The organism is Undibacterium sp. (genome assembly GCF_030683615.1).
GTDB lineage: Bacteria > Pseudomonadota > Gammaproteobacteria > Burkholderiales > Burkholderiaceae_D > Undibacterium > Undibacterium umbellatum.
This window is the reverse complement of the sequence record NZ_JAUXQE010000038.1, coordinates 57672-240165: the sequence shown is the minus strand read 5'-3', so window position 1 is coordinate 240165 and position 182494 is coordinate 57672. Positions and strand designations below refer to the sequence as shown.

Genomic DNA, 182494 nt, shown 5'->3' with positions numbered 1-182494 from the left:
TGCTTTAGCTTCGCCGCCGAATTTCTTCGACAGGACTGTTGCAATCGCTGCTGTCAGTGTGGTTTTGCCGTGATCAACGTGACCAATTGTGCCAACGTTTACGTGCGGCTTGGTGCGCTCGAACTTACCTTTTGCCATTTTGGACTCCTAACGATTTTGATGAGAATGCTCAGGCACGCGCCCGACAAATCAGACTTGAAAACACCAGACTAAATGGTGCCCTTGACGTGGATTGAACACGTGGCCTCTCCCTTACCAAGGGAGTGCTCTACCACTGAGCTACAAGGGCAGCTTGCTGCGCAAAACCCCGCGCAAGTAAAACTGGAGCGGGTGAAGGGAATCGAACCCTCGTCATAAGCTTGGAAGGCTTCAGCTCTACCATTGAGCTACACCCGCAAAGGCCACCACTTCAGCCGCTAATTTCTTAATTCAATTCTTTACCTGTGGTGGAGAGGGCTGGATTCGAACCAGCGTACTCGTAAGAGAACAGATTTACAGTCTGTCGCCTTTAACCACTCGGCCACCTCTCCGCAGGGAACCCCGGATTATGGAGATACTTCCCCCATCTGTCAACACCTATTTGCAAACTCCTTCTCAATGTGGAAAAGGAAAGCCTCAAAAATCAGGCTAAGTATTTGATTTTATTTGAAATTAATAAAATGATATTTTTAATACATACCATTTTGTTTTTCATTTTTGTGGAGATGAATTCACGCAGCCATTTGAGGCATTGTTGTAATTTTCGTCATAAGTGTCATCACCCTTCAGATCAAGCTATGATGCTGGCAACATATCGAAAATTCTCACCATGGCCCGCACCCTCGCATCCAATCATCAACTACAACGCGACGATATCCTGGAAAAGGCAGCCACGGCTTTTGCCAATCATAGCTATCCTGGCACTTCCATGAGTTTGCTGGCGCAAACCTGTGGCACTTCCAAGGCCAGACTGTACCACTACTACCCCAGCAAAGAGGCGATCTTGTTCGATTTGCTGGACCGTTATACCAGAGTCTTGATCGCCCTGGCAGAAAGTCATCAGGATTTACCTGCCCTGATCGCCGCTTTCCTGGCTGAGTATGAACACTCCCAAACCCGACATATCGCCTTGCTGAATGATGTCAAGTTCCTGGAAGCGCCGCAACGCAAGCTGATCCTCGATGCACAGAGAAAAATCGTCGACTTGTTTGCCGCAGCAATACAGCGCAGCTTCCCTGAGCGCACCACGGCACATAACCGCAGTGCCATCACCATGCTGCTATTTGGCATGATTAACTGGACTTTTACCTGGCTAAAACCGCATCAGGAGGCCGACAAAATTTCTTATGCAGACTTTGCCATCCTGGTGACGCAGATTTTCATGCAGGGCATGCTGGGAGTACCTGTCAGCACATCAGAAACACAGGGGAGTTAAACTGCCCTGATCTATGGGCTGCTTGCTCAGGATTCAGTTTCTCGCATGTGCAATCTGATAAAACTCCATCCCTTCAAACGCACCCAGTTCCAGTGACAATTCACTGATGCGTGTTGCCAGCTTGCGGCTCAGTCCAACGGCAACAAAACGCCATTCAGCGCGTCCGTCGCGGCAACTGATGTTCAAGGTGCCAGTAGCAATTTCATAGCCGCGCTCCAAAGCCATTTTACGCAGGGCATCTTCTCTGGGTATGTATCCTTGCTTGAATTGCATGGTGATCGCTACTGCGGGCCGCGATGGCAACCAGGACTCCAGCCTGGATACCCAGATCATGCATGCTGCCGATAAAAATGCCAGTAAAATGGCTGCCGCATAAAAGCCGACACCGACCATCACACCTATCGCGGAAGAAGCCCACAATGAGGCGGCTGTCGTCAAACCGCTAATGGTAAAACCTTCACGCATGATGACACCTGCGCCAAGGAAACCTATGCCGGTGACTATGCCCTGTATGGTGCGCGAAGGATCGAGACTGACAGGATTGAGTGCGCGCGAACCAAACCAGAAATCAGGGTAACCTGAAATCACCACCAGGGCAGCAGAGGCCATGCACACCAGGCCATAGGTGCGCATGCCAGCAGCGCGGCCATGATAAGAGCGTTCGTAGCCAACCACAAAACCCAGCAACATGGCGCCGGCCAGATTCAGAAAGATGATTGCATTCGCATGCAATTCAGCCACTGACCAAAAATTCATGAAATAGCTGGATAAAGTTGCCGTCATCAGTTTGCCTCAAATTGGCTAAATGATATTCCTGTGCATTTCAGTGTAGCAAGCAGGTATCTTTCGGGCCAGTAAAACATCGTCAAATCAATCAAAGCTGATCTCAGGGTGGCTATGCGTTATAATGGCGCTTCTCTTTCATTGGGGAGTAGCCTGCTCCGGTTTTTCGGGGAAAACGCATCAACATACTTGGCCAACTGGTCATGGTGCGTTTGATACAGAGCTTAGCAAGTACATTAATAATGTGCGCTGACTGTATTGGGCAAGACCTTTGATAGTTATGTTTCCGCTGACCAGGGATGGGGCGGGATGTAACTGTCATCGGACACATTTCCCCATCCCGCCTTTTCTCATGGAAGCATTCCTCGTCTCTGTCCTCGCTGTCACCGTTGGTGAAATTGGTGATAAAACTCAATTGCTTGCACTACTATTGGCTGCCCGTTATAAAAAGCCTGGCCCTATCGTGTTGGGTATCCTGGTCGCCACACTGGCCAACCATACCCTGGCTGGTTTGTTGGGCCAACTGGTCGCCACGCATGTAGACGGCACGGTCATGCGCTATCTGCTGGGCCTGTCTTTTTTAGCAATTGCTGCCTGGACGCTGAAACCGGATGAAATGGATGATGGCGGTATCAATGAAAGCCGCTACGGCGTTTTCATGCTGACTTGCGTGACCTTTTTCATCGCTGAAATTGGCGATAAAACCCAGTTGGCGACGGTGGCACTGGCAGCAAAATATTCTGACCTGACAATGGTAATTGCCGGAACTACGCTAGGTATGTTGATTGCCGATGTGCCTGCAGTATTTCTGGGCAAGATTGCCGCACCGAATTTTCCTTTCAAGTACGTACGCTGGTGTGCTGCAGCAGTTTTTGCGGTACTGGGCGTGCTGGTTTTACTAGGCATGGAACTCAAATTTTGAACCCTGATTTAAATATGCCGTGTTGACACGGCAGCACCATAGAATGATGATAGATAGATGATTACGATTTACCACAATCCACACTGCTCGAAATCGCGCGAAACCCTGGCACTGGTGCAGGCGCATGCGGGCAACGCTCAACTGGCCCTGCAAGTGATTGATTATCAAAAAACACCTTTGCATGTTAATGAATTGCACAAGCTGTGGGAAGCACTTGGCACAGATGATATACAGGTCATGCTGCGCAATAATGAAGTTGAATATGCCAGCCTGCACCTGGCTAAGGCTGATATCACAACAGTCTTTTCAGCCATCGTCTCTCACCCGCATTTATTGCAAAGGCCAATAGTCACTTACCAAAATAAAGCGGCAATAGGACGTCCGCCGGAACACGTCCTCACTCTATTCAAGAAAGCCTGAGCCGCCATGTCAGAATTTAAGCTCGCCGCTGGCAGCCACGTCAAATTTGGTTGCATTTCCACCCAGTTGTATCCCATCCTGCGTCATGGCCTGGCGGCAGACATGCCACGCCAGGGATTTCAGGAAGAAGAGAGCCTGCCTGCAAGCGGCATCATGGTGGGAGAACTGATGGCCTATTTTGCCGCCTGTGCGGCATTCTGCAAGGCCACCAGCAGCCTGCACCAGGAACACCAGCAAGTGCTGGGAGAATTTGTCAATGCCCTGCAAAGCCAGTTGGGTGAAAAACCACAAATGCCGGAACTGGAAAACATCGCCTTAGAGGCTGGCTTGCCCGTGATACTGGAAATTGAACTGGGTGAAGATTGCGTACTGAAGGCCGACACGCACTTTGTATCCGATAACGAAGCCGAAAAAAGCTGGAAGCTGTGGCGTAGCGGCGCACTCATGCGTGAAGGCGGCATACCCGCTGTATGGATCAAGAAGTTATACTTCCCGCGCCTGCTGGACTATCGCGATGTTGCCAGTTCTCGCAGCCCACGTTCGCTGGAACAGACCACCGATACCGCATTGATGGTGGGTGGCCTCATGCAATCCTGGCACAAGGATACGCCAGCCGATTTATTGCATGCATTCCGCAAGCAGTATGGACGTATCAATTTTTCCCAGCATAGCAGCTTTGATGAAACTGCCCTGGAGCGCTTCTTCAACCTGAATCCCATGCTGGATCCGGCAACACGTCTGCTGAATCAAATGACGATCTGGCAAGACATCGACGCCCTGGCCAAGAAACAGCAAATCCCTTTGGCTTGAAAAAACAATGGATAAAAAAAGCCGCCGTGATTTCATTCAACGGCGGTTTTTTTAATTGGAAGGGCTGCGCTTGACAAAGAACAGGGCCGCACCTATCGCCATCAGTATCCCGCCAAAGAAGCGGTTCTGGCTTTTCAGCCATTTGGGGTCGCGGAAGTAACGCTGCATGATGGAGGCGGCAAAGGCATAGCCATGCATGACTACCAGGTCAATCGCACACATGGTCACACCCAGTATCAATAGCTGGGGCAAGAGCGGTGCATCATGCGAGATGAATTGCGGCAATACAGCGACCATGAAGATAATGCCTTTAGGGTTGGTTGCATTCGTCAGGAAGCCAGTCAAAAAACGCCTGGACAGGGCTGGCACCTGGGTGTTAGCCACGCGGTCACCAACTGCATTGCCGGCAACTGGCACATCATTTTTTGCACGCCATTGACTAATACCCAGATAGATCAGATAGAGCGCACCTATAGTTTTGACAACGCTGAACGCGAACTCTGAAGCCATCAGGATGGAACCGACACCAGCACCGGCAATTGCCAGTATCAACAACAAGCCTGCTTGCAGCCCCATGATAGTACCACTGGCTTTTTTGACACCATAGTTCAAGCCATGCGACATCGATAACACTGCACCTGAGCCAGGAGATACCGCGATAACGCATGCCGCAAAGAAGAAAGTAAGCCAGGTAGTGAAGTGCATGAGATTCGTCCCGCTGAAATGATTAATAGTGTCAGTGCATTGTAACGCCAATGCCTTATACACGCAGTCAGTACAAGCACTTAGCTGACACTACGCATACGGCTAACCACGCATCATGGCGGCCAGTAATTGGCTCTTCAGAGTTTTGATGAGTGCCGTTTCATCTGGCGGCACACCTTCTTCCGCATTCGCTGCACGGTCAGCATAAAACAGACCCAGCGACTTTTTTTGTATGACCAGCGGCAGGATGATGAAGCTGCGTGCATCCGGCAATAATTGCTTGTGCCAGTCCGGTAGCAGGTTTTGTATCTTGGGGACAGAGGCGTCGGATATCATCAGATCAACATTATTGCTCATCGCCAGATGAAATAAATGCTGGTCTTGCTTGCCGCTGAAGGCAAAGCCTCTTTGTCTTTCCTGATAATTTTCACCTATTGCCAGCCGCGCTACATAGCGCACAGTTTGCAGATCACGCAGGCAAACCGTGGCAAAGCGAAATCCCATGCTGCTATACAGCGTTTCCAGCACCAGCAAGATCAGGTCATTCAGTTTGAAACTGTCGGATGCCAGCATCTGCGTGACATCCTGTACACCGGCCAGTAAAAGATCACGCGCATGCTTGGGCTTGCCACTGGCATGGCGCTCATCGTTCTGAATTTCACTGGCTTCATAATTCTTGAGCAAGAGTTCATTCGGCACACCATTGGTGGTATTGGCATCGCCTTCACCGATATGGATATCGCCCATGGCAATGTCCATGCTTTTGGCGAGTTGCTTGGTCTCTGTCTCGACCTTGACCAGCATTTCATCGAGTATGGCCTGGTCAAAATCCAGTGCCTTGCCATATTTAAGCAATAGCGGTTTGGCTTTTTCACTGAGACTACCAGTACCCGTGCCTGCACTCATGATCATGGAAGCCAGCGCATCGCTGAAACTTGCTACTTGCCTCAACCACTCAGCACGGGTATTCACCTTCTTCAATTCACCACCAGGCAAAGGGATCAGTGATTGTATGATGGTGTCGGGTATCTTCCATTCCTGCAAAGCCATTTCACCAAAGCGTTCATAGCTACAACCCAGGAGCATGGAGCTGGCATCCTGAGCTGTGGTTTGCCCAGTCTGCAGCATCGCTTGTATGCGCGTGTACAAAGGGTGATCAAAAGATGCCACCAGGATCTTGCCCACATTCTTGAACAAGGCCGCCACGGCAGCCTCCTCCCCATCCTGGAAACGCCCGCGTTGCGCCATTTCACGTCCAACTATGCTCGCGCACAACGCCTGCACCAGTTCGCGCCTGACACTATTGGCATGGCTTTTATCCTTGAAACAATCAACCAGCAACATGGCCATGGCACTGGTCTTGATACTGTTAAAGCCTAGCAAAAATATCGCTCTGGATATGGTCGTAACAGGTGCGCCCGCACTGGTGCGGTAATGAATGGTATTCGATAACCTGAGTATTTTTTGCGTCAGGGCGACGTCAGCTAACACAAAATGCGCCAGCTTGGCGACCGGATCTTCGCTTGATGAAGTAATTTCGACGACTTTGGTAATCGACACGCCCAAAGTAGGCAAATTACTCTCTTCATTGATTTTTTTGAGCAAAAGATCACGCGCTGTCACCGGTGCGTGTTCGCCTAAATGAACAGAAGGTTGAATGGCCATGGTCTATGCAACTACCTATTCTCTAAACAAAACCATTCTGAAATCTGGCTCTCTAGTATTTACTTGGCAACACGGGCGGCATTGATGCCGTACTTTTTCTGCAATTCATCATACAAGCCACGTATTGCTTTGAGGCGTGGATTCATGGGGTCAAGGCGACGGGCAGACTCAATCAAACCGCGCGCCAACTCACCAGTGGCATGATCCCAGCCCATGTTCTCCAGACATTTCAAGGCAGCCAGCGCCGCATTCAACACCACTTGCGGATTGTCAGGTGATTTGCGTGCCGCAGCGGCCATCAGCTCTACTGAGCCACGGAAATCACCTTGCTTGGCTTTTTGCACACCCATGGCAACCAGATCCATGACTTCTTTCTGGCTGCGCTGTGCCAACTCCTTGCCAAGGTGCCCTTTACCAGCACTCTCAAACACGCCCATGGCCTTGTTCATGACTTGCTGGTTGCTGGCGTTTTTCATGACATCCAGAATAATCTCGGAAGCATTATCTTCCTGATCATTTTCAAGACAGCTTTTTGCCAGGCCCAGCTTGGCATCGGTAGACAAGCCTATGTCTTCCCGGGAGGCTGCCACGGCATTTCCCAGTTCTTCACCCAGTCTGGCGTCACCGGTCTTGGCATGTATCATCGCGGCAGAAATGGCGCGCACTGCCGCCGTTTTCTTCAAACTGGACATATTCTTTTCCAGATCGCGCACGACTGATTTGGCCTGTTCGGTATCACCTTTCTTGACCAGGGCATCAACCAGGTTCAGATGGTCTTCTGGATCGCGGAATTCAGAAAATTTGGCCTTGCTGACGACTTTTTTCAAGACGTTCTCAGCTGTCTCGATATCTCCCGTCTCCAGCGCGATCTTGCCCAGTTTGCGTAAACGCCGCACGGCATGAGGCGAGACACTGACCGCGACATCAAGTACCTCTTTTGCCTCTGGCAACTCACCCACCATTTCATGGGTCTTGGCCAACCAGTCATAGGCATCCATGTATTTGTTGTTTTCGGCTACCAGGCTCTTCAGTATGTCTTCTGCCTCCTGATATTTACCCTGCATGAAGAGCGTCTTGGCCAAGCCCAGGCGCGCCCAGGCCACCGCCTTTAATTCAAATAAATATTTATATAATTCTTCCGCCTCAGCAGCTTCGCCTTGTATTACATGCAGTTCAGCGCGCAGGCGCATGAAGTCGATCGCATATTTGGGGTAATCACGTTCACCATGGTGGCAAGCCATGATGGCTTCAGGGATAGAACCTTGCTCCATCAAATTATAGACATCGACAAAGGCTTTGCGTTTTTCCAGGGCGCGGATAACGCGCTCCAGCAACATGTCGGCAGTAAAAGGTTTCAACAAATAATCGGATGGCGCCAGTTCGGCCGCACTGACGACCTTCGCGTAAGAGCGCTCAGCAGTCACCATAATGAAGATAGTGGACAAGGGGGCCAGTTTGTGGTGACGCATGTCTTCCAGCAGTTGCTGGCCGTCCTGGCCTATGCCGAGATCATATTCACACAAGATCAGATCATATACCTTGGCTTGTATGGCGCGCACTGCAGTACCGGCCGACAGACCATGCTCGATCTTGGTAATACCGCATAGATTCAGCATATTGTGCAAACTGACCCGCATACCTGAATGCGGTTCAATGAGCAATGCCCTGATATCGCTGAGTTCGCTCATTTCAACCTTTAGCGTAATTTATTGTTGATCTCGCTGTAGTGCGCACCAACCCGTCGTCCAGGGCCGGCAAACCGCATCAAGCCTGAGTTGGCTTAAATGACCATTTCATTATATTAAAGTGACGGCGCATTGATATGGAAACTTTACCCCTATGCAGCAACAATGTTGCAAGGCTTTAACATATTTAACGCATTTACTTGAATATCCTTGCTAACAACAAGACAAATAGAGAGATCAGTATGGTTGAAGCAAAGGGAAAAGAGAAATTGCGACCAAACAGTTTGAAACGCACATCGCCTGGCAAACGACCTATGCCCAGCTTTTCCAGCCAAGGCAGCAAGCTGGAAAACACCACGACGGCGATAAAGATGGTTAGTACCCAGCGTAACAAAATTTGCTCCTGTTCAATTGCCATTGGGCAATTTCTATAACTTACATCAAGTTGTATGTCATCATAAGCGGTGACTGCGGTCCAGACGCAATAAATTTTCAGGCAATTCCATGCCATGGCCCATGACCAGCACCTTGAACAATTCACCCATTTCGGCGGGCGAAACCAGTTTTTGCAGAGCATTTGCCTTAGGCAGATAGTCCATGACTTGTTCTGCCGAAGTACGCGCCAGCACATCGGCGATGCCTGCAGCAGTCAGGAAACCTGCCTGACTGGTGTAGTTCAATAGCTCCAGCCCAGCTGCCAGCCCTGCCCTGGTCATGGCCGTAAAATCAACATGAGCGGTGATGTCCTGCAAGCCAGGCAGATAAAAAGGATCAGGATGCGCATGATGACGATAGTGGCACATCAGGCTTCCTTGCAATCGTTGCGGGTGATAATACTCGGATGCCGGAAAACCGTAATCAATCAGTATCGCAATTGCTGGCTTGCCACTGGCGAGCAACATGGCTGCGAGGCTTTGCATAAAGCCGCCAGCGATAGGATGGACTTCGGTCAAATAACCTACTGGCAATTCATCTGCGCCGGGAATTTGCGCGATCTTATCAGGAGTGCATGCCTTTGACTGTTCGCGGAAAAGCAGCCTTGGCGTGCTTTCCTCATCCACCACTGCCACACCGACCTCATGCCAGCCTTCCGCCGTCTTGATGACGAGGTCGACTGGCATGGCATCCAACACTTCATTTCCCAGCACGATACCTGAAAAAGAATCTGGCATTTTTTGCAACCATTGCACTTGTGGAAAGTCTTTCAGCAATTCTTCCTGACGTGCACGCAGTTCGCCGGACAATTCCACGATAAAATAGCGATCTATCGCGACTCCAGATAATTGACATTCCGACAAAAAGTCCAGGGCAAGCTTGCCCGTGCCTGCACCGAATTCCATGACTTCGGCCGCAGTTTGACTGAATAACTGATTTGCCAGCCTGGCCAGGGTGGCACCAAATAACGGCGACATTTCTGGTGCGGTTGTAAAATCACCGTCTTTGCCTAATTTTGTGGCACCACCGCTGTAATAACCAAGGTCAGGCGCATACAGCGCCAGTTCCATGTAGCGCGAAAACGGTATCCAGCCCTGATGTTGGTGGATGTCGTCGATAATCAGTTGTTGCAAAGCAGATGAGGCGGCCAGCGCATCATCGCCAGGCGCAGGTAGAGATAATTTATGCATAGCCGCATTGTATTGAAAACGCAGTAATCCTTGTTAAGAATTTCCATGAGTGACATGAACAACAATAAGTACACGCCCCGCACCGCACTGATCACTGGTGCCGCCAAACGCATAGGTCGGCATATCGCCCTGCATATGGCGCGGCAGGGTTGGGATATTCTTGTCCATTATGGCAATTCGGCCGCAGAAGCGCAGACACTGGTGACAGAAATCCAGGCGATGGGCCGCCGCGCGCATGCCTTGCAGGCAAACCTGGCTAATGAAACGGCAACGCATGCATTGTTACCCGCCGCAATAGCCGCCATGGGCAAGATAGATTGCATCGTCAACAATGCCTCTCTGTTCGCCGAAGATGATGTGCACAGCTTCAGCCATGCCAGCCTGGACAGGCATATGCATGCAAACCTGGCTGCGCCCATCATATTGGCGCAGGCCCTGCATGCAGCAACAGCGGATGGCGAGCAAACCTGCCTCATTAACTTGCTTGATCAAAAGCTGTACAACCTGAATCCCGATTTTTTGTCTTACACACTGTCCAAAGCCGCGCTGCAATGTGCCACGACAACGCTGGCGCAGGCACTGGCGCCTAAAGTGCGCGTAGTTGGCGTAGCTCCCGGCATCACCATGGAATCCGGCCATCAAAGCACGGCAGATTTCCAGCAGGCACATCAGGTCACGCCCCTGGGCCGCTCCAGCACGCCTGAGGATATTGCCCGCACCGTCTGTTTTCTGGCTGACAGCCCGGCCATGACCGGCACCACCATCCTCGTCGATGGTGGCCAACACCTTATTCCCTTGCAGCGCGATGTCATGTTTTTGGCAACTGCAAACCAAGCTATTTAACCTTAATCCCAGGACTATCATGTTATCCATTCTGCACCACCCCCAACTCTCAGACTGCCGCCGCCTGTTCTTGCGCAATTACGAAATCTCCATCAACATAGGCGTGCATGAGTTCGAGAAAAAGGGAGAGCAACGCGTGCTATTCAATGTGGACCTGTATATCCCTCTGGCGCTTTCGACTCCCAAGGATGATCAACTCGAAGAAGTCGTCGATTATGATTTCATGCGCGGCACGATAGCAGAGCGTATATCCAAGGGTCACGTGCATCTGCAAGAAACCCTGTGTGATGATGTCGCCAAAATCATGCTGGCACATCCTAAGGTGCGCGCTGTACGCATCTCCACCATGAAACCTGATGTTTACCCGGATTGCGAAGGCGTAGGCGTAGAAGTATTCAAGATCAAAACCGACATTTAAACACTACCATGCAAGCTCTGAACGATACATTGATGGACGCCCCGGTTGAAGTAAAAGCCACGGTCAAGTCACAGGAAAAAATCACCTACGAAAACAATAAACTGCACAAGCGCTTATGCCGCCTGGTTGGCCAGGCGATAGGTGATTTCAATATGATAGAAGAAGGCGACAAGGTCATGGTTTGCCTTTCTGGCGGCAAAGATAGCTATGCCCTGTTGGATATCTTGATGACCCTGCGTGAACGCGCGCCCATCAATTTCGATATCGTCGCCGTCAATCTGGACCAGAAACAACCTAACTTTCCAGACCATATCCTGCCAGCCTATCTGGAAAAACTGGGCATCCCGTACCATATAGAAAACCAGGATACTTACAGCATCGTCAAGCGCCTGATACCGGAAGGCAAGACAACTTGCTCGTTGTGCTCACGCCTGCGTCGTGGCATCTTGTACCGCGTGGCCGATGAACTGGGCGCAACCAAGATCGCGCTCGGCCATCACCGTGACGACATCTTGGAAACATTTTTCCTGAATATGTTCTTTGGTGGAAAACTCAAAGGCATGCCAGCAAAGCTGCAATCCGACGATGGCAAGCACATCGTCATCCGTCCACTGGCCTATGTCAAGGAAGCTGATACTGAACGCTATGCCGAAGTAAAGAACTTCCCCATCATCCCCTGCGATTTATGCGGTTCGCAAGAAAATTTGCAGCGCAAGCAAATCAAGGGCCTGATGCGTGAATGGGACAAGAAATTCCCTGGACGTGTGGACAATATTTTTGCATCGTTATCCACCGTCGCCCCTTCACATCTGATGGACAAGAACTTGTTCAACTTCACCGATTTGAAAATTGATGGCGAGGCGAATCCGAATGGTGATATCGCATTTGATGACGAGCCTTGTGCGACACCTGCTACTGGTGTGATTTCGCTGCATCTGGATCAGGATTGATTTAATACTTGAAATTAATCGCCATAAAACTTGAGACACAGAATCATTTCAGTTTTTCTCTGAATTTCCTCTGTGTCTCTGTGCCTCTGTGGTGAGAGGTCTTAGGTTTTAAGCGATTCAAGCAATCCTGTTACCCGCTTTCCACACTCCCATGACTACAGGTATGCCGCTCACCACACGTATACGCATGTAGTCAGCCCGCAATCCCTTGGCAATCTCTCCTCTGTCATGCAGCCCTATCATGCGCGCAGGATTGCGTGTCACGGTTGCCACAGCCTTGGGCAAGCTGTAGCCCTCATTTTGCAGGAGGAAAGCCGCATGCAAGAGGCTGGCCGGCACATAGTCTGAAGACAGTACATCTAGCAAATCCAGTCTTGCCAGTTCTGCTGCCGATACATTGCCGGAATGTGAACCACCACGTACCATATTCGGTGCGCCCATGATGATGCCCAGGCCTTGTTCACGGGCAGCCCTGGCGGCGGCCACGGTGGTGGGAAATTCAGATATCGTCACACCATCATCGACACCTTCGACCACATGCTCCACGGTAGTATCATCATGGGTAGCCAGGGGTACAGGCACGTCCAGAGCGCGGCAACTGGCGACGATGGCGCGGCGGTTGGATGCTGCATAAGCCACTTGCCTTACCAGCAGACGCTCCAGCATGGAATCCACTTTCTCTTCACTCCAGCCACGCTTGCCGGATACATAGATGCGGTAGTGCGTCAGGTCTGTCCACTGTCTCTGGCCGGGTGTATGGTCCATCAGGGAAACCAGCTTCAGGCGATCGTCACACAGATAAGGCGCGAACATGTCGAGCAGGTTTTCTTCTGCCAGCTCCAGGCGCATGTGCAGGAAATGATCTGCGCGCAAGATGCCCGATTCTGCCGCCATTCGCAATCCTTGCGTGCACGCATTGAGGCTGTCATTGCGCAGGCTGTCTGAATCGATATCGCCAACTGAAATTGCATCGAGCACGGTCGTAATGCCGGACGCAGCGATCTGGGCATCATGCGCAAGTATCGCAGGCAGCGTAGGCCAGACCACTTTGGGGCGTGGCATCAGGTGTTTTTCCAGATTGTCGGTATGTAGCTCTACCATGCCTGGCAACAGATAGTCGCCTTGCCAGTCGTCTGTTCCAGTGGTACTGGAAGCGCGCGCCACCTCAGTCAAATCAGCTATCCTGCCCTGCTCTACCAGCATCGAACCGCTAATGACTTTATCAGCCAGGACGATCCTAGCGTTTTCTATTCTGTTCATCATGCTGCCACCAAGGAAACCGCTGCGGGGATGGAAAAAATTCTGGTTGCCAGCGCCTGGCGCACAGCTTCATCATGGAAGATACCGACGACAGCAGCACCGCGTTCGCGCGCACCATTGATCATATCGATGACAGTGGCGCGATTGGCTTCATCCAGCGAAGCGGTTGGTTCATCAAGCAAGAGTATGGGGTAATCGCAAATCATGGTGCGGGCGATATTCACGCGTTGTTGCTCACCGCCAGAAAAAGTTGCAGGCGGGATTTGCCACAGGCGCTTGGGTATGCGCAGGCGCGACAATAATTCTTCTGCCTGCTCATACGCTGCCTGCTTTTCCACGCCGCGCATGAGCAAGGGCTCTGCCACCAGATCGAGTGTGCTGATGCGTGGTATCACACGCAGGAACTGGGTCACAAAGCCCAAGGTACTATGCCTGACAGCCAGCACTTGTTGTGCAGGTGCAGACTGCACATCGACCCAATTGCCTTCATGCCAGATATTCACACTGCCCCTGCTGGCGCGGTAATTGGCATACAGGCAGCGCAGCAAGGTGCTCTTGCCTGCACCTGATGGTGCGTGGATGACCACGCATTCACCAGCATCCACCTGCATATCTATTTTAGAGAGGATAGACATTTCCTGCCCGCCTTGCAGATGCAGAGTAAAGTCTTTGGACAGACCTTCAACGACGATACGTTTCAACATATGCTCCTCAAGCCTGCAATACGGACGACACCAGCAACTGGGTGTACGGATGTTGCGGATCATCGAGCACCTGATCGGTCAAACCCTCTTCCACAACTTGCCCATGGCGCATGACCATGAGGCGATGAGCCAGCAAACGTGCCACCGCCAGGTCATGGGTGACGATGACAGCAGCCACCTGCAATTGCGATACCAGTTGGCGTAATAAGTCCAGCAGACGCGCCTGTACAGAAACGTCGAGACTGGCAGTAGGTTCATCCATGAAAATCAGACGCGGCTTGGTCACAAGGTTACGGGCGATTTGCAAGCGCTGTTGCATGCCGCCTGAGAAATCACGTGGCAAGTCATCAATGCGATTTGCATCAATTTCCACCCTGTGTAACCAGTCCTGCGCTTCTGCACGTATCTGACCATAATGGCGGGCTCCAACTGCCATCAGGCGTTCACCGACATTGGCACCGGCAGAGACTTCTACCCGCAAACCATCCCTGGCACTTTGATGAACAAATCCCCAGTCTGTACGCGCCAGCAAGCGGCGGCGCGCTTCGCTGATGGTGAACAAATCCACTATGCCTTCATCACGGGTATTGAACAAGACTTCTCCCTGCTCTGGCTGCAACTGTCCTGCCAGGCAATTCAACAGCGTGGATTTGCCAGAGCCAGATTCACCGACTATACCCAGGACTTCTCCGGGATACAGACTCAGGTTGACTTGCTCACAAGCAGTCTTGCCACCATAAAATTTGCTGACATTGCGTGCCTGTAGCAACGGCGGAGTGTTATTCATATTGATACTTCTCATGCCTGTTCTTCCCTGCGGGAGCGACAATAATCTGTATCGCTGCAAACATACATGCGAGACCCCTGATCATCGACGATGACTTCGTCAAGGAAGCTGTCATTCGCATCGCACATGGCGCAACGGTGATCCCAGTGTTCTATCTCGAAAGGATAATCTTCAAAGTCCAGGCTCTTCACTGGCGTATAAGGCGGCACGGCATAGATGCGTTTTTCACGACCGGCACCAAATAATTGCAAGGCTGGATTCTTATCCATCTTGGGATTATCAAACTTGGGTATCGGTGAAGGCCGCATCAGGTAGCGCTCATTGACGATAACCGGATAATCATAGGCAGTTTCTATCTTGCCCAGCCTGGCGATATCCTCATACAGCTTGACACTCATCAGGCCATAGTCCGCCATCGCATGGTGTTTGCGGGTCTCGGTTTCGCTGGGTTCCAGCCAGCGCAGGGGCTCGGGAATGGGTACCTGATACACCATGATCTGGCCTTCTGCCAAAGGGGTTTCCGGGATGCGGTGGCGGGTTTGTATGATGGTTGCAGCGGTGGTTTTTTCTGTCGTCGCCACACCCGTGGTGCGACGGAAGAAGCGGCGTATATTGACCGCATTGGTGGTGTCGTCAGAACCCTGATCGATGACTTTCAGGACATCATCCTGGCCTATGATGGCAGCAGTAACTTGTATGCCACCTGTCCCCCAACCATATGGCAAGGGCATTTCACGGCCACCGAAAGGTACCTGGTAACCAGGTATGGCAACCGCCTTCAAGATGGCACGCCTGATCATGCGCTTGGTTTGCTCATCAAGATATGCAAAATTATAACCAGCTTCAGGCGCAGCCCTTGCAGGGGCCGCTTGTTCAGTGGTCTCTTGATACTCCTGAGCTTCCATGCTTTCCATCTCCATAATCATGCAGCCTTCTTGCCGGACTGATCCTCAGTTTTATCATCACCAGCTTCAGTCTTACCAGTTTCAGCAGCCTTGGCATCGATAGCTGCACGTATGCCACGCAAGAGACTGAGTTCTGCCTGGAAATCCACATAATGCGGCAACTTGAGATGCTGTAAAAAGCCGGATGCTTCAACATTGTCGGCATGGTAAAGCACGAATTCTTCCATTTGTGCTGGTGCCGTAATTTCTTCTTTCAATTCGCTCGCGCGCAGGGCGCGATCTACTACGCCCATGGCCATGGTCTTGCGTTCGCAATGACCAAAGCCCAGGCCATAACCACGGGTAAATTTCGGCGCTTCGTTTTGCGAGCCGACAAATTGGTTCACCATCTGGCATTCAGTGATATCTATCTCACCGATGTCTATGGCAAAACCCAGCTCTTCAGGGACAACTTGCACACTGACCTTGCCATACCGTATCTCACCTGCAAAGGGATGGTTACGGGCGTAACCGCGCTGGGTGGAATAGGCGAGCGCAAGCAGGAAGCCTTCATCACCGCGTGCCAGGCTTTGCAGGCGCAGGGCGCGGCTGGCAGGGAACTGCAGAGGTTCACGCGTCAGGTCAAAAGGTTCGGGGTCACCTTCAGGTATCTGTTCAGGCTCTATCAAGCCTTCTGCATTCAAAAAGTCGAGCACGCGGGGACAGGCTTCTGCTGTTGCATTTTCCTGGGTAAGCGGCTCAGTAGCACTGCTCATGGATTCCGCAGCCAGTGAAAAATCCAGCAGACGCTGGGTATAGTCATAAGTAGCGCCCAGAACCTGGCCACCCGGTACGTCCTTGAAGGTCGCAGAAATGCGTCTTTGTATCAGCATATTGGCGGTATCCACTGGCATAGTCGCCATCAGGCGCGGCAAGGTCGTACGGTAGGCGCGCAGCAGGAAGATGGCTTCTATCAAATCACCACTGGCTTGCTTGATGGCGAGTGCCGCCAGGTCTTTGTCATATAGCGAAGCTTCACCCATGACACGAGCCACCGCCAACGACATTTGCTCACGTATCTGGGCTATGCTGAGTTCTGGTACAGCAGTATCTCCGCGACGCATTTTCGCCAGCGCTTCATACGACTGGGCGATGGCTTTTTCACCACCTTTGACGGCTACGTACATGGCAACTCCGCAGCCTGCACCGCTTTGATCTTGCTCGTACGCGGCAAGCCCAGTACCGCGTCACCGCTGCAAAAAATCACATCCACACCTTGCGGGAAGGCGGAATGATTGACTTGCCACTTGCTGACAAAGTCAGCCGGCAGGCCGCTGACATATATACTGCGCTTGTTATTGATGCCTGGACCTGTGAGTTGGTACTCAGGGCCATTCGCCAAGTCATCGACTTGCATAAGCAAGGTCGCGGACTTGTCTGGATAGGTGATGCTGCCCTGTGCAAAGGCTTCCAGGTCAAGTTGCTGTAATGATCTGCCCAATACAGCAAAATTAGCTGCGGATTTTTCACTGACCAGCGGCAGGCCGCAATGAAAACGCAGATAAGTGCGCACTGCATCGTTATCAAGTTCATCTGCCAGCCAGGCCGTGGTTTCATAGTCCATTAGGGCCAGGCAGGCAGCGGCTGTCGCCATATGCAAAGGTGCAGGTGCTTGCAGGTTTACTCTGAGACGCTGGATAGAGCCCGGCTCGGAGAGGGCTTTCAACAAGCTACGGAAAACTGTCTGCGCATCATGCACCGTGTCTTCCCATGCTGGCAAAAGTTGCTGCATGGATGAAGCTTTAGTATCCGGTGAATATGTCATGCATCTTCTCCTCTGACCATGGTCATGAATTCCACCCTGGTGGCTTGTGCTTCAGCCTGCAATTGTTCACGCTTCTGTTGCAACAATGCTTCCAGTGGCTTGATGATATTTGTTTCGACGGCAGGCCCGTGTTCGCCTTGCATCAACGCATCAAAAATCGCTGCCCATTCTGCATGACGCTGGTCACGGCCAGCCACATAGGCCACACCAGTTTCTCCCGTTGCCAGACGCAAGGCGCAGCGCGTCACTGACATTTCACCGAGGTTGAACTGGCTGCCACTGCCCCCCGTTCTGGCCCGCACCATGGCGAGACCGGTCTCAGGTTTTCTTAACCATAGATACGCGGGCAGTTCGCCAAATTGCTGCACGCTGGCAGCGAGTTCAGCAGCGGGTGCTTTCGCCAGTATGGACATCCAGCGGGCGCGCTCTTGCTGGGTAGAGTTAAGGGTTTGATCAGCATTCATAGCCCCACATTACAGCAAGCTTACATGAAGTCTTGATGACATATATCTGCAAATCTTCATGTCAATTTGCAGTCACATTTCGGGCTTATGATTTGCTATCGCGAGCAAGGGGATCAAGATGGAAACGCATATCACAATACAGGGTGGCAGGCATCTGCATCAAGACCAGAACGGTCATGCTGACTGGTCTGAAGACTGCGTACATCTGCATGGTCTGAATATTGCCAGCATCGGCGGCAATAACTTCACGCACAATGGCAAGCAACAGTTTTTTGATGCCACGGGCTTACTGGTATTACCAGGCTTGGTCGACATCCATGGCGATGCTTTTGAACGTCAATTACAGCCGCGTCCTGCAACCAGTTTTGCTTACGATATCGCCTTTGCCGATACTGACATGCAGCTCATCAGCAATGGTATTACCACCGCCTGCCATGGCCTGACATTTTCGTGGGAAGGTGGCTTGCGCGGACGTGAAGCAGCCCTTGCCACGATAGAGCAAGTGGCAGCGCAAAAATCCCGTGTGCATGCCGATCACCTGATACATCTGCGTTTTGAAAACCACCATCTGGATGGCTTGCATGATGCATTGAACTGGATAGAGTCTGGTCTGATTGCCTTCTTTGCCTTCAATGAGCACCTGCCGTCCATCCTTAAGAAAAGTGCGTCACCAGAAAAACTGGTGGCCTATGCCGAGCGTGCGCGTTGCGATGTTGCCGGATTCCTGGAGCGTCTGCACAAGGCGCAGTCACGCTCACCCAAAGTAGCACAGGCGATCAGCCAACTGGCTGCGGCTTGCCGTCAGCGCGGCATTGCCATGGCATCGCATGATGATGAAACCCGCATGGACCGGGAGCGCTTCCAGGAACTGGGAGTGGATGTCAGTGAATTCCCCAAGACTGAAGAAGCATTGCAAGCCGCCAGGGCACTGGGCAACCATGTAGTCATGGGTGCGCCGAATGTCTTGCTCGGTGGCAGCCATTGCGGCGGCTTGTCCGCCAGCGATGCTGTGCGTCGTGGTCTGTGCGACACGCTGGCATCGGATTATTACTATCCTGCCTTGCTGCACGCGCCTTTCCGTCTGGAGCAAGAAGATGTCTGCAGTCTGGCACAAGCCTGGCAACTGGTGTCGCTGAACCCAGCGCGCGTACTTGGCTTACATGACCGGGGGCAGATAGCAGCAGGGCAACGCGCCGACGTCATCATGATAGAGAAACAGGCGGATGGCAGCCCGCGCCTGATTGCCACCATCGCTGCGGGCAAGCTGGTATTCTGCGCCGATCCACAACGCCTGCAATATCAGCAGCCCCTGGAGCTGGCAGCCTGATGCGCTACGCTCTCTACTTTTCCCCTGCGCCGGATAGCCCGTGGTGGCAAGCTGGTGCCAACTGGCTGGGCCGCGACCCCATGCATGCAGGAAAAGTACAGCAAACCCATATTCCGGGTGTACCGGATATTCTGCTCAGCCAACTCACCAGTGAAGCCAGGCGCTATGGTTTTCATGCGACGTTGAAAGCACCGTTCAATTTACTCGAAGGTTTCCAGGAAGCTGACCTGATACAGATGGCCAGTGCCTTTGCCCAGGTCCAGCCTGTCATCAGCATCAGGGAAATGCAGGTACGCATGATGGGCGACTTCCTGGCGTTGCGTCCGCATGGCCAGGAAGGAGAAATCAATGCGCTGGCCATGCGTTGCGTCAGTTATTTTGACTTGTTACGCCGCGCGCCTGATGCAGCTTATCTGGCCAAGCGCCGCCATGCGGGGCTGAGTGCCAGACAGGAAGCTCTCTTGCAGCAATGGGGTTATCCCTATACCGAAGAAGAATACCGTTTTCATCTGACGCTGAGCGACGATTTGCTGGATGTGGATGCCGATGCGCAGTATGCCTTGCGCAAGGCGGCTGAGCAGCATTTTTCCCGTTTGCTGGACAATACCCCACTGGACATTGATGCACTGACTATCTTCCGTGAAGAACGCCCTGGTGCGGTTTTGAGTTTCTGGATGCGTTTCCCTTTCCAGGCCAAAGTGCAACAAAAATCCCTGCCTGCAGCAGGCCAACTTTACTTTGTCGTCGGTCCCTCAGGCGCTGGCAAGGATACCCTGCTGCACTGGGTAAAAGAAAACCTGCCCGCCAATGCAGCACTGGAATTTGCGCAAAGAGCGATCACCCGCCCCGCCCACGATAGTGAAGCGCATGAAGCCATGAATCAGGAAGCTTATTGGCAAGCCGCTGCCGCTGGTCATTTTTGCATGCAGTGGCAAGCCAATGGCCTATGCTATGGCATACGCAGGACTGTCGAAGCCAAGCTCAAATGCGGCCAGGATGTCATCGTCAATGGCTCGCGTGAATACCTGCCACAACTACGTCATTTATTCCCTGATGCTCGTATCATCTGGATCATGGCTGATCCTGAGCAAATCAGGCAGCGCATGGAAAAACGCCAGCGTGAATCTGGTGCAGCCTTGTTGAACCGCCTTGACCGGGGTTTGAAATTTTCTGTACCAGATGACCATGATATTATCTGCATAGACAATAGCGGGCCGATACATGTGGCGGGACAGAAGCTGCTAAAAATATTTACTAAAGAATAGTGCAAGGAATACTACAAGGCAATCAGCAGACACTGCCTTAGTATTGTCTTATACTGTTTCTGCCTGGGCAAATTCCAGACTCAGCTTTTCCATCATGGCGATGAACACTTGCAAGTCTACCGTCCTTGCTCCGACTACTTTAGCCATGTCATCCCATTGACGTAAGCTCACAGCGTCTTCTGCATAATCCTGATCTATGAATTCAGTCGCTTGCGTCACTGAGAATGGGCCGCCCTGCCAGATCAGGCTGCGCTGTGATGCATGCGAAAGACCAGACCAGTACAGAGGATCTGCCGCACACAGGTAACGCTTGGCGTCAACATGCATGCGTATGGGTTCAGTGACATCCTTATCAAACAATTCAGCCAGCAGTAAGGCCGCCAACTCGCCATGCGGAAAAGTCTCATCGGTTTCATCATCTGCCATATGCGCCAGGTCATGCAGCAAGGCCGCGATCACCAGGGCATCGCTTGCACCCTCCTGCATAGCCAGGCTGGCACATTGCAGGGCATGCTCCAGTTGGGTGATGGCTTCGCCACCGTACAAACCGCCGGCCCGGTTTTGCAACCAGTCTATGACTTGCGGGAGAGTGATGCCCCGGACAAATTGACGGTTCTGTGTTTGCATATCAGGCATATCAGATAAAGACTTTTCTGAGACGAGAAGAAATAACATCGATCACGCTGACAGTCAGCACGATCATCAATAAAACTGCGCAAGTTTGCGCATACTGGAAAGCACGTATGACTTCCCATAAAATCACGCCTATGCCACCAGCACCGACCATGCCGACTACGGTCGCAGACCGCACATTCGATTCAAAGCGGTACAGGGCGAAGGATACCCACAGCGGCATGACTTGCGGCAAAACACCATAGACAATTTCTTCCAGCGCATGGGCACCAGTGGCACGTATGCCTTCTACCGGTTGCGGATCGATGGCTTCGACTGCTTCAGAAAACAGCTTGGACAAGATGCCTGTCGTGTGCACGAACAGGGCCAGTACACCAGCAAAAGGGCCGAGGCCAACAGCCACCACAAACAGCATGGCAAACACCATTTCATTGATGGCACGCGCTGCATCCATCAAACGACGCACGGGCTGGCAAACCCAGGCTGGCGCGATATTTGAGGAACTCAGTAAACCCAGGGGGATGGCACACACTACGGCCAGAGCCGTACCCCAGGCCGCAATCTGCAAAGTCACCAACAGCTCTTGCAAGTAGATGCGCCATTCATGAAAATCTGGCGGAAAAAAACTGGCGGCATAAGTCAGCATATTGCCGCTGTCGCGCAGCAATTCCAGCGGGCGCATATCGGCGCCCTGCCAGGACATGGCAAGGATGGCGAGGACTATGCCCCAGACCAGTAACTTGCCGGTATCACGCTTGGGTGCTTCCGGCAAACTCATGACGACTTGCGGGTGGGCTGTTGGTGTACTGTTCATGCTATCAAGACTTGGCGATGTCGTTCAGTTTACGATTGATGTCGTCAAGCTTGGCTTTCTTTTCCTCAGCGTTCAAGGCAACGTCTGCTTCTGTCTTGACTTTTTCCTTGAATAATTCAAGCTGGCGTATTGGTTTCAATTGGGCATTACTGGAATCCTGGAAACCACCCAAAGTCAGTTTGTTCAACTGCGCTTTTTCACGAGCTGCGTCTGGTCCATTTTTGCCATAGCTGATAAAGAAATCCTTGATCTTGTTTTTGAGATCGGCTGGCAAGTCTTTGCGCCATACCAAAGGGTCAGCGGCGATCAGAGGTGATTTCCAGATTTGACGCAATTGGCTGGCCGTTTCTGCCTGGCGTGCCTTGATACGGTCTAGTACGTCAGAACTATGGACTGCTGCATCTACCTGCTTGTTGGCCACGGCCAGGATATTGGTTTCATGATTGGCACCACGTACAGTCTTGAAAGCTGTCTTGGGATTCACATTGTTTTGCGCGAACACATAATAGCTGGGCACCAGGAAGCCAGAAGTGGAATTGGGGTCGCCTATGCCAAAATTAAGGTTCTTGGCATTTTTCAAGACATCTTCCACAGTTTGATACGGGCTGTCCTTATGCACGCTGATCATGCTGTAATAACCCAGAGTGCCATCGGCGTTCACGGTTTGTGCAAACACTTCAGAATTGGCACGATCGACAGCTTCGATCGCCGACTTATTACCTACCCAGGCAAACTGCACTTTATTGAAACGCATCCCTTCAATCACACCAGCATAGTCAGGAGCGAAGAAGGCATTGATCTTGATGCCCAGCTTTTTGCTCATGTCATCCAGCACTGGCTGCCAGTCTTGTTTCAGGTTTTGCGAAGACTCGGTAGAGATGATGCCGAAGTTCAAGGTCTTGACTGCATCCTCTGCCATGACGGCAGAAGCAGTTGCGGCCATCACCAGGCCCAGGGTAAGGCTGCGCACGAATTGACGAAACATGGAAATACTCCTGAAGGGTAAAAAGACTCAGGCGGCAGCCGCCAGAGTGGGTAAAGAGAGGGTATCAATGACAGGCGCTGTGTTGGCTGTACTGGCTGCATTTACTGGTGCGGGATTAAGCAGCTCTTCTGCCTCTGCACCATACAGCTCGCGCAACATGGGCACTGTCAGTTCGCTGGACGGGCCGTCATAGACGACTCGGCCGCGCGAGAGCGCCACCGTGCGTTGGCAAAAACGCAGGGCTACATCGACCTGGTGCAAGGAGACCACGACGGTGGTGCCATCCTGGCGATTCAGATCAGACAGGGTCTGCATGACGCGACGTGCGGATTCAGGGTCCAGCGAGGCTATAGGTTCGTCTGCGAGGATGACCTTGGCTTGCTGCACGATGGTGCGGGCAATTGCCGCCCGTTGTTGTTGCCCCCCAGACAAGGCTGATGCACGTTTATAAGCATGTTCCGCAATACCCACACGTGCCAGCGCAGCCAGGCCCAAAGCTTTTTCTTCTTTGGTAAAGAGGCGGAAACAACTGCGCCACAAAGGGATGCGTGCGATGCCACCTGTAAGAACATTGGTCAGCACAGGCAGGCGCCCGACCAGATTGAATTGCTGGAAGACAAAACCAATTTGCGAGCGCAGGTGACGTATCTGCTTGCCGACTACCCCATTGGCCTGCACAATCTGTTCACCGAGGCGGATATCATTCTTTTCGACATTGGCCGTAATCAAACCAGAGATATGACGCAACAAAGTCGACTTGCCAGAACCGGATGCACCGATGAGCGCGACCATTTCACCGGGCTTGAAAGTCAGCGCAATATTATCCAATGCCTGATAGCCACCTTTAAAGGTTTTGGAAATCCCGTTGATTTCTATCTTCATCGCATTTACCCCGCCTGGACAATTGAGCTAATCCACGGGAGTATTGGACAAAAATATGTCAGGCGTATGAAGGTTTGATTACAGCATGATGAAACGACGACAGGGCTTACGAAAAAATACCCCAGCTGCGTTGCAGCTCCAGTAGTTAGTAAAATTCGGTACTAAAGTACTGTCTTCGTCGCCGCGGTGTAGTTGGGGTTTCAGACAACATGTTGTCTGCCAACGAAACGAACCTCCCTTGCAAGGAAGGTTTCCTGAAGCATTAGCCTTGCTGGGACAATTTTTCGTAAGCCCTTAAAGAAAACAGCGGATTTGCCGTCAGACAAATCCGCTCTTTCAACTATTGAAATTGAGCAAGATATTCCTGATCAGGCTTTACGGCCATCCAGACTCCAGCCACCGCTGCCATGTATCAAGACATACAGCAGGCCACCTGCCATGGAGATATTCTTCATGAAATGTATCATCTGGTTTTGCGCCACATCTGCTGGCACGCCCCAGAAATTATGGAAGATGAAAGCCGCTGCCAACGTGAACAAGATCATTGCCGCTGCAGCCCAGCGTGCACGCCAACCTATAATGACCATGAGGCCGCCGCCTAGCTCCACTACGATAGCTGCTATCGCTCCCAAGGCTGGCAAAGGCAGGCCCTTGCTGGTGATATAACCTACGGTCTGTTCAAAGCCAGATATCTTGCTGGCGCCGGATGCCACGAAGATCAGGGCGATCAGTACGCGGGCGATGAAGGAACCGAAAACGGGTCCTATGGTTTCTGCTTGTTTCATTTTGTTTTCCTTAAATAGTTTTTTTTCGCTGGTAATGTCGTAGGTTGGGCCGGGCCTCGCTAGGCTACGATTTACCAGCCCAACACTGGGCGTTTAATAAACGTATACGTTGCTTCGAGGCCGAGTGTTGGGCTGATAAGGCGTAGCCCAACCTACATTTGATTTTTCGTTCTCTAAATATCTATAGCCCCGTGAGTGCTGAGTGAGCGTAGCGAGCGGCGCTAGTTTGAGTTAAGACGCGCAGTCGTACTTTAGTACGACGAGCATCGCAGGCTCAAAATCGCGTCGCGCAGTAGCTCAATCAGCGCTCACCAGTTTGCCTTCGCGAAAATCGCTTATCGCCTTGAATATCTCCGCCTGACTGTTCATCACAAACGGCCCATATTGCACTATGGTTTCACCCAAGGGCTGACCAGCAATCAACAACAACCTGCTATCGACTTTGGCATCAATCACAACACCATCTGCATCCGGCAATTTTTTCAATATCGCCATGCGTTGCACCGGCACTTCACGCTCAGCTATCTGCACTTCACCTTCATAGACATACACAAAAGCATTGAAACTGGCAGGCAGGCTGTGGCTAAAATTGCTACCGGCTGGCATGTGTATGTCCAGGTACAACGGCTGGGTCACTTCACGCTGTACGGCACCTGCCACGCCATGGCTGCGACCGGCAATGATGCGTACCTTGACACCGGCGGCTGTCAGCAATTCAGGGATGGTATCGCTCTGGATATCGCGGTACCAGGGCGCTGTCATCTTGTCTTTTGCTGGCAGATTCAACCAAAGCTGGAAGCCTGCCATGCGGCCTTCTTCCTGCTCCGGCATTTCTGAATGAATTACGCCACGACCGGCCGTCATCCACTGCACTCCGCCGTTTTGCAGCAAGCCTTCATTACCGGCACTGTCACGGTGACGCATACGGCCTGCCAACATATAGGTGATGGTTTCAAAACCACGGTGCGGATGGCTAGGGAAACCGGCGATGTAGTCACCTGCCTCGTCACTGCCGAATGCGTCCAGCATGAGGAAAGGGTCCAGCCGGTATTGCAGTGGCTGCGTCAATACCCGTGTCAACTTGACACCAGCACCATCCGAAGTAGGCTGCCCGGCGACCAGTTGTTCCACCACGCGTGAAGTTGTTACGTTTTCCGCTTGTTGAACTGCTGCATTGCTTGCAACTACATCTCTTGTTTCCATGATCCATCGTCCTTGTCAGTATTTGCCTGTTGATTAATTAAGCAGGCAGCAAATCATTAATTTGTTGGTGAGCCGACGCCAGCGCCGCTTTCTCGGCATCCGGGCCCATAGCCAGACCCTCTGCGTAGACAAACTCTACATCGGTCATACCCAGGAAACCGAAGAAGGTTTTCAGGTAAGGCATCTGTGTGTCATTTGGCGTATTACGGTACAGACCACCACGTGTCAGTACCACATAAACTTTCTTGCCAGTCAATAAACCTTCAGGGCCATTGGCGGTGTAACGGAAAGTCACCTGGGCGCGGGAAATCGCATCTATCCAGTTTTTCAATTGGGCAGAGATACCAAAGTTATACATGGGCGCGCCCAACACGACTACGTCTGCGGCCTGGATTTCTGCGATCAGGGCATCATCGAGGGCGACGCGGGCTTGCTGTTCTGCGGTGCGCTGCTCTGCCGGTGTGAACAGGGCTTGCAATGCTGTTTCATCAAGCATGGGGTGAGGATTGCTACCCAGGTCACGTACATTCACGGTCGCACCAGAAGATGTTTCCAGTAAAGCCTCAACCAGGCTATTCGCCAGTTGGGTGGAATGAGAAGCTTGAGCACGGGCGCTGGAGTTGATTTGCAGGATGTTCATTTTGTGTTCCTTTCAGATAAAGAGTTGATGGACGTACTTTAATCGTTCCAAAAACAATCCGGAAGACGTTAAAATGGATATCATTGTTCCAAATATAGGAAAATAGAATGGGGAAGCGATCATGACTTTGGAAGCCAATGACCTTTTGCTATTTGCCCGCGTGGTTGAAGAAGGCAGCTTTAGCAAGGCTGCAGAAAAGCTGGGGGTACCCAAATCAACCTTATCCCGTCGCATATCCGCACTTGAAGCCCAGCTAGGCGAACGTCTGATCTTGCGCACCACCCGCAAACTGACCGTGACTGACCTGGGACAGAGTGTCTTGCTCCATGCTCAACACGTGCAGGAAGAAGTAGATGCCACGCTGGCGCTCACTCAGCACAGGCAGGCAGAGCCGACCGGCAAATTGAAAGTGTCGATGCCCGGCGATTTCGCCACGCATGAAATGAGTGAGTTATTGTGCGATTTCATGAGCAAATATCCATCCGTCAACATTGAACTGGACCTGTCACCAAGGCGGGTGGACCTAATAGGAGAAAATTTTGATGTCGCCATCCGTGTGGGCGATTTGCCTGATGATGCCTCGCTGGCGGCTCGGGGACTGGTACGGTTTAGCATAGGCATGTATGCCGCACCCAGCTATCTGAAGTCACATGGCACGCCAGCAGAGCCAGAAGCCCTGATGGAACATGACTGCTTGCGCCTGACTGCACGCAATGGCGAGCTTACAATATGGCGCATGGAGAAAGATGGTGCCTTTTGGGAAGGTATCCCACCAGGTCGCACCAACGCCAATTCACCTGAGCTGCTGACCCGCCTGGCTGTGCGCGGCAAGGGCATCATCATGCTGTCTGACCACTTTGCCGATCACCATGTACGCAGTGGTGCCCTGGTACCTATACTGGAAGAATGGAAACTGCCGGATGTGAATGTCTGGGCAGTATTCCCTGGCCGCCGTCTGATGCCGGCACGTACTCGTGTATTTCTGGATGCCCTGCAGGCTGAATTTTCAGGTCCGCGCTGCTTGAAAATCCAGGATCAGATCAATGCCTGTAAGTCAGAACGACGAACCTTGAAGGCATTTTGAAGAACCCTGATTGTGATGTGATCAAGTCTCTGTACTGACCTTGTCCCAGTCATTTTCTTCTTCATACTGGCAAAGCCAGTTCACGGCCTGATGCCATTCGCGCACTGCATCTGCATTCAAATTACCCGGCGCATCACGGCCAGTGATATGTGCGTGACGAACAGCCCAGTGCAGGCGGTACAATAAGTCCGACCAATCCAGCACCTGCCCTTTGCGGCGCGGCTTCAGGGCTGCCTGCAAACGATCAGGTGCTTCCATCGCATGCGGGAACAATTTAAGGACTTGCTTGACGTTTGCGGCTTGCATAGGAACAGCCAGCTTGTCTGTCAAACCCGCTGCCCAGGCCAGGAAATACAGGGATTCCTGTCTTTGTACAAATTGCGTACGCAATTCTTCGGTGATTTCATCCGAAAACAGAAATGCCTGTTCCTGCACTGACAAACAAGCAGCCAAACCGTGCGTTTCCAGATACGAACGATAGCGTGCCACATCACCGCCAGCCGCTACTGAAGTCACCATCCACAAGGCCAGCATGCGCTGCATCAATTCTTCAGGCGTGCGCAGTTCCACTTCTTCATCGGACTCAATCACATGCAATTGCACATTGATGCGGATACCACGTTTATGCAATTCCAGTTCGGAAGCTTCTTTGCGTTGCTCTGGGCTCATTATTTCTTCAATATTGTTAATCAATTCACTCGCTGATAACGAGCAGACGGATTATCCCAGATTTTGCGCTGTTAAGGAGTTACAGAACAGCGCGACTCCATGCCTCTACAGGCATTAGAATGTCTAATTGTTACCTGTTTTTGCAAAGCTTATATGTCTGAAACCAAACCCTTCCCCGTACTACAGACACCAAACTATCAACTGCGCCGCATCGTCGCTACCGATATGCCCGCCGTTTTTCGCGGATTGTCCGACCCGCGCGTCACTGAATATTATGGCATCAGCTATGACACCCTGGCATCAAGCCAGGAGCAGATGGACTGGTATGAACAGGTCTGGCTGGACGGCACAGGCCTGTGGTGGGGTATTTGTAATAAAGAGGAACCTGAACAATTAATAGGCACTTGCGGCCTGCACGAATGGGAACAGGAACACCATTGCGCCGAAACCGGTTTCTGGCTTTCGCCCGTCCACTGGGGCAAGGCTGTTATACCGGAATGCATGAACGTCATCATTAATCACTGCTTTAAACACCTCGGCCTGCACCGCTTGCAAGCCATGGTAGAGCCAGAGAATATCGCCAGCTGGCGCTTGATAGAAAAACTAGGGTTCAGGCTAGAAGGTGTACTGCGTGAATGCGAATACAAGCATGGCCGCTATGTTGATCTTAAATGCTATTCCTTACTGGACAGGGAGTTTGGTTCATTACAGGATAGCCGCTGATTTGCAGGAACGACAGGCCAGGCTTTGTAGGGGGAGTACGCGGATGGCCTGCCGCTTGCAAAAAGCTAAGGGACAAAATCACGTGAATCGTTGGTGTTGCTTTTGGGTTTGACGTTGCTTTTGGGTTTGACGTTGCTGTTGGGTTTGACGTTGCTTTTGACTTTTCGCAGTTCCCATGTGTAGACGCCGTTTGTGCAGTACAGAAAATGGATAAGAAATGCCCGTGTCTGAGCGTAGCGAGTTTCGGGCATTTCCCATTTTTTGTACTGCACAAACGGGCACCCCGCAGGGGCGGCTACGCCTGGGTCGCCTTTCTTTGAATTCTTTCTTTGGCGACGCAAAGAAAGAATTTCGGCCGCCGGGCCGAGACCCGGCTTGTATCCACGAAGGGCAATCTCTTTATTAAAAACTCAAGTATGCAACGAGCACCACTGGGGCGCCAGCTCGGTAACCTCCAGCCTACGCTGGAGAGACTTAAATAAAGGACACGGTTATTTCATAACCAAATCAACCAGCCTTAGTTGCCCCCCTCAATTTCCCAACTATACCCGCTGGAAAAAAATAAATCGAGACCACAAACAATACCCCCAGCCACAACATCCATCTGTCCGGATGCAAAGCACTCGCCAGCAGCGGCACGTCAGCCAAAGACGACGAGGCCACCCCCATCAGACTCTTCAAATAATTCTGCGCCAGTATGAACAGGGTCGCACCAACTACCGCCCCATACATCGTCCCCATGCCACCTATCACCACGATCAACAAAATATCTGTCATGACTTCAAAACTCAGCATGGTCTTGGGCCCGACATAGCGCAGCCACAAGGCCATCAAGGCACCCGCCATGGCTGCAACCAGGGCCGCAATGCAATTCGCCAAGATGCGGTAATACACGGTGCGATAACCAAGTGCCTCGGCACGGAAATCATTTTCGCGTATTGCCTGCAAGACCCGGCCAAAAGGCGAATTGACGACCCGCAACAAGAACAGGAATAACAGGGCACTACCAATAAATACTATGTAATAGGTAATCACCTTGCCATCCACCACACGGCCAAATATCTCTGCCTCAAACAGGCGATAAGCAGGCGACAAGAGAGCCGGAACACTAAAAGTCTTGCCATCCTCGCCGCCGGTAAAATCCGACAATTGCGATGCCAGCACAGCAAAGGAAGACGCCACCGCCAGCGTGATCATGGCATAGAAAATTGCGCGCACACGCAAGGCAAAAAGACCAACGATCAGGGCCAGCACCAGTGTCACCAGCAATGCCGCCAGCAAACCCATAGCGGCCAGTCCCCAGGTTGGCGTGCCGCTGGCCAGAGCCAGACCTATACCGTATGCACCTATGCCAAAAAACATGGTGTGAGCAAAGGAGACGATGCCGGTATAGCCGAGCAACAAGTCATACGAAGCAACCAGCACGATATACACGCAGATGGTGGCAGCAGTGTTCAAAGGCCGGGCCCCGCTGGTGATAAAGGGCGCACAGGCCAGGCCAAAAAATATCGCCGCCAGGATCAGCGCCAGCCAGCGGTTACGTGGAAAATCATCCGACAGGATTTGTTTCATTGCATTCATGTCTTACCGCCTTACCACGGTGTACAAGCCAGTCGGGCGCCAGAGCAGCACGGCGATCATCAGCAAGATGTTGGACACCAGTGCCAGCTTGGGTGCCAGGAAACCGGCGTAATTGGCAACCAGTGCCATCAGCAGGGCACCGATAAAACAACCGCCGACAGAACCCAGACCACCAATGATAATGACGATGAACACCATGACCATGATGTCACCGCCCATGGCCGCGGTCAGGCTTTCCTTGTACAGCCCCCACATGACACCACCCAGGCCAGCCAATGCCGAACCGGCAGCAAACACCAGCACGAACAGGCGGCGTATGCGGTAGCCAAGTGCTTCCACCATTTCACCATTTTCTACACCGGCACGTATCAGCAAACCCAGCTTGCTGCGGTTCAGCACCAGGAACATGGCAACGAATACCAGCAAGCCAACCACGACTGCAATCAGGCGGTATTTCTCTATGGCGGCATCACCCAACAGGATGGAACCGCGCAAGCTGGTCGGCAGCGGTAGCGGGATTTGCTCTGCACCCCAGATGACATTGATCATCTGCTCGGCAACGATCATGCCGCCCATGGTGATGAGGATTTGTTTCAGATGCTGCCCGTAGACAGGCATGATGATGATGCGTTCGAACGCCCAGCCCAGCAAGCCGGTTGCCAGCATCGCCAGCAGGATAGCCAGGCCCAGTGCAGTCAAGTTCATCAATAGCGAATCCGCTTCCATCCAGCCATGCATGGGTAGCAAAACCAGGGTAGCGACGAAGGCACCGACGGACACAAAAGCACCGTGCCCAAAATTCAATACATCCATCAAACCAAAGATCAGGGTCAGCCCACTGGCCATGATAAAGATCATCATACCCATCGCCAGGCCAGCGATGGTCAGGGTGATCCAAGTGGGGAAGCTGCCCACCAGTGGCAACATCAACAAGGCCAGGGCCGGCACCAGGATCAGCGGCCAGATATCGCGGGGTGCTGTCGGCAGGCTGGCGACTTCTGGTTTGGTTGTCGTATCCAGAACAGTATCTGTCATTATTCTTCCTCTTGCTTTATTGATGCGCAGCCAGTGACAAGCCCAGCAAATGCTGTTGCAAGTCATTGTCGTCAGCCAGTGCCTGCATGCCGCCGGTATGCACGACACGGCCATCATCCATGACAGCTACCGTGTCCCCCAGCTTGCGTACGAAATTGAAATTCTGTTCCACCAGCAAAATGGTGGTGTCGCTGGCCTTCAGCTCATTGAAGGCAGCCATCAAGCTAAGGATGATGGCAGGTGCCAGACCCTTGGTCGGCTCATCCACCAGTATCAGTTTGCGTGGCTCAACGATGGCGCGGGCAATCGCAACCATTTGTTTTTGACCGCCGGACAGATTGCCTGCCGGGTAATTCCAAAACTTTTTCAATGCAGGAAAGAAGCCGCATATCCATTCGACTCGGCTGCTATCAAGCGGGCCATTACGTGCTGCCAGTAGCAGGTTTTCTTTGACTGTCAGGTCAGAGAATATCGCCATGCTTTCTGGCACATAGGCAATGCCTAGCTGTGCGATGTCTGGCGTTGCCATGGCAGTGATATCGCGGCCATCAAAATGTATCTTGCCCTGACTGGCTTTCCACAGACCCATGATGGTACGCAGGGTCGTGGTCTTGCCTGCGCCATTGCGGCCCAGCAAAACCGAGAGACCGCCACGCGGCACCTGCATGTCCACACCTTGCAGGATATGATATTCGCCGATATGGGTATGCACACCAGCCAGTGTCAATATAGCTTCAGACATGTTGATCTCCCGTGGTTTCGGGGACGACACCAAGATAAGCTTCCTGCACGATGGCAGACGCCATGACGCTGACAGGTTCACCGTCTGCCACCAGCGCACCATTATGCAAGACGATAATGCGGTCAGCCAGTGAACGCACTACGTCCATCTTATGCTCAACCAGCAAGATGGTTTTCTTGCGTTCGGCCTTGACTTGGTGAATCAGGTCCAGCACCACTGGGACTTCATCAACACTCATGCCTGCCGTAGGCTCATCGAACATCATGATGTCTGGTTCCAGCGCCAGCAGGATAGCGACTTCAAGCTTGCGCTTGTCACCATGTGACAGTGCTGAGACTTTGTCCGACTTGCGGTCTGCCAGTGCAACTTTGTGCAGGTAATGTTCTGCCCGCTTCAACAGACTGGCATGGGAAGACCATAAGGAAAAAATGTTCAAACCCTGGCCTGCCTTGCTTTGCACAGCCAGCCGCACATTTTCGATGACAGACAAATTAGGGAAGAGATTGGTCAGTTGAAACGCCCTGCCTATACCCCTGCGCGTGCGTTCAGCTGCACCCTTGCTCGTGATGTCCACACCAAACAAATGTACACTGCCTGCGCTGGCGGCCAATTGCCCAGACATCAGGTTGAAGTAAGTGGTTTTACCAGCGCCATTCGGGCCTACGATGACAGTCAAAGTACCGGGATAAAAGTCTGCAGTCACTTGATTGACGGCCACATGGCCACCAAACCGTATACTGAGATCACGCGTCGATAGCGAGGGTGAGCCACTCATTTTTCCACCTGCCGTCATCAACGCTTGTTCTTGACCGGGACGGGCAATTCGCTGGCGGGTATTTCTCTGACCAGTTCCAGTAAGTCCCATTCATTTTTCTGGTCTTTCTTGATTTTGAAATGATACATGGATTGCATGGCCTGATGGTCTTCCTTGCGAAAATTCATCTTGCCTTTTGGCGTGTCAAATTCCATGCCTTCCATTGCAGCAATGAGTTTTTCAGTGTCGGTAGATTTGGCTTTGCTGATGGCTGTGTACACTGCACTGGCTGCGGCAAAACCACCGGCAGTGAAGAAATCTGGTGGAGACTTGAAACGTTTGCTGTGTTCAGCGACCAACCAGTCATTCATCTTGTTTTTTGGGAAGTCGTAGTAATAATAAATCGTACCCTGGGTACCGACATAGGTTTTCCAGTTTTTCATGACGGGCAGGATATTGCCACCAGGTGCCAGGGTAATGCCAAAGCGTTCTGGCTTCATATCGGCCAGCTTGTTCATCGGATTAGGGCCAGCCCAGATAATTTGCAAGACACGCGGTTCTGGTTTGTCTTTGAGCACATCAAAAATACGCTGCGCCGCGGCGGTAAAGTCCGTGGTATTTTGTGCGGCATATTCTTCATGGACTATCTTGGCTTTGGCACCAACTGCACCCAGAGCATCCTTGGCTGCTTTCACGCCATCACGACCAAAAGCATAATCCTGCGCCAGGAAGGCGATACTGCCGCCAGACTTGATCGTGCTGGCAGCAGCCAGCCCGTCCTGCATGGAATTGCGGCTGGTGCGGAAGATGTAGCGATTCCATTTTTCGCCGGTGATTGCATCAGCCACAGCAGGCTCGACGATCAGTATTTTTTTGTATTCTTCGGCCACTGGCAGCATGGCAATCGCCGAACCAGAGGAACTGGTGCCAACTGCGATGTCGACCTTGTCGTCACCAAAGGCTTCAGCCAGCGCGGTGCGGCCCAGGTCAGGTTTGCTTTGGTCATCCTTGACAAGGACCTTGATCTTGCGGCCATTGATTTCCATCTTGCCACCGGTCAGGTATTCCAGGCCCATCATGAAGCCGGTTTCAGTTTCCTTGGCATAAGCTTCCAGGGCACCAGTCTTGCCTGCAATCAGGGCAATTTTCAAATCCTGTGCAAGGCTGCTGGCTGAGGCGAATACGCTGCTCAGGGCCAGACTCAGACAGATGAGTTTAAAGCTGTTTTTGTGTTGCATTTTGTCTCCTGCTAGTTTTACGTTGTGGTAAACATGCATTTTGTCAGCGATATTTTTTACGCTTGTTGACAATGCACATAAGCATACTGCAATTCGTCTAATCCACTGAGGCTAAAAATTCCCTGATGGCTTTTTGTGCCTGCGCTTCCATCAGCATGGGGGCATGGCCCACGCCACTCACTTCGGCATATTGCAGGTCGGGTGCCAGGTCTTTCATATAGGCGAGTTGTTCATGCTCCACCAGGTCAGACAGGTCACCGCGTATCAAGAGTGTAGGGCGGTTTCTGGCCAAGCGGCGGAAAGCAAAATTGGCGACCCAGGATTTGCTTTTTAACTGCCCGTTTTGCAAGGGCCTGGCAATATTAGAGTCATATTGCAGTGCCAGCTTTCCATCGACATTCTCGGCGAAAGCCCGCCTGGCCCACTTGCCCCATTCTTCCATGCTATTACCAGGAAAAGCAGACAGGTTGACCTGTCGTATGTAGTGCGTAGCCTCGTCCCAGTCATTCACTTCAACAGTCTTGCCAGCAAACCCGGCTATACGTCCCAAGCCTTTTGCCGACAAAGCTGGTCCTACATCATTGAGAATGGCAGCAGCGATCAAATTCAATTTGCGCGCCGCCACCGTCATGGTGATGAGGCCACCCATAGAAGTACCTATGAACACTGCTCGGCCGATACCCAGGTCGCGGGCGAGCTTGATGACATCATTCGCGTACACGACTGAATTGTAATGATCAGGGTCGGCATCGTGCTGAGAGCGCCCGCGTCCCCTGACATCTACCGCAATCACACGCCTGCCCTGTTCTGCTATCCACGGTGCCAGCTCTTCAAAATCGCCAGAGTTGCGGGTCAGGCCATGAATGCAGATGACTGCACATTTGGCCGGCCCACCACGCGATGCATAATCCCGCGCATACAATTGCAGGCCATCGCTACTGGTAAAGCTGATGTCAGTGAAAGTAGTCACGCAATATCCTCTCGGTGTCACAGACTAGAAACGGTATTCCACCGTGGCTGAGACTGTTCTTGGATTACCATAGAAGGCTGTGGTGCTGCCTTCGAGGCCCAGCGTTGGGAACAGATAACCTGCGACCTTGTACTTGGTATTGCTGAGGTTCTTGCCATGCAAACCAGCACGCAGGCGCTTGTCTGTGCTAGTCCAGACCAGGCTGGCATCCCACAGCGAATAAGCTTCCTGATCCAGCAGTGCATTTGGTGTTTCAAACTGGTTGGTCGCAGCGCGATAGGAATAACTGGAGATCAGCGACAGCGTACCGTTCCTGCCAACCAGGTTCAACGGCCAGTCATAGCTACCAGTCAGGTTGGCCGATTGCTTGGGTGTATTCTGGAATACTTTTTGACTGGCGACATCCACACCAGCGACGATAAATTGCGTGTACTTCGCATCGATATAGCTGAACATGCCAGACAGGCGGAAGGCATCGGTTATACGTGCCGTCGCTTCCAGTTCAAAACCCTTGATGCGCGCCTTGCCGGCATTTGTGGTGACGCCGGCGAAATTATCATCCTTGCCGTCACCATTGGTATCCACCGCGACCGAGCCAGGTATCTGCACGTTTTTGTAATTACTGAAGAACAGTGCAGCATTGGTCATGATGCGACCCTTGTCGAATTGCGACTTCAAACCCAGTTCCACGGTTTCGATTTCCTCCGGCTCGTAACCCATTTTTGCCTTTTCCAGGCTGATCTTGGTGCCAACCACATTCATGCGCGGATCAAAACCACCACCCTTGAAGCCTTGCGACCAGGAAGCATACACATTGTTATCGGCATTGGCTTTCCAGTTCAATGACAGGCGCGGGGTGAACTTGGTATCGGTACGATCAAGATCGCTCTTGGTCAGATTGGTGTCAGTACGGAACAGTATTGCACTTGGGTTACCCATTTCTGGTGAACTCTTGGTACCCAGATATAGTTGACGCAAAACTGCGGCCTGGCGCGTGTCCGAGGTATAACGGCCACCGGCAGAAACGCTGATAGTGTCCGACAAGCTCATGCTGCCATCAGCAAACACAGCCCAGGCCTTGGTGTCAACGTCACCCATGGTAAACACAGACAAGGGCAAGGCACCATTCAGGAGAGTATCGAATTTATTATAGGCATTGGCGTCAATGTAATACACACCGGCCACGCCCTGTATGGTCTTGCCGCTATAGCTGAGTTGTAATTCCTGGCTGAACTGGCGGTTTTTGTAGACGGCTGGTGCTTCCAGGTCAACTACAGGCAGAGAATCAAAATCGATAGGCGCATAAGATGTATCGCGGCGGCTGGCGGTGATGGATTTGAAGGTCAGCTCATTATTGATCTGCCATTCAATCAGGGCAGAACCACCGCTTTGTTTTACTTGCTGCAAATGGCCCAGTGCCGTCGTCAGATTGGCGCGGGTATCAAATACATTGTCGAGTATCGGTGCCTTGCTGGCATTGCTGACGGTCAGGCGATGGCCATTCTTGGGGCTGGAATCATCCTGGCTGGTATCGGCCGATACACGAATGAACAAATTTGAGGACGGTGTAAACTCTGCGCTCAGGCGGGCAGCGGTGACATCCTTGTCATAGTTATCGGCACCCGTGAGCAAGTTCTTGCCATAACCATTACGCTTGAATTTTGCCAGTGATGCACCAACCCGCAGGGTTTCGGATACCGGCAAACTGGCTGTCAGCACTGCATCGGTCTGGCCATAAGTACCTACCGTTGCTTTCAGGCGCACATCGGTTTCCGGCCTCAGTTTGCGCGTCACATATTTGACGGCACCGCCTATGGTATTGCGGCCATACAAAGTCCCCTGAGGACCGCGCAATACTTCTATGCGTTCTACGTCATAGATGTCAGACACCGCGCCTTGCGGACGGGCGATGTAGACATCATCCAGATAAATACCTACACCTGCTTCAAAACCAGCCAGTGGATCTTGTTGGCCGACACCGCGGATGAAGGCCGTCAACGTAGAGTTGGTGGCACGCGAAGCTTTCATGGTGGTGTTGGGCAAGCTCTGTACCAGGCCGATAATGTCAGGAACCGCTGTTTTGGAGAGTTGTTCGGCAGAGTAAGCAGTGACGGAGACCGGCACATCCTGCAGGGATTCTTCACGACGACGGGCAGTTACCAGTACCGTGCTCGGTTCTGCATTGCTGGCTTCAGTGCTTGCTGGAGCTGTTACTGTTTGGGCCTGGCTGATACCGCTACCTGCAACGGTTCCTGATGCGACCAACAATGCTGCAGCGGACCGACGTAAGAATTTCTGCTTTTTCTTGCTCTGGTTCATTTCTGTCTCCTGTATTTTTATGTGCGCCTTATACATGTTGTATGTCGCATGGCACGCAGTGTGCACGGAAAGAAAAATCCTAGAAAGCGTATGCACGCCCACCCTTTGTGCATAAATGCACATCAGAGTGAAGACAGTGCTATTAAAAATGCCCACTTGTTGTGCAAAACCCCCAATTCTTTCATTCTTGAAAAGAAGAAATGGATTAAACCTTGCTGCTGTATGTGCTTTGCCGCACAATTAGCCCCATGAATAGCATGCCTGAATGGACTGACCTGCGTTACTTCCTGGAGCTTGCCCGTGCTGGCACGCTGTCCGGCGCATCACGCCGCCTGGGGGTGGAACATACAACAGTGGCACGTCGAATAGATCGGCTGGAGACCCAACTGGGCTCCACCCTGTTTGACCGCAGCCGTGAAGGATATGAGCTGACCGAGATGGGTCACGCCCTGCTACCCCATGCCGAAGCAATGGAAAGCGCTGCCCTGACTGCCACCGATCAGTTGGGTGCAGCCAGTGTCTCCGCCCATGGCGTAGTACGTCTGGGCGTGCCTGAAATGTTTGGCACTCTGGTCATCGCCCCCTTATTGGTACATCTGCTGAAAGACCATCCTGAGCTGAGTGTGGATTTATTGGTACAACCGCGTTTCGCCAACCTTGCTACGCGCGAGGCAGACCTGGGTGTCATGCTGGACCCACCCAATACCGGACGCTATGTGTTTACCCGTCTGGCTACCTTTCGCTTGAATTTATATGCATCACCAGATTATTTGGCACGCCATCCACCCATCCTGAGTGAGGCCGACCTGGCCGAGCATGAGTTTGTCGATTATGTACAAGATCGCCTGGCCAGTAATGAACTCAACTTTCTCGACAAGCTGGGCTTTACGCCAAAAAGGCGCTTGTGCTGCACAGGCATGATGGCGCAATGTGAAGCCGCTGCGGCTGGCATGGGTCTGATCATGGCGCCGCCATATGCCATCCCGTCCAGCGGTACCTTGGTACCCGTCTTGCAAGACAGCTTTTTTACCGAGCGTTCTTACTGGCTTGCCGCACCCAGTGACTTGTATCGTCTGCAAAGGGTGCGTGTGGTGTGGAACTTGTTGCGTGAATATGCCGAGCAACACCCCTCCCTGTTTATGCATACAGAAAGCAAGAAATCCTGATACGTGGTCTGTGTGTGAAGTAAAAATAGACTAAAATCAGCGCATCTCTACCCATGTCTACACTATAACGACAGCCAAGATTGGATAAGCAATTGCCCACTGCCGCCCTGGATACCAGCCAGCTACAAAACTGGCTAGCCGCCGTCGCCCGCAAAGACGCGCAGGCATTTAAATTACTGTATGACGCCACTTCAGCGAAACTGTTTGGCTTCGCGCTGCGTATATTAGTTAAGCGTGAGTTGGCAGAAGAGGTTTTACAAGAGAGTTTTGTCAACATCTGGAATAACGCGGGCAGTTATCAGACTGGATTGGCAGCACCCATGACCTGGATGACAACGATAGTACGCAATCGCGCTTTCGATCTCTTGCGCCGTGTTGATCACGATGTAGAAATCGATGCTGATAATTTTGATATGGGAATCATGCAAGCCATGGAAAGCACTGAACCGACACCAGCGCAGACGCTGGAATTGACACAGGATGCCAAAGCACTGGCATCCTGTATGTCACGTCTGGAAGGCTTGCACAGACAGGCGATGGCGATGGCATTTTTCCATGATCTGTCGCATAGCGAAGTAGCAGAACACATGAAATTGCCGATAGGGACAGTGAAAACCTGGATCAGACGCGGGCTCGACAAGCTGCGCACCTGCCTCACACGTCTGGAGGCATAATGAATTTACTACAACTCAAAAACAACCCGGCTTTGCAGGAAAAACTGGCCTCTGAATATGTGCTGGGCACCCTGCGCGGTGGCGCACGCCGCCGCTTTGAAGTCTGGCTGAAACAGGATGCGGCCTTGCGCCAGGTGGTCGGCCAATGGGAAGCGCACCTGGTACCCATGGCAGAGTTTGCACCCCCAGTAACAGTACCGCCAAACATCTGGCCAACACTGGAAAAACGTTTGAACCTGAGCACCACCAAAGATCCATTTGCCTACTGGCGCAACTGGGGCAAATTGCGCGAAGACCTGGCTTTCTGGCGCGGCCTGGGCATGTTCTCAACCACTGCCGCCGTGGTACTGGTCTCCGTCTTGCTCAGCAAACAGGCGGATCAGCAGGCGACGCCACAAACCAACTATGTCGCCACTCTGTCAGATGAAAAGGCACAGGCTATCGCTGTAATTACCGGCGACACCAAACGCGGCCAGTTACAGATACGCATGGTGACGGCGCAAAACATCGCTGCTGACAAGAGCCTGGAACTGTGGGCAGTGGGTAAAGACGGCAAAGTCAAATCCCTGGGCCTGGTGGCCGACAAGGGCATCATCACTCTGCCCATGCCTAAAGACATGACCGCAGACAGCGTCCCTTTGCTGGCGGTGACGCTGGAACCCAAAGGTGGATCGGGCAATCCTGAGAAACCGTCTGGGCCGATTATATTTAAGGGTAACTGGGTACAGATCTGATATATCCATCATCAGGGAATGGCATACTCGAATGACGGATAGAGTAACTAGGGCTTGTTGATACGAGCTGTAGCAGTTGAAACAGAAATGAAGGGCGCGCACGCGCAGCATTCTATTTTTAACTGTTACAGTTCATTTGGGTTCTCTATCTGCTTTTCAGTGATATCTGCTGCCTTGCGAATGAGTTGATGAATATCGTCATCCGCTTTGTAGCGCTTTTTAGTTATCGCAGATCAGGAATGCTGCGTGAGTTCACGCCACTTTGTCACGCTACAAGTGCAGCATTGCTTCACTTCTTCATATGGTATGGGAACATATCAATTCATTTTGAAATCACTGAATTCTTCACTCATTTTTCAAAATTAGCTCTCCATTTTTCATGCTGCATCAATGGAAAGGCCGCTTTGCTGGCATGTTTATTCCCAGGTCCTAAAAAATTCCGCACTATTATTGACACTGAAATCGCCCCTGAATTTCACCCTATTTATTTTCCTATTTTATTTATTAAAATGTTGTGACGATCATCACAACCCTACATGGTTTCAGGTGCTACTATCCGGCCAGAATTTGGAAGCAATATAGCAATGTGTTCATTGCAGACTTCCTCATAGCAAACTTGTGCACGGAAAATTTCATGTCCAACACAGCCTCAGATATACAAAAAATATACATTGCTTACTTCGGCCGACCAGCAGATCCTGACGGCCTGGACTACTGGATGAAGCAAAATTTTTCACTGACACAGATCGCAGATAGTTTTGCACAGCAAGTTGAATACAAAAGAAATTTTGACGGTCAAACTATAGAAGCCACACTCAAGCTTATTTATAAAAACCTGTTCCTGCATGATGCCGATGTATCTGGCCTGGCGTATTGGAGCGGGCAGATTAGTAAAGGTGTATTCAGCATAGGGCAAGCTGCACTAGCTATTGCCAATGGCGCTATCGGTGCTGATGCCATCACTCTGACCAGCAAGGGCAGTGCGGCAGCATCATTTACCGCTGAGTTGAAGGGAAGTGAACTGCTGGTTGCTTACCAATACGATGTCGCAGGAGTACTCGGCCCAAGTATAGGCAGAGATTTTCTGAGCCTGGTAAGCAGCCCTGCAACAGCCAGCTTATTGACCGGATATACACATTCCATCGTGACTGATTTAGCCAATGTCCCAGGGGGCTACGGACGTGACCTGATTAATGTACTGGGCCTGGATCTCGCTCAGGGCACACATTTTGTCAAAGGCGATGTCAGCCTGGTAAGTGGATCAGGAGACGATGTCTTTCACATTACAGATGCACAATATGCCATGGGCACCACTATCGATGGCGGCGCCGGTGCGGACACACTGGATCTGGGCGTATTGACCGGCAGCAGAAATCTCAGCAGGGTCAGTAATATTGAAACCATCGTGGTCAACGGCGGCATTGCCGACTTTTTTGTAAATGCGGATGGTGCCGGGATCACGCTCAATATCACCAAAGATGTCAGCCTCAGAATTCTCCAGCTCGGTAGTGGCGGACAAACTCTGAATCTGCTTGGCACAGGTAACAGTCATGTTGGCATCATCGGTAGCACATCGGCGGATACCATCAAACTATCTGCCACTGGGACGGGTGTAGATAGAATCGTTGCCAAAGGTTCCTTATTGGGTGACGGCACAACGGATACCATATTCAATTTCAAGGCCGCCGGTAGCGATCTGTTCTCGACGGGGGTCAAGGCCACCAGCCTGAACAATCTCACGATCGCTGCGGCCGATACTGCACAATTAGCCAGCGTCATTAATGAGGCCGCCACCAGCGCAGGTAGTCCCTTGAATATCGCCAGCCAGGCTCTTTATATTACAGTTAAATCCGGCACGGCCGCTGGCAACTACGCTTTTGAAAACATAGGCAGTAACTTGAGTGCAGTCGATGCTGGTGATTTGATCGTAAAACTGGTGGGCAATGGCAGCATCGTTGTGACTGACTTTGTGCTTTGACCTGAATTTTGGCGAAGCAAACGAAAGTGTTTCGGCTGTCGGGCCGAGACATGGTTTGTATCCGCAGAGGGTAACCGCTTTAATTAAAGTACGGCATGCAACAAACGCCGCCAGGCTCCTGCCTACGCAGGAGCGACGATAACTAGAGCGCGGTTCTTTTCTATCAATAGCCAGCAATCCCAATCAACAATCGCCAATTGAGAAAAATGCCTATCAAGTCCTGGCTGGCAACAAAGTCCCCACCACCTCACCAAACCCTATCCGCGCACAACCCTCTTTCTGCGCCCAGCCGCGCATGATGATGGCATCTCCATCTTCCATAAATATGCGTTGCTCGCCATTGCTAAAGGTCAGCGCCTTCTTGCCACCTTCAGTGAGTTCCAATAAAGAACCTGCCTCTTCTGCCAATGGCCCAGATTGCGTACCCGACCCCAGTAAATCACCAGGATTGAGATTACAACCGTTGACCGTATGATGGGTGACCAGTTGCGCTATCGTCCAGTATGAATGGCGGAAATTAGACAGAGACAAGCGCTCTGCCGGTGCACCGTCAGAGCGCATTTTTTCTGTCTGCAACAAGACTTCGAGTTGTATATCGAAGGCACCGCTTTCACGCAAATCTGGTGTATCCAGATAAGCCATGGGTTGCGGATCTTCTGCGTCGCGCGTCCAGGCATGACGATATGGTGCCAGGGCTTCCAGCGTCACTACCCAGGGAGAAATAGTAGAAGCAAAATTCTTTGCCAGGAATGGGCCCAAGGGCTGATATTCCCAGGCCTGCACATCGCGTGCTGACCAGTCATTCAACAGGCATAGGCCAAAAATATGGGATTCTGCCTTGTCCATGTTGATGACATCGCCCAGGGCATTGCCGGGGCCGACGAAGATGCCGATTTCCATTTCATAATCCATGCGCTTGGCAGGGCCAAACACCGGAGTATCAGAAGTAGGTGGCTTGGTCTGGCCCACCGGGCGGCGGAATTGCTGCCCTGATACGCCTATGGACGATGCACGGCCATGGTAGCCAATAGGCACCCACTTGTAATTCGGCAGCAGAGGATTATCCGGGCGGAACAATTTACCGACAGCCGTCGCATGATGGACGGAGGTATAAAAATCGGTGTAATCACCAATCTGCGCAGGCAAGGCAAATTCAGCTGCGCCTTGCGCCAGCAGGCAGGCTTGCAACGCACCTTGCTGACTTGCTCCTTCGCGCAGAACGCGTGACAAAGCCAGCCGTAATGCGGACCAGACCGGCGCACCCAAGCCCATCAGGGCATTCAGGTTACTGGCATTGACGGCATTGGTGAAATGCCCACCCTGCAATTCTGTGTAACCAGCAAAGGCGTGGGCTGCATGGGCGGCTGCCAGATCCAGCACCTGGTCTCCGATGGCAACACCGATTCGAAATGCCTGGTTGCTGCCCTGGCGACGGAACACGCCATATGGCAGGTTTTGCAGAGGGAAATCGGTGCCAGTCTGATTAGCCGAGGCGACCCAGCTACGCAAGCTGACATCATGGGTTTCGTTAAGTTGTACCGTCATTTATTTTTGCTCCGGATTAAAATTCTTCTTGATACCTTGCCAGCACTGGTAATAGTCAGCCTGCAATTGCGCGGCTTCCATGGCTGCGCGGGTAGGTTTGATGATATTACGCGTTTCTATCATAAAGGCCATCGTATCATCGACTTTATGTGGTTTGCTGGTATCTGCCGAGGATGCCTTGTCAAACGTCGGCGCATCCGGTCCATGGCCGCTCATGCAATTATGCAAGCTGCAACCACCAGGACGGAAGCCGGTCGACTTGGCATCATACTGACCGTGGATGAGGCCCATGAATTCACTGGCGATATTGCGGTGGAACCAGGGTGGGCGGAAAGTATTTTCTGCCGCCAGCCAGCGTGGCGGGAAGATCACAAAGTCGATGGTGTCCACACCTGGTGTATCACTGACTGCCTGCAAGACCAGGAATATCGATGGGTCTGGATGATCGTAACTGATAGAGCCTATGGTATTGAAGTGGCGCAAATCATATTTGTAAGGCGCAAAATTGCCGTGCCAGGCGACCACATCCAGTGGTGAATGACCTATTTTTGCCGACCACAGATTACCACTGAACTTGGCCAGCAATTCAAAATCACCTTCCTTGTCTTCATACCAGGCAACCGGAATTTGAAAATCACGCGGATTGGCCAGGCCGTTGGAACCTATGACGCCCAAGTCAGGAAGTTTCAGCATGGAACCAAAGTTTTCACAAACATAACCACGTGCCTCACCATCTGGCAGTTGCACCTGGAAGCGCACGCCACGCGGTATCACGGCGATTTCTTGCGGCTCTATATCGAGCAAACCCATTTCAGTACGAATATGCAAGCGGCCTTGCTGGGGGATGATGAGCAATTCAGCATCGGCGTTGTAGTAAAACCGCGTCGTCATGTCACGGTTGGCCGTGTAGATATGGATGGCGCAACCAGTCTGGCCATCGGCTGAACCATTGCCTGCCATCGTCAGCCAGCCATCAATGAAGTCTGTCGCTTCAGAAGGGATGGGCAAAGGGTCCCAGCGCAATTGATTTGGCGTACTCGGTACCGCTGCGAAGTCATTCGTCATACGGCCATTGCTGACTTGCTTAAACGGCTGGTGCATGGCAGCTGGACGTATGCGATAAAACCAGGAACGGCGATTGGCATGGCGCGGGGCCGTAAAGGCAGTACCGGAAATTTGCTCAGCATACAGGCCGTAGGCACATTTCTGGGGTGAATTCTGGTTTCTGGGCAAGGCATCTGGCAATGCCTCGCTGGCAAATTCGTTGGCGAAACCAGTCTGGTACTGAAGTTGAACTTCTCTTGCGTCGTGCTTGCTCATGGCGTTTCCTGCAATGTGAGTTTTGTACAGCTGCACTTTAATGCAAAGTCTCTCGTTTTACGATATAAATACAAAAATGTACTACATTCACAGAATCAATAATACTGGACAATGAGACTGGAACATAATGCTGGAACCCAAAGACATAGACCTGAACTTACTGGTGGTCTTCCAGGAAGTCTATCAAGATCGCCAGATATCTTCTGTCGCCCGCAAACTGGGCTTGTCACAGCCCGCAGTCAGCAATGCCCTGGCCAGGTTGCGACGCAGCTTTGATGATGAATTATTTGTCCGTACGGCAACAGGCATGCAACCCACAGCGCTGGCGGAACGACTGGCCGAACCGGTGGCGCTGGCCTTGACCCATATCACTCAGGCCCTGAACCGCCAGGAAAATTTTGACCCCGCCAGCAGCAAGCGCCATTTCACCATTGCCATGACCGACGTCGGTGAAGTGTATTTCATGCCTATTCTGGCAGAATTCCTGCGTACCCAGGCACCTCAGGTACAGTTATCGACAGTGCGCGCCAGTGATATTGATTTAAAAACAGAAATGGAGTCGGGCCGGGTAGATCTTGCCATAGGGGCATTTGATCACCTATCCGATGCCTGGTACCAGCGCCGCCTGTTCAAGCAAAACTATGTCTGCATGTTCCGGCAAAGCCACCCGCTGGCGGCCGATAAGCTGGAGATGAAGGATTTTCAGGCCGCGCGCCATTTAATTGTTGACTCAAAAGAAAATCCTTATGCCAAGGTCAACCAAAGCCTGGAAAAAGCGGGGGTCATTGCCTCCGCTCATTTACGCGTGCCGCATTTTGTTGCTGTACCGTACATCGTCAGTTGCAATGATTTGCTGGTGACCGTGCCGCAAAAACTGGCCGAGCGTGCTGCCGCCCCTTTTGGCCTGTGCTATGTCAAACCGCCGTTACGTTTACCAGCCCTGCAAACCAATATGTTCTGGCACAGACGCTACAATCAGGATGCCGGCAATCAGTGGCTGCGCGGGCTGATCTCTGCACGGTTTCTTGAATAAAGCCTGGCATTGCTGAAATTCCTTCATGCAAAGTCTGAAAGCTTTTCTGCCATGCCTTGACGCTTATCTCATACACTAGTCTTACTACTTAATTAGCTGGAGTCCCTCATGCCCGTCATCACCTGTGTAGAAGACTTACGCCTGCTGGCACAAAAACGTGTCCCTAAAGCATTTTATGATTATGCTGACAGCGGCTCTTACACAGAATCGACTTACAAGGCCAATACCAGTGACTTGGCAGCCATCAAGCTCAGGCAGCGGGTTGCCATCAATGTAGAACACCGCACGACCCGCACGACAATGATAGGCCAGGAAGTTGCCATGCCGGTGGCGATAGCACCGACCGGCCTGACCGGCATGCAATGGGCCAATGGTGAAATGCTGGGGGCGATTGCGGCAGAAAAATTTGGCATCCCCTTCACGCTGTCGACCATGAGCATCTGCTCTATAGAAGATGTGGCCAGCGTGACTACCAAGCCTTTCTGGTTCCAGTTGTATGTCATGCGTGACCGCGGTTTTGTCAAGGAACTCATACAAAGGGCAAGAAATGCCAAATGCTCAGCCCTTGTGCTCACCCTGGATTTGCAGATTCTGGGGCAGCGTCATAAAGACTTGAAAAATGGCATGTCCGTGCCACCCAAGCTGACACTGGCGAATGTCATCGACCTGGCCACCAAGCCAGGCTGGGCCTTGCGTGCCTTAACTGGCCGCAAGACCTTTGGCAATCTGGTTGGTCATGTCAAAGGCGGAGACGGCATAGTCACACTGAGCCAATGGACTGCCAGCCAGTTCGACCCTACCTTGAGCTGGGACGATGTGGCCTGGATCAAAAAAGAATGGGGTGGCAAGCTGATATTGAAAGGCATACTGGATGTTGAAGATGCAAAGCTGGCGGTAGCAGCAGGTGCCGACGCCATTGTCGTCAGCAATCATGGCGGCCGCCAGCTTGATGGTGCTATGTCCTCAATACAGGCTCTACCCGCAATTGTCGATGCGGTAGGTCATCAGACTGAAGTCTGGTTTGATGGCGGAATACGCACAGGACAAGACATATTGAAAGCCACTGCTCTGGGTGCCAAAGGCAGCATGATAGGCCGTGCCTTTTTGTATGGCCTGGGCGCCATGGGTGAAGCGGGTGTCACCAAGATGCTGGAAATTTTGCAAAAAGAACTCGATGTCAGCATGGCCTTGACAGGCACCAAGGATATTCGTGAAGTAAACGCATCCAATATCATAGGATCTTAAATTTTCAGAATGCTATTTCCGTTCTAACACTGAGTACCCAGGCTTTCTTCAGACTGGCATCCATATTCGGATTGAAAACGCATTGCACCACTGGCTGTACCACCAGCCAGGGACGTACCTGCATTTTATAAGTGGCCTCTGCAACAGCTTCAAAATTATCTGTATGGTTGAGCTTGCGGTATTTTTCACTGGCATGGGCATAGGTCATACCCAAAGCAAGCTGATCCTCCGCACGCCCGTCGAAAAAACCTACATAATTCAAGCCAAGATTCACTGACCAGTCAGACTGGTTGATATCTTTTTGTGCTGTACCAAAACGCAAGAAGCCTTGCAGCCCCTGGCCGGGATGACCGGCTTTTGGCAGCAACGTGCGTTCAGTCAGGATATACCAGCCGAAATTCTTGCGTTGCAAAGGCTTGCCATTTTCATCCGGGCTGCTGATCTCATCAAAATGACTGCTATAGCGCCATATGCCTATGGCAGTCTTGTTGAGTGCCTTGTCATCACCACCCGGCTTTTCACCAAAATGTCCGGCCTCTGCTATCAGCAAGACACCATCCCCCTTGGCAAACTTGACGTGGGTACCACGCGGATTTTCTGGATCACCCGGCACGCCATCAAGTACGGCTACTTGAAGATAAGTGTTCTTGTCCACAGATTTGTAACGGACACGTGTAGCAAATGATGCCACGGGATAGATAGGTGGGCCATTCTTGCCAGTTTGCGCAACTGAAATATTCATGCCCATGGCTGGTTGCAAAAATACACCCGAGCTATCAGTCACATAAAATTCAGTATCAATTGCATACATGCCAAGCAATACTGCCAGCCTGTCGTCAAGAATATTCTTTTCCAGCCACAATGCAGAAAACTGGGCGGTATTGGTATTGACTTCAATATTATCAACACCGATGAAGCTACCAACTTTTTGTATATTTGGTTTGCCGCCCAGTTCGCTATGAAATTGAGCATAGGCAGTCCAGCCGTCCCATCCCATCAGTTTGTTCAGTTCGAGACGTATCCTGGAATCGGTATATGATAGCCATTTGGTACCAGTGGCGATACCACCATCTTGGTTGCGGACGATGTCGCTACGATGTGTGAAATCCAGACTGATACCCCGATCCAGCCAGGTCTGGCGTTGGCCATTCCAGTCGCCTGTGAGGGTAGTCAGATTCAAGTCTCTGCCGTCATCTTCTGCATGAGCGGAGATATGAAAGGCACAGTTGAGACAGAGCAGCAGTCCCAGCGAGAAAATGCCAGACTTCAGGGTCTTTCTCATAGGCAGCTCTATAAAATATAAAATTCATCAGCGAGTCACAAAAATATGTTTTTTCGTTCATATAAGATGTGAGCCATTTGCAGACTTTCACTCCTATTCTACTAAAAAAATAGCTTTTCCTTTAAAATTTTTGAGCTGCAGAAGATAAAAAAAGCATGGGCTCGCCCATGCTTTTTTTCTATTTATGGTGATCGGACCCATGAATTTTCATGGGCACTTTTCATTGCTTAAGTTTCCACTTAAGCGACCTGGCGTTGCAATTGATTTTGCGACTCAACCAGTTGCAGATTATCGCCATCAATCAGGATGCGGCGCGGTTTGTGCGCTTCTGGAATTTCACGCACCAGTTCGATATTCAGCAAGCCATTGTCAAGACGCGCACTGACGACTTTGACGTGATCGGCCAGGCGGAAACGATGTTCAAAGTCACGTGAGGCAATGCCACGGTGCAGGAAATTGCGCGTGCCTTCTGCTTTCTGGCGGCGACCAACAATTTTCAAGGTGTCACGTTCGGTTTCTATGTCGATTTCGCTGCGGTCAAAGCCTGCAACTGCCATGGTGATTGCATATTTATCTTCTGCAATCAGCTCGATATTATAGGGGGGATAGCTGGGTGCAGCTTCAGTACGTTGTGCATCATCAAACAACTGTGCGAGACGGTCAAAACCGATAGCGGAACGATACAGAGGAGCGAAGTCAAAATTACGCATGATAATATCCTTATAAATTGAAGCGATATAAATTAAATGTTTGGAAACTTTTCTTAAAACTACTACTGCTTACTTTCTTCAGCAGACCTCAGCTTCGAGCATCTGCTGAATAGAAAATGGCGCTGGCTTACATAGTTTCAAGACCCCAATATCAAATTTTTTCACTTCAATAAAATCGACAATAAATTGACAACTAAGCGAAAAAAATAGGCGACTGTTCTCACCAGCAACATGTGCAACAGTCGGCAAGAACCAACAGGAAACAGGTATGGCCAAGCTTTACTTCAGATATTCAGCAATGAACGCAGGAAAATCCACGGCACTTTTGCAAGTGGCACACAATTACGAAGAGCAGGGACAAAAAGTCCGTCTCTACACCGCTGCCATCGATAACCGATATGGCGCAGGCAAAGTCACTTCCCGTCTGGGGCCGCAAAGGCAGGCCGAAGTTTTTGATACCCATTTTGATTTTCTGGCAGAAGCGCCGAAAGTAAGTTGCGTGCTGGTGGATGAGGCGCAGTTCCTGTCGGCTGATCAGGTAAGGCAATTGCATCAGTTGGCGCAAGTACACGGCGTGCCGGTGATTTGCTACGGCTTGCGCAGCGACTTCCTGGGTGAGCCATTTACTGGCTCTACTTATCTACTGGCACTGGCCGATGATATCGAAGAACTGAAAAACATCTGCGCCTGTGGCAAGAAGGCAACGATGAATATTCGTGTCGATGAAAATGGTCGGCGCATGAAATCTGGCGAGCAAATTGATATTGGCGGAAATGAACGCTATCAGCATGTGTGCGGCCGTTGTTTTTACGCCGGATAGAAAGAGAGCAGGCCATCAGCCTGCTCTTTTTCTACTCTTCTACTGCGCTTTACAGCACCTTCAAAAACTCAGTCAAATCAATAATTTCCTGCGGCGTCAAACCCATATTGAAACGCCTGTCATAGAACCTGACGACGTCGCTTATTTCGACCATGCCGCCATTATGAAAATACGGTGAACGGGATTCTATGGCACGCAAACTAGGCACTTTGAAGCGGCCTATATCCTTCCATTTACCTGTCGCCATGGCACTGCCTGGATCAGTCGTTTCTACAGTTTCACCAGTCAGTTTATTCCTGAGTGTGTACAAGGGCATGTCAGGGGTGCGCAAACTGGCATCTGATACGCCGGTATTGAACAGGCGGGGCACTGAATGCGAGCCCACATTGCCTACGCTATGGCAACTGGCGCAAGTTGCGCGCTGCAAAGGCAAACGCAACTCATCATTGAAGCCAGCTACTCCTCTGATATTGAAAGGCTTGTTATTGAAAATCTGCTCGCCCCTGGCGATGGATGCCCTGACAATATTGATCGCTGTTGGCGGCTGTGGTGGCTGCTGCGGACGTCCTTGCACAGGTGGATTTGGTGGTGTTGGCCTGTCAAGTCCACGCCAGTTCGTAAACATGTTCATGACGTTGCGATCAAATGGCGCACCCGTGACATAATCACCGACATCGAGATCATTGATACCGAAATAAAAATTGTTCTTTGCGAGTTCTGCAGGGCCACCTCTTGCTCCAGCATCGGTCAGATTACCGGCAACCAGGCTGCTGACTTGAGCAGTGAATAGCGTCTTTTCAAAATCGACTATGCTTCGCTGTTCTGCAGCCGTCAAACCTTGTGCTGCTTGTGCATGTCCAGTAACGGCGCTGTTCGACTGATGCAGCAAGTCGAAATCGGTGCTGGAAAAACACTGCAAAGGCCGGCTATTGCGTATGCAGAGATTAGACCTGGCGTCAGCAAAAGTTTCACGACCATCCCACATTACTGTGCTCAGAAATTTCAGATTAGTAGTCGGCATCGGTCTGCGAAACAAGGACAGTTCTTTTGCGCTGGCATAGCCATAAGGGTCATCCGCCTTGACCAGAGTAAATTCAGCATCGGCAGGCACAGCCAAACCGACCCGGATTAACCCCTTGGTCAACAGCATGCTATAGGCCAGGCGCTTTTGATCTATGCTAGCCACCATGGCATTGGGTGAGTTTGCCCCGTCCACCAGCCTGAAAACCGGATCGTCGCCATTGCTTTGTGCAAATCTCGCCTGCAAGGAGTCGGGGCTGATACTCCAGCCCTGGCTTTCCTGATGACAGGTAGCGCAACTGCGGCCATTGCCAAAAGCTTTAAAAAAAGCATTGTTCTTGTCTATACTACCCGTGGTTGACACCGTCAAAGCGGCACCCTCTTCATTGGCAAAAGGTATCAATGTGGCTTGGTCTGGTGGTGGCGCAGCCGAACCGGGAGCCGAACCGGGAGCCGGAGCTGGCGCGTTCAATGCCGTTAACATTGTGTCTGGCGGTACAGCTTGCGCGGCAGCATTGTCAGTCGATCCTGTCGTACTATTGCCCCCGCAGGCAGCCAGATTCAACAAAGTGAATATGGCAATGGAAATTTGCGCCCTGCGTTTGCTGGGCAGCCACTGTAATTGTGCAGATAAATTCATGTTGAGTCTCCCTAAGAGTGTCATTTTTCCTACTCAAGAACCGGACATACCCATATCCAGGATCTGAGACTGAATGCAGGATGTCTCCTGAATGTGAAGAAAAGATGAAGATGCAGACTTTTTTCCTATCTTGAGAAAAAAATGCAGGGAAATATTTATTCACAGATCATCGTGTTTACTTCATGATTCCTCCATAATTGAATGGCATTGTTATTCACTATTTATCCTGGAGCAATCAAGTATGCGTCTGACGATCGCCCGCAAGCTCGCTCTGACCATTACAGTAATTGTGATCATCAGCATCGGTACACTGGCCTGGGTGACCAGCCAAAACCTGAAAAGTGGCTTTATTGCTTATCTCAGCGACCTGGAAAAGCAAGACCTGGTCAGGCTCAGCAATTTGCTGGCAGAAGACTATCGTCAAAATGGCAATTTTGACCGTTTCCAGGCCAACCGCCGACCCATGCGGGATTTGCTGGATCAGATACGCAGCAAGCCACGTCCCGAGAATGACAATGCCCGCCCCCGCCCTCCGCCGCGCAGGCGCGACCCGGAACGTGAAGGAGGAGCTGAAGATCATCATGCAGAACGTCCGCCACCTCCCCCTCGATCCCAGGACAAGCCACCACGTGATGCTCCGCCTGAACAAAGGCCGCCGATGGATCCAATGAACTTTGGACAAAGATTGTCACTGATAGACAAGCATGGCCAGCCGCTGATCGGTCCAGGCGATGCGCCAGGTGGCAGCACCGTGCCTATCATGCTGGATAATGAAAAAATAGGGATGCTCAGACTGGCCCCCTTGCGGCAAATTTCGAATGCCAGTGCGGTCGATTTTGTCAGTGTGCAAATACGTCATACCTTATGGCTGGCGCTGGCATTGATCGTGATATCGCTGGCGTTCTCACTGTGGCTGGCGAGGCATTTATTACGTCCTTTAAAATCCTTGCATCAGGTCACAGCAAAGATTTCCAAGGGCCAGCTGGATGCCAGGGCCGAAATGATCAGCCAGGACGAACTCGGCGACCTGGCACGCGACATCAACAGCATGGCGCAGAACCTGGAAAGAAATGAGGCGCAAAGAAGCCGGATGCTGGCCGACATCTCTCATGAATTGCGCACTCCGCTAACTGTCGTACAGGGGGAGATAGAAGCACTGATGGATGGTGTGCGCCATATCACACCAGCGGCGCTGGAGTCCCTGCATGCAGAAGTGCGTCACCTGAACAAGCTGGTCGATGATATCCGCCAGTTGACGCTGGCCGATAGTGGTGACCTGCACTATCAATTTGTGGACATGGACTTGCGTCTCTTGCTGGCAGACTTGCTGCAACGCTTTGCCTTACGTATAGAACAGGCTGGCTTGCGCCTGGAAAGCCAGCTCGGAGACACGCCTGCCTGGACCAGGGCCGATGGTGGCCGCCTTACTCAGGTAATGGGCAATCTACTGGAAAACTGCATACGCTATACTGACCGTGGTGGCGTGATTGTATGTAGCCTTGTAAGGAATGGCGCATTAATGGAATTGAGCCTGGAAGATAGTGCCCCAGGCGTGGCTGACGGCAAACACGCCTTGCTGTTTGATCGTCTGTATCGTGCCGATTATGCACGCAGTCGCGCCAATGGCGGCAGTGGCCTTGGTCTGTCCATTTGCAAGGTCATCGTGGAAGCCCATGGTGGACAAATCAGCGCTGCCCCTTCGCAATTGGGTGGCGTGAAAATACGCATACAATTACCCTGCATCAAAACAGCATAAATTATTGCCATGAAAACCAAGGCTCACATATTTATCGTTGAAGATGATCTGAAAATTGCCGCCCTGCTCAGGGACTATTTACTGTCGGCTGATTATCAGGTCAGCCATGAAGTCAATGGCAAGCTGGCGCTGGAGCAAGTCAAGTCCGCACGGCCCGATCTGATCTTGCTGGATCTGATGTTGCCTGAACTTGATGGTATCAGCATTTGCCGGGAAGTGCGCAAGTTCAGCCAACTCCCCATCATCATGCTAACCGCCAGGGTGGAAGAAGTTGATAGATTGCTGGGCCTGGAAACCGGGGCCGACGATTATGTCTGCAAACCTTTCAGTCCACGTGAAGTGGTGGCGCGTGTCAAGGTGCATTTGCGCCGCAGCATGGCTGGTCACGATCAGCAGCCCGCTGTGGCGCAGTCGTGCTTTGCCATAGACAGGCAACAGTTGCGCATACTGGTGGATGGGCAGCCTTTGAATTTGACACCGGTAGAATATCGTTTGCTGGCGGAGTTCATCAGTCATCCCGAACGGGTTTATTCACGCCAGCAATTACTTGATTTTGCCCATGAAGACCAGCGAGATATAAATGACAGGACGGTCGATACGCACATCAAGAACATCCGCAAAAAAATACAAAGCAAACTGCCTGACAATGAGTGCCTGCATTCTGTGTATGGCGTAGGGTATCGCTTCGAAATGCCACATTGATGTGCAAAATTGCTGCGCGGCGGCTTTTCAGGATGAATTACGCCGTTTGCCAGCATGAGCAAAAGAGGAAAATAGTGTTTTGACTGCCATCCTGTTCGCCCATGACTCTGCACATTGCCACCCTTAACAAGCTCTTTCATATTGACCCGCTCAAGACGGATGCAGTGTGCCACCCGCTCAGTTCGTTGCTGTACCAGACTTTGTTACGCATTAATCGTTCTGCCGATACACCAGTTGGCGATCTGGCCAGCAGTTGGACACATTCTGCCGACTATCAAAAATGGGCGTTTGCCATTTCACCAGCCAGTTTTCAGAACGGCCAGCCTGTCCTGGCCAGCCATGTGGCGCGTAGCCTGGCACGGCATGTCTGGCCTTCCTCTGCGTCCATCTTTGCAGACCTATTGCGTGAACTGATCGTTGGCGCAGCCGCGTGTACTGAAGGCGACATACCGGCTGGCCTGTATGCTGATGATGAAGAGAATCGCTTGTTCATGGAATTGCAGCGGCCATATTGTGCCTTGCTGGAAATCCTTGCTCATCCCGCCATGGGGATATGCCTGCTGGCTGGTGAGGGTAGCATCTTAGGCTCAGGCCCGATGACAGTATTGTCTGCCAGCCATACAGAAATACAATTGGTGCGCAATCCTGCTTATGCGGGTCAACGCCAGTTACCAGGTAGTATCTGCATGCAACTACATGATAAATTTGACGGGGTGTTGCAGTCCTTGCAAACTGGAACGACGAGTGCAGTGCTACTGGAGCGCAAACATCAATTAAAGTTGGATGCCATGCCAGGAATGCTTTCCACACCACTGCGTGATCGCTGGTCGGGCATGCTGATATTAAATGCCGCAGGGATATTCAACAACCTGGATATGCGCAGGGATTTTCACGCACTGGTTCAAAAACGGGCCAGTGAAAAACTGGGTGCGCTTTACCATACCGATTTTATTCCCGCCGACATATTGACCATGCCGTCACGTCAAGCAAGCGATGTCAGCCTGGCGGAATTCCAGCAGCGGTGGTCAGGGCATTTTTCTGACGTCGCAGTCCGCATCATTTATGCGGCAGGACGCGGGCCATTGACTACTGCCCTGGATGGCTGCATTGAAGTGCTGCAGGCTTGCGGCATCCAATGTGAATTGATACGCACAAAAAATGCGGCGCAAGTCTATGAATTTGTTGACAGCGGTGAATTTGACATCGTCGCCCGTGGCTGGATACAAGACTATGATGATGCAGATCAATTTTTTGGTGTCTACGAGAAACAGGCACCACAGCTCAACGCGCGTGCAGCTTATGTGCGGTTTTATGAGGCTGTCGCTACAGCCAGACTCCAGGCTCATCCGCAAGCGAGGTCTGCCGTTTATGTGCTGGCGATACAGGCTCTGGAAGAAGAATACTTGTGCATTACGGTATGTCGTGACCATCACAAAATCTTTCATAACAGCAAGTTGCATTTGCAAGCACTTTGCCGTGATCCTTTTGATCTGTAAGGAGCAAATGCACGCAGTCTATGCTTTCCTGGCTGGCCTGGCGTCAATGCTGGCCAGGGAATCGTGTCTGGCGATCAGCCATGGCAAACATACCCAGAACAGCCCGGCAATTACACTGCCGACTCCAGCAAACATCAGATACAGGAGTTTGATATCCCAGTTAAGCACGCTAACGGGTATCAAACCTATGAGGAAACCACAAGCTACCGTCGTCCAGACATTGATTTTTTTTGCCCTGCTTAACAACACAAAAGCTGGCAAACCCAGCACTAGTGCGTGCGCGAAGCTGATTAGGAAAATCAGCAATCCAAACCCCATCTCCTGCATCAGGACTCCGGTCAATATGCCTGCCAGTGCGCAAGCGAACAGCATGGCCTGCAGCACTTCGGATAGCTTAAATCCAGACACGATAATTCTCCAATACGCTGAAAAAAAACGTCGGCCGATGACTTTTCCGTAAAACTTGCGCTCGCTTAGATCGGCAGGCAATAACTTTGCTTGACGGTATCCATCACGACCGTGGTACGGAATTTGAGGATATTCTCATTAATAAAAAGCACGGCACGGGTAAAACGTTCGTAGGCAGCCATGTCTGTGGTTTGCACGATGAGCATGAAGTCAAACTCACCTGCAAGATAGAAGCATTGCTGGACTTCAATCAGGGCTTGCATGTCTTGCTTAAAACTATCGATGACATCACCAAGACCTTTTTTGAACGCAACCTCAACCATGACAGTCAGGGGGTAGCCTACGGCATGAGGTGAGACGATCGCTACCTCTGCCCTGATTACGCCTTCGTCCCGCAATTTGCGTATGCGTCGTTGAACGGCGGTGGCGGACAAACCGATGTCTGCACCTATCAGCTCGGCTGAATGGCGGCTATTTTGTTGCAGATAGCGCAAGATGGCGAGATCAAAACCGTCCAGTATCATTGCAATATGAGTTCATAGAGGGAAACCTATTATGAACTCATATCCCCAAGAAGCGGTATTTAATTTGCCGTAAAGAAATAATACGTTGCTTTATAAGGCGTGCGCGTTTCTGCTCCCAACTGGAAATCCGAGCAACCACTCAGAGGCGCCTTACCACCTACCGTTACCACACGCTGTATGCTGGTAACTTTGGAAAAAGTACCTGAGCCAGTAGTGGATTTGGCTTTCAGCAATAACCACGGGATGGCACTGGTGTCGGGGCTATCGGCTTTGGCGACGACTTCGGCGACGACCTTGCTGCCATCATTCGCTTCCCAGCTTGGGCCTGCATAGTGTTTGCCCAGTTTGACATTACTGCTGTCATGGCTGGCATACAGTTCTGCTTCCGGTGCACGGAATACCCATTCAAATTTTTTGGCGGCATCTTTATTAGCCCTGCAATCATAAATTTGAACGCCTGTCGCTGCCATCTGGAAGGCTAGAACTTCACCTACAGGTGCTTTCAGATTAGCTGGCACACCCACAGTCTGCATGACTGGAGCAGCAGGGGCAGACTGTTTCACAGGTGCAGTTGTACAGGCCGACAAGATAGTGACAGCAGCAATGCTACTGGCAATGGCGATATTCTTCATGTGTTATACCTTTCAATAAGATGTTCAAGGCGATCTAAGGCAGCGCAGCACCAGGAGGTCATGTTTGATATGTCCAGTGTCCAGAGAGTGGAGCTGTGCATCAATGGCCTGCATGAGCATTCTTTTCCAGGAGCTTAGCATGCACTGACCATCAAGAACTGCTGCGGGCTGCAAGTTTTGAGTCGCCAGATTTTAGCAATGGCGTTTCAGGATGAATAAAACACTTACCGAATTTTACATCCTTAGCATGCGCAATTAAGCCCCTACTTAAGTATGGCTGAAATCTATTGCCTCAGGTCAAATCCGCAGATTCCCGGGCCATCTGCCAGACCTCAAGTCGTGGGACAATATGCCCCGGCATCTGGCCATTAGAATTTAGCGTACTGCGACATATTGGATAAGCTTTCATGAGCAACAAAAACAAGAAGGAAAAAAGAAATCAAGCTGCCGGACAATTGCTCCATCCACGCAATCGTCATCATGGTCGCTATGACTTTCCTGCACTGATCAAGGCAGAACCAGCGCTGCAGAAATTCCTGATGGAGAATCCGGCTGGCGAAGCGACTATTGATTTTGCGGAACCGATCGCAGTCAAGCTGCTCAACAAGGCTTTGCTGCAAAGCAGCTATGGCGTGCTGGAATGGGATATCCCAGCAGAAAATCTTTGCCCACCAGTACCTGGACGAGCTGACTATTTGCATTATCTGGCTGACCTACTGGCAGGCAGCAATCAGGGACGTATACCAAAAAGCAAACAGGTATTTGCTTTGGACATAGGTACGGGTGCCAGTTGCATCTACCCCTTGCTGGGTGCCAGCGAATATGGCTGGTCATTCTGTGCCAGTGATATCAATGACGCCTCGCTGGCCAATGCCCAAACCATACTCGACCGCAATCCCGGCCTGGGCAAGCAGATACAACTGCGCCTTCAAGCTAGTGCCCAAACTTTGTTCAAGGGCGTAATTGCAGATGATGAATGGTTTGATGTCAGTCTATGCAATCCGCCATTTCATGGTTCAGCCGAAGAAGCAAGGGCGGGCAGTGCGCGTAAATGGGAAAATCTGAACAAATCCGGCAAACCAGGGCCAGCTGAGCCAGTGCTGAACTTCAGCGGCCGGGACGCCGAGCTTTGGTTTGAAGGCGGTGAACTGGCATTTATTGAGAAAATGATCAGGGAAAGCGCAACCATACCCACAAAAGTCTTATGGTTTTCCACCCTGGTATCAAAGTCCGCCAATTTGCCTGCAATCCGTGCGGCATTGAAGCAGGTCAAGGTCTATGATGAAAAAATCATTATCATGAGCCAGGGCAATAAAGAGAGTCGTCTGGTAGCCTGGACTTTCCTGAATGCAAGCCAACAAGCTGGCTGGGCTAAATTGCGTTGGTCAAATGGCAATAAATAGAGCCTGCGCCTGGGTATTTGCCTCCCTTACAGAATATAATCTTAGCTATAGCAGCTAGCCCTGGCTTACAATCTCGTTCGTCTGCTGACTTGCAGCCCGCAATAAACAAGAAGTAGGCAATATGTATCTGTAGAGTAAGAGTACTAAGCGTATTGAGTGAGTACTAAATATAGCGTCGCGTGATTTACTTTTGAGCAAAATGTGTCAAGGATAACAATGAAACGTGTAGATGATTTCCGCCTGAAACTGGGCAAAGATGAGCTGGTTCCTATCATGATCGGTGGCATGGGCGTCGATATTTCCACTGCTGAACTGGCTCTGGTTGCTGCACGTCTCGGTGGTATAGGTCATATTTCTGATGCCATGGTACAGGATGTCTCTGATCGTCGTTTCGACACCAGCTTTGTCAAGGAAAAAACCAAATTCTACAAGTACAATATTAACAACTCCGACAAGACTGACATCAAGTTCAACCTGGAGCAACTGGCCGAAGCTACCCGACTGCATGTAGGCAAGACCATGGAAGCCAAGCAGGGTTCCGGCATGATCTTTGTCAACTGTATGGAAAAGTTGACCATGAACGGTCCACGCGAAACCTTGAAGGTGCGCCTGGAATCTTCACTCGATGCTGGTATTGATGGTATCACCATGAGTGCCGGTCTGCATCTGGGTTCTTTTGGCCTGATCGCGGACCACCCTCGCTTCCGCGATGCCAAGCTTGGCATCATCGTTTCTTCAGTACGCGCATTGCAATTATTCCTGCGCAAGAATTCCCGACTGAACCGTCTGCCTGATTACGTCATCGTCGAAGGCCCACTGGCTGGTGGCCATCTGGGCTTTGGCATGGACTGGGCTGAATATGACTTGCAGACCATCATTACTGAAATCATTCAGTACCTGAAGGCAGAAAACCTGGATATCCCGCTGATTGCCGCTGGTGGTATATTCACAGGCAGCGATGCCGTGTCTTTCATGGAAAACGGCGCAGCTGGGGTGCAGGTAGCAACCCGCTTCACCGTCACCAATGAATGCGGCTTGCCAGCCAGCGTGAAACAGGAGTACTTCAAGGCCAGCGAAAGCGATATCGAAGTCAATAATATCTCGCCTACCGGCTACCCCATGCGCATGCTGAAGAACACACCCGCGATAGGCGATGGCATACGGCCTGGCTGCGAATCCTATGGCTATCTGCTGGACGGCAATGGCAATTGCGCCTACATCACATCCTATAACCGTGAAGTGGCAGCGCATCCCGATGCCAAGAAAGTCTCTGTCATGGACAAGACCTGCCTGTGCACCCATATGCGCAACTTCAATTGCTGGACTTGTGGACAAATGACGTATCGCCTGAAAGACACAACCCGCAAATTGCCGGATGGTAATTATGAATTGCTGAGTGCGGAACATGTATTCCGCGATTATCAATTCAGTGTTGATCATCAGATTGCTTTGCCAGCGTAATCTGGCAAGCTGAAAGCATGACGCCGCTTTAGCCTTCAAGTTAAGCGGCGTTTTTTATGCTTGTAAGCGAAACCATGCCATCCAACAATAATTGCTTACATTTGGTGCAAGTATTGCCCATCCCACGCACCAGTTATAAGTAAGCTCCCTGAAATAGTCATTAGTTAGCCTTGAATGCCTGGTTGAACCTTGGCATGAAAAATGCTGCATCGCAAACATGCTTGTGTGTCATTGACGATGTTTTTGAAAAGGCTAGTTTGATGAAAATACGCGTGCTTTCCAGCTTCTTGCTGTCCCTGACCTTCATTTTTTCCATGTTCAGTAGCACTTGCAGTGCGCAGACAGAGTCGCCAGTCTTAGCTGGCGCAACTGCCACGGCCGCCCCAGCCAGCACGTCGGCTATACCAGAGGCAGCGCCATCTTCAATGAACAAGTCCGGGATGATCGCGGCAGACAAGATTAGTGCTGGTGATACCGCCTGGATGATGACATCGACTGCACTGGTATTACTGATGACCATACCCGGCCTGGCCCTGTTCTACACTGGCATGGTGCGCAAGAAAAATGCCCTGGGCACGATGGCGCATAGCCTGGCAACTACCTGCATCGTCACAGTCTTGTGGGTGGTACTGGGTTACAGCCTCGTGTTCACAGCGGGCTCGCCTTTTCTGGGTAGCATGGACAGGTTCATGCTGCATGGCGTGAGCTTTTTGAAAGAAGCCGGGCAACTCAGCGTGCATCAACTGGCGCCGACGATACCGGAAAGCGTATTCCTGATGTTCCAGATGACGTTCGCCATCATCACCCCCGCACTGATTACCGGTGCATTTGCCGAACGCATGAAGTTTTCTGCACTGCTGCTGTTCATCACTTTGTGGTCCCTGCTGGTGTATGTACCGGTTGCGCACTGGGTATGGGAACCGGCGGGCTGGCTGGCAGCGCGTGGTGTGCTCGACTTTGCCGGTGGGACTGTGGTGCATATCAATGCCGGGGTATCCGGCCTGGTGGCCGCATTGATCGTTGGGCCACGCCTGGGCTTTGGCAAGGAACCCATGCCACCGCACAATCTTTTGCTGACAGCCATTGGTGCCTCATTGTTATGGGTAGGCTGGTTTGGTTTCAATGCTGGCTCAGCAGGTGCGGCAGATGGCCGTGCAGGGCTGGCGATGCTGGTGACACAGGTGGCAACGGCGATGTCTGCACTGGCTTGGATGTTCGTGGAATGGCTACGCCGTGGCAAACCCTCGGTACTTGGCATAGTCTCCGGTGCTGTCGCCGGACTGGTGGCCATTACACCGGCCTCCGGCTTTGTCGATCTGACGGGTGCCTTAGTCATTGGTGCTGTGGCTGGCGTGGCTTGCTACTGGGGTGCGACTTCACTCAAATCCATGGGTGGCTATGATGATTCACTCGATGTATTTGGCGTGCATGCCATTGGAGGCATAGTCGGCGCGTTACTAACCGGTGTCTTCGCATTGAAGAGCATAGGCGGTGTCGATGGCAGCCTGGCTACCCAGGCCTTTGGCGTCATCGTCACTGTCATTTATTCCGGTGCTGTGACTGCCATCATTTTATGGCTACTCAAGGTTTCCATCGGTTTGCGTGTCAACAAGGAAGAAGAAAGAGAAGGATTGGATCTTGAACTTCACGGGGAGCATATCTTATGAGTACCAGCAGCTTAGTCCAAAACGCGATGTCAGATAATCTTGCTTTTTCACTCATGGCGCGTTTGCATGTGATTTTGCGACGCCAAAATGGCCGCGTCACTGATATAGAGTACATGCGTATCAATCCTGGCTATTGTCGTGCCATACTGGATCTGGCCATGGAATTGCCTAACGAAGCTTTACGCGACATATGTCGTAAGCTGGAAGACATCTATTTTGGTGAAGCTGGCTTGTTCGTCATTCCACCGCCAGCAGATCCTTTGCTGAACAGATTGATCTCCAAAAAATCCAGTTCAACATCCGGTATGCTGGTAAGTAGCAGGATAGAAACAAATCCTCTGGCAGGCATGCCTGTGCTGGATCACAATGCCATGGTGGACCAGACTTATATAGGTCGCTTGCGCTAAAGATCACTTATGGCGGCTAATTCGTATAGCTGCCATATCTTCAGTTACAATCTCCAGAAAAAACTTGTTCCCGCAAAGGAAAAAAGCAAGCCCTTCATTCTGGACATGCAATGAAACAAACTCTTTACGACATACTCTCGGTCGCGGCGGACGCAACTCCGGAACAGATACGCGCAGCGTACCAGAATGCCATGTCCGAACTGGAAAGCACGGCGCAGCATGATCACAATAGAAAAGTCATCTTGCGTGAGGCTTACGAATTGCTTTCCACTCCACAAAAACGTGCCAGTTATGATGCTCGCCTGGCCAGACAGGAAAGCTTGCGGGTACAGGCCAGCATAGCCAGAGAACAGCAATCAACAGCTCCAGCCACCCCAACCCCTTCCAGAAACTGGTTCAGCCTGACTGCTTTGATTGTAGTACTGCTGGCAGCAGCAGCAACGTTGTGGTCAGTAAAACAAAAGGAAGAAAGCAACAGGCAAACAGAATTGCCAGTGTATAGCGCAGTCACACCTGCATCGCCAGTAAAGCCGCCGGAGCCGGCCGTCGTTCCAGCACCACCAAGCCAGATAGCAGAGCCCGCTGCCACCATTAACAATAATGTAGAGGGCAGTAAAACTGCTGAAGAAATTTATGCGCTGCGCTCTCCAAGTATCGCCCTGATCATGGTGTTTTCTCCAACCGGCGCACCGGTTTCTATGGGCAGCGGTGTCATGATCGCACCCGAAGTCCTGATCACGAATTGCCATGTAACACGCAATGGAGTGCAATATAAAGCCAGGATAGGCAAGCAATTATTGCCAGCCACGGTCATCATGGCGGATGAAGAATATGATCTGTGTCGCCTCAGCATCCCCGGTGCCAATGCACCTGCCGTAGCATTGGGTAGCACGGACAATTTGCGCATAGGCCAAAAAGTGTTTGCCATTGGTGCTCCACAGGGTCTGGATCTGACGATCAGCGATGGTATCGTTTCCGCTTTACGCCCCCTATCGACTGGCAAGGTCATACAAACTACCGCACCGATCTCACCTGGTTCCAGCGGTGGTGGTTTGTTTGATGCTGCTGGCAGACTGGTAGGCATCAACACTTTCCAGCACAGGCTAGGGCAAAACCTGAACTTTGCCGTTCCTGCAGACTGGATCAACACCATGTCAACACGCCGGGCAAGCAATCAAAGTGTGGGCGCAATAACCATGAACAGCATGGAAGGAAACAGGGACGGCAACAAGGACAGCAACCTGGAGGGTAATGCACAAGCCTCAACGGTCCAACCAGCGGCCGCAAAAATTCTTGGCCTCTGGAATTGTTATGGCGTACTGACTGGCTACAGCATGGATGTACTGTTTGAAAGAGATTCCCGCTTGAGTGGTACCATGAATGGCAAAAAGTTTTTGGGCAATTATCTTTTCGACGGTAAATCCCTTTCACTCAGCATAGGCGGTAGAATTTCCGGCATCGTTGAAGAATTTACGGATAACAAACTGGTGGTCAATCCTGGCAAGGCCGACCGCATAGTATGCAACCGGCGATAATGATGTTGTCTACCATTTTGAAAAATGGTCTTCTGTCACGCCGACCATTTTTTCTATCTGCCGCTTTGGACTATCCACACTGGCCCTGACCCAGCCACTAAATACACCTATGGGTTGCAGATAACGACTGCTGGCGATCAAAAGATTCTTGTTTTCCGCACGAAACCCCTCGGGCCGGAAATACAAATCCAGCAAACCATCATCCGTATGAATATGCCAGTCAGCCATGGCCTGGCTGGCATCAAAGTCAAACTGTGCAGCACCCAGGGCAATGATCTTGCCATCCAGCCATAAGGCATTTTCATTGCTGCCAAAATAGCCTGCCTGCAAATTAAATCCCACATCCTTCGCATGCGCCGAGGCCCAGCGCCAGCCAGTTTCACGCGCCAGAAAACCATTGCTATGGTCATAACTGCCCGTGCCTGTTTGTAAGTTGAAGCTGCGGCTACCCACCTTCACCACCCCTGTCAGCGGCATGCCTGCCGACTTGACGGTGGCATGTACCGTCCCACCCTGCACTTCACCTACCGCCAGCAGTGAAGGTGCTGCCTGGCTGGCATCGAGCAGAGCATCAATTACAAAAGAACCGCATTGCAAATGCAGTTGAAATTGCGCCTGAGCTTGTTCACTGTCAGGTAAATGCTGGAAACGAATTTTCTTGCCAAAAAACTGGAATTGCGAGGCCGCCCCAGCAGCCGGATGTGAGTTCAGTTTTGCGGTCAGGCCAGGCAAACCATCCTGAGAATAACTGGAGATGAGCTTGCCTTCCTGCCTGTCAAATACATAGGCAAAGGCAGTATTGGTCCAGCCTACATCGACGATGGCAATGCCGCAAAATATTTCTTCCGTTGCCAGTGCGACATAGTGCCAATGCTTGTGATGCAAGGCTTGCCACAGCTTGCCGCGCCTTTGATGCAGGGCCAGGCCGGACCAGTCTATGAGATTGGGGGTGCCGGCATATTTGCCACACCTGACCCGTCCTTCTGCGGTCAGGACTTGTGCAGGTGCGGGTGGCAGGAAATTGACTGGCATATTGTCTTCATCTTTTTTATATGCTCGCGATTTTGCAGTAAATTAGTTAGAGGGTCTATTTCAAACTGCACTCATATTCTGCACTGAAGGAATACCCAAGAGTTTCAACCAGGCATATCCCCACAATAGCACACCCGCACCCAGGCAGCCATAAGGATCAGCAGCACCCTGGGAAAGCACGAAGGGATAGATAATCGCAAACAAGCTCACTACCAGACCAAGCCAGAGCAAACCTGGAGTATTAAACAATTTGGCCAAAGGTAGGAAATGCAAGCCAACTACCAGCATGACGGATGGTATGATCCAGTCAGCTAGGCCCAGATTGACCAGCGCGTTTCTGGCAATCAGGATGATGATCCATTGGGCGGCATTAATGAGGTAGAACATGCGTCCAGTTTTCTTTGTTTCAGGACTGTCCTCATCAGCGTAAGGCTTGTATAAACGATGACGCTGTACTGCCATTCCAAACAGGGTAAGTCCCAGGACGGCGATAATCAGATATCCCAGCCTGTTGCCATGCATGGCAAGCTGATTCCATAGCATCAGCCAGGCACCACCGAAAACGGCAAAAAACATCGCACCCTTGGCACGAGCAGCGTGAGAAGAAAATGTGACAGCGTTGATTTCAGACATGATGGACACTCCTTGTTGAACTGTTACCAGTATGTCCGAGGATAATCATCAATATCAGAGCAAAGTGTCAGGACTTGCTGATGACAAATGTCATGTCTGTTTTTGGGGCTCAAAATACGGAATAAGTGTAGTTAGTACGACTTGCATGCATAATATCGCTTTTGTAATTTCTTGCAATGCGGTCCGCACAGGTGACAAAAGACAGGAGATTCTTAAGTGCACATACTCATTATCATCATCGCTTTGTTGGCGCTGGCTTATTTCCTAAATCAGGCTAAGCAAAAAAATATGCTCTCAACAGAAGAAAAGCCACTGCCTGCCGCAGCCCATGATGCCGCACATCAAAGCCATCTTGATCGTGTAGCAAATGGGCAGACAGTAGCTTTTATTTCAGAAGGCAAATTGTTTTATCGCGCTGCCCATGGTGAAGTCAAACAGTTGCACAGCCCTTATGTGCAAGAGATGCTGGATAAAATGGAGAAGCACAGGGAGCGAAATGCCTGGAAACAAAATACCAGTTTTGGCGTCTCAGCTTCCGGTGCGATGCGTCAGTTTGATGGCGATGGCGCGCATATCAATGCGACCGCCATGCAATTTGATGAGCAGGGAAGGATACTGTATTTTTTGCAGGATTCAGGCATGGGTGGACTGTTTTCTTATGAGCTGGAAACGGGTGTAGAGAGGCGCATACTGCACAGACAAAACCTGGCATTGACAGACATGAACCTCGATCAGGCTAGCGGCAAATTGCTGGCATCGTCCATGAACAAAACCGGCATCGCCAACCTCGTCATGCTTAATCGTGAAGGTGATGATTACCGTGAACTGACTGGTGGAGATACTCTCGATACCAGCCCCTGCTGGATACCCAATGCAGAGAAACAGGTGCTGTATCAATCCACAGGTATCGCCCGCAATCAAAGCGGTGTCGCCCTGGCCTTTGGGAATGCCAGCATACAAATGCTGGATATGAAGACTGGCTCGGTTTCGCCTGTACTGGATGACCCGGCTTATGATTACCTGCATCCAAGGGTATGCCAACAAGGCAACCTGCATTTCATACGTCGCCCGTATGAAGCACCCAAGTATGAAACCAGTAATGCCCTGCTGGATGTCCTGCTCTTCCCATTTCGTTTATTGCGTGCGCTGTTTCACTACCTGAATTTTTTCTCCATGATGTATAGCCGCAAGCCTTTGACCAGCGCCTCTGGCCCAGCCCTGAATGCCGATCTCAAGGAAATCATTTTGAAAGGCAAGCGTATCGATGCAGAAAAAGCCCTGCGAAAAGAGAACATGGTCAATGGTGTGCCGTCGCTGGTGCCAGCCTCATGGCAATTGGTCAGCCGCAACCGTCAGGGCCTTGAAACTGTCCTGGCCACCAATGTAGTCGCCTATGACATGCGCACTGATGGCAGCATCATTTACTCAAATGGCCGTGGTGTCTTCTTGCTAGGGAACGGCAGGCAATCCAGCCTGATCCTGAAAAGCGAGCTGGTGGCGGATGTGATTGCGCAATAAAGTTAGGGCGGGTAGTTTTTATAAATTTCCAGAATATGTCATAGGTTGTCATACATCTATTTAACTTGTTTTGAGTTAAAATTCCCCCAATCCCTCATGCAAACAGCCACAACATGGACATTCCAGACTACGCCAACACCCCCCCCACCAAAAGACGGCATAAAAGCCTGTCCCAGGAGGTCGTTGAAAATATTAGTAATAATGTCAAGAGTGGTGCGCTGAAGCCAGGTGACAAGCTCCCTACCGAATCGGCCATCATGGCCTTGTATGATGTCAGCCGCACCGTGGTGCGGGAGGCTATCTCGCATCTGCAAGCTGCCGGGCTTGTTCAAACCCGCCATGGCATAGGTACTTTCATACTCGAACCCAGCCAGACCCCAACTGGCATGTTGCGCGAAGCCATCGTCACCGTCAGGGATGTACTCGATATACTGGAACTCAGGATCAGCCTGGAAACCGAAGCTGCCTGGCTGGCAGCTTCGCGCCGAACCGAAGAGCAGGCGGCAGCGCTGGGCAAGGCACTGGAGGATATCCTCAGCAACAAAACGGAAGAAAATGCCTCGGTGAATGCCGACGTGCGCTTCCATCTACTGATCGCGCAGTCTACCGGCAACCGTTATTTTGTGGATATTCTTAGCAATCTAGGTACAACCATCATCCCGCGCGCCAGATTGAAGTCTGCCATGCTGGCCTTGGATGGCAGCAGCAATACCAATTACCTGGAGAGAGTCAACCGTGAGCATGAAGATATCTACCTCGCCATCCTGCGGAAAGACCAGGAAGCAGCCCGGGCCGCCATGCGTACCCACCTTAGTAACAGCCGCGAAAGATTGCGCCAGGCGCAACAACGCATAGAGGCAACACCAGAATGATCCTGGCATGGTTCGAGCCGTTCCCTCAAGCTTGTTTCTAGCCCGTCTCAAACTAGCCACACCTGCCGCAAAACTGTCCCGGGCTGAGATCAGACCCGTTCCATGAGAGAGGACAGACTGATTCCATACATACTCCAGCCCGAACCGAAGTGAACAGGGCCAAGCCTGGGTCATACCTGGATCGCCTCCCCCCTGCCAAAGCACAGCATTTTCACATTTTGGGAAAGTTTTCTTGCGATCTCTTCTTTTAAGTTGTACGATGACGTATGACTTAATTTAGCGTTGACGCAAACACTCACTTTTTAAAACCATCAAACCTGGCCATGAACTTGTCCAGGTTGCCATTTCCGGAGCCACCATGCATCCTCAAGAACTGAAACAAATCCTGTCCTCTGGCTTGCTATCCTTTCCCTTGACTGACTTTGATGCGGCTGGTGACTTCAATGCCAGGACGTACGCCGAGCGCCTTGAGTGGCTGGCGCCCTATGGTGCCAGTGCCCTGTTTGCGGCGGGTGGCACGGGTGAATTTTTCTCGCTGACTGGCGGTGAATATTCCGAGATCATCAAGACTGCGGTCGATACTTGCCGTGGCAAAGTACCTATCCTGGCTGGTGCCGGCGGCCCTACCCGTCAGGCGATAGCCTATGCACAGGAAGCAGAACGTCTGGGTGCGCATGGCATCTTGTTGTTGCCACATTACCTGACTGAAGCCAGCCAGGACGGCCTGATCCGTCATGTCGAAGAAGTCTGCGCATCAGTAAAATTTGGCGTGGTTGTGTATAACCGCGGCAATTGCCGCCTGACTGCTGACTCGCTGGAAAAGCTGGCCGCACGCTGCCCCAACCTCATCGGCTTCAAGGATGGCATAGGCGATATCGAATTGATGGTATCGATCTGGCGTCGTATGGGTGACCGCTTCAGTTACCTGGGTGGCTTGCCTACTGCGGAAGTGTATGCCGCTGCCTACAAGGCTTTGGGCACGCCAGTGTATTCTTCTGCCGTGTTCAACTTCATGCCCAAACTGGCCATGGATTTTTACCACGCTATTGCTGCTGATGACCATGCCACATCAAATCGCCTGCTCGATCAGTTCTTCCTGCCTTATCTGGAAATCCGCAACCGCAAAGCTGGTTATGCCGTCAGTATCGTCAAGGCAGGCGCACGCCTGGTAGGCCATAGCGCAGGCCCGGTACGTGCACCGCTGACTGACCTGACGGAAGAAGAAGATGCGATGCTGCATAAACTGATCCTGGCACAAGGCCCACAATAAATTCAGAAGTAAAGGGAGTACAGTATGCAAATCACCGGGCAAATGCTGATCGGTAAAAAAGTCGTGTTTGGTCTGGCAGGCAATGCCAAAGCCATAGACCCATCCACCAATCAAGAAATCGAACCTGTTTTTGGCTTCGCCACCACAGATGAGGTTGAGATGGCTTGCCTTCTGGCAGAACAAGCTTTCGATAGTTATCGCACCACTGGTCTGGAGCAAAGAGCACGCTTTCTGGAGGCCATCGCCACCGGTATCATGGACTTGGGACCTGTTCTGATAGAACGCGCGGCGCAGGAAACCGGCTTGCCCGTCGCCCGCCTCGAAGGCGAACGTGGCCGCACCGTCAATCAATTACGCCTGTTTGCCAAGGTAGTGCGCGATGGTCATTGGCTGGATGCGACCATAGATAGCGCATTGCCTGAACGTGCACCACCGCGCCCTGATCTTCGTCTGCAAAAAATCGCCCTGGGACCAGTTGCTGTATTCGGCGCCAGCAATTTCCCCCTGGCGTTTTCGGTTGCTGGTGGCGATACTGCCTCTGCACTGGCTGCGGGCTGTCCTGTCATCGTCAAGGCGCATAATGCCCATCTTGGCACTTCTGAACTAGTAGGCCGGGTCATACAGAGAGCAGTCGCAGATTGCGCATTGCACGAAGGTGTATTCTCCATGCTGGTAGGTGCAGGCAGCAAAGTAGGTCAGCAACTGGTTGCCCATCCAGCCATCAAGGCCGTTGGTTTCACTGGCTCTCGTTCCGGTGGTCTGGCCTTGGTGAAAACCGTTGGCCAGAGGAAAGAACCTATCCCGGTCTACGCAGAGATGAGCAGCATCAATCCGGTATTTTTATTGGATCAGGCTTTGACATCACAGACTACGACACTGGCGAAAAATTTTGTCGATTCATTGACTCTGGGTGCTGGCCAGTTCTGCACCAATCCAGGCTTGGTCATTGCCATAGAAAGTGAAGCAGCGAGACAGTTTTTAGCCGATGCAGCCAGGGCACTTGAGGACAAACATGCGGCGACCATGCTGACACCGGGCATACATCAAGCCTATGTCAAAGGCACGACTCACCTCGCTGACATCAGTCAATTGCAACTGGTCGCCAAAGGCCAGCAAGCAGAATCAGCATGTGCGGCACAGGCGGTATTGTCGGTTTGTTCTGGCGCTACTTTCCTGAGCACGCCAGCATTGCAGGAAGAAATTTTTGGTCCCTCTTCGATCGCTATTTTGTGCAAGGATTTTGAAGAAGTCGTCGCAGTTGCTTCGTCGCTGGAAGGTCAGTTAACAGCAACCGTGCATGCCACAACCAATGATCATGCACATGCCAGGAAGTTGTTGCCAGTGCTGGAAAAGAAAGCCGGGCGCATCTTATTCAATGGCTTTCCGACCGGAGTGGAAGTGGCCCATGCCATGGTACATGGCGGCCCATTCCCGGCGACCTCAGATAGCCGCAGCACTTCAGTTGGCGCAGCAGCCATAGAGCGCTTCTTGCGGCCAGTTTGTTACCAAGGTTTTCCGGCAGAATTGTTGCCAGCAGCGCTGCAAGATAACAATCCACTGCAAGTCGCACGTATGATGGATGGCAAATTGACGCTGGCATCGTAAGCATCTGAATGACCCGCTTGTGATACAAGCCAAGCTCATGCAAAAAACTCACATAGATGTGTAGCATGACCAAACAAATTATAAAAATGGAGACGCTCGTATGAGCCAACAATCTATAGGAAAATACCGGTGGACGATTTGTGCACTGCTATTTTTCGCGACCACCGTTAACTACCTCGATAGACAGGTACTAAGCCTGCTGGCTCCCGATCTGTCCAAAGAATTTGGCTGGACCAATACCGACTACGCAAATATCACCGCAGCCTTTCAATTCGTGTATGCGATCTCCATGCTGTTTGCAGGTCGTCTTATCGACAAGATAGGCACCAAGCAAGCCTATTTGCTGGCGATTGCCGTCTGGTCTTTCGGTGCCATCATGCATGCCTACTCCATACTTTGGGGAGAAGGACTGGCATCATTGTTCACCGCTCTCGGCCTGGCCGTCATCCCCGTATCCGTGGCGGGTTTCATGATATCCAGGGCTGTGCTGGCTTTCGGTGAGGCAGGTAATTTCCCCGCAGCGATCAAGGCGACAGCTGAATATTTCCCTAAACATGAACGCTCTTTGGCTACCGGTATATTCAATTCCGGGGCCAATATAGGTGCAATTCTGGCACCGTTGACAGTACCGCTGATCGCCGAGTTATGGGGCTGGCAGGCAGCGTTCATCATCATCGGCGCGATAGGTTTTTTATGGATGATATTCTGGCAGTTATTTTATGAAAAGCCAGAAAAGCAAAAATACCTGTCTGCTGCAGAACTCGCTTATATCAATAGCGGCGACACCCAAGTCATTGAAGAAAATAGTACTCAGCCTGCACAAAAAATATCCTGGTTTAAACTACTGTCTTACAAACAAACATGGGCCTTTGTCGTTGGAAAATTCATGACCGATGGAGTATGGTGGTTTTTCCTGTTCTGGTTGCCAAAATATCTGGAAGCGCAATATAAGATGCAAAAGACCGACATCGTACTGCCACTGGCTATCTTGTACAGCATGACCATGATAGGCAGCATCGGCGGTGGCTGGTTCCCAAGCTACTTCATGCGTAAAGGAGACAGTGCTTACAACGGCCGCATGAAGGCAATGCTGGTCATTGCTCTGTTTCCGCTTGTCGTTTTGCTGGCGCAGCCATTTGGCTACCTCGGTTTTTGGGTACCAGTATTGCTGATCGGTGTAGGCACTTCTGCTCACCAGGCCTGGTCAGCGAATCTGTTCACGACTGTTTCGGATATGTTCCCGAAAAAATCGGTCGCATCCATCGTGGGCATAGGCGGCATGGCCGGTGGACTGGGTGGCGTCCTGGTGTCCAAAGTAGGTGGCTGGTTGTTTGATTACTACGGTCAGCTTGGTCAGATCCAGACTGGATATACCATCATGTTTACTTTCTGTGCAGTGGCTTATTTACTGGCCTGGGGCATGATGAAAACCCTGGTACCCATCCATAAAGAAATTACTGATCTGTAAATTTATTAAAGCTTATTTAATCGCAACATGACTCAATTTTCTCACATAGAATCAATACCGGCTGTGAGTTGCATCGTGGGTGAAAGTCCCTTATGGCATGCAGAACAGTCTGCCTGGTATTGGGTCGATATACCGGCAAAAACCATATGGAAACTGAACGCCAGGAATGGTCATTTGACATCCTGGCTAACGACAGAAATGGTGGCATGCATTGCCCTGAAACAGGATAGTGATTTTATCGCGGGAATGGAAAGTGGCATTTTCAACCTGCATCTGGGCGAAGGTCCACGTGCATTGCAAAGCCGCTTGGCTACACCCGCCGAACTGGCAGAATCGGGGACTGGCATGCGCTTTAATGACGGTCGTTGCGACCGCCAAGGGCGTTTCTGGAGCGGCACCATGTTTATGGACATGGCTGCAGCCAAAGCGATTGGCAATCTTTATCGCTATACCCCGGATCTGGGCTTGTCTGCACCTGTGATCAACAACCTATTGACCCAGAATGGCCTGGCATGGTCGCCCGATGGCAAGACCATGTATTTATCAGACTCTCACCCTGCCAGCCAGACTATCTGGGCGTTTGACTATGACGTGGCGGAAGGCATGCCGCATCACAGGCGCGTCTTCGTTGACATGAAACCCATGGCTGGACGCCCTGATGGTGCTGCCATGGACGTCGATGGCTGCTACTGGATATGCGGTAATGATGGCGCCTGTCTGTTACGCTTTACACCAGCCGGCAAACTCGACAGAACTATTGCACTGCCCATGAACAAACCCGCCATGTGTACCTTTGGCGGCCCGGATATGAGCACCCTGCTCGTTAGCTCCATAGGAGCTGGCAAGGCAGAACATGATCAGTGGGCAGGTAGCCTGATACTCGTCCGACCAGGAGTGGAAGGCGTAGCAGAAACAAGATTTGCAAATTAATTTTGTAGAAAGCGCAGTGGTACTTGGGCGCATAAGAGATTTTCTCTTATGCGCTTTTTTTTCACTAATTTTGAACTTATGCTGACAATACAGAATTATGCAGTTTGTCACCTATCTGTACATTCTTCAATTCCAGACCCTGTACGTTATACAAATACATAGGGCTGGCTGAATTCACTGGCGTCCCAAACTGGCAATCACTGATACTGACATTAGTAACCGGGAAGATCATTGGGTTCTTATCGTCCCCATTATAGTCAGACGCTACTGGTCCTAGAATGACGATGGCCTGGAAGCACGAGAACTTGCCATTTTTGGTCGTGACATTACCCACTTTGACATTCGAGATATGCACATTCGTCACCACTGGTGGTCTGGTCCTGACATTGTCACTGACAGGTGCGTAATCACAATCAAAAGTGATCACGGCACCGGCAGCGGTGGCCACCGTCTTTGACTGGATGGGTGAGCCAGGGAGTGATGTATAAAAAGACGGACTGGTCTGTACCCCATTCGGTATCGAGATATTACGTACATAGAAATTTTTCAGGTAACCACCCCGATTCATATTCGTCTTCAGACGTATCGCCGTATTCAATGGATCAGTGGCCCAGTGTATATTTTCAAACAAGAGATTCTGCGCATAGACATTCTGTATACCGCCCGCCATTTCACTCCCCAGTGTCACCGCACCATGGCCACTTTGCATGGTGCAATTCTGGATAACAATATTTTGCGAAGGACCAAAATGCGTATCGAGATTCTTGCCCGCCTTGATGGCGATACAGTCATCGCCAGAATCAAAGGTGCATGATTCAACCAGCACATGGTCACAAGCTTCAGGATCAAAGCCATCGCTGTTGGGGCCATGGCTTTTTGCCAGCACATTGCGTATCACGACATTGCGGCAATGTACAGGATGATGCTGCCAGAACGGCGTGTGGTTGACCTGGTAGCCTTGCATCAGCACATTCGTACAACTGATGAACTGTATCATCGGTGGGCGCAGATTATGTCCCAAGCCGAAGATGCGCTTACCCAGAGGAACACCAGCCTCAGAAAGCGATGGCAGGTAATTCGCATCGGCTCGCCACTTATCATTGTCACCTTGTATGCGCAGCCTGTGCTTTTCATCGACTTGCGGTGCGATTTTTTCCAGGCTGATGGCATTCAAGTCATTCGGTGTATTTTCCGAACGCTTGCCATGCTTGTAATTGGGGCTGGTATTTTGGCCTACTGAATTGATGGTTTTTTGCTTGCCCTTCCAGGTCCACCAGCAATCACCATTTTCATCAAACGGAACACCACCCTGGCCGTCGAGTATGCTGGTCCAGTCGTCACCGGTCAGGGCAATATTATCCTGACCATAGGCATACACCATGGGTGAAAAGTTCAGGCAGTCATTGCTTTGCCAGCGCGAAATCACCAACTTGCCGTTTGGCCCGCAATCAAAGCTGCCATATTTTGCATAGTCTTCCGGGTCATTACTGAAATAGACGTGTGCGCCTTTGAGCAAATGCACATTCACGTTCGATAATAAAACGATAGGCCCGGCACAATACCAGTTCCCGGCAGGAACCAGCACACGGCCACCACCTGCTTCATGGCAAGTCTTGATCGCTTGAGTTATGGCTGGATAAATATCTCTGGAATTTGCTACCGGCGTTTGCACAGCAGCCTGCTCTTCATACGATATCCAGGCTTTGACACTTTTCAATTCACAAGTGACTGCGCCAAAATCCGTGATGCGGTAGTCCGCCTTGCGAAATTTCAAAGGGCTGGAAAGGCGGTCCACGATATCCTGCGCTTTTTTCCAGGGATCGTCTATCGTGATCGCAGCAAGTGCCTGGCTCACTGGCAACGCACTGCCAGTCGTGACGGACAATCCCGTTAGCGACACTTTTTTCATAAAACTGCGACGTGCAGGTTGGCTTGATTGAATTCGTTTTTCCTGTTTCATATTATCTCTCTTGTGTTTTTTCGAGCGCACTTTTAATCCTGCTACTAGCTCACTCGTCTGTATTATTGAATTCAGCAAGAAATACGCGTACCGGAGAAAATGGTCCGACGTAGCCCATTTGTTTTACGGGGTCAATTTTTGCAGCAAGCAGATTTGCCCAGTAATCATCGCTGGAAAATTGAGCCGGGCGGTAAGGCAAAGTACCTTTCTTGTTCCAGTCTGACCAAGGCTGTTTTTTATTGATATGCGCGCCAATCACGGAGTTCATGACTACCATCTTGCCTACCGACTCCAGTGTCTGCTTTCTGATCGTGCCTGTTGGCGAATTGAATTGATCCACTTCGCCTATCTGGCAGTCATAGCCAGGGACAGGCACAGGTGCGTATGGTGTACAGCGTTCGTTCGAAAACCATTGTCGGGCCAAACTGAATTTTCCCGCCAAGGCATTGCTGCTGCCATCATGGGTAAAACGGCAATGATCGAACACAAAACCATAGCGTGATTTCACATTGGTATTGGGAGCACCGACATAAGCAGAGTTGCGGTCACCGAGAGTCTTGATTTCGGTTTCGAAAAAATAAGCAGTAGTATCACCAAAAATGAAATCCACATCGCCTTCAATGTAAGAGCGCTGGAAAAATTGCCTCGCGGTCTGGCCATCCTTGCCCGACTTCATATACAAGGTATCCTGGAAACCCAGCATGCGCACACTGTCGAAATGCGATTTATCAGCGCCATCCAGCATGACTGCCAAAGCCTGATGATGCACCATTTTGCTGCGCGCATAGATACCGTTTTCATCGGGACAATTACCGGGCTGGCAATCTGCCAGCGCATTACCCTTATCCTTATTATAGGAATTTTCTATAGTCAGATTCTTTGCCTGAAAACCGGGGCTTTTGACCCATAATACTGCGGTGCCAAAAGTACCTAGCGTAGGCTTATCCTTCAAACCCTCGTGCATGGCATTGATGCTGTGGTGCATACCAGAAAACTGCGCAGAAAACTGCGCAGTGTAGTTGCTACCAGTGGTCGCAGCATCCAGATTGGCAGTAATGCGGGTAGTGGTTGCATCGTTGCCATACAGGGTAATGGGGATGGCTGTATGAGGTACATATACCAGCTCACGATAAGTGCCGGGCTTGATGAAAACATGGATGCGCTGCCTGCCAGTCTTGCCTTTATCCATATCGGTAACAGCCTGATTGACAGCGGCCTGTACTTGTCTGAATGTCCTGACACCGTCTGGTACAGCATTAGCATCGACGATATAGTCAGGTGTCAATTGCGGGTCAGCAGCGATGGGTTCAGATTTGGGATCCCAGGGTGATATCCGCTCATTGCCGGGCAAGCCAGCATACTTCAATACTTCGGCATAGGCAAAGTACTTGGCTGTCTGCGCATCGAGTTGCGGACGTTTACTATGGTGCAGCAAATCCGGATAGGCAGCAAAGGCCTGTTCACATTGCTGAGGATTGGCCGGAATACTGTCAAAGACGACTTTCTCACTACTGGCCAATCGTACATATTCAAACTGGCGGCTGCTTTTATCTGCCACACTGACGTCTTGCAATGCAAACTCTATGGGACGAGCAGCATCGTAGCCACGCAATATGATCTTGCCTGGCGTCAGTGATTGCACATGCTCAAGCTTGATGTTGCGGTACTGAGGTATCAGATTGCCAGCCGCAGTTTTTCCATAATGCGTATCAAAATCAATAGGTGCCTTGACATTGCGTATGCAGACATTGCGATAGCTAATGTTTTGCACAAGCCCGCCACGTGAGATATCACTCTTGATGCGCAAGCCTGAAGTCGTGCCATCCATGCTGAGATTTTCTATCAGGATATTTCTGATCCCGCCATTGGTTTCACTGCCTATGGACATGCCATGACCAGAGTAGAAATGATTATTGCGTATGGTGATATTTTCGGTAGGCCCATTATTGCCCGCCTTGATGGCGACATTATCATCACCGGTGCGGATATAACTATTGGCAATCGTGATATTGCGTGAGGAAATCGGGTCTATACCATCAGTATTTCTGGCATTGGCAGGCGTGTCTATGCGCACACCCCAGGCAGTAAAGCCGTCTACCTGGTTGAGGGTGACATGGAAATTGGGTGAATTACGCAAAGTGATATTGTGCAGAGTGATGTCATTCGACTGCGTAACTTCTATCAGCCTGGGCACATTCTGGCGATTGTTTTCTTTCTGCGCTCTACGGGCAATTTGCCACCAACTTTCTTCCTTGCCACTGATACGCTCGCCGCCCTGGCCGTCTATCACGCCTTCGCCATAAATACCGCTGCCTTTGGCGTGGTCAATGGTGATGAAGGGCTTACAGCCTTTGCCCTTGTCATCATTCGTGCCACAAGTGCCGGCACCACGATCATAGTCCAGTGAGTGAGTAGATGCATACAGCGTAACACCAGCATCGATCAAAAGCGAAACGCCGCTGCGCAATTGCAAAGCGCCGGATACGAATGCGACCTTGTCATTACGGCTGCGTAAGCGTACTGCCTGTCCCGGGCGGCAGGCATCTATTGCCGTTTGCAGAAGCTGGGTATCTGGTGCGCGGCTTGCCGGGTTTGTTGTATCCTGCTTGCCAATCTCCAGTTGTGCCGCCAGCACACTGCAGACGGCTGGCGTCTGCGGCTCCTTCACGAGACGGGTATCCTGAGCATTTGCAGAGCTGGCAAGCAGCAAAGCCGTGATTGTCGGAGTGAGCCAAGTTGCGGAGATTATCTTTTGCTGACTCATCATCTAGTCTCTGCATTCACATGCGATTGCAAAACTGGGGCGACTATCAGCAATTCTTTCAATACCATAGCAGAAAAATAGGCTGCCCCCTTACCACCAAGGTGGGTACGGTCAAAAGCCGACTTCGCAGCCCCTGCTTTTTCCATCTTGGACAAGTCTGTAGTTGCTACCGGCAGTACAGCAGGCGGAGGTGCCATTGCCAGGGTATCAGCCTCAGCTTCGCCCATGGCTTGCACAGCCTTATAACTGATCGCATTTAAATCGATCAAAGTCACATGCTTGCTCGTCGCCACCTTGATGCTGGCTTCTGCCCAGGGACGCAAATCATTTTGTAATTGCGCACCTTTGAAACTGCGCCTGGTCAAAGGAGTCAGCAATACGGCATGTGCCCCGGCTGCCTGCAATTCCTCAACATAACCAGCCATATTGACAGGGAACTCTGTCGCCAGGTCAGTCGAGCGTCCGGGCTTGCCGGGCTGGTCATTGTGGCCGAACTGTATCAGGACCAAGGTCTGGCTGAATTGCGCATTGCTTGCTATGAGTTTCTGTACTACTTCCCACGAACCTTCTGCGCGATAACTGCCAGAGCTACGCCCGCCTTTGGCAAGATTCAGACAAGTCACGTCAGGCTTGAAACGCTGGCACAAGGCATCACCATAGCCACTTCTTGTGGCCATCGTGGAGTCCCCCACAAGGATGACGCGGACAGGTTTGCCAACATCAGACTCAACTTGTTTTGGCTGGCTGCAAGCGCAGACCAGCATGGCACTGATCACCATCAAGGCGACAGAGCGAAGAAATAGTTTCATAGGATACTCTTGATCTTTTCGATAAAAACGGGGTCTGCAAGCAGACCCCGAAGTTCGTCTCAAGTCTAGGCAGACAATGTCTTGTTATGCACGGTGTTACCTATCCTGACATTCTTCAAGGTCAAGCCCTTGACGTTGTATAGATACAGCGGATTGGCAGCATTGGCTGGGGTACCGAGATCACAATCAGTGATAGTGACATTCGTGACTGGAACAATATGCGGTGCCGGTTTTGCCGGGCCGTTATAGTCGCTGGCCACTGGCCCCAGAATGACTATCGCCTGATAGCAAGAGAACTTGCCATCTTTGGTATCGACATTCGCCACTTTGACGTTCGAGATATGAATATCGGAAACCACCGGCGGACGTGTACGCACATTGTCATTGATTGGGTCGTAACCACAATCGATGGTGATAATGCCGCCAGCTGAGGTCGCCACTGACTTGGTAGGAATGGCAGAACCAGGTAAGCTGGAATAGAACGCTGGTGTGGTACGTATGCCATTCGGCACCGTAATATTGCGTATATGCAAATTGCGCAGGAAACCGCCTCGGCTCATATTGGACTTCAACCTGATTGCGATATTCAGCGGATCAGTTTTCCAATGGCTGTTTTCAAATACCAGGTTTTGCGCAAATACATTCTGTATGCCACCAGACATGATGCTGCCAAAAGTCATGGCACCATGACCACTATGCATCTTGCAATTCTGGATCACGATATTCTGTGAAGGACCATACTGTATGTCCGGCCCCTTGCCAGAATCAACTGCGATGCAATCGTCGCCAGTATCAAAGGTTGAATCTTCTATCAAAACGTGATCACAGGATTCAGGATCAAAACCATCGCTGTTCGGACCTATGCTATTGGCATAGATATTCTTCACATGCACATTGCGGCAATTGACAGGGTTATGTTGCCAGAATGGAGTATTGGTAACTTGATAGCCCTGGAACAGCACATTCGTGCAACTGATGAATTGCACCATATGCGGGCGCAAGAAGTGCCCCATTCCGAACACACGTTTTTCTGCAGGTACTCTGGCTTCTGCCAGCGCACGCAGATAATTGGAATCGCGACGCCATTTGTCTCCTTCACCCTGGATGAAACTGGCTTCTTGTGCACTCAGATGCGGTGCGGCTTCCTGCAATGAAGTGGGATTCAGCGGATTCAGAGAAACTTCAGTCTCACCTTTGACATGCTTGACATAGTTTCCGCTGTTGCCCGCTGCGATATCGCCGCTGGTATTTGGCTTTTCCCTACCCTTCCAGGACCACCAGCAATAAGGACTATCCGGGAAATCGACACCAGCCTGACCATCGAGTATGGCAGTCCAGTCATCGCCAGTAAGAGCGATATTGTTTTGTCCAAAAGCATAAACCATAGACGAGAAGTTCAGGCAGTCATTGCCTTCCCAGCGCGTCATGGATAAATTGCCATTCTTGCCGCAATTGAATTTGCCGTATTTTGCATAGTCAGCCGGATTATTGCTGAAGTAAACATGCGCGCCAGCCTGCAAGTGCACATTGACATTCGATAACAATACGATAGGCCCAGCGCAATACCAGTTACCCGCCGGGATAACGACTCGTCCACCACCTGCTTTATGACATGCGGCGATGGCTTCGGCAATTGCTGGGTAGCAATCCTTGGAGCCTTTCGCCGGAGTCGATAGATTGGCTTTTTCAACAAAGGAAATCCAGGCAACTGTCGGCACTACCTGACAGGTTTCCGCACCAAAACTGGTGATGGGAAAATCTTCCTTGCGGAACTGAATGGGCGTGGAAAAACGATTGATGATGTCCTGTGCCTGCTTCCAGGGATCTTGTTTTCCTGCGGCGGCAAAAGCACTTGCTGGGATGCCACTGCCCAACAAGAGACCACTGGCAGATGCGGCCTGCAAGAAACTGCGGCGTTTCAAATTCAAACTGTTTTTCAGATTACTGTTTTGCATCATGGCTCCACGTCCCCCATGTACGCATGGGGGACTTTTCTTCAGAAGTTGTAAGACAAACGTGCATTGAATGCGCGGCCTATGGGGCTGGCAGCACTGCTCAGATAGCCATAGGTGTAGCCACTGTGATTGGTAATCGGTGGTTTGGCATCCAACAGATTGGTGATACCGGCGGACAAGGTCAGGTTTTTAAAGCCGCGATAGCTTGCGGTCAAATTCCATACCTGGTACGGCTCGATATCCCTGAAATACTGGGCGGCAATCAGGTTTTGATCGTGGTAGCCAGTATTGTAGTTTTGTGTCAGTTGCGAACTCCAGTCACCCTTGGTCCAGGACATGGTCAGCGTGTGTTTCCAGCGGAAGGTAATGATGGGCAAGCTGCTGGTAGTGCCATTGCTGGCCACACCGAAACGACCTACATTGGACACGAAGGCGCTGTCTTTTTCCAATTGATTATCAAATTGCGTCAGGTATGTGCCATTCAACTGAAACTTGAAATTACCTATGGAAGTGCGGGGGATATCGTAAGCAACTGTCACATCAATACCAGAAGCTTTTTGCCCACCCAGATTCATCGTGATATTTTTGATGTAAGCCAGAGAGCCATCAGCATTGCGCACGAACAGGTCTGCGTATTTGGTCGGATTCAGGAAGTAGACTTGCTCAGGCAAGTTTGCCAGCATGTCTTTCATTTCTATATGCCAGTAATCTGCAGACAAAGTCAGGTTTTGCAGAGGCTCTACCACGGCCCCCAATGTGAAGCCGCGTGAAGTTTCTGGCACCAGATCAGGGTTACTACCCGTCTGACGTGGCAGGGAAACATTACATACCGCCGAAGCTACCAGGCCTGGCAAAGCCTTGCCCGTACCTGCTATGCCGGGCGTACCGCCAGGGCATTGCACTGGGTCATCCCATTTCGATGACGTTGTGGTATTCGCGCCTGGGACACGGTAACCATAACGATCGAACAAAGTCGGTGCGCGGAAACCGGTATTGGCTGAGCCACGGAACATCAAGGCCTTCATCGGTTGATAGCGAAAGCTGGCCTTGGGGTTGATGGTATTGCCAAAATCACTGAAATGATCGTCACGCACGGCCACGTTAAAATTTAATTCCTTGGTCACAGGAATTTCCATTTCAGCATAGAGTGCTGCGACATTTCGCGCACCCTGTCCACGTGAAGGGCCTGATGCAGCATAAGTCACAATCGATGTGATCGCTGTCTTGGTATCCTCTGTCGTATCCCTGTGCAAGTCTGCACCCAGTGCCAGCGTCAGTGGCCCGCCTGCCAGCTTGGTGAGTTCTGTGGAGGCAGTAAAATCAATACCTGTGAAGGTACTGACAGAATGGCGATTTTGCGCACCATCGACGCCTATGCTGGCCAGGTAAGCCTTGCCTGCTGCATCCTGCAAGCCAAAAGGATTCAAGGTACCGTTAGCGATACCCTTCAACAACGCAGGACCATCGACATAGCCTGCCTCATAGTAATTGTCGCGCTGGCTATGTCCATAAACAAAACCAGCCTTGTAATCCCAGTTACCGATACGGCCTTCATCATTGATGGCAATGCGTTGATTGATTTGCACATCCTTGGTGACGGCCTCGGCCAGGTCAGCAACACTCCAGGTCACGGTTAGGGGCTCACCTTTCAAGCCTGCCACGGCTGGCACGCCACCTGTACCGCCGGGGTACCATTTACTGGTCGACGGCAGCAAGGCACTTACACCATTTGCTGCCAGGCTGGTGGTCGGATTTTTTGTGCCCAGTATATGCTCTTGTCCACGCATGTAATCAATGCTGAGGATATGCTCGTCATTGAATTTCTTTGTTGCCTTTGCGTAGAAAGTTACTTGCTCATTCCCATACAGGGCAGTGCCGTAATATGCTGCATTCAGTATGCAGGTATTTTTTGCACCCTGTATGCTGTAAGGAGCCTGGCAGTTGCTGGCATAGTAAGGATTTGCAGCCGTTTTGTTGGTGGCCGTCGTAAAGTTGGCAGGCATGGCATAGCCACCGCTGCCCAGAGTAGGCGCACGACCTATGCTGGTCAGCATTTCGGTTGTGCTTAATTCGGCACGGTCGGATGCCAGCAAGCGGCTACGGCGATGGGCATCAATCGTACCGTAAAGATTCCAGCCATCTTTTTCCAGATCACCGACACCTACGGTAGCAGTAACCCTTTGTTCATCACCACCACCTGTCTTTTGCGGTTTGACGAACTGGGCTGAAACAGAGTTACCAACCACGGTGCGCTTGGTGATGAAGTTGACCACACCACCGATAGCATCAGAACCATATATCGAAGATGCACCATCGCGCAGGATTTCTACCCTGGCGATGGCACTCATGGGTATTACATCCAGATTGGCATAACCATCAGCAATCGCTTCGTTGGCAAGGCGACGGCCATTCAATAACACCAGCGTACGATTCACACCCAGGCCGCGCAGATTGATATTGGTGCCTGATCCAGCATTCGAAGGTGCCAGCGAGGCTGATTCAGGCAAGGCCATCATCAGATCTGCCAGTGTGGTCATGCCACGTTTTTCCAGTTCTTCACCGCTGACCATGGTCACTGGCAAAGATGCTTCAGTCGCCAGGCGCTTGATGGATGAACCAGTGACTTCCACCCTTTGTACTTCTTGCGCTTGCGCATGATTCACTACCGCCAGTACTGCCAGCGCGATGGATGACAATACAAATACTGGCCTTTGGAATTTTTTATCGTCTTTCATTATTCAGTCTCCTCCTGTTTTTCATGGAATTCTCGTGCCTATGCTGTTGTGCATAAGTCACTAGTTGGAGCACCTCGCGTACTCTGTGCCACTGCGACGAAGATGGGCGGAAGAAGCCCCACCGGGGTCACAGCCGGTCAAGATAGAAATCCGATTTTGGGGCTGCTGTCAGCCCCGGGGATACAGTCGCAAATGTATTCTTTGCTTGTTGACTGATCCTTTGCCTGCTTATACGTTCATACGCTTATCCGCTCATCCGCGAGAAAAAGTCCTGGTCACTCTTTCAAGATGAGCGCGCATGGCCTTTCTCGCTGCAGCCGGATCATGGGAAGCAATTGCTTCCAGTATGTTGCGGTGATCCGTCAATGTTTGCTGGCGTAATTCTTCAGTCTGAAAATGCTCCTTCAATTTATGCCACAGGCGGCCCCGCTGGTTCCACAAGTATTCCACCGTACCTACCAGTGCACTATTGCCCGTGGCTCTGGCAATGGATAGATGAAAATTCCGATCGGCGTTTTCATTGCTGGAATAATTGGCATGATGCTTTTCCATTTCCAGCACGGCCTTCAAAATTTCATCAATGGCAGAATCGGTTGCTACCCTGGCTGCAATCGCCGCCACCTCAGATTCAATCAAGCGTCGCGCAGACAATACTTCAAACGGTCCCGGCCCTGCTTCTGGCACATCTGCCTGGCCTTCCGGCAAGCCGCTAACATAGACACCAGAGCCACCGCGCACTTCAATCACACCGCCCAATTCCAGCGCAATCAGTGCTTCACGCAAGGACGCGCGGCTGACACTGAGCTTGGTTGCCAGATCGCGCTCAGATGGCAAACGCTCTCCAGCAGCAATATTCTCTTCAGCAATCAGCGCCTGAATCCTGTCAGCCACTACCCGGTACAGCCTGGGCTCATGAGGCAAAGCTTCGTTCTGCGCAATATTTTTTTTCATCATGATTTGCAACTTTAAGAAAAGCTTAATAAAAGCAATTCGGTCAGGCCATTCTAATGTGGTCAGACCAAATATGCAATGTGGACTAGCCAGATATTTTTTTTGGTGGCATACTCGCCACAAATGATACCTGAGGGATTATAGCGGACTATGCGCTCCCCACCGGTAAAAGAAGAAAAATCTGAAGGTAAAAATAAATGATTTTCATAGGGAATATTGGTTTTTTCGTGGTAACACTGCCGTGCGCCAGCCCGAAATCCATCTCCCCTTGACATGCTCATAAATGTTCATGCCAGTAGTATTTTGGTAAGACCAATTTCACGAAAATCAGATTTTTCGACAAAAAATAATTGGCTGATTTGTCTGTTTTTTGCACTGACAGCCACATCTAGCGGAGAAGGGGAAAAATAAAATGACAATATCCAGCACCAGTTTGCCGCTCTATATACGCATGCATGCCAATGACAATGTGGCGATAGTTGCCAATGATGGCGGCCTGCCTGCGGCGACTCGCTTTCCCTGCGGCCTGACATTGCTGGAGCACGTTCCGCAAGGGCACAAGCTGGCATTGCAAGATCTCGCCGAAGGCGCAGCGATTACCCGCTACAACGTCACGATAGGCTATGCAGTGCGCGCCATCCCACAAGGAAGCTGGGTGGAAGAATCCCTGATAAGCATGCCCGCCGCCCGCGAGTTGCTGGACTTGCCGATCGCCACTGTGTCAGCGCCCGACACTACCCCGCTAGAAGGGTATACGTTCATGGGCTTCAAGAATGCCGATGGCAGTGTAGGCACGCGCAATATTCTGGCGATCACAACAACCGTACAATGCGTATCTGGCGTGGTCGAACATGCTGTGCAACGCATCAAGGAAGAACTCTTGCCCAGGTTTCCACATGTCGATAATGTGGTTGGGCTTGAGCATACTTATGGTTGTGGGGTTGCTATCGATGCGCCAAATGCCAACATCCCCATACGAACAGTGCGCAATATCAGCCTGAACCCAAATTTTGGCGGGCAAGCCATGGTGGTCAGTCTGGGTTGTGAAAAACTGCAGCCTACGCGCTTGTTCCCCAAAGGCAGTATCCCGATAAAAAATGGGGATGAGGGTAGTGGAGAACCAGCGCTGGTGTGCTTGCAGGATCAGGTACATGTGGGCTTCAATTCCATGATTGCATCCATCATGCGTACGGCAGAGAAGCAATTAACAGAGTTGAATAAACGTCGCCGCGTGCCCTGTCCGGCATCGGAACTGGTGGTGGGTGTGCAGTGCGGCGGTAGTGATGCATTCTCGGGCGTGACTGCCAACCCTGCAGTTGGCTTTGCCACAGATCTATTGGTGCGTGCTGGTGCGACGGTGATGTTTTCTGAAGTGACTGAAGTACGCGACGGTATAGACCAGTTGACCTCACGTGCAGCCAACGCTGAAGTGGCAGCGGCCATGATCAGGGAAATGGCATGGTATGACGATTATCTGAAACGTGGCGGAGTTGACCGTAGCGCAAATACTACACCCGGCAATAAAAAAGGTGGGCTATCGAATATCGTTGAGAAGGCCATGGGTTCCATCGTCAAATCAGGCAGTTCCACTATTTCTGGTGTCTTGCCACCCGGCGACAAACTCACGCAAAAAGGCTTGATCTATGCTGCCACACCCGCCAGCGATTTTGTCTGCGGCACTTTGCAACTGGCAGCGGGCATGAACCTGCATGTATTTACTACCGGGCGCGGCACGCCATATGGCCTGGCCGCAGTTCCTGTCATCAAGGTCGCCACCAGAAATGACCTGGCAAGACGCTGGCATGATCTGATGGATATCAATGCTGGCAAGATCGCCAGCGGCGAAGCCACGATCGCCGATGTAGGATGGGAATTATTCCAGATGCTGCTGGATGTTGCCAGTGGCAAGGAAACCTGGGCCGAGCACTGGAAACTGCACAATGCCCTGGTCTTATTTAACCCGGCACCGATTACCTGATAGCTTAAACCAGAAAAATGCAGATCAAGAATTCATTTAAAGAGAAAGCGCCCCATGAATACCACTATCACTGAAAAGCCATTTAATCGCATCTTGCTGACCGGCGCCGCCGGTGGCCTGGGCAAAGTCTTGCGCGAACGTATCAAGGCATGGGCCAACATCGTTCGCCTCAGCGACATCGCCGATCTTGGAACTGCAGGCGAAGGTGAAGAAATCGTGCAATGTGATCTGGCTGATAAGGCTGCTGTGCTGGCAATGATGGAAGGTGTGGATGTTGTACTGCATTTTGGCGGCATTTCGACCGAAGCCAATTTCGAAGCCATCATGCATGCAAACATCCAGGGCACATACAATATCTATGAAGCCGTGCACAAGCACAATGTAAAGCGCGTCATCTTTGCCAGCTCGAACCATGCAGTTGGTTATTACCGCACTACCGATTATATTGATGCCGACATGCCTGCCCGACCTGACGGCATGTACGGTATCAGCAAATGCTTTGGTGAGTCACTGTCACGTTACTACTATGACCGCTTTGGCATAGAAACCGTATGCATACGCATAGGCTCCTCCTTCCCGGTGCCGACAACGCGCCGCATGATGGTGACCTATTTCAGTTATGACGATTTATTCGAATTGTTGCGCTGCGCAGTCTTTGCCCAGCGTGTTGGCCACACCATCAGTTTTGGTGTATCTGACAATCCGGGAAAATGGTGGGACAATAAAAAAGCTGCCCATCTGGGTTTTCAAGCGAAAGATAGCTCTACTGCCTTTACTCATCTATTCCCTGACAGCAGTGAATATCCTGAAAAAGACGACATCACGACCATCTATCAGGGCGGTGGCTTCTTGCTGACCGGTCCACAGTACAAATAAGTTTAATGTATAGACGCGATAGTGCAGCGCAACTGGTTTAACCTTACCTGCACTATCGAACTCCCCCTCATCTCCAGCAAGCCTCCGCCAAGCTGGCAACAAATATTCCCTTTCTTATCTCTCACTCTACGGACAGTAGTGGCTTAAGACCATCTTAAGAATTGAAGCCCATCATGGTTTCCTGGATGTAGGTCTGGCAATTCGGCCTCACGCAGACCAGCGATACAGTTTCTTCGTGACTCGCTGGTAAATGCATGACTTACAAGTTTGAAAATTCCCTGGTTTCGTCGAGGAGGTTGACATGAGTGATTTATCCACATCGCAGAGCGATACTGAGCGCACTGAGAGTTCCACAAAAAAGATCCAGATATGGGATGCACCTGTGCGACTGTCTCACTGGCTGATGGCGATATGCTTTACCGTTGCATATGTGACAGCCGAAGTAGATTCCTTGCGCTTGCTCCATATCAGCATGGGGTACACCATGTTATTCTTGATCTGCTTTCGTCTGGTGTGGGGCTTCATCGGTAGCAGGTATGCCCGCTTCTCTGAATTTATACGCTCTCCTGCAGCTGTCATTCGTTATTTGCGTAGCATGATTTCGGGGCATCCTGCTCATTTCACGGGACACAACCCCGCAGGTGCCATGGCGATTATCGCGATGCTGTGCCTGGGCTTGGTCGTCACAATGTCAGGCTATGCCCACTACAATGAATTAGGTGGTGAGTGGCTGGAAGATGTGCATGAAATAGCTGCCAATATGATGCTGGTAGTGGTTGGGATACATATCGCTGGTGTTCTACTCGCAAGTTATTTACATCGGGAAAATCTGGTTCGCAGCATGATCGGCGGACGCAAGCAGGGTGAGCAAAAGCAAGCCATACCCACTACCTGGCGTTCAGTCGCAGCAATATTGTTATTGACCGTACTCGGCTTCTGGATTTATCAGTGGAGTACCGCGACTTCTGCGCAAAACCTTGAAATGACGCAGTCAAGCAAAGAACGAACTGACAAGGATAAAGATCATGATGGTGATTAAATCCGGCAAAATTTTTATGACCATAGAGAACTGGTATGCGCATATTATTGGCAGAAGATGACCCACTACTCGGCGATGGCTTGCAGGCAGGCTTGCGCCAACTCGGTTTTCAGGTCGATTGGGTCAGAGACGGTGAAGCAGCGGAATATGAATTACGTAGTCTGGTGTATGCCGCTGCAGTACTTGATCTTGGAATGCCGCGCAAGAATGGGCTGGACGTACTTGCCAGCATACGCAAAGCGGAAGTAAGTTGCCCGGTATTGATATTGACAGCACGGGACGCCGTTGCCGACAGAATTCGGGGGTTGGATCAAGGTGCCGATGATTATGTCATTAAACCGGTTGATCTGAATGAACTTGCAGCAAGGTTACGCGCGCTGATCCGGCGTGCCCATGGGCAACCAAATGAAAACCTGGAAGCACAAGATATTTTGCTCGATCCTGGAGCTCGCTCGGTAAAGCAAGCAGGCAGCATTGTGGAAGTCTCGACGCGAGAATTCGACCTCTTACTGACCTTCATGCTAAATCCCGACCGCGTTCTTTCACGTGAGCAAATCGAGCAGCATTTGTATAGTTGGGGGCAAGAGGTGGATAGCAATGCCATTGAGGTCCATATTCACAACCTGCGAAAGAAACTGGGGGCGACATCAATATTGACCGTGCGTGGCGTTGGTTACATGCTCCCAAAGGAGGGTAGGACATCATGAATACACGCCCTTCCCTGCAAAATCGACTACTCGTGCTGACGTTGACAGCGGTCGCATCCATCTGGTTGCTGGCGACCGCCATGACCTGGTTCGATGCCAGGCATGAGCTGGACGAAGTGCTTGATGGACATTTGGCACAAGCTGCGAGCTTGCTCACAACACATCAAGTACACGAGATTATAGAAAAAGGAGAGTCCAGGGAACCACGCACTTTGCACAAGTATGCACCTAAAGTCATGTATCAGGTTTTTCATGGGGGGCGGCTTGGCTTGCGCTCGGCAAATGCACCGGACACGCCGATTCTGGACGATGGCAAGGAATTAAAAGCGGGATTTACAAGCATTCAAATAAAGAACCGCGAGTGGCGCGTTTTTTCAACGATCGGCGTTGAAGCAGATGTACAGGTTTATGTAGCAGAAGAGGTTCAGGCGCGCACTGCCATCCTGTATGCCGTTTTACGTAGCATGATTTTACCTTTCATCATTGCGCTTCCAATACTTGGACTGGCACTATGGTTTGCCGTGCGGCAAGGTATGAGCCCCATCACCAGATTAGGCCGGGTGCTTGAACAGCGCCAGCCTGCAGCAGTTAACCCAATTGAGATGGATGGAACAAGTAAAGAAACTCAAACTGTTATTCAAGCACTAAATGGCTTATTGGAGCGTATCGCAGGCCTGATGGAATCAGAAAGAAGATTCACTGCAGACGCAGCCCACGAACTGCGCACCCCACTTGCTGCCCTGCGTACCCAAGCGCAGGTAGCAATGGCAGAACATGATGAAATCAAACGCCAGCGCGCATTGAAAAACACTTTGGAAGCCTGTGACAGGACATCCAGATTGATTGAGCAATTACTGACTTTATCCCGCCTGGAAAACAACGCTGAGGCCGAATTCTTACTCTTCGACATGTCAGCCACGATACGCAAGCAATTAGCAGATATTGCCCCCAAAGCTATTAGCAAGAATCAGAAAATGGAACTGGATATGGACTGTCATTGCTCCATTAATGGCAATGAAATCTTGATGAGCGTACTTATTCGGAACTTGATCGACAATGCCGTCCGCTACAGTCCAGAGGCAGCACAAATATTGATTCACTTGAGCTACATCAATAGCTTATATATCTTGACGATTGAAGATAGTGGAAATGGACTGTCAGACCAAGATATCGCCAGGTTGGGTGAACGTTTTTTTCGTATTCAAAGCAATGCAGAAAGTGGCAGCGGCTTGGGCTGGTCAATTGCAAAAAGAATTGCTAAGGCTCACCACATGGACTTGCAAGCTGAACGTTCAGAAAAATTGGGGGGACTAAAAGTAACATTGAGCATACCTGCTCCAAACTGAACCTTACTTCCGCATCAACAACCTGGAGAGCGCGATGAATTACGCACGTCAATTTCTTTTTCTCGCAACATGTGCCTGCTCCATCAGTTTGCATGCACAAAACAAAGCAGAAACATCGGTTCCACAAGTACAAAAATCTGTAGGCAGTAATTCAAAACAAGTGGTCACTATTCCCAAAATTTTGGCAAATGACAAGGGATGCACGACACTGAAAAAGTCAGAATGGCTAAGCCAGGAAGAAATGGCTTTACTGGCAAAGCATCGTGGATACCAGTTTGAAAAAGTGAAAATATCCTATGAAAGTTGCTACGAAATTTATGGCAGCAACCGTGACGGTGATCTGGTCGAAGCATATTTTGATCCCAGCAACGCTAAACTGACACGACAGAACATCGTAAAGATAAAGCAGTGATGGCCAAATCAGCCCGCAATGAATCCCATCGCAGGCTGTCAACAGTTGTCTCAGTTCTCGCTGGCAGTCAGATTGAGAAATTGATCGAGGATGTGGAAATGATCATCAAAGAACATTTCCTCCATGCCTTCCAGTTTTTCTATGCTGACCCAGGCCGCCTGTGCTGCATCATCAGCGGCGCGGATATCGGGCAAGTGCTCGGTTTGCAAGTCAAAGAAGTGGGCATGGGTAATGGTGCGGCCACGCAAGCTGCGGCCTGGGTGATCAAACACCTTTATGTCTACCAGTGAATGCTCAAGGGTAGATGCCAGCACGGCCAGATTGGTTTCTTCAAACAATTCACGTATAGCGCCCTGGAACAGTCTTTCATTCTGATCCAGGAAACCTCCAGGCAAGGCCCACAAACCTTTGCCTGGGAATCCACCGCGCTGTACCAGCAAGACATGTCCTGCTGCCTTGACCACGGCATCCAGAGTGACGAACATCGGCGCATAAGGGGCTGGCTTCCATGATTCATGGTATGCCAGCAATTGTGCATGCTCTTTCACCAGCACGGCATAGTGCGGCAAGATACTCCAGGCCTTCAAATATTGCCTTATGCTCAGTGGCAGGTAATGGGCAATCACGTCGAGTGAAACGCGCATGTCTTCCGCTTCAAACAAAACCCGGCGTATGACAGTGGCATCTATCGCCAGTAATTGTTCAGCCGCGACCAACTGCCATTGCGGGAAACGGTTCAGGTAATAACTGGATGCATCTTTGAAATGACCTATCAGGGCGATTCGCTTAGCATAAGGAAAATGTCTTTCAACCTTGCCGCGTATGGCTGCTGACCAGCGTGCATCATCATAGTAATCGCGCACGGCAATATACGAGACCCGGTCCCGGTCTGCAGGTGACAGGGTGGCGTTGATCATGTCTGCCCGCTCTTGCCAGGTGAAAGGGTTCTTGGTACTGCGCGCATGAAAAGATGAGCCCAATACCACGACTACTTCTTCTGCGGTTTCCAGTGCCAGTTGCAAGAGCGTGGCATGGCCGTTGTGAAAAGGTTGAAAGCGTCCTATTAATACTGCAACGTCGATTTGCATGGATGACTTCTAAATAATGGTAAAGGTTGAACTTGATCTTCTGGATTTCAATACTTTGCCGCAATCGGCATCTGGCGTCCACTACCAAATGCACGGGCGCGCACGCGGATAATGGGCGGGGCCTGGCGGCGTTTATATTCATTGCGCGCCACCATGCCCATGATACGGGCCATGCTTTTCTGACCAGCCTCGGTCTTTTGCAATTGTTCTACAAAAGCCTGCGCCCTGGCAAACTCATGTGCAGGCAAGCGCCTGCCTTCTATATGCCATTTCAGCATTTCATCGAGCTCATCATAAGGTGGCAGGCTATCGGTATCAAGCTGGTCTGGTGCAAGCTCGGCTGATGGTGGTTTGGTCAGCACATCTTGCGGGATAATTTCACGTCCGGCTGCGCTGTTGACATGTTGCGACAAAGCATAAACTTCTGTTTTGTACAAATCGCCAATCAAGCCCAGGCCCCCATTTGTGTCGCCATACAGAGTACAGTAACCGACAGATATTTCACTCTTGTTACCAGTCGTCAGTAAAAGTGCGCCAAAGGCATTAGAGTATTCCATCAAGATGGTGCCACGTATGCGTGCCTGCAAATTCTCCTGTGTCAGACCGCGCAAGGGAGAGGAAAATGCTTCTTCAAAGCCTTTTGCATACTGCTCTACCAAATTCAGTATTGGATGTGTATGCAGTTTGACTTGCAGGTTGTCACATAATTTGACCGAGTCAGATACTGAACCTGTGCTTGAATAGGCGGATGGCATGGTGATGGCGATAACGTTCTCGGCGCCAAGTGCCTGTACTGCCAAAGCAATCGTCAATGCCGAATCAATACCGCCTGAAGAACCAACCACCACCTGTTTGAAACCGCAACGGCGTGCATAGTCTTGCAGGCCAAGCACGATCTGGCGACGGGTAAATTCTGGCACGGACAAACCTGTGCTGTCCGGCTTGAGCAATGCTGCGCCATCTATTGCAGTGAACTGCTTATTTGCAAATCCCAGTAACTGAAAATCTTCTTCAAAACGTGCGGCTTCAAAGGTCACGCCATGATCGGATGTGACCGCAAATGAAGCTCCATCAAACACCAGTTGATCTTGTCCCCCAACCTGGTTCACATATAGCAAGGGCAATTGATGATGGGCTGCTGCCCTGGCAAACATGGTATGTCTTTGCTGGCGCTTGCCTATATCTGACGGGCTGGCATTGATGCTGATGATCAGGTCCACCTTCGCAGCAGTGAGGGCATTGAAGGGATTGACCTGATAATCATGTTCTTCATCATTCCAGCCATCTTCACACACCATGAAGCCCAGTTTATGCCCCGCCACATCGAGGGTACTGGCAACTTCCTTGCCAGGCTCAAAATGACGGCGCTCATCGAAGATGCCGTAAGTGGGAAGTAACTGCTTATAGTATTCAGCAACAATCTCGCCATTGCGTATCGCCAGCAAGGCATTATGCAGGGCTTTGCCTTGTCCTTTATTTGGACGTACCGTGCCTATCACGCTGACGAGATTAGGATAATCCGTTGAAGCCTGCATAATATTGGCCAGCGCCTGCTCTGCCTTGGCTAAGAAAGCACTGTCTTCCAGCAAATCACCAGGGTAATAACCGCAGATACAGAGTTCAGAAAACACTGCCACATCCGCCTTTCCTGCTGCGGCTTTTTGCATGTGGCTGATGATGGCGGCAGTATTGCCAGCGAAATCACCCACCATATAATTTAATTGTGCGACTGCCAGTTTCAACATGATGAAACTCCTGAGTTCAACTTGGTTTAGATGAGAGGATGATTAAAAACCTGGCGCATATAAGCGAGGAAGGTTTCATCCGTACACAAGGTCTTGCCAGCAGAGTCAGATAATTTGGCAACAGGCTGGCCATTGCAGGACTTGAGTTTCATAACAATATTCAAGGCCTTGATACCAGTGTCATTCGTCAGATTAGTGCCTATGCCAAAGCCCGTCATGGTGCGGTCAGCAAAATGGCGATACAGGCTGAATGCAGTTGCCAGGTCCAGCCCATCTGAAAACACAAGGCGTTTGGTATGGGCGTCTATACGCAACTTGGCATAGTGCGCCAGGGCTTTCTCACCCCAGGCTACCGGGTCACCAGAATCATGACGCAGGCCATCAAACAATTTGGCGAAGTAGAGATCAAAATCAGCCAGGAAGGCATCCATGCCAACCACGTCCGTCAGGGCAGTGCCCAGGTCACCGCGGTATTCCTGCACCCAGTCTTCCAGTGCGGCTTTCTGGAAATCACGCAGGCGCACACCAAAGGATTGATAAGACTGCAGGTATTCATGGGCCATGGTGCCGATAGGCACAAGCTTGTATTTCCTGGCCAGGTAGACATTCGATGTACCCTTGAAAAACTGCGGCACTTCACGTGCCAGGGTAGCGACGACTTCATCATGCCAGTCGCCTGAAAAACGCCTACGTAAACCAAAATCAAAGAATTCAAAAGGGTGAGTTCTTGGTGCTTCTTTTCCAAATTCACGGATTTGCTCTATCTTAGCCGCCAGCCTGCGCCTGCCTTCAGGCAGCGTGTCTTGTGTTTGCAGGCGACGGAAATATAATTCATTGACGATATGCAGCACAAAGATTTCAAAACCCATGACATGCACTTGCGGACCAGTGGCCACGATCTGCAGGTGATCGCCATCCGTACTGATCTTAATGAATTTGCGCTGAAAATGAAAAACCGTTAAAAAATCTGTGAAATCGCTTTTAATGAAACGTAATGAGCGCAGATAGTCGAGTTCATCTTCAGTAAAATTCAGTGCACACAAGTGATCAATTTCACGTTCGACGTCAGCCTTTAATTCTGCCAGTGGATAGGCGGTGGAATTGCGGCAAACGAAAGCATATTCAGTCTGGGTATTTGGGTGACTATGCAGCAATGCCTGCCACATGGTGAATTTGTATAAATCAGTTTCCAGCAAACTTTGAACTACGGGTTTCATATTTTTCTTTTCCAGTATTACCTGACAATTATCACCTGAAAAGTATCAGGCATTCGCCAGCAATTCAGGCAATACATCTGCCATCTTCGCAATCTGCACACCTTTGGCAGCCATATCGCGTACAAAGTCTTCAAACTGTGCATCAAAGCCCGTGACTGCACTCATACAATCAGTTACCAGCACCAGTTTGTGTAAATCGGCTGCGGCGAAATTTTCCACCAGATGCTCAGTAGTCGCTTTCACGCAATGACTGCCTGCTTCGCCAGTAATATACACGCGGTCAGCCTTGCTCAGTTCTGTAATCAATTGCTGGTTCAGTTGCGTATCCGGGTCGCTGGCATCTGGGACTTCTGCCTTGACTGCTGAATAATGCTCAGTCCAGGGATTGGAGCCCTTGTTGATCTTGTTGACCACAGCCAGTTGTTTTTCTTCCCAGGCATTATAGGCTGCACGCACATCAGCATGCACATTTTGCCCCCATGAGCCAATTTCGCAGTGCACCGGCCATATCATCAACTGATAACGGCCTTCTGCTTCCAGTGCATCCAGATACGCCAGGACACGTGCCAAAGCCTCAGGTCGACGCGGCTGATATTCGCCAGCGCGCACTGCCGCCGCGGATATAGCCGTGAAGGGCGTCACTGTTGCACCCTGCCCTGTCTTCCAGAATGTAGGATGAGCGATATCATAACGATGGTGAGCATCCAGAGTGATGCTGATGCCGGTGATGCCATCTGCACCTTTATTAATCAGTTCAGCCACGCGCAACATATCGGCATGGGCACCTGGCACAGGCAGGGCTGGCGATAATGCTTCTGCATTATGTACATCTCGTGCCAGATAAGCAGGTGGCAAATCACAGAAATCATTTTGCGGATCAATGATGAGGACTTGCAAATTACGTTTCATGATATTTCCTTTTCTTTTGAAGCTGATTCTATTCTAGGATACTTAGTTATTTATTGCAACTAAGTAGCCATATATCCTGCGTCAATATGCAAAAGTTTCAAAAAACTCCGAATAAACTATTTATTTTCAGTAACTTAGCATAAAAAAACCTTAGACCCTTGCGCCGTTCTTCCATAGCCATGCTTACAAAATCTTGCAAATTCAGCGCCTGCAAAACCTGTCTCTGCAATAAATTACACTTTCAATTTACTTTCCAGCATTATTTATCTGACATTTGCCAGCAATTACTGTTATTTGTCCTTGCAAGAAAACAACAAATGAAATGATCTTAGTTAATTTACGAAACTATCTTAGTTTCTTTACCACACTAAGATAGTTTATAGTTCGCTTATGCGAGATATTCTTATGCTTGCTAACAATAATAAGATAGAGAAAAACAATGCAAACTACAGTCATCAATAGAAAACAAAGAGCTGATATTGCCCAGGAAACTTTGGCAATACTGGCACGTGGCAACTACATGAATCAGTATGGCGATGAAGTCAGCATACAGGGCAGTTTGACGGCAGCGAAAAATGCATCTGTCCACTATTTGCCGGAAGAATTACAGCAAATCTTGCTTGCGCTTTCAGTTGACGAACGATTTGACACCGCAATCAGCGTCAGCAATGAAGGCTGCCTGACAGTAGCCAGGCGCATGGCATCAGAAGGTGGTGCGCGCCCACTTTGTCTGAATTTTGCGTCGGCGAAAAATCCAGGCGGCGGCTTCCTGGGTGGTTCAGAAGCACAGGAAGAAAATCTGGCGAAATCTTCAGGCTTGTATCCTTGCATTGCGCAGATGGCTGCCATGTATGAAAAGAACCGTGCTTTGCAATCCTGTCTCTATAGCGATGACATGATCTATTCGCCAGACGTGCCTGTCTTCAGAGATGATGAATATGCCTTGCTCGATAATTTCTATAGTGCATCCTTCATCACGGCTCCAGCGGTCAATCTCGGCGCATTGAAAAAAAATGAACCGGACCAAATTGGCGAAGCAGCCAGTGTCATGTTAAACAGGGTCAATTTTGTCCTGGCTCTGGCACTTCAGCATGGACATCAGCACTTGGTACTTGGTGCTTGGTGCTGTGGAGTATTCGGCAATGAGCCCAGGGATGTTGCTAACTACTTCTTGCAAGCATTGTCACCCGGATCATTTTTCCACGGCGCATTCAAGAAAATAGTATTTGCCGTACTGGACAAAAAGAACAGTGGAAGCTTCCAGGCTTTCGAAGCAGCATTTAAAAATAATAAAAACAAATCGTAAAAAAATATAATGAAAAATAATGATAAAAGTTTCAGCAAATTCCTCAGCTATGTATTGCGTCACCAGCCTGATTCCATAGGCATCAAACTGGATGAGCAGGGCTGGACAGAAATAGCGGCCTTAATAAACCAGGCTGCAAGGTATGGCAAGCGCTTCAAACTGGAAGACTTGCACGAGGCCGTGCGCACTTCAGACAAACAGCGCTTCGCCGTTAGCGAAGATGGATTGCGTATCCGAGCAAACCAGGGGCATTCAGTCAAGGTCGATCTGGCATTGCCCGTGACGGTACCGCCGGATGTTTTGTATCACGGTACTGCCAGCCGTTTCATCGCATCCATCATGAAAGAAGGGCTACGTCCTGGCTCACGGCACCACGTGCATTTGTCGACGACCATAACAACTGCGCGCACGGTAGGTGCAAGGCATGGTGCGCCAGTCATATTGAAAGTCATGGCAGAACAAATGCAGGAAGATGGTTTCCAGTTTCTGGTATCTGCGAATGGTGTATGGCTATGTGATAGTGTGCCGTCAAAATATTTGATCAGGATGAGTGATGACAAGTAAACGACCAAATCATAATACTTACTGGGTAAGGCCAGTTCAGTTACTGGCAGGTGAATATCCTGGAGCAATAGATGAGCAATCTGCAGCGATCCGGTTGGAGCAATTTCTTGACTGTGGCGTCGATTACTTCATTGACCTGACAGAAGAAGATGAATTGCATCCTTACGCACCGCTGTTAATGAAGTTGGCTGCTGAGCGCGGCGTGCAAGTCCAGCATCATCGTTTTGCCATACCTGACCGCAATATTCCGTCTTCGACGAAGCTGATGCAAGATATTTTGCATGCATTGCGTGAAGCATTGGCGAAGCAGCACACCGTGTATGTTCATTGTTTCGGCGGCATAGGCCGCACCGGCACTGTCATAGGCTGCTATTTGAATGAAGAGCATCAGGATGCTGAGGCAGGTTTGAAAGAACTGGCGCATTTGTGGCAACAGATGGAAAAGAGAAATTACTGGCCAGATACGCCACAAACTGCAGAGCAGCACGCCTGGGTGATGGCCTGGTCTGCAGATAGCCTAGGAAAAACATGAATGCGCTGGAAGAAATATTAAAGCAGATAGATGAAGGAAAGCAGTTTACCTATCTGCATTTCTGGGGACATAAACAACGTAGCTTGCAAGTAGACAAAGCCTGCTTCAGCCAATGGTTTGTCGCGCCGTTTAAGATCGATGACATCACTTACCCCACGGCTGAACACTATATGATGGCTGGCAAGGCCAGGCTGTTTGACGACCAGGCCGTGCTCAAGGAAATACTAACAACCAACGATCCTGACATGGTGAAGCGCCTGGGCAGGAAAGTAAAAAATTATGATGAATCGACATGGGTAGAACATCGCTCACAGATTGTGGTCGACGGCAATTATGCGAAATTTTCGCAAAATCCGAAACTGGCAAAGTATCTGCTGAGTACCGCAGACAAGGTCATCGTCGAAGCCAGCCCGCTGGACAAAATCTGGGGAACAGGTCTGGCACAAGATCACCCGGATAGTAATAGCCCCCATCTTTGGCAGGGATTGAATCTGCTGGGTTTTGCCTTAATGGAAGTCAGGCATAAATTACTCGTGGAACAAATGAATTAGAAAATGAAATTTGAAGCTTATAAAAAACAGACAGAACAATGGCCAGATGATGGCAAGCACATCATGGCGCAATTTGATGAAGAGACCATTATCGTCTATCAGGCATATTCTGATGCCATCGCCGATTTTGCAGTCGCGCACCAATACTTTGGTGGCGCATTCAGTTATACGCGCATGAGCTGGATCAAACCAAAAAAAATTTTATGGATGATGTTCCGCTCAGGTTGGGCGCAGAAATCTGGGCAGGAGCGTGTGCTGGCAATACGCATCAAGCGCAGTTTTTTTGATGAAGTTTTAACGCAGGCTATACCTTCATCCTTTATTGCCTCAGGATTTGCCACACAAGAAGCATGGAAGCAGGCGATAGAAACCTCTGACGTCCGTTTGCAATGGGACCCTGATCACGACCCTGTGGGCAATTGTACGCCGCGTCGCGCCTTGCAATTAGGTTTTCGTGGTGAAATGTTGACACGCTACGGCAAGGAAGAAATACTGGAAATCATCGATGTCACACCGTTTGTATTGGAGCAGTTTCCACATGCTGATCAGCACGAGCAATTGCTGATACCTAGCGAATCCATTTATCAATCCTGCATTTGACATGCAACCCACGCATGCGAATTGTGCAAAAATGTCGTTTGAATACTAGCCTCGCATCCGTTTAAATAGCCATAGACGAACACCCTGAACTTACCAACCGGAAGCCCGGTTTCGTCGCATTTGGGCCGGAGGCTATATGGATGTCCTTACTGAGAGTCAACGCGAGTTTTCAGTGCCAATTTCAATGCAAGGCAGCAGCTATGTGCTGGCTCCCATGAGCTATGTTCTGCCTGGCGAACGGAGACCCGTGAGTTATACCTTTGAACCTCCTGCTGGCATCCCCTGGGAGAACGCCACTTACGATGTGCGTGAAGTTGCGATACATGATGCCCGTCAGGCAGAACAGGAACCTCAGCTTGAGCGTGAAGGTTTTGAACTCTGGGATGCGCCTACGTCCGTCAAGAATTTCCTGGATCACGAAGAAGTCAGGTCTGACTATTATCAGGAAGCGCGTGAACTGGCGCTGGCTGTCACGGGCGGAAGGCAGGCTTATGTCTTTGATCACCTGGTCAGGCGATGTGAACCCAGGGCAAGCACATTATCCTTTGGCAAACGTGCAGAGAATGGTTTGGCGGCGGCTAATGGCCGCATACATAATGACTATACCGAGCAATCAGGACAGAAACGCCTGGCGCTAGTCGTCAGGGATTTGGAAGTAATGGCACAGATACGGCGCTATTGCATCATCAATATCTGGCGTCCTACCCATCATACCGTGCTGGATACGCCGCTGGCGGTTTGTGATGCGCGTACTGTCCGGCAATCGCATTTGCTGGCTTGCGATGTCAAGTATCCTAACCGCACAGGTGAAATTTATCTGTCCAGATTTTCGCCCAGACATCGCTGGTCTTACTTTTCTGAAATGCAGCCAAATGAAGCGCTGATTTTTAAACAATATGACAGCCAGTTCAGCGGTGTCTCGCGCTTTACACCACATGCAGCATTTGATCATCCACAAGCACCAACTGATGCTCCCCCAAGAGAAAGCATAGAGTTGCGCTGCCTGGTGGTTTTTTAGAAAGGAGATCATGATGGATACGCCTATCACCACCATGCCTGTCATTGATTTCTGGTTTGAGTTTGGCAGCAATTACAGTTACCTGAGTGTCATGCGCATAGAGCAGGATGCGGCTAGAGCTGGCGTCAGGATACGCTGGCAGCCATTCTTGCTTGGCCCGATATTCCAGGCTTTTGGCTGGAACACTTCACCCTTTGTTTTGCAAAAGGCCAAGGGTGATTATGTCTGGCTGGATATGGAAAGGCAATGCCGCAAGTATGGCCTTCCCTGGAAAAAGCCGGGTAATTTCCCACGCTCTGCCATCTTGCCATTAAGGGTAGCCGTGTTGGCTGCAGAACAAAGCTGGATGGCAGAATACTGCAGACGCATGATGCAAATGAATTTTTCCTATGACCGCGATATCGATAACAAAGAAGTTGTGACTGCTGTGTTAAATGACATGGGATTGGCTGCTGCTGACATAATTGAGCAAGCCTTGAGCGAAGAAAACAAACTGAAGCTGCGCAGGCAAACCGAACTGGCCATGAGCAAGGGTATATTTGGCGCGCCGACTTTCTTTGTTGGAGAGCACATGTTCTGGGGGAATGACAGACTCGACGATGCGCTGGCTTACTGCCATGAATTGCTGGTTTATCCAGATGCCTGAGTTTTTGTTTTACTCGCTTCGCTAAGCAACCAGTCCTTGACTTGCAATGCGTCCACGCTGGGCCCAGCATCCGCTACTAGCAGCCAATATGCAAAGCCATGTGCGCCCTGACTCTTGCCGGGTGCTAATGTCATCAGCCTGCCGTCGGCAATGAAGTCCTGTATCAATTCCAGCCGCCCCAGCGCTATGCCCTGTCCAGCGACTGCTGCCTGTATCAATTGATCGTACTGATTGAAATGCAGGATACCTCGCGCCCTGGCTGCCTGCAATTCTTCTTTGCTTAACCAATCGTGCCACGATAGCCAGTCTTTTTTCGCTTCTTCAAATTCCAGCAACGGCCATTGCAATGCAAGCTTGCCGTTCTTCTTGAACTTCAAGCCCAGCGAAGGATGAGCCACCGGAACTATCGTTTCACCAAACAGGCGTATGGCATCCGCAGGCACGGATTTGGCGTTGGTATAGCGTATTGCCAGGTCGATGCTGTCTTTGCTCGGATCGATTATTTTGTTATTGGCTGAAATGCGCACATCGACAGACGGGTGCAATTTTTGAAAGGCATTCAATCTGGGTAAGAGCCACAAGCCAGTCAGACCTATGCTGGCGCTGATCGTTACTGGCCCTACAGGCCGGGCTAACGACTGCGCCACTATGTCACCCGCGACATCCTGCAACTGCTGCAAGGCGGCGTCGGCACTGCGGAACAGGCGTTCACCCTCTGCAGTGAAAGCAATGCTGCGATAGCCACGCACCAGCAAGCTGATACCTAGTTGCTGTTCCAATGCCTGGACCTGGCGGCTAACTGCCGACTGGCTCAGACATAGTTCTTCCGCCGCCAGCGTGATACTCATATGGCGGCCAACAGCAACAAAGCCTCTTAGCTGGTCAAGAAAAGCCAGTTTGGCAAGTGGTAATGACATTCTCATTTCGCATGTCAACGCAACTGATGATCAGCTTGTGATTGAAACACAGCTACTCTTGATTAGCAATGCAACTGGCGAACTATCGCGCTGCTCTCAACAATGAAACTGACTGCAGCATGAATGGCATCCGGCGTACGCAAGATGCGCCTGTGGCCAGTTCCCGCACTTGCTATTAGCTTTGCTTGCGGCCATGCAGCGGCCAGCGCCTGGCTTTCGGCATACGGCATTTCCTTGTCTTCAGGGTCATGCATGATCAGGGCAGGATGACGCATACCATGCTGTAATTGGTCCAGATCCATGGTTTCCAGTGGCGCACCTATGCTTGTCACCAGCATCTGTTCCAACTCCCTCCTTTCAGTTTCATCCAGCCCACCAAGCCTGGCAGCTTGCTGAAGCACGCGTGTCAATGAAGCCGGGCCACACAGATGAACACTAGCTTGAACTTGCACACCTTGGGCAAAAGCATACAGGCTGGCGGCTGAACCTACGGAATGGGCGATAGTGGCTGTGAGTGCTCCCAAATGCTGAGCCACTGCGACCACGGCCTTACCATAGGCCAGCACATTGGTGCTTTCTCCTTGCGATGCGCCATGTGCAGGTGCATCCAGAGCAGTCACGCTAAAGCCGGCTTGCAGCAAAGGGGCGACAAAACTCGCCATGTGACTGGCACGGCTTTCCCAGCCATGAAGGAGCAGGACCTGCGGTCCTTGTCCCCAAGTCCAGGCAAGCAGTTCCTGACCAGCATGAGGAATGCTGATTGGTCTGGCCTGTGCCAACGCCTTTCTGTCATCTTCGGTTTCTGCCTGTTTTTTCGGTCTGGTAAATGCCTGCAAGATCATGTCCATGATGGGGTTAATTGCTTCTTTGTCTTGTCTATTCATACTACCCTCCAAATTAGATGATGATTGCAATCTTAAAGATGTCGATTATCATCTAAAATACAAACTTGTGTCAAACACTGATCAACATGTATTGGAATGCAAACGTCCTGCTTTTAAATGGGAAATATTCAAAATGAGAACTACACGTGAACAAACTGCGCAGACCAGGGAACGCATCATAGAAACTGCGGCGCACCTCTATCGAGAGCATGGCATCAATGGCATAGGCGTGGCAGACCTGATGAAAGAAGCTGGCCTCACGCATGGCGGCTTCTACAAGCACTTTGAATCCAAGGAGGCATTGATCGCTGAAGCCTGTGCCACCGCACTGGAAGCAACCCGCACGGAACTGGCGCGCAAGGCTAAACTGGCCAGCGATGAGGAAGCCATCGCCAGCCTGGTACACGCCTATCTGAGCCGGGCACATAGCGACCATCCAGGCCAGGGCTGTGCGATTGCCGCACTGGGAGCAGAAACTGCGCGCGGCGAGGCTTCCAGCAAGGAAGTGATGGCGCAAGGAGTGGATGAATTGCTGGCACTGATCAACAAACAATTGCGTAGATCAGGAGCAAAGGACGATGCAGGCACTGCACACGGCGTCTTGTCCTCATTGATAGGTGGGCTGTTGTTATCGCGCTTGATGGATAGCCCAGCCAAATCCAAGACCGTACTGCGTGATACCAGTGATTTTGTATTGAAGGCGGTACAGAAATAAAAAATCCTGCCCCTTATTGCTGAGGGGCAGGTGATGCGTTAAAACAATTTACTTCACTTTATTACTTCACTTACGATTATTTGAGAGCCTGCGTACCACAGCCAGAAAGCGGTCTATCTCTTCGCAAGTATTATAGAAAGCAAACGAAGGCCGCACCGTTGCTTCTACGCCGAAACGACGCAAAATGGGTTGCGCACAATGATGGCCGGATCGTACCGCTATCCCTTCATCATTAAGCGCCTTGCCCACTTCTGCAGTCTCATAACCGGCCAGCACAAAGGATGCAACGCTGGCCTTTTCATGTGCCGTACCAATCAGGCGCACTCCTGGTATGCTCTTCAGCCCATGCGTTGCATATTCCAGCAAGGCATGTTCGTAAAGGGCGATATTTTCCAAACCTATGCGTTCGACATAATCAATCGCAGCGCCCAAACCAACTGCATCGGCAATATTGCCAGTACCTGCTTCAAAGCGTGCTGGTGCTGGCTGATAACGGGTGTGCTCGAAAGTCACATCCGCAATCATATTGCCACCACCCTGCCATGGCGGCAATTGTTCCAGCAAGGCCTTCTTGCCATACACGACGCCTATGCCAGTCGGGCCGAATACCTTGTGCCCTGAGAAAACATAGAAGTCAGCATCCAGCGCCTGCACATTCACACGCAGATGTGACACGGCTTGCGCCCCGTCTATCAACACGCGAGCACCAACAGCATGCGCCAGGGCTGTGATTTCATGCACAGGGGCGATTGTACCCAGGGCATTTGACACTTGCGTTACCGCCACCAGACGGGTTTTGCTGTTCAAGAGCTTGCGGTATTCGTCGAGCAAGACCTGGCCACTGTCGTCCACAGGAATCACACGTATGACAGCGCCCTTCTCCACCGCCAGTTGTTGCCAGGGCACGATATTGGCATGGTGTTCAAGATGGGAAACGATGATCTCATCACCCGCTCCTATGAACTTCTTGCCAAAGGTTTGCGCTACCAGGTTGATACCTTCCGTCGCACCACGAACGAAGATGATTTCCTGTTCGCTGGCAGCACCAAGAAACCTGGCTACCTTTTTACGTGCCGATTCATAAGCATCGCTGGCACGTGCGGCCAGTTCATGTGCCGCTCTGTGTATATTTGAATTCTCATGCTCATAGAAATAACTGATGCGGTCTATCACCGACTGCGGCTTTTGCGTGGTCGCAGCATTGTCAAACCACACCAGTTGCTTGCCATTGACACGCTCAGCCAGAATAGGAAAATCCCTGCGCACGGCATTGATGTCAAAAGGTGCTGCCAAGGATGGATTAGCGGCTCGAGGTGCCTGATCCCAATAGTCTTGCTCGCCTTGCTGGAAATAATAAGCTGGCTGTGTAGCACTGCCACCGGCTTGTTGTGCAGGTGCAGACGTGGCCGACGTAGCTGGATATAGCTCGCCCAGTATGCGTTGCAATTGCTCTTGCCCCGGTACGTTGAAAGCACTGGCCCCGGATTGCTTTCCTGTTCCCTGTGCCGCCAGGCTGTCCAGACTATTGTCAGCAATGGGATAGCCATGCTCTTGCCCGACAAAATAATAGGGCGTGCTGGAACTGGCACCACCCGCTTGCGGGCGTGATGGTGCAATGCTGCTACCAGCATTTTGTGGCACGCCACTGGCAGAGACAGAAGGCTTACTTTGTGCCGAACTGCTATCGTGCACAGGAGTGCGCGCCGACGGTGGCGCTTCGGGTGTATTGCCCTGGCTAAAGCCCGGCAAGAATTGCGCAGCCGCTTGCGCCGCACCTGGTACGAGGGCAAAAAATTCTGATGCCATGCGGTTCAGTGCGGCTTCATCTGGCAAACCCGAATTTGCCGCGCCAGTATTATTTGTAGGTGTCAGGATAGTCATGATATTTACCTATCTCTACGTCATCGAGAACAGCCACTGCATCATCTGTCAGCACCGCCAGCGAGCAGTACAGGGAGATGAGGTAAGAGGCAATCGCATTGCGGCTGATGCCCATGAAGCGCACGGACAAACCAGGGCTTTGTTCACCCGCCAGACCAGGCTGGAACAAGCCAACTACACCCTGACGTTTTTCACCCACGCGCAACAGGATGATTTTTGTCTTGCCATCTTCGATAGGCAATTTGTCAGACGGTACCAGTGGTACACCGCGCCATGTCAGAAATTGCGAACCGAACAGGCTGACTGTTGGTGGCGGCACGCCACGGCGTGTGCATTCACGGCCAAAAGCGGCAATCGCCAATGGGTGTGCAAGGAAGAAACCTGGCTCTTTCCAGACCTTGGTCAGCAAATCATCGAGATCATCCGGTGTAGGTGCACCTGTCAGGGTAGAGATGCGTTGATCGTCATGCACATTTGCCAGCAGACCGTAGTCAGGATTATTGATGAGTTCGCTTTCCTGGCGTTCCTTGATGGTTTCTACCGTCAGGCGTAATTGCTCCTTGATCTGGTCATGCGGGCTGCTGTAGAGATCAGAGATACGCGTGTGCACGTCCAGCACAGTGGCTACGGCATTGAGGAAATATTCGCGTGGCTGTTCGTCGTAATCGACAAAGGTTTGTGGCAATTCAGATTCATCACGCTGCGAACATGCTACGCGCACATCCTTGGGATTCTTTACTTTGTTGAGGCGGTATATACCTGCCTCGACAGGCAACCATTGCAGCAGATGCACCAACCAGCGTGGCGAGATGGTGGATAACTGTGGGACGGTCTTGGTGGCATTCGCTAGCTGTCTGGCGGCGTTATCGCTCAGGGCGAAATTACCTGCAGTCGCTTCATTACTTACATCAGTCATTGCTTCACTCCATAAAAGTCAGTGCATAAAAAAATGAACAGGCGTGCGGGGATAAGCAGCCGTGTTATGTAGCTCACGGCTGTTCACTTGAAGCTCACTTATTCAAACCAAAGAAACGGGATTTTGCTGTTCGTGCCGCAAACTGGCCTGGCTCACATGGCTGCCTGGCGCCACATCGCTGGTGACCCAGACATTGCCGCCAACGATGGCACCGCGGCCTATGGTGACGCGGCCCAGTACGGTTGCACCGGCATAGATGACCACATCATCTTCAACGATGGGGTGACGCGGCAAACCTTTTTGCAACTTGCCGTCATCATCGCTGGGGAAGCGTTTTGCCCCCAGCGTGACGGTCTGATAAATACGTACACGCTGGCCGATGACGGCAGTTTCACCGATCACCACACCAGTCCCATGATCAATGAAAAAGCCTGCGCCTATACTGGCACCGGGGTGTATGTCTATACCTGTCTGACCATGAGCAATCTCGGCAACAATGCGTGCCAGCAGCGGCACACCTAGCTGATATAGTTGATGGGCAATGCGGTGATGTATCATGGCCAGTATGCCGGGGTAGCATAGCAAGACTTCATCGACGGTGCGCGCTGCCGGGTCACCCTGGTAGGCCGAAATCACATCACTGTCCAACAGTGAGCGTATTCCTGGCAGAGCGCGGGAAAATTCACGCACTATCGTCAGCGCCCGGTCATCGATATGCAGGCCTTCTTCTTCGTGATAACGCGAAGCGTAACTGAGTTCCAGCCTGACCTGGCTCAACAAAGAATGCAGGACCGTATCGAGCGTATGGCCTACATAAAAATCTTCACTCTCTTGCCGCAGTTCTGGCGGCCCCAGGCGCATGGGGAATAGAGCCCCGCGCAAATCATTGAGGATTTTTGCCAGCGCATCACGCGATGGCAATTCACGACCGCCAGGTTCGGCTGATCTTTGCTGGCGACGCCGCCATGCGTGACGCACAACTGCCAGCTCGCTGACGACCTGCTCTATACCGAACAGAGAAGCGCGTATCTCTTTAGTCTGTTGCAATGCTTGTCCCATGATGGCCTGCCTTATGATTTGCAAATTCTGTCTATGGTTTAGTCCTGCACCCAGGGCAGTTTGTGGAAACGCCAGCCACCACTATGCCCGCGCTGTTGTGCCTCATCCAGATCGCCTTCAAAACCCTGCTCTATATTGAAGACATTTGGCAATCCCGCCTTGCTGGCTGCCTCAGCAGCCAGTGCTGAGCGTTTACCGCTGCGACAAAGCAGCAAGACCACGGCCTGATTGTCCTTAAGCTTGCCTTCGAGTTCTTTGACAAAGCGGGGATTGCGTGTAAGGGCCGTGCCTGTCGCCCAGGCAACATGCAGGCTTTCTGGCAAATGACCGACGAACTTGCGCTCCTCGTTCGTGCGCACATCGACAATCACGGCCAAGCCTTGCTGCAGCAACGCCCAGGCATCGATGGGACAAACACTACCGGCAAAAGGCAAGCCTGCATCTTTGGCTCGCTGGCGAGCCGCAGCAAGCAGGGAATGGTCAGTTACGGTTTGATTTGATGGGGAAGCTGTCATACAAATTCTCTGTATTGATGTTTTTCGTCACAGAGATTGAATGTACAGAAATTACCTAAGGCAGAAAACGAATTAAATTGAAGTTAATTATCTGGAATTCGCATATGCAATGATGTGCGTGGAGAGAATCGACGTGGTGACACAAAAAATAATCAAAACCACGTGAGCATCCAGGATGGATATCTGCATAGGCGGTACTTCCATAGCCTATGCCAGACTCGGTTCATTTTGAATGATCGCAGGTGGACACAAGCGATTGCGTGCCACCCGCATTGGGGATACAAGCTCAGCAAGGAATGCTGAGCCAGAGCGTTCAGGCAGCCGCGAGTGCCTGTTCAAGGTCTGCGATCAAGTCGTCAATATGCTCTATGCCTATCGACAAACGCACGGTATCTTCAGTGACGCCCGCCTTTGCCAGTTCCTCAGGATTCAATTGACGGTGAGTAGTGCTGGCTGGATGGCATGCCAGCGATTTGGCATCACCGATATTCACCAGACGGGTGAATAACTGCAATGCATCCTGGAAGCGCCCACCCGCATCGCGCCCACCTTCCAGCCCAAAGGTCAAAATGCCGGAAGGCTTGCCGCCCAGGTATTTTTGCGCCAGCGCGTGATCCTTGTGTTCAGGCAGGCCAGCGTAGTTAACCCATTTCACTTTGGCATGCTTGTCCAGATAATGGGCAATCTTGATGGTGTTATCTGTAATTCTGTCCATGCGCAAAGCCAGGGTTTCTATGCCCTGCAAGATCAGGAAGGCATTGAAGGGGGACAGGGCCGCACCGGTATTGCGCAGTGGCACAACACGGGCACGGCCTATGTAGGCGGCGGCACCCAGAGCTTCGGTATACACCACGCCATGATAAGAGACATCAGGCTCATTCAGACGTTTGAATCGTTCTTTATGTTCGGCCCAGGGGAACTTGCCAGAATCAACGATGATGCCGCCTATGGAATTGCCATGACCACCCAGGTATTTAGTCAATGAATGGACCACAATGTCGGCACCGAATTCTATGGGGCGCAAGAGATAAGGTGAAGGCACGGTGTTATCAACAATCAGCGGCACACCATGTCTGTGGGCGACCTTGGCAATCGCTTCGATATCAGTGATATTGCCGAGCGGATTACCGATAGACTCGACAAACACAGCCTTGGTTTTACCATCAATCAGCTTGGCAAAGGATTCGGGATCGCGGTAATCAGCGAAGCGCGTCTCTATGCCAAACTGCGGCAGTGTGTGGGCGAACAGGTTGTAAGTGCCGCCATACAAGGTCGACGCAGAAACAATATTGTCACCCGCCTCAGCAATGGTTTGTATCGCATAGGTAATCGCAGCCTGGCCGGATGCAAGTGCCAGGCCAGCGATGCCACCTTCCAGCTCTGCCACGCGTTTTTCCAGTACATCATTAGTAGGATTCATGATACGGCTATAGATGTTGCCTTGTACCTTGAGATCAAACAGGTCAGCGCCATGCTGGGTATTATCAAAGGCATAGGCGACAGTCTGGTAAATAGGCACGGCGACAGCGCGCGTGGTCGGGTCGGGCGTATAGCCACCATGTACGGCAATAGTTTCCAGCTTCATTACAATCCTTCAGTTTAGTTAACCAACATTGATCATAAAAATGCAGCCAGTAAATCACAAGGAAGCATTTCGACTTTACTTATCCGGTAAACGCCTAGTGCCCAGTCCTGGGCCTGGGACGCTCTACAAATGATAGAAAAAACGATTATATTGCAGAAATAATATCAATCATGCAGATCCTCCCTGGATATTTGTGAAAAATCAAGATGGCTCGCCTGCAACACCAGGGCAGCATCACACCTGATTTGATTCACAAAAAGGCACCTGAAACCGACAGACTAAAATGTAAATCGTACTTAATCTTTCAATTTAACAATATGTGGAATAGAATTAATCAGGCAGAACTGAGCATGCATACTCACAGCAAAGCGTTGGGACGAAGGCAGTCTTTTTTAGATGCCAGACGCTGCAATGCAGCAGAGTTGATGTTGGGTAAATCCCGTTGATCATTTGTTGACCATTTAACGGGGCAAATAGGAGAAAGCCATGCAAGTGTCACAATGTGTTTTTCCTGATGGGCAAATTCCTCATTTCCCTCCCCATCTTCGCACTGGTACAGGCCAGTTGATTTTATTCTTTGGCAGCACTGCCCTGCTATCTGATTCTGCTTACTTTCTGCCACTACGCAAGGCATTTCCAGACGCGATCATTGCTGGTTGTTCGACGGCAGGAGAGATTCACGGCACAACGGTGAGCGATGACACTGTCGTCGTCACGATCATAGATTTCGAACACACCCACTTGCGTTTTTCAAAGGTGGAAATTCACGAAGCTGCACACAGTTTCGCGGCAGGTCAATCATTGATCGAAGCCTTGCCAGTAACAGACCTGCAGCATGTATTGATTTTTTCAGATGGTCTGAAAGTGAATGGCACGGAATTGGTGCGCGGCCTCAAAGCAGATTTGCCATCACATGTTGAGGTGACAGGCGGACTTTCCGCAGATGGGGCAAATTTCCAAAAGACTCTGGTATGTGCCAACGATATTCCTGCAGAGGGACAGATCGTGGCAGTTGGTTTGTATGGGCAGCGACTCAAGATCGGCTATGGCTCAGTGGGTGGTTGGGATACGTTTGGTCCCGATAGAAAAATTACACGTTCAAAAGGGAATGTGCTGTACGACCTCGACGGCAAACCCGCTCTCGAATTATATAAGAACTATCTTGGCGAGCATGCAGCAGGCCTGCCATCGACAGCCTTGCTATTCCCCCTTTCTTTGCGCAATGCCTGGCAACAGGGGAATGAATCCAACGGCAACGGTGGCGTCGTGCGCACCATACTCGCAGTCGACGAAGCAGAGCAAAGCATGACCTTTGCGGGTGATATGCCCGAAGGTGCCTACGCCCGTTTAATGAAAGCCAATTTTGAACGACTGATCGATGGTGCGAGTGGCGCAGCGAGCATTTCCCGTAGCACCTTGGAAGACCGTCCTGCCGAACTTGCCTTGTTGATCAGTTGTGTTGGACGCAAGCTGGTGCTCAAGCAAAGAATAGAAGAGGAAGTCGAAGCCGTTGGTGAAATGCTGGGCGCAGAAACCTTGCTAACCGGCTTCTATTCCTATGGAGAGATATCGCCGCATATGTCTGGTGGCCCTTGCGAACTGCATAATCAAACCATGACCATCACCACGCTCCTCGAGATTTAAGCTATGCATAGTTTGCTCAGGCGTCAGATCAATCGATTCTTTGGCGATGCGTCCAGGCTGCCTGACGAGCTGAAAAAACTGATCGAGGCCATTGATATGACCTACCATCAGGCCGACATCGACAGGGCGATGACTGAGCGCTCTCTGGACATCGCATCGCAAGAAATGCTGGCGCAAAACCAGTTGCTCGCTGAGGAATTAAAAAGCCGGCAGAGTGCTGAATCGCAACTGATGTACCTGACAAATTATGATGAACTGACTGGCCTGGTAAACCGGAATCTTTTACATGACCGGCTCAAGCATGCACTCGCCAATGCGCAGCGGCATCAACATCAACTGGTCATTGTGACTCTTGGACTGGATCACTTTAAAGTAATCAATGATAGCCTCGGCCCCTCAGTTGGGAATGAATTACTAAGAATAATCGCCGACCGGCTCAGTGCCTGCGTGCGCGGTGGCGACACAGTCGCCAGACTGGGCGGAGATGAGTTTGCTTTGGTATTGACTGAGCAAAATGAGACATACCCGCATGATGATAATCGTAGCAAGGAACAAGGCAGCATCACTTTCTACCCACATCTTATCGAGATCTTGCAGCGAATATTGGCAGCAGTGTCCAGACCTATGGTCCTGGCACAGCAAGAGCTTGAAGTCACATGCAGTGTCGGGGTAAGCCAGTATCCGCAGGATGGCAATGACCCAGACACTTTATTGATGAATGCCAATGCAGCACTGAGCAGTGCCAAGCAATTAGGTCGTAACATTTATCAATTCTACACTTCGGATCTGAGTACCAGGCTGAATGAGAAACTGACCATGCAAAGCAGGCTCCGGTTGGCACTCGAACGCGAAGAGTTCGTCTTGCACTACCAGCCGCAAGTTGATTTGCGCACCGGTCACATCGTGGGGCTGGAGGCGCTGGTGCGCTGGAACCAGCCTGACATAGGCATGGTCTCTCCTGGCCATTTTATTGGGCTCGCAGAAGAAACGGGGTTGATAATACCTATCGGGGCCTGGGTCATACGAACGGCATGCGCACAGTGCAAAGCCTGGCATGATCAGGGAATAGGCAAGTTCCGCATTGCCGTCAACTTATCGGTACGCCAGTTCGGCCAGGCAGATCTATTGCATTTCGTGAGTGAGGTATTGACGCAGACCGGGCTTGATCCCGAATATCTGGAAATCGAATTGACCGAGAGCCTGGTCATGACTGACGTCGAACGCTCTATCGACATATTGCGAGGTCTCAAAGCACTTGGCGTACAACTTTCAATAGATGACTTTGGCACAGGGTACTCCAGCCTGTCCTACCTGAAACGTTTCCCTATCGACGTGCTCAAAATAGATCAGTCATTTGTGCGGGACATCGAAAAATCAGATGATGCCGCCATCGTCAAGGCAATCATTTCCATGGCACACAGCCTGGGCATGCATGTAATTGCCGAAGGCGTAGAAACGGAAGCCCAGTGCAAGTTCTTGCGCCACAATCAGTGCGACGAGATTCAGGGTTTCTTGTTTTCCAGAGGCTTACCCAAGGAAGAGGTCGAACACCTTTTGCGGAAGAAAAAACAACTACCTCATCGTCTATTATATTTCTCAAATCATGCCCGTACCGTGCTACTGGTAGATGACGACGTCAATATCCTCGCGGCTTTCAAGTATTTGCTCAGAAACGATAATTATCATATCCTCACTGCCGTCAGCGGTCAGGTCGGCATAGAGTTGCTTGCCCAACACCAGGTTGATGTGATCGTTTCTGACCAAAACATGCCAGGGATGTCTGGCGTAGAATTTGTACATTTCGTCAAGAATAAATATCCAGAGTCAGTGCGCATCATGTTATCTGGCAGTGCGGACCTGAGCTCTGTGATCAATGCCGTCAATGAAGGCGCTATCTATCAATTCATGACCAAACCATGGGATGATGTGCAGCTAAAGCACCATATTAGTGAAGCCTTCATGCATAAAGAACTCGCTGATGAAAACCGGCGACTGTATCTCGAAATTCAAAGCAAACAGTTCTCCATCGTCAAGGACAGGCGGCAATCGAACGGGAGTCTTCCCTAGCACATGAGTGATGATTCCGGCTGTCGGAAAATTGGCAAGCAGGCACTCTGCATTGCCGCTACTTGCCTTTGCGAAAACACTCATTCATCGATTTGCCAGCGGAAGTGTCTAAGCATGCTTCCTGACTTGTAATCAAGCTGATCAGTTTTTTTTTAAAACATGAGTGCTGTTTATGCAAATCAGGTCTATTCTTAATTTGTTGAACTCCCGTCAGCAGAAAATAGGGGACCATCATGCAAAGACGTACACTCTTGAAACTTGCCAGCTTGCCATGCCTCGTTTGCCTGCCTTCGCACGGCAAAGCATGGCCTTGCAAATTTCTACCCTGATAGAAAAAGATCCGGCCACCAGCATTGCAGAAAAAGTAATGGAAGCAGCCTATCGCAAACTGGGGATGAATTTCAACCTGCATTATTTGCCTGGTGAGCGCTCTTTGCGTAGCGCCAACAATGGTGAAATGGATGCCGAGCTGTACAGGAAACTGGGCATGGAAAGGGACTACCCCAATCTCGTCATCGTGCCAGTCCCCCTGCTGACTTATGAAATCGTGATTTTTACCTATGGTACCAATTTTGTCGTTGCAGGCTGGGAAAGCTTGCGCCCGTACTCGATAGGCTTTGTCAAAGGTATTAAAATTATTGAGCAAAACACCATAGGTATGAAACTGGTGCCCGCGCCCACGGTGCGCCAGGCATTTCAAAAAATGCTGTTGGGGCGTTCTGACATCGTCGTGGCAAACCGTATATCGGGCCTGGCTGCCCTGAGTGAATTAAAGCAGGGCGACATCACCGTGCTCTCACCACCACTGGCTACCTTCCCGGTTTTCCATTACTTAAATAAAAAGCACGAGGCTTTAGTCCCTGCACTGACAACAGTTTTACAGAAAATGCAAAAAGACAAAGTCATAGAAAATATTCAAACCAGTGTCATGGCTGAATGGAAACAAAACGAATAGCACTATATTGTGGCACCGAACAACAGATCAGTCACCAAGCTCAATCAGGCCAGACAAGGGCAAGCCTGGCGGCGTGACGTACATGGCAAGTACCCAGGCGCGGGAGGGATCTTGCGCCTGTTGCTTGAGAGTATTGACGATAAAGTCTATCGATGTCTTGTCCAGCGCGGCAAAGGGATCATCTAGTAAATTGATACTTGCACCTGCGGCAAAGGCGGCTGCCAGCCAGACCTTGCGTTTGCTACCAGTTGATAGCATATAAAAATTCTTGTGCAGATGCGGCGTCAGTGCCAAGCCTTCGATGGCGCTTTCCAGCTTGGCTTCATCAAATTGAGGATAGTTGCCACGCACGCTGACAAAATAGTCTTCAACGCTATTCTGATCAAAAACATCTGTGCGCGGGTCTACCCAAAACACTTGACGACGATACAGCACTGGCTGTTCATGCAAGCAGATGCCCTGTATCTGTAACTGCCCACTTTGCGCCTGCAAATCACCTGCCAGCAATTGCAGCAAACTGGTCTTGCCGCGACCGTCGCCACCACGCACCAGATTAATACCTGAAACGATATCGCCAGACCAGTCACTGAACAAGACCTGCCCAGGATAAGAAAAACTGAGATGACGTGCCTGCAGTAGCGCGGCAGAGTGATTTTCCATTGCAAAATTCCAGTAAAATTTTTGTGATTTTACAGAGGTTTTTCACTCCCACTCCCAGGCAGGCTCAAAAAAATGCAATAGCGACTTACTTCTGAAGAATTGGCCCAGATTGCCGCCACATATACAGAGCAGCCACGACAAAGTAAAATACTTAGCCATCGTTAAACAAATTACAAAAGCACAACATGACACTCAACGAAAGGCGTGAAAGCAAGACCGACTGTCGCCAGCTTATCGTGAGTGGTGCGACTGGCTTTATTGGACAGCATTTAATCCCCCTGCTACTGGAAGAAAATTACGAGGTGGTGGCTATAGCCAGGGACGAGCAAAAGGCTCGCAGCTTTGCCTGGTATGACAAAGTCAAATTCATCAGCCTGGATTTTCATCAAAGCACCCTGAACTTTCAACCTGAGGCAGGTGCCAGCCTGATCCACCTGGCCTGGCAAGGCTTGCCCAACTATAAATCGCTTTTTCATCTGGAAGAAAATCTTCCCAGGAATTACGCTTTTATTAAACAACTGGTCAAGGCTGGCGTGGCAAATGTGCTGGTGACAGGCACTTGCTTTGAATATGGCTTTCAATATGGCCCCATTGCTGCCACCGCCATGCCCATGCCTGCCAACCCCTATGCGCTGGCCAAAGACAGCCTGCGCCAATTCCTGGGCCATTTGCAGGCAGAATCCAGCTTCATGCTGCAATGGGCGCGGCTGTTCTATATGTATGGCCAGGGCCAAAATCCCAAGTCCATACTGGCACAACTTGATACCGCCATTGCCAACGGCGACAGCGTTTTCAATATGAGTGGCGGCGAGCAGTTGCGTGACTATCTGCCGGTGGAAGCAGTAGCACAACAACTATTGGACATATTTAAATCTCGCGAAGATGGTGTCTTTAATGTCTGCAGCGGCGAGGCCATTTCCATCAGGCGGCTGGTCGAAGAAAGAATCAAAGAACGGGGTGCCTCCATACACCTCAACCTGGGCTACTACCCCTACCCTGACTATGAGCCTATGGCATTCTGGGGTATCAATAACAAGGAAATAAAATGACTGAACATGAAAATTTCAAAGCGGAGTGCCAGGCAGAAGTCGCACAGCAGGGTACCAACACTGAACTAAAAGAATTGACCAATCAGTGGATTTCCACCGCCGCAGAGCATAAATATTCCTACCATTTCGAATGGCTGGGTCGTCCCATTATCCAGCATCCGCAAGACATGATAGGCCTGCAGCAATTGCTGTGGAATATACAGCCCGACCTGGTCATCGAAACCGGCATCGCGCGTGGCGGCTCACTGATCTTTAGCGCCAGCATACTTGAACTGATCGCACTATGCGGCGGCAATCCTGATGCCAAGGTTCTGGGCATCGATATCGATATACGCGATCACAATCGCCAGGCCATCCTTGAGCATCCCATGTCCAAAAGGATAGAGATGATACAAGGCTCCAGCATCGCAGCCGACATTGTGGAATCCGTGCACAAGTTTGCCGCAGGTTATAAAAAAATCCTGGTTTGCCTGGACAGTAATCACACCCATGATCACGTACTGGAAGAACTCAAGCTGTATGCGCCACTGGTCAGCAAAGGTAGTTATTGCGTCGTGTTTGATACCATTATTGAAGACTTGCCTGCCGGTAGCGGCCCAGTCAGGCCATGGGGCAAATCCAACAATCCCAAAACCGCCGTGTGGGAATACTTGAAACAACTAGAGGCGAGCAATGCCACGGGCCGGGATGACGGACAACTGAATTTCATCATCGATAAAGAGATTGAAAATCAATTGTTGATCACCGTAGCACCGGATGGCTTTCTCAAGCGCGTTTAATGCATGGGCAAGCTACTCCTACCTACCGTCCCGAACAGCCCTCTTTCCTCGATTGAGGGCGAAGAAAAGTTTGGGGAAATGCGGCTGAGCCTGAACGAAGCCCTGGGCTTTGTTGAGAACGCCGCATTTGACACCAGGCTCGCTACCTACGACGACAACTATCAAAACAGTCAGGCACACTCTGGCTTGTTTCAGGCGCACATGAGAAATGTGCTGGACATCTTGAAGGCAGAATTTCCGCCGTCCAGTGTCCTGGTTGAAGTTGGTTGCGGCAAGGGGGACTTTGTTGAGCTTGCCCAGGCTGATGGGCATTTCGTCGCATCTGGTTATGACGCCACCTATGAAGGGAGCAATCCCCGCATACAAAAAAGATATCTGTCAGCAGATGACAACATCCAGGCAGATATCGTGGTGTTGCGCCACGTGCTGGAACACATCAAGGCACCGCATGCATTTTTGATGATGCTTAAACAGGTATTTGGCAATGCCGCCATTTACATAGAAGTGCCCAGCTATGACTGGATCCTGGACAACCAGGCATTCTTCGACATCACCTACGAGCATGTTAACTACTTTTCAAAAAATGCCTTGCTGGCATTATTTGATCAAGCCGTCAGAAAAACAGGCTTATGCTTCAATGGACAATACCAGTATGCCATTGCTGACATCAATGCAGTATCAACACAGTTTGCCTATCTGTATGAAAACGGCGAATGGAAAGATCTGGATTTTGAACATCTTTTCCCGCAACTCAAAGAAAAGATAAGCGCCATAGAAGAACGACTCGCAGCAGACAGCAAACTCTACATCTGGGGCGCTGCGACGAAGGGATGCATGTTCCTCGTGCACTGCATGAACCAGGGAAAACTCATCGCGCAGACTGGCTTTGCCGTTGATGTCAATCCCCAGAAATGCGGAAAATTTCTACCAGGCTCACACGTACAAATTCAAAGCAAGGAAGCTTTTTTTGCAGCTGCAAAACCGGGCGATTTGCTGCTGATATCCAACCCCAACTACCAGTCAGAAATTGTCGATGAAATACGTGCCAGAGGCATAAACGGCGTAGATATCATGTGCTTATGATTGACTAAGCAAGGAAATGGCAAAGTGACTTTTCCTCCGCCTGCCCTTTCCCAACCCAGAGTCACCAGTGACTGACTATCACTGCCTCCCAATAAATTCACGCTGCTCAAAGTGTTTGCGCCAAATGTACCAGTTTTTTTCTGCATGGCCGATGATCATGATTTTGATCGGGCCCATGTACTTTTCCTTTTCTTTGATTGTTGCAGCAACTGACAGAAATTTGGAAAAAATATTAAAAACACTATATATGCAACAAACCATTTTGACCAGCGCAAACCTGTCCTCCAGATAATCCCCCTTAAAAGCCACTTTAAAAGCCACTTGCACAAGTACATGAGATGAATATACAATTCATATACGTTTCATATATAAAGGTGCCATATGGGCATAGTCAACATCGACGATGATCTGCACGACCAGATGCGCAAAGCCAGCTCTGTCGCTTGCCGCTCAATCAATGCGCAAGCTGCTTTCTGGATCAAGATAGGCATGCTGTGCGAAATGAACCCGACCATGTCTTTCAATGAGATTGTGGTGCACGAACTGAAAGCTGCAGGTGTGGAACCCCTGGCTTTCAGGGGAGCGTTAACATGACCAAGCGACCAGAAGAAATCGCCCTGATGGCAGAATCAGGCAAGCTGCTGGCGAGCGTGTTTACCCACCTTGATCAATTGAATCTGATCGGCATGTCGACCATGCAGGTAAATGACCTGGTCGACAGCTTCATCGTCAATGAACTCAAGGCCCGCCCCGCAAGCAAGGGCCAGTACGGCTATGCCTATGCCTTGAACTCATCACGCAATAGCGTGGTGTGCCATGGCGTGCCATCCGCAACAGAAATTTTGCAGGACGGTGATATCGTCAATTTTGATATCACCCTGGAGAAAAACGGTTTTATCGCCGACTCCAGCAAAACCTATCTGGTCGGCGAAGTAACAGCATCAGCTAAACGTCTGGTGCAAGTGACCTATGAAGCCCTGTGGAAAGGCATCAAAGCCGTGCGACCAGGTGCCAGGCTGGGTGACATAGGCCATGCCATTGAAAGCCATGCCAGGAAAAATGGTTACTCGGTCGTCAGGGAATATTGCGGACATGGCATAGGCCGCGAAATGCACGAACCGCCCGAAGTGCTGCACTGGGGACGGCCACGCACAGGCCTGATATTAAAGGAAGGCATGGTGTTCACCATAGAACCCATGATCAACCAGGGCCGCCACGATGTAGAGACCGAAGATGATGGCTGGACTGTCGTCACCATAGACGGGAAATTATCCGCCCAGTTTGAGCATACGGTGGCGGTCACAAAAACCGGCGTACAGGTTTTGACGCTGCGCGCCGGGGAAAGAGCTTTAGCCTGAAGCTCGACGTTGGAAATGCGAGTGGATATGCACCAGCCTGGTCTGCAATGAACACATCATTTCAGACCAGTCATACATGAGCAGCTTAGTTCGATGCAGCAGCCTTGCTGCGTGCCACATGTAGTTTCTTGTAGCTGTCTATCAGGCGTGCATGCCTGTCCAGCCCTTCCAGTTTCATGCTGGTTGGCGTCAAGCCATAGAAGCGCACGCTGCCATCGACTGATCCCAGTACTGCGTCCATACGCTCATTGCCAAACATGCGGCGGAAGTTGACGACGTAATCAGCTAGCTCCAGATCATCATCCAGCGTGACTTCCAGCACTACATTCAGGGCCTGATAAAACAAGCCGCGATCAACCGTGTTGTCGTTGTATTGCAGGAAGGTTTCGACCAGCTCTTTCGCTTCTTCAAAGTCCTGCAAGGCGAGATTGATCAGCAGCTTCAACTCCACAACCGTGAGCTGGCCCCAGATCGTGTTCTCGTCAAACTCTATGCCTATCAGGGTAGCGATGTCGCTGTACTCGTCGAGCTCATTATTTTCCAGTCGTTCCAGCAAGTCTTCCAGTTGTTCATCATCCAGCGTATGCAGATTCAGGATATCAGCGCGGAACAACAAAGCCTTGTTGGTGTTATCCCAGATCAGGTCTTCTACCGGATACACTTCAGAATAACCCGGCACCAGGATACGGCAGGCGGTAGCACCCAAGTGGTCATACACGGCCATGTAGGCTTCTTTGCCCATCTCCTTGAGTATGCCGAACAAGGTCGCGGCTTCATCGGCATTCGAATTTTCACCCTGACCTGAGAAATCCCATTCAACAAATTCGTAATCGGCTTTCGCACTAAAGAAGCGCCACGACACTACGCCGCTGGAATCGATGAAGTGTTCAACAAAATTATTTGGCTCAGTCACTGCATTGCTGACAAAGGTTGGCTGAGGCAAATCATTGAGGCCTTCAAAACTGCGGCCCTGCAACAATTCTGTCAGGCTGCGTTCCAGCGCCACTTCCAGGCTGGGGTGTGCACCGAAAGAGGCAAACACGCCACCCGTGCGCGGGTTCATCAGGGTCACGCACATGACAGGATATTGGCCACCCAGCGATGCATCTTTCACCAGCACCGGAAAGCCCTGCTCTTCCAACCCCTGTATGCCAGCCAATATGCCAGGGTATTTCGCCAGCACTTCTTGCGGTACATCAGGCAAGGCGATTTCACCTTCGAGAATTTCACGCTTGACGGCACGTTCAAAAATTTCAGACAGACATTGCACCTGCGCTTCAGCCAGGGTGTTACCAGCACTCATGCCATTGCTGGCAAACAGGTTTTCAATGAGGTTGGATGGGAAGTAGACGACCTCACCATCTGACTGACGCACGTAAGGCAGCGAACAGATGCCACGCTCGGCATTGCCGGAATTGGTGTCGATCAGATGCGAGCCACGCAACTCACCTTCAGGGTCATAAATCTCCCGGCTATACTCATCCAGTATCTCTTTAGGCAGCGCATCCCTCTTGCCAGGCTTGAACCAGCGCTCTACCGGGTAATGCACAAAGGCCGCATTGGCGATGTCTTCACCCCAGAACGAACCCGCATAAAAATGGTTGCAACTCAGGCGCTCGATATACTCACCCAGGGCCGATGCCAGCGCACTCTCTTTGGTCGCGCCCTTGCCATTGGTAAAACACATGGGCGAATGCGCATCGCGTATATGCAGCGACCACACATTAGGAATAATATTGCGCCACGAAGCAATCTCTATCTTGATGCCAAGCCCCGCCAGCAAGCCAGACATATTCGCAATGGTCTGCTCCAGCGGCAAATCCTTGCCCAGGATATAAGTTGCTGCATCCGCGTTCGGGTTCAAGGTCAGCAAAGCCTGAGCATCAGCATCGAGGTTCTCGACCTCTTCAATGACAAACTCCGGCCCCGCCTGCACCACTTTTTTGACCGTGCAACGATCAATGGAACGCAAGATACCTTCACGGTCCTTGGCAGAAATATCAGCAGGCAATTCCACCTGTATCTTGAAAATCTGCGCGTAACGGTTTTCAGGATCAACAATATTATTCTGCGACAACCGTATATTTTCAGTAGGGATATTGCGGGTATTGCAATACAGCTTCACAAAATAAGCCGCGCACAAGGCCGACGAAGCCAAGAAGTAATCAAAAGGACCAGGCGCAGAACCATCCCCCTTATAACGGATAGGCTGATCAGCCACCACCGTAAAATCATCGAACTTGGCTTCAAGACGAAGCTTATCGAGAAAGTTAACCTTAATTTCCATGGGGGAGTTCCAAAATAGTGTTCAAAATCGTGTAGGCGGTATTATCCGTCTTTTTTTGGATGAGCAGGAAAGCTTGTCGGGCGACTTCGTGATTTCACTAAAATTTCATTTACTTTGCTGGGTAATCTGCACAGCTTATGAATCAGGTTTAGCAAAATATCTGTGGCCGTGTAGTGCAAGGCCATTAGCGTCTCAAGTACCATAAAGGAGCATGACTACATCCTATTAAATCATCAACTCCGCTGAGACAGTTCGATTGTGTCAGTGTCAATACGGGAAATTGATGTCTATGCCAACAAATTATCATTCTCGCCAGGTTTAATAAAAACTGCCAGCGGTCCGTTCAAAGTAAATCCCACATAAGCATGCACAGTCGCACCTGGTCCACCAAGTGCGCCAGGCGCTCGCGCGGGTATCGTAAGGTTTAGTTCAGAAATTCGAACGTACCATTGCAAATGCTCACGTTCAATTTGACATTGGAAGCGCTGAGGATCACCGTTATCGTTTAAAAAGTAGCATCTGATTTCTCTGGGGGACAAACTACTCCCTGAAGAATGAACACGTCTTAGGCCAGCAAATGAAGCATTAGCTTCGGTTAGATTTCCGCATTGAAAAAGAGCGACCGCGTAGTAAAACTGCTTGATAACATTGTCACGGTATACCGAGTGCTTAAGTAACTCTTCCAAATCTAGTCTAAACTCTCGCCAATTTAACTGACCATGTCGCTGAATTTTCCAACGAATTATCAAATCTAAACGCGTAGAAATCAATTCGAGGGATAAGTTCTGTTTCTTTGACTCAATCAACTCTTTGCATTCAATCAGGTAATTATTCAACTCGTTATAATTCTTACCTTTACCGGTTTCGTTTGCTTCAATTAGCATACGCCGAGCAGCCACCTCAAATCCAATTTGTGTAAGCGATTGCTCAAATTTCTCCACAGCTAAAGTCTTTAAACGCACGATATCGGGAATGGCATCCAATATCTTTCTCTGCAGATTTAGCAACATTCCCAAGCTCTTTTCATGCTTACTGTAGCCGCGCACATGAGATCCAATGTTTTGAAATGCCCTTTCAATTTCCTGTAATGCTTCACCTAAAGAACTCAAACTAATATTGTCTTTAGTTGCACCTCCGCCTTGAATCGCGAGTTCAAATAGGAGATTTGCGGCAACATGAGATGTATGTGAATTAAAAAATGCGAGGCTAGTGGCTTGACGTAAATGTTGACGAACGAGCTCAAGGCCATGTTCCTTATCTTGAGTGCCTTGCTTGACCATCTGTAGAACAGCGGCAGCCATAGATGTGTGAATATGTTCTTGCGGAGCATCACGCTCTGAACCAGGATAGATGTCACATTGAAGCGCATTTTCAAACTGAGCATACGCATTACGATAATCGTGGCCTTTGTCGTGCATCCAGATTCCACGATGGTGTTCGATAACTCTGTCAGAATGCGGGAGTGTTTCGCGGGCAATTTCAAAGAGTTCTATTCCTTCATCGTATGTCAGGAATTTTTCTAACTTCGGCCGTGCTCTAACTAGAATGTCCAAGACGAACGTCCGATAAACACCTGAGCCCGCCTCGCAAGCATACAATAGTTTTTTTAATACCCGAAACTCTCCTGCATGGCCAACACCACCATTTACTAAATCTAAGAGAATGTATGTAACTATCTTATTTCTAGTACGAAATAATACGGTTGAATTTTCAGTTTCTTGTTCATCATAAAGTAAACCCCATAAGGGACGTCCATCAACTACCATATCTAACCATTCGGAATAGTCAACTCCTAACGCCCGAACCAAAACCTCAATCGGGAGACCAATATCCAAATTACTCATTACTGTAACGAATTCATACGCTTTATGGGCGACTGCACTACTCCTCGCAACATCCCCAGCCATTCCAGCCACTGAACTACGAATGCTTCCTAGCCTACAATATTCATCACGCAACGATTCCGTAAGCTGTGATCGAGTTTCAGGAACCAAATACCAAAGGCTACATAAAATATCTGCTGCATCACGTTTTGACAGCTTTTTGACTTCAATGTTTGCTTCTTCCTCATTCCTTGCAGCACCTATTCTTTGAAGCATTGCGACCAAATCAGTTATTTCATTCGTGTCCAATTCAAACGGAATTTCAAATTCTGTTGTTCGTGAAACACCATTTATTAATGCAGAATTGTCGTTTGCAAAGTAGTCTGAATTCCTTACTGTAAAAACAATAGCTAACTTACCTTGAAACCTGTCGAAACATCCTAAAAGCTCACTAGCGTCTAATCTTAACGACCAAGGATCATCGCAAAGAAGTACGAACCTTGCTTCTTCATTACCCTTTATCTTTATATGATCAGCTAATGTCTGTGCCAATTCTCTATAAGAGCGTAGATATCCACCTGCAAGCGCACGACGGCACCACATTACTGTCAATCCCTGCGCGGAAAGTTCAATTGCTACACGTTTCAGTAATAGCGTCTTGCCTATACCAGCTTCGCCATGCAAAACTATAGAACGTAGTTTCGATGCGGCAGATTCATTAAATATCTCTAATACGAGATTTTTAACCTTATCAGTACATGATCGTCTTAAGTCTAGGCCGGCCAAAAATGGCCTCCAATCAATGGATGCAGGCCGAAAAAGACCATCAATTAACTTTGGGAGATTTAACGCTGTTGTAGCGTCATCAATTGGTTCGAAAGGAACAACAGATATTATGCTCTCGTGATTTGATAAATTTTTGGATAAAGTATCCTGCTTTTGAGGAATCAATATCGCCATCGACTTAGAACGCATAGGTTTTAAATCTGCAATTGCATTGCAAAACTCACGTAGCGAAGCATCAATAAGCTCAACTGAGCGTTGACTACACAACGCTCTAATAGTTGGATCTATCAATGTTCGGTCATCTTTCAAAAATAGAAATTTTGAAACACTTGGCCGAGGGAGGCCCAGGAGAGTTCCTAATAGGTTTCGAACAAAAGGAGTAATGGCCTCGGTACCTATGATTAGTAAAGGCGCCTCTTTAAGGTAGTCTGGAAATGTCCTTAGAATTTGTGACCACATTTGGAAACGTACCAACATGTCAGATTCAGTTATTGCGAGAGAGCTATCCGACTCTAAAGCATTTATATTTCCCAACATTTTATATATTGGAATTGTCCTTTCATGCGGCATGATTGCTGGATTATCTATAATTGTCGCGGACAATGAACTGGGTTTACTATCTAAGTAATTGCGTAAAGCAGCTTCAAATAAAACATCTTCAGTTAAAGATATGCACGCTGACCAGCCAGCTTTTGCGAGATAAGGTAAATCTAGAGAACCAGATAGTTTTTGCAATTCGTCGCGAATAGATCGCTGAATTGTTGGCACCTGATCAGGTAGTAATTGTGTGAGCGTGTCTAGTGCGGCTCTATATGTCAGTCCAGAAATTGGTTGCTCAAATGATATTTGATCTTGATAGGGTTTGAAAGCCTCAACAAAAATACGGGTTAATGTCCCAGGCAAAGTGGTCACGCCCGGTCCAACAACAATGCCAGGCTTGCGACTCAATGCTTCAATTGCGTCACTTAAAGATATCAATGGAAGGTCTGCCACAGAGCTATACCTCTTCAAATTTAAGGATTGAAACCAAAGGAGCGATCGTAACAACGGAGTCAATAACATCATCATAGTCATTGCTTATTGTTCCCCCTGTGTGAATCGTTACAGAGGAAAACAAATCAATGATGGCACATGGCAACGCATATTTACCTAAGTCGAAAATTCGCACTTGTAATTGCGCCCCATCGAGTGGCTTCAAGAAAATTAAATAGCGAGAAAGCGTGGATATGCAAGACGGTAAGAACTGAATGAAGTGTTCAGCTGATTGACCTGAGAATTGCTCTTGACGAAGATAGTTTAATGAATCAGTTAAAGTATCTAAAAAACTTTGACTGGTTCTTGTCTGCTCTAATGAAAAAAAACAAATACATGTCCATAGTTTGTTAAACGAATTAGATTGCCTAACACAGTTCTTTACGCTGGAAATATTTAAGAGCGCATTGTCAAGATTTTTTCTAGAAAATGAACTCTTAACTTCGATTACAGCGACTACAGAATTAGGCGGAACAATTTGGAGACCACCCTCAGAGAAGTACGGAATACTTTTATGCGGATCAGATATAAGTATGTCTATTTCTGGCGAGCAGTGGCCTTGACTTTTGGCGGGCCGGACGAATCCTCTTGATATTGATAAATGATTTGGTAGATACCGCGCCAGAAATTCTTTAATAATTATTTCTTTGTGGTGTCCATCAGACAGCCAATGGGCATCGCCAATAAGCTGACGGACACGATTTGAACGTGCGTCCAACTCATTAGTCCAACTTTCAAGGTATGCGTCGAGGTGTGCGTCCATAGACTCTTTACCAAAAACCGCAACTCATTCGGACGTAAATATCAAAATCTCAGAAATAACTGTTTCAAAGCAGCATACGGAAAATGCAGCATCAAAAATAGAATTGCAAATAATGCAATTTCTACAGTTTAAAATGCGCCCGTTAAATTGTCTATATAAATCCTAATTAGCGCAATACGTGTGGTATTTTTTAACTCAATTTGATTGCCATCGAATAAATTGGTCGAACCTACATCACTAAACGCTTGATTTATAAGAAGCGCTCTGATGAGTAACGTTGATTGGGCGGTAGGCTTGACAGTGGCTTGGCAAACGGCCAGTGAATCAAGTTGGTCGAGACAAGCAAGACGGTCCATATCAATCCAAATCAAAAACTTCACTAGCTCAAACTCACTGCTCCGCAGTGAGTATCTCATGAGCCAGCAGAATGTGCGGCAACACTCCAAGCTCACGACTCCGGATCAAACCCAAACACCCTTAGCTCCTGATCACAGCGACAGGCTTTGGCGAGACGTGCTGCCCATGCGATGGCGTCCTCTCTTGAAGGAAGCTCAAGTACAGTGAAGCCGCCATTGAGTGGCGCCGCCCAAGGGTAGCCGCCCTCGGCGACTGCGCCATTGGCTGATACCAGAACGGGCGACACTGTTTCATCAATGCCGCCAGCGTAAACGTAGACGCCTGCTTCCTTGGTCTCGCGTATCACGGCGTGGGCGTCTCGCCCGACTGTCTCCATCTCACTGCCGGCGACTTTCATTGCGGCACTGGGAAATGAAATGAGGTACTTTGCCATGATCTGCTTCTCCAAAAATTGGGGGCCTGGTGATCATGGCAATGTAACTCAATGCCCTGCCTTATTCAACAGTCACGCTTTTGGCAAGGTTACGTGGCTTGTCAACGTCTGTCCCCCTTGCCAGTGCTGTGTGGTAGGCCAGCAATTGCAGCGGCACTACGTGCAGTATGGGTGACAGCTGGCCGTAGTGTTCTGGCAGGCGGATGACGTGTACGCCTTCGCTGGAGGTGATGCGGGAGTCGGCGTCGGCGAAGACGTAGAGTTCGCCGCCGCGGGCGCGGACTTCTTGCATGTTGGACTTGAGTTTTTCTATCAGGGTGTCGTTGGGGGCGACGGTGACGACGGGCATCTCCTTGGTGACCAGGGCCAGGGGGCCGTGTTTGAGTTCACCGGCTGGGTAGGCTTCGGCGTGGATGTAGGAAATCTCTTTGAGTTTTAATGCGCCTTCGAGGGCGATGGGGTAATGCAGGCCGCGACCGAGGAAGAGTGCGTTTTCTTTGCGGGCGAATTCTTCTGCCCAGGAGATGATTTGTGGCTCCAGCGCCAGCACGGCGCTGATGGCGACGGGCAGGTGGCGCAGGGCGCGTATGTGTTCTGCTTCGTCAGTTTCGCTGAGGCGGCCTTTGCTTTGCGCGAGGGACAGTGCCAGCAAAAAGAGTGCTGCCAGTTGTGTGGTAAAAGCCTTGGTGGATGCGACGCCCACTTCTACCCCGGCATGGGTGATATAGGATAAGGCGCATTCACGCACCATGGCGCTGGTGGCGACGTTGCAGACTGTGAGGGTGTGCAGCATGCCCAGGCTGCGTGCATGTTTCAATGCTGCCAGGGTGTCTGCTGTCTCGCCACTTTGCGAGATAGTGACGACCAATGAATTGGGGTTGGGCACGCTTTCGCGGTAGCGGTATTCGCTGGCGATTTCTACATTGACGGGGATTTTTGCTATTGCTTCTATCCAGTATTTAGCCGTCAGGCCAGCGTAGTAGCTGGTGCCGCAGGCGAGTATCAATACCGAGTCTATTTGCTTGAAGACTTTGTAGGCACCGTCTCCAAACAGCTCGGGCATGATGTTGATGACGCCTTCGAGCGTGTCGGCAATCGCACGCGGCTGCTCGAAGATTTCTTTTTGCATGTAATGGCGATAAGGGCCAAGCTCTGCAGCGCCGCTGTGGGCGTGTACGGTTTTTACTTCGCGCTGGACGGATTTGCCTTCGTTATCGACTATCCATACTTTTTGCAATTGCAGGTCTACCACGTCGCCTTCTTCGAGATAGATGATCTGGTCTGTGGTGCCTGCGATTGCCATGGCGTCTGATGCGAGGAAGTTTTCTCCCTGGCCTACGCCGACGATCAATGGGGAACCCTGGCGTGCACCGACGACGCGGTGTGGTTCGTCGCGGCAAAATACGGCTATAGCAAATGCACCGGTCAAACGCTTGATGGCGATTTGCACGGTCTCGAACAAATCACCGCGGTAGAGGTGGTCTATGAGGTGGGCGATGACTTCGGTGTCGGTCTGGCTTTCAAAGACATAGCCAGCCTGTGTCAGTTCTGCGCGTAGTTCTTCATGGTTTTCTATGATGCCGTTGTGTACGAGGGCGATGCGCTCGCGCGAGAAATGCGGGTGGGCATTGGATGATGACGGAGCACCGTGGGTGGCCCAACGCGTGTGGGCGATGCCGGTAAAGCCAGCGAGACCGGACTGGTCTATCTGTGCTTGCAAGTCGGCCACGCGGGATGTGCTGCGTGAGCGTTGCAAGTGGCCATCTACATGCAGGGCAACGCCGCATGAGTCATAACCACGGTATTCAAGCCGCTTCAAGCCTTCGAGCAAGACGGGGGTGATATTGCGTTGAGCAACTGCGCCGACGATACCGCACATAATGACCTCTGATAAAGAATGAATATGCGTTCATGCTAAAGCAGATGGCTTGATATTTTCTTTCAAAATTAATCTATTATTGAAATTTATAAAGCATCGATTTTCAATTTGAACTATTATTTCAATATGTATGTAAATTTGGAATTATTAATCACATGCTTACTGTCAATGAGCTGGATGAACTGGATAAACGCATTTTGCAGCAATTGCAAAAAGATGCCTCACTGACCAATCATGAGCTGGCCTTGCGGGTACATGCGTCTGCGCCCACTTGCCTGCGTCGTGTCAAGCGGCTGACGGAGGAAGGCATCATAAGCCGCCAGGTGGCGCTGCTGGATGCCAGTAAGCTGGGGGCGGGTTTGACGGCCATAGTAGAAATCACGCTGGATCATCAGGCGACTGAGAAGCTGGTGGAGTTTGAGCAACTGGTGGCGCAAGAAGGGGCGGTGCAGCAATGTTATCGTGTGTCGCAGGGGCCAGATTTTGTGCTGGTGATACAGGTGGCGGACATGGCGGCTTATCATGCGCTGGCGCACCGACTGTTTGCCACCCATGCCAATGTGCGTAATGTGCGTAGTTTTTTTTCTATCTTGCGCAGCAAGTTTGAAACTGCAATTGCGCTGTAGGTTTTTGGCTAGCCCGCTCAGCGTGGACGTATGCCTTCCTTGAGTACATGTGCTGGATAATACCGCTGAAAGCTCTTCCAGACCACGCCGGATTTGGCGACTTGTTCCAGCATGTCCTTGAGTGCTGCAGAGTCTTCCATATTCAGTGATTTTTTGGAAATATAGGCACCACTATCGCCCCAGGGCAATTCAGGGATAGACTCGAAACGCAGCTTGTCGAGCATATCCTGCACGCGCCCGTCTTCCATGATGGCACCAGCCAGGATGGAGGGTGCCATGATGGTGACATCAGAGATACCGGCCTTGAGCAAACGGGCGACAGATACAGGGTCGACATCCAGATACAAGCGCCCCTGTTTGGTGAGTTCTTTGATGAGATCTTGATATGCCGTGCCATAGTCGTAGCCGCGCACCAGTGCAACTTTTAAATCTTTCTTGTCGAGCAAATCTTGCAGGGAAGTAATGGTGGGACGATTGCTTTCTATCGAAATCAAGGTGGCCCGGTTATAAATCATGGGAACGAAAATGCCGAGCTCATCTCGCCTGGGGGTACGACTGGCGGGTATCAGCAAATCTGCCCGACCGGTTTCAAACATGAGTTCCATCCTGGCCCTGGGTACGGCGGACAAGGCAAATTTACAGTTGTCTTTTTCCATCAGACTACGCAAGATGTCAGGATAAATGCCATCGATTTGCTCGCCGTTGACGATGACACTGCGCCCTGTCGGGGCGACTGGCACATTGATAACACGTGAACAGCCTGCAAAGGTCGGCGCTGAAAAAGCTGCCAGACCAGCAAACAATATTATTCTTAATACTGCTGTATGCGTCTGAAATTTCATTAATATCTGCCCAATTAAATCATCACTTTAAAAGCAGTCATTGCAAACACGGGCTGCCTGACTAACGCGGGCGATTTCCTTCTTTCAGCACTTCGGGTTTGTAGTAACGTGAAAAGCCTTTCCAGACCATGCCTGAACGGATTGCCTTTTCCATCATTTCTTGCAGGACATTACGGTCTTCCTGGCTCAGGCTTTTCTTTGACAGGTAGATGCCGCTGTCACTCCAGGGTAATTCAGGCAGGGGGTCGAACCTGAGTTTGTCGGCCATGTCTTCTACCCTGGCATCTCCTTGTACTGCGCCGGCAAAGATATATGGTGCCATGATGGTATAGTCGGCAATGCTGGCTTTTAATATCCTGGCGGCTGAAACAGTATCCGCCTCGACGATCAATCTGCCCTGCTTCTGCAGTTCTGTGATGATGGATTGATAGGCCTCGCCATAATCAAAGCCGCGCACGACGACCACTTTCAGCGTTTTTTGCTCCAGCAATTCTTGCTGGCTGCGTATGACGGGGCGCGCAGATTGCAGGGAAATCAGGGTGGCACGGGTATGAATCAGGGGAATGAAGTAGCCATGCTCATCCCGTTTGGCGGTGCGTATGGCAGGAAACAGGACATCAGCCTGGCCGTTCTCAAACATCACTTCCAGGCGCGCACGCGGCACAGCTGAAAATTGAAACTGGCAAGTTTCTTTGGAAGACAGGCTGCGAAAAATATCGGGATAAATGCCCGTGACACTATCGCCATTGACGATGACGCTAAAGCCCAGCGATGTGACAGGTGCATTGATCACCCGTGAACAGGCTGCCTGAGTATGCGAAGAAAAAAGACTCAGGGGCAAAACCAGCATGGCAGGCACAAACCTGCACTTTGTCAGCAGACTCATCAAGATCACCTTGAGAATGAAGCTCTACGATAGACTAGAAAGCGGCTTTACCACAAGCAAGATTGCGCTCAAGAAAGTCACTCTTTGTCACATAAAGCGGATAGCTTGCTTTCCGACAGGATTTCTATCTTGCCATAAGCCAGGCGTATCAAACCATCTTGCTTGAAAAATCTTAATTCTTTCGACAAGGTCTGGCGCGTCATACCCAGCATCATGGCCAGCGCTTCCTGGGTAACTGGCACCACGGCATGGCCATCTTGTTGGCGATTCGCCACTTCAGCCAGCAACAACAGGCGGCGTGCCACTCTGGCACGTACCGAACGCAGTCCTGCGTCTTCGACTATGCCGTAGAGCAGGCGTATGCGTTTTGCCAGCATGCGGGTAATTGCATTGGCAAAGGAATTGCGCTGCATAAGACTGCGAAAAACTTGCGGGGCCAGCACCAGCAACTCTACCTCAGTCAGGGCTGTTGCGTCGTGGGTACGTGGCAGGTCATCGATGAGAGAAATTTCACCAAACCAGGTGGCTGCCTCCAGGAAAATGAGTATGGCTTCGCGCCCCTCTGCACTGAGTGTAGACATCTTGAGGCTACCGCTGAGCAAGGCATAGAAACCGCTGGGTTGATCGCCCTGGCGGAATAACATTTCACCTCGACGCAAGCGCAAATGTTCACATGAGGCTAACATGAACTTACGGTCAGCCATTGGCAAGCTGGCGAACCAGGGGTCGGCCAGCAGGTTGTTCATTACATTTGCTTGTGATGCCATAAAGGAAACGTGTCCAGCAAAAACGAATGAAGCAAATTGTAAAGGATTTGACAGTTCAGGTTTAAAACTGCGTTTAAGGTATGTCAGTGTATTAACTTCAGGGAGTATACAAATGCAACACCGCGCCCATTTTGTCCGTATGGAGGACAGTACCCAGGAAGACTGGCAGTTGATCGGCGGTGAGTTCCGCCGTTTTGCCCAGGGCTTGCCCGACAGGGTGATGCAACATCTGCGTTTACTGGAAGGGGACTATGGCGGTTTCCCAATAGACCGCTTTACCCATTCGCTGCAAACCGCCACGCGCGCCTTGCGGGATGGTCGGGATGATGAATATGTCTGTTGCGCGCTATTGCACGACATTGGCGATACCCTGGGATCTTTCAACCATCCCGATATCGCCGCCGCCATCCTGAAACCTTTTGTCAGCGAAGAAAACCTGTGGATGGTGCAACACCATGGGATCTTCCAGGGTTATTACTTTTTCCATCACATAGGCATGGACAGGGACATGCGCGAGCAATTCCGCGCTCACCCGCATTTTGAACGCACGGCAGAATTTTGTGCCTTGTACGACAACCCTTCTTTTGATGCGCATGCAGAAACTTTCCCGCTGGTGGAATTTGAACCCATGCTGACCACGCTGTTCAGCCAGCCACGCAATACCATCTATAAGGCAGCCATCAGCTCCATTAACGATAAATAATAATCAATAGGGCTTACACAAAATTGTCCCAACAAGGCTATCGCTGTGGGAAACCGCTCTTGCAGGAGCGGTTCGTTAGGTTGGCAGACAACATGTTGTCTGAAATCCCAACTACACCGTAGCGACGAAGACAGTACTTTAGTACCAGGGCTTGCTAAATGCGGGAGCTGCAACGCTTTGAGGCGGTTTTGTGTAAGCCCAAGTCACAAAAAAACAACAACGGAGACAATATGCATATACCCTCAGTCAAGGATCAGGTCAGCGCAGAAGAATGGCAATTACGTATTGATCTGGCCGCCTGTTATCGCCTGGTTGCCGCTTATGGCTGGAGTGATCTGGTGTTCACTCATATCAGCGCACGTATCCCTGGACCTGAACATCACTTCCTGATCAATCCGTATGGTCTAATGTTTGATGAAATCACGGCATCCTCTCTGGTGAAGGTGGACCAGCAATGCAATAAGGTGATTGATTCCCCCTTCCCGGTGAACCCAGCTGGCTTTGTCATTCACAGTGCTGTGCATGCCGCGCGGGAAGATGTGCAATGTGTTTTGCATACACATACACGTGCCGGGGTGGCTGTCAGCGCACAAAAATGTGGTGTGTTGCCGCTGTCTCAGCAATCGACATTTGTGCTGGCGTCGCTGGCTTATCATGATTATGAAGGCGTTGCCTTCAGGGAAGATGAAAAGCCGCGCTTGCAAGCTGACATGGGACAGGCTAACTTCTTGATGTTACGCAATCATGGTTTATTGACAGCGGGTAAGTCGATCGCGGATGCCTTCCTGTCCATGTACACCTTTGAAGCGACTTGCCAGATACAACTGGCTGCGCAGGCTGGTGGTGAACTGGTACATGTGAATCCCCTCATCGTCAAAGGTGTGTCAGAAGCCATGCGCGTACAGACTGGTGGTCTGGGTGGTGCCTTTGTCTGGCCTTCCCTGATACGCAAACTCGATCGCATGGATGAAAGCTATAAACTATGAAGGCAAAGCATAAGGTTGTTGTCATTACCGGCAGTTCAGATGGAATAGGAGCAGAAATTGCGCGTCAACTGGCCAAAAAATACGGCTCCAGCCTGGCACTGGTACTGGCGGCACGCAATGAAGACGCGCTCAAGCAAGTCGCTGCCGAATGCAAGACCTTTGGTGCAGTCTCACTGGTCGTGAAAACCGATGTGGGCATGGAAGCCAATTGCCGTCATCTGATCGAAGCAGCCGTAGAACAATTTGGCAGTATCGATGTACTGATCAATAACGCAGGCAAATCTGCCCAGGCACTGCTGGAAGAAGTGGATAACCTGGGCTGGTATCAAGAGCTGATGCGTATTAATTTCTGGGGCAGTGTCTGGTGCACCCATGCTGCCCTGCCCCACTTGAAAAAATCCCGTGGCAGCATCGTCGCCGTTTCTTCACTGGCTGGCCTGATCGGGGTGCCTGGCCGTACTGCTTATAGCGCCAGCAAGTTCGCCATGGGCGGCTTTTTTGAATGTTTGCGTTCTGAAGTGAAAGAGGCTGGCATCAAGGTCACGCTGGCCTATCCCGGCGTGGTCGCTACCAGAATACGTTACCACGGTTATAACGCCGCTGGTGAAGCCGCTGGCAAGAGCGGCTTGAAAGAAGACGATGCCATGTCGGTGGAAGAATGCGCCTCCCTGATCATACGCGGCTATGAACGTGGTGATCGCGAAGTGGTCATGAGCTTCAAGGGCAAGCTGGGACGCTGGTTGAAATTGATCGCCCCTGGCCTGGTCGAGAAGATGGCGATGGCGGCCTTGAAGAAGGAAGTCAGGCCGCACTGAAGCAGCAGCATCAAAACAAAAAAAGCCCTGAGATGTCTGGCAGTTCAGGGCTTTTTTGTTTCTTGCAGCATCAGACCATCAGAAGCGATGTTGGATACCAACAGTTGCTGAAGTCTGGTTCGACGCAAAACCTGCATCATCACGCGATACGCCAGTCAGCTTGTTATTGCTGGCCTTGGCATAGCCTGTGGCGATATAGATGTCAGTACGTTTCGACATCGCATATTTGGCGCGCAATACAAGCATGCCTGGATCAGCATCTGCACCTGAGGCGACATTCTTGATGTCCTGATAGTAGTAGACGCCTGTCAGAGTCCAGGAAGGTGCCACTGCATAATTCGCCCCCAGCCACAATGTGTCACTACGCTGGTCTGCTGCACCGGTAGCAAGGGTTTTCTTGAAGTTGCGATAACCGGCAAACACTTTGGCAGGGCCAAAAGCATACGACCCACCCACATGCAATACCTTGGCCTGGTCGTAAGAACCATTGGCTATCGGTGCGCTATTGTTTTGCTCGTAGGTAATGACCGCGGCCCATGGACCGTCAAATGCACTGGCTGCCACAATGTACTTGGCATTACCTGAAGTATTGCCTGCAACTTCACCAAAGCCATAGGTCGCACCCAGCTTGTAACCCTTGCCATCATATTGATATTTCAAGAGATTGGAGACACCAGTCAGCATGCCGTCTTTACGGCTACCTGTAGCACCTGCAGAGGTAGCCCAGGAATATTGCGGTGCATAACCCATGGGATCAAATGGCAAGATGAAATCATAGGTAGTGCTGTAAGAGCGGCCAGCGATGATACGGCCAAAATCACCTTGCAAACCCACATTGGCCTGACGGCCAAACATATCGCCATCAGAAGCACCGGTGTCGAGCACGACCCCGCCTTCGAGCTGCATGATGGCTTTCAAGCCGCCACCAAGATCTTCACTGCCGCGCAAACCAAAACGCGAAGTATTCATACCACCGCTATTGAGCTTGAACTGGCTGCCTTTGTTGGCACCGGCATTATTGTTGTAGGTGATGTTGGCATCAATCAGGCCATAAACTGTGACACTGGTTTGCGCATGCGCTGCTGTTGCCATGCATGCCAGCGTGGCCGCGCCGAGTAACTTCTTCATCGGTGTTCTCCTATAGAATTTTTTGTTTTGCAGACAACATGCGTGTCATGTGGTCGCTTCACATGCTAAGGAGTACAAGCTTTCAGTTGCCTTTCTAAGCCCGTTTTGCGGGCCGAACCATCATCCTGGTGTTGTGAAATTGCCTCTCTGCTGCAAGACCAGGAATGACATATCTGAGCAGTCTATTTTTTCCTTTCACGCCAATTTCTTTGCGCTTTACACCAGATTCCTGCTGCTGATCTCATACGGGTAGTGGCTTGCGTAGCCAGGTCTTAATCTGTCATTGCTGTTCCCAACAACACACCGATTACTTACAAAATGGAGTCCATCATGAAAAACTTTATTACAACTACCACCATCAAAAACATGTTACTGGCCGCAGGTATCGCCACCCTTTCTGCCAGTAATGTCATGGCCTTTACGGAAACTGAATTCAAGACTGCCGTCAAACAACTGGTGAACACGCCTAACATCACTCAGGAACAATATGCCACCAATACAGTCAGCGCCTGGTTGAATCAGGATTACATCAATTCACTGGCACAGGCAGAAATAGATGCCAGCAAAATCGCCAACCAGCAAGCGGCCAGCACCTTCAACAATCTGCTGAAACAGGAGCCAGGTAACCCCTTGCTGATGTCCTATGCCGGTGCGGCCACTGCCAAGTCTTCACTGGACAAATTCGCCAAAGGTGAAAAAAACACGGCACTGGAAGATGGCACTGCGATGGTGGAACAGGCTTTGCAACTGGCGAGCAATAGTGAAGCCATGCATGGCAGCATACCGGTCGCTCTAGAGGTGCGCTTCGTGGCGGCCAGCACTTATCTGGCGGTGCCAAAATTCATGAACCGTCATGAGAAGGGTGAGCAATTGCTGAAAGATGTTATCGATGCCCAACAATTTGCGCAGACCGATGTAGGTTTCCGCGGTGCGGTGTGGCTGCGTGCTGCAACTTTGGCAGCAGAGAAAAATCGTGCCGATGAAGCGAAAAAATATCTGAATGAAATATTGAAAAACAACGCGCCGCAAGCTCAAAAAGCTGCGCAGTTATTGCAAACATTGTCCTGATTTTGTGATGTACTTTGTAAATACGGCCAGCTAATGACTGGCCGCTACAGCACTATTTTCTACTTCTTGATTTTGACTGGACGCTGCCAGCCATCGATCGTGAATTGCTTGGCACGTGATACGGTCAGCTTGCCTTCCGGTGCATCCTTGGTCAGTGTGGTACCCGCGCCCAGCGTCGCACCTTTACCCACTCTGACTGGTGCTACCAGTTGTGTATCGCTGCCGATGAAAGCGTCGTCCTCGATGATGGTGCGGGATTTGTTCACGCCATCATAATTACAGGTAATCGTACCTGCACCAATGTTGACGCGGCTGCCGATAGTGGCGTCACCGATGTAAGCCAGGTGATTGGCCTTGCTGTGCGCGGCGATCTGGCTGTTTTTGACTTCGACAAAATTGCCGATGTGCACATCCTCTGCCAGCTCTGTACCTGGGCGTAATCTGGCATACGGACCTATCTGTGATTGAGCACCGACGACGGCATCTTCTATGTGGCAAAAGGCCTTGATCGTGCTGCCTGCGCCTATGCGGGCATCCTTGATGACGCAGTTCGGGCCTACCTTCACGCCATCATCGAGTTGCACATCACCGATAAAGACGCAACCTACATCAATGATGACATCGCGCCCGCATTGCAGGTTGCCACGCACATCAATGCGTGATGGGTCATACAGGCCCACGCCTTGTTCGAGTAATTGGTAGGCGATATTTTTTTGATAAATGCATTCCAGCTCGGCCAGTTGCACCTTGCTGTTGACACCCAGGGTTTCCCAGACGGCGTCTGGTTGAGCGGAAACGACTTCCACACCATCCGCCACTGCCTGGGCCACGATGTCAGTCAGATAGTATTCGCCCTGGGCATTTTTGTTGGATAAATTGCCCAGCCATTTTTGCAGATGTGCAGTCGGTATTGCCATGATGCCGGTATTGGTTTCCGTGATCTGGCGCTCAGTCTCATTGGCATCTTTTTGTTCAACGATGCGTTGGATAACACCGTCCTCTCTGACGATGCGGCCCAGACCAGTAGGATCAGCCATGTCCACGGTCAATATGCCCAGCTTGTCCTTGCCAGCCACCGCTATCAGGCGCGCCAAACTGGCTGGTGTAGTCAATGGCACGTCACCGTATAAGACCAGAGTGGATTGAGTGACATCCAGCACAGGCAAAGCCTGGGCAACGGCGTGGCCAGTACCCAGTTGCGGTTCCTGCAGTGCAAAGCGCAAGTCTTCCGCAGCGACGGTAGTTGGCACTTGCTCGCCGCCATGGCCATAAATGACGCAAATATTACTGGCCTGAAGTTGGCGCGCAGTGGCGATCACATGATTCAGCAAGGGCTTGCCTGCCAGAGCATGCAAGACCTTGGGCAGGGAAGAGTGCATGCGTTTGCCCATGCCGGCAGCAAGAATAACAACGTTCATAGGGAATAAATGGAAGTGGATATCCCTGAAAGTTTATCACGCGCAGCTTTGCTTCACTGTGCAAAAGACTTGCCAAATTGTCTATTACGCCGTAATACAGAAACATAAATGTACAATTCCACCTCCTTTTTTTGCCCCACTCCATGTACAATTGAGAATAATTATCATTTAGAATGAGCAAGAATAAATTCATGCAATCCGGTACTGACAATTTATCGCAACAACAAAGCAGGGCTTTCTGGTTGCGCCATTTGCATCAATGGCATTGGATCAGTTCAGCACTCTGTCTGATTGCCATGATCCTGTTTGCTGCCACTGGCATCACCCTGAATCATTCTGCACAAATAGAAGCGCATCCAGTGGTGAGCAAGAAAGAGGGCAGGCTGCCGTTGGCCTTGTTGTCGCAATTGAATGCGCTGAAAAATACCGATGATGCCGCCATACCTGGTGAAGTCAATGACTGGCTGGCCCAGGATTTGGGTATCAAGCTCAATGGCCAGGCACCAGAATGGTCGCCGGAAGAAGTGTATGTAGGCATGCCCCGTCCAGGCGGTGATGCCTGGCTGCGTATCGCTTTGGACAATGGCGAGATTGAATATGAGCTGACCAGTCGTGGCTGGATCGCTTATTTCAATGACTTGCATAAAGGCCGCAATACTGGCACTGCCTGGAGCTGGTTTATTGACGTCTTTGCAGTTGCCTGTCTGATTTTTTGTGTGACTGGCCTGTTCCTGTTGAAGATGCATGCGAGCAAACGTCCGAGTACCTGGCCAGTGGTGGTGTTTGGTCTCGTCATGCCACTCATACTTGCCCTGATGTTTATCCACTAGTTCACTACATATTTAAACCGTTCACTCTTTGTTCATTAAAAGGTTGTTTATCCATGCGTAAATTGCTCCCGTTTGCCATCACCAGTTTGCTGGGTGTCCCGGCCATGAATGCTGTCGCTGCTGATTTGACCCTGAAGGTCGAAGTACCGCGCCTGAATGTGGCTGAATATCACAAACCCTATGTGGCGATCTGGCTGGAAAAGCCAGACCAGACATTTGCTGGCAACCTGGCCGTCTGGTATGACTTGAAGAAAAAGGACAATGAAGGCACAAAATGGTTGAAGGACATGCGTCAATGGTGGCGTCGTAGTGGTCGTGAATTGCAGATGCCGGTGGAAGGTGTCAGCGGTGCCACCCGCACTACAGGCGAGCAAACCTTGAGCTTTGCCGGTGACAAAGGTGTACTGGCCAAATTGCCAGCTGGTGAATATCAACTCATCGTTGAAGCCGCTCGTGAAGGCGGCGGCCGTGAAGTCGTTAAGGTGCCATTCCAGTGGCAAGCCAAAGGCGAGCAAAACCTCAAAGCCCAGGGCAGTCATGAGCTGGGAACTATTGCTGTGATCATCAAATAAACCTGGCTCAAGGATAATCATGAAAACTTTAAAAAAAATCGCCCTTTTCTCCGCTCTGGCTTGCGCAGCATACTCTGCCCAGGCTCACCGCGCCTTTCTGGTGCCGTCTTCGACAGTGGTAGCTGGCAATGCCCCGTGGGTGACGGTAGATGCAGCCGCTGCTACCGATGTCTTTGTTTTTGACCACAATGCACTCAAGCTGGATAATCTGTTTATCACCGCACCCGATGGCTCTGCACTGAAACCAGAAAACGCCAGTACCGGCAAATACCGCAGTACCTTTGATGTCAAACTCAGCCAGACTGGCAGCTACAGGATAGGCATTCTGAATGAAGGTCTGTTTGCCAGCTATAAAGAAGATGGCAAGGTCAAGCGCTGGCGCGGTACAGCAGAAGCATTCGCCAAGGAAGTGCCTGCCAATGCGCCAGAACTGCAAGTCACACAACGTAGCGGCCGCATAGAAACTTTTGTCACCAACGGCAAGCCCGGCGGCAAATCCATGGAAATCTCAGGCAGTGGCCTGGAGATGAGCGGTGCCACACATCCGAATGACCTGGTGGCCGGTGAAACGGCGCAGTTTCGTCTGACCCTGGATGGCAAACCAGCGGCTAAAGTCAGTGTTACCTTGATTGCTGGCGGCTTGCGCTATCGCCAAAAACTCGATGAAAAAACTTTCGAGACCGATAGCGAAGGCAAGTTCAGCGTGACTTGGGGAAATGCAGGCATGTACTGGCTGGAAGCCGAGCTCAAGGATGACAAGCAAGTCAAAGCTCCTGCCAAGTCCAGAGTTGCCACCTATGTAGCAACTCTGGAAGTCTTGCCGCAGTAATAGTTCGCCGTAATAGTTTTCAATACTGAGCAATATGCGTCGTGTTTTTATACCGCTGGATGTGGCGGAACCACAATTTCCACCTGCCCATGCCATCAGCCATACGCTGAGTGGTAAAAGTATGGGCACCAGTTGGACTGTGCAGCTACTTTGCCTGCCAGTCCACGACGCACAAGAATTGCGGGCTGGCATAGAAGCAGAACTGGACCAGGTTGTCATGCAAATGAGTACCTGGGACACATCCTCACATTTATGCGAATTCAATCGCACACCGGCGCATAGCTGGCAATCTTTGCCAGCAGAATTTTTCAAGCTGGTCGATTACAGTTTGTACCTGTCACAACAGACAGGCGGGGCTTACGATATCACGGCTGGCAAACTGGTTGACCTATGGGGCTTTGGCCCTGCAGGCAAGCGCGAAAACAAGCCAACAGAAACCGAAATCAGCAAGACCCTGCAAGCTGGCAACTGGAAGTCACTGGAGCTGGATCACATGGAGCAGCGCCTGCGCCAGACGGACAATGTCGCGCTTGATTTATCCTCGATTGCCAAGGGTTTTGCCGTGGACCAGGTCGCCCGTTACCTTGATACGCAAAAAATCACCAGTTATCTGATAGAGCTGGGTGGTGAGTTGCGCGGGTTGGGCATGAAAAGAGACCAGTCACCATGGTGGGTCAACATAGAATGCCCGGTTGAAAATGATGAAAAACTGGACAAGGAGTATCTGGTTGCCCTGCACGGCTTGTCAATTGCGACTTCTGGTGATTACCGCCAGTTTTTTGAACAGGGTGGCCGCCGCTATGCGCACACCCTTGACCCGCGCACTGGTTATCCGGTAGACAATGACCTCGCCTCGGTGACGGTCTTGCACCCCGAATGTATGGTAGCCGATGCCTTGGCAACTGCATTGACAGTGTTGGGTTGTCCTGCGGGCCTGGACTTTGCCAATCAACATCAGATCGCCGCTTTGTTTCTGCAAAGAACGGCATACGGGTTCGAAGAAAAAATGAGCCAGACCCTCATGGCCATGCTGGATTAAGCATCATGCGCCTGCCTTCTTTAAGCTGGATGAACCGTATCTGCCTGACTTTAACACTCTTGTGCGTAGCCAGCTTTTTTCTTCCCTTACCTGCCCAAAGACAATTCAGCACTGCCTTGGTCGTCATCAGCTACCTGAGTTTTTGCCTGCAAACCCTGCGCAGACATCAGGATGAGATAGCCACCCAGCATCAAGGTTTTAGTTCTGAACTGGATCATGCCAATGCGCAAAGCATACTGGTAGCCTATGCCAGCCAGACAGGTTTTGCAGAGCAGATCGCAGTCAAAACAGCACAACATTTGCAAGATGCCGGGATGACAGTCGCCATCAACAGTATGGCCACCATCAAGCCAGAAACCCTGAGCAAGACCAGCCGCATATTATTTATTGTCAGTACCACCGGAGAGGGCGATGCGCCCGACAACGCAGCAGCTTTTACTCGCTTGCTGATGAGCCAGAAAATCGATTTATCACATTTGCATTTCGCCGTACTGGCCCTGGGTGACCGGCACTATCAGCAATTTTGCGCCTTTGCCCACAGACTGGATCATTGGCTTAAACACCAACATGCACATAGCCTGTTTGACATGATAGAAGTTGACAATGGTGATGAAGGTGCACTTCGTCATTGGCAGCATTATCTGGGATTGCTGAGCGGCCATACCGAAATGGCAGACTGGAGCAAACCTGGTTACCAGGAATGGATCTTGACAGAAAGAGAATTGCTCAATCCCGGCAGTCTGGGTGGGCCAGTCTATCGCATCGCCTGTATTCCGCCCAAAAATGCAAGCGTCGCTGACTATGCATGGCAAGCTGGCGATATCGCTGAAATTGGGCCTGATTATCCGGCAGGACAAAATTCAATGGCAGTGCGTCCTGCCCTGCCACATCGCGAATACTCCATCTCTTCTTTGCCTGCCGATGGCAAGCTGGAATTGCTGGTGCGCCAGATGCATAGGCCCGATGGCAGTCTGGGGATTGGCTCGGGCTGGCTGACAGCCTATGCAGAAATTGGGCAGTCCATCAATCTGCGGATACGCGAAAACCGCAATTTTCACACCCCTGCGCACGACTGCCCGCTGATATTGATAGGTAATGGCACAGGGCTGGCAGGCTTGCGCGCGCATCTCAAAACGCGCGCGTCAAGTGGACATTTACGCAACTGGTTGTTTTTTGGCGAAAGAAATGCGGCTCATGATTTTTTCCACCGAGAAGAAATTCTGGCATGGCAAACTCACGGAGCAATCAGCAAATTGCATTTGTGTTTCTCGCGTGACCAGGCTGAACGCCGCTATGTGCAACATGCTCTGCAAGAGCAAGGGGCTGACATACGGGCATGGGTCGAACAAGGCGCAGCCATACTAATCTGTGGCAGCCTGCAGGGCATGGCAGAAGATGTACACCAGACCTTGAGTAATCTGCTGGGTCTGGATAAACTGGAAAGCATGGCAGAATTGGGGCTGTACCGACGTGATGTCTACTAAGTGCAGGATACCTAATCTCATCAAAAGATGATTGCCAGGAAATGAGTCGCCAGTACCGTAGTTCAATTTTGCAACACTTGTTGCATTTCCCTACATGAAATTCATGTCTTTTTTCATAGACATTGTTGTACGATAGCGTTTGCCCGTTTCCTTAATATATTTACGAGGCTTATTTTTAGCTTGGCAACAGCGAAGTCAGTGTTGCTGACAAATTAGTTACTATCTACAAGGCTCATCCACCATGGCAGACGTCACCACCATATTAAATACAGGCAACAGCAAAAATCGCGTTGATATTGTCTTTGTCGCTGAGGGTTATACGGCCGACGAACGTGCCAAATTCCTGGCCGATGCGCAAAAATTTCTCGATAATATGCTGGGCGATGCCAATGCCAAACTGAATGCGCCATTTTCACCGTATAAGAAACTGTTTAATGCCAATGCCGTTTTTGTCGCCTCTGCGCAATCAGGTACAGACCAGCCGAACAAGAGTATCAGCGTCAATACCTATTTCGATGCTACCCAGCACGGCAGTGACGGCCGTTTGCTATATGGCGATTTTTCCAAAGTAGGTACTGTCGTCAACAGTGCAGTCGCGAGTAATGCGCAAGAGCTGGTCATCGTGCTGGTCAATACCTCGCTGTACGGTGGTGCTGGTGGCTCTATCGCCTGGGCCTCTGCCGGGAACATTTCCTCCGCTGAAGTGGTGCTGCATGAAATTGGCCACAGCTTTGCTAACTTGCAAGATGAATATGTGGATACCGCTATCTCCAGCAATTACCCGATTGCTGATCAGGGCTTTCAGAATAGCGCCCATGTCACCGATTCGCTGAGCCGCATACCCTGGTCAGCCTGGCTGGGTTACAAGGACGGCGACCTCGGCGTCGTCGGCACCTATGAAGGTGGTTATTACCGTAACACTGGCATCTGGAGGGCAACCCAGGATTCCAAGATGAATCATTTGGGCGTGGCATTCAGTGCACCTGAAAAAGAAGCCTTTGCCCTGAAATATTATGCAGCCATAGGAGATTATCTTAACCTGTATTCCAGCATCCCTGGCATATACCAGCCAGAGACACCTGACAACAGCTTGCTGTCCTTTACCTGGAAAATCAATGGCAACACGGTTAGTAGTAGCGATAAAGTCTATTTTGACGCCTATGCTTCGGGTGCCTACAAATCCGGCGCCAGCCTGAGTCTGACGACGGTAGATAACACGGGTTACATACGCAAAAACCTGAGTGCCACACAGCAAGTCGAAAATACGACACTGGACAAAACCATTATCAATGTCAGTGGTGCCAGCAGCAGCCTGAATGCCAACAATAGTATTTACCAATTTGATGCGAGCAATAATCTGATCGGCCTGAGTGCTCCTGAAACTGTGCGCTATGACTATATTGATGGCGGTAGCGGTATTGATACCCTGGTGATCAGTGCCAAGCTGGGCAAAGGTGGCGGCAGCTATTTCGTCAATGAAATCGGTAGCAATACCATGTTGCTGGGGAATCAGAATGCGGCTTACTGGGCTACCCATAATGTAGAAAAAATCCAGTTTTCTGACTATATCGTCAACACAACGGTGTATGACAATGCCCGCAGCATCAAGACGACAGAATTGCAGTCGCTGGAAGAGTTGTATGTTGCGTATTTCAATCGCGTACCGGATGCTGATGGGCTGGATTATTGGATTAATCAGTTCAAGGCAGGCATGACATTCAAACAGATCGGTGATGCGTTTTTTGTCGCTGCAGCGCAATTCCCGGCACAAACCGGTTACAGCGCCAGCCTCAGCAATACTGATTTCATCAATATCATTTACAAAAATGCCATGGGCAGGACCGATGGTGCAGATCCTGCGGGCATGAAATACTGGCTCAATGAACTGGAGACTGGCATACACAGCCGTGGCTCCATGGTCGGAGCCGTACTGGCAGGTGCACGTGCCTTCAAGAATGATGCAACCTGGGGTTGGGTCGTCAATTTACTCGACAATAAAATCAAGGTCGCCAATCAGTTTGCCGTCGAATGGGGCCTGAATTATCTGACACCAGAGGCTTCCATCACGAATGGTATTGCGATTGCTTCTGCAGTCACTGCGACAGATATTGCCGCTGCAATTGCATTGATAGGCATTGCAGACGGACAAATTCAGTTTGCCTGAGTCTAGGCCAACGTAATGAATTTAGTCTGAAATGTATCTGAAATAAGCCAGCTTGAAGCTGGCTTATTTCAAGACCGCAGATACCACACCGACCAGTTCCCAACCCAGTATCAAATGCTGGTCTGCATCCAGATGCACGCCATCATATTCGCTGGAAGTGACGACGCTGCCAGCATCAAAGAAGTGACAACCAGCAGCGGCAGCGACTTCTTTATAAGCATCTGCAAGGCCGATACATTTTCCTTCGCAGCCGGCAAATTTGGGCGCGATCGCCCCTCTGGGTATGCCAGGTAGTGGCGGTGCAACGATGAGTATGGGCGGGACCTGCATGCCCGGTTCTATCGGTGCCTGGCGTATGGTGTTGATAATCACGGCCAGCCCTTGGGACGATAACCATGCATCGTTCTGATGCATGGACTGGAAATCATTGATACCCAGCATGACTATCACCAGTGACAGCGGGGTCAGGGTTTCTATGCGTTGCGCCAGGCCCTGTGATCCATTGCGCCCAGGCTTGAAGGGGTCTTCCCAGACTGTGCGGCGGCCATTAAGGCAATCTTCGACCACCCTTACATGATGATCGGCACTGTTGAGGCCTATCTCCAGCACGCCTGGCCAGCGTTCTTCAAAGTTCAGACGTTTGCGTGTTGTCGGGATCAGGCCCCAGGACATGGAATCACCGTAGACCAGGATGTGCCGCATGCATTACTCCCTATCAGACTTTTTTCAGGTAACAGGCTTTCAACATGAAATTGCCTGCATCCATTTTACAGTCTACCTCATGATCGCCACCAACCAGACGTATGCTTTTTACTTTGGTGCCCATCTTCAGCGTGGTGGATGAACCCTTGACTTTCAAGTCCTTGATGATGACGACGGCATCTCCATCAGCCAGCACATTGCCATTCGAATCTCTGACGATGCGCTCATCGCTATCATCAGCCGCTGTGGCTGCCTGCATGGGCCATTCATGTGCGCAATCGGCACATATATAATTGTCGCCATCCGGATAAGTGTTTTCCAAGGAGCAGACTGGGCAGGCGGGGAATTGAGACATGTGGGGCTTTCTTGATGCGAAAAGATATACAGTATAGCCGACCACCCTCTCAGGTCATGAATACCCGAGCATATCACTCGGTATCAACGACAGTAGCAACAAGGGGGATTTGTATGATGAAGCTGGTGCCGGCACCCTCTTCGCTTTCTATGCGGATATCACCACCCAGCAAACTGGTGACTATGTTATAGACGATATTCATGCCCAGCCCGGTACCGCCTTGTCCCAGTTTGGTCGTAAAGAAGGGGTCAAATACCCGGACCAGGTTTTCGCTGGGTATGCCCACGCCATTATCGTCAAAGCGCAGTTCTACCTTGTCTTGCCCTTGCATGGTGGCGCGGATGCAGATTTGTCCGTCAGACTGCCCCTCAAAGGCATGCAGGATGGCATTGTCGACCAGATTGCAGATTACCTGGTCCAATGGTCCCGGAAAACTATCCAGTTCTATCTGGACAGGAATATCAAGGCTGATCTGCAAACCTGCCTGACGTATCTTCGCCATCATGGTGGCGATCACGTCATGACAAACCTTGCCAAGGTGGAAGCGGCGACGCTTGGAACTGGCCTGATCTACTGCCACTTGCTTGAAACTGGCTACCAGGTCGGCGGCATTGTTCAAACCATGCTCTATCAATTCACTGGCATGTTGTGCTGCCTGCAGATAGGCAGTCAGGTCTGAGCGGCGGATATTACCGTCAACGACCTTCTGGGCGAACTCCTGGGTCTTGGCATGCAGGGTGCCGGCCGTCAACAAGCTGTTACCGATAGGTGTATTGAGTTCATGTGCAACACCCGCCACCAGTGAGCCCAGGGCAGCCAGTTTTTCACTGCGCATCAAGTCATCCTGGGTATGACGCAGTTCTGTGGTTCGCTCGACGATACTCTGCTCCAGCAAAGCATTGGCTTTTGAAAAGGCCGTCTGTACTTTTTTAAGTTCAGTGATATCGGTATAGGTAGTGACAAAACCTTGCAGCTTGCCATTTTCATGAATTGGCTTGCCCTGCACCAGATGGGTATGGGCATTGGGGCGGGTGCGTTCAAATTCGTGTGCCTTAAACTCCCTGGCCAGCTTCAGGCGCGTGCTGATGAGCTCTTCGATATCACCTTCACCATACTCCCCGCGCTCTGCCATGATGCGTAATAAATCTTCAAATGGCACACCCTGGTAAATCGTATCAGCTTGATAACCAAGCACATCCAGAAAACCCTGATTCCACAGATACAGTTTCAATTGATCATCGAACACACTTAATCCCTGAGGCATATGCGCCAGCACGGCTTTCAAAAACAGGGATTGCTTACGAAACTCTATTTCTATGCGGCGTTTGGCGGTCACATCCATACAGGTGGTGACAAAACCACCGCCCTCTACCGGCACGCCACGCACTTCTATGATGCTGCCATCAGAACGCAGGCGTTCGTAAGTATAGGGAGTATCACTTTGTATGATGGCCATGAGTTTAGCCAGTTTTTCTTCCTCACTGGCGCTGCTGAATTCACCATATTCACCGCGTTTGATATTCGCTTCAAACACCGCGCGGGCCAGCGGTGGCGGGCCCTGAAACAGAGCTGGCGGCAAATCCAGCATGCGCAACAGTTCGCTGTTCCAGGCAACTACGCGCAGATTTTCATCGATCAATGAAACGCCGCCGGGAAAATTTTCCAGCAAAACACGCAGCTTCTCATTTTTTTTGCGTGCGGCAAGCTCTACCTGCTTGCGCTCGGAAATATCACGTACCACAGCAATGATGCATAGACGGCCACCATCTTCCAGCAAACTCAGAGCAACTTCGGAGGTGAACAGGCTGCCATCTGCCCTGCGTGAAGCCCATTCAAAACGCTGGGGTTGACCAGCCTTGGTCAGCTCTATATAACTGTTTGCGGCAGTCAGGGAATCCCGGCCATCAAATTGAAAGGGAGCAGACAAATGTACAGGCGCACTGGCAAGTAATTGCTCTCTTGATAAGCCAAACATTTTTTCGGCACTGGGATTACAATCAATGAAAATACCATCTTCCAATACCAGCAAGGCATCCAGAGCCTGCTCTACCATAGCGCGGTATAGGGCAACTCTGGACACTTCAATTTTGCCTGGCATGGGCAGCCCTGATTGAGTTGAAGATGGAGGAAATAGACTCCCTATTAAGTTTCCAGTATTCATCAAACCGGCAGAGACTACAAGCGCCAAATCTGGCTAGGTAGAAATTGATACACTCAGCGGTTCAGGCGAGCCAACAGTTTCTCCATGTCAACTGAATAAAACAGCTCAACTGGCTGATATGCGGTTTTACAGGGCATATCCAGTTGCAGACCAGACTCCATGGTCAAGCTGACTTGAGAACGCTGCTTGCAAGCTGCAATGGTGGCAGAAAGAGTGTCAGGATGATTAAACAGAGGCAAGTGTTCTGCCTTGGTGATGCTCATGCCACCACGTAGCATTTTGCAGCCTTTAACATCGTCGATGCTGATTTTGTCAGCTTGTGGAAACACGCTGGAACTCCCGCAATCCTCGATCATCAACGCTTGTATGGCTTGATTGAGCATGGCATTTTTTTGCTGCTGGTTGGCAACAACTGGATGAGCAAATCCTGTCTGCCGGAAAAAGTCTTCCCATACAGCTAACATGCCTTCTTCCTTGCCAAGCAGACGTGACAGCCATTGACTCTTGCATCCAACTTCGTCGCCACATTCCAATGCATGGGCAAAGTCTGGCAGCGACTCTTGCGTTCTTACCAGTCTGAGTTTTTCATAAAACCCATCAAAACGCTCAAAAGGCCCTGCCTTACCCTGACGGGCGGCCAATCCATAGATATAGGTTGCCAAGCCACAACGATAATCAAGTAGCCCGCCACGTTTTTGGTCTGCGGTCAGATTACCCCAACTTGCGTGGCGTACATGGAGCAAACACTCGCCCAGGGCCATGTTCAAGTCTTCCGCTGCCTGCGCATTTGTCAGCCACCCTTTGCGTACCCCCATCAACCAACGCAAGAATTCGGCACCACCTTCGTGGATCAAACGAGCATCTGCATAGGCATCAGTTGCATCGCGCATCTGAAAGCGATGACTAAACTCATGCGTCACAAACAATGTCATCGTGCGTTCTGCCTCAGCATCCGGCTGCAATGGCCAATTGACAAAGCCCAGACGCATGACGTCAGCGGCATCGCCATCTGGCCTGGCCCGACCAGGGCCTGTTACTCTGGAGATGGCGACTATGGGCATCTCGAATTTTGCTTTAGGCAAAACCTCGCGCAAGAATGCGATGCTTTCATCACCTGTCTTGCGTATATTGCGGATATTGGTTTCCCCCATTGCGGTATCAAAATAGCCGATGAAATTACCCTCCAGCGTCAATGATTTTGGCAACAACAAGGCAGCCATATCACCACCTTTTCCATCAGCCGCCTTCGCATTGTCTGCATACACCTGAGCATTCATGGCAATGCCCGGCGCACTAAAACTGTAGTTCACCTTGCCGCAAGTGGCATCCACAGCGAAATTGCTGGTATGGACGTAAATCGCATCTCCTACAGGAAAGGCCGCAGGATAACCCCGTACTTTATTTACGCTCACAGGCACCTGAAAACGCAATTGTGTACACACCGCTTGCTGGCTACTCGCATGTTCACCATCCGCCTTGGCACAAGTATCAAGTGATTGCCAGGTGCTACGTATTTTTGCTGCATCACTACCATGCTTCTTAAAGACCAGTTGTGTACACGCGGGTGGCAATTGATAACTCAGCTCCAATGCCTGTGAATGTAGATATTTAATATTGACATCAACATCGGCGCAGGCGGAGCCAGACACTGCCAGCAAGCAGGCTACAAGTATTGTCTTATTCTTCATACGGCGCTTTATTCAATAGAAATAGTAGATAACAGCGGCCCGGCATGTTCCAGCAAGTAATACAGGCCATCCTCACCCAGGCCCTGCTCAATTTCATGCCATCCCATGCGGGCATAAAATTTCAGGGCGTCATGATTTTGCGCCACACATTTCAAGCGCCAGGGAAATGCCAAGCGACTTTGAAGGTGCTGTAAGAGCGCCCTGCCCAGTCCTTGCCCCTGAGCTTGCGGATCCACATACAAATGATGGATATAGGCATCGCCTTCCTGCACCGCCAGAACAGCCAATGCCTGATCTTGTGCATCAACAGCGATCCAGATGGTTTCGCCTTTCGTCACATCAGCAAAATCTTCGCTCACCCCTGCTGTAGGTTGTCGCCATCCTGCTTCGATAACGCATCTGCGGTAAATGGTTTGCAGTACACTAGCATCCTGAGCACATGCTTTTCGTATGATGATCAAGGTAGGTATGCCGCTTGCTGACCCATGAATACCGTCAAGGTATCTTTTGGTGGCTGTATGCCTGCCTGGAACAGGATACGGCCAACGGCTCCACGATGGTAGTTACCATGAGTAGCCACATGCAAGAGCATTTCGCCACGTGACATACGGCCTGGTTTGCCATCGACGAAAGTGAAGTCTATATCCTCAGCAAAGCCAATCTCTGCTTGTGCAGCGACATAAGCAACATACCATTCATCCACAGCTTGCACCTCTAACTGCAAGTCTCTCAGTGCGGGCGTTTCTTTGGTATTCAGGGATGTGTAACCATGTCGTTTGCCCTGCAGGTTAGCAACAAAAATTTGATCCACGACATAGATATGATTGAGTATGCGTATGGCATCATGCAGTTCACGCGCATGTAGGTCTGACTTCAGGCTATGCATCAAGGTATACAAATCAGCATTCGCCCATGCCTTGTATTCAAACAACTTCAATAAAAGCTTCCTAGTTTGCATAATACCTCTAAAAAAAATCAACTGGCTGTAACTGTTTCCTACCGCATTCAGGCAAGTATTTTAGCCATGAATGTAACTGTGTGCTGAACTTCAGAGATGTATAGCAAATGGGTAAATAAATAGAGATAAAAAAAGCCTGTCTTAGAGACAGGCTTTTTTCAACAACTTATTTTCCACCTTCATTCGACGCCGTCAGCAAATGCAAAGGCCGCACTTCCTGGGAGCGCGTTCTGACTTCGCTAATGAAAATCCCCCTGCCATCGAGGAACACCTGATATTGAGAAGTGCCGTTATTCTGGCGCATGGTCATGCGGGTTTTTCCGTTGAATTGGTAATCAACTCCTGAGCCACCAGGTACCGCATTGTATTTGATGGTCTTGCCATCTATACCTGCATTGAAAGCCGCCGCGCCACGCATCTTCAGCAAGACATCATATAGGCCATTGGCATTTTTTGCAGCAAAATGCGCCACTTCGATTTCTACATCCTCGCCTTCGAGGAATTTACCGTAAGGGTTAACAACAGCAGTTTGCGCCATGCTAAACCCCGCAATGGCGCAGAGAAAAAGCGCCGCTATCGATGATGTTAAGAATTTCAATTTGATGTACCTTTGTATGCATGATGGTTGTATAAAATTCAGAAAAACAGCATCAGTAAAAATTCACTGAAACTGACATGACTGATACTTTTACATAAATAAAGCAAGACGTTTACAGCTGGCAAAAACATTTACACAAGTTACAAAATCACGAACCTGTATAGGCCTTGTCGAGATCAGCAATAATAATTTTTTTCATCTGGAACATAGCCATCATCACTCTCTGCGCCTTGGCCGGGTCGGCATCACCGAGATAACGGATCAATGCTTGCGGTACGACTTGCCAGGACACCCCATATTTGTCGGTGAGCCAGGCACACTGGCTTTCCTGACCACCGCCCGCCAATAATTTATCCCAGTAATAATCCACCTCCTCCTGCGTTTCACAATCGATAACGAAGGAAATGGCAGGAGTAAAACTATACGCAGGCCCGCCATTCAGGGCGACGAATTCTTGCCCGGCCATGCTGAACTTGATCGTCAACACCGTGTCCTTGGGCAGGGGGGCACCTTCGCCATATCGGACTACATCCAGGACTTTTGCATCCTTGAAAATGTCGACGTAAAAATGTACTGCTTCTTCGGCCTGATGATCAAACCAGAGGGTAGGTGTGATTTTTTGCATGATGCCGTCTCCATTTTAAATATAGATTCAAGAGGATTTACAAGCTACAGCCAACACTTAATTCTGCATTGCTGCTTTATTGATCAATGATGATCAAAGTCCCCCTGCTGCCAGCCGCAACAGCATGCGGTGTATGCGCAGGCACCAGATACAACTCGCCCGCCTTGACGGCGACAATCTCACCGTGGATATCCAGATTCATTTGCCCGTCCAGCACCAGCAGAGCTTCAGTGAAATCATGGGTTTCATCAGGATAGTCGCATTCATCCATGCGCAAGACCTTGACTTGCGCACCGCCAGCCTTGCCCAGTATCGTGGAACGCCAGGCGGTCGGCAATGAAGCCGCCTCGGAAATCAAATTCTTATGCAACATCCAGGTGCAATCCTCTCAATGACTGTCTTTTAAAGCCGGGTCCCAGTGTTCTGCAATCTTTCCATTTTCTATGCGGAACATATCAAACCAGGTTGTTGTGTATTTCTTACTGGCATCTTTGGCATCTGGCACGGTACTGACAAAGCTTAAAATCACTTTATCACCTTCGGCAGTAATCGCCACCAATGGCGCCTTGACTCTGGCCTGTATATCCTTTGGTTTGACGAATTTACTGAAGACCTCGACAAAAGCCGCGCGCCCGGTAGCTACATTGGGATTGTGCTGCATATAGGATTCCGCCAGGTATTTATCTGCCAACTCCATGTGACCACCTTCAAATACTTCACGCCAAAAGTCATACACCAGACGTTTGTTGGTAGCCAGTCGTGCATCTGCACTGGCAAGCATGGCCTCATGATCAGGATTTGCCTGCACAGGTAATTGCGCGTAAGCAAGCAAGGGCAGGCTAAGAGAGACAACTAAGGCGAGACGACGACAAGAAATCAACATGAATGGCTCCTATTGGAAAGAAAATTCTGCTACCCGGGCCCGACCAAGAGCCACTACTTACCAGCGTCACTCTTGGCAGGCTTGGCAGCAGCCCCACCAGTTTGGACCTCAACAATCGCTCTTTGTTCATCCGCCTTCTGCTGCATCAACTGCGCCGCCTCTTTCGCCTTATCCAGCTGTGCTTTCTGCTCGGAAAGAAAATTAGCCGAAGCACTGGGCTCCACCTTGGGTTCTGGTGGTTTGTTGCAGGCAGCGAGAACAAAGATACAAGCTAAAACGAGAATGGTACGCATGAAATACTCCTGAAAGCCGCAGACCGCAGCCACGACCAGATTATATGTAGATAGGTATTCTAGCAATAAATAGCGCTGAACAAAAAAACAAAGAAGCCCGGAAAGTTCCGGGCTTTGATGAATCACACGTATTGTTTGTCGCTGATAGCATTTAGCGCTCGCGAGTAAGAATTATTGAGACTGCCACAAAAGTGATAGGTCACCATCTACAAAACCAACACCTACAGCTCGACTATCCAACAAGACTTTAGCTTCCATCTCGTCCGTGAGATAAGCGCTGATAAGAATTTCAATCCTGGATAAACAGGTTTCCCATTCTGGACCTGAAAAAGAAAAAGGTATATCAATTGCCCTTGTTTCTGGCTGCCACACTTCATCGCAAGCCCAGTCGGTGTCAGCAGAATCAAAACTACCAGCACCAATCAATTCAATGCCAAATTTTGAATTCTGATTTTTAGCATTTTCAAACAAATTAAATGAGTATGCTTTGATTTCGAGCGAAGTCGTTTCTGCTAGAGATAATCCCAACCACGTTTTGAAAACTGATTCGAAGTCCATAGATCAATGCCAAAAATTTTAATTATCAAATCAGCAGGCTAGCATCCCAGCATCTACTTTATCTGTCGGTAACAGTAAAAAATTCAAATCCTGCTTTGGGCAAATTACTTCATCGCCGCGCACTATATGAATATCGACCAGAACAAAATCAAAGGATTGCCGCGTCTCGAAGTACCTGAAATATTTTGGTGCATCGTGCGGTATGACGCAAATTCCCGTCTTGCTTTCAAGATCAATGAGAAGCTCGCCCAAAGTATTTCCCATCAATTCTATGCCTTTCGCTTCGACAAGCTTGAGTGCATCAGAAATTGTGTACTGAGGAAAATCATGAGAGTAAAAAGTTGGCATGAAAACTCTGACAGAAGATAGGTGAATGCTTAAACAGTGTAGCATCACAAAATGTCAGATCGACAAAAAAAATAGACTATATTTTCCCAATAAAAGTCAGGCAATACGCAAAACAAAAAAACCCGGAACAAGTCCGGGATTTTTGCTTTGGGTGCTGCCAGCAAACCGTATCCGTGGCACGCTGAAAAATTCAATTCGCGGGATGCAGAGCAAGGCGCAAAGCACAGCAATACGTCGGTATTGCGAGCATTTGCAACGCAGCTATGCGCCCGCTAATTGGATTTATCAGCGTGACACTTTATCCGCGTGGCTCAGCTACATATTGCGTCTGTACTGCCCCCCAACTTCGAACAACGCAGTAGTAATCTGCCCCAGCGAACAGACACGCGCCGCCTCCATGAGTTTGGCAAACACATTCTCATTATTGATCGCCGCCTGCTGCAAGGCCGCCAGTGCCTTCGGCGCCACATCCGCATGACGGCTATGAAAATCCGCCAGGCGTTGCAATTGCGACTGTTTTTCTTCTTCAGTTGAACGCGCCAGTTCTATCTTTTGCGGCGTGTCATTGGCTTTTGGATTGCGGAAAGTATTCACCCCGATGATAGGCAAAGTACCGTCATGTTTCAGGTGTTCATAGTGCATGGATTCTTCTTGTATCTTGCCACGCTGATAGCCGGTTTCCATGGCACCCAATACCCCACCGCGTTCAGCGATGCGCTCGAACTCTTGCATGACGGCTTCTTCTACCATGTCGGTCAGTTCTTCGATGATGAAGCTGCCCTGGATAGGGTTCTCGTTTTTCGCCAGGCCCCATTCACGGTTGATGATGAGCTGGATTGCCAAAGCACGGCGCACTGATTCATCAGTAGGCGTGGTGATGGCCTCGTCATAGGCATTGGTGTGCAGGCTGTTGCAGTTGTCGTAGATCGCAATCAGGGCTTGCAGTGTGGTGCGGATGTCGTTGAAATCGATCTCTTGTGCATGCAGGGAACGACCACTGGTCTGGATATGGTATTTCAGTTTCTGACTGCGGTCATTCGCACCATATTTGTCACGCATGGCCACTGCCCAGATACGGCGGGCCACGCGGCCCAGTACTGTGTATTCAGGGTCCATGCCATTGCTGAAGAAGAAGGACAGGTTGGCCGCAAAATCATCGATGTGCATGCCGCGTGCCAGATAGGCTTCAACAAAGGTGAAGCCATTTGACAAGGTGAATGCCAGTTGAGAAATCGGGTTCGCACCTGCTTCGGCAATATGGTAACCGGAGATGGAGACAGAATAGAAATTGCGCACCTGATGATGGACGAAATATTCCTGTATATCGCCCATGACCTTCAGCGAGAATTCTGTCGAGAAGATGCAGGTGTTCTGGCCCTGGTCTTCTTTCAGGATATCTGCCTGCACGGTGCCGCGCACGTTCTGCAATACCCAGGCGCGTATCTTGGCGGATTCATCGGCAGTCGGTTCGCGTTTGTTATCGACGCGGAATTTTTCCATCTGCTGATCAATCGCAGTGTTCATGAAGAAAGCCAATATGGTCGGTGCCGGGCCATTGATGGTCATGGATACCGATGTGGCCGGATCACACAGATCAAAGCCATCATACAAGACCTTCATGTCTTCCAGCGTCGCAACAGACACACCAGAATTGCCGACCTTGCCGTAGATATCAGGACGTATGGCCGGGTCTGCGCCGTACAGGGTCACGGAGTCAAACGCAGTCGACAGACGCTTGGCATCCATGCCTTGCGACACCAGCTTGAAGCGGCGGTTGGTACGGAAAGGGTCGCCTTCACCGGCGAACATGCGGGTAGGATCTTCACCCTCGCGTTTGAAGGCGAACACACCGGCGGTAAAGGGGAAAGAACCAGGCACGTTTTCCAGCAACAGCCAGCGCAGGATTTCACCGTGATCAACAAAGCGTGGCAAAGCCACCTTGCGTATCTTGGTGCCAGACAGGGATTGCTGTACCAAACGGGTGCGGATTTCCTTGTCGCGAATCTTGACGACATATTCATCGCCCGCATAGGCAGCCTGCATGTCTGGCCACATGCTGATGAGTTTTTTGGATTCACCATCGAGGCGATTTTCACGCTCGGTGATCAAGTCATCAAAGTCAGCAGACTTGCCTGCCACTGACAGCATGCGTTTGCTTTCTTGCAGTTGCTGGCGTTCACGGGCAATCAAGACTTGCTTGCCGGTATTTTTGTGATAGGCGCGTACCGTATCTGCAATCTCAGCGAGGTAACGGCTGCGTGCTGGTGGCACGATGACATTCTTGGCACTGGAATATTTGACATTAATCGCAGCCAGCTTGCTGGGCTTGGCCAGCAAACCACGTTGCACCAGTGCCGGCAAGATGCCTTGGTACAGCGCAGTCACACCATCATCATTGAAGCGTGAAGCCTGGGTGCCATAGACTGGCATTTCATCTGGCTTCTGTGTCCATAGTTCGCGGTTGCGCTGGTATTGTTTGGCGACATCACGCAGGGCATCCTGTGCACCTTTGCGGTCGAATTTGTTGATGGCGACAAAATCGGCAAAATCCAGCATGTCGATTTTTTCCAGTTGTGACGCAGCGCCAAATTCTGGTGTCATGACATACATGGATACATCTACATGCGGCACGATGGCAGCGTCACCCTGGCCTATGCCTGAAGTCTCGACGATGACCAGATCAAAACCGGCGACCTTGCAGGCCGCAATCACATCGGGCAGAGCTTGCGAAATCTCGGAACCTGCTTCACGGGTTGCCAGTGAACGCATGAAAACCTTGAGCTTGCCCTTCCATGGGTTGATCGCATTCATGCGTATGCGGTCACCCAGCAAGGCACCGCCAGATTTGCGGCGCGACGGGTCTATGGAGATCAGGGCGATATTCAGATGGTCATCCTGGTCCAGGCGCATGCGGCGTATCAGTTCATCTGTCAGTGAAGATTTACCGGCACCACCAGTACCCGTGATACCCAGGGTTGGTGTCTTGCTGGCTTTGGCCGCATCCATCAATTGCGTGCGCAATTCTGGCGCGACCTTGTCGTTTTCCAGCGCGGTAATCAATTGTGCCAGCGGGCGGTGCTTGTCGGCGATATCGCCTTGCTGCAATACTGCCAACGTCGTTGGCGCATAGCCGGACAGATCGCTGTCGCAAGCCTGTATCATCGACAAAATCATACCCACCAGACCCATACGCTGGCCATCTTCAGGGCTGAAAATACGGGTCACGCCATAGGCATGCAGGTCGGCTATTTCTTCCGGCACGATGACACCACCGCCACCGCCAAATACCTTGATATGCGCACCGCCGCGTTGCTTGAGCAGGTCTATCATGTATTTGAAGTATTCGACATGGCCACCCTGATAGCTGGAAATGGCAATACCCTGGGCATCTTCCTGCAAAGCAGCAGTGACGATTTCTTCTACCGAGCGGTTATGGCCCAGATGGATCACTTCTGCACCATTCGCCATCAAAATGCGGCGCATGATATTGATCGAGGCATCATGGCCATCGAACAGGGAAGCGGCGGTAACAAAGCGCACTTTGTTGGCAGGTTTGTATTCAGTCAGGTTCTGGGCAACGGACAGGTCAGTCATGTCTTCCTCATCGGTCTTGTTTTATCACAGTGATTATTGCTATTTAGAAAATTCTCACTATGTTTGGGTTAGGCTAAGTTATATGACGTTAACGTAAACGTCAATTAAAAATTATGATCATGCTTTTCATGCAATTCATCGCTGTCATATAAGTCTTGATATTAACGAATTGGCAATGCATACATTTATCACTCCGTCACTTGCGCAATTGCAACTCACGTCCGGAAAAATAATATTCCTTGCGACGCTCAACCGTCTCTGTCGTAATGACTGCGTTCAAGTCCTTACATCTGGCATGCGTACCTGATATTTGTACTACCCCATTCCATTGGCTGGAAGCACCATGACCAGCACTGGCATGCAAACTGGCAGTGCAAGAACTGGGGCTGACAATCTCTACACCCCAGTCTTTGGGTATGCCTGCCAGGCCCCAGAATTCTCCACAGGTTTGTGTCAGTTTGAGCTCAGTGACACGTTCCCCATCTTCTACAGCCAGCGCCAGCCTGGGGAAAAAGACACGGAAAGTTGATGCTGGCGCTGCATTAGCAACAGTAGCGCTCAAGCCAGTTACTGCAATCAATACAAAAAAGAGTTTTTTAAGCATATTAAAATTACGCCAGGATGGGGTCGGTTTTTGAGCAAAACATTCAGCAGCAAGTAATCAACAGGCACTGCAAGACTCACTTCTCTCACTCTTATATAAAGTGAGTCTTGCATCATCACAGGTCAGGCTACGCGCGACACTTCCTTGATCACTGTTGTATTTTGAGGCTTCAGCAAAACTGCTTTCTCTGCATGATACGCCTGCATGGCCTTTTCTTTGACATGGCCGTAACCGCGTATCTTTTCAGGCAAGTTCGCTAGGGCGATGGCCTGCTCCAGATTATCTGCATTCAAACCCGCCGCCAGCTTTTCCATCAGGGCCGTGTATTCAACAATGAGTGCGCGCTCGGCCTTGCGTTCTTCGGTGCGGCCAAAGATATCCAGTGCCGTACCGCGCAAGCCCTTGAGTTTGGCCAGCAGTTTGAATGCCTGCCAGACCCAGGAGCCATATTGGGCCTTGACCAGATGACCCTGTCCGTCTTTCTTTGAGAAGATAGGGGGAGCCAGATTGAATTTCAGGCTGAAGTCGCCCTCAAACTGTTGCTTCAGTTTTGCTGTGAAATCGCCATTGGTATACAAACGTGCGACTTCATACTCATCCTTGTAGGCCATGAGTTTGAACGCATATTTGGCGACTGCCATACTGAACTTGTTACCGGCATTCAATGTAGATTCCGCCTTGCGTACTTTTTCAACCAGGTCTGCATATTGCTGAGCGTAGGCGGCGTTCTGGTAATCGGTCAATACCGCAATACGGCGCTTGATAAGGGCATCCAGGCTTTGTGGCATCTGGATGACGACAGGCTGGCCAGGGATGGCGATTTTTTCCACACGGGCAAAATCCACCGCTGCACGGCGGCCCCAGAGGAAGGCTTTCTTATTGGCTTCTATGGCTACGCCATTCAGTTCTATTGCACGCAGCAAGGCTGTTTCAGATACGGGTATCGCGCCCTTCTGATAAGCAAAGCCCAGCATGAACAGGTTAGTGGCTATCGAATCACCCATCAGAGCCGTTGCCAGTTTGGTTGCGTTGATAAAATCGACATTGCCACCGACTGATTCAGAAATCAGGTGCTCAACGGATTCCAGGGGGAATTGCCAGTCAGGGTTCTTGGCAAACGGGCCGGTTGGTTGTTCATGGGTATTGATGACAGCGCGGGTACGGCCTGCGCGCATTTTGGAAATCGCGTCATGTGCGCCAGCAGTCAAAATATCGCAACCCAAAATCAGGTCAGCTTCACCAGTCGCTATACGCTGTGCACGCAACTTGCCAGCCTGGTTGACGATACGTATATGCGAAGTCACCGAGCCATTTTTTTGCGACATGCCTGTCATGTCGAGTACCGATGCGCCCTTGCCTTCCAGATGCGCAGCCATGCCGAGCAAGGCACCGACCGTAATCACACCAGTGCCGCCTATGCCGTTCAACAGGATGTTGTATGAGCTTTCGCAGGCTGGCAATTGTGGTTCTGGCAGTGCACCAAAGTCATCGGTCTTTGCCGTACCGGTTTTGGACTTGACCAGCTTGCCACCTTCTACCGTGACAAAGCTGGGGCAGAAACCTTTTACGCAGGAATAGTCCTTGTTGCAGGACGACTGGTCTATGCTGCGCTTGCGGCCGAACTCTGTTTCCACCGGCATGATGGAAGTACAGTTGGATTGCACGCCACAGTCGCCACAGCCTTCGCAGACTGCTTCATTGATGAACATGCGCTGGTTTGGGTCAGGGAATTCGCCTTTTTTGCGGCGACGGCGTTTTTCTGCAGCACAGGTCTGGTCGTAAATGAGTACGGTCGCACCGGGTATGTCGCGCAATTCGCGTTGCACCGCATCCATGTCCTTGCGGTCATGCAGTGTCAAAAAGCTGGGCAGGTTGGATCTGTCGGTATAACGTGATAAATCCTCAGTCACGAGGGCGATGCGCTTGACGCCTTCTGCTGCCATTTGTTGCGCCATCATCGGTACACTGATAATGCCGTCGACTGGTTGGCCACCCGTCATGGCGACAGCATCGTTATACAGAATCTTGTAGGTGATATTGACCTTGGCAGCGACTGCAGCGCGTATTGCCAGATAACCGGAATGGAAATAAGTACCATCGCCAAGGTTCTGGAATACATGCGGCAAGGTCGAGAATGCCGCCTGACCTATCCAGGGTGCACCTTCGCCACCCATGTGGGTCGTCAGTTTATTAAATTCAGGATAAATCGCCGTCGCCATGACGTGGCAACCTATACCCGCCAATGCCAGGCTACCTTCTGGCACCTTGGTCGAGGTATTGTGCGGACAGCCAGAGCAATAGTAAGCTGGACGTGCAGGCGTATTGACTTGCTTGCTGAGCACGACATCCTTGGCTTCCAAAAATGCCAGGCGTGCCTTGATCAGGTCGCTGGTATGGAAGCGGGCAATGCGTGAAGAAATCACGCGGGCAATTTGTGCCACTGAAAAATCAGCCTTGGAAGTCAGCAGCCATTCGCCGCGCGGATGTACCCATTCGCCTTTTTCATCAAACTTGCCGATGACTCGCGGGCGTACATCGTCGCGCCAGTTATATAGCTGCTCTTTAAGCTGATACTCCACCATCTGGCGTTTTTCTTCGACTACCAGAATTTCATCAAGACCCTGAGCGAATTCACGCACGCCATCCGGCTCCAGCGGCCATGGCATGGATACCTTGAACAGGCGTATGCCTATCTCGGCGGCGAATTTTTCATCAATACCCAGTTCTTCCAGCGCTTCCAGCACGTCGAGATAAGACTTGCCTGAGGCAACTATGCCCAGCCTTGCAGTCGGGCTGTCTATGGTGACATGATTGAGTTTGTTAATACGCGCATAAGCCAGGGCTGCATAGATCTTGTAATCCTGCATCAGGGCTTCCTGCTTGCGTGCCTGTATGCCCAGGGTATCCAGAGACAAACGGGTGTTCAGGCCACCTTCAGGCATGACAAAGTCTTGCGGTATCTTTATTTGCAGGCGGAAAGGGTCGGCATCCACAGACGAGGTCGATTCCACGGTGTCGGCCAGTGCCTTGAAGCCGACAGCGCAACCAGAGAAACGCGACATGGCCCAGGCATGCAAGCCCAGGTCCAGGTACTCCTGCACATTGCTGGGATACAGCATGGGTATCATGCACGCTGAGAAAATATGGTCAGACTGGTGCGGCAGCGTCGATGAATAGGCACCATGGTCATCACCAGCCACCAGCAAGACGCCACCGTGCTTGGATGTACCCGCATGATTCATGTGCTTGAAAACGTCAGCACTGCGATCGACGCCCGGGCCTTTGCCATACCACATGCCAAATACACCATCGTATTTGGCCGGGCCTATCAGGTCTACCGTTTGCGAACCCCATACTGCTGTTGCAGCCAGGTCTTCATTGACGCCAGGCACGAACTGCACATGGTTTTGTTGCAGCAGTTTTTTGGTTTTCCACAATGTTTCATCCAGACCACCCAGCGGTGAACCACGATAACCGGAAATAAATCCCGCTGTGTTCAAGCCTGCAGCCAGGTCACGCTGGCGCTGCATCATGGGCAGGCGTACCAGGGCTTGTATGCCTGACAAAAAGATCGTGCCGCTGTTCGACGTATATTTATCGTCGAGTTGCACATCATTCAATTGCGGGGGGCTGGTGATCTGGCTGGCTTCGAGTGCATCCTGGACAGGCTCGGTGTGGACTTCTTTGGCGGACGGCAGGGACGAGAGTCCAGCAGACTCCATTGTGGTGTCGGATGACATAAGGTGGCTCCAAAATTTGTGATTTAGATCGCAAAGAGCATGCGTTGTATCCGGTAAGACACAATTTTGCTCGGAGCCTATAGCGAGGTATCAGAGATAGGCTCTCGTTGCGTTGGTAGTGATAACTACCATTTTATTCGAATCCTGGACAAAATTCGATGTCAAGACACTACGTCTGTCGTATTTGCCAACGTCAAATACGGCTGACAGCGTCTGTATTTCCTTCTATCCGGATCAAAGAGACATCAAAAGAAGCTTTCGAAATTTCGCTGCAGCGCTTCTTCGACTTCCTTTGAAATCTGCTGTGTTCACAGTGTAGGTGGAATAAGTCTTCGTGGAAAATATGGAATTAAAATAGGGGTATCATAAAAAATGATACCCTTCCAATACAAGTGCAAATCTACACTCAGGACAAAATGGGCGATGTACTCAAAAAATCGCTAAGTCTTTTTCCATGCAGCACGCAAGCCCAATGCGAAGAAAATCCCGATTGCCAGCCAGATCACGGAAGCGACTATTTCAAAAGTATCCAGGCGACTCAACCAGACACGGTCAATCATGATCAGCGGGAAAAAGATCAGGCCACGCACTATGCAGATAAAAGCTACCACAAACAAACCAGTTCTTAGCAATGGCAGGCGGCGCACAAAACCGGCGGCAGAAAATGCGTACAGGCTGCATAACCACATCAGGGCTGTGATCAGCAAAGTGCTCACCGGGGCAAGCCAGGTGCCCAGGCGTGCTGACTCAACCACTGAGGGTGGAGCGTGAAAAAAATAGATCCAGTCTGCACCGCCTATCAGGGCAATGACATGCAGCAAGCCTCCAAGAAAGGCAGAGATGCCTGCCAGTGTCGCCCAGCGTTCTTTTCTAGCTGTAGTCATTCTCCCAGTCGCCAGTATGCAAATAAAGAACGCACATTATTATTCATTATGTCGGGGCATGCAAAAAAACGGGAGCATCAAGCTCCCGAATTCCCCTGTAAGGAAGAAATACTATTCGGCTTTGGTGGAATACATGCCCGCATAGCGTACGCCGAAATACAGGATGAAGGTATAGCAAGCCGCCGGCACATAGAAAGAAAGACTCAGGCCCAGGGTATCCGCCAGATAGCCCTGCAGGAAAGGGACCAGGGCACCACCAACTATCGCCATGCACAATATGCCCGAACCCTGGCCAGTGAATTTACCGAGCTTGTTCAAGGCCATGCTGAAGATAGTAGGGAACATGATGGAATTGCACAAACCCACCGCCAATATGGCCCACATTGCCAGCGAACCTTGGCTATAGATGGCAGTTAAAATCAAGATGATGGCGGCAGCAGAATTGAAGGCCAGGGTTTTACCTGGGCTGACTTTGCGCATGACAGCAAAGCCGATGAAACGCCCCACCATGGCACCGCCCCAGTAGAAGCTCACGTAATGGGCTGCAGCCGCTGGCGTCAGGGCTGCTATATTGGGTTCACCCAGAAAATTGATGAGGAAGCTGCCTATGCTGACCTCGCCACCGACATACAGGAAAATGCCTATGGCGCCCAGCACCAGATGACGATGCGACAACACCGATGCATTGTCACTGCTGGTGTCAGTGTTGACTTCTTCCGTATGGGTGATTTTGGGCAAGCGGGCAAAGGCAAACAGAATCGCCAGCAACAGCAAGGCCGCAGCCAGCAAGAGGTAAGGCATTTGTACAGCAGCGGCAGCTCTGCCGTGATAAGCGGCTTGCTCTGCTGCGGGCAATGCATTGAGTTCCACAACAGTAAGTGCCGCACCAGACAGGATCAGGATGCCACCAAAAATCGGCGCTACCGTTGTCCCAAGAGAGTTGAAAGCCTGCGTCAACGTCAGACGACTGGATGCTGTCCTGGCATCGCCCAGTACCGTAACATAGGGATTAGCCGCCACCTGCAAGATCGTGATGCCCGACGCCAGCACAAAAAATGCCAGCAAGAACAAGGCATAGCTACCCATGGAAGCTGGATAAAACATGGCGCAGCCACCCGCGGCGATGACCAGGCCAGTGACAGCGCCATTTTGATAACCTATCTTCCTGATCAGCATGCCTGCCGGTACGGAGACAATGAAGTAAGCACCAAAGAAACAAAATTGCACCAGCGTGGCTTGCACATAGCTGAGAGTGTAAATGGATTTCAGATGCGGGATCAGCACATCATTGAGTGAAGTCAGCAGACCCCACATGAAGAACAGGATAGTCACGATGACCAGAGAGCTGGTCTGGCTCCTGGCTTGGCTGTCAGGTAATACCGTCGAGGTAACGGATAAGGAATTTTCCATCATGGTCTCCAGTTATTTATTATTCTCTTGCTCAAGATGCCTGGCCAGCATGGCTGAAACACCCAGGAAAGCGGGATATTCTTCAGTAATCAGATAAGTCGGTATTTGTGCCAGGTAGTTGCCAAGCCTGCCTTTGGCAACAAAGCGTTCCCGGAAGGCAGATGCGGCAAACAAGGGGCCCAGCTTGGGCACGATGCCACCACCTATATACATGCCACCAGTTGCGCCCAAAGTAAGGGCGACATTGCCTGCCATGCTGCCGAGGATGGCGCAGAAATGTTCAACCGTACGCAGGCAGGCACTGCAACTGCCATCCAGCGCCCGGTGCGTAATCTCGGCAGCGCTCAGGGTCTTGCCGGAGATGGCAGCAAAAATCAGCTCCAGGCCCTTGCCAGACAAGAGACGCTCTGCCGACACATGCTGATATTGTTGCCACAGGCTTTGCAATATCTGCACCTCTTCATTATTGGCGGGTGCAAAACTGGCATGCCCGCCTTCGCTGGCCAAAGGTGCCCATGATTTGCCAGCCGGGACAATGCCTGACACACCCAGGCCAGTGCCAGCGCCAATGAGACCGATGGTACGTCCAGGCTGCTCTACGCCTCCACCGATTTGCTGGCGCTGGCTGGCACCGAGGTAAGGCAAAGCCATGGCCAGGGCAGTAAAATCATTCATGACCAACAGAGTGCTGAAGCCCAGTTGCTGGCGCACGGCAGCAATTGAAAAACTCCAGTGATGATTGGTCATGCGGATGCTGTCGCCATCGACAGGGTTGGCGATGGCTATCGCCGCATGCCTGATGCGCAGCTCAGCATTGTCCGGCACCTGTTGAACTTCAGGGCTGGCAAGATAGCTTTGCATGGCATCAGACAAACCGGGGAAGTCAGCGCAGGCCAGCACCCTGACTGCAACAAACTGGCGCTCAGCCGTCTCCAGTGCGAATCGGGCATTGGTGCCACCTATGTCTGCCAGCAAGCGTGGGTAGGTCTGATTGCCCATCATTTCAACTCTGTGCAATTTAACGCATCCTGGTCCTTGGCCGCACCGCCGACAATTTGTATATTCGTGAAAGCGGCGCTAAATGTCGATGTGGTACTGATGCTGAATGGAACATCAACATGATGCAATTTCACACCTTTGGCAACGAAGCAGGAGAGTGGTATCTTGACCGTCTGCTTTTCTTTTTTGCCAGCCAGGCGCTTGAAGGCATCTGTCACATCCAGCGTAGCGACACAGTTATTCCCACAGTGCATGGAAAGACTGACCGGAGCTGCAGGTGCAGTCGCAACGATAGTATCAAAAGTCAGCGCCCCATCCTTGCTGGCAAAGGCAGGCAGAGCCTTGGCATGAGCAGCACGCGCCTCCACTCTTGCCGCAGCACTCCAACTAACGAGTTTGGCATCTTGCTGGCTATTCACCTGTGAAGTCTGGACACTGATGCCTGGCATGTTCAATACCCGGTTCAAATCTGCACCGACTGCTTGCTGTTCAGTGCCGCTGACGACATACAGAGGATAAGTTGCACGGTCAGCCTGATTAAATACTGGATAAGCGTTGGTCACGCCACAGCCACCAGATGGATATTTGCTGTCGAGTTTCCCTAATTTTGTCTTGTTGGAATAGGTAAGTCCATAGCCGAGTTTGAACAGAGGCGAGTAGTTTGGCTCATCAAAATTCAGGCTGGTCTGGCAGACAGATTTGGGCCACGAAAAAGACAGCGTGCCCTTGAAGTCATGCGCCACTTTGCCATCTACTGCACGGAACAAGACATCCGCCACGCCCTTACCTTCTGATCCTGGCAGCCAGGCTGCGACGAAGCTGTCAGACAAGTTCATGAGGTCATTCACGTACAAGGGGCGGCCAGAGACGAACAGTGTCACTACCGGCTTGCCCTTGCCTGCCACAGCCCGAAGGACGGCCAGGTCTTCAGGATAACTGCCACTATGTCGGAGCGTACCAGCCGGTCCTATGTCACCATACATTTCTGCATACGGTGTTTCACCGATAACGGCAATCACGGCATCAAAACGGCTGACGTCCACACCCTTGGCATCTGCACTGAACTCGACATTGGCTTCACCTACGGCTGCCTTGATACCTGTCAGTATCGAATCAGCATTCGGGAAATCAGTATTCTTATTGTCAGTTCCCTGCCAGGTCAGCGACCAGCCGCCAGTCTGGTTGGAGATATCGTCAGCGGTCTTGCCAACGACCAGGATTTTTTTGTTGCGTGCCAGTGGCAAAGTTGCGCTGTCGTTCTTCAACAAGACCAGGGATTCACGCACTGCCTGCCTGGCCAGTTCACGGTCTTGCAAGGCTTCCTGCTTGCCCGCATAGATATTATCTGAAGGTTTTTTGCCGAACAAGCCAGCGCGCAATTTGACGCGGATGATACGCGTCACCGCATCATCTATCCTGCTCATGGGGATTTCACCCGACTTGACCTGGGCGATGGTATTGCTGATGAACGCCTTCCAGGCATCCGGCACCATCACCATGTCGATACCGGCATTGATCGCTTGTGGACAACTGTCATTACGACAGCCTGGTACTTCACCTATGCCATCCCAGTCCGTGACGACGAAACCATCAAAGCCCATTTTTTGTTTCAGCACATCCGTCAGTAACGCCTTGCTGCCGTGCATTTTGCCGTAATTTGCACCCGCGGCTTTATCGTTCCAGCTATTATAGGAAGCCATGACGGTTTGTGCGCCAGCAGCCAATGCAGTCATATAGCCCTGTGCGTGCGTATTGAGCATCTGCGCATTGGTGGAAAGGTTCACACCTCTGTCCTTGCCCTGATCAGTGCCACCATCACCCATGAAATGCTTGGCCGTGGCCACGACATTAGCTTCATCCATGAATGAGCCTTGCAGGCCCTTGACATATTCGCCTGCATACTGGCGCACCAGCGCACTGTCTTCTGAAAAACTTTCGTAAGTACGCCCCCACCTGTCATCACGTACCACCGCTATCGTAGGCCCAAACACCCAGGCGATGCCGGTGGCTCGCACAGACTTGCCCATGGAGCGCCCTATCTGGCCAACCAGTTGTGGATTGCGGGCTGCACCCAGACCTATATTGTGCGGAAACAGCGTGGCACCGTAGACATTGCTATTGCCATGTATCGCATCTATGCCCCAGATGACGGGAATCTTGACTGGCATATCAGTTGCCATCGAAGCTGCATGATATTTATCAGCTAGAGCCACCCAATCAGCCGCCGAGCCACGTTTATTGTCGCGATCTGGCCAACTGCCACCACCGTTCAAGACAGAGCCCAGGTAATAGCGTCGCACATCATCTGGTGTGATCGACTTGATTTCCGGTTGCGTCATCTGGCCTATCTTCTGTTCCAGAGTCATGCTCGCGACGATGGCTGCGACTTTTGCCTCAATTGCCGGGTCTTTGCCAATTACACTCTGGATAGACGGCCAGGCGGCCAGATCATTGGCAGGCATCTTGCCTGGTCCATACTTTGTTGCAGTATCCGCCGCGCTGACATTGCCTGCCATGCATCCCAGCAAGAGTGCAGAACTTAGTCCAACTACGTTGTTTTTCAATTTCATCATGGTGTGCTCTTTTATAGAAGGAATCGGTGGATTCGCTTTTGTCTCTTTGTTGATGAGGACTACTTAATTATCAATATGTATGCCAATAATCGTGTATATAACCGGCATTCAATTTTTAGGCTGACTTTTTTGCTTAATTCTTACGTTTGTATACGCGCACATAATCCACCAACATCTGTTGCGGGAAAACAGTACCCGCATCCGGCGCACCAGGCCAGTCACCACCTATGGCCAGGTTGAGTATGATAAAAAATGGATGATCGAATACCCATTTCCCGGCCAGTTGATCGGGGCGTACGCTATGGTATTGCTGGTCGTCGACATACCAGCGTATTTCTGTCGCTTCCCACTCTACTGCAAACAGATGGTAGTCATCGGCAAACCTGCCACTACTCAGGTGGTAGGCCTTGCCATGACCATTCGCCCCAGAATATCCAGGGCCATGCACCGTACCATGGATGCTTGCAGGCTCTTTTCCTATGTTTTCCATGATGTCGATTTCGCCGCTACCTGGCCAGCCTACGGCATTCATATTATTGCCCAGCATCCAGAAAGCAGGCCAGATACCCTGACCGGCTGGAATTTTTATGCGGGCCTCAAAGCGGCCATAAGTGCTTTCCCGCAAACCTGCAGTCTTGATGCGTGCAGAAGTAAATTCACGTCCGGAATAGTTTTCCTTGCGGGCCTCCAGGATCAGTTTTCCACCTGTCAGACGCAGGTTGTCGGACCGCTTGGTATAGAACTGCAGTTCATGATTACCCCAGCCATCACCACCAATTTCTTCTTGCCATTTTGCTTGATCCAGCGCGTTGCCGTCGAACTCGTCTTGCCAGAGCAATTCCCAGGCTGGCTTGCTGACAACTGCAACATCCACCACAGGTGCGACAGCCGGGCTGGCGCTACCGCCGCAAGCGCTTATAGCCAGGGCACCAAGCAAACTAATGAATGAAAAAAAAATCTTCATTGATGCGGTCTCTCCAGAAATAGGGCGGCACTGATTTCCCAGACCCGCCCGTCTGACCAGCAACTGGCTAATGATCAGTAACTCATACCCACACGCACGCCATAAGAACGCTGATCTATAAAGCTGGCCCCCATTTTTCCACCGCCTGCATTCCAGCCATTGGTCTTGGCTTTGGCATCGGTGAAGTTACGTACATAGGCCTCAATAAACCATTTGTCATTTGGCGCCACCAGCTTGAGTGACACATCGCCCTTGGCATAGGCTTTTTGTGTCAGACCAATATGAGCATTTTCAAAATTGCGCAAATCAAAATAAACCTTGTCTTGCCAGCGCATGCCTATCCATGGTGTCAGGGTATAACCATTGTCGAGTGCAAACTCTTGCGAGAAGTTCATGCCAAAGGTGAACTTGGGCGCATTCGGCATTTGATTGCCTTCCAGGTTATAGGCACGGCGACCACGCAATCTGTCATCGGTACCCAGATAAACTGCCGGACAAGGAACCGCACCAAATTCTGCACGCTGGTCACAGGCATAGCCATCATCATAAGAATCATAATCATGGATCACGCTTTTCAGGTAACTGAAGAAGCCACCAAGTTTGGCACCGGGCCATGGACGATAATCCCACTCGGTTTCTATACCCGACAAATTGACCTTGGCGACGTTGACGGTTTGCCATGCGGTTGCCACATCACAAGTCGGCGCCCATGATGGGCAAGGCAAGTTGTCTGGTGTCGTGACCTTGGCCAGGAAGTTGCTGCCGGTTTGCTGCATGTCTTTATACTGCATGGCAAACAGAACCACGGACAAGGCCAGACGGTTATCCAGCAATTTGCCTTTGTAGCCCAATTCAAAATTGGTGACTGTTTCTGGCTTGTAGGTCAGATAGGTGATCTGCTCTTTTTTATTGTCACCATACACGCAGGTAGTCTGGCCGCACTTATTCGTACGGTCACCAAAGCCGCCGGATTTGTAACCGGTAGCCAGGGCTGCATACACCATGTCGCTTGGTGTCAATTGCGCTTGTAAGCCCAGGCGGTAAGTGCCTTTGCTCCAGCTGTCGCTATGATCATTATTGGTACCAGGACCATAACCTGCATAAGCGGCTGCACCACCCAGCGTGCCCATTTGTGGCGTGATCTGGTTACCATTCGGTGTACGGTAACTATCAGTACCTGGGATGCCGTAATTAAACATGCCATTGTAGTAGCCATAGCTTTGGCCGCCCCAGCTATTGCCACCATAATTCATGCCGCCTACGTCGGTCTTGGTATCACGGGTGTAACGTGCACCCACCGTGGCCGTCAGGACTGGAGTGAATTTCCAGTCAGCCTGTGCAAACAGGGCCTTGGAATCGATTTGACGGTCAGGCTGGGCGTAGAACTGGCTGATAGGAATGTTGTTGGGGCCATAGTGCATTTGTTCCTGGCCAAAATTGATGGCATTCTTTTCATGCATCCAGAAAGCGCCAGCCACATACTGCCAGTTATCAAAACTCTGTTTCAGTTGAAGCTCATGCACGGTAGAGAGGTATTTAGAATCCAGCGTGCGCGTGAGGTTATCCGAGATAGGCCAGACTGACCAGTTGCCATCTACCGGATTGCGGCCAGTGACTTCAAAGGCATAGGGTGAGACACCACCATCATCGTCATGCAACTGGCTGCGTTTCTGGTTCGCATAGACAAAGCCATATTCCAGCGTGGTGTTCTTGTTCATGTTCCAGATAGCCTTGGAGCGCACTGTGTCTATCGACATATCCACTTTGCCTGGCACATTGATGAGCACATCATATTGACCACGTACACAAGCCCAGCGCGTGCCAGCGGACTGATCGCAGTCACGCATGCCGATGTAGCCTGCGCCAGAATCCTGGAAATGTTCATAGGCGAGTTGCCATTCCAGGTCATTATTGATTTTCAGCCTGGCAGCCAGACGCCCTGCCCACTGGTTCTGGTTATTGTAACCATCCGCCTTGGAAACTTTGCTATTGAAGCGCTGGGTCACGTCAGGTATGCCATCCGGTTTCCAGCCTAGTGCCGGGATATTCGCTTCCGAGAAATCCTGCATCTGGTTGAACGGGCTGTCCCTGGTGACTTTCATTAAGGTGGCACGCAGGGCCAGGTTATCACTGACTGCAATATTCTGTATGACATTGATATTGCGCAAGTTCAGGCGGCCGGTTTCAAATGAGGCACTGCCATAGGTAGAGCCAAATTCTGGTTTGGCCGGGATGATATTGATACTGCCTGCGGTCGAATTGCGGCCAAACAAAGTACCTTGCGGGCCGCGCAAGACTTCTACCTGGTCCAGGTCAAACATCAGCGCCTGTGCGCCTTGTGGGCGTGGCGAGTACAGGCCATCAATATGCAAGCCTGCTGAAGGATCACCAATTTCGGTGAAATTGGTGGCAGTAATACCGCGTATGGTGATCTTGACGGCGGAGTCATTGGCCTGGCCATCCATCTGCACATTTGGCAATTCGCCAGAGATGCCAGCAAGATTAGTGATGCCTTGTTTGCTCAGTTTTTCCTGGCTGAAGGCAGTCACTGCCAATGGCGTTTTCAACAAGGATGTGGCACGGCGAGTAGCGGTAACGGTAACTTCCTGCACTTCAGATTTATCTGCATCTGATTTTTTTGCTTTGGATTTGCTCTCGACTTCTGCTGTTTTGCTGCTTTCCTGATCTTGTGCCCAGGTGTATGTAGTCAGTTGTGCGCAGGCGCTGGCGACTGCCAGGCTGATCAGGGTACGCTTGGTTATTTGATGAAACATCATGTCTCCCATATTATTTTCAGTTATCGGCGGACAGTAGTGAACTGTAACAGTGGTCGCCGTGGTCCGTGCATGGATTTACATGCCGGTTTTACTGGTATTTTTTATTACTGATATTTTTTGGCTGGCATCTTTCGTGCCATGCACACATCTTGCTGAAATACTGTCTTGCTAATCCCATTTAATGGGAAGGTTTCCAATTTTACCGAAAAAACATAGTGCAACCCCCGTTTCTATTTGTCAATAAAAATGCACCCTGCACTGCGCCATGTGTTGATGTCTGCTTGGACGCGTCATGCGACAGAAGATGCCCTGATTGGTGTAGCTGACCTGCTGGTTTCAGCTGCTGTATCTGCTTTCCGCAAAAAATCTTTGTACCAATGTGCACTCAGTTTGGGCGTGCGCTCTTGCGTAGCAAAATCTACGTAGACGATGCCAAAGCGCCGGGAGCAACCTTCTGCCCATTCGAAGTTGTCCAGCAAACTCCAGAGAAAATATCCTTTCACCTGGCAACCCAGACGAATGGCTTCCTTGACGGCCAGCAAGTGGCGTATCAGGTAATCACGGCGCAGTTCATCCCGCACTTCGCCATTGGCGTCGATATGATCATCATAGGTGGCCCCGTTTTCAGTGATGTACATGGCATGCGGCTGGTAGTCATCTTGTATGCGTTTCAGCAAGCTGGTCATGCCCTCTGGTGCGATTTCCCAGCCGAAGGCGGTGCGCTCTACACCAACAGCATCAACCAGGCGTGTATTCAACGGGGAAGCACCGGGTGCATGTTCTATGATTTCTGGGAAATAGAAATTCACTCCCAGAAAATCGGTGGCGACTGCCATTGCCTGCATATCACCTTCGTGCACCACTGGGGCATAATCCCCCAGCGCTTTCCACACATCCTGGGGGTAACCACGTCCATACAATGGATCCAGATACCAGCGGTTACGCAAGCCATCATGCAGACGCGCCGCTGCGAAGTCTTCCGGCTTGTCGCTGGCTGCCGAGATAGGGTGCAGATTCAGAGCCAGACCTATACTGGCATCCGGGACATTGGCGCGTATGACGGGCGTCGCCAGGCCATGCGATAACAACACATGGTGGCAAACCTGGATGGCTGTCTTGAAGTTTTTGATGCCCGGTGCATGTATGCCATCGGCATGACCCAGCATGGCAGTACACCATGGTTCGTTATGGGTAATCCAGTGCTTGACCCTGTCACCCAGATGCTTGCTCATGACATCAGCAAATTCTACAAAGGCATGCACGGTGTCGCGCTCCAGCCAGCCGCCCTGGTCTTGCAGGTATTGCGGCAAATCCCAGTGGTAGAGGGTTGCCCATGGTTGCAGGCCGCGTTCCAGCATGCCATCCACCAGACGTGCATAAAATGCCAGCCCTTCTGGATTGGGAGCACTGCCAGGGCCGGAAAATATGCGTGGCCAGGAAATGGAAAATCGATAGGCATTGCTTCCCAAATCCTGCGCTATGTCCAGGTCTTCAGGCCAGTGATGATAGTGGTCACAGGCCATGGAGCCATTGCTGCCATCACGTATGGTGCCAGGCTGCTCACAGAAACTATCCCAGATGGAGGCAACCCTGCCACCCTCGGCTGCGGCCCCTTCGATCTGGTAAGCAGAAGTTGCCGTGCCCCACAAGAAGTCGCTTGTAAAGTCTGTGCGTCGCAATTGCAAACCAGGTGCCGCGCCAGGATGAAGAAGACTTTTGCTCATATTTTGCGTACTCACTAAAGGTGAATCAAATTAGTAATTTAGAATCCAATTAAATGGAAACGTTTCCAATATCTGTTAAAAAATTTTGAGCATTCGCTGCTCATCATTTTTCATATAGTACAAACTCTTGTCCGCACGCTAGACAGTGTTGCAGGACAGCGCTTTTTTTGGCCTCACTACCTGTCCTTCCTGTTCTATTTATTGAACAGTCAGACAGCTTTTATGCATCCAGCTACTTACCGCATGGAAAACTGAATTTCCAGTATCTGCATCCTTCATTAATTACATATAAGGTCATATGGAAAGGTTTCCATGTTTTCATAAAAAAAATGAACAGTCAAGAAGTTCCATTCATTATTTTTATTTTATTTGCAGCATTTCCACAACAAATTCCGTAGGGAAATTTTCAATTAATTAAGGTCATTTTTAAATTTTTTCAAATACCTAAAACAATTGCCTCAACCGGCTTTACGCTTCTGTGGTGCGGGCCTGGCGAGGGAAGCACGCATGGTCAGCTTGATAGGGTAGTCGCGCACCACCGGTCGCTTCATGTCATAACAACGGTTCAACAATTCATTTAGGGCGCTGAGCGTGACATCGCGCCATGGTATATGCACAGAAGTCAGCGGTGGTGCTGCGTAAGCCGCACTCATGGTGTCATCGTAGCCTATGACAGACACGTCATGCGGCACTGAAATACCGGCTTGCTGGAAGTAAGACAAAGCCCCCAGGGCCATTTCATCATTGGCGCAAAACAAGGCTGTGAAGGCGTGGCCGGAATCCAGTAATTCCTTGGTGCAATTCCAGCCACCTTCTGGCGAGAAATCGCTTTCGGCTATCCACATATCTGTGGTATTGATGCCAGCCCGGTTCAACTCGCCAAGGAAGCCGTTGATGCGTTCAACGTTGTCCGGTGAGCTTGCGGGCCCGGCGATGACTGCGATTTTTTTGTGTTTGTATTCGAGTAGTGCACGGGCAGCCATGACACCGCCATAGACATGGTCGGCAGAAAAACACTGCTCGGCGATGGTTTCTGATTCGTGGTTCAGGACTACCAGACGGTCACGCTTGGGGCCAAGGATGGAAAAATCCTCATCCGTCAGCACATTACTCATGACGATGAGACCATCACAACCACGCTCCATCAAAAATTCTATGCCCTCTATACCCTGACGCCGTTCATCGCCTATGCCGACACCAAAGGCAACCACCATATGCAATCCAGCCAGGCGTAATTCTGTATCGATGGATTGCAGGATGGGCATGTAGAAGGTGCCCTTGAGCACAGGGATATATACCCCTATCATTTGCGAGCTGCCAGACAATAGGCTGCGGGCCGCATGAGAAGGGCGAAAATCGAGTTCTGCTATCGCCTTCCTGACACGCTCCCCGGTTTTGGCCGACACGGAACCCTTGCCACTGACCACGCGCGAAGCCGTCCCCAATCCCACACCCGCCAGGCGGGCCACATCCTTGATTGTCGCCACTTGATTCTTTTCCCAAATTATTGATTAGCCCAGTATATAAAATATTTACCCTGCCTGTTGTGAACAATTTTCAGCGACTATAAGCGCAAGCCTGATGTCGCCTCAAACAGAGACACCCTGCCAGCATCAATATCGAAACTCACGACCTCACCCACGCTGAAGTTGCGATTGTCATGATCCAGCAAACACAGTTGCTGACTACCCACATTCAGCCACAGCAATTGGTGGTTTCCCATAGGCTCGACCAGGCCCAATTGGCCACTGTATGCGCCATTTTCCCGCATTTGCATATGCTCTGGCCGGATGCCCAGCACCACCCTTTCAGTTTCTGGCTTTTGCGCATCGCAGACATAAGCCGACATGTTCAGCTCCATGTGCTCGCTGATGAAACTCTTGTCAGCGCCAAGTTTGCCCGGAATGAAGTTCATCGCAGGTGCGCCCAGAAAGCCAGCCACAAACATATTGGCCGGACGTTCATACACCTCTGTGGGCGTACCCAGTTGCTGTATCTTTCCTGCCCGCATGACGACGATGCGGCTGGCCAGCGTCATGGCCTCTACCTGATCATGCGTGACATACAGCATGGTGGAACCCAGATTCTGATGCAAGAGCTTGAGTTCACGCCGCAGTTCTGTACGCAACTTGGCATCCAGATTGGAGAGTGGCTCATCGAACAAAAAGACCCTGGCTTCCCTGACCAGTGCACGGCCTATAGCCACCCTTTGTCTTTGGCCACCGGACAATTGCGCAGGCTTACGTTGCAGTAAAATTTGCAATTGCAGCATCTCGGCTACACGTGCTATACGCTCTTGTATCTCCGCTTTTGGCACGCCATTGATGCGCAAACCAAAAGACATATTCTTTTCCACCGTCATGGTAGGGTATAGGGCATAGGATTGAAACACCATGCCTATTTGCCTGTCACTGGGTTCTGCATCGCTGACATCGATACCAGCAATTTCTATGCTGCCTGCTGCAATATCGATCAAGCCGGCAATGCTGTGCAGCAAGGTTGATTTGCCGCAACCAGACGGTCCCAGCAGGACCAGGAACTCGCCTTCTTCAACATCGAGATCCAGTTGCTCTATGATCGTTTGACCACCCAACTCTATACCCAGATTCTTGAGACTTACATATGCCATGCACTCGTCCTTAACCCTTGACCGCGCCAGCGGCAATTCCGCGTACAAACCAGCGGCCTGATATGAAATAGATGGCGAGCGGCAGCAAGGCAGTCAATATGGTTGCTGCCATATTGACGTTGTACATTCTGGTGCCAGTCGTCGTGTTGATAACATTATTGAGTTGCGCCGTCATGGGCAAATGCTCACGCCCGGCAAATACCAGGCCGAGGATGTAGTCATTCCATACGCCTGTGACCTGCATGATGGCTGCCACCACTATCATGGGCAGGGACATGGGTAACATCAGTTGCACAAAGATACGGAAAAACCCGCCGCCGTCTATGCGTGCTGCATGAAACAATTCCTGCGGTATGCCCAGATAATAATTGCGGAACAACAAAGTCATGATGGGCATGCCAAAGATGACATGCACCATGACTATGCCGGGCAAGGTACTGAATATATTCAGAGTAGCCAGCACACGCACTAGCGGGAACATCATGACTTGTACGGGAATAAAAGCCCCTGCCAGCAAAATGCCAAAAAGGATTTGCGCACCACGCGGTCGCCAGAAAGTCAGCGCATAGCCATTCAAGGCGCCAAGGAAAATCGCCAGCACGGTGCTGGGCAAGGTAATCGCTACCGAATTCCAGAAACCGCCGCTGATACCTTCACAGGCCACACCTGTACAAGCGGTACTCCAGGCTTGCCGCCATGGTTCCATGGTGATGTCCGTGGGTAAGGCAAAGATATTCCCAAGGCGAATTTCATCCATGGACTTGAACGAAGTCACCAGCATGATATACAACGGCAATAAAAAGAATGCCGCAGCAGTTAGCAGGAAAGCATAAATGCCAATGCGAGCTGGTGTCCATGTGCGCCTTGCCTGTCGCTTCATACTTTCCCCTCGAGGGTACGGGTACAGGCGCGCGCATAAGCATAGGGTATCAGCAAGGCCAGCACTGGCAACAGCATCATGATGGCACCGGCAGATGCCAGCGCCAGATTGGCGCGCCCGAATAAATGGTCCATGATGAACTTGGCTGGTACTTCACTGGCTGTGCCAGGGCCACCCTGGGTCATGGCTTCGACTGCATCAAACAGTTTGACGACGGCAGTTGCCAGCAATAAAAAAACGGTGGCGAAATTTGGCGCCAGCATGGGGATGATGATGGACAGGTAAACCCGCCAGGCCGGTATGCCATCGATGCGGGCGGCTTTCCAGATATCTTCGTCGATGCCACGCAAACCTGCCAGCAACATGGCCATGACCAGGCCCGAGGCTTGCCAGACCGTGGCAATGACGACAGTGTAGATAACCATGTCCTGGTCGATGATCCAGTCAAACTGAAAGTCCTTGAAACCCAGTTGGCGTATGCCTTGCTGTATTCCTATGCCGGGTGTCAGCATCCATTGCCACACCAGGCCAGTGGCGACGAAGGACATGGCATAAGGGTACAGGAAGATAGTGCGCAAGACACCTTCACCGGTAACATTCTGGTCGATGAAAACTGCCAATAGAAAACCGATGACAACACAGGCAAGAATGAAAAGCACGCCATACATTGCCAGATTATTCAGCGACAACAACCAGCGCTCATTCTCAAACAGGCGCTCATACTGCGTCAGGCCGACGAAATTATTTATAGGTAAAGTGCGCGAGCTGCTCAGTGATATTTTCAATGTCCACAGCACTGTTGCCAGATAGCCGAATACCACAGTCAAACTCATGGGCAACAGGGCCGCATGAGGTATGAGCTTCAGATGCAGCTTGCCTTTGGATCTGGCGTAGCGAGAAGTAGCTTGCATGTGTGCGTATGTAGTTTGTCGTTGGTAGCTTATGCTCAATTTTTCAGTGCGGCGATGATATTCTTTTGCGCCTTTTCTACTGTCATATTGGTGTTCCAGTAAGCAGTCAGGACATCGGTCAAAGCACCGTTTTGATCAGGCGTCAGATAGATCTCGCCTATGCCAGCGTGGCGACTTTTGTCCTTCATGATTTCCATCCCAGCCTTGGCGCATAGATTCATTTGTGTAGGATCAGCGTCATTCCGGACAGGAATGGAGCCTTTGAGTTTATTGAATTCAAGTTGCGGTCCAGGGGCGACCATGATGCTGGCCAGCAGTTTTTGTGCCTTGATGGTTTCTGCATTGCGGCTCTTTGGGAAGACAAATACATCGCCTTGTATCAGGTAGGGCGCTTTTGGCCCCAGGCCTGGCATGCAACCATATTCACGGCCAGCAACTTGTTTGGCGGCGACAAATTCACCCATGACCCAGTCACCCATGATTTGCATGCCAGCCTTGCCATTGATGAGCAAGGCTGTACTGTCATTCCAGTTGCGCCCTGGTGATGCAGTGTCGATATAGGAATGCAGACGCTTGAAGCTCAGCAGCACTTTACGAAAGGCTTCCGAGTTCATGGCTGCGGTGTCACGGTCACGTATCACGCTCAGGTAGAGGTCTTTGCCGCCCACATTCGCCAGCATGGCCATGAAGACGATAGTTTCTTGCCATGCCTGGCCGCCATGTGCCAGCGGTATCAGACCGGCTGCCTTGAGCTTGTCTAGCGCAGCAAACATTTCATCCGGTGTCACGGGTTCCTTGTCTATGCCCGCTTTTTTGAAGGCTGACTTGGAATACCATATCCAGGTCGGCATATGAATGTTCACTGGCACGGCATAATAGTGGCCCTTGATCTTGAGCACATTGCGTATCGGCTCAGGCAAAGTCTTGTCCCAGTTTTCTCTGGCGGCGATCTCATCGACATTGTTCAACATGTCTTGCTCGACCACGTCCTGAAATTGTCTGGAAATATTGAACTGCGCCGCCGTCGGCGGATTGCCGCCCACCATGCGGTTGATAGCGACAGAGCGGGCCTGGTCGCCGCCAGCGATGGCAGTATCAGCCCAAGTGCCGCCTGCGGCGCGATAGGCATCAGCAAACTTGGCGACGGCGGCTGATTCACCGCCGGAAGTCCACCAGTGCATGACTTCCGTCTTTTGTCCGGCTGACTGCGCAGGCAGATGGACAGACGCAAGGCTGGCCAATACCATGGCCAGCGCCGGTTTATTCAGTTTACGCATTTTGTCTCCGTGTTGACGGTATCCAGACAGCAGTTCTTGGCCTGCTTTTTTCTGGTGGCTTTCCAGTGTTCTATTCTTGCTTGTGTTAATTTAACACAATTGGAAACGTTACCATAAATCCTGGCAAAATATAACACCCTGGGTTTTCAAGTGTCAACAAATTGTCGTCGAGAACAAACAATGCGGTATCCATACTGGCAATTTTTGTTGCTGGATAAATGTCGGTTTCAGCGTTGCAGCATTTTTTCACGTAATTGCGCAACGATGAGATCGACAAAACTTCTCACCTTGACATTCGCGTAACGCCCCTCTCTGTGTACCACATGCACTGGCAAGGGAGCGGTTTCATATGCCTGCATGACCCGACACAATTGTCCGTCATCAAAATACCCGCCCACCTGGTAAGAAAGAAGCCGGCTGATGCCCAGGCCAGCCAGGCTGCCTACTATGGCAGCATCGTTGCTGCTGACCGTCAGACGCGGCTTGACCTTGACAGCCATATTCTGCCCGGCATGGGCAAAGCGCCATTCCACCATGGGGGTGACGCCAGTAGCGGCAATGATACTGTGCCTGCTTAATTCATCCGGATTGGCTGGCGTGCCATGTTGCTGCAGATAAACGGGTGAGGCGCACAGCACGCGGTGTATCTGCCCTACCCGTATGGCTTTCATGCTGGAATCTGGCAGCTCGCCTATGCGTACACCAACATCCACACCTTCTTCCAGCAAATTGACGACACGGTCGAGGAATAGCGCAGACACATCCATGGCTGGGTAGCGCTGTAAATATTCAACGATGCCGGGCATGACAAACATTTTGCCAAACATCACGGGAGCAGTGACAGTCAAATGCCCACGCGGTTCGGCATTGATGCCAGCCGTGGCCTCGTCAGCGGCCTCAACATCAGCAATGATGCGGCGCGCATCTTCCAGATAACGCTGCCCTGCTTCTGTGACCCTGACAAAACGGGTACTGCGATTGAGCAGCTTGACACTGAGCCTGGCTTCCAGCGCGGCGATGGCACGGGTGACAGCCGGTGGCGACATGGCCAATCGACGGGCAGCGGCAGCAAAGCCCTCTTCTTCAGCGACTGCCACAAAAACCGTCATCAGATGCAGCTTATCCATAGCACTCCAGCAATTATTCCGCAATTTACAATAATCAATTGTAAATGATGGCTATTCTTCAGACAAACGATATTGCGTAAATTGCTCCTTTACAAATTCGCACTCGTCACTTAAAGGATGAATAAATATGGATAAGTCAAAAGAAATTGCCCGCCCTCCCTTGCCTCCCTTTACACTTGAAACAGCAATGCAAAAAGTGCGCATGGCAGAAGATGGCTGGAATAGCCGCGACCCGGACAAGGTGGTGCTGGCCTATACCGTGGATACGGCTTGGCGTAACCGCCATGAATTCCCGCAAGGTCGTGAGCAAGTCAGGGAATTTTTGCAGCGTAAATGGGCGGCTGAACGCGAATACCGCCTGATCAAGGAATTATGGGCTTTTCGCGACAATCGCATTGCCGTGCGCTTCGCCTATGAGAGTTGCGATCATGACGGTAACTGGACACGTTCTTACGGTAATGAGAACTGGGAATTTGCTGATAATGGCTTAATGCACAGACGCATTGCCAGCATTAATGATCTGCGCATCAGCACAGATCAACGCCTGTTTCACTGGCCCCAGGGTAAGCGGCCAGATGATCACCCTGGACTCAGTGATCTGGGTTTATAAGCAAACCCGATATCCAGTCCGAACAGAGGGCGCAGGAAAGATACCCGACGTATGATTTCATAACTGAAGAAGCAAGTTGCTGCCGTCAGGGCAATTAACAAGATTCCTTCTGTGAGCGCAGGCAGCGCCAGCGGCTTCATGCTATGTGCCATGATGACGATATAAGTCTGATGCAGGATGTACACAGGAAACACAGCCTGCGTCAGATAGCGTCGCGCCGGGCTGTCGACATTCAGATACTCTTTTGCATAGCCACAGGCTGCAATAATCGCTGACCAGCCCATGCAAACCCATACGCAGCGCTGGAGCATGAGTAGCCATTTTGGTGTTTCGGGATAATCGATATTGAAATAAATGATCAGGAAGAGCCAGCCACATGCGGCTATCCTGAGGGCTAACCAGCGCATGGCAGCCAGCTCTTGCCAGAAGGTCGATGAATTCGCGACCAACGCACCAAACGTAAAGATAAACAAGTAACAGGCATGGTTATACCAATCGCCCGTCAGGCCATTATTGGGCGGGAAAGAACTGAGCAAGCCCATGCGTACCATCGCCAGATAAGCGGCAGGAAAAACCAGGATGCGCCAGCCCTTCATCTGTTTTTGCAAGCAGCTACGGGCGGCCTGGAACCAAGCTGGTTTATAAGCCAGCCAGAACCACAGCAACACACTATATACCCACAGGTAGGACACAAACCACAGATGGTTCCAGGTAGGCAGGTCCAGTACCTTGCCTTCGATCTTGAAACCACGGAAGCGATGCAGGTATAACTGCATGAATTCATTATAGCTGCCTGCATAGGCCAGTTTTTCCACGACTTCCAGATAAGCCTGTGGTGGCACCACGATGTACATGCCAAAAATCAATGGCAGCAAAAGACGCAGGCTGCGGCTGCGCAAGAATTTCCCGGTGGCGATTTTTTCCAGCATGAAGGCAGATGCCACACCAGAGATGAAGAACAACAGGCTCAGGCGCCAGGGGCTGGTCAGCATCATCAGCGGTTGAATCGCACTACTTGCATGCGGACTTTTGACATGCCAGCCCCATTCCACATAGTACATGCCCACGTGATACAGGATCAGCAGGAAGAAGGCAATGATCCTGACCCAGTCAAGAAAGTATAGCCGCTGGGACGGCAAACCTGGCAATGCGAGGCTTGAATTTGACATGGCTATTTTCTGGCGTTGATGAACACAGGTGCCATGCTAAGAGCATGATCAGATTCGTACCAGAAAAATGTGGCAGACTGGATGTGGGCAGGGGTGAAATGGAAACCTTGCACTCTCCAGATCTATCTGGCTAAGCCTTGTACCACTTCATCCCGGTGTTGACGGCTGCATGGCAGTCGTATGTCGTTCAGCAGTACCAGCTCTGCATCGCCCTTTTGTGCCGGCACGACCTGGGTAATCTGGTCCAGCCTGACAATATGGCTGCGGTGGCACCGCACAAAGCCATTGCCCAGCCTTTCCTGCAAACCAGATAAGGTTTGCCTCATCATGTGCTGCTGTTGAGCGGTATGGATGACGACATAATTGTCCGCCGCTTCCAGCCGTATGATGTCGGTCAGTTTGATGACGGTGACACGGCCTTTTTCATTCAAGAGCAAATGCTGATCTGTCTGGATTTTTTTTGCGCCGCTCCTGCGTTCCTGAACTTTTTGGAGAGAGCGCAAGAACCTCGTTTCATCAAAGGGTTTAAGCAAATAATCTATCGCATTCGCATCAAATGCCTGCAGGGCAAACTGGTCATAGGCGGTGACAAAGATGATCATAGGCACAGGCGCTGTCAATTGACTGGCGACGGTAATACCATCCATCTCCGGCATCTGTATATCGAGAAAGACGAGATCTGGCTGCTGCTTGTGTATACACTCCAGCGCTTCCTTGCCATCCCGTGCTTCCGATACAACTGCGCCTGCCAAATGCTCGGCCACCAGGCGTCTGAGCTTGTCTCTGGCATAGGCTTCATCATCGACGATGAGGATTTTCATGTCGCTAAGCCCCCGACATCAAAGGCAAGCGCAGCTCGGTC

At 50.7% G+C, this 182494-nt stretch carries 167 protein-coding genes, 3 tRNA genes and 1 riboswitch (1 of these 171 running past the window's edge); of the genes, 67 read left to right on the top strand and 103 right to left on the bottom strand.

Annotation, left to right across the window (positions count from 1 at the left end):
• The 4 genes from Q8K39_RS22130 to Q8K39_RS22115 all read right to left on the bottom strand — a co-directional run.
• On the bottom strand, positions 1 to 138 hold a 138-nt coding region (locus Q8K39_RS22130), incomplete at its 3' end, for a GTP-binding protein (protein ID WP_253251337.1).
• Positions 139 to 214: 76 nt separating this feature from the next.
• Positions 215 to 289, bottom strand: a tRNA-Thr gene (locus Q8K39_RS22125).
• 33 nt (positions 290 to 322) lie between these two features.
• A tRNA-Gly gene (locus Q8K39_RS22120) sits at positions 323 to 396 on the bottom strand.
• Positions 397 to 444: 48 nt separating this feature from the next.
• Positions 445 to 530, bottom strand: a tRNA-Tyr gene (locus tag Q8K39_RS22115).
• Positions 531 to 808: 278 nt separating this feature from the next.
• Between Q8K39_RS22115 and Q8K39_RS22110 the strand changes: the two genes are divergently transcribed.
• A complete protein-coding gene (locus Q8K39_RS22110) occupies positions 809 to 1414 on the top strand; it encodes a TetR/AcrR family transcriptional regulator (protein WP_305263341.1) in 606 nt (201 codons plus the stop codon).
• A gap of 33 nt (positions 1415 to 1447) precedes the next feature.
• On the opposite strand, the gene Q8K39_RS22105 is transcribed toward Q8K39_RS22110, so the two are convergent.
• Positions 1448 to 2197, bottom strand: a complete 750-nt coding sequence (locus Q8K39_RS22105) for an MgtC/SapB family protein (RefSeq protein WP_186954049.1) — start codon at positions 2195 to 2197, stop codon at positions 1448 to 1450.
• 131 nt (positions 2198 to 2328) lie between these two features.
• Positions 2329 to 2457: riboswitch (yybP-ykoY riboswitch) on the top strand.
• A gap of 92 nt (positions 2458 to 2549) precedes the next feature.
• On the opposite strand from Q8K39_RS22105, the gene Q8K39_RS22100 reads away from it, so the two are divergent.
• From Q8K39_RS22100 to Q8K39_RS22090, 3 genes are read left to right on the top strand one after another with little or no spacing between them, the layout of a single operon-like run.
• On the top strand, positions 2550 to 3119 hold the full coding sequence (locus tag Q8K39_RS22100) for a TMEM165/GDT1 family protein (protein ID WP_186954048.1): 570 nt from the start codon (positions 2550 to 2552) through the stop codon (positions 3117 to 3119).
• 57 nt (positions 3120 to 3176) lie between these two features.
• The gene (locus tag Q8K39_RS22095; RefSeq protein ID WP_305263340.1) at positions 3177 to 3539 is read left to right on the top strand and encodes an ArsC/Spx/MgsR family protein; all 363 of its coding nucleotides are present in this window, start codon (positions 3177 to 3179) and stop codon (positions 3537 to 3539) included.
• 6 nt (positions 3540 to 3545) lie between these two features.
• Complete coding sequence (locus Q8K39_RS22090) at positions 3546 to 4349, top strand: hypothetical protein (protein WP_305263339.1); 804 nt, start codon at positions 3546 to 3548, stop codon at positions 4347 to 4349.
• Positions 4350 to 4400: 51 nt separating this feature from the next.
• Here the strand turns inward: Q8K39_RS22090 and Q8K39_RS22085 are convergent, their stop codons facing one another.
• The 5 genes from Q8K39_RS22085 to Q8K39_RS22065 all read right to left on the bottom strand — a co-directional run bounded on the left by Q8K39_RS22085 (position 4401) and on the right by Q8K39_RS22065 (position 10029).
• Positions 4401 to 5054 carry a LysE family transporter gene (locus Q8K39_RS22085; protein WP_305263338.1) on the bottom strand — a complete coding sequence of 218 codons (654 nt, stop codon included), beginning with the start codon at positions 5052 to 5054 and terminating at the stop codon, positions 4401 to 4403.
• A 102-nt stretch (positions 5055 to 5156) separates the two neighbouring features.
• Complete coding sequence (locus Q8K39_RS22080; RefSeq protein ID WP_305263337.1) at positions 5157 to 6719, bottom strand: HDOD domain-containing protein; 1563 nt, start codon at positions 6717 to 6719, stop codon at positions 5157 to 5159.
• 59 nt (positions 6720 to 6778) lie between these two features.
• Complete coding sequence (locus tag Q8K39_RS22075) at positions 6779 to 8407, bottom strand: tetratricopeptide repeat-containing response regulator (protein ID WP_305263336.1); 1629 nt, start codon at positions 8405 to 8407, stop codon at positions 6779 to 6781.
• A 193-nt stretch (positions 8408 to 8600) separates the two neighbouring features.
• Positions 8601 to 8798 (bottom strand): DUF2905 domain-containing protein, encoded by a 198-nt coding sequence (locus Q8K39_RS22070; protein WP_110254951.1) that lies wholly within the window; start codon positions 8796 to 8798, stop codon positions 8601 to 8603.
• Positions 8799 to 8859: 61 nt separating this feature from the next.
• Positions 8860 to 10029: a class I SAM-dependent methyltransferase gene (locus Q8K39_RS22065; protein WP_305263335.1), complete on the bottom strand. Its 1170-nt coding sequence runs from the start codon at positions 10027 to 10029 to the stop codon at positions 8860 to 8862.
• A gap of 45 nt (positions 10030 to 10074) precedes the next feature.
• On the opposite strand from Q8K39_RS22065, the gene Q8K39_RS22060 reads away from it, so the two are divergent.
• From Q8K39_RS22060 to ttcA, 3 genes are read left to right on the top strand one after another with little or no spacing between them, the layout of a single operon-like run.
• Positions 10075 to 10872, top strand: coding sequence for an SDR family oxidoreductase (locus Q8K39_RS22060; protein ID WP_370868666.1), 798 nt, complete (start codon positions 10075 to 10077; stop codon positions 10870 to 10872).
• A gap of 19 nt (positions 10873 to 10891) precedes the next feature.
• Positions 10892 to 11290 (top strand): dihydroneopterin aldolase, encoded by a 399-nt coding sequence (locus tag Q8K39_RS22055; RefSeq protein ID WP_186954041.1) that lies wholly within the window; start codon positions 10892 to 10894, stop codon positions 11288 to 11290.
• Between the two features lie 32 nt (positions 11291 to 11322).
• Positions 11323 to 12240: a tRNA 2-thiocytidine(32) synthetase TtcA gene (gene ttcA, locus Q8K39_RS22050; protein WP_186954073.1), complete on the top strand. Its 918-nt coding sequence runs from the start codon at positions 11323 to 11325 to the stop codon at positions 12238 to 12240.
• A gap of 117 nt (positions 12241 to 12357) precedes the next feature.
• Here ttcA and Q8K39_RS22045 read toward each other — a convergent pair whose 3' ends face one another.
• The 7 genes from Q8K39_RS22045 to phnG are packed head-to-tail and all read right to left on the bottom strand — an operon-like array spanning position 12358 to position 18164.
• Entirely contained in the window at positions 12358 to 13503 is a 1146-nt protein-coding gene (locus Q8K39_RS22045) for an alpha-D-ribose 1-methylphosphonate 5-triphosphate diphosphatase (protein ID WP_305263334.1), read from the bottom strand.
• On the bottom strand, positions 13500 to 14204 hold the full coding sequence (gene phnL / locus Q8K39_RS22040) for a phosphonate C-P lyase system protein PhnL (protein ID WP_305263333.1): 705 nt from the start codon (positions 14202 to 14204) through the stop codon (positions 13500 to 13502). The genes Q8K39_RS22045 and phnL overlap by 4 nt, the downstream gene beginning before the upstream one ends.
• Before the next feature lie 7 nt (positions 14205 to 14211).
• Positions 14212 to 14991 (bottom strand): phosphonate C-P lyase system protein PhnK, encoded by a 780-nt coding sequence (gene phnK, locus Q8K39_RS22035; protein WP_186954072.1) that lies wholly within the window; start codon positions 14989 to 14991, stop codon positions 14212 to 14214.
• Positions 14992 to 15002: 11 nt separating this feature from the next.
• Entirely contained in the window at positions 15003 to 15896 is an 894-nt protein-coding gene (locus Q8K39_RS22030; protein WP_186954038.1) for an alpha-D-ribose 1-methylphosphonate 5-phosphate C-P-lyase PhnJ, read from the bottom strand.
• Positions 15897 to 15913: 17 nt separating this feature from the next.
• Complete coding sequence (locus Q8K39_RS22025; protein ID WP_305263332.1) at positions 15914 to 17062, bottom strand: carbon-phosphorus lyase complex subunit PhnI; 1149 nt, start codon at positions 17060 to 17062, stop codon at positions 15914 to 15916.
• Positions 17053 to 17700, bottom strand: coding sequence for a phosphonate C-P lyase system protein PhnH (gene phnH, locus Q8K39_RS22020; protein WP_305263331.1), 648 nt, complete (start codon positions 17698 to 17700; stop codon positions 17053 to 17055). The genes Q8K39_RS22025 and phnH overlap by 10 nt, the downstream gene beginning before the upstream one ends.
• The gene (gene phnG / locus Q8K39_RS22015; protein WP_305263330.1) at positions 17697 to 18164 is read right to left on the bottom strand and encodes a phosphonate C-P lyase system protein PhnG; all 468 of its coding nucleotides are present in this window, start codon (positions 18162 to 18164) and stop codon (positions 17697 to 17699) included. The genes phnH and phnG overlap by 4 nt, the downstream gene beginning before the upstream one ends.
• Before the next feature lie 118 nt (positions 18165 to 18282).
• Between phnG and Q8K39_RS22010 the strand changes: the two genes are divergently transcribed.
• Both Q8K39_RS22010 and phnN read left to right on the top strand, forming a co-directional pair.
• Positions 18283 to 19491, top strand: a complete 1209-nt coding sequence (locus Q8K39_RS22010) for an alpha-D-ribose 1-methylphosphonate 5-triphosphate diphosphatase (protein WP_305263329.1) — start codon at positions 18283 to 18285, stop codon at positions 19489 to 19491.
• The gene (gene phnN / locus Q8K39_RS22005) at positions 19491 to 20756 is read left to right on the top strand and encodes a phosphonate metabolism protein/1,5-bisphosphokinase (PRPP-forming) PhnN (RefSeq protein WP_305263328.1); all 1266 of its coding nucleotides are present in this window, start codon (positions 19491 to 19493) and stop codon (positions 20754 to 20756) included. The genes Q8K39_RS22010 and phnN overlap by 1 nt, the downstream gene beginning before the upstream one ends.
• 48 nt (positions 20757 to 20804) lie before the next feature.
• Here phnN and Q8K39_RS22000 read toward each other — a convergent pair whose 3' ends face one another.
• The 7 genes from Q8K39_RS22000 to Q8K39_RS21970 all read right to left on the bottom strand — a co-directional run bounded on the left by Q8K39_RS22000 (position 20805) and on the right by Q8K39_RS21970 (position 26698).
• Positions 20805 to 21383 carry an HD domain-containing protein gene (locus Q8K39_RS22000; RefSeq protein WP_186954032.1) on the bottom strand — a complete coding sequence of 193 codons (579 nt, stop codon included), beginning with the start codon at positions 21381 to 21383 and terminating at the stop codon, positions 20805 to 20807.
• Between the two features lie 10 nt (positions 21384 to 21393).
• The gene (gene phnE / locus Q8K39_RS21995; protein ID WP_370868665.1) at positions 21394 to 22203 is read right to left on the bottom strand and encodes a phosphonate ABC transporter, permease protein PhnE; all 810 of its coding nucleotides are present in this window, start codon (positions 22201 to 22203) and stop codon (positions 21394 to 21396) included.
• Positions 22204 to 22207: 4 nt separating this feature from the next.
• Entirely contained in the window at positions 22208 to 23188 is a 981-nt protein-coding gene (phnD, locus tag Q8K39_RS21990; protein WP_305263327.1) for a phosphonate ABC transporter substrate-binding protein, read from the bottom strand.
• Positions 23189 to 23215: 27 nt separating this feature from the next.
• Positions 23216 to 24070: a phosphonate ABC transporter ATP-binding protein gene (gene phnC, locus Q8K39_RS21985; RefSeq protein ID WP_305263326.1), complete on the bottom strand. Its 855-nt coding sequence runs from the start codon at positions 24068 to 24070 to the stop codon at positions 23216 to 23218.
• A 368-nt stretch (positions 24071 to 24438) separates the two neighbouring features.
• A complete protein-coding gene (locus Q8K39_RS21980) occupies positions 24439 to 24855 on the bottom strand; it encodes a DoxX family protein (RefSeq protein ID WP_305263325.1) in 417 nt (138 codons plus the stop codon).
• A gap of 297 nt (positions 24856 to 25152) precedes the next feature.
• Positions 25153 to 26058, bottom strand: coding sequence for a pirin family protein (locus tag Q8K39_RS21975; RefSeq protein ID WP_305263324.1), 906 nt, complete (start codon positions 26056 to 26058; stop codon positions 25153 to 25155).
• Positions 26059 to 26095: 37 nt separating this feature from the next.
• Entirely contained in the window at positions 26096 to 26698 is a 603-nt protein-coding gene (locus tag Q8K39_RS21970; protein ID WP_305263323.1) for an FMN-dependent NADH-azoreductase, read from the bottom strand.
• A gap of 121 nt (positions 26699 to 26819) precedes the next feature.
• Here Q8K39_RS21970 and Q8K39_RS21965 point away from each other — a divergent pair, with 121 nt between their 5' ends.
• Entirely contained in the window at positions 26820 to 27782 is a 963-nt protein-coding gene (locus Q8K39_RS21965) for a LysR family transcriptional regulator (protein WP_305263322.1), read from the top strand.
• A 21-nt stretch (positions 27783 to 27803) separates the two neighbouring features.
• Here Q8K39_RS21965 and Q8K39_RS21960 read toward each other — a convergent pair whose 3' ends face one another.
• A complete protein-coding gene (locus Q8K39_RS21960) occupies positions 27804 to 28451 on the bottom strand; it encodes a DUF4272 domain-containing protein (protein ID WP_305263321.1) in 648 nt (215 codons plus the stop codon).
• Between the two features lie 153 nt (positions 28452 to 28604).
• On the opposite strand from Q8K39_RS21960, the gene Q8K39_RS21955 reads away from it, so the two are divergent.
• Positions 28605 to 29174 (top strand): GNAT family N-acetyltransferase, encoded by a 570-nt coding sequence (locus tag Q8K39_RS21955; RefSeq protein ID WP_186954024.1) that lies wholly within the window; start codon positions 28605 to 28607, stop codon positions 29172 to 29174.
• A gap of 507 nt (positions 29175 to 29681) precedes the next feature.
• On the opposite strand, the gene Q8K39_RS21950 is transcribed toward Q8K39_RS21955, so the two are convergent.
• The 7 genes from Q8K39_RS21950 to Q8K39_RS21920 all read right to left on the bottom strand — a co-directional run bounded on the left by Q8K39_RS21950 (position 29682) and on the right by Q8K39_RS21920 (position 37813).
• The gene (locus Q8K39_RS21950; RefSeq protein ID WP_305263350.1) at positions 29682 to 30746 is read right to left on the bottom strand and encodes a branched-chain amino acid ABC transporter permease; all 1065 of its coding nucleotides are present in this window, start codon (positions 30744 to 30746) and stop codon (positions 29682 to 29684) included.
• Between the two features lie 12 nt (positions 30747 to 30758).
• The gene (locus Q8K39_RS21945) at positions 30759 to 31790 is read right to left on the bottom strand and encodes a branched-chain amino acid ABC transporter permease (RefSeq protein ID WP_370868664.1); all 1032 of its coding nucleotides are present in this window, start codon (positions 31788 to 31790) and stop codon (positions 30759 to 30761) included.
• Positions 31791 to 31806: 16 nt separating this feature from the next.
• A complete protein-coding gene (locus Q8K39_RS21940) occupies positions 31807 to 32532 on the bottom strand; it encodes an ABC transporter ATP-binding protein (RefSeq protein ID WP_305263320.1) in 726 nt (241 codons plus the stop codon).
• Positions 32525 to 33307, bottom strand: coding sequence for an ABC transporter ATP-binding protein (locus Q8K39_RS21935; protein ID WP_305263319.1), 783 nt, complete (start codon positions 33305 to 33307; stop codon positions 32525 to 32527). The genes Q8K39_RS21940 and Q8K39_RS21935 overlap by 8 nt, the downstream gene beginning before the upstream one ends.
• Before the next feature lie 17 nt (positions 33308 to 33324).
• Entirely contained in the window at positions 33325 to 34524 is a 1200-nt protein-coding gene (locus Q8K39_RS21930) for a substrate-binding domain-containing protein (protein ID WP_305263318.1), read from the bottom strand.
• A 97-nt stretch (positions 34525 to 34621) separates the two neighbouring features.
• Complete coding sequence (locus tag Q8K39_RS21925; RefSeq protein WP_305263317.1) at positions 34622 to 35494, bottom strand: alpha/beta fold hydrolase; 873 nt, start codon at positions 35492 to 35494, stop codon at positions 34622 to 34624.
• A gap of 24 nt (positions 35495 to 35518) precedes the next feature.
• On the bottom strand, positions 35519 to 37813 hold the full coding sequence (locus Q8K39_RS21920) for a TonB-dependent receptor (protein ID WP_305263316.1): 2295 nt from the start codon (positions 37811 to 37813) through the stop codon (positions 35519 to 35521).
• A 248-nt stretch (positions 37814 to 38061) separates the two neighbouring features.
• Here Q8K39_RS21920 and Q8K39_RS21915 point away from each other — a divergent pair, with 248 nt between their 5' ends.
• The 5 genes from Q8K39_RS21915 to Q8K39_RS21895 all read left to right on the top strand — a co-directional run bounded on the left by Q8K39_RS21915 (position 38062) and on the right by Q8K39_RS21895 (position 42365).
• A complete protein-coding gene (locus Q8K39_RS21915; protein WP_305263315.1) occupies positions 38062 to 38979 on the top strand; it encodes a LysR family transcriptional regulator in 918 nt (305 codons plus the stop codon).
• Between the two features lie 92 nt (positions 38980 to 39071).
• Positions 39072 to 39653: a sigma-70 family RNA polymerase sigma factor gene (locus Q8K39_RS21910; RefSeq protein ID WP_305263314.1), complete on the top strand. Its 582-nt coding sequence runs from the start codon at positions 39072 to 39074 to the stop codon at positions 39651 to 39653.
• Positions 39653 to 40387 (top strand): anti-sigma factor domain-containing protein, encoded by a 735-nt coding sequence (locus Q8K39_RS21905; protein ID WP_305263313.1) that lies wholly within the window; start codon positions 39653 to 39655, stop codon positions 40385 to 40387. Before Q8K39_RS21910 ends, Q8K39_RS21905 begins: the two co-directional genes overlap by 1 nt.
• Before the next feature lie 188 nt (positions 40388 to 40575).
• Positions 40576 to 40905: a hypothetical protein gene (locus Q8K39_RS21900; RefSeq protein ID WP_305263312.1), complete on the top strand. Its 330-nt coding sequence runs from the start codon at positions 40576 to 40578 to the stop codon at positions 40903 to 40905.
• A 116-nt stretch (positions 40906 to 41021) separates the two neighbouring features.
• A complete protein-coding gene (locus Q8K39_RS21895) occupies positions 41022 to 42365 on the top strand; it encodes a hypothetical protein (RefSeq protein WP_305263311.1) in 1344 nt (447 codons plus the stop codon).
• A gap of 213 nt (positions 42366 to 42578) precedes the next feature.
• On the opposite strand, the gene fahA is transcribed toward Q8K39_RS21895, so the two are convergent.
• Together fahA and hmgA are read right to left on the bottom strand one after the other, a co-directional pair.
• On the bottom strand, positions 42579 to 43910 hold the full coding sequence (fahA, locus tag Q8K39_RS21890) for a fumarylacetoacetase (protein ID WP_305263310.1): 1332 nt from the start codon (positions 43908 to 43910) through the stop codon (positions 42579 to 42581).
• Positions 43911 to 45230 carry a homogentisate 1,2-dioxygenase gene (gene hmgA / locus Q8K39_RS21885; RefSeq protein ID WP_305263309.1) on the bottom strand — a complete coding sequence of 440 codons (1320 nt, stop codon included), beginning with the start codon at positions 45228 to 45230 and terminating at the stop codon, positions 43911 to 43913.
• 127 nt (positions 45231 to 45357) lie between these two features.
• Between hmgA and Q8K39_RS21880 the strand changes: the two genes are divergently transcribed.
• Positions 45358 to 46263: a LysR family transcriptional regulator gene (locus tag Q8K39_RS21880; RefSeq protein ID WP_305263308.1), complete on the top strand. Its 906-nt coding sequence runs from the start codon at positions 45358 to 45360 to the stop codon at positions 46261 to 46263.
• A gap of 108 nt (positions 46264 to 46371) precedes the next feature.
• Positions 46372 to 47508, top strand: a complete 1137-nt coding sequence (locus Q8K39_RS21875) for an alpha-hydroxy acid oxidase (RefSeq protein WP_305263307.1) — start codon at positions 46372 to 46374, stop codon at positions 47506 to 47508.
• 4 nt (positions 47509 to 47512) lie between these two features.
• On the opposite strand, the gene Q8K39_RS21870 is transcribed toward Q8K39_RS21875, so the two are convergent.
• Positions 47513 to 48790, bottom strand: a complete 1278-nt coding sequence (locus Q8K39_RS21870) for a carbohydrate porin (protein ID WP_305263306.1) — start codon at positions 48788 to 48790, stop codon at positions 47513 to 47515.
• Between the two features lie 239 nt (positions 48791 to 49029).
• On the bottom strand, positions 49030 to 49500 hold the full coding sequence (locus tag Q8K39_RS21865; RefSeq protein WP_186954009.1) for an Hsp20 family protein: 471 nt from the start codon (positions 49498 to 49500) through the stop codon (positions 49030 to 49032).
• A gap of 268 nt (positions 49501 to 49768) precedes the next feature.
• Here Q8K39_RS21865 and Q8K39_RS21860 point away from each other — a divergent pair, with 268 nt between their 5' ends.
• On the top strand, positions 49769 to 50320 hold the full coding sequence (locus Q8K39_RS21860) for a thymidine kinase (RefSeq protein WP_186954008.1): 552 nt from the start codon (positions 49769 to 49771) through the stop codon (positions 50318 to 50320).
• Between the two features lie 49 nt (positions 50321 to 50369).
• On the opposite strand, the gene Q8K39_RS21855 is transcribed toward Q8K39_RS21860, so the two are convergent.
• Complete coding sequence (locus Q8K39_RS21855; RefSeq protein WP_305263305.1) at positions 50370 to 51980, bottom strand: cytochrome C; 1611 nt, start codon at positions 51978 to 51980, stop codon at positions 50370 to 50372.
• A gap of 241 nt (positions 51981 to 52221) precedes the next feature.
• Between Q8K39_RS21855 and Q8K39_RS21850 the strand changes: the two genes are divergently transcribed.
• The 3 genes from Q8K39_RS21850 (at position 52222) to Q8K39_RS21840 (ending at position 55934) form a co-directional block, all read left to right on the top strand.
• Positions 52222 to 53736: an ATP-binding protein gene (locus Q8K39_RS21850; protein WP_305263304.1), complete on the top strand. Its 1515-nt coding sequence runs from the start codon at positions 52222 to 52224 to the stop codon at positions 53734 to 53736.
• A 9-nt stretch (positions 53737 to 53745) separates the two neighbouring features.
• On the top strand, positions 53746 to 54438 hold the full coding sequence (locus tag Q8K39_RS21845; protein WP_305263303.1) for a response regulator: 693 nt from the start codon (positions 53746 to 53748) through the stop codon (positions 54436 to 54438).
• A gap of 101 nt (positions 54439 to 54539) precedes the next feature.
• Complete coding sequence (locus Q8K39_RS21840; RefSeq protein ID WP_305263302.1) at positions 54540 to 55934, top strand: ABC transporter substrate-binding protein; 1395 nt, start codon at positions 54540 to 54542, stop codon at positions 55932 to 55934.
• 18 nt (positions 55935 to 55952) lie between these two features.
• On the opposite strand, the gene Q8K39_RS21835 is transcribed toward Q8K39_RS21840, so the two are convergent.
• From Q8K39_RS21835 to Q8K39_RS21825, 3 genes are all read right to left on the bottom strand, one after another.
• The gene (locus tag Q8K39_RS21835; protein ID WP_305263301.1) at positions 55953 to 56342 is read right to left on the bottom strand and encodes a hypothetical protein; all 390 of its coding nucleotides are present in this window, start codon (positions 56340 to 56342) and stop codon (positions 55953 to 55955) included.
• 65 nt (positions 56343 to 56407) lie between these two features.
• On the bottom strand, positions 56408 to 56866 hold the full coding sequence (locus Q8K39_RS21830; RefSeq protein ID WP_186954002.1) for an Lrp/AsnC family transcriptional regulator: 459 nt from the start codon (positions 56864 to 56866) through the stop codon (positions 56408 to 56410).
• Between the two features lie 59 nt (positions 56867 to 56925).
• Positions 56926 to 57498 carry a DUF3455 domain-containing protein gene (locus Q8K39_RS21825; RefSeq protein ID WP_305263300.1) on the bottom strand — a complete coding sequence of 191 codons (573 nt, stop codon included), beginning with the start codon at positions 57496 to 57498 and terminating at the stop codon, positions 56926 to 56928.
• Positions 57499 to 57905: 407 nt separating this feature from the next.
• Here Q8K39_RS21825 and rlmF point away from each other — a divergent pair, with 407 nt between their 5' ends.
• Both rlmF and Q8K39_RS21815 read left to right on the top strand, forming a co-directional pair.
• Positions 57906 to 58901 (top strand): 23S rRNA (adenine(1618)-N(6))-methyltransferase RlmF, encoded by a 996-nt coding sequence (gene rlmF / locus Q8K39_RS21820; protein ID WP_305263299.1) that lies wholly within the window; start codon positions 57906 to 57908, stop codon positions 58899 to 58901.
• A 216-nt stretch (positions 58902 to 59117) separates the two neighbouring features.
• Positions 59118 to 60362: a nitronate monooxygenase gene (locus Q8K39_RS21815; protein WP_305263298.1), complete on the top strand. Its 1245-nt coding sequence runs from the start codon at positions 59118 to 59120 to the stop codon at positions 60360 to 60362.
• A gap of 160 nt (positions 60363 to 60522) precedes the next feature.
• Here Q8K39_RS21815 and Q8K39_RS21810 read toward each other — a convergent pair whose 3' ends face one another.
• On the bottom strand, positions 60523 to 60882 hold the full coding sequence (locus Q8K39_RS21810) for a hypothetical protein (protein WP_305263353.1): 360 nt from the start codon (positions 60880 to 60882) through the stop codon (positions 60523 to 60525).
• On the opposite strand from Q8K39_RS21810, the gene Q8K39_RS21805 reads away from it, so the two are divergent.
• The 3 genes from Q8K39_RS21805 to Q8K39_RS21795 all read left to right on the top strand — a co-directional run bounded on the left by Q8K39_RS21805 (position 60764) and on the right by Q8K39_RS21795 (position 63971).
• The gene (locus tag Q8K39_RS21805) at positions 60764 to 62029 is read left to right on the top strand and encodes an ammonium transporter (protein ID WP_305263348.1); all 1266 of its coding nucleotides are present in this window, start codon (positions 60764 to 60766) and stop codon (positions 62027 to 62029) included. The genes Q8K39_RS21810 and Q8K39_RS21805 overlap by 119 nt on opposite strands.
• On the top strand, positions 62026 to 62436 hold the full coding sequence (locus Q8K39_RS21800; RefSeq protein WP_305263297.1) for a hypothetical protein: 411 nt from the start codon (positions 62026 to 62028) through the stop codon (positions 62434 to 62436). Before Q8K39_RS21805 ends, Q8K39_RS21800 begins: the two co-directional genes overlap by 4 nt.
• Positions 62437 to 62546: 110 nt before the next feature.
• Positions 62547 to 63971 carry a trypsin-like peptidase domain-containing protein gene (locus Q8K39_RS21795; protein ID WP_305263296.1) on the top strand — a complete coding sequence of 475 codons (1425 nt, stop codon included), beginning with the start codon at positions 62547 to 62549 and terminating at the stop codon, positions 63969 to 63971.
• A gap of 9 nt (positions 63972 to 63980) precedes the next feature.
• Here the strand turns inward: Q8K39_RS21795 and Q8K39_RS21790 are convergent, their stop codons facing one another.
• Entirely contained in the window at positions 63981 to 65003 is a 1023-nt protein-coding gene (locus Q8K39_RS21790; protein WP_305263295.1) for a DUF2804 domain-containing protein, read from the bottom strand.
• A 60-nt stretch (positions 65004 to 65063) separates the two neighbouring features.
• Positions 65064 to 65636 (bottom strand): hypothetical protein, encoded by a 573-nt coding sequence (locus tag Q8K39_RS21785; protein WP_305263294.1) that lies wholly within the window; start codon positions 65634 to 65636, stop codon positions 65064 to 65066.
• Positions 65637 to 65852: 216 nt separating this feature from the next.
• Here Q8K39_RS21785 and Q8K39_RS21780 point away from each other — a divergent pair, with 216 nt between their 5' ends.
• The 6 genes from Q8K39_RS21780 (at position 65853) to Q8K39_RS21755 (ending at position 73299) form a co-directional block, all read left to right on the top strand.
• Positions 65853 to 67154 carry a hypothetical protein gene (locus Q8K39_RS21780; protein WP_305263293.1) on the top strand — a complete coding sequence of 434 codons (1302 nt, stop codon included), beginning with the start codon at positions 65853 to 65855 and terminating at the stop codon, positions 67152 to 67154.
• 113 nt (positions 67155 to 67267) lie between these two features.
• Positions 67268 to 68026 carry a FadR/GntR family transcriptional regulator gene (locus tag Q8K39_RS21775; RefSeq protein WP_186953993.1) on the top strand — a complete coding sequence of 253 codons (759 nt, stop codon included), beginning with the start codon at positions 67268 to 67270 and terminating at the stop codon, positions 68024 to 68026.
• Positions 68027 to 68384: 358 nt separating this feature from the next.
• The gene (gene kdgD / locus Q8K39_RS21770) at positions 68385 to 69296 is read left to right on the top strand and encodes a 5-dehydro-4-deoxyglucarate dehydratase (protein ID WP_305263292.1); all 912 of its coding nucleotides are present in this window, start codon (positions 68385 to 68387) and stop codon (positions 69294 to 69296) included.
• A gap of 24 nt (positions 69297 to 69320) precedes the next feature.
• On the top strand, positions 69321 to 70901 hold the full coding sequence (locus Q8K39_RS21765; RefSeq protein ID WP_305263291.1) for an aldehyde dehydrogenase (NADP(+)): 1581 nt from the start codon (positions 69321 to 69323) through the stop codon (positions 70899 to 70901).
• Positions 70902 to 71001: 100 nt separating this feature from the next.
• Positions 71002 to 72369: an MFS transporter gene (locus tag Q8K39_RS21760; RefSeq protein WP_305263290.1), complete on the top strand. Its 1368-nt coding sequence runs from the start codon at positions 71002 to 71004 to the stop codon at positions 72367 to 72369.
• Between the two features lie 27 nt (positions 72370 to 72396).
• Entirely contained in the window at positions 72397 to 73299 is a 903-nt protein-coding gene (locus Q8K39_RS21755) for an SMP-30/gluconolactonase/LRE family protein (RefSeq protein ID WP_305263289.1), read from the top strand.
• Between the two features lie 76 nt (positions 73300 to 73375).
• On the opposite strand, the gene Q8K39_RS21750 is transcribed toward Q8K39_RS21755, so the two are convergent.
• The 6 genes from Q8K39_RS21750 to Q8K39_RS21725 all read right to left on the bottom strand — a co-directional run bounded on the left by Q8K39_RS21750 (position 73376) and on the right by Q8K39_RS21725 (position 84476).
• Positions 73376 to 75208: a glycoside hydrolase family 28 protein gene (locus Q8K39_RS21750; RefSeq protein ID WP_305263288.1), complete on the bottom strand. Its 1833-nt coding sequence runs from the start codon at positions 75206 to 75208 to the stop codon at positions 73376 to 73378.
• Between the two features lie 100 nt (positions 75209 to 75308).
• A complete protein-coding gene (locus tag Q8K39_RS21745) occupies positions 75309 to 77927 on the bottom strand; it encodes a pectinesterase family protein (RefSeq protein WP_305263287.1) in 2619 nt (872 codons plus the stop codon).
• 95 nt (positions 77928 to 78022) lie between these two features.
• Positions 78023 to 78832: a rhamnogalacturonan acetylesterase gene (locus Q8K39_RS21740; protein WP_305263286.1), complete on the bottom strand. Its 810-nt coding sequence runs from the start codon at positions 78830 to 78832 to the stop codon at positions 78023 to 78025.
• Positions 78833 to 78897: 65 nt separating this feature from the next.
• Entirely contained in the window at positions 78898 to 80790 is a 1893-nt protein-coding gene (locus Q8K39_RS21735) for a glycoside hydrolase family 28 protein (protein WP_305263285.1), read from the bottom strand.
• A 38-nt stretch (positions 80791 to 80828) separates the two neighbouring features.
• Positions 80829 to 83522: a TonB-dependent siderophore receptor gene (locus Q8K39_RS21730; protein ID WP_305263284.1), complete on the bottom strand. Its 2694-nt coding sequence runs from the start codon at positions 83520 to 83522 to the stop codon at positions 80829 to 80831.
• A gap of 252 nt (positions 83523 to 83774) precedes the next feature.
• Complete coding sequence (locus Q8K39_RS21725; RefSeq protein ID WP_305263283.1) at positions 83775 to 84476, bottom strand: FadR/GntR family transcriptional regulator; 702 nt, start codon at positions 84474 to 84476, stop codon at positions 83775 to 83777.
• Positions 84477 to 84885: 409 nt separating this feature from the next.
• On the opposite strand from Q8K39_RS21725, the gene garD reads away from it, so the two are divergent.
• The 6 genes from garD to Q8K39_RS21695 all read left to right on the top strand — a co-directional run bounded on the left by garD (position 84886) and on the right by Q8K39_RS21695 (position 90831).
• Positions 84886 to 86451, top strand: a complete 1566-nt coding sequence (gene garD / locus Q8K39_RS21720) for a galactarate dehydratase (RefSeq protein WP_305263282.1) — start codon at positions 84886 to 84888, stop codon at positions 86449 to 86451.
• A 54-nt stretch (positions 86452 to 86505) separates the two neighbouring features.
• Positions 86506 to 87327, top strand: coding sequence for an NAD(P)-dependent oxidoreductase (locus Q8K39_RS21715; protein WP_305263281.1), 822 nt, complete (start codon positions 86506 to 86508; stop codon positions 87325 to 87327).
• 301 nt (positions 87328 to 87628) lie between these two features.
• On the top strand, positions 87629 to 88366 hold the full coding sequence (locus Q8K39_RS21710) for a cytochrome b/b6 domain-containing protein (protein WP_305263280.1): 738 nt from the start codon (positions 87629 to 87631) through the stop codon (positions 88364 to 88366).
• Between the two features lie 35 nt (positions 88367 to 88401).
• Complete coding sequence (locus Q8K39_RS21705; protein ID WP_305263279.1) at positions 88402 to 89073, top strand: response regulator transcription factor; 672 nt, start codon at positions 88402 to 88404, stop codon at positions 89071 to 89073.
• Positions 89070 to 90419: an ATP-binding protein gene (locus Q8K39_RS21700; protein ID WP_305263278.1), complete on the top strand. Its 1350-nt coding sequence runs from the start codon at positions 89070 to 89072 to the stop codon at positions 90417 to 90419. The genes Q8K39_RS21705 and Q8K39_RS21700 overlap by 4 nt, the downstream gene beginning before the upstream one ends.
• Before the next feature lie 88 nt (positions 90420 to 90507).
• The gene (locus tag Q8K39_RS21695) at positions 90508 to 90831 is read left to right on the top strand and encodes a PepSY domain-containing protein (RefSeq protein WP_305263277.1); all 324 of its coding nucleotides are present in this window, start codon (positions 90508 to 90510) and stop codon (positions 90829 to 90831) included.
• 50 nt (positions 90832 to 90881) lie between these two features.
• Here Q8K39_RS21695 and Q8K39_RS21690 read toward each other — a convergent pair whose 3' ends face one another.
• The 4 genes from Q8K39_RS21690 to Q8K39_RS21675 are packed head-to-tail and all read right to left on the bottom strand — an operon-like array spanning position 90882 to position 95790.
• The gene (locus Q8K39_RS21690) at positions 90882 to 91919 is read right to left on the bottom strand and encodes a bifunctional nicotinamide-nucleotide adenylyltransferase/Nudix hydroxylase (RefSeq protein ID WP_305263276.1); all 1038 of its coding nucleotides are present in this window, start codon (positions 91917 to 91919) and stop codon (positions 90882 to 90884) included.
• A gap of 47 nt (positions 91920 to 91966) precedes the next feature.
• On the bottom strand, positions 91967 to 93664 hold the full coding sequence (locus Q8K39_RS21685) for an NAD+ synthase (protein ID WP_305263275.1): 1698 nt from the start codon (positions 93662 to 93664) through the stop codon (positions 91967 to 91969).
• A gap of 26 nt (positions 93665 to 93690) precedes the next feature.
• On the bottom strand, positions 93691 to 94881 hold the full coding sequence (gene pncB / locus Q8K39_RS21680; RefSeq protein WP_305263274.1) for a nicotinate phosphoribosyltransferase: 1191 nt from the start codon (positions 94879 to 94881) through the stop codon (positions 93691 to 93693).
• Between the two features lie 45 nt (positions 94882 to 94926).
• Positions 94927 to 95790, bottom strand: a complete 864-nt coding sequence (locus Q8K39_RS21675) for a cysteine hydrolase (protein ID WP_305263273.1) — start codon at positions 95788 to 95790, stop codon at positions 94927 to 94929.
• Positions 95791 to 96229: 439 nt separating this feature from the next.
• Here Q8K39_RS21675 and Q8K39_RS21670 point away from each other — a divergent pair, with 439 nt between their 5' ends.
• The 7 genes from Q8K39_RS21670 to Q8K39_RS21640 all read left to right on the top strand — a co-directional run bounded on the left by Q8K39_RS21670 (position 96230) and on the right by Q8K39_RS21640 (position 101007).
• Complete coding sequence (locus tag Q8K39_RS21670; RefSeq protein ID WP_305263272.1) at positions 96230 to 97096, top strand: TIGR02452 family protein; 867 nt, start codon at positions 96230 to 96232, stop codon at positions 97094 to 97096.
• A gap of 9 nt (positions 97097 to 97105) precedes the next feature.
• Positions 97106 to 97660 (top strand): RNA 2'-phosphotransferase, encoded by a 555-nt coding sequence (locus tag Q8K39_RS21665; RefSeq protein ID WP_305263271.1) that lies wholly within the window; start codon positions 97106 to 97108, stop codon positions 97658 to 97660.
• Complete coding sequence (locus Q8K39_RS21660; protein ID WP_305263270.1) at positions 97650 to 98192, top strand: dual specificity protein phosphatase family protein; 543 nt, start codon at positions 97650 to 97652, stop codon at positions 98190 to 98192. Before Q8K39_RS21665 ends, Q8K39_RS21660 begins: the two co-directional genes overlap by 11 nt.
• A complete protein-coding gene (locus tag Q8K39_RS21655; protein WP_305263269.1) occupies positions 98189 to 98743 on the top strand; it encodes an NADAR family protein in 555 nt (184 codons plus the stop codon). The genes Q8K39_RS21660 and Q8K39_RS21655 overlap by 4 nt, the downstream gene beginning before the upstream one ends.
• Before the next feature lie 3 nt (positions 98744 to 98746).
• Positions 98747 to 99343 carry a DUF4291 domain-containing protein gene (locus tag Q8K39_RS21650; RefSeq protein WP_305263268.1) on the top strand — a complete coding sequence of 199 codons (597 nt, stop codon included), beginning with the start codon at positions 98747 to 98749 and terminating at the stop codon, positions 99341 to 99343.
• A gap of 136 nt (positions 99344 to 99479) precedes the next feature.
• Positions 99480 to 100361, top strand: coding sequence for a CmcJ/NvfI family oxidoreductase (locus Q8K39_RS21645; RefSeq protein WP_305263267.1), 882 nt, complete (start codon positions 99480 to 99482; stop codon positions 100359 to 100361).
• 10 nt (positions 100362 to 100371) lie between these two features.
• Positions 100372 to 101007 carry a 2-hydroxychromene-2-carboxylate isomerase gene (locus Q8K39_RS21640; RefSeq protein ID WP_305263266.1) on the top strand — a complete coding sequence of 212 codons (636 nt, stop codon included), beginning with the start codon at positions 100372 to 100374 and terminating at the stop codon, positions 101005 to 101007.
• Here Q8K39_RS21640 and Q8K39_RS21635 read toward each other — a convergent pair.
• A complete protein-coding gene (locus tag Q8K39_RS21635) occupies positions 100992 to 101924 on the bottom strand; it encodes a LysR substrate-binding domain-containing protein (protein WP_186953969.1) in 933 nt (310 codons plus the stop codon). The two genes, Q8K39_RS21640 and Q8K39_RS21635, sit on opposite strands and share 16 nt — an antisense overlap.
• A 62-nt stretch (positions 101925 to 101986) precedes the next feature.
• On the bottom strand, positions 101987 to 102808 hold the full coding sequence (locus Q8K39_RS21630) for an alpha/beta fold hydrolase (protein WP_305263265.1): 822 nt from the start codon (positions 102806 to 102808) through the stop codon (positions 101987 to 101989).
• A gap of 133 nt (positions 102809 to 102941) precedes the next feature.
• Between Q8K39_RS21630 and Q8K39_RS21625 the strand changes: the two genes are divergently transcribed.
• Positions 102942 to 103523, top strand: coding sequence for a TetR/AcrR family transcriptional regulator (locus tag Q8K39_RS21625; RefSeq protein ID WP_305263264.1), 582 nt, complete (start codon positions 102942 to 102944; stop codon positions 103521 to 103523).
• Positions 103524 to 103589: 66 nt separating this feature from the next.
• Here Q8K39_RS21625 and Q8K39_RS21620 read toward each other — a convergent pair whose 3' ends face one another.
• The 5 genes from Q8K39_RS21620 to Q8K39_RS21600 form a co-directional block, all read right to left on the bottom strand.
• Positions 103590 to 105404 (bottom strand): family 2A encapsulin nanocompartment cargo protein cysteine desulfurase, encoded by a 1815-nt coding sequence (locus tag Q8K39_RS21620; RefSeq protein ID WP_305263263.1) that lies wholly within the window; start codon positions 105402 to 105404, stop codon positions 103590 to 103592.
• A complete protein-coding gene (locus Q8K39_RS21615; RefSeq protein ID WP_305263262.1) occupies positions 105379 to 106320 on the bottom strand; it encodes a family 2A encapsulin nanocompartment shell protein in 942 nt (313 codons plus the stop codon). The genes Q8K39_RS21620 and Q8K39_RS21615 overlap by 26 nt, the downstream gene beginning before the upstream one ends.
• A gap of 102 nt (positions 106321 to 106422) precedes the next feature.
• Positions 106423 to 107379 (bottom strand): serine O-acetyltransferase EpsC, encoded by a 957-nt coding sequence (gene epsC, locus Q8K39_RS21610; protein WP_305263261.1) that lies wholly within the window; start codon positions 107377 to 107379, stop codon positions 106423 to 106425.
• 38 nt (positions 107380 to 107417) lie between these two features.
• A complete protein-coding gene (locus tag Q8K39_RS21605; protein WP_305263260.1) occupies positions 107418 to 107894 on the bottom strand; it encodes a rhodanese-like domain-containing protein in 477 nt (158 codons plus the stop codon).
• Positions 107895 to 108207: 313 nt separating this feature from the next.
• Positions 108208 to 109479 carry an O-acetylhomoserine aminocarboxypropyltransferase/cysteine synthase family protein gene (locus Q8K39_RS21600; RefSeq protein ID WP_305263259.1) on the bottom strand — a complete coding sequence of 424 codons (1272 nt, stop codon included), beginning with the start codon at positions 109477 to 109479 and terminating at the stop codon, positions 108208 to 108210.
• Between the two features lie 486 nt (positions 109480 to 109965).
• Here Q8K39_RS21600 and Q8K39_RS21595 point away from each other — a divergent pair, with 486 nt between their 5' ends.
• The 3 genes from Q8K39_RS21595 (at position 109966) to Q8K39_RS21585 (ending at position 114145) form a co-directional block, all read left to right on the top strand.
• Positions 109966 to 111123 carry an FIST signal transduction protein gene (locus tag Q8K39_RS21595; RefSeq protein WP_305263258.1) on the top strand — a complete coding sequence of 386 codons (1158 nt, stop codon included), beginning with the start codon at positions 109966 to 109968 and terminating at the stop codon, positions 111121 to 111123.
• A 3-nt stretch (positions 111124 to 111126) separates the two neighbouring features.
• Positions 111127 to 113190, top strand: coding sequence for an EAL domain-containing protein (locus Q8K39_RS21590; RefSeq protein ID WP_305263257.1), 2064 nt, complete (start codon positions 111127 to 111129; stop codon positions 113188 to 113190).
• A 271-nt stretch (positions 113191 to 113461) separates the two neighbouring features.
• A complete protein-coding gene (locus Q8K39_RS21585; RefSeq protein ID WP_305263256.1) occupies positions 113462 to 114145 on the top strand; it encodes an ABC transporter substrate-binding protein in 684 nt (227 codons plus the stop codon).
• Between the two features lie 27 nt (positions 114146 to 114172).
• On the opposite strand, the gene Q8K39_RS21580 is transcribed toward Q8K39_RS21585, so the two are convergent.
• On the bottom strand, positions 114173 to 114805 hold the full coding sequence (locus Q8K39_RS21580; protein WP_305263255.1) for an ATP-binding cassette domain-containing protein: 633 nt from the start codon (positions 114803 to 114805) through the stop codon (positions 114173 to 114175).
• A gap of 185 nt (positions 114806 to 114990) precedes the next feature.
• Here Q8K39_RS21580 and Q8K39_RS21575 point away from each other — a divergent pair, with 185 nt between their 5' ends.
• From Q8K39_RS21575 to map, 5 genes are all read left to right on the top strand, one after another.
• Positions 114991 to 115854: an NAD(P)-dependent oxidoreductase gene (locus Q8K39_RS21575; RefSeq protein WP_305263254.1), complete on the top strand. Its 864-nt coding sequence runs from the start codon at positions 114991 to 114993 to the stop codon at positions 115852 to 115854.
• Positions 115851 to 116633 (top strand): cephalosporin hydroxylase family protein, encoded by a 783-nt coding sequence (locus Q8K39_RS21570; protein ID WP_305263253.1) that lies wholly within the window; start codon positions 115851 to 115853, stop codon positions 116631 to 116633. Before Q8K39_RS21575 ends, Q8K39_RS21570 begins: the two co-directional genes overlap by 4 nt.
• 78 nt (positions 116634 to 116711) lie before the next feature.
• Complete coding sequence (locus Q8K39_RS21565) at positions 116712 to 117716, top strand: class I SAM-dependent methyltransferase (RefSeq protein ID WP_305263252.1); 1005 nt, start codon at positions 116712 to 116714, stop codon at positions 117714 to 117716.
• Between the two features lie 381 nt (positions 117717 to 118097).
• A complete protein-coding gene (locus Q8K39_RS21560; RefSeq protein ID WP_110254862.1) occupies positions 118098 to 118310 on the top strand; it encodes a ParD-like family protein in 213 nt (70 codons plus the stop codon).
• Positions 118307 to 119074 (top strand): type I methionyl aminopeptidase, encoded by a 768-nt coding sequence (gene map / locus Q8K39_RS21555; RefSeq protein ID WP_186953953.1) that lies wholly within the window; start codon positions 118307 to 118309, stop codon positions 119072 to 119074. Before Q8K39_RS21560 ends, map begins: the two co-directional genes overlap by 4 nt.
• Before the next feature lie 85 nt (positions 119075 to 119159).
• Here the strand turns inward: map and Q8K39_RS21550 are convergent, their stop codons facing one another.
• The 5 genes from Q8K39_RS21550 to glmS all read right to left on the bottom strand — a co-directional run bounded on the left by Q8K39_RS21550 (position 119160) and on the right by glmS (position 128434).
• Positions 119160 to 121361 carry an OsmC domain/YcaO domain-containing protein gene (locus tag Q8K39_RS21550; protein WP_305263251.1) on the bottom strand — a complete coding sequence of 734 codons (2202 nt, stop codon included), beginning with the start codon at positions 121359 to 121361 and terminating at the stop codon, positions 119160 to 119162.
• 287 nt (positions 121362 to 121648) lie between these two features.
• Positions 121649 to 125038 carry a hypothetical protein gene (locus Q8K39_RS21545; RefSeq protein WP_305263250.1) on the bottom strand — a complete coding sequence of 1130 codons (3390 nt, stop codon included), beginning with the start codon at positions 125036 to 125038 and terminating at the stop codon, positions 121649 to 121651.
• Entirely contained in the window at positions 124968 to 125765 is a 798-nt protein-coding gene (locus Q8K39_RS21540; protein WP_305263249.1) for a DUF6602 domain-containing protein, read from the bottom strand. Before Q8K39_RS21540 ends, Q8K39_RS21545 begins: the two co-directional genes overlap by 71 nt.
• Positions 125766 to 126213: 448 nt before the next feature.
• Entirely contained in the window at positions 126214 to 126555 is a 342-nt protein-coding gene (locus Q8K39_RS21535) for a YciI family protein (protein ID WP_305263248.1), read from the bottom strand.
• 61 nt (positions 126556 to 126616) lie between these two features.
• Positions 126617 to 128434, bottom strand: a complete 1818-nt coding sequence (gene glmS / locus Q8K39_RS21530; RefSeq protein WP_305263247.1) for a glutamine--fructose-6-phosphate transaminase (isomerizing) — start codon at positions 128432 to 128434, stop codon at positions 126617 to 126619.
• Positions 128435 to 128589: 155 nt separating this feature from the next.
• Here glmS and Q8K39_RS21525 point away from each other — a divergent pair, with 155 nt between their 5' ends.
• Positions 128590 to 129060 (top strand): Lrp/AsnC family transcriptional regulator, encoded by a 471-nt coding sequence (locus Q8K39_RS21525; RefSeq protein WP_305263246.1) that lies wholly within the window; start codon positions 128590 to 128592, stop codon positions 129058 to 129060.
• Between the two features lie 17 nt (positions 129061 to 129077).
• On the opposite strand, the gene Q8K39_RS21520 is transcribed toward Q8K39_RS21525, so the two are convergent.
• The 3 genes from Q8K39_RS21520 to Q8K39_RS21510 all read right to left on the bottom strand — a co-directional run bounded on the left by Q8K39_RS21520 (position 129078) and on the right by Q8K39_RS21510 (position 131534).
• The gene (locus tag Q8K39_RS21520) at positions 129078 to 129902 is read right to left on the bottom strand and encodes an ABC transporter substrate-binding protein (protein ID WP_305263245.1); all 825 of its coding nucleotides are present in this window, start codon (positions 129900 to 129902) and stop codon (positions 129078 to 129080) included.
• Between the two features lie 61 nt (positions 129903 to 129963).
• Positions 129964 to 130788 (bottom strand): ABC transporter substrate-binding protein, encoded by an 825-nt coding sequence (locus Q8K39_RS21515; protein WP_230413711.1) that lies wholly within the window; start codon positions 130786 to 130788, stop codon positions 129964 to 129966.
• Between the two features lie 77 nt (positions 130789 to 130865).
• Positions 130866 to 131534 (bottom strand): Crp/Fnr family transcriptional regulator, encoded by a 669-nt coding sequence (locus tag Q8K39_RS21510; protein ID WP_305263244.1) that lies wholly within the window; start codon positions 131532 to 131534, stop codon positions 130866 to 130868.
• 133 nt (positions 131535 to 131667) lie between these two features.
• Between Q8K39_RS21510 and Q8K39_RS21505 the strand changes: the two genes are divergently transcribed.
• The 3 genes from Q8K39_RS21505 to Q8K39_RS21495 all read left to right on the top strand — a co-directional run bounded on the left by Q8K39_RS21505 (position 131668) and on the right by Q8K39_RS21495 (position 134059).
• The gene (locus tag Q8K39_RS21505) at positions 131668 to 132258 is read left to right on the top strand and encodes an HD domain-containing protein (protein WP_305263243.1); all 591 of its coding nucleotides are present in this window, start codon (positions 131668 to 131670) and stop codon (positions 132256 to 132258) included.
• A gap of 230 nt (positions 132259 to 132488) precedes the next feature.
• The gene (locus Q8K39_RS21500; protein ID WP_305263242.1) at positions 132489 to 133244 is read left to right on the top strand and encodes a class II aldolase/adducin family protein; all 756 of its coding nucleotides are present in this window, start codon (positions 132489 to 132491) and stop codon (positions 133242 to 133244) included.
• The gene (locus Q8K39_RS21495; protein WP_305263241.1) at positions 133241 to 134059 is read left to right on the top strand and encodes an SDR family oxidoreductase; all 819 of its coding nucleotides are present in this window, start codon (positions 133241 to 133243) and stop codon (positions 134057 to 134059) included. The genes Q8K39_RS21500 and Q8K39_RS21495 overlap by 4 nt, the downstream gene beginning before the upstream one ends.
• A 78-nt stretch (positions 134060 to 134137) precedes the next feature.
• Here Q8K39_RS21495 and Q8K39_RS21490 read toward each other — a convergent pair whose 3' ends face one another.
• Positions 134138 to 135187 carry a porin gene (locus Q8K39_RS21490; protein ID WP_305263240.1) on the bottom strand — a complete coding sequence of 350 codons (1050 nt, stop codon included), beginning with the start codon at positions 135185 to 135187 and terminating at the stop codon, positions 134138 to 134140.
• Positions 135188 to 135517: 330 nt separating this feature from the next.
• Between Q8K39_RS21490 and Q8K39_RS21485 the strand changes: the two genes are divergently transcribed.
• Complete coding sequence (locus Q8K39_RS21485; RefSeq protein ID WP_305263239.1) at positions 135518 to 136255, top strand: hypothetical protein; 738 nt, start codon at positions 135518 to 135520, stop codon at positions 136253 to 136255.
• A gap of 59 nt (positions 136256 to 136314) precedes the next feature.
• Here Q8K39_RS21485 and glmU read toward each other — a convergent pair whose 3' ends face one another.
• Positions 136315 to 137673, bottom strand: coding sequence for a bifunctional UDP-N-acetylglucosamine diphosphorylase/glucosamine-1-phosphate N-acetyltransferase GlmU (gene glmU, locus Q8K39_RS21480; RefSeq protein WP_305263238.1), 1359 nt, complete (start codon positions 137671 to 137673; stop codon positions 136315 to 136317).
• A 173-nt stretch (positions 137674 to 137846) separates the two neighbouring features.
• Here glmU and Q8K39_RS21475 point away from each other — a divergent pair, with 173 nt between their 5' ends.
• From Q8K39_RS21475 to Q8K39_RS21450, 6 genes are all read left to right on the top strand, one after another.
• Positions 137847 to 138503 (top strand): PepSY-associated TM helix domain-containing protein, encoded by a 657-nt coding sequence (locus Q8K39_RS21475; RefSeq protein ID WP_230413709.1) that lies wholly within the window; start codon positions 137847 to 137849, stop codon positions 138501 to 138503.
• A 53-nt stretch (positions 138504 to 138556) separates the two neighbouring features.
• Complete coding sequence (locus tag Q8K39_RS21470) at positions 138557 to 139075, top strand: DUF2271 domain-containing protein (RefSeq protein ID WP_186953937.1); 519 nt, start codon at positions 138557 to 138559, stop codon at positions 139073 to 139075.
• A 19-nt stretch (positions 139076 to 139094) separates the two neighbouring features.
• Positions 139095 to 139904 carry a DUF4198 domain-containing protein gene (locus Q8K39_RS21465; RefSeq protein WP_186953936.1) on the top strand — a complete coding sequence of 270 codons (810 nt, stop codon included), beginning with the start codon at positions 139095 to 139097 and terminating at the stop codon, positions 139902 to 139904.
• Positions 139905 to 139938: 34 nt separating this feature from the next.
• Entirely contained in the window at positions 139939 to 140943 is a 1005-nt protein-coding gene (locus Q8K39_RS21460; protein WP_305263237.1) for an FAD:protein FMN transferase, read from the top strand.
• A 29-nt stretch (positions 140944 to 140972) separates the two neighbouring features.
• A complete protein-coding gene (locus Q8K39_RS21455; RefSeq protein ID WP_305263347.1) occupies positions 140973 to 142427 on the top strand; it encodes a sulfite reductase subunit alpha in 1455 nt (484 codons plus the stop codon).
• A 241-nt stretch (positions 142428 to 142668) separates the two neighbouring features.
• A complete protein-coding gene (locus tag Q8K39_RS21450; protein ID WP_305263236.1) occupies positions 142669 to 144591 on the top strand; it encodes a M64 family metallopeptidase in 1923 nt (640 codons plus the stop codon).
• Positions 144592 to 144654: 63 nt separating this feature from the next.
• Here Q8K39_RS21450 and Q8K39_RS21445 read toward each other — a convergent pair whose 3' ends face one another.
• The 29 genes from Q8K39_RS21445 to Q8K39_RS21305 all read right to left on the bottom strand — a co-directional run bounded on the left by Q8K39_RS21445 (position 144655) and on the right by Q8K39_RS21305 (position 179853).
• Positions 144655 to 145293 (bottom strand): SGNH/GDSL hydrolase family protein, encoded by a 639-nt coding sequence (locus tag Q8K39_RS21445; protein ID WP_305263235.1) that lies wholly within the window; start codon positions 145291 to 145293, stop codon positions 144655 to 144657.
• 13 nt (positions 145294 to 145306) lie between these two features.
• Entirely contained in the window at positions 145307 to 145648 is a 342-nt protein-coding gene (locus Q8K39_RS21440; protein WP_186953932.1) for a zinc ribbon domain-containing protein YjdM, read from the bottom strand.
• Positions 145649 to 145721: 73 nt separating this feature from the next.
• Positions 145722 to 147746 carry a PAS-domain containing protein gene (locus Q8K39_RS21435; protein WP_305263234.1) on the bottom strand — a complete coding sequence of 675 codons (2025 nt, stop codon included), beginning with the start codon at positions 147744 to 147746 and terminating at the stop codon, positions 145722 to 145724.
• Positions 147747 to 147862: 116 nt separating this feature from the next.
• The gene (locus Q8K39_RS21430) at positions 147863 to 149497 is read right to left on the bottom strand and encodes a hypothetical protein (RefSeq protein WP_305263233.1); all 1635 of its coding nucleotides are present in this window, start codon (positions 149495 to 149497) and stop codon (positions 147863 to 147865) included.
• A gap of 8 nt (positions 149498 to 149505) precedes the next feature.
• Entirely contained in the window at positions 149506 to 149856 is a 351-nt protein-coding gene (locus Q8K39_RS21425; RefSeq protein WP_305263232.1) for a GNAT family N-acetyltransferase, read from the bottom strand.
• A 98-nt stretch (positions 149857 to 149954) separates the two neighbouring features.
• Positions 149955 to 150455, bottom strand: a complete 501-nt coding sequence (locus tag Q8K39_RS21420) for a DinB family protein (protein ID WP_305263231.1) — start codon at positions 150453 to 150455, stop codon at positions 149955 to 149957.
• Positions 150456 to 150621: 166 nt separating this feature from the next.
• A complete protein-coding gene (locus Q8K39_RS21415) occupies positions 150622 to 150993 on the bottom strand; it encodes a hypothetical protein (RefSeq protein WP_305263230.1) in 372 nt (123 codons plus the stop codon).
• Between the two features lie 208 nt (positions 150994 to 151201).
• Positions 151202 to 151678, bottom strand: coding sequence for a VOC family protein (locus tag Q8K39_RS21410; protein ID WP_305263229.1), 477 nt, complete (start codon positions 151676 to 151678; stop codon positions 151202 to 151204).
• Positions 151679 to 151754: 76 nt separating this feature from the next.
• The gene (locus tag Q8K39_RS21405; RefSeq protein ID WP_305263228.1) at positions 151755 to 152051 is read right to left on the bottom strand and encodes a cupin domain-containing protein; all 297 of its coding nucleotides are present in this window, start codon (positions 152049 to 152051) and stop codon (positions 151755 to 151757) included.
• Between the two features lie 15 nt (positions 152052 to 152066).
• On the bottom strand, positions 152067 to 152561 hold the full coding sequence (locus tag Q8K39_RS21400; RefSeq protein WP_305263227.1) for a nuclear transport factor 2 family protein: 495 nt from the start codon (positions 152559 to 152561) through the stop codon (positions 152067 to 152069).
• A gap of 53 nt (positions 152562 to 152614) precedes the next feature.
• The gene (locus tag Q8K39_RS21395; protein WP_305263226.1) at positions 152615 to 152980 is read right to left on the bottom strand and encodes a hypothetical protein; all 366 of its coding nucleotides are present in this window, start codon (positions 152978 to 152980) and stop codon (positions 152615 to 152617) included.
• Positions 152981 to 153025: 45 nt separating this feature from the next.
• The gene (locus Q8K39_RS21390) at positions 153026 to 153412 is read right to left on the bottom strand and encodes a hypothetical protein (RefSeq protein ID WP_305263225.1); all 387 of its coding nucleotides are present in this window, start codon (positions 153410 to 153412) and stop codon (positions 153026 to 153028) included.
• A 30-nt stretch (positions 153413 to 153442) separates the two neighbouring features.
• Complete coding sequence (locus Q8K39_RS21385) at positions 153443 to 153760, bottom strand: hypothetical protein (protein ID WP_305263224.1); 318 nt, start codon at positions 153758 to 153760, stop codon at positions 153443 to 153445.
• 315 nt (positions 153761 to 154075) lie between these two features.
• The gene (icmF, locus tag Q8K39_RS21380; protein WP_305263223.1) at positions 154076 to 157354 is read right to left on the bottom strand and encodes a fused isobutyryl-CoA mutase/GTPase IcmF; all 3279 of its coding nucleotides are present in this window, start codon (positions 157352 to 157354) and stop codon (positions 154076 to 154078) included.
• Positions 157355 to 157550: 196 nt separating this feature from the next.
• Positions 157551 to 157958: a hypothetical protein gene (locus tag Q8K39_RS21375; RefSeq protein ID WP_305263222.1), complete on the bottom strand. Its 408-nt coding sequence runs from the start codon at positions 157956 to 157958 to the stop codon at positions 157551 to 157553.
• Positions 157959 to 158080: 122 nt separating this feature from the next.
• Positions 158081 to 161698, bottom strand: coding sequence for an indolepyruvate ferredoxin oxidoreductase family protein (locus tag Q8K39_RS21370; RefSeq protein WP_305263221.1), 3618 nt, complete (start codon positions 161696 to 161698; stop codon positions 158081 to 158083).
• Between the two features lie 440 nt (positions 161699 to 162138).
• A complete protein-coding gene (locus tag Q8K39_RS21365; protein WP_305263220.1) occupies positions 162139 to 162582 on the bottom strand; it encodes a hypothetical protein in 444 nt (147 codons plus the stop codon).
• A gap of 111 nt (positions 162583 to 162693) precedes the next feature.
• The gene (locus Q8K39_RS21360; RefSeq protein ID WP_305263346.1) at positions 162694 to 163992 is read right to left on the bottom strand and encodes a sugar MFS transporter; all 1299 of its coding nucleotides are present in this window, start codon (positions 163990 to 163992) and stop codon (positions 162694 to 162696) included.
• 12 nt (positions 163993 to 164004) lie between these two features.
• On the bottom strand, positions 164005 to 164994 hold the full coding sequence (locus Q8K39_RS21355) for a glucokinase (protein WP_305263219.1): 990 nt from the start codon (positions 164992 to 164994) through the stop codon (positions 164005 to 164007).
• On the bottom strand, positions 164991 to 167564 hold the full coding sequence (locus tag Q8K39_RS21350; RefSeq protein ID WP_305263218.1) for a glycoside hydrolase family 3 protein: 2574 nt from the start codon (positions 167562 to 167564) through the stop codon (positions 164991 to 164993). Before Q8K39_RS21350 ends, Q8K39_RS21355 begins: the two co-directional genes overlap by 4 nt.
• Positions 167565 to 167697: 133 nt before the next feature.
• A complete protein-coding gene (locus tag Q8K39_RS21345) occupies positions 167698 to 168528 on the bottom strand; it encodes a glycoside hydrolase family 16 protein (RefSeq protein ID WP_305263217.1) in 831 nt (276 codons plus the stop codon).
• A 74-nt stretch (positions 168529 to 168602) separates the two neighbouring features.
• Positions 168603 to 171302 (bottom strand): TonB-dependent receptor, encoded by a 2700-nt coding sequence (locus tag Q8K39_RS21340; protein WP_305263216.1) that lies wholly within the window; start codon positions 171300 to 171302, stop codon positions 168603 to 168605.
• Positions 171303 to 171595: 293 nt separating this feature from the next.
• The gene (locus Q8K39_RS21335) at positions 171596 to 173029 is read right to left on the bottom strand and encodes a GH1 family beta-glucosidase (protein WP_305263215.1); all 1434 of its coding nucleotides are present in this window, start codon (positions 173027 to 173029) and stop codon (positions 171596 to 171598) included.
• A 458-nt stretch (positions 173030 to 173487) separates the two neighbouring features.
• Positions 173488 to 174516: a LacI family DNA-binding transcriptional regulator gene (locus Q8K39_RS21330; protein ID WP_305263214.1), complete on the bottom strand. Its 1029-nt coding sequence runs from the start codon at positions 174514 to 174516 to the stop codon at positions 173488 to 173490.
• Positions 174517 to 174593: 77 nt separating this feature from the next.
• Complete coding sequence (locus tag Q8K39_RS21325; protein ID WP_305263213.1) at positions 174594 to 175658, bottom strand: ABC transporter ATP-binding protein; 1065 nt, start codon at positions 175656 to 175658, stop codon at positions 174594 to 174596.
• Positions 175659 to 175668: 10 nt separating this feature from the next.
• The gene (locus Q8K39_RS21320; RefSeq protein ID WP_305263212.1) at positions 175669 to 176538 is read right to left on the bottom strand and encodes a carbohydrate ABC transporter permease; all 870 of its coding nucleotides are present in this window, start codon (positions 176536 to 176538) and stop codon (positions 175669 to 175671) included.
• Positions 176535 to 177371 carry a carbohydrate ABC transporter permease gene (locus Q8K39_RS21315; RefSeq protein ID WP_305263345.1) on the bottom strand — a complete coding sequence of 279 codons (837 nt, stop codon included), beginning with the start codon at positions 177369 to 177371 and terminating at the stop codon, positions 176535 to 176537. Before Q8K39_RS21315 ends, Q8K39_RS21320 begins: the two co-directional genes overlap by 4 nt.
• 113 nt (positions 177372 to 177484) lie before the next feature.
• The gene (locus Q8K39_RS21310) at positions 177485 to 178726 is read right to left on the bottom strand and encodes an ABC transporter substrate-binding protein (RefSeq protein ID WP_305263211.1); all 1242 of its coding nucleotides are present in this window, start codon (positions 178724 to 178726) and stop codon (positions 177485 to 177487) included.
• 227 nt (positions 178727 to 178953) lie between these two features.
• Positions 178954 to 179853, bottom strand: coding sequence for a LysR substrate-binding domain-containing protein (locus Q8K39_RS21305; RefSeq protein WP_305263210.1), 900 nt, complete (start codon positions 179851 to 179853; stop codon positions 178954 to 178956).
• 127 nt (positions 179854 to 179980) lie between these two features.
• On the opposite strand from Q8K39_RS21305, the gene Q8K39_RS21300 reads away from it, so the two are divergent.
• Positions 179981 to 180463 (top strand): nuclear transport factor 2 family protein, encoded by a 483-nt coding sequence (locus Q8K39_RS21300; RefSeq protein ID WP_186953908.1) that lies wholly within the window; start codon positions 179981 to 179983, stop codon positions 180461 to 180463.
• Here Q8K39_RS21300 and Q8K39_RS21295 read toward each other — a convergent pair.
• The 3 genes from Q8K39_RS21295 to Q8K39_RS21285 all read right to left on the bottom strand — a co-directional run.
• Positions 180433 to 181632, bottom strand: coding sequence for an acyltransferase family protein (locus tag Q8K39_RS21295; protein WP_305263209.1), 1200 nt, complete (start codon positions 181630 to 181632; stop codon positions 180433 to 180435). The genes Q8K39_RS21300 and Q8K39_RS21295 overlap by 31 nt on opposite strands.
• 122 nt (positions 181633 to 181754) lie before the next feature.
• Entirely contained in the window at positions 181755 to 182453 is a 699-nt protein-coding gene (locus tag Q8K39_RS21290) for a LytTR family DNA-binding domain-containing protein (protein ID WP_305263208.1), read from the bottom strand.
• A 4-nt stretch (positions 182454 to 182457) separates the two neighbouring features.
• A protein-coding gene (locus Q8K39_RS21285; RefSeq protein ID WP_305263207.1) for a sensor histidine kinase crosses the window boundary here: on the bottom strand, positions 182458 to 182494 show its 3' end. 1070 nt of this gene lie beyond the right edge of the window; 37 of the gene's 1107 nt are visible here — the last part of the coding sequence; the start codon falls outside the window, past its right edge; it ends in the stop codon at positions 182458 to 182460.

Excerpts from the sequence above, each read along its gene's own strand:
- Q8K39_RS22110 (WP_305263341.1), top strand. The coding sequence starts at position 809 with ATGGCCCGCACCCTCGCATCCAATCATCAACTACAACGCGACGATATC.
- Q8K39_RS22105 (WP_186954049.1), bottom strand. The coding sequence starts at position 2,197 with ATGACGGCAACTTTATCCAGCTATTTCATGAATTTTTGGTCAGTGGCT.
- Q8K39_RS22100 (WP_186954048.1), top strand. The coding sequence starts at position 2,550 with ATGGAAGCATTCCTCGTCTCTGTCCTCGCTGTCACCGTTGGTGAAATT.
- Q8K39_RS22095 (WP_305263340.1), top strand. The coding sequence starts at position 3,177 with ATGATTACGATTTACCACAATCCACACTGCTCGAAATCGCGCGAAACC.
- Q8K39_RS22090 (WP_305263339.1), top strand. The coding sequence starts at position 3,546 with ATGTCAGAATTTAAGCTCGCCGCTGGCAGCCACGTCAAATTTGGTTGC.
- Q8K39_RS22085 (WP_305263338.1), bottom strand. The coding sequence starts at position 5,054 with ATGCACTTCACTACCTGGCTTACTTTCTTCTTTGCGGCATGCGTTATC.
- Q8K39_RS22080 (WP_305263337.1), bottom strand. The coding sequence starts at position 6,719 with ATGGCCATTCAACCTTCTGTTCATTTAGGCGAACACGCACCGGTGACA.
- Q8K39_RS22075 (WP_305263336.1), bottom strand. The coding sequence starts at position 8,407 with ATGAGCGAACTCAGCGATATCAGGGCATTGCTCATTGAACCGCATTCA.
- Q8K39_RS22065 (WP_305263335.1), bottom strand. The coding sequence starts at position 10,029 with ATGCATAAATTATCTCTACCTGCGCCTGGCGATGATGCGCTGGCCGCC.
- Q8K39_RS22060 (WP_370868666.1), top strand. The coding sequence starts at position 10,075 with ATGAGTGACATGAACAACAATAAGTACACGCCCCGCACCGCACTGATC.
- Q8K39_RS22055 (WP_186954041.1), top strand. The coding sequence starts at position 10,892 with ATGTTATCCATTCTGCACCACCCCCAACTCTCAGACTGCCGCCGCCTG.
- ttcA (WP_186954073.1), top strand. The coding sequence starts at position 11,323 with ATGGACGCCCCGGTTGAAGTAAAAGCCACGGTCAAGTCACAGGAAAAA.
- Q8K39_RS22045 (WP_305263334.1), bottom strand. The coding sequence starts at position 13,503 with ATGATGAACAGAATAGAAAACGCTAGGATCGTCCTGGCTGATAAAGTC.
- phnL (WP_305263333.1), bottom strand. The coding sequence starts at position 14,204 with ATGTTGAAACGTATCGTCGTTGAAGGTCTGTCCAAAGACTTTACTCTG.
- phnK (WP_186954072.1), bottom strand. The coding sequence starts at position 14,991 with ATGAATAACACTCCGCCGTTGCTACAGGCACGCAATGTCAGCAAATTT.
- Q8K39_RS22030 (WP_186954038.1), bottom strand. The coding sequence starts at position 15,896 with ATGGAAGCTCAGGAGTATCAAGAGACCACTGAACAAGCGGCCCCTGCA.
- Q8K39_RS22025 (WP_305263332.1), bottom strand. The coding sequence starts at position 17,062 with ATGTACGTAGCCGTCAAAGGTGGTGAAAAAGCCATCGCCCAGTCGTAT.
- phnH (WP_305263331.1), bottom strand. The coding sequence starts at position 17,700 with ATGACATATTCACCGGATACTAAAGCTTCATCCATGCAGCAACTTTTG.
- phnG (WP_305263330.1), bottom strand. The coding sequence starts at position 18,164 with ATGAATGCTGATCAAACCCTTAACTCTACCCAGCAAGAGCGCGCCCGC.
- Q8K39_RS22010 (WP_305263329.1), top strand. The coding sequence starts at position 18,283 with ATGGAAACGCATATCACAATACAGGGTGGCAGGCATCTGCATCAAGAC.
- phnN (WP_305263328.1), top strand. The coding sequence starts at position 19,491 with ATGCGCTACGCTCTCTACTTTTCCCCTGCGCCGGATAGCCCGTGGTGG.
- Q8K39_RS22000 (WP_186954032.1), bottom strand. The coding sequence starts at position 21,383 with ATGCAAACACAGAACCGTCAATTTGTCCGGGGCATCACTCTCCCGCAA.
- phnE (WP_370868665.1), bottom strand. The coding sequence starts at position 22,203 with ATGAACAGTACACCAACAGCCCACCCGCAAGTCGTCATGAGTTTGCCG.
- phnD (WP_305263327.1), bottom strand. The coding sequence starts at position 23,188 with ATGTTTCGTCAATTCGTGCGCAGCCTTACCCTGGGCCTGGTGATGGCC.
- phnC (WP_305263326.1), bottom strand. The coding sequence starts at position 24,070 with ATGAAGATAGAAATCAACGGGATTTCCAAAACCTTTAAAGGTGGCTAT.
- Q8K39_RS21980 (WP_305263325.1), bottom strand. The coding sequence starts at position 24,855 with ATGAAACAAGCAGAAACCATAGGACCCGTTTTCGGTTCCTTCATCGCC.
- Q8K39_RS21975 (WP_305263324.1), bottom strand. The coding sequence starts at position 26,058 with ATGGAAACAAGAGATGTAGTTGCAAGCAATGCAGCAGTTCAACAAGCG.
- Q8K39_RS21970 (WP_305263323.1), bottom strand. The coding sequence starts at position 26,698 with ATGAACATCCTGCAAATCAACTCCAGCGCCCGTGCTCAAGCTTCTCAT.
- Q8K39_RS21965 (WP_305263322.1), top strand. The coding sequence starts at position 26,820 with ATGACTTTGGAAGCCAATGACCTTTTGCTATTTGCCCGCGTGGTTGAA.
- Q8K39_RS21960 (WP_305263321.1), bottom strand. The coding sequence starts at position 28,451 with ATGAGCCCAGAGCAACGCAAAGAAGCTTCCGAACTGGAATTGCATAAA.
- Q8K39_RS21955 (WP_186954024.1), top strand. The coding sequence starts at position 28,605 with ATGTCTGAAACCAAACCCTTCCCCGTACTACAGACACCAAACTATCAA.
- Q8K39_RS21950 (WP_305263350.1), bottom strand. The coding sequence starts at position 30,746 with ATGAAACAAATCCTGTCGGATGATTTTCCACGTAACCGCTGGCTGGCG.
- Q8K39_RS21945 (WP_370868664.1), bottom strand. The coding sequence starts at position 31,790 with ATGACAGATACTGTTCTGGATACGACAACCAAACCAGAAGTCGCCAGC.
- Q8K39_RS21940 (WP_305263320.1), bottom strand. The coding sequence starts at position 32,532 with ATGTCTGAAGCTATATTGACACTGGCTGGTGTGCATACCCATATCGGC.
- Q8K39_RS21935 (WP_305263319.1), bottom strand. The coding sequence starts at position 33,307 with ATGAGTGGCTCACCCTCGCTATCGACGCGTGATCTCAGTATACGGTTT.
- Q8K39_RS21930 (WP_305263318.1), bottom strand. The coding sequence starts at position 34,524 with ATGCAACACAAAAACAGCTTTAAACTCATCTGTCTGAGTCTGGCCCTG.
- Q8K39_RS21920 (WP_305263316.1), bottom strand. The coding sequence starts at position 37,813 with ATGAACCAGAGCAAGAAAAAGCAGAAATTCTTACGTCGGTCCGCTGCA.
- Q8K39_RS21915 (WP_305263315.1), top strand. The coding sequence starts at position 38,062 with ATGAATAGCATGCCTGAATGGACTGACCTGCGTTACTTCCTGGAGCTT.
- Q8K39_RS21905 (WP_305263313.1), top strand. The coding sequence starts at position 39,653 with ATGAATTTACTACAACTCAAAAACAACCCGGCTTTGCAGGAAAAACTG.
- Q8K39_RS21900 (WP_305263312.1), top strand. The coding sequence starts at position 40,576 with ATGAATATCGTCATCCGCTTTGTAGCGCTTTTTAGTTATCGCAGATCA.
- Q8K39_RS21895 (WP_305263311.1), top strand. The coding sequence starts at position 41,022 with ATGTCCAACACAGCCTCAGATATACAAAAAATATACATTGCTTACTTC.
- fahA (WP_305263310.1), bottom strand. The coding sequence starts at position 43,910 with ATGACGGTACAACTTAACGAAACCCATGATGTCAGCTTGCGTAGCTGG.
- hmgA (WP_305263309.1), bottom strand. The coding sequence starts at position 45,230 with ATGAGCAAGCACGACGCAAGAGAAGTTCAACTTCAGTACCAGACTGGT.
- Q8K39_RS21880 (WP_305263308.1), top strand. The coding sequence starts at position 45,358 with ATGCTGGAACCCAAAGACATAGACCTGAACTTACTGGTGGTCTTCCAG.
- Q8K39_RS21875 (WP_305263307.1), top strand. The coding sequence starts at position 46,372 with ATGCCCGTCATCACCTGTGTAGAAGACTTACGCCTGCTGGCACAAAAA.
- Q8K39_RS21870 (WP_305263306.1), bottom strand. The coding sequence starts at position 48,790 with ATGAGAAAGACCCTGAAGTCTGGCATTTTCTCGCTGGGACTGCTGCTC.
- Q8K39_RS21865 (WP_186954009.1), bottom strand. The coding sequence starts at position 49,500 with ATGCGTAATTTTGACTTCGCTCCTCTGTATCGTTCCGCTATCGGTTTT.
- Q8K39_RS21860 (WP_186954008.1), top strand. The coding sequence starts at position 49,769 with ATGGCCAAGCTTTACTTCAGATATTCAGCAATGAACGCAGGAAAATCC.
- Q8K39_RS21855 (WP_305263305.1), bottom strand. The coding sequence starts at position 51,980 with ATGAATTTATCTGCACAATTACAGTGGCTGCCCAGCAAACGCAGGGCG.
- Q8K39_RS21850 (WP_305263304.1), top strand. The coding sequence starts at position 52,222 with ATGCGTCTGACGATCGCCCGCAAGCTCGCTCTGACCATTACAGTAATT.
- Q8K39_RS21845 (WP_305263303.1), top strand. The coding sequence starts at position 53,746 with ATGAAAACCAAGGCTCACATATTTATCGTTGAAGATGATCTGAAAATT.
- Q8K39_RS21840 (WP_305263302.1), top strand. The coding sequence starts at position 54,540 with ATGACTCTGCACATTGCCACCCTTAACAAGCTCTTTCATATTGACCCG.
- Q8K39_RS21830 (WP_186954002.1), bottom strand. The coding sequence starts at position 56,866 with ATGATACTGGACGGTTTTGATCTCGCCATCTTGCGCTATCTGCAACAA.
- Q8K39_RS21825 (WP_305263300.1), bottom strand. The coding sequence starts at position 57,498 with ATGAAGAATATCGCCATTGCCAGTAGCATTGCTGCTGTCACTATCTTG.
- rlmF (WP_305263299.1), top strand. The coding sequence starts at position 57,906 with ATGAGCAACAAAAACAAGAAGGAAAAAAGAAATCAAGCTGCCGGACAA.
- Q8K39_RS21815 (WP_305263298.1), top strand. The coding sequence starts at position 59,118 with ATGAAACGTGTAGATGATTTCCGCCTGAAACTGGGCAAAGATGAGCTG.
- Q8K39_RS21810 (WP_305263353.1), bottom strand. The coding sequence starts at position 60,882 with ATGGTCATCAGTAATACCAGTGCAGTCGATGTCATCATCCAGGCGGTA.
- Q8K39_RS21800 (WP_305263297.1), top strand. The coding sequence starts at position 62,026 with ATGAGTACCAGCAGCTTAGTCCAAAACGCGATGTCAGATAATCTTGCT.
- Q8K39_RS21795 (WP_305263296.1), top strand. The coding sequence starts at position 62,547 with ATGAAACAAACTCTTTACGACATACTCTCGGTCGCGGCGGACGCAACT.
- Q8K39_RS21790 (WP_305263295.1), bottom strand. The coding sequence starts at position 65,003 with ATGCCAGTCAATTTCCTGCCACCCGCACCTGCACAAGTCCTGACCGCA.
- Q8K39_RS21785 (WP_305263294.1), bottom strand. The coding sequence starts at position 65,636 with ATGTCTGAAATCAACGCTGTCACATTTTCTTCTCACGCTGCTCGTGCC.
- Q8K39_RS21775 (WP_186953993.1), top strand. The coding sequence starts at position 67,268 with ATGGACATTCCAGACTACGCCAACACCCCCCCCACCAAAAGACGGCAT.
- kdgD (WP_305263292.1), top strand. The coding sequence starts at position 68,385 with ATGCATCCTCAAGAACTGAAACAAATCCTGTCCTCTGGCTTGCTATCC.
- Q8K39_RS21765 (WP_305263291.1), top strand. The coding sequence starts at position 69,321 with ATGCAAATCACCGGGCAAATGCTGATCGGTAAAAAAGTCGTGTTTGGT.
- Q8K39_RS21760 (WP_305263290.1), top strand. The coding sequence starts at position 71,002 with ATGAGCCAACAATCTATAGGAAAATACCGGTGGACGATTTGTGCACTG.
- Q8K39_RS21755 (WP_305263289.1), top strand. The coding sequence starts at position 72,397 with ATGACTCAATTTTCTCACATAGAATCAATACCGGCTGTGAGTTGCATC.
- Q8K39_RS21750 (WP_305263288.1), bottom strand. The coding sequence starts at position 75,208 with ATGAAAAAAGTGTCGCTAACGGGATTGTCCGTCACGACTGGCAGTGCG.
- Q8K39_RS21740 (WP_305263286.1), bottom strand. The coding sequence starts at position 78,832 with ATGAAACTATTTCTTCGCTCTGTCGCCTTGATGGTGATCAGTGCCATG.
- Q8K39_RS21735 (WP_305263285.1), bottom strand. The coding sequence starts at position 80,790 with ATGATGCAAAACAGTAATCTGAAAAACAGTTTGAATTTGAAACGCCGC.
- Q8K39_RS21730 (WP_305263284.1), bottom strand. The coding sequence starts at position 83,522 with ATGAAAGACGATAAAAAATTCCAAAGGCCAGTATTTGTATTGTCATCC.
- Q8K39_RS21725 (WP_305263283.1), bottom strand. The coding sequence starts at position 84,476 with ATGATGAAAAAAAATATTGCGCAGAACGAAGCTTTGCCTCATGAGCCC.
- garD (WP_305263282.1), top strand. The coding sequence starts at position 84,886 with ATGACAATATCCAGCACCAGTTTGCCGCTCTATATACGCATGCATGCC.
- Q8K39_RS21715 (WP_305263281.1), top strand. The coding sequence starts at position 86,506 with ATGAATACCACTATCACTGAAAAGCCATTTAATCGCATCTTGCTGACC.
- Q8K39_RS21710 (WP_305263280.1), top strand. The coding sequence starts at position 87,629 with ATGAGTGATTTATCCACATCGCAGAGCGATACTGAGCGCACTGAGAGT.
- Q8K39_RS21705 (WP_305263279.1), top strand. The coding sequence starts at position 88,402 with ATGCGCATATTATTGGCAGAAGATGACCCACTACTCGGCGATGGCTTG.
- Q8K39_RS21700 (WP_305263278.1), top strand. The coding sequence starts at position 89,070 with ATGAATACACGCCCTTCCCTGCAAAATCGACTACTCGTGCTGACGTTG.
- Q8K39_RS21690 (WP_305263276.1), bottom strand. The coding sequence starts at position 91,919 with ATGCAAATCGACGTTGCAGTATTAATAGGACGCTTTCAACCTTTTCAC.
- Q8K39_RS21685 (WP_305263275.1), bottom strand. The coding sequence starts at position 93,664 with ATGTTGAAACTGGCAGTCGCACAATTAAATTATATGGTGGGTGATTTC.
- pncB (WP_305263274.1), bottom strand. The coding sequence starts at position 94,881 with ATGAAACCCGTAGTTCAAAGTTTGCTGGAAACTGATTTATACAAATTC.
- Q8K39_RS21675 (WP_305263273.1), bottom strand. The coding sequence starts at position 95,790 with ATGAAACGTAATTTGCAAGTCCTCATCATTGATCCGCAAAATGATTTC.
- Q8K39_RS21670 (WP_305263272.1), top strand. The coding sequence starts at position 96,230 with ATGCAAACTACAGTCATCAATAGAAAACAAAGAGCTGATATTGCCCAG.
- Q8K39_RS21665 (WP_305263271.1), top strand. The coding sequence starts at position 97,106 with ATGAAAAATAATGATAAAAGTTTCAGCAAATTCCTCAGCTATGTATTG.
- Q8K39_RS21660 (WP_305263270.1), top strand. The coding sequence starts at position 97,650 with ATGACAAGTAAACGACCAAATCATAATACTTACTGGGTAAGGCCAGTT.
- Q8K39_RS21655 (WP_305263269.1), top strand. The coding sequence starts at position 98,189 with ATGAATGCGCTGGAAGAAATATTAAAGCAGATAGATGAAGGAAAGCAG.
- Q8K39_RS21650 (WP_305263268.1), top strand. The coding sequence starts at position 98,747 with ATGAAATTTGAAGCTTATAAAAAACAGACAGAACAATGGCCAGATGAT.
- Q8K39_RS21645 (WP_305263267.1), top strand. The coding sequence starts at position 99,480 with ATGGATGTCCTTACTGAGAGTCAACGCGAGTTTTCAGTGCCAATTTCA.
- Q8K39_RS21640 (WP_305263266.1), top strand. The coding sequence starts at position 100,372 with ATGATGGATACGCCTATCACCACCATGCCTGTCATTGATTTCTGGTTT.
- Q8K39_RS21635 (WP_186953969.1), bottom strand. The coding sequence starts at position 101,924 with ATGTCATTACCACTTGCCAAACTGGCTTTTCTTGACCAGCTAAGAGGC.
- Q8K39_RS21630 (WP_305263265.1), bottom strand. The coding sequence starts at position 102,808 with ATGAATAGACAAGACAAAGAAGCAATTAACCCCATCATGGACATGATC.
- Q8K39_RS21625 (WP_305263264.1), top strand. The coding sequence starts at position 102,942 with ATGAGAACTACACGTGAACAAACTGCGCAGACCAGGGAACGCATCATA.
- Q8K39_RS21620 (WP_305263263.1), bottom strand. The coding sequence starts at position 105,404 with ATGACTATCCTGACACCTACAAATAATACTGGCGCGGCAAATTCGGGT.
- Q8K39_RS21615 (WP_305263262.1), bottom strand. The coding sequence starts at position 106,320 with ATGACTGATGTAAGTAATGAAGCGACTGCAGGTAATTTCGCCCTGAGC.
- epsC (WP_305263261.1), bottom strand. The coding sequence starts at position 107,379 with ATGGGACAAGCATTGCAACAGACTAAAGAGATACGCGCTTCTCTGTTC.
- Q8K39_RS21605 (WP_305263260.1), bottom strand. The coding sequence starts at position 107,894 with ATGACAGCTTCCCCATCAAATCAAACCGTAACTGACCATTCCCTGCTT.
- Q8K39_RS21600 (WP_305263259.1), bottom strand. The coding sequence starts at position 109,479 with ATGAAGCTGGAAACTATTGCCGTACATGGTGGCTATACGCCCGACCCG.
- Q8K39_RS21595 (WP_305263258.1), top strand. The coding sequence starts at position 109,966 with ATGCAAGTGTCACAATGTGTTTTTCCTGATGGGCAAATTCCTCATTTC.
- Q8K39_RS21590 (WP_305263257.1), top strand. The coding sequence starts at position 111,127 with ATGCATAGTTTGCTCAGGCGTCAGATCAATCGATTCTTTGGCGATGCG.
- Q8K39_RS21585 (WP_305263256.1), top strand. The coding sequence starts at position 113,462 with ATGCCTCGTTTGCCTGCCTTCGCACGGCAAAGCATGGCCTTGCAAATT.
- Q8K39_RS21580 (WP_305263255.1), bottom strand. The coding sequence starts at position 114,805 with ATGGAAAATCACTCTGCCGCGCTACTGCAGGCACGTCATCTCAGTTTT.
- Q8K39_RS21575 (WP_305263254.1), top strand. The coding sequence starts at position 114,991 with ATGACACTCAACGAAAGGCGTGAAAGCAAGACCGACTGTCGCCAGCTT.
- Q8K39_RS21570 (WP_305263253.1), top strand. The coding sequence starts at position 115,851 with ATGACTGAACATGAAAATTTCAAAGCGGAGTGCCAGGCAGAAGTCGCA.
- Q8K39_RS21565 (WP_305263252.1), top strand. The coding sequence starts at position 116,712 with ATGCGGCTGAGCCTGAACGAAGCCCTGGGCTTTGTTGAGAACGCCGCA.
- Q8K39_RS21560 (WP_110254862.1), top strand. The coding sequence starts at position 118,098 with ATGGGCATAGTCAACATCGACGATGATCTGCACGACCAGATGCGCAAA.
- map (WP_186953953.1), top strand. The coding sequence starts at position 118,307 with ATGACCAAGCGACCAGAAGAAATCGCCCTGATGGCAGAATCAGGCAAG.
- Q8K39_RS21550 (WP_305263251.1), bottom strand. The coding sequence starts at position 121,361 with ATGGAAATTAAGGTTAACTTTCTCGATAAGCTTCGTCTTGAAGCCAAG.
- Q8K39_RS21545 (WP_305263250.1), bottom strand. The coding sequence starts at position 125,038 with ATGATGATGTTATTGACTCCGTTGTTACGATCGCTCCTTTGGTTTCAA.
- Q8K39_RS21540 (WP_305263249.1), bottom strand. The coding sequence starts at position 125,765 with ATGGACGCACACCTCGACGCATACCTTGAAAGTTGGACTAATGAGTTG.
- Q8K39_RS21535 (WP_305263248.1), bottom strand. The coding sequence starts at position 126,555 with ATGGCAAAGTACCTCATTTCATTTCCCAGTGCCGCAATGAAAGTCGCC.
- glmS (WP_305263247.1), bottom strand. The coding sequence starts at position 128,434 with ATGTGCGGTATCGTCGGCGCAGTTGCTCAACGCAATATCACCCCCGTC.
- Q8K39_RS21525 (WP_305263246.1), top strand. The coding sequence starts at position 128,590 with ATGCTTACTGTCAATGAGCTGGATGAACTGGATAAACGCATTTTGCAG.
- Q8K39_RS21520 (WP_305263245.1), bottom strand. The coding sequence starts at position 129,902 with ATGAAATTTCAGACGCATACAGCAGTATTAAGAATAATATTGTTTGCT.
- Q8K39_RS21515 (WP_230413711.1), bottom strand. The coding sequence starts at position 130,788 with ATGAGTCTGCTGACAAAGTGCAGGTTTGTGCCTGCCATGCTGGTTTTG.
- Q8K39_RS21510 (WP_305263244.1), bottom strand. The coding sequence starts at position 131,534 with ATGAACAACCTGCTGGCCGACCCCTGGTTCGCCAGCTTGCCAATGGCT.
- Q8K39_RS21505 (WP_305263243.1), top strand. The coding sequence starts at position 131,668 with ATGCAACACCGCGCCCATTTTGTCCGTATGGAGGACAGTACCCAGGAA.
- Q8K39_RS21500 (WP_305263242.1), top strand. The coding sequence starts at position 132,489 with ATGCATATACCCTCAGTCAAGGATCAGGTCAGCGCAGAAGAATGGCAA.
- Q8K39_RS21495 (WP_305263241.1), top strand. The coding sequence starts at position 133,241 with ATGAAGGCAAAGCATAAGGTTGTTGTCATTACCGGCAGTTCAGATGGA.
- Q8K39_RS21490 (WP_305263240.1), bottom strand. The coding sequence starts at position 135,187 with ATGAAGAAGTTACTCGGCGCGGCCACGCTGGCATGCATGGCAACAGCA.
- Q8K39_RS21485 (WP_305263239.1), top strand. The coding sequence starts at position 135,518 with ATGAAAAACTTTATTACAACTACCACCATCAAAAACATGTTACTGGCC.
- glmU (WP_305263238.1), bottom strand. The coding sequence starts at position 137,673 with ATGAACGTTGTTATTCTTGCTGCCGGCATGGGCAAACGCATGCACTCT.
- Q8K39_RS21475 (WP_230413709.1), top strand. The coding sequence starts at position 137,847 with ATGAGCAAGAATAAATTCATGCAATCCGGTACTGACAATTTATCGCAA.
- Q8K39_RS21470 (WP_186953937.1), top strand. The coding sequence starts at position 138,557 with ATGCGTAAATTGCTCCCGTTTGCCATCACCAGTTTGCTGGGTGTCCCG.
- Q8K39_RS21465 (WP_186953936.1), top strand. The coding sequence starts at position 139,095 with ATGAAAACTTTAAAAAAAATCGCCCTTTTCTCCGCTCTGGCTTGCGCA.
- Q8K39_RS21460 (WP_305263237.1), top strand. The coding sequence starts at position 139,939 with ATGCGTCGTGTTTTTATACCGCTGGATGTGGCGGAACCACAATTTCCA.
- Q8K39_RS21455 (WP_305263347.1), top strand. The coding sequence starts at position 140,973 with ATGAACCGTATCTGCCTGACTTTAACACTCTTGTGCGTAGCCAGCTTT.
- Q8K39_RS21450 (WP_305263236.1), top strand. The coding sequence starts at position 142,669 with ATGGCAGACGTCACCACCATATTAAATACAGGCAACAGCAAAAATCGC.
- Q8K39_RS21445 (WP_305263235.1), bottom strand. The coding sequence starts at position 145,293 with ATGCGGCACATCCTGGTCTACGGTGATTCCATGTCCTGGGGCCTGATC.
- Q8K39_RS21440 (WP_186953932.1), bottom strand. The coding sequence starts at position 145,648 with ATGTCTCAATTCCCCGCCTGCCCAGTCTGCTCCTTGGAAAACACTTAT.
- Q8K39_RS21435 (WP_305263234.1), bottom strand. The coding sequence starts at position 147,746 with ATGCCAGGCAAAATTGAAGTGTCCAGAGTTGCCCTATACCGCGCTATG.
- Q8K39_RS21430 (WP_305263233.1), bottom strand. The coding sequence starts at position 149,497 with ATGAAGAATAAGACAATACTTGTAGCCTGCTTGCTGGCAGTGTCTGGC.
- Q8K39_RS21420 (WP_305263231.1), bottom strand. The coding sequence starts at position 150,455 with ATGCAAACTAGGAAGCTTTTATTGAAGTTGTTTGAATACAAGGCATGG.
- Q8K39_RS21415 (WP_305263230.1), bottom strand. The coding sequence starts at position 150,993 with ATGGCGCAAACTGCTGTTGTTAACCCTTACGGTAAATTCCTCGAAGGC.
- Q8K39_RS21410 (WP_305263229.1), bottom strand. The coding sequence starts at position 151,678 with ATGCAAAAAATCACACCTACCCTCTGGTTTGATCATCAGGCCGAAGAA.
- Q8K39_RS21405 (WP_305263228.1), bottom strand. The coding sequence starts at position 152,051 with ATGTTGCATAAGAATTTGATTTCCGAGGCGGCTTCATTGCCGACCGCC.
- Q8K39_RS21400 (WP_305263227.1), bottom strand. The coding sequence starts at position 152,561 with ATGTTGATTTCTTGTCGTCGTCTCGCCTTAGTTGTCTCTCTTAGCCTG.
- Q8K39_RS21390 (WP_305263225.1), bottom strand. The coding sequence starts at position 153,412 with ATGGACTTCGAATCAGTTTTCAAAACGTGGTTGGGATTATCTCTAGCA.
- Q8K39_RS21385 (WP_305263224.1), bottom strand. The coding sequence starts at position 153,760 with ATGCCAACTTTTTACTCTCATGATTTTCCTCAGTACACAATTTCTGAT.
- icmF (WP_305263223.1), bottom strand. The coding sequence starts at position 157,354 with ATGACTGACCTGTCCGTTGCCCAGAACCTGACTGAATACAAACCTGCC.
- Q8K39_RS21375 (WP_305263222.1), bottom strand. The coding sequence starts at position 157,958 with ATGCTTAAAAAACTCTTTTTTGTATTGATTGCAGTAACTGGCTTGAGC.
- Q8K39_RS21370 (WP_305263221.1), bottom strand. The coding sequence starts at position 161,698 with ATGTCATCCGACACCACAATGGAGTCTGCTGGACTCTCGTCCCTGCCG.
- Q8K39_RS21365 (WP_305263220.1), bottom strand. The coding sequence starts at position 162,582 with ATGACTACAGCTAGAAAAGAACGCTGGGCGACACTGGCAGGCATCTCT.
- Q8K39_RS21360 (WP_305263346.1), bottom strand. The coding sequence starts at position 163,992 with ATGGAAAATTCCTTATCCGTTACCTCGACGGTATTACCTGACAGCCAA.
- Q8K39_RS21355 (WP_305263219.1), bottom strand. The coding sequence starts at position 164,994 with ATGATGGGCAATCAGACCTACCCACGCTTGCTGGCAGACATAGGTGGC.
- Q8K39_RS21350 (WP_305263218.1), bottom strand. The coding sequence starts at position 167,564 with ATGATGAAATTGAAAAACAACGTAGTTGGACTAAGTTCTGCACTCTTG.
- Q8K39_RS21345 (WP_305263217.1), bottom strand. The coding sequence starts at position 168,528 with ATGAAGATTTTTTTTTCATTCATTAGTTTGCTTGGTGCCCTGGCTATA.
- Q8K39_RS21340 (WP_305263216.1), bottom strand. The coding sequence starts at position 171,302 with ATGTTTCATCAAATAACCAAGCGTACCCTGATCAGCCTGGCAGTCGCC.
- Q8K39_RS21335 (WP_305263215.1), bottom strand. The coding sequence starts at position 173,029 with ATGAGCAAAAGTCTTCTTCATCCTGGCGCGGCACCTGGTTTGCAATTG.
- Q8K39_RS21325 (WP_305263213.1), bottom strand. The coding sequence starts at position 175,658 with ATGGCATATGTAAGTCTCAAGAATCTGGGTATAGAGTTGGGTGGTCAA.
- Q8K39_RS21320 (WP_305263212.1), bottom strand. The coding sequence starts at position 176,538 with ATGAAGCGACAGGCAAGGCGCACATGGACACCAGCTCGCATTGGCATT.
- Q8K39_RS21315 (WP_305263345.1), bottom strand. The coding sequence starts at position 177,371 with ATGAGTTTGACTGTGGTATTCGGCTATCTGGCAACAGTGCTGTGGACA.
- Q8K39_RS21310 (WP_305263211.1), bottom strand. The coding sequence starts at position 178,726 with ATGCGTAAACTGAATAAACCGGCGCTGGCCATGGTATTGGCCAGCCTT.
- Q8K39_RS21305 (WP_305263210.1), bottom strand. The coding sequence starts at position 179,853 with ATGGATAAGCTGCATCTGATGACGGTTTTTGTGGCAGTCGCTGAAGAA.
- Q8K39_RS21300 (WP_186953908.1), top strand. The coding sequence starts at position 179,981 with ATGGATAAGTCAAAAGAAATTGCCCGCCCTCCCTTGCCTCCCTTTACA.
- Q8K39_RS21295 (WP_305263209.1), bottom strand. The coding sequence starts at position 181,632 with ATGTCAAATTCAAGCCTCGCATTGCCAGGTTTGCCGTCCCAGCGGCTA.
- Q8K39_RS21290 (WP_305263208.1), bottom strand. The coding sequence starts at position 182,453 with ATGAAAATCCTCATCGTCGATGATGAAGCCTATGCCAGAGACAAGCTC.